The 230,686-nt window shown below is 34.1% G+C and carries 210 protein-coding genes, 6 pseudogenes, 2 riboswitches and 2 other annotated features; of the genes and pseudogenes, 58 read left to right on the top strand and 158 right to left on the bottom strand.

Going from position 1 to position 230,686, the window contains the following annotated elements:
* Positions 1-79 precede the first annotated feature (79 nt).
* On the top strand, positions 80-1,024 hold the full coding sequence (locus BAQ48_RS19665; protein ID WP_000715324.1) for an L-lactate dehydrogenase: 945 nt from the start codon (positions 80-82) through the stop codon (positions 1,022-1,024).
* Positions 1,025-1,135: 111 nt separating this feature from the next.
* Positions 1,136-1,420: a YesK family protein gene (locus BAQ48_RS19660; RefSeq protein ID WP_071712483.1), complete on the top strand. Its 285-nt coding sequence runs from the start codon at positions 1,136-1,138 to the stop codon at positions 1,418-1,420.
* A gap of 121 nt (positions 1,421-1,541) precedes the next feature.
* Here BAQ48_RS19660 and BAQ48_RS19655 read toward each other — a convergent pair whose 3' ends face one another.
* The 6 genes from BAQ48_RS19655 to BAQ48_RS19630 form a co-directional block, all read right to left on the bottom strand.
* On the bottom strand, positions 1,542-2,555 hold the full coding sequence (locus BAQ48_RS19655) for an AI-2E family transporter (protein ID WP_071712482.1): 1,014 nt from the start codon (positions 2,553-2,555) through the stop codon (positions 1,542-1,544).
* A gap of 308 nt (positions 2,556-2,863) precedes the next feature.
* The gene (locus BAQ48_RS28010; RefSeq protein ID WP_071712481.1) at positions 2,864-3,004 is read right to left on the bottom strand and encodes a hypothetical protein; all 141 of its coding nucleotides are present in this window, start codon (positions 3,002-3,004) and stop codon (positions 2,864-2,866) included.
* Positions 3,005-3,130: 126 nt separating this feature from the next.
* Positions 3,131-3,733 carry a nitroreductase family protein gene (locus BAQ48_RS19645; RefSeq protein WP_071712480.1) on the bottom strand — a complete coding sequence of 201 codons (603 nt, stop codon included), beginning with the start codon at positions 3,731-3,733 and terminating at the stop codon, positions 3,131-3,133.
* 57 nt (positions 3,734-3,790) lie between these two features.
* Positions 3,791-4,441, bottom strand: coding sequence for a DsbA family oxidoreductase (locus BAQ48_RS19640; protein ID WP_071712479.1), 651 nt, complete (start codon positions 4,439-4,441; stop codon positions 3,791-3,793).
* Between the two features lie 71 nt (positions 4,442-4,512).
* Complete coding sequence (locus BAQ48_RS19635; RefSeq protein ID WP_071712478.1) at positions 4,513-4,944, bottom strand: Rrf2 family transcriptional regulator; 432 nt, start codon at positions 4,942-4,944, stop codon at positions 4,513-4,515.
* 120 nt (positions 4,945-5,064) lie between these two features.
* Positions 5,065-5,934, bottom strand: coding sequence for a LysR family transcriptional regulator (locus BAQ48_RS19630; RefSeq protein ID WP_071712477.1), 870 nt, complete (start codon positions 5,932-5,934; stop codon positions 5,065-5,067).
* 97 nt (positions 5,935-6,031) lie between these two features.
* On the opposite strand from BAQ48_RS19630, the gene BAQ48_RS19625 reads away from it, so the two are divergent.
* Entirely contained in the window at positions 6,032-6,937 is a 906-nt protein-coding gene (locus BAQ48_RS19625; protein ID WP_071712476.1) for a DMT family transporter, read from the top strand.
* A 42-nt stretch (positions 6,938-6,979) separates the two neighbouring features.
* Here BAQ48_RS19625 and BAQ48_RS19620 read toward each other — a convergent pair whose 3' ends face one another.
* The 6 genes from BAQ48_RS19620 to BAQ48_RS19595 all read right to left on the bottom strand — a co-directional run bounded on the left by BAQ48_RS19620 (position 6,980) and on the right by BAQ48_RS19595 (position 13,936).
* Positions 6,980-7,600, bottom strand: coding sequence for a YcnI family copper-binding membrane protein (locus tag BAQ48_RS19620; protein ID WP_071712475.1), 621 nt, complete (start codon positions 7,598-7,600; stop codon positions 6,980-6,982).
* A 35-nt stretch (positions 7,601-7,635) separates the two neighbouring features.
* The gene (locus BAQ48_RS19615; protein WP_071712474.1) at positions 7,636-9,285 is read right to left on the bottom strand and encodes a copper resistance CopC/CopD family protein; all 1,650 of its coding nucleotides are present in this window, start codon (positions 9,283-9,285) and stop codon (positions 7,636-7,638) included.
* Between the two features lie 418 nt (positions 9,286-9,703).
* A complete protein-coding gene (locus BAQ48_RS19610) occupies positions 9,704-10,705 on the bottom strand; it encodes a CgeB family protein (RefSeq protein WP_071712473.1) in 1,002 nt (333 codons plus the stop codon).
* A 439-nt stretch (positions 10,706-11,144) separates the two neighbouring features.
* Positions 11,145-11,564, bottom strand: a complete 420-nt coding sequence (locus tag BAQ48_RS19605) for a VOC family protein (RefSeq protein WP_071712472.1) — start codon at positions 11,562-11,564, stop codon at positions 11,145-11,147.
* An 86-nt stretch (positions 11,565-11,650) separates the two neighbouring features.
* Complete coding sequence (gene brnQ / locus BAQ48_RS19600) at positions 11,651-13,009, bottom strand: branched-chain amino acid transport system II carrier protein (protein ID WP_071712471.1); 1,359 nt, start codon at positions 13,007-13,009, stop codon at positions 11,651-11,653.
* A gap of 234 nt (positions 13,010-13,243) precedes the next feature.
* The gene (locus BAQ48_RS19595) at positions 13,244-13,936 is read right to left on the bottom strand and encodes an FMN-dependent NADH-azoreductase (protein ID WP_071712470.1); all 693 of its coding nucleotides are present in this window, start codon (positions 13,934-13,936) and stop codon (positions 13,244-13,246) included.
* A gap of 294 nt (positions 13,937-14,230) precedes the next feature.
* Here BAQ48_RS19595 and BAQ48_RS19590 point away from each other — a divergent pair, with 294 nt between their 5' ends.
* The gene (locus BAQ48_RS19590) at positions 14,231-15,196 is read left to right on the top strand and encodes an arsenic resistance protein (protein WP_071712469.1); all 966 of its coding nucleotides are present in this window, start codon (positions 14,231-14,233) and stop codon (positions 15,194-15,196) included.
* 184 nt (positions 15,197-15,380) lie between these two features.
* On the opposite strand, the gene BAQ48_RS19585 is transcribed toward BAQ48_RS19590, so the two are convergent.
* The 10 genes from BAQ48_RS19585 to BAQ48_RS28330 all read right to left on the bottom strand — a co-directional run bounded on the left by BAQ48_RS19585 (position 15,381) and on the right by BAQ48_RS28330 (position 27,825).
* Positions 15,381-16,628 (bottom strand): DUF4153 domain-containing protein, encoded by a 1,248-nt coding sequence (locus BAQ48_RS19585; RefSeq protein ID WP_071712468.1) that lies wholly within the window; start codon positions 16,626-16,628, stop codon positions 15,381-15,383.
* Positions 16,629-16,891: 263 nt separating this feature from the next.
* Complete coding sequence (gene topB / locus BAQ48_RS19580; protein ID WP_071712467.1) at positions 16,892-19,042, bottom strand: DNA topoisomerase III; 2,151 nt, start codon at positions 19,040-19,042, stop codon at positions 16,892-16,894.
* Between the two features lie 530 nt (positions 19,043-19,572).
* Entirely contained in the window at positions 19,573-19,770 is a 198-nt protein-coding gene (locus BAQ48_RS28005) for a hypothetical protein (RefSeq protein WP_071712466.1), read from the bottom strand.
* Positions 19,770-20,012 carry a hypothetical protein gene (locus BAQ48_RS28000; protein ID WP_071712465.1) on the bottom strand — a complete coding sequence of 81 codons (243 nt, stop codon included), beginning with the start codon at positions 20,010-20,012 and terminating at the stop codon, positions 19,770-19,772. Before BAQ48_RS28000 ends, BAQ48_RS28005 begins: the two co-directional genes overlap by 1 nt.
* Positions 20,013-20,024: 12 nt before the next feature.
* Positions 20,025-20,756, bottom strand: coding sequence for a hypothetical protein (locus BAQ48_RS27245; protein WP_242660482.1), 732 nt, complete (start codon positions 20,754-20,756; stop codon positions 20,025-20,027).
* A complete protein-coding gene (locus tag BAQ48_RS19560) occupies positions 20,749-22,605 on the bottom strand; it encodes a site-specific integrase (RefSeq protein ID WP_071712464.1) in 1,857 nt (618 codons plus the stop codon). The genes BAQ48_RS27245 and BAQ48_RS19560 overlap by 8 nt, the downstream gene beginning before the upstream one ends.
* Positions 22,606-22,610: 5 nt before the next feature.
* Entirely contained in the window at positions 22,611-25,241 is a 2,631-nt protein-coding gene (locus tag BAQ48_RS19555) for a helix-turn-helix domain-containing protein (RefSeq protein ID WP_242660481.1), read from the bottom strand.
* Entirely contained in the window at positions 25,219-26,577 is a 1,359-nt protein-coding gene (locus tag BAQ48_RS19550; RefSeq protein ID WP_242660485.1) for a hypothetical protein, read from the bottom strand. Before BAQ48_RS19550 ends, BAQ48_RS19555 begins: the two co-directional genes overlap by 23 nt.
* Positions 26,578-26,776: 199 nt before the next feature.
* Positions 26,777-27,058 (bottom strand): hypothetical protein, encoded by a 282-nt coding sequence (locus tag BAQ48_RS28510; protein WP_341350497.1) that lies wholly within the window; start codon positions 27,056-27,058, stop codon positions 26,777-26,779.
* A gap of 119 nt (positions 27,059-27,177) precedes the next feature.
* Positions 27,178-27,825 carry a hypothetical protein gene (locus BAQ48_RS28330; protein WP_242660480.1) on the bottom strand — a complete coding sequence of 216 codons (648 nt, stop codon included), beginning with the start codon at positions 27,823-27,825 and terminating at the stop codon, positions 27,178-27,180.
* Positions 27,826-28,339: 514 nt separating this feature from the next.
* Between BAQ48_RS28330 and BAQ48_RS19540 the strand changes: the two genes are divergently transcribed.
* The gene (locus BAQ48_RS19540; protein ID WP_071712462.1) at positions 28,340-28,534 is read left to right on the top strand and encodes a helix-turn-helix domain-containing protein; all 195 of its coding nucleotides are present in this window, start codon (positions 28,340-28,342) and stop codon (positions 28,532-28,534) included.
* A 255-nt stretch (positions 28,535-28,789) separates the two neighbouring features.
* Here the strand turns inward: BAQ48_RS19540 and BAQ48_RS19535 are convergent, their stop codons facing one another.
* From BAQ48_RS19535 to BAQ48_RS19520, 4 genes are all read right to left on the bottom strand, one after another.
* On the bottom strand, positions 28,790-30,649 hold the full coding sequence (locus BAQ48_RS19535) for a P-loop NTPase fold protein (protein ID WP_071712461.1): 1,860 nt from the start codon (positions 30,647-30,649) through the stop codon (positions 28,790-28,792).
* A gap of 356 nt (positions 30,650-31,005) precedes the next feature.
* On the bottom strand, positions 31,006-31,155 hold the full coding sequence (locus BAQ48_RS27240) for a small, acid-soluble spore protein, alpha/beta type (RefSeq protein ID WP_084064922.1): 150 nt from the start codon (positions 31,153-31,155) through the stop codon (positions 31,006-31,008).
* 466 nt (positions 31,156-31,621) lie between these two features.
* Positions 31,622-32,695 carry a DUF4238 domain-containing protein gene (locus tag BAQ48_RS19525; protein ID WP_071712459.1) on the bottom strand — a complete coding sequence of 358 codons (1,074 nt, stop codon included), beginning with the start codon at positions 32,693-32,695 and terminating at the stop codon, positions 31,622-31,624.
* A gap of 450 nt (positions 32,696-33,145) precedes the next feature.
* The gene (locus tag BAQ48_RS19520) at positions 33,146-34,906 is read right to left on the bottom strand and encodes an SIR2 family protein (RefSeq protein WP_071712458.1); all 1,761 of its coding nucleotides are present in this window, start codon (positions 34,904-34,906) and stop codon (positions 33,146-33,148) included.
* 261 nt (positions 34,907-35,167) lie between these two features.
* Here BAQ48_RS19520 and BAQ48_RS19515 point away from each other — a divergent pair, with 261 nt between their 5' ends.
* A complete protein-coding gene (locus tag BAQ48_RS19515; protein ID WP_071712457.1) occupies positions 35,168-35,425 on the top strand; it encodes a hypothetical protein in 258 nt (85 codons plus the stop codon).
* Between the two features lie 1,194 nt (positions 35,426-36,619).
* On the opposite strand, the gene BAQ48_RS19510 is transcribed toward BAQ48_RS19515, so the two are convergent.
* The 3 genes from BAQ48_RS19510 to BAQ48_RS19500 form a co-directional block, all read right to left on the bottom strand.
* Positions 36,620-40,447: an SIR2 family NAD-dependent protein deacylase gene (locus tag BAQ48_RS19510; RefSeq protein WP_071712456.1), complete on the bottom strand. Its 3,828-nt coding sequence runs from the start codon at positions 40,445-40,447 to the stop codon at positions 36,620-36,622.
* Positions 40,448-40,633: 186 nt separating this feature from the next.
* Positions 40,634-42,208, bottom strand: coding sequence for a protein kinase domain-containing protein (locus BAQ48_RS19505; RefSeq protein ID WP_071712455.1), 1,575 nt, complete (start codon positions 42,206-42,208; stop codon positions 40,634-40,636).
* A gap of 55 nt (positions 42,209-42,263) precedes the next feature.
* Positions 42,264-43,763 carry a PIN-like domain-containing protein gene (locus BAQ48_RS19500; RefSeq protein ID WP_071712454.1) on the bottom strand — a complete coding sequence of 500 codons (1,500 nt, stop codon included), beginning with the start codon at positions 43,761-43,763 and terminating at the stop codon, positions 42,264-42,266.
* Positions 43,764-44,521: 758 nt separating this feature from the next.
* Between BAQ48_RS19500 and BAQ48_RS19495 the strand changes: the two genes are divergently transcribed.
* On the top strand, positions 44,522-45,067 hold the full coding sequence (locus tag BAQ48_RS19495; protein WP_071712453.1) for a hypothetical protein: 546 nt from the start codon (positions 44,522-44,524) through the stop codon (positions 45,065-45,067).
* Positions 45,068-45,118: 51 nt separating this feature from the next.
* On the opposite strand, the gene BAQ48_RS19490 is transcribed toward BAQ48_RS19495, so the two are convergent.
* On the bottom strand, positions 45,119-46,774 hold the full coding sequence (locus BAQ48_RS19490) for a multicopper oxidase family protein (protein WP_071712452.1): 1,656 nt from the start codon (positions 46,772-46,774) through the stop codon (positions 45,119-45,121).
* 366 nt (positions 46,775-47,140) lie between these two features.
* Here BAQ48_RS19490 and BAQ48_RS19485 point away from each other — a divergent pair, with 366 nt between their 5' ends.
* A complete protein-coding gene (locus BAQ48_RS19485; protein WP_071712451.1) occupies positions 47,141-47,776 on the top strand; it encodes a pentapeptide repeat-containing protein in 636 nt (211 codons plus the stop codon).
* 98 nt (positions 47,777-47,874) lie between these two features.
* Here BAQ48_RS19485 and BAQ48_RS19480 read toward each other — a convergent pair whose 3' ends face one another.
* On the bottom strand, positions 47,875-49,158 hold the full coding sequence (locus BAQ48_RS19480; protein ID WP_071712450.1) for an aminopeptidase P family protein: 1,284 nt from the start codon (positions 49,156-49,158) through the stop codon (positions 47,875-47,877).
* Between the two features lie 200 nt (positions 49,159-49,358).
* Between BAQ48_RS19480 and BAQ48_RS19475 the strand changes: the two genes are divergently transcribed.
* Positions 49,359-50,342, top strand: a complete 984-nt coding sequence (locus tag BAQ48_RS19475; RefSeq protein ID WP_071712449.1) for a F510_1955 family glycosylhydrolase — start codon at positions 49,359-49,361, stop codon at positions 50,340-50,342.
* A 15-nt stretch (positions 50,343-50,357) separates the two neighbouring features.
* Positions 50,358-51,074 (top strand): urease accessory protein UreH domain-containing protein, encoded by a 717-nt coding sequence (locus BAQ48_RS19470; RefSeq protein WP_242660479.1) that lies wholly within the window; start codon positions 50,358-50,360, stop codon positions 51,072-51,074.
* Positions 51,075-51,129: 55 nt separating this feature from the next.
* Here the strand turns inward: BAQ48_RS19470 and BAQ48_RS19465 are convergent, their stop codons facing one another.
* The gene (locus BAQ48_RS19465; protein WP_071712447.1) at positions 51,130-52,035 is read right to left on the bottom strand and encodes an HPP family protein; all 906 of its coding nucleotides are present in this window, start codon (positions 52,033-52,035) and stop codon (positions 51,130-51,132) included.
* Positions 52,036-52,286: 251 nt separating this feature from the next.
* Here BAQ48_RS19465 and BAQ48_RS19460 point away from each other — a divergent pair, with 251 nt between their 5' ends.
* Entirely contained in the window at positions 52,287-52,517 is a 231-nt protein-coding gene (locus tag BAQ48_RS19460; protein ID WP_071712446.1) for a DUF896 domain-containing protein, read from the top strand.
* A 47-nt stretch (positions 52,518-52,564) separates the two neighbouring features.
* Here BAQ48_RS19460 and BAQ48_RS19455 read toward each other — a convergent pair whose 3' ends face one another.
* From BAQ48_RS19455 to deoC, 6 genes are all read right to left on the bottom strand, one after another.
* Positions 52,565-53,047, bottom strand: a complete 483-nt coding sequence (locus BAQ48_RS19455) for a CcdC family protein (protein WP_071712445.1) — start codon at positions 53,045-53,047, stop codon at positions 52,565-52,567.
* A 15-nt stretch (positions 53,048-53,062) separates the two neighbouring features.
* Complete coding sequence (locus BAQ48_RS19450; protein ID WP_071712444.1) at positions 53,063-53,458, bottom strand: DUF2871 domain-containing protein; 396 nt, start codon at positions 53,456-53,458, stop codon at positions 53,063-53,065.
* 146 nt (positions 53,459-53,604) lie between these two features.
* A complete protein-coding gene (locus tag BAQ48_RS19445) occupies positions 53,605-54,000 on the bottom strand; it encodes a cytidine deaminase (protein ID WP_000358532.1) in 396 nt (131 codons plus the stop codon).
* A gap of 33 nt (positions 54,001-54,033) precedes the next feature.
* Positions 54,034-55,335: a pyrimidine-nucleoside phosphorylase gene (locus tag BAQ48_RS19440; protein WP_001983022.1), complete on the bottom strand. Its 1,302-nt coding sequence runs from the start codon at positions 55,333-55,335 to the stop codon at positions 54,034-54,036.
* A 36-nt stretch (positions 55,336-55,371) separates the two neighbouring features.
* The gene (locus BAQ48_RS19435) at positions 55,372-56,553 is read right to left on the bottom strand and encodes a NupC/NupG family nucleoside CNT transporter (protein ID WP_000876170.1); all 1,182 of its coding nucleotides are present in this window, start codon (positions 56,551-56,553) and stop codon (positions 55,372-55,374) included.
* 102 nt (positions 56,554-56,655) lie between these two features.
* The gene (gene deoC, locus BAQ48_RS19430) at positions 56,656-57,327 is read right to left on the bottom strand and encodes a deoxyribose-phosphate aldolase (RefSeq protein WP_001017444.1); all 672 of its coding nucleotides are present in this window, start codon (positions 57,325-57,327) and stop codon (positions 56,656-56,658) included.
* Between the two features lie 157 nt (positions 57,328-57,484).
* Here deoC and BAQ48_RS19425 point away from each other — a divergent pair, with 157 nt between their 5' ends.
* A complete protein-coding gene (locus BAQ48_RS19425) occupies positions 57,485-57,847 on the top strand; it encodes a hypothetical protein (protein WP_071712443.1) in 363 nt (120 codons plus the stop codon).
* A 48-nt stretch (positions 57,848-57,895) separates the two neighbouring features.
* Here BAQ48_RS19425 and BAQ48_RS19420 read toward each other — a convergent pair whose 3' ends face one another.
* On the bottom strand, positions 57,896-58,843 hold the full coding sequence (locus tag BAQ48_RS19420; protein WP_071712442.1) for a sugar-binding transcriptional regulator: 948 nt from the start codon (positions 58,841-58,843) through the stop codon (positions 57,896-57,898).
* A 369-nt stretch (positions 58,844-59,212) separates the two neighbouring features.
* Positions 59,213-59,803 (bottom strand): TetR/AcrR family transcriptional regulator, encoded by a 591-nt coding sequence (locus BAQ48_RS19415; RefSeq protein WP_071712441.1) that lies wholly within the window; start codon positions 59,801-59,803, stop codon positions 59,213-59,215.
* A gap of 666 nt (positions 59,804-60,469) precedes the next feature.
* Between BAQ48_RS19415 and BAQ48_RS19410 the strand changes: the two genes are divergently transcribed.
* Positions 60,470-61,126, top strand: a complete 657-nt coding sequence (locus BAQ48_RS19410; protein ID WP_071712440.1) for a CPBP family intramembrane glutamic endopeptidase — start codon at positions 60,470-60,472, stop codon at positions 61,124-61,126.
* A 292-nt stretch (positions 61,127-61,418) separates the two neighbouring features.
* Here BAQ48_RS19410 and BAQ48_RS19405 read toward each other — a convergent pair whose 3' ends face one another.
* The 5 genes from BAQ48_RS19405 to BAQ48_RS19385 all read right to left on the bottom strand — a co-directional run bounded on the left by BAQ48_RS19405 (position 61,419) and on the right by BAQ48_RS19385 (position 68,319).
* Positions 61,419-62,045 (bottom strand): LysE family translocator, encoded by a 627-nt coding sequence (locus BAQ48_RS19405; RefSeq protein ID WP_071712439.1) that lies wholly within the window; start codon positions 62,043-62,045, stop codon positions 61,419-61,421.
* 233 nt (positions 62,046-62,278) lie between these two features.
* Positions 62,279-63,358 carry a non-hemolytic enterotoxin NHE subunit C gene (nheC, locus tag BAQ48_RS19400; RefSeq protein WP_071712438.1) on the bottom strand — a complete coding sequence of 360 codons (1,080 nt, stop codon included), beginning with the start codon at positions 63,356-63,358 and terminating at the stop codon, positions 62,279-62,281.
* A 134-nt stretch (positions 63,359-63,492) separates the two neighbouring features.
* Positions 63,493-64,701: a non-hemolytic enterotoxin NHE subunit B gene (gene nheB / locus BAQ48_RS19395; protein ID WP_071712437.1), complete on the bottom strand. Its 1,209-nt coding sequence runs from the start codon at positions 64,699-64,701 to the stop codon at positions 63,493-63,495.
* A gap of 37 nt (positions 64,702-64,738) precedes the next feature.
* Positions 64,739-65,899, bottom strand: a complete 1,161-nt coding sequence (nheA, locus tag BAQ48_RS19390) for a non-hemolytic enterotoxin NHE subunit A (protein ID WP_071712436.1) — start codon at positions 65,897-65,899, stop codon at positions 64,739-64,741.
* Positions 65,900-66,492: 593 nt separating this feature from the next.
* On the bottom strand, positions 66,493-68,319 hold the full coding sequence (locus BAQ48_RS19385) for an APC family permease (protein WP_071712435.1): 1,827 nt from the start codon (positions 68,317-68,319) through the stop codon (positions 66,493-66,495).
* 144 nt (positions 68,320-68,463) lie between these two features.
* Positions 68,464-68,610, bottom strand: a riboswitch (cyclic di-AMP (ydaO/yuaA leader).
* 139 nt (positions 68,611-68,749) lie between these two features.
* Here BAQ48_RS19385 and BAQ48_RS28425 point away from each other — a divergent pair.
* Entirely contained in the window at positions 68,750-68,878 is a 129-nt protein-coding gene (locus BAQ48_RS28425; RefSeq protein WP_000031869.1) for a hypothetical protein, read from the top strand.
* Positions 68,879-68,932: 54 nt separating this feature from the next.
* Here the strand turns inward: BAQ48_RS28425 and panE are convergent, their stop codons facing one another.
* Positions 68,933-69,877: a 2-dehydropantoate 2-reductase gene (gene panE / locus BAQ48_RS19375; RefSeq protein WP_071712434.1), complete on the bottom strand. Its 945-nt coding sequence runs from the start codon at positions 69,875-69,877 to the stop codon at positions 68,933-68,935.
* A gap of 175 nt (positions 69,878-70,052) precedes the next feature.
* Here panE and BAQ48_RS19370 point away from each other — a divergent pair, with 175 nt between their 5' ends.
* Positions 70,053-71,528, top strand: coding sequence for a hypothetical protein (locus BAQ48_RS19370; protein ID WP_071712433.1), 1,476 nt, complete (start codon positions 70,053-70,055; stop codon positions 71,526-71,528).
* Positions 71,529-71,745: 217 nt separating this feature from the next.
* Here the strand turns inward: BAQ48_RS19370 and trhO are convergent, their stop codons facing one another.
* Positions 71,746-72,705, bottom strand: coding sequence for an oxygen-dependent tRNA uridine(34) hydroxylase TrhO (trhO, locus tag BAQ48_RS19365; RefSeq protein WP_029441991.1), 960 nt, complete (start codon positions 72,703-72,705; stop codon positions 71,746-71,748).
* A 494-nt stretch (positions 72,706-73,199) separates the two neighbouring features.
* Between trhO and BAQ48_RS19360 the strand changes: the two genes are divergently transcribed.
* Together BAQ48_RS19360 and BAQ48_RS19355 are read left to right on the top strand one after the other, a co-directional pair.
* A complete protein-coding gene (locus BAQ48_RS19360) occupies positions 73,200-74,495 on the top strand; it encodes an Nramp family divalent metal transporter (RefSeq protein WP_071712432.1) in 1,296 nt (431 codons plus the stop codon).
* Between the two features lie 228 nt (positions 74,496-74,723).
* Positions 74,724-75,248 (top strand): GNAT family N-acetyltransferase, encoded by a 525-nt coding sequence (locus tag BAQ48_RS19355; RefSeq protein WP_071712431.1) that lies wholly within the window; start codon positions 74,724-74,726, stop codon positions 75,246-75,248.
* A 51-nt stretch (positions 75,249-75,299) separates the two neighbouring features.
* On the opposite strand, the gene BAQ48_RS19350 is transcribed toward BAQ48_RS19355, so the two are convergent.
* Positions 75,300-76,925, bottom strand: a complete 1,626-nt coding sequence (locus tag BAQ48_RS19350; protein ID WP_071712430.1) for a peptide ABC transporter substrate-binding protein — start codon at positions 76,923-76,925, stop codon at positions 75,300-75,302.
* Positions 76,926-77,517: 592 nt separating this feature from the next.
* Between BAQ48_RS19350 and BAQ48_RS19345 the strand changes: the two genes are divergently transcribed.
* Positions 77,518-78,900, top strand: a complete 1,383-nt coding sequence (locus BAQ48_RS19345) for an alpha/beta hydrolase (protein ID WP_071712429.1) — start codon at positions 77,518-77,520, stop codon at positions 78,898-78,900.
* Between the two features lie 153 nt (positions 78,901-79,053).
* Here BAQ48_RS19345 and BAQ48_RS19340 read toward each other — a convergent pair whose 3' ends face one another.
* The 5 genes from BAQ48_RS19340 to BAQ48_RS19320 all read right to left on the bottom strand — a co-directional run bounded on the left by BAQ48_RS19340 (position 79,054) and on the right by BAQ48_RS19320 (position 83,765).
* Positions 79,054-80,379 carry a bifunctional S-methyl-5'-thioadenosine deaminase/S-adenosylhomocysteine deaminase gene (locus tag BAQ48_RS19340; protein WP_116758539.1) on the bottom strand — a complete coding sequence of 442 codons (1,326 nt, stop codon included), beginning with the start codon at positions 80,377-80,379 and terminating at the stop codon, positions 79,054-79,056.
* A gap of 53 nt (positions 80,380-80,432) precedes the next feature.
* Entirely contained in the window at positions 80,433-80,792 is a 360-nt protein-coding gene (locus BAQ48_RS19335) for a YunG family protein (protein ID WP_071712427.1), read from the bottom strand.
* 27 nt (positions 80,793-80,819) lie between these two features.
* Complete coding sequence (locus BAQ48_RS19330; RefSeq protein ID WP_071712426.1) at positions 80,820-81,263, bottom strand: GNAT family N-acetyltransferase; 444 nt, start codon at positions 81,261-81,263, stop codon at positions 80,820-80,822.
* A gap of 215 nt (positions 81,264-81,478) precedes the next feature.
* Entirely contained in the window at positions 81,479-82,993 is a 1,515-nt protein-coding gene (locus BAQ48_RS19325; protein ID WP_071712425.1) for an acetyl-CoA hydrolase/transferase family protein, read from the bottom strand.
* Positions 82,994-83,120: 127 nt separating this feature from the next.
* Entirely contained in the window at positions 83,121-83,765 is a 645-nt protein-coding gene (locus tag BAQ48_RS19320) for a LytTR family DNA-binding domain-containing protein (RefSeq protein ID WP_071712424.1), read from the bottom strand.
* A 341-nt stretch (positions 83,766-84,106) separates the two neighbouring features.
* Here BAQ48_RS19320 and BAQ48_RS19315 point away from each other — a divergent pair, with 341 nt between their 5' ends.
* The gene (locus BAQ48_RS19315; protein WP_071712423.1) at positions 84,107-85,087 is read left to right on the top strand and encodes a serine hydrolase domain-containing protein; all 981 of its coding nucleotides are present in this window, start codon (positions 84,107-84,109) and stop codon (positions 85,085-85,087) included.
* Between the two features lie 53 nt (positions 85,088-85,140).
* Here BAQ48_RS19315 and BAQ48_RS19310 read toward each other — a convergent pair whose 3' ends face one another.
* Complete coding sequence (locus BAQ48_RS19310; protein WP_071712422.1) at positions 85,141-85,746, bottom strand: pentapeptide repeat-containing protein; 606 nt, start codon at positions 85,744-85,746, stop codon at positions 85,141-85,143.
* 57 nt (positions 85,747-85,803) lie between these two features.
* The gene (locus tag BAQ48_RS19305; RefSeq protein ID WP_071712421.1) at positions 85,804-86,727 is read right to left on the bottom strand and encodes an alpha/beta hydrolase; all 924 of its coding nucleotides are present in this window, start codon (positions 86,725-86,727) and stop codon (positions 85,804-85,806) included.
* Between the two features lie 205 nt (positions 86,728-86,932).
* On the opposite strand from BAQ48_RS19305, the gene BAQ48_RS19300 reads away from it, so the two are divergent.
* Entirely contained in the window at positions 86,933-87,694 is a 762-nt protein-coding gene (locus BAQ48_RS19300; protein ID WP_071712420.1) for a DODA-type extradiol aromatic ring-opening family dioxygenase, read from the top strand.
* Positions 87,695-87,741: 47 nt separating this feature from the next.
* On the opposite strand, the gene BAQ48_RS19295 is transcribed toward BAQ48_RS19300, so the two are convergent.
* The 3 genes from BAQ48_RS19295 to BAQ48_RS19285 form a co-directional block, all read right to left on the bottom strand.
* A complete protein-coding gene (locus BAQ48_RS19295) occupies positions 87,742-88,956 on the bottom strand; it encodes a multidrug efflux MFS transporter (protein ID WP_071712419.1) in 1,215 nt (404 codons plus the stop codon).
* Between the two features lie 166 nt (positions 88,957-89,122).
* Complete coding sequence (locus BAQ48_RS19290; protein ID WP_071712418.1) at positions 89,123-89,974, bottom strand: GNAT family N-acetyltransferase; 852 nt, start codon at positions 89,972-89,974, stop codon at positions 89,123-89,125.
* 18 nt (positions 89,975-89,992) lie between these two features.
* Complete coding sequence (locus BAQ48_RS19285; protein ID WP_071712417.1) at positions 89,993-90,709, bottom strand: DUF554 domain-containing protein; 717 nt, start codon at positions 90,707-90,709, stop codon at positions 89,993-89,995.
* Positions 90,710-90,924: 215 nt separating this feature from the next.
* Between BAQ48_RS19285 and BAQ48_RS19280 the strand changes: the two genes are divergently transcribed.
* Together BAQ48_RS19280 and BAQ48_RS19275 are read left to right on the top strand one after the other, a co-directional pair.
* Positions 90,925-92,028 carry a CapA family protein gene (locus tag BAQ48_RS19280; protein WP_071712416.1) on the top strand — a complete coding sequence of 368 codons (1,104 nt, stop codon included), beginning with the start codon at positions 90,925-90,927 and terminating at the stop codon, positions 92,026-92,028.
* A gap of 52 nt (positions 92,029-92,080) precedes the next feature.
* Positions 92,081-92,308, top strand: coding sequence for a hypothetical protein (locus tag BAQ48_RS19275; RefSeq protein WP_071712415.1), 228 nt, complete (start codon positions 92,081-92,083; stop codon positions 92,306-92,308).
* A 90-nt stretch (positions 92,309-92,398) separates the two neighbouring features.
* On the opposite strand, the gene ilvA is transcribed toward BAQ48_RS19275, so the two are convergent.
* Together ilvA and ilvD are read right to left on the bottom strand one after the other, a co-directional pair.
* Positions 92,399-93,661 (bottom strand): threonine ammonia-lyase IlvA, encoded by a 1,263-nt coding sequence (gene ilvA, locus BAQ48_RS19270; RefSeq protein WP_071712414.1) that lies wholly within the window; start codon positions 93,659-93,661, stop codon positions 92,399-92,401.
* A gap of 31 nt (positions 93,662-93,692) precedes the next feature.
* Positions 93,693-95,366 carry a dihydroxy-acid dehydratase gene (ilvD, locus tag BAQ48_RS19265; RefSeq protein WP_071712413.1) on the bottom strand — a complete coding sequence of 558 codons (1,674 nt, stop codon included), beginning with the start codon at positions 95,364-95,366 and terminating at the stop codon, positions 93,693-93,695.
* Positions 95,367-95,963: 597 nt separating this feature from the next.
* Between ilvD and BAQ48_RS19260 the strand changes: the two genes are divergently transcribed.
* Positions 95,964-96,722 (top strand): SDR family oxidoreductase, encoded by a 759-nt coding sequence (locus BAQ48_RS19260; protein WP_071712412.1) that lies wholly within the window; start codon positions 95,964-95,966, stop codon positions 96,720-96,722.
* 48 nt (positions 96,723-96,770) lie between these two features.
* On the opposite strand, the gene BAQ48_RS19255 is transcribed toward BAQ48_RS19260, so the two are convergent.
* Genes BAQ48_RS19255 through BAQ48_RS19240 form a run of 4 tightly spaced genes read right to left on the bottom strand, consistent with a single transcriptional unit; the run spans position 96,771 to position 101,877 of the window.
* Positions 96,771-97,460 (bottom strand): response regulator transcription factor, encoded by a 690-nt coding sequence (locus BAQ48_RS19255; RefSeq protein ID WP_071712411.1) that lies wholly within the window; start codon positions 97,458-97,460, stop codon positions 96,771-96,773.
* 15 nt (positions 97,461-97,475) lie between these two features.
* Positions 97,476-98,966, bottom strand: coding sequence for a sensor histidine kinase (locus BAQ48_RS19250; RefSeq protein ID WP_071712410.1), 1,491 nt, complete (start codon positions 98,964-98,966; stop codon positions 97,476-97,478).
* Between the two features lie 27 nt (positions 98,967-98,993).
* Positions 98,994-100,232, bottom strand: coding sequence for a copper resistance CopC/CopD family protein (locus tag BAQ48_RS19245; protein ID WP_071712409.1), 1,239 nt, complete (start codon positions 100,230-100,232; stop codon positions 98,994-98,996).
* A gap of 16 nt (positions 100,233-100,248) precedes the next feature.
* Complete coding sequence (locus BAQ48_RS19240; RefSeq protein ID WP_071712408.1) at positions 100,249-101,877, bottom strand: multicopper oxidase family protein; 1,629 nt, start codon at positions 101,875-101,877, stop codon at positions 100,249-100,251.
* A gap of 247 nt (positions 101,878-102,124) precedes the next feature.
* Between BAQ48_RS19240 and msrA the strand changes: the two genes are divergently transcribed.
* Positions 102,125-102,661: a peptide-methionine (S)-S-oxide reductase MsrA gene (gene msrA / locus BAQ48_RS19235; RefSeq protein ID WP_071712407.1), complete on the top strand. Its 537-nt coding sequence runs from the start codon at positions 102,125-102,127 to the stop codon at positions 102,659-102,661.
* A gap of 167 nt (positions 102,662-102,828) precedes the next feature.
* On the opposite strand, the gene BAQ48_RS19230 is transcribed toward msrA, so the two are convergent.
* The 5 genes from BAQ48_RS19230 to BAQ48_RS19210 all read right to left on the bottom strand — a co-directional run bounded on the left by BAQ48_RS19230 (position 102,829) and on the right by BAQ48_RS19210 (position 106,170).
* Complete coding sequence (locus tag BAQ48_RS19230; RefSeq protein WP_071712406.1) at positions 102,829-103,029, bottom strand: hypothetical protein; 201 nt, start codon at positions 103,027-103,029, stop codon at positions 102,829-102,831.
* Positions 103,030-103,251: 222 nt separating this feature from the next.
* A complete protein-coding gene (locus BAQ48_RS19225) occupies positions 103,252-104,148 on the bottom strand; it encodes an RCC1 domain-containing protein (protein WP_071712405.1) in 897 nt (298 codons plus the stop codon).
* A 163-nt stretch (positions 104,149-104,311) separates the two neighbouring features.
* Entirely contained in the window at positions 104,312-104,953 is a 642-nt protein-coding gene (locus BAQ48_RS19220) for a FusB/FusC family EF-G-binding protein (protein WP_071712404.1), read from the bottom strand.
* A gap of 110 nt (positions 104,954-105,063) precedes the next feature.
* On the bottom strand, positions 105,064-105,750 hold the full coding sequence (locus BAQ48_RS19215) for a DUF421 domain-containing protein (protein WP_071712403.1): 687 nt from the start codon (positions 105,748-105,750) through the stop codon (positions 105,064-105,066).
* 156 nt (positions 105,751-105,906) lie between these two features.
* A complete protein-coding gene (locus tag BAQ48_RS19210) occupies positions 105,907-106,170 on the bottom strand; it encodes a CD3324 family protein (RefSeq protein WP_000878308.1) in 264 nt (87 codons plus the stop codon).
* A gap of 325 nt (positions 106,171-106,495) precedes the next feature.
* Here BAQ48_RS19210 and BAQ48_RS19205 point away from each other — a divergent pair, with 325 nt between their 5' ends.
* Positions 106,496-107,200: a polysaccharide deacetylase family protein gene (locus tag BAQ48_RS19205; RefSeq protein ID WP_071712402.1), complete on the top strand. Its 705-nt coding sequence runs from the start codon at positions 106,496-106,498 to the stop codon at positions 107,198-107,200.
* Positions 107,201-107,239: 39 nt separating this feature from the next.
* Here the strand turns inward: BAQ48_RS19205 and BAQ48_RS19200 are convergent, their stop codons facing one another.
* Positions 107,240-108,577, bottom strand: a complete 1,338-nt coding sequence (locus tag BAQ48_RS19200) for a sodium-dependent transporter (RefSeq protein WP_071712401.1) — start codon at positions 108,575-108,577, stop codon at positions 107,240-107,242.
* Between the two features lie 303 nt (positions 108,578-108,880).
* Positions 108,881-109,103: a binding site (T-box leader), on the bottom strand.
* Between the two features lie 220 nt (positions 109,104-109,323).
* On the opposite strand from BAQ48_RS19200, the gene BAQ48_RS19195 reads away from it, so the two are divergent.
* A complete protein-coding gene (locus BAQ48_RS19195) occupies positions 109,324-110,958 on the top strand; it encodes a putative polysaccharide biosynthesis protein (RefSeq protein WP_071712400.1) in 1,635 nt (544 codons plus the stop codon).
* Positions 110,959-110,995: 37 nt separating this feature from the next.
* On the opposite strand, the gene BAQ48_RS19190 is transcribed toward BAQ48_RS19195, so the two are convergent.
* The 6 genes from BAQ48_RS19190 to BAQ48_RS19165 form a co-directional block, all read right to left on the bottom strand.
* Complete coding sequence (locus tag BAQ48_RS19190) at positions 110,996-111,820, bottom strand: DUF4037 domain-containing protein (protein WP_071712399.1); 825 nt, start codon at positions 111,818-111,820, stop codon at positions 110,996-110,998.
* Between the two features lie 81 nt (positions 111,821-111,901).
* Positions 111,902-112,414 (bottom strand): GNAT family N-acetyltransferase, encoded by a 513-nt coding sequence (locus BAQ48_RS19185; RefSeq protein WP_071712398.1) that lies wholly within the window; start codon positions 112,412-112,414, stop codon positions 111,902-111,904.
* A gap of 79 nt (positions 112,415-112,493) precedes the next feature.
* A complete protein-coding gene (cysK, locus tag BAQ48_RS19180) occupies positions 112,494-113,411 on the bottom strand; it encodes a cysteine synthase A (protein ID WP_071712397.1) in 918 nt (305 codons plus the stop codon).
* Positions 113,412-113,421: 10 nt separating this feature from the next.
* Positions 113,422-114,633 carry an MFS transporter gene (locus BAQ48_RS19175; protein ID WP_071712396.1) on the bottom strand — a complete coding sequence of 404 codons (1,212 nt, stop codon included), beginning with the start codon at positions 114,631-114,633 and terminating at the stop codon, positions 113,422-113,424.
* A 274-nt stretch (positions 114,634-114,907) separates the two neighbouring features.
* Positions 114,908-116,167 (bottom strand): GTPase HflX, encoded by a 1,260-nt coding sequence (hflX, locus tag BAQ48_RS19170; protein ID WP_071712395.1) that lies wholly within the window; start codon positions 116,165-116,167, stop codon positions 114,908-114,910.
* 484 nt (positions 116,168-116,651) lie between these two features.
* The gene (locus BAQ48_RS19165) at positions 116,652-117,197 is read right to left on the bottom strand and encodes a cobalamin biosynthesis protein CbiN (RefSeq protein ID WP_071712394.1); all 546 of its coding nucleotides are present in this window, start codon (positions 117,195-117,197) and stop codon (positions 116,652-116,654) included.
* A 181-nt stretch (positions 117,198-117,378) separates the two neighbouring features.
* On the opposite strand from BAQ48_RS19165, the gene BAQ48_RS19160 reads away from it, so the two are divergent.
* Positions 117,379-118,362, top strand: a complete 984-nt coding sequence (locus tag BAQ48_RS19160; RefSeq protein WP_071712393.1) for a ketoacyl-ACP synthase III — start codon at positions 117,379-117,381, stop codon at positions 118,360-118,362.
* A 41-nt stretch (positions 118,363-118,403) separates the two neighbouring features.
* On the opposite strand, the gene BAQ48_RS19155 is transcribed toward BAQ48_RS19160, so the two are convergent.
* Positions 118,404-119,678 carry an MFS transporter gene (locus BAQ48_RS19155; RefSeq protein ID WP_071712392.1) on the bottom strand — a complete coding sequence of 425 codons (1,275 nt, stop codon included), beginning with the start codon at positions 119,676-119,678 and terminating at the stop codon, positions 118,404-118,406.
* 291 nt (positions 119,679-119,969) lie between these two features.
* Between BAQ48_RS19155 and BAQ48_RS19150 the strand changes: the two are divergent.
* Positions 119,970-120,830: pseudogene (locus BAQ48_RS19150) on the top strand (leucine-rich repeat domain-containing protein); the annotation flags it as partial.
* A 34-nt stretch (positions 120,831-120,864) separates the two neighbouring features.
* Here BAQ48_RS19150 and BAQ48_RS19145 read toward each other — a convergent pair.
* The 4 genes and pseudogenes from BAQ48_RS19145 to BAQ48_RS19130 form a co-directional block, all read right to left on the bottom strand.
* Positions 120,865-122,613, bottom strand: a complete 1,749-nt coding sequence (locus tag BAQ48_RS19145; RefSeq protein ID WP_071712391.1) for an MFS transporter — start codon at positions 122,611-122,613, stop codon at positions 120,865-120,867.
* Between the two features lie 32 nt (positions 122,614-122,645).
* Positions 122,646-123,185 (bottom strand): PadR family transcriptional regulator, encoded by a 540-nt coding sequence (locus BAQ48_RS19140; protein ID WP_071712390.1) that lies wholly within the window; start codon positions 123,183-123,185, stop codon positions 122,646-122,648.
* 177 nt (positions 123,186-123,362) lie between these two features.
* Positions 123,363-124,175 (bottom strand): polyphosphate kinase 2 family protein, encoded by an 813-nt coding sequence (locus BAQ48_RS19135; protein ID WP_071712389.1) that lies wholly within the window; start codon positions 124,173-124,175, stop codon positions 123,363-123,365.
* A gap of 89 nt (positions 124,176-124,264) precedes the next feature.
* Positions 124,265-124,513, bottom strand: a pseudogene (locus BAQ48_RS19130) (carbon starvation CstA family protein); the annotation flags it as partial.
* A gap of 110 nt (positions 124,514-124,623) precedes the next feature.
* On the opposite strand from BAQ48_RS19130, the gene BAQ48_RS19125 reads away from it, so the two are divergent.
* Positions 124,624-125,088: a hypothetical protein gene (locus BAQ48_RS19125; protein ID WP_071712388.1), complete on the top strand. Its 465-nt coding sequence runs from the start codon at positions 124,624-124,626 to the stop codon at positions 125,086-125,088.
* A gap of 9 nt (positions 125,089-125,097) precedes the next feature.
* On the opposite strand, the gene BAQ48_RS19120 is transcribed toward BAQ48_RS19125, so the two are convergent.
* Positions 125,098-125,376, bottom strand: coding sequence for a hypothetical protein (locus BAQ48_RS19120; RefSeq protein ID WP_071712387.1), 279 nt, complete (start codon positions 125,374-125,376; stop codon positions 125,098-125,100).
* Positions 125,377-125,401: 25 nt separating this feature from the next.
* Positions 125,402-126,664, bottom strand: coding sequence for an MFS transporter (locus BAQ48_RS19115; RefSeq protein WP_071712386.1), 1,263 nt, complete (start codon positions 126,662-126,664; stop codon positions 125,402-125,404).
* Between the two features lie 138 nt (positions 126,665-126,802).
* On the opposite strand from BAQ48_RS19115, the gene BAQ48_RS19110 reads away from it, so the two are divergent.
* Positions 126,803-127,288, top strand: a complete 486-nt coding sequence (locus BAQ48_RS19110) for an 8-oxo-dGTP diphosphatase (protein WP_071712385.1) — start codon at positions 126,803-126,805, stop codon at positions 127,286-127,288.
* A gap of 29 nt (positions 127,289-127,317) precedes the next feature.
* Here BAQ48_RS19110 and BAQ48_RS19105 read toward each other — a convergent pair whose 3' ends face one another.
* From BAQ48_RS19105 to BAQ48_RS19095, 3 genes are read right to left on the bottom strand one after another with little or no spacing between them, the layout of a single operon-like run.
* A complete protein-coding gene (locus BAQ48_RS19105; protein ID WP_071712384.1) occupies positions 127,318-128,943 on the bottom strand; it encodes a YndJ family protein in 1,626 nt (541 codons plus the stop codon).
* Positions 128,944-128,948: 5 nt separating this feature from the next.
* Positions 128,949-129,560 carry a DUF4166 domain-containing protein gene (locus BAQ48_RS19100; RefSeq protein ID WP_071712383.1) on the bottom strand — a complete coding sequence of 204 codons (612 nt, stop codon included), beginning with the start codon at positions 129,558-129,560 and terminating at the stop codon, positions 128,949-128,951.
* A 3-nt stretch (positions 129,561-129,563) separates the two neighbouring features.
* Positions 129,564-130,472, bottom strand: a complete 909-nt coding sequence (locus tag BAQ48_RS19095; protein ID WP_071712382.1) for a DoxX-like family protein — start codon at positions 130,470-130,472, stop codon at positions 129,564-129,566.
* 192 nt (positions 130,473-130,664) lie between these two features.
* Positions 130,665-130,851, top strand: a riboswitch (Lysine riboswitch).
* A gap of 201 nt (positions 130,852-131,052) precedes the next feature.
* On the opposite strand from BAQ48_RS19095, the gene BAQ48_RS19085 reads away from it, so the two are divergent.
* Both BAQ48_RS19085 and BAQ48_RS19080 read left to right on the top strand, forming a co-directional pair.
* Entirely contained in the window at positions 131,053-132,282 is a 1,230-nt protein-coding gene (locus BAQ48_RS19085) for an aspartate kinase (protein ID WP_071712381.1), read from the top strand.
* 367 nt (positions 132,283-132,649) lie between these two features.
* On the top strand, positions 132,650-133,105 hold the full coding sequence (locus BAQ48_RS19080; RefSeq protein ID WP_071712380.1) for a VOC family protein: 456 nt from the start codon (positions 132,650-132,652) through the stop codon (positions 133,103-133,105).
* Positions 133,106-133,514: 409 nt separating this feature from the next.
* Here BAQ48_RS19080 and asnA read toward each other — a convergent pair whose 3' ends face one another.
* Entirely contained in the window at positions 133,515-134,498 is a 984-nt protein-coding gene (gene asnA, locus BAQ48_RS19075; RefSeq protein ID WP_000284913.1) for an aspartate--ammonia ligase, read from the bottom strand.
* A 70-nt stretch (positions 134,499-134,568) separates the two neighbouring features.
* Positions 134,569-134,827, bottom strand: a binding site (T-box leader).
* Positions 134,828-135,232: 405 nt separating this feature from the next.
* Between asnA and BAQ48_RS19065 the strand changes: the two genes are divergently transcribed.
* A complete protein-coding gene (locus tag BAQ48_RS19065) occupies positions 135,233-135,367 on the top strand; it encodes a DUF3934 domain-containing protein (protein WP_000047588.1) in 135 nt (44 codons plus the stop codon).
* Between the two features lie 95 nt (positions 135,368-135,462).
* Here the strand turns inward: BAQ48_RS19065 and BAQ48_RS19060 are convergent, their stop codons facing one another.
* The 8 genes from BAQ48_RS19060 to BAQ48_RS19025 all read right to left on the bottom strand — a co-directional run bounded on the left by BAQ48_RS19060 (position 135,463) and on the right by BAQ48_RS19025 (position 153,521).
* Complete coding sequence (locus BAQ48_RS19060; RefSeq protein ID WP_071712378.1) at positions 135,463-138,669, bottom strand: DEAD/DEAH box helicase; 3,207 nt, start codon at positions 138,667-138,669, stop codon at positions 135,463-135,465.
* Between the two features lie 132 nt (positions 138,670-138,801).
* Positions 138,802-142,500 (bottom strand): S-layer homology domain-containing protein, encoded by a 3,699-nt coding sequence (locus BAQ48_RS19055; RefSeq protein ID WP_071712377.1) that lies wholly within the window; start codon positions 142,498-142,500, stop codon positions 138,802-138,804.
* Positions 142,501-142,550: 50 nt separating this feature from the next.
* A complete protein-coding gene (locus BAQ48_RS19050) occupies positions 142,551-146,477 on the bottom strand; it encodes a choice-of-anchor L domain-containing protein (protein WP_071712376.1) in 3,927 nt (1,308 codons plus the stop codon).
* A gap of 223 nt (positions 146,478-146,700) precedes the next feature.
* Positions 146,701-147,633: a response regulator gene (locus tag BAQ48_RS19045; RefSeq protein WP_071712375.1), complete on the bottom strand. Its 933-nt coding sequence runs from the start codon at positions 147,631-147,633 to the stop codon at positions 146,701-146,703.
* 2 nt (positions 147,634-147,635) lie between these two features.
* On the bottom strand, positions 147,636-148,934 hold the full coding sequence (locus BAQ48_RS19040; protein WP_207544844.1) for a sensor histidine kinase: 1,299 nt from the start codon (positions 148,932-148,934) through the stop codon (positions 147,636-147,638).
* A gap of 63 nt (positions 148,935-148,997) precedes the next feature.
* Positions 148,998-150,710, bottom strand: a complete 1,713-nt coding sequence (gene malS / locus BAQ48_RS19035) for an oxaloacetate-decarboxylating malate dehydrogenase (protein ID WP_071712613.1) — start codon at positions 150,708-150,710, stop codon at positions 148,998-149,000.
* A gap of 75 nt (positions 150,711-150,785) precedes the next feature.
* Complete coding sequence (gene aspA / locus BAQ48_RS19030) at positions 150,786-152,225, bottom strand: aspartate ammonia-lyase (protein WP_071712373.1); 1,440 nt, start codon at positions 152,223-152,225, stop codon at positions 150,786-150,788.
* A 24-nt stretch (positions 152,226-152,249) separates the two neighbouring features.
* Positions 152,250-153,521 carry a cation:dicarboxylate symporter family transporter gene (locus tag BAQ48_RS19025; protein WP_071712372.1) on the bottom strand — a complete coding sequence of 424 codons (1,272 nt, stop codon included), beginning with the start codon at positions 153,519-153,521 and terminating at the stop codon, positions 152,250-152,252.
* 377 nt (positions 153,522-153,898) lie between these two features.
* On the opposite strand from BAQ48_RS19025, the gene pyrH reads away from it, so the two are divergent.
* Positions 153,899-154,642, top strand: a complete 744-nt coding sequence (gene pyrH / locus BAQ48_RS19020) for a UMP kinase (protein ID WP_000806137.1) — start codon at positions 153,899-153,901, stop codon at positions 154,640-154,642.
* A gap of 220 nt (positions 154,643-154,862) precedes the next feature.
* Here the strand turns inward: pyrH and BAQ48_RS19015 are convergent, their stop codons facing one another.
* From BAQ48_RS19015 to BAQ48_RS18980, 8 genes are all read right to left on the bottom strand, one after another.
* Positions 154,863-155,435 (bottom strand): imm11 family protein, encoded by a 573-nt coding sequence (locus tag BAQ48_RS19015; RefSeq protein ID WP_071712371.1) that lies wholly within the window; start codon positions 155,433-155,435, stop codon positions 154,863-154,865.
* Positions 155,436-155,655: 220 nt separating this feature from the next.
* Positions 155,656-156,225, bottom strand: coding sequence for an imm11 family protein (locus BAQ48_RS19010; protein ID WP_071712370.1), 570 nt, complete (start codon positions 156,223-156,225; stop codon positions 155,656-155,658).
* 109 nt (positions 156,226-156,334) lie between these two features.
* Complete coding sequence (gene cls, locus BAQ48_RS19005) at positions 156,335-157,546, bottom strand: cardiolipin synthase (protein ID WP_071712369.1); 1,212 nt, start codon at positions 157,544-157,546, stop codon at positions 156,335-156,337.
* A 110-nt stretch (positions 157,547-157,656) separates the two neighbouring features.
* Complete coding sequence (locus BAQ48_RS19000) at positions 157,657-158,802, bottom strand: ABC transporter permease (protein ID WP_071712368.1); 1,146 nt, start codon at positions 158,800-158,802, stop codon at positions 157,657-157,659.
* Between the two features lies 1 nt (position 158,803).
* Positions 158,804-159,913 (bottom strand): ABC transporter permease, encoded by a 1,110-nt coding sequence (locus tag BAQ48_RS18995; RefSeq protein ID WP_071712367.1) that lies wholly within the window; start codon positions 159,911-159,913, stop codon positions 158,804-158,806.
* A gap of 37 nt (positions 159,914-159,950) precedes the next feature.
* Complete coding sequence (locus tag BAQ48_RS18990; protein ID WP_002148977.1) at positions 159,951-160,889, bottom strand: ABC transporter ATP-binding protein; 939 nt, start codon at positions 160,887-160,889, stop codon at positions 159,951-159,953.
* A 137-nt stretch (positions 160,890-161,026) separates the two neighbouring features.
* Positions 161,027-162,127, bottom strand: coding sequence for a sensor histidine kinase (locus tag BAQ48_RS18985; RefSeq protein ID WP_071712366.1), 1,101 nt, complete (start codon positions 162,125-162,127; stop codon positions 161,027-161,029).
* A 4-nt stretch (positions 162,128-162,131) separates the two neighbouring features.
* Entirely contained in the window at positions 162,132-162,770 is a 639-nt protein-coding gene (locus tag BAQ48_RS18980; RefSeq protein WP_071712612.1) for a response regulator transcription factor, read from the bottom strand.
* A 281-nt stretch (positions 162,771-163,051) separates the two neighbouring features.
* On the opposite strand from BAQ48_RS18980, the gene BAQ48_RS18970 reads away from it, so the two are divergent.
* From BAQ48_RS18970 to exsE, 4 genes are read left to right on the top strand one after another with little or no spacing between them, the layout of a single operon-like run.
* Positions 163,052-163,534: an RNA polymerase sigma factor gene (locus BAQ48_RS18970; RefSeq protein WP_242660477.1), complete on the top strand. Its 483-nt coding sequence runs from the start codon at positions 163,052-163,054 to the stop codon at positions 163,532-163,534.
* Positions 163,531-163,974 carry a hypothetical protein gene (locus BAQ48_RS18965; RefSeq protein ID WP_071712364.1) on the top strand — a complete coding sequence of 148 codons (444 nt, stop codon included), beginning with the start codon at positions 163,531-163,533 and terminating at the stop codon, positions 163,972-163,974. The genes BAQ48_RS18970 and BAQ48_RS18965 overlap by 4 nt, the downstream gene beginning before the upstream one ends.
* Positions 163,967-165,037: a hypothetical protein gene (locus BAQ48_RS18960; protein WP_071712363.1), complete on the top strand. Its 1,071-nt coding sequence runs from the start codon at positions 163,967-163,969 to the stop codon at positions 165,035-165,037. Before BAQ48_RS18965 ends, BAQ48_RS18960 begins: the two co-directional genes overlap by 8 nt.
* On the top strand, positions 165,034-165,996 hold the full coding sequence (gene exsE / locus BAQ48_RS18955) for an exosporium protein ExsE (RefSeq protein WP_071712362.1): 963 nt from the start codon (positions 165,034-165,036) through the stop codon (positions 165,994-165,996). The genes BAQ48_RS18960 and exsE overlap by 4 nt, the downstream gene beginning before the upstream one ends.
* Positions 165,997-166,026: 30 nt before the next feature.
* Here the strand turns inward: exsE and BAQ48_RS18950 are convergent, their stop codons facing one another.
* Positions 166,027-167,274, bottom strand: coding sequence for a DUF445 domain-containing protein (locus BAQ48_RS18950; protein WP_071712361.1), 1,248 nt, complete (start codon positions 167,272-167,274; stop codon positions 166,027-166,029).
* 163 nt (positions 167,275-167,437) lie between these two features.
* Positions 167,438-168,760 (bottom strand): D-serine ammonia-lyase, encoded by a 1,323-nt coding sequence (locus BAQ48_RS18945; RefSeq protein ID WP_071712360.1) that lies wholly within the window; start codon positions 168,758-168,760, stop codon positions 167,438-167,440.
* A 148-nt stretch (positions 168,761-168,908) separates the two neighbouring features.
* On the opposite strand from BAQ48_RS18945, the gene BAQ48_RS18940 reads away from it, so the two are divergent.
* Positions 168,909-169,454, top strand: a complete 546-nt coding sequence (locus BAQ48_RS18940; RefSeq protein WP_071712359.1) for a helix-turn-helix domain-containing protein — start codon at positions 168,909-168,911, stop codon at positions 169,452-169,454.
* A gap of 45 nt (positions 169,455-169,499) precedes the next feature.
* Here the strand turns inward: BAQ48_RS18940 and BAQ48_RS18935 are convergent, their stop codons facing one another.
* The 5 genes from BAQ48_RS18935 to BAQ48_RS18915 form a co-directional block, all read right to left on the bottom strand.
* Positions 169,500-170,180, bottom strand: coding sequence for a prolipoprotein diacylglyceryl transferase family protein (locus BAQ48_RS18935; RefSeq protein ID WP_071712358.1), 681 nt, complete (start codon positions 170,178-170,180; stop codon positions 169,500-169,502).
* Between the two features lie 17 nt (positions 170,181-170,197).
* The gene (locus BAQ48_RS18930; RefSeq protein ID WP_071712357.1) at positions 170,198-170,752 is read right to left on the bottom strand and encodes a TlpA family protein disulfide reductase; all 555 of its coding nucleotides are present in this window, start codon (positions 170,750-170,752) and stop codon (positions 170,198-170,200) included.
* Positions 170,753-170,806: 54 nt separating this feature from the next.
* The gene (locus BAQ48_RS18925; RefSeq protein WP_071712356.1) at positions 170,807-171,619 is read right to left on the bottom strand and encodes a M56 family metallopeptidase; all 813 of its coding nucleotides are present in this window, start codon (positions 171,617-171,619) and stop codon (positions 170,807-170,809) included.
* Position 171,620: 1 nt separating this feature from the next.
* The gene (locus BAQ48_RS18920; protein WP_071712355.1) at positions 171,621-172,037 is read right to left on the bottom strand and encodes a BlaI/MecI/CopY family transcriptional regulator; all 417 of its coding nucleotides are present in this window, start codon (positions 172,035-172,037) and stop codon (positions 171,621-171,623) included.
* A gap of 107 nt (positions 172,038-172,144) precedes the next feature.
* Positions 172,145-172,543 (bottom strand): DUF3942 family protein, encoded by a 399-nt coding sequence (locus BAQ48_RS18915; protein WP_071712611.1) that lies wholly within the window; start codon positions 172,541-172,543, stop codon positions 172,145-172,147.
* A gap of 384 nt (positions 172,544-172,927) precedes the next feature.
* On the opposite strand from BAQ48_RS18915, the gene BAQ48_RS18910 reads away from it, so the two are divergent.
* On the top strand, positions 172,928-173,626 hold the full coding sequence (locus tag BAQ48_RS18910; protein ID WP_071712354.1) for a peptidase E: 699 nt from the start codon (positions 172,928-172,930) through the stop codon (positions 173,624-173,626).
* Between the two features lie 58 nt (positions 173,627-173,684).
* Here BAQ48_RS18910 and BAQ48_RS18905 read toward each other — a convergent pair whose 3' ends face one another.
* The 3 genes from BAQ48_RS18905 to BAQ48_RS28420 all read right to left on the bottom strand — a co-directional run bounded on the left by BAQ48_RS18905 (position 173,685) and on the right by BAQ48_RS28420 (position 176,472).
* Entirely contained in the window at positions 173,685-175,094 is a 1,410-nt protein-coding gene (locus BAQ48_RS18905) for an MATE family efflux transporter (protein ID WP_071712353.1), read from the bottom strand.
* 98 nt (positions 175,095-175,192) lie between these two features.
* The gene (locus tag BAQ48_RS18900) at positions 175,193-175,957 is read right to left on the bottom strand and encodes a DUF2087 domain-containing protein (protein WP_071712352.1); all 765 of its coding nucleotides are present in this window, start codon (positions 175,955-175,957) and stop codon (positions 175,193-175,195) included.
* A gap of 389 nt (positions 175,958-176,346) precedes the next feature.
* On the bottom strand, positions 176,347-176,472 hold the full coding sequence (locus BAQ48_RS28420) for a hypothetical protein (protein ID WP_264158191.1): 126 nt from the start codon (positions 176,470-176,472) through the stop codon (positions 176,347-176,349).
* Positions 176,473-176,672: 200 nt separating this feature from the next.
* Between BAQ48_RS28420 and BAQ48_RS18890 the strand changes: the two genes are divergently transcribed.
* Positions 176,673-177,092: a PH domain-containing protein gene (locus tag BAQ48_RS18890; protein ID WP_071712351.1), complete on the top strand. Its 420-nt coding sequence runs from the start codon at positions 176,673-176,675 to the stop codon at positions 177,090-177,092.
* Positions 177,093-177,191: 99 nt separating this feature from the next.
* On the opposite strand, the gene fumC is transcribed toward BAQ48_RS18890, so the two are convergent.
* From fumC to BAQ48_RS18865, 5 genes and pseudogenes are all read right to left on the bottom strand, one after another.
* Positions 177,192-178,580 (bottom strand): class II fumarate hydratase, encoded by a 1,389-nt coding sequence (gene fumC / locus BAQ48_RS18885; RefSeq protein ID WP_000456595.1) that lies wholly within the window; start codon positions 178,578-178,580, stop codon positions 177,192-177,194.
* A 273-nt stretch (positions 178,581-178,853) separates the two neighbouring features.
* Positions 178,854-180,257, bottom strand: a complete 1,404-nt coding sequence (gene nhaC / locus BAQ48_RS18880; RefSeq protein WP_071712350.1) for a Na+/H+ antiporter NhaC — start codon at positions 180,255-180,257, stop codon at positions 178,854-178,856.
* A 323-nt stretch (positions 180,258-180,580) separates the two neighbouring features.
* Positions 180,581-180,733, bottom strand: a pseudogene (locus BAQ48_RS18875) (class I SAM-dependent methyltransferase); the annotation flags it as partial.
* 93 nt (positions 180,734-180,826) lie between these two features.
* Positions 180,827-181,711, bottom strand: a complete 885-nt coding sequence (locus tag BAQ48_RS18870) for a TIGR03943 family putative permease subunit (protein ID WP_071712349.1) — start codon at positions 181,709-181,711, stop codon at positions 180,827-180,829.
* 12 nt (positions 181,712-181,723) lie between these two features.
* Positions 181,724-182,701 (bottom strand): permease, encoded by a 978-nt coding sequence (locus tag BAQ48_RS18865; protein WP_071712348.1) that lies wholly within the window; start codon positions 182,699-182,701, stop codon positions 181,724-181,726.
* Positions 182,702-182,889: 188 nt separating this feature from the next.
* Here BAQ48_RS18865 and BAQ48_RS18855 point away from each other — a divergent pair, with 188 nt between their 5' ends.
* From BAQ48_RS18855 to BAQ48_RS18845, 3 genes are all read left to right on the top strand, one after another.
* Entirely contained in the window at positions 182,890-184,077 is a 1,188-nt protein-coding gene (locus BAQ48_RS18855) for a GTP-binding protein (protein WP_071712347.1), read from the top strand.
* Between the two features lie 189 nt (positions 184,078-184,266).
* Complete coding sequence (locus BAQ48_RS18850) at positions 184,267-185,232, top strand: DMT family transporter (protein ID WP_071712346.1); 966 nt, start codon at positions 184,267-184,269, stop codon at positions 185,230-185,232.
* Positions 185,233-185,248: 16 nt separating this feature from the next.
* Positions 185,249-185,920 (top strand): GntR family transcriptional regulator, encoded by a 672-nt coding sequence (locus BAQ48_RS18845; RefSeq protein ID WP_071712345.1) that lies wholly within the window; start codon positions 185,249-185,251, stop codon positions 185,918-185,920.
* Positions 185,921-186,128: 208 nt separating this feature from the next.
* Here BAQ48_RS18845 and fbpA read toward each other — a convergent pair whose 3' ends face one another.
* Both fbpA and BAQ48_RS18835 read right to left on the bottom strand, forming a co-directional pair.
* Positions 186,129-186,299, bottom strand: coding sequence for a Fur-regulated basic protein FbpA (fbpA, locus tag BAQ48_RS18840; protein ID WP_000098301.1), 171 nt, complete (start codon positions 186,297-186,299; stop codon positions 186,129-186,131).
* A 193-nt stretch (positions 186,300-186,492) separates the two neighbouring features.
* Entirely contained in the window at positions 186,493-187,392 is a 900-nt protein-coding gene (locus tag BAQ48_RS18835; protein ID WP_071712344.1) for a cation diffusion facilitator family transporter, read from the bottom strand.
* A 212-nt stretch (positions 187,393-187,604) separates the two neighbouring features.
* Here BAQ48_RS18835 and BAQ48_RS18830 point away from each other — a divergent pair, with 212 nt between their 5' ends.
* On the top strand, positions 187,605-188,678 hold the full coding sequence (locus BAQ48_RS18830; RefSeq protein WP_071712343.1) for a WD40/YVTN/BNR-like repeat-containing protein: 1,074 nt from the start codon (positions 187,605-187,607) through the stop codon (positions 188,676-188,678).
* Between the two features lie 40 nt (positions 188,679-188,718).
* Here the strand turns inward: BAQ48_RS18830 and BAQ48_RS18825 are convergent, their stop codons facing one another.
* Together BAQ48_RS18825 and BAQ48_RS18820 are read right to left on the bottom strand one after the other, a co-directional pair.
* A complete protein-coding gene (locus tag BAQ48_RS18825) occupies positions 188,719-189,825 on the bottom strand; it encodes a DUF4179 domain-containing protein (RefSeq protein WP_071712342.1) in 1,107 nt (368 codons plus the stop codon).
* Positions 189,822-190,388 carry a sigma-70 family RNA polymerase sigma factor gene (locus BAQ48_RS18820; protein WP_071712341.1) on the bottom strand — a complete coding sequence of 189 codons (567 nt, stop codon included), beginning with the start codon at positions 190,386-190,388 and terminating at the stop codon, positions 189,822-189,824. The genes BAQ48_RS18825 and BAQ48_RS18820 overlap by 4 nt, the downstream gene beginning before the upstream one ends.
* Positions 190,389-190,646: 258 nt before the next feature.
* On the opposite strand from BAQ48_RS18820, the pseudogene BAQ48_RS18815 reads away from it, so the two are divergent.
* Positions 190,647-190,748 (top strand): annotated as a pseudogene (locus tag BAQ48_RS18815) (asparagine synthetase); the annotation flags it as partial.
* 42 nt (positions 190,749-190,790) lie between these two features.
* Here BAQ48_RS18815 and BAQ48_RS27225 read toward each other — a convergent pair.
* The 5 genes and pseudogenes from BAQ48_RS27225 to BAQ48_RS18795 form a co-directional block, all read right to left on the bottom strand.
* Positions 190,791-190,889 (bottom strand): annotated as a pseudogene (locus tag BAQ48_RS27225) (IS6 family transposase); the annotation flags it as partial.
* An 84-nt stretch (positions 190,890-190,973) separates the two neighbouring features.
* Positions 190,974-193,004, bottom strand: coding sequence for a sigma-54 interaction domain-containing protein (locus BAQ48_RS18810; protein ID WP_071712340.1), 2,031 nt, complete (start codon positions 193,002-193,004; stop codon positions 190,974-190,976).
* A 247-nt stretch (positions 193,005-193,251) separates the two neighbouring features.
* Positions 193,252-194,415 carry a beta-aspartyl-peptidase gene (iadA, locus tag BAQ48_RS18805; protein ID WP_071712339.1) on the bottom strand — a complete coding sequence of 388 codons (1,164 nt, stop codon included), beginning with the start codon at positions 194,413-194,415 and terminating at the stop codon, positions 193,252-193,254.
* A 20-nt stretch (positions 194,416-194,435) separates the two neighbouring features.
* Positions 194,436-195,878, bottom strand: a complete 1,443-nt coding sequence (gene nhaC / locus BAQ48_RS18800; protein WP_071712338.1) for a Na+/H+ antiporter NhaC — start codon at positions 195,876-195,878, stop codon at positions 194,436-194,438.
* Between the two features lie 372 nt (positions 195,879-196,250).
* On the bottom strand, positions 196,251-197,081 hold the full coding sequence (locus tag BAQ48_RS18795) for a PP2C family serine/threonine-protein phosphatase (RefSeq protein ID WP_071712337.1): 831 nt from the start codon (positions 197,079-197,081) through the stop codon (positions 196,251-196,253).
* Positions 197,082-197,207: 126 nt separating this feature from the next.
* On the opposite strand from BAQ48_RS18795, the gene BAQ48_RS18790 reads away from it, so the two are divergent.
* Genes BAQ48_RS18790 through BAQ48_RS18780 form a run of 3 tightly spaced genes read left to right on the top strand, consistent with a single transcriptional unit; the run spans position 197,208 to position 198,824 of the window.
* Entirely contained in the window at positions 197,208-197,618 is a 411-nt protein-coding gene (locus BAQ48_RS18790) for a MarR family winged helix-turn-helix transcriptional regulator (protein ID WP_071712336.1), read from the top strand.
* Entirely contained in the window at positions 197,602-197,931 is a 330-nt protein-coding gene (locus BAQ48_RS18785; protein WP_000545624.1) for a DUF3147 family protein, read from the top strand. Before BAQ48_RS18790 ends, BAQ48_RS18785 begins: the two co-directional genes overlap by 17 nt.
* Positions 197,892-198,824 (top strand): alpha/beta fold hydrolase, encoded by a 933-nt coding sequence (locus BAQ48_RS18780; protein WP_071712335.1) that lies wholly within the window; start codon positions 197,892-197,894, stop codon positions 198,822-198,824. Before BAQ48_RS18785 ends, BAQ48_RS18780 begins: the two co-directional genes overlap by 40 nt.
* Positions 198,825-198,842: 18 nt before the next feature.
* Here the strand turns inward: BAQ48_RS18780 and BAQ48_RS18775 are convergent, their stop codons facing one another.
* The 6 genes from BAQ48_RS18775 to BAQ48_RS18750 all read right to left on the bottom strand — a co-directional run bounded on the left by BAQ48_RS18775 (position 198,843) and on the right by BAQ48_RS18750 (position 202,324).
* Positions 198,843-199,214 carry a hypothetical protein gene (locus tag BAQ48_RS18775; RefSeq protein WP_000461774.1) on the bottom strand — a complete coding sequence of 124 codons (372 nt, stop codon included), beginning with the start codon at positions 199,212-199,214 and terminating at the stop codon, positions 198,843-198,845.
* A gap of 88 nt (positions 199,215-199,302) precedes the next feature.
* Positions 199,303-199,878: a histidine phosphatase family protein gene (locus BAQ48_RS18770; RefSeq protein WP_071712334.1), complete on the bottom strand. Its 576-nt coding sequence runs from the start codon at positions 199,876-199,878 to the stop codon at positions 199,303-199,305.
* A 108-nt stretch (positions 199,879-199,986) separates the two neighbouring features.
* Positions 199,987-201,087, bottom strand: a complete 1,101-nt coding sequence (locus tag BAQ48_RS18765; RefSeq protein ID WP_071712333.1) for a serine hydrolase — start codon at positions 201,085-201,087, stop codon at positions 199,987-199,989.
* A 97-nt stretch (positions 201,088-201,184) separates the two neighbouring features.
* Positions 201,185-201,820 (bottom strand): cupin domain-containing protein, encoded by a 636-nt coding sequence (locus tag BAQ48_RS18760; protein ID WP_071712332.1) that lies wholly within the window; start codon positions 201,818-201,820, stop codon positions 201,185-201,187.
* Positions 201,821-201,980: 160 nt separating this feature from the next.
* Positions 201,981-202,142, bottom strand: coding sequence for a hypothetical protein (locus BAQ48_RS18755; RefSeq protein WP_016088490.1), 162 nt, complete (start codon positions 202,140-202,142; stop codon positions 201,981-201,983).
* 65 nt (positions 202,143-202,207) lie between these two features.
* On the bottom strand, positions 202,208-202,324 hold the full coding sequence (locus BAQ48_RS18750; protein ID WP_002011946.1) for a hypothetical protein: 117 nt from the start codon (positions 202,322-202,324) through the stop codon (positions 202,208-202,210).
* Positions 202,325-202,364: 40 nt separating this feature from the next.
* On the opposite strand from BAQ48_RS18750, the gene BAQ48_RS18745 reads away from it, so the two are divergent.
* The gene (locus BAQ48_RS18745) at positions 202,365-202,787 is read left to right on the top strand and encodes a YfmQ family protein (RefSeq protein ID WP_071712331.1); all 423 of its coding nucleotides are present in this window, start codon (positions 202,365-202,367) and stop codon (positions 202,785-202,787) included.
* 79 nt (positions 202,788-202,866) lie between these two features.
* Here the strand turns inward: BAQ48_RS18745 and BAQ48_RS18740 are convergent, their stop codons facing one another.
* From BAQ48_RS18740 to BAQ48_RS18725, 4 genes are read right to left on the bottom strand one after another with little or no spacing between them, the layout of a single operon-like run.
* Positions 202,867-204,129 (bottom strand): MBL fold metallo-hydrolase, encoded by a 1,263-nt coding sequence (locus BAQ48_RS18740; protein WP_071712330.1) that lies wholly within the window; start codon positions 204,127-204,129, stop codon positions 202,867-202,869.
* On the bottom strand, positions 204,126-205,796 hold the full coding sequence (locus BAQ48_RS18735; RefSeq protein ID WP_071712329.1) for an ABC transporter permease: 1,671 nt from the start codon (positions 205,794-205,796) through the stop codon (positions 204,126-204,128). The genes BAQ48_RS18740 and BAQ48_RS18735 overlap by 4 nt, the downstream gene beginning before the upstream one ends.
* Positions 205,797-205,808: 12 nt before the next feature.
* A complete protein-coding gene (locus tag BAQ48_RS18730) occupies positions 205,809-206,834 on the bottom strand; it encodes an ABC transporter substrate-binding protein (protein ID WP_071712328.1) in 1,026 nt (341 codons plus the stop codon).
* The gene (locus BAQ48_RS18725; RefSeq protein ID WP_071712327.1) at positions 206,812-207,804 is read right to left on the bottom strand and encodes an ABC transporter ATP-binding protein; all 993 of its coding nucleotides are present in this window, start codon (positions 207,802-207,804) and stop codon (positions 206,812-206,814) included. The genes BAQ48_RS18730 and BAQ48_RS18725 overlap by 23 nt, the downstream gene beginning before the upstream one ends.
* 162 nt (positions 207,805-207,966) lie before the next feature.
* Here BAQ48_RS18725 and BAQ48_RS18720 point away from each other — a divergent pair, with 162 nt between their 5' ends.
* Positions 207,967-208,860, top strand: coding sequence for a LysR family transcriptional regulator (locus BAQ48_RS18720; protein WP_071712326.1), 894 nt, complete (start codon positions 207,967-207,969; stop codon positions 208,858-208,860).
* Between the two features lie 40 nt (positions 208,861-208,900).
* On the opposite strand, the gene BAQ48_RS18715 is transcribed toward BAQ48_RS18720, so the two are convergent.
* Both BAQ48_RS18715 and BAQ48_RS18710 read right to left on the bottom strand, forming a co-directional pair.
* Positions 208,901-209,425: a DUF4398 domain-containing protein gene (locus tag BAQ48_RS18715; RefSeq protein WP_071712325.1), complete on the bottom strand. Its 525-nt coding sequence runs from the start codon at positions 209,423-209,425 to the stop codon at positions 208,901-208,903.
* Between the two features lie 109 nt (positions 209,426-209,534).
* On the bottom strand, positions 209,535-210,803 hold the full coding sequence (locus tag BAQ48_RS18710; RefSeq protein ID WP_071712324.1) for an MFS transporter: 1,269 nt from the start codon (positions 210,801-210,803) through the stop codon (positions 209,535-209,537).
* A 117-nt stretch (positions 210,804-210,920) separates the two neighbouring features.
* On the opposite strand from BAQ48_RS18710, the gene BAQ48_RS18705 reads away from it, so the two are divergent.
* The 5 genes from BAQ48_RS18705 to BAQ48_RS18685 all read left to right on the top strand — a co-directional run bounded on the left by BAQ48_RS18705 (position 210,921) and on the right by BAQ48_RS18685 (position 213,808).
* Entirely contained in the window at positions 210,921-212,135 is a 1,215-nt protein-coding gene (locus BAQ48_RS18705) for a helix-turn-helix domain-containing protein (RefSeq protein ID WP_071712323.1), read from the top strand.
* A gap of 66 nt (positions 212,136-212,201) precedes the next feature.
* Positions 212,202-212,381 (top strand): H-type small acid-soluble spore protein, encoded by a 180-nt coding sequence (locus BAQ48_RS18700; RefSeq protein ID WP_001019753.1) that lies wholly within the window; start codon positions 212,202-212,204, stop codon positions 212,379-212,381.
* A 124-nt stretch (positions 212,382-212,505) separates the two neighbouring features.
* A complete protein-coding gene (locus BAQ48_RS18695; protein ID WP_071712322.1) occupies positions 212,506-212,841 on the top strand; it encodes an antibiotic biosynthesis monooxygenase family protein in 336 nt (111 codons plus the stop codon).
* A gap of 2 nt (positions 212,842-212,843) precedes the next feature.
* Positions 212,844-213,437 carry a dienelactone hydrolase family protein gene (locus tag BAQ48_RS18690; protein ID WP_071712321.1) on the top strand — a complete coding sequence of 198 codons (594 nt, stop codon included), beginning with the start codon at positions 212,844-212,846 and terminating at the stop codon, positions 213,435-213,437.
* 11 nt (positions 213,438-213,448) lie between these two features.
* A complete protein-coding gene (locus tag BAQ48_RS18685) occupies positions 213,449-213,808 on the top strand; it encodes a hypothetical protein (protein ID WP_071712320.1) in 360 nt (119 codons plus the stop codon).
* Between the two features lie 27 nt (positions 213,809-213,835).
* Here BAQ48_RS18685 and BAQ48_RS18680 read toward each other — a convergent pair whose 3' ends face one another.
* The 19 genes from BAQ48_RS18680 to BAQ48_RS18590 form a co-directional block, all read right to left on the bottom strand.
* The gene (locus tag BAQ48_RS18680) at positions 213,836-214,234 is read right to left on the bottom strand and encodes a DUF5367 family protein (protein WP_116758538.1); all 399 of its coding nucleotides are present in this window, start codon (positions 214,232-214,234) and stop codon (positions 213,836-213,838) included.
* The gene (locus BAQ48_RS18675; protein WP_071712318.1) at positions 214,227-214,811 is read right to left on the bottom strand and encodes a TetR/AcrR family transcriptional regulator; all 585 of its coding nucleotides are present in this window, start codon (positions 214,809-214,811) and stop codon (positions 214,227-214,229) included. Before BAQ48_RS18675 ends, BAQ48_RS18680 begins: the two co-directional genes overlap by 8 nt.
* An 87-nt stretch (positions 214,812-214,898) precedes the next feature.
* Entirely contained in the window at positions 214,899-215,069 is a 171-nt protein-coding gene (locus tag BAQ48_RS18670) for a DUF3951 domain-containing protein (protein ID WP_063224060.1), read from the bottom strand.
* Between the two features lie 62 nt (positions 215,070-215,131).
* On the bottom strand, positions 215,132-215,443 hold the full coding sequence (locus tag BAQ48_RS18665; RefSeq protein ID WP_000425935.1) for an AzlD domain-containing protein: 312 nt from the start codon (positions 215,441-215,443) through the stop codon (positions 215,132-215,134).
* A complete protein-coding gene (locus BAQ48_RS18660; RefSeq protein WP_071712317.1) occupies positions 215,434-216,159 on the bottom strand; it encodes an AzlC family ABC transporter permease in 726 nt (241 codons plus the stop codon). The genes BAQ48_RS18665 and BAQ48_RS18660 overlap by 10 nt, the downstream gene beginning before the upstream one ends.
* On the bottom strand, positions 216,152-216,988 hold the full coding sequence (locus BAQ48_RS18655) for a TrmB family transcriptional regulator (RefSeq protein WP_071712316.1): 837 nt from the start codon (positions 216,986-216,988) through the stop codon (positions 216,152-216,154). Before BAQ48_RS18655 ends, BAQ48_RS18660 begins: the two co-directional genes overlap by 8 nt.
* A gap of 177 nt (positions 216,989-217,165) precedes the next feature.
* Positions 217,166-218,461 carry an NtaA/DmoA family FMN-dependent monooxygenase gene (locus BAQ48_RS18650; protein ID WP_071712315.1) on the bottom strand — a complete coding sequence of 432 codons (1,296 nt, stop codon included), beginning with the start codon at positions 218,459-218,461 and terminating at the stop codon, positions 217,166-217,168.
* 166 nt (positions 218,462-218,627) lie between these two features.
* A complete protein-coding gene (locus tag BAQ48_RS18645; protein ID WP_071712314.1) occupies positions 218,628-219,401 on the bottom strand; it encodes a flagellar basal-body rod protein FlgG in 774 nt (257 codons plus the stop codon).
* Between the two features lie 42 nt (positions 219,402-219,443).
* Positions 219,444-220,751 carry a flagellar biosynthesis GTPase FlhF gene (gene flhF, locus BAQ48_RS18640; protein WP_071712313.1) on the bottom strand — a complete coding sequence of 436 codons (1,308 nt, stop codon included), beginning with the start codon at positions 220,749-220,751 and terminating at the stop codon, positions 219,444-219,446.
* Between the two features lie 14 nt (positions 220,752-220,765).
* Entirely contained in the window at positions 220,766-222,832 is a 2,067-nt protein-coding gene (flhA, locus tag BAQ48_RS18635; protein WP_071712312.1) for a flagellar biosynthesis protein FlhA, read from the bottom strand.
* Positions 222,833-222,855: 23 nt separating this feature from the next.
* Positions 222,856-223,902: a flagellar type III secretion system protein FlhB gene (flhB, locus tag BAQ48_RS18630; RefSeq protein ID WP_071712311.1), complete on the bottom strand. Its 1,047-nt coding sequence runs from the start codon at positions 223,900-223,902 to the stop codon at positions 222,856-222,858.
* Between the two features lie 10 nt (positions 223,903-223,912).
* The gene (locus tag BAQ48_RS18625; RefSeq protein WP_071712310.1) at positions 223,913-224,674 is read right to left on the bottom strand and encodes a flagellar biosynthetic protein FliR; all 762 of its coding nucleotides are present in this window, start codon (positions 224,672-224,674) and stop codon (positions 223,913-223,915) included.
* A 15-nt stretch (positions 224,675-224,689) separates the two neighbouring features.
* Entirely contained in the window at positions 224,690-224,965 is a 276-nt protein-coding gene (locus BAQ48_RS18620) for a flagellar biosynthetic protein FliQ (protein ID WP_001098082.1), read from the bottom strand.
* A gap of 33 nt (positions 224,966-224,998) precedes the next feature.
* Positions 224,999-225,757 carry a flagellar type III secretion system pore protein FliP gene (locus BAQ48_RS18615; RefSeq protein ID WP_001220574.1) on the bottom strand — a complete coding sequence of 253 codons (759 nt, stop codon included), beginning with the start codon at positions 225,755-225,757 and terminating at the stop codon, positions 224,999-225,001.
* Positions 225,754-226,074, bottom strand: a complete 321-nt coding sequence (locus tag BAQ48_RS18610) for a hypothetical protein (protein WP_000121176.1) — start codon at positions 226,072-226,074, stop codon at positions 225,754-225,756. Before BAQ48_RS18610 ends, BAQ48_RS18615 begins: the two co-directional genes overlap by 4 nt.
* A gap of 12 nt (positions 226,075-226,086) precedes the next feature.
* Entirely contained in the window at positions 226,087-226,446 is a 360-nt protein-coding gene (gene fliN, locus BAQ48_RS18605) for a flagellar motor switch protein FliN (protein ID WP_071712309.1), read from the bottom strand.
* A 10-nt stretch (positions 226,447-226,456) separates the two neighbouring features.
* A complete protein-coding gene (fliM, locus tag BAQ48_RS18600; protein ID WP_071712308.1) occupies positions 226,457-227,443 on the bottom strand; it encodes a flagellar motor switch protein FliM in 987 nt (328 codons plus the stop codon).
* Between the two features lie 14 nt (positions 227,444-227,457).
* Positions 227,458-227,682 (bottom strand): flagellar motor switch protein FliN, encoded by a 225-nt coding sequence (locus BAQ48_RS18595; protein ID WP_000775710.1) that lies wholly within the window; start codon positions 227,680-227,682, stop codon positions 227,458-227,460.
* Between the two features lie 61 nt (positions 227,683-227,743).
* Positions 227,744-228,523 (bottom strand): lytic transglycosylase domain-containing protein, encoded by a 780-nt coding sequence (locus BAQ48_RS18590; RefSeq protein WP_071712307.1) that lies wholly within the window; start codon positions 228,521-228,523, stop codon positions 227,744-227,746.
* Positions 228,524-228,768: 245 nt separating this feature from the next.
* On the opposite strand from BAQ48_RS18590, the gene BAQ48_RS18585 reads away from it, so the two are divergent.
* Positions 228,769-230,178, top strand: a complete 1,410-nt coding sequence (locus BAQ48_RS18585) for a flagellin N-terminal helical domain-containing protein (protein ID WP_071712306.1) — start codon at positions 228,769-228,771, stop codon at positions 230,176-230,178.
* 208 nt (positions 230,179-230,386) lie between these two features.
* Positions 230,387-230,686, top strand: a pseudogene (locus tag BAQ48_RS18580) (RNA-guided endonuclease InsQ/TnpB family protein); the annotation flags it as partial.

The raw sequence follows: 230,686 nt of genomic DNA, 5'->3' as shown, positions 1-230,686 counted from the left end.
ATAAACTAGATATGACTCTATAGAAGTAAGACGTATTATCTTACATAATAAAATTAATGAAATTGCGAGGAATTTTGAAATGAAAAAAGGTATTAACCGTGTTGTATTAGTAGGAACAGGAGCAGTTGGATGTAGTTATGCGTACTGCATGATTAACCAAGCCGTAGCTGAAGAATTTGTTTTAGTCGATGTAAATGAGGCAAAAGCTGAAGGGGAAGCAATGGACTTAAGTCATGCTGTTCCATTCGCGCCAGCTCCAACTAGAGTATGGAAAGGCAGCTATGAAGATTGTAAAGATGCTGATCTTGTAGTCATTACGGCTGGATTACCGCAAAAGCCAGGTGAAACACGTTTAGATTTAGTTGAAAAAAACGCTAAAATCTTTAAACAAATCGTTCGCAGCATTATGGATAGCGGATTTGATGGTATTTTCTTAATCGCAACAAACCCTGTCGACATTTTAACTTACGTAACTTGGAAAGAATCTGGCTTACCGAAAGAACGCGTAATCGGTTCTGGTACAACACTTGATTCTGCTCGTTTCCGTTACATGTTAGGTGAGTACTTCAATATTGGTCCACACAACATTCATGCTTATATTATTGGAGAACACGGCGATACTGAACTCCCAGTTTGGAGTCATGTATCAGTTGGTATCCAAAAACTACAAACGCTTCTTGATAGAGACAACACATATACGCAAGAAGATTTAGACAAAATTTTCATAAACGTTCGTGACGCAGCTTACCATATTATTGAGCGAAAAGGTGCAACTTATTATGGTATTGGTATGTCACTCCTACGTGTTACGAAAGCAATTTTAAACGATGAAAATAGTGTGTTAACGGTCTCAGCATACTTAGAAGGTCAATACGGCCAAAAAGACGTTTATATTGGCGTACCTGCTGTTTTAAATCGCGGTGGTGTTCGTGAAATTTTAGAAGTAGAATTAAGTGAAGACGAAGAATTAAAATTCGATCACTCTGTCCAAGTATTAAAAGAAACAATGGCTCCGGTTCTTTAATCTTATATTCAAAAAAGCAATCCAATTTACTTTGGATTGCTTTTTTATATTTTTTATTGTTCATCCTCACTCTAAACCATAATATTATCCATAATAGAAGGGAGTGATTTTATGAATGATTCTTGGACAATTGTAATCCTTTTATTAGCTATTTCATCCTTAATACTTTTCCTCTTTTTAATCATCAGAACCCTATTTCCAACTAAAAAATATGACAAAAATCTCGGATTCATTCTACTTATTATTTGCTTATTAACAATACCGATAAGTATCTTCCTTATTGGTGGGTGGGCAGGTATGGGCATTAGCATAATCGCATTATTTCTTTTTACTGCTGTTATTATAGCCTTAATAGCCAATACATTCATTAAACTTCCACCAGCTAAGAAAGAATAAAGTGACACTTATATCAGTAGCATTCCGTCCGTTTTTACTGTATTACCTTCTATCAATTAACATGTTTCCAGATAAAAAATAACCGATGTTTTCGTTCCTTGCAAACATCGGTTATTTTCTATTACTTTTTAATCGCTTCTTCATTATTTACATCAAGTACATCTAAGAAAAAGATAAAGATTGGTATCCCGATAATAAGTCCCCATATTCCGAGGAAATGCTCTGAAAAGATGAGAATCATAAATGTATAAAAGATCGGTAAATTTGTTTTCGCAGACATAAACTTCGGATTTAAAAAATAACTTTCAAGAGCATGGATGGCTGTAATGAACACAAGTATGTATACTACGTATATAACTCCACCTACATTATAAGCAATGATACAAAGTGGAAACAAAGAAATGATTACACCTGCAACCGGAATCAATCCTAGTAGGAAAATCATAACAGCTAATACGAGTAGCTGTGGAAATCCTAAAACGATTAATGCAATCACAGTAAGAATACAGTTTACAACCGCAATTAAAAACTGCGCTTCAATTACTTTACCGAACGATCTTGCAAACCTTTCACCAAAATATGCAATCTCCTCATAAAAAATCTTTAGCCTACTATCTTTAAACTTAGAAGTAAATGTAATAATACGCTCTTTTTCTAATAAGAAAAATAAGCTTAAAATTAGAGACAATAATATTTGTAAACTTACCTTGCCTATGTTTGCTATCGATTGATATATAACATCTACACCTTGTTCTATATATTTTGATACTTCCATTCCATTAATTGTTGAAAGTGCATATTTAATGATTTCATTATCAGGTGGATTTTGAAAAAAGAGCTTAAATTGATAAATCAATTGTGAAATTTGTATCGTTAATACTGGTAAATATTTATACAATGTTGTGCCGATAAAGGACACTAATATTATATACAAACATGCGATAACAATTTTTCGATTCACATTCAATTTTTTTGATATAAAACGTTGGAACCGATCCATTAAAAATGTCAGTATAAACGTAATTAATATTAAATTAATCATACTTTTTAACCCATATAATACAAGCGCTACTATTATTAAAACGAGAAACCGTTGAAACCCTCTACTTCGAAAAAAATTTTTCACTTCATTCATTAAGAATTAACCTCCCCCTTCAGTGGATGGAAATTGAATATATGACAAAACGTACGTATTCATTGTAATACTATTACATTTTATGAACTTCTATAGACAATCTTTCTTACTAATTGGGAAGAATCCTTTTTTTCTTTTCATATTGTTAGATTCTTTTGAAATCAGCCTACTAATATATTTCTGTGAAGTCCATTTTTTTCGCATATTCTATTACAACTTAGGTGATTTTCTATTTTTAGACTGCTGTTCAGAGAGTTATATTCCCCGTAACTCTCTAGACAAAATGCTAAATAAAAAACTTAATTACTTCAATCTAATCGGTTCTTTTTTTGCATTTGCTTTGCTAATAATTCTTTTACTTGATTATAAGTTAACCCTGAATTTTTATTTAAACGCTTCACTTCCTCAACATCAGTACCTACCACTGTATATTTTTTCTCATTACCCATGTTTCCACTTCCTTTTTTATCAGTTTATTTCTTATATTCCTTCCCTAAATACACATAAATTAACACCCATACCAAAAAGGAAGCTGTTTCTAAGTACAGCTTCCTTCTCGTTTCATATTCTATTTCTTAATAAAATTTCACTACATCTTCAGTAGGTAAGAATGTTCTTTCTCCCGGTTGTTCGTTTGCTTCACCAAATGGCATTTGTCCTACTAAACTCCACTCTGCTGGAATGTTCCAAGTTTCTTTTACTTCCGCATCTACGATTGGATTATAATGTTGTAATGACGCCCCAATTCCTTCAGCAGCTAATAGCATCCATACAGTATGTTGTAACATTGCATTTCCTTGATGAGACCAGAATGGGAACTGATCTTTATATAATGGAGCGTTTTCTTGCATTTTTTCTACTGCCGCTTGATCTTCAAAGAATAACACAGTCCCAACACCTGTATGGAAACCTTTTAATCTTTCTACAGTCGCTTCAAAGTTTTCTGCTGGTACGCGGGCTCTTAGTGTTTCTTTAACAATATCCCAAAACTTTTCATGCTCTCCATCCATTAATACAACCATACGACCACTTTGCATATTGAAAGATGTCGGTGCGTGTAACGCTGTTTTTAAAACTTCTTCAATTCTTTCTTTCGTAATTGCATCGTTTTTTGTTACTTTACGAATGGAACGACGGTTCACGATTGCTTCTTTTAAGTTTGTTGTAGTTGCTGACATTTTAATTCCTCCAAATATTTGTTTTATAATTTATTTTGTTATTTCATAACAAGCGAATTAGCAATATCCATCTGTATTACATTGCATACCTTCAAATGAATTTGTTTTATCCTTTTCAAGTTCTTTATCAATGACTCTTTGTAGCGTTTCTTTACTAGCAAGCCCTTGGATGACTTCATCTCCAATCATGACAGTTGGAACAGCCATAATATTCGCTTCATCATATGCATGCTGAATTGCTTCTTGATGCTTTTCTTTATATTTACGAGTTACTAACGCATCTTTAAATTCGGCTTCAGGAAGACCTACTTCTACCGCTAATTTTGTTAAAACATCAATATCTTCAATGTTTTGCTCTTCTTGGAAAAATGCTGTGAATACGCGGTGATGATATTCATTTCCTAGTCCACGTTCTTTCGCAAATTGACACCCTTCGAAAGCTAAATGTGTATATGGATGCGGAGAAACACGTGGTAATCGCATTTCAATTCCTAACTTCTTCGCTGTAGGAAGAATGAATGCATCCCATGAACCTATTTTATCTGGTTCATTCCAAGGGTCTATTTTTGAATATGGACTTGGACGTAATTCAAATGGCATCCATTCGATTTCTACATCTTTCTCTTTCGCTACTTCATCTAATGGACCTTTTGCTAAAAAACAAAATGGACATATAAAATCTGAGTATACTTTCATTTTTACAGTCATAAATTTTACACCTTACCTTTATAGTTGTAATCGAAACAGTTACATTAATATCAAAAAAATATAAACATGATTTAAGCATTCATTTTCTCTTGCAACGATTCAAACAACTGCGCCATCGTAATATTTCTCAAAACTTCTTCCATCGCGGATTGTGCTTGAATCAAAATAACTTCTAATACAACTTGAATATTCGCACCAATTGGACAATCTGGATTTGGTTGCTCATGAATATGAAATAGTTTGTCTTCTTCTACCACATTCACTGCATGATACACATCTAACAATGTAATTTCATGTAAATCCTTTAATAAACCTGCACCACCTGGACCTCGATTTACGTAAACAAAGCCAGCTTGTTTTAAGTACGACATAATTTTACGAATGACTACTGGATTTGTATTGACACTTTCAGCCATATAGTCTGAAGTGCAAAGTGAAGATGGATTATTTTTTAAGATAGATAAAATATGAACTGCTATAGAAAAGCGGCTACTAATTTTCATCGTAATCACCACCTCGATGTAATCATTATAGTTACAACGAAAAGATAAGTCAATCCTTTTCATAGATTTTTTATAAGCAAATTAAAAAGTGTCCCATTATGATATATGAGACACCTCTTTTTATTCTGCAAATAGCGCTTGAAATTCTTCAATAAATAGCTGCACAGCGATTGAAGAATCCTTTAATGAAGGAACAGCTAAAGCAATTTCTCTCCATACTTGCGGTTCCAATTCTCTCGTTTGCACATTCTGTGGTAAATTCGTTAAAGACAATTCAGCTAATATTGCAATACCTAATCCTTCTTGAATCATATTTAAAGCTGTAGTAACGGTCGATATTACATACTCAGCCCGAAGTGGTACGTTGGCTTGTTTAAACATATCAATAATGGGTGGTTCATATCCGCCCTTACATAATATGATCGGTTCATTCTCTAAATCACTAATTGCAATAGAGTCCTTCTTACAAAGAGGATGATCCTCTCTTAAGATAGCAACCATTTTCCCCTTCGTTAATGGGACAATCTCCATCTCTTTATTAGGCAAAATAACAATTCCTATATCAACAACCCTCGATATTAACCAATCTTCAACTTCTTTAATTGTTCCTTCGCAAAGAACGACCTCTAAGTTCGGATACTTCTCCTTAAAATGATTTATCATTTTCGGTAAGAAATGTGCAGAAGCACTCGGAAAACTCCCAATTCGAATCGTCCCCACTTCGTGTCCTTTCTCCATCGCAACTTCTTGTTCAATCTTCTCTACACCGTTCAAAATCTCTCTAATATGTACAAGAATTCTGTTTCCTACATCCGTAACAATTAGCCCTTTTCGTTTATCACGTATAAGAATCGTAACTCCTAACTCTGACTCAATACTTGAAATGGCATGACTGACTGCTGGCTGCGTCATATTTAACACCCGGGCCGCCTTCGTAAAACTACCTAACTCAACAGTTTTTATTAATACTTGCAGTTGTGTAATGGTCATAACTAATCACTTATACTCCTTATAAAAAAGATTCATTTTATTTATCACTGTCGATATCATATCATAGTGAAATGAATAACAACAAGGAGGTCTTACCGTGACACAGCTTTCTCGAACTAAGACGGCCATCATCCTTACCTTTCTCGTTTTCATGTGGGGAATCAATTGGCCTTTATCTAAGTTTGCCCTGCATTATACACCACCCGTTTTATTTGCAGGCGTTCGAACTTTAATTGGAGGATTCATTTTACTCCTGTTCGCATTACCGAAATACAAAGAGTTACACTTAAAAGAAACTTGGCATTTATACGTTATTTCTTCTTTACTTAACATCATTATATTTTACGGATTACAAACTGTCGGCCTTCAATATATGCCTGCTGGGCTATTTTCCGCCATCGTATTTCTACAACCAGTTTTACTCGGCATTTTCTCATGGATTTGGCTTGAAGAGTCTATGTACGGCTTAAAAATTTTCGGGCTTGTTCTTGGATTTATTGGCGTGGGTGTCATTAGCTCTAGTAGTTTAACTGGACATATTTCTATTATCGGAATCATTCTCGCGATAGGATGCGCTATTGGCTGGGCACTTGGAACAGTATTTATTAAGAAGACTGGGCACCGCGTTAATTCCATTTGGATGGTAACACTTCAGCTCATTATTGGTGGACTTTGCTTAATTGGATTTGGTTCAGAGTTTGAAAACTGGTCTAGTATCGCTTGGAGTATACCATTTGTTAGCGTACTACTCTTTATTTCATTCTTTGTTATTGCAATGGGGTGGCTTGCATACTTCACACTCGTTGGAGCTGGTGAAGCGAGTAAAGTAGGGGCTTATACATTCCTTATTCCCCTTATCGCTATTATTGTAAGTTCAATCTTCTTACATGAAGCCATTACAATGAGCTTATTTATTGGCCTATTATTTATTGTTGTGAGCATTTGTTTTGTAAATATAAAGCCGAAAACACTTGCTGTAAGGCAGCAGGTTGAAGTGAAATAAATATGAGAAAGAGCCTACTATTTGTAGGCTCTTTTTTATATCTTATTTTTTACGACGCACTACAAAAACACACGTACCTACCGAAGATACAATTGCCAAAATAGATAAAACAATCGCTATCAATTGCATATTACTAGTACCTTCATTATTTTCTACATTAGACACTTCTCCATGTTCTCCTGTTAATGATGTACCTTTTGTAATTGCAGTAAGTGAATGTGGTTTCTCCGCTTTCTCATCGCCTGTCCATTCAACAATTTCTCCATCTGTATATTGTTGATATGCATCCCAAGCTATTTTTTGTTCCTTATTTGGATTTTTAGCGACGAAAGTAAATCGTTGAAACTGACCAGGCAAAATCCCTTCTCCTGTTGCTTCCCATACTACAGTTTTAACTTTTCCATCTGTATCTTTTTTCTCTTCCACTTTCCATCCTGGCACCGGTTCATACTGTTGAAACTCGACGCCAGCTGGTATTTTCAGCGTGACTTTTGTCGTTGCCACATTCTTTTCAACTGGTACTTTTATCGTATAAGTCTCCCAAGAGTTAACATCTGAAGTTGCTGGTTTCACAGTTACGTGAGCACTAACAGGTAACGAAAAAATCCCCATTGCAATGATTGTTGCTATCATTGTTGTTCCTAATTTTTTAATACGTTTCATTTTCTATTAACTCCCTTTCATCTATAAACACCTCTTTATCTGCCACCTACAATAAATTTATAATCTGTATCGAAGCTATCAAGAGATTTTGTTAATCCATGTACATGTATATTCCAGTTTCCTGTCATGTTAATATACATACCTTCCGCTTCATATTCTCCTGGTGAAACAGCTGAAGCTTTAAATGAACCTTTGCCCATGTTCATATCTAACGATTGAGTCGTCAATACAATTTGTTCCATATCAGTAATAGGCTGTCCATTCTCATCCTTTAAAGTAATATGAAATATATTTTGTCCTACCTTATTAGGACTTACCTGTAGAGTAAGTTCATATCCATTATTTAATTGCTTGCTCTCTGTAAAAGGTCCAGTAGGAGGCATCGGCGGTGTTTGTACGTTTGTCATAAAAGCTACGATTATGAAAACGATAATTCCTATGATAAATTCTACTTTCACCGTAGCTCCTAACCTTTGCTGCGCCCGCATTCTTCCCTTCACATAATGCACGATCCCCAATATTCCCATGCACACGAGTAAAAGTATCTTTGCTAATAAGGCTAATCCATACTTCGTATCAAATAGTGAATGGATCGTAGGAATAAAAAATGTACTATTAAAAAGACCTGTTATTACAATTACTATGACAGCACCTGTTGCCCACGGTGAAAAACGCTTAATTGCATCCCAATACTTAGTCCACTTATCATCCTCTTTACGTAAAAGAAGAATAATTGATGATAGACCGCCAATCCATAATGACGCTGCAAATAAATGCAGAAAATCCATAACAACAGCAATGCCTTTAAACTTCAAACCATACGCATGACTATTTAAAGCTTTCATAACAAGCAGCCCAGTAAACAATAGTATTGGAATGCTCCATACTTTAAATGACGATAACTTCTCACGCTTCACCGCAAAGTATGTAACTAGTATAAGCGTACTAATAAGAGCCATTTGAGTAATCCATACATAACCAAAAACAGAAAGCTGTAATGTTTCTTTTAATAAGAAAGGATCAAATGCCTCTAGCCACGAAACATCCGCATTCATTTTTGCTTGCAACGGTAGGTTGAATAGTAAACTAATGAATATCCCCAATAATGAAATCCATATTATTTTCTTACTCTTTAATCGAACTAAGGCTGCACTCCCTTTATACATAACAAGATTAAAGAATAGCACGCCTAAAAATAACGAGAAACTTGTATATAGAATCCCGCGTTCCATAATCATATCAATTTGCGGGACATAGCCCATCTCTTCTACTTGTACATCGTCTGCTCCCGCTTCCGCTAATCCAACACGAAACGGGATAACTCCTTGAATTGGATGGCCATCAGCTGAAATAGCCTTCCACTGAATTGAGTAAAGACCATTTTTGAGATTCTCTTTTAACCCAGCTTCTAATATTTTTTTATTACGTTTATCAATATGAGCATCTTTCAAATCCACTCTTTTACCTGAGGAATCTCTTACAAATAATGTATTAAAACGTGAAACTTGTATATCCTCATCGAATTCAATTTTCACAACAGATGGCGCTTTCTTCAACGTTTCATTTTCAGTAGGATTGGATTTCACCACATATGCATGAGCAGATACGCTTTTTGGTATCAATATGATACACACGCACGCAATTAATAGCCATGCTCCTAACCTTTTCATTACTTTCACGCTTATTTCACTTCTTTCCTCTTCGTTACTACACTCCCAATACTTTTACTGCTGATTTCGATTTCTCATCAAAATATTAATATGGTTAAGTATAACTTTCTATATAGTGCAATACTTTATTTCCCCTTCACCTCTATACTTTTAATTTAATAGTTACTACTCACATTAATACAACTTACATTTTTAAAGTCGATTGTTATTATATCATAAAATATATTTATGTAAGTTCCCAAAGGAGAAAAGTTCTCGTGAATCATTTGTGAAGAAAATGTGAAATACATAAATAAAAAGGTGTTACGTTATTACGTAACACCTTTTCCAAAAACACCCTTATTATATTTCTCTTCTGTATCTGCTAGGTTAAGATAATAAATCATCTATCATGCTTTTTCATTCTAAGTGTATGCTCAAACGTTCGAGTACTTTAATTTTTATGGTTCATTTCAATTATTTCTAACAACTGTTTTATCCTTTTATCATAAGTATGTTCGATTAGCGTTCTCTTAAATCCTGCCATCGCAATTTTATTTCGCTGCGCTGGATTCGTTAAATATTTTTCTGCTTTCTCTATAAAATCAATCGATGAGGTAAACGTCTCAATTTGCACCCCAGGAATATAACACTTTTCCAAATCAGCACGAATATCCGTTATTTGAAAAGAACCTGTACTAGCTATTTCGAATGTACGATTATTAACGGAACAAGCATTTATTTTCACTCTATTTCTATTAAATGTTACATCCTCTATCGAGCGATGTATATTTATGTTAATTTTACTTTTTTTAAAATATTCCACATTATTCTCATACATTAAAAATGGTAAAAGGACAATCTTATCTTTCAACAACTCATAACTCTTTAGTTTATCCCAATTACACCCTATAATTAAAGTGTTTTTCGTCACTAAATACTCTGAAATGGAATCAATAAAAGCAAGCCGATTTTCAAAAGCGGTCCCTATGAAACTAATATCAAATAGATATTCCTCTTCCCTCAGTAACGGCGTATATATAGGGGGGTCTGCCGCTAGAGGCAAATAAAATACATTCTCACAGCCTAAATTTTTATAAAAATCAATACATCCTGTATCTTGCGTAAAAATATAATCATAATCAAGAACTAAGTCTTTCGTTACATCTGTAAAGTAAGGATCATCTGTAAGCCAAAGCGCAGTCTTAAAGTTATATTGTTTTAATTGTTGAATCCCTTTACTTATCCCTTTTTCAAAACCGTGGAAGACAATAATGAGAGATGGTTTTATCTTTAAAGCTGTTTTCACCAAGTTTTCGTATGTTACCATCGTTACAGTTCCAACTGCCTTTTTCAAACTATTATATATAGCTTCCTCTAATACCGGGAAATATACAGGAACGCTAGATGTAACAAATAATACGTTGAAATCTTCAGCACCATGTGAACTTCCCACAGATAACCACTCTCCAATACATCAAATTCACTTTTTATATTATGTATTGCACAAAAATAAATAGTTGGTTACAGGCTGCCCTTTTGCTTATACCCACTCCTATAAGATAGCGGATAGCCTCTCACAATATATATTCAAATTCCCCAAATACTTTCATTGAAAAATACATAAAGTGAAACTTTAATCAGCAGAGAGGGCATCCCCACTGATTATTAGCCCATACCAATCGGGATAAAGTGAAACTTTAATCAGTGGGGGTTTTCTTCATCCCCCACTGATTATTAGTTGAACCAATCGGACTTTTATGGGCAGTTGATCCCCCACCTAACTTCTTTGCTTTCGCTGAATTTTGAGGTGGGGGTCTTACTGCCCATTAAAGCGGGATAAATAAAAAGGTGTTACATTCGTACGTAACACCTTCCATAAAAATACGCTTCTTTTATTTTTCTTCCGGATAATCACAATACTCAATAATTGTCCCTTCCGTATCCGCCGGGTTAAGATAAATTAATCGTCTACCATGTTTATTTATTCGAAGTGTATGTTCTAACGTTCGAATACCTTGTTCTTTCAATTCCTCTAAAGCTACATCTAAATCATCTACTCGGTATGCAACGTGATGTACACCTTTACCCTTTTGTTTAATAAATCGTGCGATTGGAGATGTCGTATTATTTGTAGGTGCAAGTAATTCCACTCTATCACCATCTACTTCAAGAATGGCTACCTCACTTTCAACACCTGGCGCTTCACTTATGTAACGGTCTATTAAAGTTCCTGCCAAAACCGTTTCATAAAAACGTATCGTACTATCTATATCACGAACTGCGATTCCGATATGATCAATTGTTTTTTTCATGTACTTTTCCCCTACTACTTTATTTTTCTTTCCTTATTAATAGTAACAAAAAAAGTTATAGAAACAAATTCTATAACTTTTTTCATTTAACTTATTTTCTTATTCGCATTTGCTGCTGGTTGAACTTGATTTTTTGCTTTTAAAACGCTAATGCCGTATCCGATAAATCCACCAATAATCGCTGGGAAGATCCAGCCTAATCCTACTTCCTGCATCGGAAGGAGTTTAGTAAACACTTGATTTACTACTTCAATGTTAACTCCAGCTGTACTTAATCCATCGAATAAACTGATAATAAATGTTACGATTAAGCTCACTTGATAAACTTCAGCTCTTCCTTTGAATAATGAATGGAAGAATGTTAAGAAAATCAGTACGATTGCTAGTGGATAAATTGCTGTTAATACTGGAACAGAAACTGCGATTAATTGTGTTAATCCTACGTTTGCAACAATTGCACTAAATACACATAGCATGATTGCAATTGCTTTGTAAGGAACATTTGGGAATAACTTATGGAAGAATGAAGAACATGCTGATACAAGTCCCACACTAGTTGTTAAACACGCTACTGTAATCATTAATCCTAATAATACTCCGCCATATGATCCAAAATAGTAGTTAGAAACTTTCGCTAATACTTCTCCGCCGTTCTCTAAATGTCCAAGCTTTGCAACACTTGAAGCACCCATATAAGAAAGAGCTGTATAGATAATTGCTAAAATAGATGCTGCAATGATTGTCGCTTTTGCACAAACGACCATAATTTGTGTTTTCGTTTTCGCACCTTTTTCTTTAATTGCATTAATGATGATGATTCCGAATACGAATGATGCAAGCGTGTCCATTGTTAAGTATCCTTCTTGGAACCCTTTAAAGAATACATGTGATGTATAAGCTTCCACTGGTGCTTGCATATCTCCAATCGGATGTATAAATGCAACGATTACTAAAATACCGATGAAAGTTAACTTAATTGGAGTTAAGATTTTTCCAACAATATCGACAATTTTCGCAGGATTTAGCGAAAAAAAACAAGTGATGCTAAAGAATACAATTGTGAAAAGAATTAAAGGTGTAGAACCTAATCCCTCTGGAATAAACGGTTTAAGACCAATTTCATAAGAAACATTTCCTGTTCTTGGTATTGCAAATAACGGGCCAATCGCCAAGTATAAAACTGTTGTAAACACAATCCCGAACACTGGATGAGCACGACTTGCTAATGACTGTAAATCATCTTTACCCGAAAAACCAAATGCTAGTACACCTAGTAATGGTAATCCAACACCAGTTACTAAAAATCCAGCGTTAGCAATCCATACATTTTCTCCTGCCGATTGACCGAGCATAGCTGGGAAAATTAAATTTCCTGCCCCAAAAAATAGTGCGAATAACATTAACCCAATAACTACTATGAACGAAAATGGTACTTTGTTCGTCATAATATAACCTCCATTCCGATCCTTTTATCTCATTTCCATTTTTAACTAATTGAATTTTCTGAATTTTTAACTTAAGTATCAACTATTCTTGAACTCATTATAGTTTGAAATATAATATTTTGCAATACTATTTTCAAACTTTTCTTTTATTTTATAAATATACATTTTTTAACATAGAAATAGACTAAAAAACCAACATAGTCATCCATGTTGGTTTTTTACATTTACTATCAATTAAAATTTCGCTGCTACTTTCTTAACGTTCTCTAAACCTTCTTCAACAATTTGTTGTGAACGATCTGGATATTGATTGTGTCCTTCAATTACAACTGTTTCTGGATTTGTAATTCCCCAGAACCCAAGCACAGTTGTTACATAATTAACTGCCATTTCCATAGGAGCCATTTGCTCTGAAGAGTAATCTGAACCACGAGCACCTAATACAACGACTTTCTTATCACCAGCTAAACCTTCTGGACCATTTGCTGTATATCTAAACGTTTTTCCCGCTTGAGAAAGGTATGAAATATACGTAATTAATGGTGCTGGCACTGTAAAGTTCCATAATGGGAATGCAAATACAACTTTATCAGCTTCTAAAAACTGATTTAAGTATTGATCTACTGTCGCTACAGCCTTCTCTTCTTCTGCTGTTAACTCCATTCCTTGACTACGTTTATATCCACCTGAAATAGCGATATTTCCGTAATAAGGAAGATCTAGTGCGAATAAATCTAACTCTGTCACTTCTGTATTTGGATTTGCTTCTTTATAAGCACTTACAAATGTTTCATACATTCTTGAACTAACTGCTTGCTCCGCTGGACGATCGTTTGCTTTTACAAATAATACTTTTGACATTGTTTTATTCCCCTCTACTTTTGTATTTTCTTCTTTTTTACCAAATAACGAGCTAAATAATCCCATTTTCTTCACCTAAACTTTCTTATCATATTCATTATTCATCATCATAAAAATTCTTATTCTAGTAAAAAGTTCCAATAGATACCTTAAGTACAAACACAAAAAACTTTTTATTATTTAATTACCTTATGTAAGTGATTGTAATACAGTTACTTACTTTAGTCAAGTAACTTTAAATAAAAAATAATATCTCGGATTAAAAATAAAGACCACAATACAATTAAAAGACCCATTGTAACTTTATTGTTTGTATAATGGATGTAGAGAGGGCAATTCATATTTAGAAAGGATTTACTCATGAGCACTATAGAAAAAATTCAAACTTTTATTATTCTTTTTGCTGTTACATGCGGCATCGTACTCGGACAATTTAACATGGTACATATGTATTCAGAGCACTTTATTGTCCCCTTCTTATTTTTCATGCTGTATGGATTATTCCTCAGCATTCCATTGAAAGAAATAAAAAATGGATTCCGTAATTTAAAATTCGCTGGAACAAGCCTTACCATTAACTTTTTATGGACACCTTTACTCGCTTGGGGGTTAGGAGCACTATTTCTTTCAGATCACCCAGCACTTTGGGTTGGATTTATTATGTTAATGGTTACTCCATGTACAGATTGGTACTTAATCTTTACTGAAATAGCGAAAGGAAATGTAGCACTTTCCACTGCGATTTTGCCTGTAAATTTAATTTTACAAGTATTACTGTTACCCGTTTATTTATTTTTATTTGCAGGTGTAATGAAGACAGTAGCAGTTTCTGTTTTAATAGAAAGTATTGTTATCGTAATCGTCTTACCATTTTTACTTGCGCACGCTACAAAATTCATAATGTATAAAATGAAAAAAGCTGAAACACTTGAGAATAAACTCATTCCATTTTTCAGCTCTGCTCAAATTGTATTTTTAAGTTTAGCCATAGTAGCGATGTTTGCATCACAAGGTAAATATTTACTACAAAACATGAATGTTGTTTTATTATTACTGATTCCTGTTCTATTGTTCTTCATCATTAATTTTGTACTAGGGCAATTTATAGGACGCATTATGAGTTTATCTTATAAAGATACAGTAAGCCTAAACTTAACAACGTTAGCAAGAAACTCACCTGTCGCACTTGCTATAGCTGTAACAGCTTTTCCAGACGAGCCACTTATCGCACTTGCACTCGTTATTGGACCATTAATTGAGTTGCCAGTACTTGCTTGTGTTTCACAAGTTTTATTGCTTATTAAGAAAAAAAAGCAATACGCATAATAAAAAACGTCCCAAAAATGGGACGTTTTTTATTATGGAGAGATCAAATACAATACTTATTTATCAATACAAGTAAAATAACCGAAACTACAAACATAATAACACCAATTATAATAAATAGATCGACTCTAAAAGTTTTATACGATATAGAAGATTGACCTTTCGTTACATTAACAAATCCTTTCTAATTAAACATTATAGGAAAAGTAAATATAACGACAGCTGCCCAAAGTCCGTAGATTGGCAAATACTTCGTAACGGCATCTTGGATATCTGTCGTTCCTGATTTGTTTTGTAGAAAACGCATATAGGAGAACATAATCCAAATGAGATTTGCCCAGATTAGTATGTTTACGCCTAAAACAGCAAGTCTATTAGGTGTAATCCCGTAAGAAGAAAGTCTGAATACGATGGCTGACAATGCAACAGTGTCAATAATAAGCGCCAGAACAATTAAGGCAAAGTTTATATAATCTGAAATACTCTTTTTCTCGTCCGAGTCACTCTCAACGATAGAAAATATGGTAACGGCCAATACACCAAGGAGTATTCCGTTGAAAGCCATTAGGAAATTGCGGTCCAAGAATGGATTTTTCCCGACCGATATAACCGTTATAAGATAGATCAACAATGTAATCAGCACGAGCGGACTAAAAATTTTAGCTATGTATGGTGTAATATTTTTAGCAAACTTAAGATTCATTAATACTAAGTATGCAGCCACAATAGCGAGAGCGGCAGCTCCAAATAAAACAACATTACTAAAATAGAATTCTCCTATATCCAAGTCAACAAAGCTAAATAAACGCATCGTCAATACTGCTAGTATCATTCCGCTCACTGCCATGCTGGCATAGAGAAGACAATATTCTAAATTAAATTTAATATAAGCTAATCTTGTACTACCTTTTGAATACTCATTCCCTGTAAACGCAAGCCCTAACATGACCCATAACAATATAGGTAGATGCAAATAAACAAGGATAATGCTGTCTTTATAATTTAATGGCAACATATTAAGATACACCCCAGAAATCAGGAAGAACGCTGCAAGGAAATAAATAATACCTTTTTTCGGAGTGTTATTGTAAATAAAATAAGCAGCAATAAAGGGAATTACACCAAAAGCCAAGTTAATTGGAGCAATTGCTTCCTGTTCGACAAAGTGAAAAATCACTCTAGTGCTTATACCGGCTAGAATAGCCAAAAGGCCCATAAATAAGAAACCTTTTTGAAACAAAGTTGTTTTTTCTGTATTCCCCTTCTCCTTGAAATGCAATCTTTCATACCAAATACCTAGAACCTGAGAATTAGAATTTTGTTCCCATGCTTGTGAGAATGACTTTTTAAAAGCTTTCGGGTCTTTTCTATACATTCTCTCCAACTCATGAGGGTTATCCATATTTTCAATAATCAAATTGTTACTGTCCATAGTTATACCTCCTCTAATTTAAAAAACAAAGTTGCTACCTTTTCCATAAAAGCACCTCACTCATTTATTATGATTTTAATACATTATTTATTGTTTTACAATAAATAATTATCAAATAGGAAGAAATTTTTATTGTATTTTTATTCAGACCCAAAATAAAAATCATTCCTTATTCAAAGAAATACCCTATAGAATAGACTTTTTTAAGTATCTATTCTATAGGGTACAATTTAATTATCATATTTTTTATTTGTTGAAACTACTTAATTCTCAAACACAAAATTAATCTTATTATCTTTCCACTCTAATTTTGCATCAAACGTTTTCTCGCCTTTTTTAAAGCCTTTAATTAAATCAGTCTTCTCACCTTTTAAGAGCTTCGTCATATTCTTTTGCGAGATTGTTTTACTTAATATCTTCTTTGAGATGGTAAAGTCACATTGTGTCGTGTTGTAATTAGAACAGCCATAAAACGTAGATTTATCAATTACATCGCCATCACATTTTTTACAGCTACCAACCTTTTTACCTGTTGTAAATTTCGAGCCTTTTCGTTCAATCGATTCAACATGTAATCCAGTGAAATCCCACTTCTCAGACATTTCAACTGCATCTTCTATAATTTTAGCTGATAACTTTTTCGTCTGTTCCATAAATGTAGCTGGTGATGCTGTACCTTCCCCAATTTCGGCAAGACGTTGTTCCCATTTTGCAGTCATTTCCGGTGAAGCTAGTATTTTATCACCGATTGCGGTAATTAATACTTTGCCTTTATCAGTCGCATACACTTGGTTTTTCTGCACATCTATATATTTACGGTCTTTCAGCATTGTAATAATACCCGCACGTGTCGCTTCCGTACCTAAACCTTCTGTTTTCTTTAATACTTTCTCCAGCTCTTCATTCTCTAAATACTTACCTGCCGTTTTCATTAACGTAATAAGCTGTCCTTCTGTATAACGCTTCGGTGGCTGTGTTTTTCCTTCTTTCACTTTTACCTTTACAACTTTTCCTTCTTCACCTTCAGCTACAATTGGAAGAATTGTTTCATCATCTTTATCGTCTTGGAAAATAACTTTACGCCAACCTTCTTGAATTTGCTGTTTTCCTTTTGAAATGAATTCAGCACGCTCATCTACAAGAGTTACAATCGTTGTATAGTCAAAGATTGCAACTTCATAATGTGCTGCAATGAGTCTTCTTACGATCATATCGTAAATTTTCTTCTCATCACCTGATAATCTGCTTGGGTTTGTAACTTGCTCTGTCGGAATAATTGCGTAGTGATCTGTCACTTTCTTTTCATTCACATAACGCTTGTTATTCATAATCGATTCAACTGGAGCTGGTAATAACCCTTTATACTCATCAAACTGACTTAACTTCTGTAAAATATCCGGGAACGTTGCCGCTTCCCCTTGCGTAACATAGTTGGAATCTGAACGAGGATAAGAGACAATCCCTTTTTGATATAAAGCTTGCGTTATATCGAGCGTCTTTTTCGGTGAAAATTTAAATGCTTTATTTGCCGTTGCTTGTAGTGATGATAAATTAAATAAAAGCGGTGGTTGAAACTCTTTACGCTCCGTTTTCATTTCCTTTACTACCGCCGGTTTATTTTGACAAAATGCGGCAATTTTATTTGCCATATCAGGGTCTTTTAAGCGAGATTCATTATCCTTTTCCCATTTCCCCTCATACTTCTTTCCTTCTATATTAAAGGTTGCGAACACTTCCCAAAACGGCTCTGATTTAAAGTTTTCAATTTCTTTCTCACGCTTTACAATCAATGCGAGTGTCGGTGTTTGTACACGACCAGCTGAAAATACATCGTTCATTCCTTTTTTCTTTAGCAAAATACTAAAGACGCGTGATGCATTCATACCAACTACCCAGTCAGCGCAAGATCTTGTATACGCCTCATAGTACGTATTAATTGTATCCGATTCATCGAGTAAGTTTTTAAAACCTTGATAAATAGCTTGCTTCGTTAAAGAGGAAATCCAAAGTCGTTTCATCGGCTTTTGCACGTTACAAAGATTAATAATGTTTCGTACAATCAATTCCCCTTCGCGCCCAGCATCGCCCGCGTGAATAATTTCTGTTACCTGAGGATTATGTAACAGCTGTTTCACTACGTTAAATTGTTTATACTTCGACTTTGTTACTTCAAATTGAAAACGTTCTGGAATCATAGGTAACGTATTAAGTGACCATTTTTTCCATTCAGCGTGATAATGTTCTGGATTACATAACTGCGTCAAATGACCAATTGCCCATGTACAGTACGCTCCATTTGGAAATAACTCATTCGCTTCTACTTCTAAATACCCATCTTTCCGGCGATATTTGAACTGTGAAACAAGAGCCAAACCTTGATCTGGTTTCTCGGCTAGGATTAATACGTATCCCATTTATAGGTCAATCTCCTTTATTCTTTATTTTACACGGTATAAGTCTTGTTCGACCTTTTTAATAAGTCAAACAAGTCCACATTACGAATCATGTAATTTGTTTTTATGTCGAATTCATTCCATTCTATACAAAATAGTAAAAATTCATTTGCTACCTTTAGAACAATAACAAAGTAAACTTTGCATCGCTCAACTCGATTCTAACTTCTTTTTAAATATCTTTAAATCTATCCATTAATTTCAAATCAGCGTAAGTATTATTCGACATTTATACTAAATAAAACAAGTAAGCGCCAAATAATATCGCACCTAGAAATGCAAACATTATTTGACGCTTTTTAATTTTACTTTGCTTTAAAAGTATAAATCTTTTAGCTTTCAAACTCTACTATTTCTTCTAAATCCGTATAATAATTTTTAATTTTCAGTTCCATATAGGCTTTTCTATTTTCAGGTGTACGTTATGCTAGACATTTCCCATTGTAATAAAATGTAAAATCATGAATTATTACAAAAATATTTAAGTATTTTTACATCCAATTCTGTAAATCCATAGATGCGATGTCTAATTCTGTACTTACCGTGACAAACTCTTCGATTTTAGAAAAGACTTGCCCTATTTGTTCAACCAAATTCTCTTCTGAAATTAATCTGTTAATATATTCGTTATAAAGACTAATTACTTCTTCAGTTAATTTTATTCTAGATATTTCTTTTACAACTAACATTAATTTTTCTTTGTTACCTGTGTTATCCCCATAATCGTTTTCATGCTTTCATAATAAGCATACACATTAAAATGAGTGTCTTTTATCATAAATTTATTTGAACTATCTACATTATACCACCAATCTTTGTTCCGATTATTATCAAACCAAGTTTTATGGCATATGAAGTTACCTCTTTTCATATCACTTTCATCAAAGCCAAAATATATCCAAATTATATTTGATGTTCTTTTTGAAATCAAGATACCAAGATATTAGTAATCATAATCATCCTCTTCCAAAGAGTCATTTTGTGTCTTAAACTTTACAACATTATCTTTTTTATCATTTATCATAAGATTACCTATTTCTATTCGTTTACTGAACTCTTCAATGTACGTAGCAGGATTCCCAAAGGTTTCAGAGAGAGCATAATTCACTATATCTGATTTTGTACTACCTCTTTTCATCACTTTATCTAACTCTTTTTCAGATCCTATAATAGTGTAGAATAGCCCGTCTAGTAAGACCTGTTGATTACTATTTGTTTGTTCTAATACTTGAATTCGTTCATCCTTTTTTCCAATCTGTTCTGATAAGCTTTTAGAATTATTCTGAAGCTTATTGATTTTATTTACAAGTCTATCCAGCAAGTCATTATAGGGAAGGAGATATTTAATTAAAGCTTCTTTATCTCCGTAATGTTTTTCTACTACATCAAGAATATCAAAAACGTCTAAATCTTCCGTTTCAGACAAGGAGATAGTTCTTTTCTTTACTAAATTGTATTCATCTACTAAATGTTTTCCTTTTGTCTTCCACCAAGTATAACCAGGATAAAAATCAACTTTATTATTATTGTATTGTAATTTCACGAATTCGTAGATATCCTTGTATGTGATTTTAGATTTGATATTATGGTTTTCATCATATTCAACAATCAGCTGTCTCAATGTCTTCTCTTTTTCTATATCATCTAAAATGCCTTTAGTACCAATTTTATTCATCATCTAAAACTCCTAACATAGACTTTAATTTTGCAATTCGTTTAACGTCTAATTGAATTTCCTTTGAAGTTGAAGATAAGTTTTGTTTCGTATTATTGTTTATGTTTCCAGGGTCTTCTGACTTAATTTTAAACATGGACTGTATGAACTTAATTTTCCCCCTTGTTTCTTCATAAAGTAAATTCAAGTCAGAAGCTATAAGATTTCTTTTCTCTTCAATTTCTTGATTAGAAATGTACCAGTTTTCACAAAAATAACAACCTCGGTGTTTCCAATTAAAACTAGGACAGGGCATCGTCTTGTCCATACAGGAGCCCAAATCTAATTTTAAATAGTCCTCTTGTTCCTTTTCACTTATATTCTTGTTTATATATATTTTTTTACTTTGATTCTCAAAAAAGTCTTGGGTATTTGGGTGTAAAAATGAAATTTCGTTCTCGTTAAATGTAGTATTTGTTGGTTTATAATGATTGAATTCTTTCTCCATTTTCTGTATTTCTATATCCATCCAATTTTCCATATGATTGAAATAGCTATATTGAATATCTTCTGTGATATGTCCTGCTAATCGTTGAATCTCAACCTTGTCATATCCCTGCATCATCATATTAATAATTGCGATATGTCTCAAATCACCAAGATTAATCATTGTATCTATACTTCCGACTGCTGAATCAGAAATAAATGATTCTTTTGATCTCGTGGAATAATTTGCCCGGTAATGCTTATTTATAGAAACAATATTGATATTATACTTCTCGTGTACTATTTCTTTGAAAAAACTTGCTATTGTATTATTAAAATTGTTATAGTTAAATAAAGAATTTTCATCGTATGTTTTTTTATCGTATCTAAAATAATGACGATACACATTGTTTGAAATTAAATAATTCGATAGTCCATACTGTTCCGAGAGAAGTAGATAACCTTGAAAAAGGTCATACAACTCTTTTGGAATAGGTAACGTGTCGTATTCAATGTCAGTTCGATGTATACCAACTCGATCATACTTCATTCTTGGAAATGTGATAAAATGATTTCCATCCTTTAACGAAAAACAATTTCTTTTAATGTAACAGAACTCAATTATCCTCATAGGGATAATAGTTGTTAGATTCCACCATAAAACAAGAGGGAAATATTTAAGTAATTCTTCACTTTTGTTTTGTTCTGCTTCTTTGTACCAACTGTCTAAACATTGTTTTATAGTTAAAATATCTTTAAAAGAGGGCAACTCTCTGTAACTTTTTTCTAACTTAATTTTAGCTTTATACTCGCTCAAATTGTTTATGAAATATACAAATTTATCACGATTATAGAATTCTAAAAAATCAACAAGTTCCGTAATAAATTTATACATAACACTATTAGACACTTTTTGGACTGTATATTGATTTTTTGGACTTCTACGGATAAGATTAGATTCCTGTATCATTTCCAATAATTCACTAGTGTCTCTAAGACCTTTTGTTGATAGAAAAGCAGCAACAAGGGTTGTAAGTTTTGCCTGTGTTACCGTTATAGAATTTTCATTTAGTTTTTTTGCTATCCAACATTTTGCCGCAATTAATAATTCCTCTTTATTTTCACTTCCACTAAACCTTAAGGAATCTTCTATTTTTTTATAATTAAAAACTGCATCACTTCGTGTAAACTCTTCCTTAAAAATCCATTCATTATCTTTAAAATTGACACGAACTTTTTTTACCCTATTATCAACATAGGCTTCCAATAACCTTTTTGCCTCTTCTACATTCTTGATGACATCAAATCTAGCACTTCTTATATCCTCTGGATTAATACCGCTGAAATTTAGTGTTAACGTACCTAAATTTCTTTTTCGTACCACACATGTCACCCCCTTAGTATTCCCGATGTTCTAAATCCTTTTAAGCCTTTTGTTGATAAATCAAGACCTAAGTTCTTTATTCTCTCTGTCTTCCCTTTTACAAATCCATCTACAACTTCTCTACCAAATCTACTTCTTGCTTGGTCTACAACGTTATGCAGAAGGAAGAACTGGTTTGCAAGTTTCTGTTTTTCACCAATAAGTGCATTATCAAACTCTATTGATATCTTTTCCATCATAAATATATAATTCTCCATTATATTCTCTAGGGCATACACATTAATCATTGATGCCGCACAAGTATCGCACGATGGTCTTTCACCGTATTCATTCTCATATTTACATTCAGAATAGATACATTGGTGGTATCTCTGTTTTGAAGGAAGTGAGCCCATTAAAGATTGATAAAAAAGATCACGAAGTCCTTCTAAGTCAAAATCTTCAAGATACTTTAATACATGATTTCTTTCTGTTGCGATTCTATTGATTAATCCTGCGGTCGCCTCAATTTTAAAAACATCGCCGAAATGCTTATTTACCTCTATCATTCTTCCCGTTTCGATATTTTTATTTGTTTCAGGACCAAAAAGGATCTTCGTTAAGGTTTGTGTTACAAATCCAAATTGATTTCTTTCAAATAATTCATCTACAAGATTTTTCACCTGTCCGTCAGAAAGTTTAATATAATGATTGATAGTAGTTTGAGCTTGCAGGTGGCTTCGGGATACTTGGGATTCTTTTAGCCCTTTCCCCATATGTCTAAGAACTGACCAGATTAGAGTAGCTAGTGTTCTATTCATCTTCCTATTTTCAAATTTAAAGTCAGTAATGAAATCTATAAAAAACTCCTTATGTGGATTATACGTTTGCACTAAATGACCTGAAAGTTCTATTAAAGTGGAATTAGTTTCTAATGTTGCACTTCTACGAAATTCACAGATGCTTATTGCAGTTGCAAATGCAATTTTAAGTGGCTCCCCCATTGTGAAGATTCCTTCTGCGCTAATATCAGTTTTGTTTATCTTTGTAACATATCTACCAATCTGATAGATAATATTGTTTGCATCCTCTATTGAGGGATCATTTCTCTTTAACCATTCCAAACTTTCAATCGAAGTAGTCGATAAATCGATTCTTGGAATCTGAGTTATTATCGTGCTATGCCTCCAATTATTTGTTAATTGAACTAAGATATATAACCAACAACTATCATAGCGTTTATATTTTACATAATCCCAAGTCTGAAGTAAGTCGCTAACGTCTTGAATTGCCTTTTCTTTATGAAATGTTACTCGATTGGTATATTTGTATAATTCATGGTATTCCTCTAAAGAATATATATCTGTAGCTACTTCCTTAATCCTTTTAAAGTTTCTTGGATCATTTAATTCATCCACATTATATGGTAAAGGAAGTCCTTCCATAGCAAAGGCCTCGATCATTTGTTTTAAAAAATTGTAAAAATCCCTTTGATAACTTCTCCTAATATTAAGAATGTCGTTAAGAAATTTATTATTGATATCTTTTCCAGAATATGAGTATATTTCTTGATTAAAAGTAGCGAATATTATTTCCGTACAGCGGGCAAATTGATTAGTCTGAAATATAATCCGAGTCTTATCAGACATCCTAGTTCTAAGAAAAAATTTTTCGACATACTGGTACCATAATAATTTCGTATTCCCCTGACTTTTCGTAAATTTAATATTTAGCACTTGTTCAACTTTATATACAAAATCTTTAAAAGGATCTTCTATGGACATAGTATTCATGTCCAAATAAAGTTTGTAATCCTCCCATAAATTATCAATTTCATCTTTTTCATATAGTTTCATTTGGACACCATAATATGAAATCAGTAGTGGTGGGGGAGCAACCTTTGTTAATTTTATTCGAACCTTATCTTCTGATCCCTTAATATATTTTGCAAAAGCTTCACTGTATTTTTTTTGAACTTGCTTAGCTGTATAATAATGGTTGTTATATTTATCAATAAGCCTTTCTTGTTCAAAATGTAATTCATGTACTTGTTCTTTATTGAAGAGCATTCTATCTCCGTAATGCTCAGAGATTACCAACAACTTTTCTTTTATTAATCTTTTGATAGTCGCATTACTACAATTTAATATCTTCATAGCCTCATCAGAGGAATAATAGCCGTGTTGATTTTTGTATAGCTCAAAGGTATGTGCTCTCCAACCCCACACCTTATTACCTAACACCATGTTTATCATTTCATTTAGTTCTATTGAAATATCTTGTAATACAAATATATCTAAAGTACCACCAAGTATTATTTCATCAGGATTTATTTTTTTGTAATATTTATAAAGCGTATACTGACTAACAGACTTTTCTAATTGTCTAAAAAGGAGTTTCTTGGGTATATATTTTCTGAAAAAACGACCTATATCTCTTCTTGAATACAACTCATTAACAGTTCGGCCGTATTTTTCATCAAAGTAGTTTTTCTCTAAATCAACCTTTGTTATTTTACATTTTGTTGGTAACTCTTGTATGGAATTTTTTAATTTATTAATAAAATATTCGTTATTTGGGTTTTTATTAAACTTCTCCACAGCTATTTCGTATATCGACATATATTCTTTAAAATCAATTTCTAATTCCTCTCCCAAAATCCTGAACCTCCTTCCACATTTTGTGATTAGTTGGCATGTTTAAGTCGGCTATATTTTCTGATTGGTCAGGAGAAAGTAAAGTTAATGCCTTTCGTATATTGAAGGTAGCAGTTATGATGTCGAAATAGGATTCCATAGATTGGGTAGATCTATCTCCTCGTAAGACTGCGGTTTGTTTTTCATTAAATCCAGCATCCAAACACATATTAGTAAACACCCCCCTGCCAATATGTGATCGCCATTTAGTTTGAGAGAAATCTAAATAATCCTGATATCTCCCAGGGGTGCCAAGTAGCATCCCTAAATAGGAATTCTTTAATTTCAAAAATCTCTTATCATACGTATCTGCCGACATTGGATTCCCTTCGGAATCGTAAAACAGTGCAGTGGGGTGCAGTGGTTTCTTTACCTTCTTGAGTACGACTTCTATATGATGCTTATATAAGTAATTTAAAATTGGATCAATCAAGCAGGATTGGTCTCTGGGATTCTTCACCTGTATTGTTGAAACGTCGTTAAATCGAGTAAACAAATCATTTTGACGGTCTCTTATAAGCAGCACTAAACCTTCCACGCCATAGCCTTGCCCATTCTGCGATTTTAAAGCCGTTCTAGTGAGGTTTACTACCTCTCCTTTACGCAACCCTCCAAATATTTGCAATGCCATTCCAAATGCAATGTCAGGTGTTTCATGCTTTGCTACGTATAGTATCTCGTGAATATACTGCAAGCGAATAAAAATCCTATTCTTGTTAGATTCATGATTTTGAGGGACTACATCTTTTCTTTTTACTTTTTCACGCAAAAGCGTTTCATCCGTCTTTTTATAGGTAAAATCAATTTTATATACTTTTCTAATTTCTTTTCGGGTTCTTACAGATACTAGCTTGAATTTCGGCTTATGCTTTAGCACTTTTTCATCCCATAAATACTTATAAAACTTAGATAGGAAATTCTCTTTCATTTCCAACGTCTTATTTTTGTTTGATTTTTCATCCACGCAGTACTGTAGATAAGCATTTGCGTGACTCTCTTGTAGATCTTCCAACCCATTGATGTCAGTATATTCCGTCAAATATTGATTCACTTTGTCTAATACAAAGTTTAAAAAAGGAACGATAATTTGCGCTACGGTGAGTTCAGTATTTACAGAACCTGAATTTCTATGATAGGACTTATATAAAAAATGAGTAATTGGATGCGGGTATGTCTCTCCAGTTGTTAAATCTTTTAATACTATGATGAAAGAGTTAGTCTTTATAATATTCCCCCCTTGTTTTCGAGGGTATTGAACTGCTTTCCAATCAAACTTATAATTATTCTTTATCTCCATTTTCTCCAAATAGACCACCTTTAAATAAAGAATATTCAATTTATAAACTTTGGACTTATCCATTATAATTGTCAAATCACTACAAACATCTCACGTAATTATAATTAACATTATTGCACTATTCCTTTTATTTGTATCCTCCAAAGTTGGAAGACATGTTTTAATTGAATATCTTATTACTGTACTTATTTTATCATTTTTAGAAGTTATAATTATAGATTTTCACAAACTCCTCGTCTTGTAAATACTCTTCATTTAGCAAATAAGAAACTTCATTATCTTGAAGAGTAAACCATTCTGTATACTGAAATAATGAATGCCTCTTATTTATGAATTTTTTCTTTACATACAGTTCCAAGTTAAATACATTATTATTTGGAATAACTTTCAACTTCTTAAAAGTCCCATTAGGAAATCGAAATCTATAAGCTACTTCTGCTTCTATAAAACGTCTAGATAATGAACTAAAAGTAACACCCACTTTATATATTTTGGTATTCTAATCCCCAAAAACATATAATATTTTAGCCTTTTTATTTGTTTTCATTAAAGTGAAATTATAATCTAAATTCTGAAATCATTCCCGTAACAAAAAATATATCATGGATAAATTCTACTTATATTAAACATATCATTTTCAAATTTTTCGTTTTTAACTAAAAACTCAATTTCTTTTCTAAATTTTGATAATCTATAATCATTTAAAAAAACAGACTTGTTAATATAGAGTTCATACACATTGTCAATGTCAATATGCATTATAGGATTCGAATTACTATCAAATAATTTATAGAGAGTTATGTATTTTAAACTATTACTTAATTCAGCTATTTGATAAAGTCCCTGATCCTCCACCGCTTTTGCTGTTTCTCTCCAGTTATATCCTCTATAATAATAACTCCAATCGTTAAGAATATTATTCATTTTTATACAGAAATCTTTTACTTCCCAATCTAGTACCTTATTGTTGATATAAAAAAATGTTTCATATTCTCCTAGTTTATTCTTAATCTTAACAATAGTATCAATCCTTCTAATTCTGGCTCTTCCCATCAATTTTAAGGAATGACACATTTCATTAACTTGTTTAAGGATATCGCACATACTCTCTCGGGTTGACAAAATTAGATTATCATTATTATAACAATTTTCCGACTTCCCCCTTAACTCTTTTGCCTGAATGTTTTTCTGACATACATCACATTTTAAAATATGTTTTTCTCGAAAACATTCTTGATAGTTTCTCAAATAACTTTCCTTTTTCTGTTCTGTAACATAAAGCTGTTTATTTAAATGAATTATTTTGCCCTCCTACTTACAACATTGCTCTTCCAATATCTCGTTCTTCTGTCTAGCTTTTTCTAACATACTCTCAATTAATTCAACATAATAAACAACTAGTTTGGTATTTAAATCCCAATCAAATTATAATAGCCTTTCTATTTCCTCCTTCTTTTCGATTTCCAAATCTAGTTTTTTTCAACTTCAGTTCTCTCCCATTTTTCAATTTCTAGCATTAGCTCCAAATCCGATGATATAATCCTTGAATCACATCAAACATGTAATTTCACTCCTGACATTTTACTTTTTTAGTAATTACCAGATATATTCTTCAAAGTTCAATAATAAAATTAAATTAAGTTTATTATATATTACACTGAATTTATAGATTATAGTCCGTAGAATAAAAAGATCTACTCTCTCAAAATTAGTTTATAACTAATAGGAGAATGATTTCTTGAAAACCAATTAAGCATTTGGAATTGTATTGCATAGACATCGAAATAATTTACAATTAAGTCAAGCGAAAGCAGCATTTCAATCTGGATTAGATAGAACATATATAAGCCTTTTAGAAAGAGGGAAAAGGAAACCTACAATAAATGCTCTATTTTCCTTAGCCAGAACTCTACAAGTTAGACCAGCTCAATTAATTAAAAAAGTTGAAGAATGTTAAAACTACCAACAAAAGAGCAAATCTCCAAGAGATTTGCTCTTTTTATTAATACAAATACTCATTATGCATGTTTTTTGTTAGTTTTCGTACAGATTTGTTAGCACTTGTTTTTTAGGTTATCTATTATTTTTTTGAATTTAATGTAATCTATATTGTCCTGTTAATTGCTCTTTTCCCATTTGAACTAGGAATTTTGTAATTAGAATCCCATTATTATTGTTTTCATGTCTTTAAATATTCCTCACTCTATAAGAGCTACGAATTAGATGCTGTGTTCTCATTTTCTAAAATATTTTGGATAGTCGAGGTAATTTCATTAAAAAGTAAATGACTTAGTTTCTTATGTTTTTCATTTTTTATAAAAGTCTCAATTGAGACTTTTATCCCTTCTAACCATTTCTTCTCCTCTTCCGGTATCTCTGTTATATTATTATATCTGACTCTAAGCGAACTATTAAAAATCCTCAATTCCGAATTCTCAAATTTCATTAACCCTTTTGTAAAAAAATCGTTAGGGGAAATTACTCCTTTAGGTAACGTAATAGAATACCTGTGGTATTCTTGAAGAAAGTATCCTCGACTTTCTTTACTAAAAGCAGCTGTATAAAATTCTTCTATTTCTTTACGAAGATTGTCTCTTCGTTTCTCTTGACTGATTTCAATTATTTTGCAATTAAGTTCTTTAATTACTGGCTCTTCAGATTGTGATAAACTATGGCTTATCTGAATACTCTCTGCACTACTCCCATCCTTTTTAATGATTTCTATTCCACTCAGGAATCTACTTAAAACAATATCTTCATCTAAGTCAATTATTTCCTCTTTAATAAGCATTTGAATAATCTCAAAGCAAACTGAATACCTAAATAATGCTACTTCTCCTGTTTCTATTTGCTTTAAAGCTCCTTCAACTACATCTTGTACTTTATCATCAGAAATACAATGAAATTCCATTAATAAATCAATTTCACGAGGATAGACACTCTGAACATATAAAACTTGTTCTAATTCATCTGATATTATTTGCTTATTTAACTGACCATGGCAAACTAGAAGTTCAGCACATTTATAAAATTTCCTCTTTAGTTCAAAACCTTTTAAATAGTTATCGGAAAACTCCAATATACTTTCTAGTGAATTAGCTCTCATATGCTTTTTATGTCTTAAACCCATGTTTGCAGCAATAATCTTACTGCTAAACTCCTCTGCTGAATTTGTCGATTCAAAAACAGAGGAAGAAATTTCATTAGATTTAACTGCTAATGATAGAGCCAAAGTGAATATAATTAAACTATCTTTATAGTCATCCTTTAATTTTTTTAATGTCTCTTCGCCTACATTATAAATACTCTCTAAGTCCCCAAAAGACTGAATAAGTATTCTCAAGTTATTAGTACCATTTCTTTGAAACAGCTCAATTATATTTTTTTTATTCCTTACTAAATCTTTAATTAGCAATTTATTTGAGATTGTTTGAGATTGAATAATTCCATCTACAACAGATTCTACATCAAATTCATATAATAATGTCTTACCTATTATTTTCTCTTTAATTCTTAGATAGTTTTCATTAACTATTTCATCCTCATTTGCTAATAAAATAGCTTTTACTCCATGGTGCTCAACCAAATTATTAATATATCCAAGCACTTCATTTAAATCTATTGTTGTCCTCTCTAAGTCATCAAAACAAATTACAATATTATCTAGTTTCAAAAGATTTTCATACTGCAAGTTCATTTGCTCTACTCCACCACTAAGACCAAAAAAGCCCCCTGCAGCTTGAGCAATTAATTTAGTTGCAGCAAAAGCAGCCCTTCCCTTTTGTATCTTATTAAAGCTTTCTCCACTTTTTATACTTTCTAAATTAATAAATTGACTAAACACCTCTTTTTGTAATGATTCTAAGCTTTCAATTCCATAAAGAGATATGTATTTAACACTCGAGTTTTTTCTTTCAAATGTATCACCGCTTAATATCGCATTAATTTCTCCTTCTAGGATATTTTTCCAATAGTATGTCTTACCACTTCCCCATTTCCCTTTAATTAAAATTGCATTACTAACAATATTTTTACTAACATAATCAAGAATAGTTTCTTTCAATATATCCATTTTCTATCTGTCCTTTTTCAATTATTTTAAAACCCTCATAATATGATTATACACATCTAGGATTCAAAAACCAAAATTATCAAAATATAATCTCACTTTAATATGTGCTAAACTTGCACCCACATTATTTTCACTTTTCATATGTTTTCTAAATAATTTTTGTTGTTATAAATATCCTTATGACCCAACTTATGCATTAAATGATATATTATTAGTTCTTTTAAACTCGTTTGAAACTAATCTCAGTATTTATTTTTGGGGCTACCCATTATCTTTTTAATTTAATGTAAAAATAAAGAAAAAGTATCCATTTCTAAAAAGGATACTTTTTCTTTTCTTTTCTTTTCTTCTTTATCTTAATGTAATCTACATTGTCCTTCACCCATTTGAACTAGGCATTTTGTAATTTCTCCACCTACTAAACCATCAGCACGTGCTGATGTCTCTGGACCAAGTGTAACCCCTAATTCACTAGCATATACAAGTGTTACAATAACTCCCCTCATCGCCGCCTTCTTTAGCAAATCATACGGTGAATCCAAACTTTTATCTAGAAAGTTAAAATTATAAGTTGAAACAAAAATATGTCTGGTATCCAAAATTTGATCCGCAGTAAATATATTATGTAATCTATGATCTCTATGATGAAAAATAATATTAGCTTCCCCTTTTATTTGAAAAGTTTCATTCATTAAAAATCCCCCCTGATGATAACTTCTTTTATTATTACTATACTCTTATCATAAAATTTTAATATGCTCGAAGTGTCCAATTAAAAAATATTGTAGACTATAGAAAAAAGTATTCAACTATTAAAAAATAGGTGTAAACTGAAAAGGATAAACGCCAAGTAACTCCAAAATATACAATAAAAGTTGATTTTAGAGTTTTTTGTTTGCTTCACTTTTTTTCGGTACTCTGCAATTAGGTGGTAAATCCATTGACCACGGCAAGAATTCATCAATTTCTTCTTTATTTAAAGTAATAGGTTAAAGATGGTTGGTGAAGTATGTATCCTTTATAGCAATTATCTTTTAACTTTTGATTATATTTAAAGACTTCATCCTTACTTAAGTTCCTAACAAAATAATGATTTCCATCATATGGATTAGATTTTCGTACTGCACAAGCTATTTCAGGAGTGATTGGAAAAATATACTCTAGATCATTATTAGAATTTAAAAATCTACATACAGGATTATCAGAAGTTATAAATTCACTACCCTTTTCTGCAATTAATAGTTCTATATTCATTTGATTAATTATTATTTGAGCTTCTTCATAAATCTTTCCACTGTCATTTAAGAATTCATGATACCACTTTAATAATATATTATGTAGCACAAACTCTTTTTCCGTATCAAGAAAAGGATACATTCTTTTGATTTCTGGTATAGATACATTTAGACATTCTTTTAATAAATCTGATGAAGCTATTGGTTCGTATGTTGCCTCTAATAATGGATGTATAGGTTTTGATCGCCACTCTAAAGAAACCATAAACTTTATTAATTCTTCTCTCCTTACACTTGGAACCTTAATCACCCCTGTATTAGAAGAAATAACATTCTGTATATCATTTCGTACATTTGGCCAGTTATTCTCATACAAACGATCCCATCCAACTTCTATATCCCTCACATGTATATTGTCTATTTCAAATTTTAATTTTTCTTTCACTGATTTAGAAACTATTTGGGACTTGGAATCATAAATGATCCAAGAATCATAAAAGCTAAAATTATCATTCAAATCTAATGGATTGGTTAATATCTGATCCTTATATTCGACTTTAAAATCCTTTAATGGCGCAAAAAATTTCACGCAATCTTTTTCAGTCCGAAACAGAGCCCCTGCTCTTCTTGAAAAAAAGTTATTTATACCAGCAAGCCTTCTAGTTTTACGACTCCAGTTACCTTTGATATTTAAATCATTTTTCTCAATATAATAAACAGATGAATCGTTATATTTCCAACCTTTTAAATAAGTTTGAGATACAAGATGATGAAATACTGCCTCCGTATTCCAATTTGAATCAAAATTCATACAACTCCCTCCACTCATTATAAATTTTTCCCTTTAGTTAATAGTTAAATAAAGCTTTTTTTATTAAATATATCTGGACATGGTATAAAAAACAGTTTGCGATTTTTCTGTATCAACAAACTGTTTTTATCAAGCATCATTTAAAATTATGGGACTACTCTAAAAATAAACATTGATTTAATTTCTTTATATAATTAAGTTAATTGTAATATCTGTTTGATGAAGGAAACCTCCATATTAATACTCCCATTATCCCTACTTATTTTGCTAAATTTCATGTAAAAACCCATCCATTCAGTTCTTCACCTATCCAATTAGTATACATAACGAAAATTACTCTTTGAGCGCTTTTCAACAGCCTTTTCATTTCTAACTTGTAACAAAATTTCGTTCCGGGCGAATATAAAATTTCAGCTTTCTAGCGATGTAATGCTATCCCTAATTTTTCTTTTAGGATTCTACTACAGTTTTGTACGAATTTAACAAACGATGTATATCATAATCTATGGACATCCGGCCTAAAGTCTCACTTAATTTCTTTAATGCCTCTAAACAATTTCCTGTACTATCTTCAAATAATTCGAGGACACCCCAACTCTCACCATTTTCAGCTCCTGTTCGAAGAAAGTATTCTAAGTGTGTGCTAGGGTACTTAGAAGCAAATATTCCACAGGCATATCTCTTTATATCTAAATGATAATGTTTCATACACCGCAAAAGTTCAAAGATATCGTAATATTCCGTAGTTTCTAACTCATTAAATATTAATTTACTTTCATTATAAATTTCACACATATAAGGATGCATAAATTTTTGTTCAAAAGGATGTCGACTATTAAATGTGCTATTTATAAATCGAAAAGTATCGTTTAGTTCTCTAGGTAATGAAAATTCTAAAAAACGCTCTTGGTAATAATGGATTGGTTTTACCCTAATACTTGTAAATAAACGGTTTAGAAATTTATAATTATTTCTCATAACAGAGGAGATACCTGCACTATAAAAACCTACAATTGCTGGTATTCTCGACATAGCTAGGAATACCACAGTCCCTCCTACACGGGTAGCTGTAGTTAATCTTTCTATAGTTTCAATTATAAGCGCTTCATGTTTCTCATGTTTTGCATAATAAGATAATATTGCTAACATAGTAGCAAGAGTGCGTGTTTCTACTTTTATTCTATCAATAGAAAGATTTAGATTTTCTGATGTTACATCAGCATCGTAATCTAGAGATTCCATAAATAGGACTAGCTTTTGAGTTTCTTCAGTAACCATCTCACGTAATTCAATTTCCAAATCATTTGTAATAAATTTCTTTAATTTATTGATTTTCACCTGTATATTATCAAGACTAGACTTCTTTAATTTAGAAATACTTTCTACATTTTCAGCAAGTAGACTGAAAAAACGATCAGCTCCACCGTTGTCTACAATCTTAATACCATCTCTAAATTTTAATAATTCTTCTGCTTGCCCACCTAGTTTTTCATTAAAAGAATGCCAATACCATGTATAACGTCGCCCTTTTACTGATTTTATAGTATCTCTTAATGCAGTATCCCATTCTGCAGACCAACCGGACGTAATAATTCCATATTCATCAAATATTTGCTTTAACAAATTTGATAATGCTGTAGGATATGTAGCTAACTCATCTTCAACATTTTTAAATCGGGTATCTCTATAATCACCATGTATTTTTAACACTGTACAATTAGCATGTGTTAATGGCTTCCTACCCTCTATATCTGATTCATCATATAGGGTTTGGTATTGAACATTTAATTCATCTAAAGCTTGTTCCATTAATCTATCAAAATTTGTGGTTACTATTACTTTGATGTAACCATTCTGCACAAGTTTTGCAATTTCCCTATGTGCTTTTGTTGGCTTTTTCACATAATCTTCTTCGTCTTCTTTTGGTTCAAAGAATTCAGCTAATAATCCGAGTCTTTCACTTGAGGTTTTAGCTAACATTTCAATTACCTCATCATATGATGGGGCTTTGCCAAAATGATTTTTATACCAATCAATTGGATTTTCATGATCTTCTTCTTTTACTTTCATAACTCTTCTACATAATTCATTAAGTATTCCCCAACCTGTAAGGATGCCCGCTGAATGTGATATTCCAGAACCTAGTAGTAAAGCATACACACCTTTATTTGCTTCCATTGAAAAAGATAATGACATTAATTGGTTATCCATGAATTTCCCCTCCAATTTTCTTCTATTACATAATCGTACCATACATAAATTACAATCCGTATTTTCCGGACGTATTTTTTAAATATTTGTTTAAAATATTAAGGGATTTCATTTCTTCAACCATTTCCGAAAATCTTTATTTGAATTTAATTAGAATAGAACGTAAAAGATAAATAGTTAAATTTCACCAAAATCATTCATCTTTAAAGTTCGTTAGGTATGAAACTCCCAAACTTACTCATTAATAATTGGAGAGCTTGTATGGATGGAAAATTAAATGCTGCATATAGTACCGCTCTAAAGGAACTCTTGAAAAAAGTTCTTAAGTTAATTGCTATTCTTCTAATAATTGGTTTCATTCTCTTGTTTACTGTAAGTAACATTAAAATTATATTTATCTTACAAGGACTCATTTACCTATCTGTTATTTTTACTTTTCTAATTTTGGTGATCATCAAAAAAGTAGAAAGCATAGTTCTGAGAAGTCCTTACTCTCTAGCATTAATGACACAAAAATGATTTCAGATTGTTTCAAATTAAAAGTAGATATTTATAAATCTTTTTCACCATTACCGGTTATTGTTTTGTTATTAAATATTCTAGTGAAAATTTTAATTTCAAGTCAATTCAAAAAGTAGAACAATATATAACTCATTTTAATATGAATAATTCCTTAAGGTTCATTTATGTAATATTATCCATAATAATATTCGTTATTTACTTTATGATTTTGAAAAGAAAAATTTAGTCAGAGAAATCGAGAAGCATAAATTGGATATTAAGAAACTGGAACTTAATATAAAAAAACTTCAAGCTAATGAATAACAACAATAAAATTCGTAATATCTCATTATACAAATAATTAATGTAAAAAATTTAAAACCTCTTCTCTGGAAATTCCTTAGATGACGAGAGATATAAAATAATTAAATTTTTAAGTTTATATAGACAATTACTTTAAATCTAGTACTTTTGTATCTCTCTTCGCCTATATTTCCAAAATCTCTTTATGAACTATCGGGGACAAGCTCATCCCGACCAAGTAACTTATTCCTACAGCCCATATTGTTTCTAGTACTGATGTAGCAATTAAACTTACATGATAAGTGATATTTTCCATACACATCTCTCCCTTAAAGGTTGAAACCAGCAAATAACTACCATATCTGATTAAAGTTAAAACGATTAAGGCCGTAAGTATAATTCCAAGGTCCTGGGTTAAGCACACTCCCAGCGGGGTTCCCCCCGATAATTCACAAATTCCGAATGTATATAATCTATTACTTTATCCCAATTTTCACCTTCAAAATAACTAAAAGAATATTTGCTTGTAGAAACGTACCTTTTGAATTGTAACAAACGTAGAGCTGAAAAATATTTTCTTCATACATATAAGGCACTAATGGCTTGTTTTCTGTCTCTATTTAAATGTAAAAAAGCAAAGGTGAATTATTTATTTTATAAGATTTAGTCAAAAATATCTTTCAAATTTTTATTTATCAAGAACAGAAAAGAAAGCATTTTGAAGTACTATATAACATTAAAACAAGTGATAATAAATAAGATTTTCAAAATAAATAACTTATCAATAGTGTTACACATCATATTAATGAAGGTACAAGGATTGCTTTATATCCTTTAGAAAAAATCGCAAAAGATATTAATAAAAGTCACCCCTTTAGATACATCATATCTAAAGGAGCAAAACTCTTGTTATTCTGTTTTGTTTAAAAACAAATGTAAATGCCTTCTTACTTCTGGTAAACTATCAGTTTCACATATCTCTTGCCACTTAATTAATATATTTGGTGTACCTTTTCTCTTCTCTTGAAACACTTTATAGGCTACACCAGCCAACCTCACACATAGTTCTCTATATATTGCATATGATGATTTAGGAAACAGTTGAAATTCACTCTCTTTTGTTAAAACCTTTATATCTACTTCTTCCATAAGGTACTCCAAACCTTCTAACACAGAATTCCAGTGCATCTCATTCAGTACATTAGGGAAATACAGTATACAATCCCCTATGTCTCCTAATAAGTTATCTAATTTAGGTTGACGACGACTATAAACTTTATTTATCCAATTGTCAAAAAGAATATTTGGAATTTCTGGTGCAATCCCTCTTCGCTCGTATATAACCCAATGTAAGCAACCTTTACTTGAATACTTGACTCTATTTTTATCACTTGACTCTAAATCTTTTTTTAACATTTGATATACATAATCTATATCGTAAATCTTCAAATGTAAGGTTGCCGGAAGAACATGAGAAATTTGAATTCCCTTTCTTTTAAGGTCTTCAAGTAATTCCTTTATCTCCATTTTGATTTTATCATCAATACTCTTTAATTTTAAAAATATTACGGTAACCATTAAATACGTAAGATTATACATGTGAGTTTTAGGATTTTCATGAAAATCATCTTCACCTAATATATTAAATTTCCCCTTTTCCTTCTCCCACCAAGCCAACACTTTCTTTAACAATATTATACAATCTTCTTCACTGTAATTTATATCCGTCTCACTCTTTAGGTCTGGGAATATGGAAGGAGCGCTATTAATCCATTCAGTTACAAATTGAGTGAATTCACTACCACCACTATATCCACCAAATTCCGTGAAAATTCCTGGTATATCTTGCTTCACTATCCAATTATAATAATCCTGTTTAACCTGTTCCTCATCTTTTTTAGGCAAACGTAAAAAGAAACTGTTAAAAAATTTAAAAGTACATGGTAACTCCGTCTTCTGGTCAATCCGACTGTATAAGGCCTCAGCAAATTCCTCACACTGTCTTTTTGTTAACCCACAAATTTCAAATAAACTATTTAACCTTACTATCGCATTATCCCTTGCAGAATTGTTGAAATCTCTAACTAATTTTATTAACCTTATAATGGCATTATCCCAAGCTTCATCCGTTCGATTAACCTTATAATTTCCGCTCCATTTTATGTGTCCAAAAGGCTCAAACCACCTTGGCTTTTTCTCTAAATCAAACCCTTCTTCTCCAATTATCGGGAGTTCCAGCAACGTATTTAATTGTTGATATATTTCCTCATCACTCATGTCATATAATACTCTTTTAAACATGGAATTCAATTGAGAGTGCACAAGATGGAATTGTTGAATTTCCTTTGACTTATACATTTTTATCATTAAATTAAAAACTTCTTTCTTTTTCTTTTTTGAAAACCGGAAATATATCCTAGATATAATTTCTATTAAGTTAGGTAAGAGCCTACTAGAAAAACTAGCAATATTCTCTTCTTGAGAAATCCTACTCATCGCTTGCACAAGCGATGGAACAAATAATTCATAAAAAACTTCAACTTGCTCTTTTGTTAAAGAAACAATAAATTCCCTTGTAAATATTTTCTCGATTTCTTTGGTATCTCCTGTCCTAATTAAAGCACTCATTGCTAGCAAAGGTGCAGAATGTTCTATCCATTTTGTTGCATTTATAACAGATTTTTTATACATCGTTACTATTCCACATCTTTTAGGCATAGCTACTTCTTCAAACAAACGTAAAAAAGCAAAAGATAAACGTATTTCTTCTTCAAAAACGCTTCCATAGGAATAATGGCGCTTTATTATTCCTGGGTCGAACCCTTGAGTAACACTAACATTTCCTTTCCATCTAGGAACAGAGTCTTTTAATAAAGAATCCATTATTTCCACTTCTTGAAATGGATTACATTTGTATTGTGAAAGTTTTGTCCATCTATCACGATACTCCCCAAAATCATTTTCAAGATCACCATTATTCTTAATACTCCTTAATAAAACCATTGTCCATCCTTCTTGAGAAAGTAAAGAAACATCTACTCTATTGGCCTGTAATCGTATACGAATATCTTCTAAAGCTTCTTCACACTCTCTTTCAGCTTCTCTCATCTCACCTAATTCAGCAAGTATAGATGCCCTTTTAACCTGCCAAAAAGGAAAGTTTTTATTTCTTGGCCATTCTTTGAAAACACGCTGAATACCTTCCTGATCCAATTTGAACAAATTAAAGAGTGCTTTTTCATAGTACCACCTTGAAGTCCACTCAGGACTTTGCTTCACAACATCCTCAATGGTATCCATCCAATAATCAAATTCCGCTACTTTATGATCCCCTCTAACTTCTCTTATAATTGCGAATATTAATTCCACCCAACACTTTTGTAAAAATTGCCAATCAATAGTTGATGTCAAATTCGACTTGAAATCTTTTAATTTTTCCTGATTTCTATATATATTTTTAGTTTGAAAGATTGCATTAAATTTCTCTATGATTACAACCATTTTACTAATATATTCAGTGTATAAGGGTACTAGTGAAGTCTCAATTCTCCAATTCAACTCATATAGAAGCATTAGTGCATCTACATAAGTTAACTTATCAAGATTATTCAGTATAGGATTGATTGCTCTACCAGTTTCTCTCCAAAGGCTATCTCGATTGTTTTTAGGAGTAATTATCCAACCGGGATGTAATATATGTATATGCTTCCAATCCTTTAAAATTTTTAATAGATCCTTTTCTTCGACGTTTTCATCAAAACCAAAATCTATGCTGATATTTGGAATATCAAGATTTTGCACAGGAATATATGGCAAATCCTCATGCTTATTATGAATAATATTTTTTACATTAGGCCACCTTAACACGTCTTCTCTTCTACCATATTTTAGATTTAATAAAAACCATTCTAACGCTTTTTTATGCTTTAATATCCCAGGATATTTATAGTCTGGAAATAAAGGCGAAAAATCAATCGGAGTAATTCCTCTTGCCTCTAACATTCTCCTTTGGGTAGAGGAAACAAACCCACAAAAATAAATAGGCGGAGTATTTTTACCTAAATTATCTCTTACCCAACCTATCCAATTTAAGAAATTCGGATCATCTCCCGAAAAGCCAATCAAACATAATACATTCTCCATAATTGTTTGTTGTACCATATTAACAAACGGAGCATAATTTATTGGATAAGTTCGATAGTCCTCTTCACTAAAAATAAAAGGGCGATGCGAAGGAAAACTTCCATGTAATTTTACTATCCTAGGTTTCATACGATTTGGAATATCTGAGGTATTTAAAACTAAATTATATTTTCTATCATATATGTATTTTGTGGTTCTTTCTAAAAGAGTGTCATAATTTGTGGTATAAACATCTGCCCACGGCAAAGACAACAACACTTTATGTAGGTTACCCGGTACATAATTTTCATCCGGTAGAGAACTTATAATTAATTCGTCAAGAGCTTGTCTTCCAAAAACCTCTTCATATTCACTCGCAAGTTTCAGAACATCTTGATTATAACTGTCACTATAAGGATATAATTCAGCTTTCATTTTTTCTCCTAGTTCATTCCAGAGTAAAAACGCGCCTGAATTATCTGATATCTTATCGGCGTTCAGACTAAAGCCAGCTCCCACCATTATTGAAACATTCCCATACTCTCTTTCACACCAAAGATTCTCTCTTATTTTTTCAATATGATGTTGGTCAGGCAAATAAATTTCATTTTCCATAATTATCCATCCTTTTTAGGTAATAATTTTACTATTACATCACAATCATCAAACGTCTAAAATATAATTACCCTTGAAAAATACCAATATTTTAAATGGATTAAGTTGTAAAATATGGTTTAATATTAAAAGATATCGACTTGCTTATTGCTATTTGAAAATCGATACTATAAGCTATTAATCCGTTTAAGGGAGTAGGAAAACACCATCGTCTTGTATATTACTCTCTAACTCTCCATCTGTCATAGCTCTAATTTTTTTAAGTTTTTTAAATAGGTCATCTTCAAATGGATTGTGATGAGCGATATCCCAAAAATAAGGTTTTAATATTTCATGATTATACATATATTGTAATAACTCCATATACTCTCTGAAATCATCTGCGTTAAATTTGGAATGTCGCCCATCATAAGTAGTACTAATTTGATTGTATATAGACCCTTTAGGAACAATTAAAAATGAACCATTAAACCAGCGCTTAATACTAAATAACGCTTGTTCATCGTCTTCTCTATACGGTTCATACCCTTTATTATTGTTGATGATTAAATCTTCTGATGCTAATACCCTGAAATCATTGAGGTATTCTTTTATCATTTTTTCTTGTTCTGCAATACTATCAGGATATATAGGATTTAATTTTTCAAACTCTAAACGGAAATAGCTAAACTCTGGATCTTCATTTGGTAATTCCCATATTAACCTTTTTATTTTAAAAACCTGCGACATGTTAGGTCCAAAATTAAGCATAACCATATCTTTTTCTATATCATCAAATATTTCAATACCTATTGAATCCATTCCCCCACCATCATGAATAAAAGTATGATTGAAGTTTACAATAGATAATTGCTTAAGAATGTCTACTACTTGAATTTTATCTCTCCAAATTAATGTACTTGGATATTTTTGATGAATAACATGTTGTTCTATAAATCGCCAACGGCTTTTATCAACTTTAGCATTATCTCTAGAGATTTCTTCCCACGCTATTAGTCTATTTAAAAACTCCTCAATTGTGGGCCTTTTCTCTGGATTTTCAGCCGTTGAATCCATTAATAATTGGTATAATTCTACAAAATGTATTGTTTCATATTTATTTTGTAATTTGTTATTTTCAAAACAATTAAATTGGCCATCAAATGCAAATATTTCTCTAGTAAGTATAATCCAAAGGGTTTTTGCAAATGAATACACATCTGCTGGTCTAGAATCGCTAACTAACGAAGGTGTTCGCATTTCAGGAGCCATTGTTTTTCGATTTCCTATAGGCTCATTATCTCTAGTTATTCCCTTTTTTTCAGGAAAATCAATCAGTCCAAAATCTCCAAAACAATATTCATCCTGATAATATAATATATTTTCTGGCTTTATATCCCGGTGAGCTATTGCTTTAGAATGTAACTCACTTAATGTTGTTGCCAAGCTTTTAAAAATTGCTATTAAATCATAAATATTATTACATTCCTCAATTTTTTCTTCTAAAGGAACTGCTATGGGCATTACAAAATAATAATCTCCCGTTTCTTCACAGGGCAATTTATAATCTAATACTGGTATTATCCCTTTTTGACCCTCTTTAAATAATTTGTGCACTTTTATAGCTTCAGTTTTAAATCTTTCTATTTTTGATTTAGATCTATTCTTATTTTTTAAAATTTTGACTGCAAATTCTTCTTTAGAATCATCCTGCATTAGAAAGACTCGTCCATTTCCACCTTCACCAAGTTGTTTAATTCTTTTATAATTAGAGTATCGCATTCATTAATCTCCTTGATAATAATTTCTATTTGGCTTACTCAATTAAGTTTTAAAATTAATGGTTTTTATCACAATCAATACAATAAGAACCTGCAAGTTTACCAAATTCAAAAAACTTCCCACAATCTGGACATCCTTCATATTTGAAAGAACAATTCTCACAAATATTTTTACCACTATGAGTAATATATTCAGCTGAATTCTTATTACAATCCTCACATATTTCTTCCCAGATATCCTCATCAATTAATCTAGATTCTCTTTGAATATCTAGAACATCAAATCCATTGATACTAATTTTGACTGTATTAGGATCTATAAAATTATCTTTATCTATGGTAATAGCAAATTCAATAGTTATTGAACCTGCTAACTTTAATAATGCCTCATATGAATGTTCATATTCTTTTGAGACAAGCTCATGAATTGTAGTACCAATATAAGTTTCAAAACTCCCCTCTATAATAGCTTCTTTATTATCAAGGTCTATTGTATTTATTTCAATCTCGGGCATGTAGCATGAATTAATTACGACATTTGAAAGTACGTTGTTTACAAAGGTTTCAACATCATCACTATGATTCAGGTAAAAAGAAAGACCACTTCCATGTAATATAGTCCTCCAATCCAATTCCGATATTAAATCTAATATAATTGAATCGGCGTTCATCTCTATTTGAGTTTTATTGTCAATCATAATTTGATTTATTTTTGAAACATACTCTATAAAATTATTGCGACTCATCAAAACAAATTGTTCATCACTATGTTCAGAGAATTCTAAAGTCAATTCTTCTCTTGGTTTTAATGGTACTTTATTTTTGTCTAAAACCCACCAATCTTCTTTAAGCTCTTGAGTAACAAGTATTATTGGATTTGTGATGGAACTAGCTTTTTTTAAAATCTGCTTCCAAAGAATTAAATCGCCAAATTTTTGTCTATTAGTTTCATCTTTCTCATCTTTTTTTAAATCCTCATATCCAGGTGGAATTTTATATTTATACCTTTGTTCTCCCTCAGCATACAAGCTCAATAATGTAGAAATATTAAACGGAGCCCCAACATTTCCATGTTTTTTAATTGTATCTATAAATAATTGAATTTTATCTGTACTAAGCATCTTTTTATTTTGCTTAATCTCTTCTTTAATATCTTCTTCATATTTTTTTGCTTCATCACATATTAATGAAATCATCTTATTAATTTTAACTTCCAATGTGGTCACATGCGGGAATTTAAATTTAGTGTACTGAGCAAAGCTCTTTGCAATTTCATTACGTGCTTTCGTCATAGTTGATTCAACTTTTGCTGGCACATCTTTATATTTATTGTACTGACCATTTTTTACCTTTTTTTTATTTTTATCAAACTCTTCCAAAGTTTGTGCAGGGATCCAAAATTGGTCTACCGGAATAGAATTCATTACTTTTAAAATATCTTCTGTAGTATCTGAAGAGCATTTATAAAGATTTAGAAATATATTAGTATCAATAACTATAATAGGATCCTTCCCCCACACTTTTTGAAAATCTTTGAATGAATATTTATTAGTCACTTATGTTCTCCTTCCCTTAATGAGTGTAAGCTTCTATGTTAATAAGTTTCACTGAATCACTTGTCAAATTGTATATTTTTATATATTATTATTAACTCGATCTTTATCTTAACCGTAATAATAAAATTATATCACGCTAAAGTTATCATTGTGTCAAAATTTACAAATAACCTAGTTGTTCTATGTGCTTTTATGGGATTTATTCAATAAATAAACTCATAAAAAAACCCTTATATTTAAGTCATTTCATAGATGTTGTTATTTTTTCCCTTAATATACATTTTTGTTATTTGAACTATTCCATAATAATGGTCAAACAAATATAGCCCTCTTAATCCTTTATATACCAAAGGTTAAGAGGGCTATAAGAAGTGTATTTATTATTGTTTGACCATGCCTATCCATATAAAATAATTAATTTCATTTTATAACTCCCTATCTGTATTCCAGTGTTACTTTCATTGTATATATGTTTAGAAGCGATGATAAAACAGCAATCTTATTTATCATTCGCGGGTTACCCCGGGTAACGGGATAACTATAATATTATACGCTTATTCTTTATTGCTTCACAATAGAAACTCATTATATAACAATTTCTTTCACATACTCACAAACAAAAAAGACGCTCTGAAACATTAAGCGCCTATTTGCTTACATTCATGAAATTGTGCAGATAATATGCAGATTTAAATAAGCATAAGTACTCTCCAGATGAACATATGATGGAATGAATGCTAGGACAGGGAGGTATCATAATGTTCACTTACACACTAACTGCCTTAATACTTTGTTTTATCTCGATTTTTATTACATCATATGTTTCTAAACGCAGGGGTACCCTAATGGAGTATATGGTATTTATTATGTCTTTTAGTATGAGTATCGGTTTAAGTACTGGTTTTTATTTTGGGATTCTCTTTAAGGGAGAATTACTATACTCTACTTTGCTTGCGATTTCAATTAGTGCATTTATCGGCTTTTTAGTTGGTCTACGTTTTCACCTATATACTGCTTTAGAAGGAATGTTCTCTGGATTAATGGCAAGTATGATGGGAGCAATGATTACAGAAATGTTAAACCCTCAACAAGCTCATGCCATACTTTTCATTAGCCTATTACTCACTATAACGATAACTATGTCATGTATGATTCAACTTTTATCAGAAACCTTTTCTACTTTTATCCAACGGCGTTTTTTGTTATTACTTTCAATTAGTGTGATAATTATCGTTGCCGTATTCGTGACATTCCCAGATCATACCCCCCCACCTTCAACCGTGCCTGATCAGCATATGCATTAACACTTGCAATAAAAATGAATAAGCAGCTATCCATAGGATAACTGCTTCATATTATTCTGGCTTATTAGGAATGTTTGGGTTTGGAACATAGTCAGATTTATAATCTGTATATTTCACTTCCGTTACCATCCCTGCTGAAGCATGATGTAGGTCGTGACAGTGGAACATCCACTCACCCGGATTATCAGCTACAAAGGCTACTTCATATTCTTCTCCCGGTTTTAAGTTCAATGTATCTTTTACAATTGGAGAACCTTCTATCATTTTCCCATCTTTACTCAACACCTGGAAGAAGTGACCATGTAAATGCATTGGGTGATCATCCATTTTAGAACGATTTACCAATTTCACTTTTACTAAATCACCCTTTTTTATTTGAATTGGGTCAATATCCGGAAATACCTTTCCGTTAATTGTATATACCATTTCATTTCCATTCATTTGCGTATTTAAGTCCATATTATATGTGGCAGTATACTGCTGATTTAACGTGAAACCACCTAATTTTTTAGCACCATATTTCGTCATATCTAATTTCGATAATTTTTCTTTTTCATCTGCTTTATCTTTCATCTCTTTGCTACCATCATATTTAATAACAGCCTTCATTCCTTTTGCATCTTTATGTTCTGAATGGTCTTCAACATACCATTTCCCAGGATTATTAGCAGTAAACTCAACATCATAACGTTCACCCGGTGCAATTGAAATTATTTTATCCTTTATAACTTTAGGATTGTTTATTGGTTGACCATCTGTTGCAATTACTTTTATATCATGACCGTGAACATGTATATCATGTGATAGATAACCAGCATTAACGAGTCGCAGACGAACTTTATCTCCCTTATTCACTTTCAATGGCGCCACTAAATCACCACTTTTTCCATTGATTGTGAATAAATTATACATACTCATATCATGACCTTCCATCTTCATATCTCCATGGTCCATTCCTGCCATATTACCAGAGTATTTTTTATCACTACCCATGTTCATACCAGAATGGTCCATGCCCTTCATATCATCATTCTTTTTTGTATTATCATTATCCATACTAGATTTTTTACTGTCTGCTTTTTCTGTTTTTCCTTTTGTCATTTCTTTTAACTGTTTATCAATCTCTTCTTTATCCGTTACCCATTCATCTAACATTAATGTGTAATCTTTATCATACTTTTCATTTGTATCTTCTACAACGAGAGCACCATATAATCCTCTATCTAATTGATTTACAGAATCTTGATGCGAGTGATACCAGTACGTTCCTGGTACGTTCGCTTCAAATTCGTAAGTGAAACTTTTTCCTGGTTCAACTGCATCTTGTGTCACGCCTGGAATTCCATCCATGTTATTTGGGACAGGATACCCATGCCAATGAATAGATACTGGTGCAGATAATTCATTTTTTAATGTCACTTTCACCTTTTCACCTTTTTTCACCCGAATTTCTGGACCAGGAGATGAGCCATTAAATGTCCAGACCGGAACAATAACACCGCTACTTAATTTTTGCTTTTCTTCTTTCGCTATTAAAGTAACTTCTGGTCCTTTTTCAACTTTCAATGGTTTTGTTGCTGTTTCAGTCTGTGATGTTTTTTTTGCATTCATGTTTTTATGATCATTTGTTGTATTTGTGGTCACAGAACATGCAGCAATTAAAGATATTACAGAGACTGTAACAGCTGTTAATACAAATCGCTTCATGGAAAATCCCTCCTTTTTCTTTTTCAAAATCATTATAGAAGAGGATTTTCAAGAAAATAAGGAGTTGTAATTAGACCTTACGTAAGCTAATTGGAAAATTACTAAAAGCGGAGACTTTACAAGAGGCGAATATTTTAGAAATACAAAATGCTTTCCTTGTAACGACTATATTAGCCGTTCTCGTATTTGTTTTGACGTTATTTCTTAAGAAACCGTAAGACTGCTATTATTAAATAAGAAAAATGTAGCTAAAATGCTCTTCACAAAAGAACTTAGATTTTTGTATAATAAGAACTAATGTTCCTCACAAGGAGACAATGGACTCAAATTACACAAATATATCAAATAGAAGAGGATTGATATACTATGAAAATTGATAGACCAAAAATTTCACCAGAGTTATCTTCAAAGAATTTTCAAGATATTTTTTATGAAGAAGATCCAACGTTAGAAATGTGTGAAATTATCGATTCCACTTTCGAAAATGAATCGGTGGATAGAGTGCGACTATATGATGCAGTGATAAAAAACTGTAAGTTCACTAATACAGACTTTAGCAATATTGATATTACAGATGTTTGTTTTGAAAACTGCGATTTATCAAATGTTAATTTAAGCAATTCTTCTGTTCACAGAGTCGAATTTAAAAACAGTAAATTAACCGGGGTTAATTTTACAGAATCTAGCTTAGGAAATGTTAAATTTGAGAATTCCATTTTGAACTTAGCTGCATTTGGAAATTCTAAACTAGAAAAAATCATCTTCAATGAAACTTCATTAAATAATGCAGATTTTTTTGACTGTAAACTAAAAAAAGTTGAATTCCAATTTTGTAGCCTTGACGAAGCTAATTTTGATCAGACATCACTGAAGGGAATAGATATTAGTTCTTCTAATTTTGATACACTGACAGTTTCAGTGAACGATTTAAGAGGATGTAAAGTATCTACATATCAAGCTGTTCAGTTTGCAACCTTATTGGGGTTAATAATTAAAGATTAGTATTTCGAAGGTAAACAGAACCCTATCCCGAATCATGGATTTTAATCGTCTACGATTCGAGGTAGAGTTCAAATCAATTAGTGGTGACTTTTTTCTTATTATTTAACTACAGCTTGATTTCCTTTTACATTTTCATTATTTTCACTCATAAACTCTTCAATCTCTTCAACTTCTCTAATGATATCTTTTGACAAGTTTTCGTGTCCGTCTTTCGTTACAAGAATATCATCTTCAATACGAATGCCGATCGATTCTTCTTCAATATAAAGACCAGGTTCAATTGTTATAACCATACCTTCTTCTAACACTCTATCTTTATATGTTCCTACATCATGCGTATCTAAACCAAGGAAATGACTTACTCCATGATAATAGTATTTTGATAACTCTTCGTCTTCTTGAATTAAACCAATTGCTTTACACTCTTCTGCTAGCACCTGTTTTGTATGTTCATTTAATGCAGCAAACTTTACTCCTGGCTTAATAAGTTCAGTTGTTTCTTTCAATGCTTTTAATACGATATTATATATTTGCTTTTGGCGACTAGAGAATGTTCCACTTACTGGGAATGTATAACTAATATCAGCGTTGTAATAGTCTTTTTGAGCACCTAAATCCAGCAGTACTAAATCACCATTTTGAATTTGTGCATCATTGTCTTCATAATGCAGGACTGTGGCATTTTTACCACTCGCCAAAATTGTATGAAACGCATGGTGTTTAATACCTGATGATTTCAGTGTAAAATCAAAATGAGCTTCTAATTCATATTCCATCATGTCTGCTTTTGCATTTTTTAACACATTGTAAATACCATCTTTCGTTACAGCAATCGCTTCTTTAATAATTTCAACTTCTTCTTCAGTTTTAAACACTCGTAATTCACAAATATTCGGATATACATTACCAATTGTTACGTGCGGGTATTGTTCTCTTATATGTTTAGCAAACGTTAAAACTTTTGTCTCCGTACCATTCCACTCTCGGCGCTCTAAATCTAAATATATGTGCTTCGCATTTTCTGTAAAAAGTATATTTGACATTGTCTTTTCAAAGCTATCTAAATATACAACTTTCTTTACACCTGAAATTTTCTCTGCTTCTTCACTAGAAACTGTTTTACCAACCCATTTTTCCATTACTGGATCTGATTTTTCAATGAAAAGTATTTCTTCTACACTATTTCCAAACTTCTTCAACATGAAAATAACATTCGGCTCATCGATTCCTGTTACATAGTAAAAATTTCGATTCGGCACAAACTTATAATGTCCATCAGCTGACATTTGAGGTGCTTGTCCAGCAAATAAAATAGTAATAGACTCGTCTGGTAATGTTTTCGTTAGTCGTTCTCTATTTTGAGCAAAAAATGTTGATTTCATAATAATCCCCCTAGCGTTTTATGTATGATTAAAAAACTAATTATCTAATCAATTCATTTTATTATTGTTATAATTTTTCGTCAATTAATTGTGTTTATATAGAAAATCTGACTTTCATTACTAGGCACTCATCACTCCATAATTTCTTGACATTTATTCTATATACTTAAAATCTCATATATAGGAAAGGAGCCACAACTTTGAAACATTATGTAGCAACAGGTTTAGCAATTACTTCTTTATTCATAATTACGGGATGTTCTAGCAACACCGAAACAGCACCCGTGAAAAAAGAAACGGTGCAATCTCAGCCAAAAAATATAGAAACAGCAAATACGAGTCCACAAGACTTCTATAAAGAAATTACATCTGGAAAAATTGAGCACATTCACGGAATTGGCTATGCAGGAAATATGGCTGGGGTTTCTATCGCCACTCATAGCGGGATAAAAGTTTATCAAAATGGAAAATGGCTTGAAACTAAAACTGGACTACATGATTATATGGGCTTTCAGGCAACGAAGAACGGGTTCTTTGCCAGCGGTCATCCTGAACCAGGAGCAAATTTAAAAAATCCTTTAGGATTAATGAAAAGTTCTGATGGTGGTAATACTCTCGAAAAGCTAGCTTTTTATGGAGAATCTGATTTTCATAACCTTGCTGTCGGATATAATACGGAAGCAATTTATTTATACAATGAACGTCCAAATTCTAAATTACAACAAGGTTTTTACTTCAGTACGAACAATGGACAAGAATGGAAAACTAGTAAGTTGAAGGGGCTTTCAAGTGCAATCCACTCCTTTTCAGTACATCCAAATCAATCTAGTGTAGTCGCGGTAAGTGCTAAAGACGGTGTTTACTTATCTACAGATTACGGAAATACATTTGAACTATTCTCTAAATCACTTGAATCGACCGCAATTACATTAAGTAATGAAGATGTTATTTACGCCCCTATTAATAGGCAAATCGTAACGAAGAAATCAATTGCTACAAATGAAGAAACAAACATACAAATTCCACCTTTAGATTCTAAAGATGCAATTATGTATATTTCACAAAACCCTCAAAATTCAGCTGAAATTGTATTTGCTACAATGAAATCAAATGTGTTCCTCTCTACAGATGAGGGTAATACGTGGAAGCAGATTGCTAAAGAGGGAACATTCCAATTTAAGTAGAAGGGTGAATATAACGTGTTTTCAACAATTAGTGAATGGAGCTATCAACTCATGTCTCCTTTAATGGATGCCGCGAATGCTACGAAATCTGTACCTCTTTTATTTTCGTTTTTATTAGGCATAGTAGGTACCCTTGCTCCTTGCCAATTAACAGGAAACATTAGTGCTATTACGCTTTATGGTAATCAATCTTTACAAACAGGACATGCATGGAAACATATATTATTATTCACTTTAGGAAAAATAATAGCTTTTACGACGCTTGGACTATTCGTATGGTTGTTAGGAAAAGAAATTCAGCCAATATTAACTTTGTATTTCCCATGGTTACGAAAAATAATTGGACCTTTATTAGTTTTAATGGGGTTAATGTTGGCAGGTATTATAAAAGGAAAAAATCTCTTCTCGATCAAATTTATACGAAAACAAAATGAAGTTGGCTCATTTTTACTTGGATTTTTCTTTTCCTTAGCTTTCTGCCCGACTATGTTCGTTCTATTCTTTGGAACGTTAATCCCTCTATCTTTCTCATATAATTATGGTTACTTGTTTCCGACATTCTTTTCGATAGGAACTGCTCTACCTATCGTTGTATTAATGTTCATTGTCTCCTATCTTGGATTAAATGGGACACTACTAAAAAAGAGCCGAAAAATAGGAAAAAGCATTCAACGTATAGCAGGTGTCCTACTCATTTTAATTGGGGTTTATGATACTACTCTTTATTGGTAATACATATAAAAAGGTAAGTTCAATTCATTTGAGCTTACCTTTTTGTAAATTATATTTAACTCTTCTGCTTCATCTCCCACTTTTTATACAATAATACTGCACCAAATAAAAATACCCCTGCAACAAATGAGCCTGCTGGTAACATTTTTATCATTTCATCAGGAAATACGAGCGGTAATAACGGAAATGCATAGGCTGCTGGAATACATACTCCAACGATTTTTAATAAAATAAACATTAATATCATATTTAATAAAGTGACTACAATCCATGAATCAATTGCAAAATACAATAAAGTTCCAACAGTTGCCGATATAGTTAATACGAGTATTTGTTTAAAAGCCATTTTTTCATTGTACATCGGTTTTTGAAGTGATTCATACACAACAACTAATATTGGTGGAATAACTGCTAATTGTTCATAACCAGTTATCCAACATAAACTGATCCACACGAAATTTAGTATGAGAAATACAATCATATATTTATACTGTATATGCACTTTTCGCTCAAGGCCTTGGTTCAATTTAAATATAAGAACTCCTATCATTAAAATAAAGGTTAAAGCGAAAACAGCGATAACAAATGACCATTCCGTCGCATTCGTTACTAAAGGTAATAAACCTGTCGCAATAGATGGAGCTAAATTAGATTGAATTATGCGTAGAAACAACATCATTAATACGAGTGTTAAACTTACTTTTCCTAAATAGGCTATATCTATTTGATTCACCATAAAACCAATAACAGCTGTTATTGACGGTGCAATAAAGATTTTATCTGGTTGTCTTAGCCATCCTGGCTCACGATATGCCCATAAAGCAACTGCCATTGCTGCTATTTCCGGCAAAATGACTTCCGGATCGTTTAATAATCCCCCCACTATTACCATTGCTAATATAAATATAAATGCAATGCTATACGAAATAATTGTTTCTTTCTTTGAAATGACTGCGTCCATTGTCTATACTCCTTCTATTTATGACTCTTACTTTCTAAAGTAAGCTAACTTCAATCCATATTATTTTTATACCCTACTACGGTATTGTATATTAACGATTTTTACATTTCAAGTATTAGTTTCTCCCTTCTCTTATTTTTACCATTTGAAAAGCTTTTTTATATACATTGACACTTTCTAAAAGATAGGTTACAATAACTATACATTAGTAAGTAACTAATGTAATTAAATTAAACTAGAGGTGAAAACAAATGCAAAACATTTTATTCCGTATTAACGAATTAGCAAAAAAAGAAAGAACATCTGGATTAACAGTTGATGAAAAACAAGAACAACAAATGTTGCGTCAAAATTATACAAAAACATTTCGTGGAAGCTTAGATTCCATTTTATTAAACACAAAAATTGTTGATCCAAATGGTATTAATGTTACGCCATTTGCATTACAAGATGCTCAAGATCGTTTGAAATTTAGTAAATGAGTTCCGGGCTAAAAAATTTCAATAAAACATAAAAAGAGCTGGATTTCCTATATAGAAATTCCAGCTCTTTTTAATGTTTTTTCTAATTTAGCAAACGAGCGATACATCGCAATTCTCCACGATACAATCATCGCAAATGCGAGTAAGAAAAACATCCCGCTTAACTCTGTTAAATCAATTGATTGACTTAAATACGATTTCATTGCTACTCGTACTGCTAATAACCCAACTAAAATAAATATAAATGCTTTAGACGGTTTCATATATATTTGTTCATTTCTTATTTCAAACTTCGTTGTTTTAATAAGAAATATAGAGAAAATAAGCCCTACAGTAATTGCTTCTACTATTTCTAATGACGTTAACCGAAACTCTGGTAAGAAGTACATCATAGCACCAGTACTCATAAAAAATGGTGGTAATATAATCTTCTTTTTCGTTACCGGTTTTTTCGCTGCTTTAAAACGTAGAAACATTACTCCAACAGCCATACAAACTGCTACGATACTTGATAAAAGTGCTATATTCATATCCTCCACTCCTACCTATTTAAAAGACTTTTTAAGCAAAATCATAAACCAAACGAGCCCGACACTTATAATAACATGAGCCAATCCAGCCATATGGCTTAAACCATTAAAGTCTGTTCCATTCACTTGTAAAATCCCTCTAAATACCATTGTAACGACAGTAAAAATTAATCCTACATTGTATACAATAAACCATGCATAAAAGCTTTTTGTTTCTTGTATTTGAAGTACCTTAAATAAAGCGAATGCAATCAAAAAGAATATGAATCCTAATACTAACACGTGCGTATGCACTAATTGCAACATAGTAGATCCTTTAATTCCTTGTGCTTTCGTATACTCTCTTGCAAATACACCTGATAATAATCCAATTATTAAGTAAATGAATGCTGCATTATATAATTTCTTCATTGTATTCCTCCTGCTGTAAACTTTCCATATTCGCTGCAATCATTTTATGCAAAGTTTATGAACGGAATATGAACAAAATATTACATTCTATTTTTGAAAATAAAAAATCCGTTCCACAACTATTAATTGTGGAACGGATTCTTCACTTATTTTAAATCTTCAATTGAGAAAGCGCCTGGTAGTAACTGTTCAACAGTCACTTCTTTTTCATCACCTTTTACATTCGTTAGTAATACTGGCATTTTCGGATCACAGAACTCAGCAATTACTTGTCTACAAGCACCACATGGTGAAATCGGTCCATCCGTTTCTCCTGTAATGACTAAGTAACTAAAATCGCGCTCACCTTCTGATACCGCTTTAAAGATTGCTGTTCTTTCTGCACAGTTACATAAACCATAAGAAGCATTTTCTATATTACAACCAGTATAGATTTTACCTTCTTTCGTAACTAATGCTGCACCAACAGGAAATTTAGAATACGGAATATACGCTTTTGATAACATCTTATTTGCTTCTTCAATATATTTTTTCTTATCCATATTATTTCCTCCTCAAAATAAATATAGTGATGTTTAGTCAGTAATAACTGTATGAACTAATTTAGGAGCAACTGCTGTTTCAGCGATAGAAATGTTCTCATAAATTTTAGCTTTTACATCTTCTACATTTTCTCGATTTGCATAAATCGTTACGAATGGCTCGCCTTCTTTTACTGCATCGCCAACTTTTTTACGTAACATTAATCCTACTGCTAAATCGATTTCATCTTCTTTTGTCGCACGGCCAGCACCTAATAACATAGCTGCGATACCGATTTCATCTGCAACAATGTTTGAAATAACACCTGAAGTTTTAGCAGGTACATCAATGACATACTTCGCTTGTGGCATTTTTTCTGGATTGTCTACAATTGAGCTGTCTCCGCCTTGATTGCTTAAGAACTCTTTAAACTTCTCAGTTGCTTTTCCGTTTTTCATAACTTCAATTAACATTTCACGCGCTTCTTCTAACGTATTTGCTTTTTTCGCAAGTACGACCATTTGACTTCCTAATACAAGTACTAATTCTGTTAAATCTTCTGGACCTTCACCTTTTAACGTATCAATTGCTTCTTTCACTTCTAGAGCATTACCAATCGCAAAACCAAGGGGCTGTGACATATCTGAAATAACAGCCATCGTTTGACGTCCAACATTATTTCCGATACGTACCATTGCATGTGCTAATTCTTTCGCATCTTCTTCGGTCTTCATAAATGCACCAGCACCTGTTTTTACATCAAGTACGATTGCGTCAGCACCAGCTGCAATTTTTTTACTCATAATTGAACTTGCGATTAAAGGAATTGAGTTTACTGTTCCTGTTACATCTCGCAATGCATAGATTTTTTTATCTGCAGGTGTTAAGTTTCCTGTTTGTCCGATAACAGCTACTTTGTCACGGTTTACAATATCAATGAATTGCTCTTTCGTAATTTCAACGTGGAACCCTTCTACTGCTTCTAATTTATCAATTGTTCCGCCTGTATGTCCTAAGCCACGACCAGACATTTTTGCTACTGGAACATCTAAAGCTGCAACTAATGGTCCTAACACTAATGTTGTTGTGTCACCAACACCACCAGTTGAATGTTTGTCTACTTTAATTCCTTCAATTGCTGATAAGTCAATTGTTTCTCCAGACTCCACCATTGCCATCGTTAAATCTGCACGTTCACGATCTGTCATATCTTTAAAGAAGATTGCCATTGCAAGTGCACTCACTTGATAATCAGGAATACTTCCGTCTGTATATCCATTAATAAAGAATTTGATTTCTTCAGTCGTTAATTCTTTGCCGTCACGTTTTTTCGCAATAATATCTACCATTCTCATTACAATCACCATTCCTTTTTATATGATATGAATCTATTAAAATAATAAGCCAACGATTGTTGCTGATAAGAAGCTTACTAATGTTGCACCGAAAAGTAATTTCAAACCAAATCTTGCGACTACATTCCCCTGCTTTTCATTTAAGCTCTTAACTGCCCCTGCAATAATTCCAATTGAAGAGAAGTTTGCAAATGAAACTAAGAATACAGATATAATCGCTGTCGTTCTGTCTGAGAAATTAAAGTTTCCTTGTGCTAAATCTGTCATAGCGACAAATTCATTTGATACTAATTTTGTTGCCATAATATTTCCGGCATTAACTGCTTCATGCCAAGGCACACCCATAATAAATGCAAATGGTGCAAATACATAACCAAGGATTTCTTGGAATGAGATACCAATTACACCTTTAAATACTGCATTGATGAATGCGATAAGAGCAACGAAACCAACTAGCATAGCTGCTACTGTAATCGCAACTTTAAATCCGTCTATAATGTATTCACCTAATACTTCAAAGAAAGTCTTTTTCTCTTCTTCTTGCACTTCTAACATATCTTCTTCTTCAGTAACTTCATATGGGTTAATGATAGAAGCGATAATAAAACCACCGAATAAGTTAAGCACTAAAGCGGTTACAACATATTGCGGTTTTAATAACACCATATATGATCCGACGATAGACATTGAAACGGTAGACATTGCAGATGCACATAATGTATACATTCTTTTCTCTGGCAATAATCCTAATTGTTTCTTAACTGAAATAAACACTTCAGATTGTCCTAAAATCGCAGAAGCAACTGCATTATATGATTCTAGTTTCCCCATTCCATTTACTTTACTTAATGCTAGACCGATAGATTTCACAATAATAGGTAATACTTTAATGTGTTGCAAAATACCTATTAAAGCTGAAATAAATACGATTGGCATTAATACACTTAAAAAGAACGAAAACTCTTTTTGATTTACTAATCCACCAAATACGAAATTCACACCATCAGCGGCATATTTTAATAACTCTCCAAAACCATCTGCTATTCCGCTAATTAATATATTCCCTACACTTGTATTTAATAATAAAAACCCCAAAATGAATTGTAATATAACCATCGTTATGATTGGGCGATATTTGACTTTTTTTCTATCATTACTAGCAAGCCAAGCGATACCTAAAATCAATACGAGGCCAAAAATACCAATTAAGTATTTCATAAGCCGTCTCCTCCCATTCGTATCCGCTTACATTTTTTAAAGTTGTTAAAGCAATAGATACACTTTACTTTGTGTATCTATTGCTTTTGACATCATTAATGATTAGTAGTTATCTGTAGCACCTTTTGCATCATTTAATACGATTGCAACACTAGCACTTGCTCCAACGCGAGAAGCTCCAGCAGCTACCATTTTATCTGCATCTTCACGTGTACGTACTCCACCAGATGCTTTTACACCAACGTTTGGTCCTACTGTTTTACGCATTAATGCGATATCTTCAGCAGTTGCTCCGCCAGTTGAGAATCCAGTTGAAGTTTTTACGAAATCAGCGCCAGCTTTTACTGATAATTCACAAGCACGAACTTTTTCTTCGTCTGTTAGAAGGCAAGTTTCAATGATTACTTTTACAAGAGCTTTTCCTTTTGCTGCTTGTACTACTTCATAAATGTCTTTTTCAACGAATTCGTTGTCGCCATCTTTTAAAGCACCTACGTTGATTACCATATCAACTTCAGTTGCACCTTTTGCGATAGCATCTTTTGTTTCGAATGCTTTTGTTTCAGTAGTGCTTGCTCCTAATGGGAAACCGATTACAGTACAAACGTCTACATCATGTCCAGCTAACTCTTCAGCCGCTAATTTTACCCAAGTTGGGTTAATACAAACAGAAGCGAATTTATATTCCTTTGCTTCCTCGATTACTTTCATAACATCTTCTTTTGTAGTATTAGCTTTTAAAATTGTATGGTCAATTAATTTTGCAATATTCATTGTCTTCACTCCTCATATCTTTTAACAACTTCATTCTAACCCTTAGTTGAACAAATGTAAATACACTTTTGAAATTTTGTTCATCATTTTGCGAAAAGGAATTTATTGAGAAAAATTGAAAATGGTGTAAACTTGTAAATGAAAGGATGTGAACCACTTGTTTAAGTCGAAATTCTTTATATTCACATTGCTAGTATGCACCTCACTATCCATATTTATTTTCCAAAAACGGGATGTTATTTTCCAAGAAGGTAACCCTATTCCATTTGCTTTAGCTATGGCTAAAATCGTTATTCAAAATAAAGAGATGGTAGAAGTAAGTTCAGTAGATGCTGAATCGCCATACTTAGTAAAACGCGGAAAAATGGAACCTTTTATCAATATGATGGAAGAGGATGGGTGGATTTTTGTAAATAGAGATATTATGGCTAACTCCCTAACCTTTGAAAAGGGAGATCAATCAAAGAGCGTTCCTTACAAATACTTTACAAGGTACTACACATTGATTTATTCATACTAAAAATAAAAGGCTTTCTCAAAATTAACATCTTGAGAAAGCCTTTTATTTCTAACCTTTTTGATAATGCAACAATTCTTTTGCTGTATGCTGATCGATAATTAATACATTTGCATACCCTCCACGTAACGCACCATCAATTGCTTTTATTTTTCTATTACCACCAGCAACTAAAATAGAGCGTTTCTTTAATTTCAGCTCCTCTAACTCAATTCCAATGGTCCGCTTATTAATTTCTTCGCTACTAATATTTCCGTCCCCATCAAAGAATCGTGAACAAATGTCACCGACCGATTGTTTTTTGAGTAAACTCGTTTCATCCTTATCGAAATAACCTAATCGGAATAATAGCGCTTCGTCTCGCACTGTTCCTACAGTGAAAATTGCAATATTCGCTTGTTTCCCCATTTCGATAATGTGATGAATATGTCGATCCTGCTCTACTAATTCTTTTGTCACTGCATTATCAAATATAACTGGAAGAGGCAGATTTCTTGGCGTCGTTTGAAATGCATCTGCAAATAAAGCTATCGTCTCATTCGCATATGTATTTACACTCGAATGACTAATACCACCTTTTAGCTGGACAACTTCTACACCTTTTACATGTTGCGGTATAATTTTTCTAGCGATTTCATACATCGTCATTCCCCAGCTTACACCAACGATATCACCGTTTTTAACCGTCTTTTCCATATACTCAGCTGCATATTTACTTATATACTCTGTAATCGTTGCATATTCTGGCACTGGAGAAAATACGACATGTGCCTCTAACAAGTTGTACTTTTCTCTCAGTAAATTCCCAACGTTATCTAAATCCGCAAATGGATCGGCTATACTAATTTGAACAAATCCTTTTTCTTTCGCGTACTTTAATAATCTAGAAATCGTCGGTCTTGAAATATTTAATTTGTTAGCAATTTCTTGCTGACTATAATCTGATTGATAATATAACCTTGCAACTTCAACGCTTAATTGTTGTTTATCTTTATCCATAGTAACTCATTACATATCCTTTCCTGTATTTCCTTTTCGTTACAAGCATTATACAGCTTTATGTAAGAAATTTCGACTACCGAATTTTATCTACCCATACTTCTACTACACTTAGTATTTACAATGAAACCTTATTATGTAGATTTACAAACTCAATATAGATACGCTTGAAACATATAAATCGATTTATATGTAATTCATTCTTTATTACTTTTTACAGTAACGATAACAAAGCCGTCCAATAAGAAACATTAAACATCGTCTAAAAAGCTATTCAAATACCTCTCATAAACAGTAAATACATTTTATGAGGGGTGTTTATTCAATTTAAGTCTATAAAAATTGGATGAAAGCAATGTAAGTTCTCACTTATTTAGAATAAGAGAAAAGATGATGTTTTATTTGTTCAATAAAATAATGATGGTGTATATTATCGTTAGATACTCGACTTGCCATAATAGCCCCCTCCATTGAAGAGGCAAGAAAAGAAGCGAGCGATATAATCTCTATATCTTCCTTAAGTTCTTGTTTCTCTATTCCTTCTTTTATGAGAGAAGCCATTAACATTACTGTATTATCATAACCTTTTGCTGCAGCTTTTTGTAATTCTGGAAATACTCCTGTACTTTCAATTGCGCTATTAAGCAACGGACAGCCTCCAGCAATAGGTGGATTATTAGCTGCATCTTGATATACAAGGAAAATTGCAAGGATTTTATCGATTGCTGTCTTTTTATTTTCCATTGCTTTATGAAAATGACTCCACATAATCTCACCACTTTTGTCGTAGGCAGCAAGAACAATTTCTTCTTTATTTTTGAATCTACGATAAATAGATCCTTTAGGTAGTTCAGTAGCTGTCATTATATCCTGGATGGATGTGCGAGTTATCCCATTAGTATTAAATAAATATAAAGATGTTTCAATAATTTTTTCTTTTACCTTATCAACTTTAGTCATGCTTTGTAATCCTCCTAATAAAAACGAGCTTAATATCCCAGATAATTTTTTTGTAAGTATAAATAAGTTTGGTACAGAAATATATTATCAATCCCTACCTTATGGAAACCTCAAACAATACAGTTTGAAAAGAGATTAGTCAAATTTTATTATCTATATTATTCAAATAAATTTTCTATCAAAAAAATAACATGACCAATTGTTTAATTCAGTCATGTTATACAACTAATTTTACCTAAAATCTTAGAAGATGTAAAAATTATACAGGTAACTTTAGTGTATAGACATATGACTATTATATATAGTTTTTATTAATATGTTTAGCTAAGGGGTTTGAATTACTCCCCCTTTCACTTCGTATATTTAGATAGCTTCCGTAGTCTTGCGGTCAAAAACCTTAGCACTTCATTCTATAAAAGAGGAACCGTTATTAATTAATGAATACTGAAATTTGATTGTTAATAAGAAACGGAGATATAAATATTTTAATTTTTTGCCATTTTGATTTTGTTAATACTTTGTAAAAAGGGTTTAAAAGACTAGAAACTTATAGTATCATTAGATTTCAAACAAGACCGAACCGTCCGGTTTGAAATCTAATAAGGAGAACGTTATGCAGAAAGAAATTATAAAAATTCTAGGTAATTTAATTATGGGGGCAATAAAGTGAACTTTATAAAAATGAATAAAAAAGAAATTATTATGCTAATAGTTTATACAATGTTTGCACTACTTCAAATTGGCTTGTTCATATTATTTGGCCTATCCCTTTTAACTAACAGCAATTTAGTTGAATCAGAATTTGCTCTTAGTTCAATCGGTTTGACTGTACCTGCTTTTGTAGGAATAATTTTCTTTAGAAAAGAAATTATTGAAAGTTTTATTTATTTTAAAGAGAAGACAATTTTAAAAATAGTAAGCATTCCTATGGTGGTTTTATTTACAGTAATTGTAGAACAAGCTGTTATGCGTTTTCTCGCAACTGGTCAACCAGAGAACCAAGAACAGCTCCTTGAAACAGGTGCGGAGATACCTCTTATATTTACATTGCTTGTATTTGGTATTCTAGGTCCAATACTTGAAGAAATTGTGTTTCGTCATATATTATTAAATCGTTTTTCGCATTATATTGGTACTGCAATTGCATCTATCATTTCGATTATAATTTTTACAGTTCTTCATACAAATCAGCTTTCGGATATTGCTATTTATTTACCTGGCTCGGTGATACTTACTGCGGCTTATCTTATTTCTAAAAGATCCATTGCATATGTTATGGCGATACATATGTTAAACAATTGCATTACTTTCATTCTAAACTAGACTTGTTTCTGTTGTAGAGTTAAAAAAATAGATATTAATAAATCGGGATTACAATTTAGATAGTGACTAATGATTTATGTAATTCCTTGCACTTCAAAAAACCACAGTTTTGATGTAAACTGTGGTTTCTTTTATATAGAGGCACATCATATCACAAGCAAGCTAAGAAAAGTAAATACCCTGAGATAAGAAAATTGGTATGAAAATGTAAAATCAATTATAAAATTGTAGCTTTATAATAAATGAAACGAGAAATAACCACCACTATTTATCTCTCATTACATTTACATATTTATTTTTGGAAAAACAACCTAACTCCAAATACTAATAATACTGCGCCCGTAATACCCTCAATTGTACGGTTCACTCGTTCTTTTCTTAGAAAAGTTCTTAATTGACGTATGAGTGAGATATAAAGTAAATACCATATTGCTGTCAAAGTCGTAAATGTGACTCCTAATAAAAGAAATTGGAGGAAATGATTTTGATTACTCACAATAAATTGGGGTAGAAAACTAAGAAAAAACACAGCAGTTTTTGGGTTTAAAATTGCCGTAGTAAATCCTTGTCTAAAGCTTTTAATCGTTCCAATATCCTTAGAATTCATTTCCACTGAACATGACATATCTTCTTTTTTAGAAAAAGCACTTTTAATTGACTTTACAGCTAAGTAAATTAAATAAAAAGCCCCAGCATATTTTATAAATGTAAATAACATAGCAAATTTCATTAAGATAGCAGAGAGTCCTAACGTAGCCATTATTGTATGAATCATCATTCCAGATACCGTTCCTAAGACGGTCTTTATCCCACCGTTTTTACCATGTGAGATAGTATTTTTTGTAACTAGTGCAAAACCAGGGCCAGGCATCATTATGATTAGCATTGCTGTAAGGATAAATAACAAATAATTTTCCATGTTCTGTTGTTTCCTTTCCAATTTTTAGTTTTGATTACAGTATAGCTTTTTTCATTAAAACATTAAATATTAAAAGCTTGATCAGAAGTTTATCTAGGTTATTAGTATCAATTTGACTAAACATTATCCAAAAGCTACATTGATAAAACACATAGAAAATTTATTTATCAAATTACAAGTCCACCTCTCACAAAAAACAGGATAAAAAATAAACAGCAGAACTAGTCCACTGTTTATTTCACCACGCCTTCATGTAATTTTTCTGTATAATCTTTTACATCTTTCCAGCTATCTTTTGCTGTATGTAAATCTTCTTTTATAAACGTAAACTCTTCCGGACTGATTCCTTTTACGTTTTGTAGTAAATTATTATATTTTGCACCTACTGTATACCATTGATTTGATATATTTTGCAGTGCTGTAATTGCCGCATCAATCGTTTCAGTCATATTTGTTGTTTTATTTTTTATATCTGTCAAAATTGCGACCTCTGCTTGTGCTCCATAAATTCTATCTTTTAAATTGGCTATTTCGCGTTCTGCATTTGCGATATCTTTTTTCGCAATCGCAATCATCGGCCCGCCAGCAAGACATGTTATTAATGCTACGCAAAGTACACCACCAGCAATGACCATATCATTACTCTTTTTGATTGAATCGTTATATGTATTGATTTGTTGCTCTAGAGCCGGAATGCCCGCATTCGTACTTGCTAAAATCGCTGTTAATTGATTTGTATCCTCTTTAAAGCTATTTGTGTCTTTCGCCATTCTATCGCGAAAAGCTTTCAAATTACTTAGTAATACATCTACCTCATTTTGATTCTTTACAATATCGGCATACAATTTTTCTAAATCTGCTTTTAACTTTACGTTATCCTTTTGATCAATCGCTATTAGCATGTCATTATAATACGCTTGAAAAGTATTATTGTAATCAATAATATTTTGATCCGTTTTCATAATTTGAGGCTTCATACTATTTAACCAATACGCTGCGTTAATCTTTGCATCTCTTTGGTGCTGAATCATATTTCCTTTAAACTCACTATTAATGGAACTTATTTTACTTAAATCAGTTTCTTGCTGATTTTGAATTAATTTTGCATATGAATCCATTGCGAATATGCTCGATGTCGTTTGCGCCATTACATCTTGGAATCCTGCTGGTCCGAGAGAATAATTTTTAGCATTTTCTTGTAACACCTTTACATTTTGTTCTGCTGCAAAAGGATGTAACGGAAACGCATTACTCGTTGCCACCCCAGCAATCATTAGCGTTAAAAGACATTTTTTATAGAAATTATTGCGCATACTTATCACCTATTCTTTTTATGAGGATATGAAACATTAGAGGTAAAAAAAGCTCCTGCTCACTACTGACCAGGAGCTCTCTATTATTTAAAGACCTTTTATCTATACATAATGCTATAGCAGTTTAATTATTATTATGCTTTTTTCGTATCTACTACTTTAATATCTTCAGCATAAATCTTTTCTGCATAGTCTTTAATGTTTTTCCAGCTATCTTTTGCAATGTTTAAATCTTCTTTAATGAAAACAAGATCGTTTGGACTAATTGCATCTACATTTTGAAGTAAAGAATTGTATTTTGATCCCATTGTATACCATTGGTTTGAAATGTTTTGCAACGCTGTAATTGCAGTATCAATTGTATTTGTTAAATACTCAGTTTGCGTTTTAATGTTCGTTAATCCCGCTACTTCTAATTGAGCAGTTGTAACTTGCCCTGTTATTTTTTGAATTTCAGCTTGTGCATTATCAAGCTCTTTCTTCGCTAATACGATACCAGCTGTACCACCGCCTACAGCTGCTGCACCACCTGCAATTAACGCGACTCCTAACGGCGTTCCTGCACCTGTAGCAATAACTACTGCACCACCAATAATTGCAATTGGCCCTAAAGCTGTCGCAACAGATGAGCCGATAATAATTGCATTATATTTACTAATCGCTTCATTGTACGTTGTAATTTGATTTTGCAGAAGCGGGATTCCTGCATCTTGACTAGCTAATATAGATGTAATTTGATTTGCATCACCTTTGAAGTTTTGCGTATCCGACGTCATTTTGTTTCTGAATTTCTTCAAGTCATCTACTAACTTATCTACTTGCGCTTTATTTTCATTAATACTACTTGATAATCTAGTTAAACCTTTCGTAAGAGTCGCTTTATCTTTTGCATCTACCGCAGCAACTAACGTATCATAATAGTTTTGGAATTTCGTATTGTAGTTAATAATATTTTGATTTGTTGAAATAAGCTGTGGTTTTAATACATCTAACCATTGCTTCGCATTTCCTCTCGCTGTATCTTGGTGCTGAATCACTTTTCCTTTTAAAGCCGCATCAACAGACGATATATTACCAAAGTTAACATTACCTTGTTTAATAATTGTTAAAGCGTACAGATCCATTACTAAAGCGTTTGAACCTGTTCTTTCCATTGCATCTTTTAGGCCTTCTGGTCCTAATGAGTATTCTTCATAGTCATTATAAGCTTTTGCTACCGCATGAACTGGAGCTTGTTTCACTGTACTTTCAGCTGCATACGTATGGGCTGGCATAATGTTTCCTGCTGCAAATACTGCCATAAGTGCTGATAGAGCCATTACTTTATAAGGTTTTTTTGTCATTTTTCTTCTCTCCCTATATCGCTAATTATTTTTCTGTTTAATGTACTTCAACGTTTGTAACATAATCTTCAAATTGATTCGTTTGTTTATTCATTTCATCAGTTACTTTTTTAATTTGATTGAAATGTTTTTGAAGTAAACTACTGTCTGTATATGTGCCTTCTTCAACATTCCTTTGAATTTGGATCATATTATTGTTTAAAACTTTCCAATCCGTTAATAACGTTTCTAATGTTGTAATTTGACGATCGATTAGTTCTGTAAAGCTACTCACTTGATCTTCAACGAATGTAATTTGTGTCGCCTCTGCTTCAGTTTGTGATAACTTTTGAATAAGTGGTAGTAGCTCTTTTTGCTTTTGCTGAATGCGAAGAGCTGCTTCTCTCGTTTGGCTATCTGCAGCATTTACAATTTCATTACTTAAAGTACCGATAGAAACAAAATCAATTGTTTTCGTCTGTGCGGTTTGATTTGTGATTGTAAATACTTGTTTACCAATATTAATAGAACCTTTTATAATTTCTTGAGGTCTATTCAAAATAGTCGTTAATTCAGCTTGAATTTCCCCTTGAATTCTTTTAATATCTTCTCTTAATTTCACAATATCTCCACTTGATCCTTGTAGTGTTTTTATTGCTTCATCAGCTTTAATTGATAAGTTGCTACTATCTTTGTCTAATACCGTTTTAAATCGATTTAACTCTAATAAATCTTGCTCCATACTCTCTTGGATACTTTGTACTTGCAATTGTAATTTTCCATATGCATTTGTAAAATCTGCTTTTGCTTGTTCATCTTCATTTACGTTTCCTGCTAGTTCATAAAGCTTACTATAATAGCTATTAAATCTAGTGCTATATCTCATCATCTCTTGATTTAAGTCGATTAACTTCGGATTATATTCATCAATCCACTCTCTTACATTTGCCTTTGCAAACTTTTGATGATTCGTCAAACTACTCATCGCATTCACCTTAATGTCTGGCTGTTGTAAAATAACTAATCCATATGCTTGTATAAGCGGTGACTGTGATCCTAACATTCTAATTGAGTTGGATAATGTATTTGGAGCAATTACATTTTGCGCATATACTGTTTTCACTTCTGTTTGCCCCTCCTTAGCGTAAGCGCTTACAGGAATGAAGCAACTCGTAGATACTGCTGTAACCAATAACCCTGTAATTAAAGTCTTTTTCACTTTAACTCCTCCTATGTATTAGCAACTATTACTATCGCATTTTATTATTCTATTTTCTTGCACAAAGTTTGAGATGGTTAAAATAGAGAACATTCTCACCATGATTCACGTACGAACCATCTCTCCCAACTTTTATTACTACAGTACTTACTTATTGTTATAAAACATTTCATATGTGATTAGTATGAATAACATTGTATAAAATTTCTATTTTATAGCAATTTCCACATTCACACAGTGAATATATTACATAAAAAATATTATTCATTTTAAACTAAATAACGTACGTAAATATGAAATTTCGTTTTGTTTTCATGTAAGTTTTGTACTGTAAGGTCATTTAAACACAGCTATTTATATAACGTAAAGAAGTATTTTCATTCCCTTTATTTTCAAGCTTTCATGTCTTTATTTCAAAATATAATCCTCTTCACTTTTTCAATTGAAATATCCATATATCACAAGAAAAACCTCTACTTACTCACAGATATAAAAATTATATTAATATATTTTTTCAACTCGTATGCAATTATGCATAGCATATACATAAAAGGGATAGCTTCAATTTCTTGAAGCTATCCCTAAAAATCTTCTTACTTTTTCAAATGATATGGAACTGTCGTAATAACAACATTTCGCTTATAGAGTAAATACGCACGAATGAGTAAACTAGATTGATTATGAAGAATGTTATGCCAACCTTTTTTCGGAATGAACTGTGGTATAACGACAGTAACTCGGTAATTTGATTCACTCGCTTTATATTGTACTGTATCAATAAATTTAGTTAACGGCTGAATAATACTTCTATAATGAGAATGTAATGTAACAAGCCTTACTTCAGGTTGCCACTTCTTCCATTTCTCTTCAAATTTCTTTTCCTCTTCTCTATCAAAAGCAACATATACAGCGATAACTTGATCTGCAGAAAGAGACTTCGCATAGTTCAATGAATTTTCTACTACATGTGTCATACCAGCTACAGGAACGACAATTACATTTCCTTCAATTGGAACAATCCGTTCACAAGTTTTTAAACTTAGTTGGTCCCCTACTGCATCATAATGCTTCTTAATTCGGTGGAACAAGAAGATAATGACGGGTAAGAAAATAAGAATTGACCAAACTTGTGCGAATTTAGTTAAAAAGAACATACTCATTACGATAAAACTAATGACTGCTCCAATTAAATTAACGGTTAATCTCAAAGCCCATCCTTCAGGTTTTTCACGAAGCCATTTTAATACCATACCACTTTGAGAAAGTGTAAATGGAATAAATACACCGACTGCGTATAACGGAATTAAATGCTCTGTTTGCCCTTGGAAAGCTACAATTAAAATAATCGATGCGATTCCAAGTATAATAATACCGTTTGAATAACCTAAGCGGTCTCCTCTAATCGTAAACATTCTCGGTATAAATTTGTCTTTTGCAAGGTTTACTGCTAATAGCGGAAATGCAGAATATCCTGTGTTAGCAGCAAGGATTAATATTAAAGCTGTTGTACCTTGTATGAAATAGTACATGAAATTACGTCCAAATGTTTGTTCAGCAATTTGTGAAACAACTGTTACTTCCTTACTTGGAGTAACCCCATAATAATAAGCTAAAAATACAATTCCTGAAAATAAAACCGCAAGTAATGCTCCCATTGCAAGCAATGTTTTTGCTGCATTGTTTGGTGCAGGATCTTTAAAGTTTGGAATTGCATTAGATATCGCCTCAACACCTGTTAAAGCTGAACTACCTGATGCAAATGCTCGTAACAGTAAAAATAAACTAATTCCCGCAACCGGCGTTCCAATCGGCGTGTGTAAAGTCGGTGAAACGTATCCCGTTAAAATATTGTATATCCCTACACCAATTAATATAAATAGTGCTAAAACGAATAAATAAACAGGATATGCTAAAACGGAAGCTGATTCCGTTACGCCTCTTAAATTTAAGATGGTAATAAATATAACAAATATAATCGCAATGATTACATTATGTGCATGTAAACTAGGAAAAGCAGATGTGAGCGCATCTGTACCTGCAGACACACTTACCGCAACTGTTAAAATATAATCGACTAATAAAGATCCTCCAGCAATTAAGCCTGGATTCATCCCTAAATTTTCTTTTGATACAACATATGCGCCCCCGCCATGCGGATAAGCAAAAATAATTTGGCGATAAGATAAAATAAGGGCTGTCAATAATACTAATACCCCAACAGCTATCGGAATAGAATACCAATAAGCGATAGCTCCAAGACCTGCTAGTGCAATTAATATTTGCTCTGGACCATATGCAACTGATGACAATGCGTCAGAAGATAGAATGGCTAGCGCCTTCGTTTTATTAAGCTTTTGCTCTCCTAACTCAGTTGATTTTAACGGCCTTCCAATTAAAAACCTTTTAATAGATGAAACCACAGCTGTCCACTCTCCAATAATTTTGTACGAACGATTCTGCTTGTTATAGCCAGCAAACTATTTCTTCAGAAAACAAAAAATGTCTACAAGCCATAACGAAATAGACTTGTAGACATTATATTTTTTGTCGCACAAGCTCCACCTTCCTTCTCAATATAACGCTTACGAGGTTAGCTGTCGGATTCGGGCCTATGAGTAGCCCTACCTTTTTCAAGGATTCACCCCATTGGATTAAGAACTAATCCATAAGAACGGGTCCCCCGTACCATGCGGTTTCAGCGATTTAGAAAATTGAAACTGTGGATTATAATACTCCTTTATTTTCAAAATGTAAACAAAAATTTTTAAAAAGAAAAAATTAAAATGATTGCGCATAATCCGCCGATAAATATACATAATGAATACTAAAAAATCGATAAAGGAGACCCATATGTCTAAAGAAAAGAAGCCTATTTTTTCCGATTCCTATTTAGATGCGTTAGCAAATGAAATTAATCAATTATACGGTAAACGTGAACAGGAAATAAATTTGACAGATAGAACGAAAAGAAATAAATAATTTGTCATAAAAAAGAAAGCAATACACTTATATATTGCTTTCTTTTTTCTTTTTTCATACATCCAATTCTATTGCTGATCTGTTAAAGGTCATTTCTTCATACACTTTCAAATTTTGGTATACTGCTCCTAATAATGGTGCTTCTATAGAAAATTGTTCTGCTACATCTAGTAAATATCCTTGTAAGTGCTTTCCTTCTATAGACGAACCTTTTTCCATATCCCGCTGCATTGATGACTTCATATCATATGAAATTTTATCAATTGTTTTCATATGTTCCTTAGCAATATCATCCTTAACTGGTGCCCCAATATATCTCATAATTTGCACACATTCTTCAAATAAGCTTCGGATAAAATCACGTCCACCTTCGCTTTCACGGATTGGTCCTATTGGTGCACGCATTAATGTTGTCACACCTGACATTACAGTAATAAATAAATATTTATGCCACATATCTTGCATAATATTTTCACTTAAAACAAAACTAGATTTCGTACCTGCAAATGCTTTAGAAATATGCTTTATTCTCTCTGAATCTTTAGACTTAATTTCTCCAAACACAAGTCTGTTGGCAGCACTAGTTTGTACAATTTCTCCTTGATCGTTTAACGTTGTCTCAATAAAACATAAACCGCCAATTACTTTTTCCCCGCCGAATTCTTTTTGTAATAATGATAAATGAGCGATACCATTTAACAATGGAATGATTACAGTATTTTCACCTACAAACGGCTTCAAATCTTGAATTGCCTCGTTTAAGTGGTACGCTTTTGTTGAAAATAAAATAACATCAAATGGAGAAGTTCTATCTTCTTTCGTTATTAATTTCGGTTGGAAAGAATAATCCCCATTAACACTTCGGATGACAAGTCCTCTTTCCTCTAATTGTTTTTTCCGTTTACTACGAACAAGAAACGTAACATCTTCGCCCTTTTCGACTAATCTACCACCAAAAAACCCTCCGACGCCACCAGCTCCTAATACTAAAATCCGCATACAACATCCCCCTTTTCAAAATACAAATTTATAACTTTTAGTATACATAACATTATACATGTCACCTACTAAATAAGCTGAATTTTCATTCTTACTCGAGTATAAAACAGTGGTTATTTTCAAATAAATTTGGGCATGTTGTTTTTATAGCATATATGGAAAGGAAACAATGTAAATGGAGGCAATACAAACAATTGAAGAAAAAGATGTAACAACAGCTATATTTCAATTTATATTCCCGTTTTCTTTTAAAACTGGGTATGAACAAAATATGTTCCCTTTCTTACAAAAAAATGATTTTCGCCCTTTTCGACTCGACCATCTTGAAAATGAAAATACATACTACGGAAAGTTTCAAGTTTCACATCAAAATATGGAAGCATACTATCTTTCATTTACAAATAAAATTCTATTCCCTCATTCAGAGCATCAAAAAGGGTTGCAGCGCTATTCTAAAGACCTTAATTTAACTGGACATTTCACAACAAATCTTATTTCCGTTCCATTCAAGATTCATTCAATTGACGTAACACTTTGCCCTTATGAGCTTGGCTTCTTAACCATTCGGACAGAAGTAGAAACCGCTCCAAACATGACATTATCAGAAGCAATTGAATTCGCCGCCCGCTTCCGTGTACTTGAAACTAGAAATGATACAAACGAAACGATTTGTATTGAATGTAATGGAAAAAAGTATTCCCAAGTGGAAAGATTCATTTTTGGTTATTTATTTCATGGCGTAACAGATTTCTTTGAGAAGAAGAGATTAAGAAGCTCTTACTTTCAAACCTTTCCTTTCTTTGAAGACCAAAGAATGTACGTTCAAACTTTATTATCTATAAAAGCAGATATGGAACTTACTGAAGTGGATGTTTATCGCACTTCCAGTCTTTCTGGGTTAACAAGTGATGGCAAGGCTTATGTGAGTGCAAATAACCTTCCTTATATTCATGATTATTTAAAACAACACGCTTACCAGAGATGGGCTCCAAATCGCTATTTCATAATGGAAGAACATATATTCACATGTGTAACAAATGAGGGGGAACGCGAATTTACTAAACTTGCAAGTCAAATGTACGGGGAATTTTATTACGCTTTATTATTAAACCTATTTCATAAAATCGTTTTATTAAAAATGGCAAACGCTTATGCTGAACTAAATATTGAACAAGATACAAATGAAATAGAGAAATTAATTTATTCCATTAATTCGTTTACAGCTAATTATTTTTCGTTAGAGTTAGTATCTCAATCACAAAGTGAAGATATTTTCTTCCGCCTAAGAAAGCTATTTAATATTGAGGTTTTATATGCAAACGCGAAACAAAACCTTGATAGTTTGTTTAAATATCAAGAAAATGTCGCTTCAAAAAAAGATAGCCTTTTATTATTAATTTTAACCCTCTACTCTGTAGTAGGCCAAATGTTAGGGTTTACTATGATTGATCTTCTAAGAAACACCGATTCAAACAAAATATCTTCGCCCCTTGAATTTTTCGCTCTTTTAATAGCAATTAGCGGTATAGTCATTTCACTTATTTTAGGTGCGCAAGGGTTATATCAATGGGGTGTACAGCATAGAAGAAGAAAAGCATGGGTAAAACAAACTGTGCTGTCTGCTGTGAAAGAGAAAGATGATAAGAAGTAAAAAAAATTGTTTTCACATTAACATACGTGGTACGCTACAGTAAATGAAATTTATATCAGCGATTTTTCGAATATATCGGCGCAACTCAAAATATATCGGCGATTTTCCAGATATATCGACTTACCGACAAAAAACGACAAAAGGCAGAACCGGACAATATAAAAAGGATACTCCAACACGAAGTTTGGAGTATCCTTTTTTATTACACGAATTCCACTTACTTCCCTGCTTCGATCTTCTCTAATGCAGCAGCTACTTGCTCTTCAGTTAATTCATGTTGTATTACATAGCGGTTACGTGGGCTTACACGACACTCATGAGAACATGCGCGTAAGTGTTTCGCTTCGTTTTCTTCAGAACATAAAATTTTCTTGTTACATTCTGGATTTGAACAGTTTACATAGCGCTCACAAGGTTCACCTGTAAAGTGGTCTTTACCAACAATAACATGTTCTTTTTGGTTTACTGGTACAGCGATACGCTCATCGAACACGTAACATTGTCCATCCCAAAGCTCACCTTGTACTTCTGGATCTTTTCCGTACGTTACAATTCCGCCGTGAAGCTGACTTACATCTTCATAACCTTCACGAACTAACCAACCAGAGAATTTCTCACAACGAATTCCGCCTGTACAGTAAGTTAAAATCTTTTTACCTTCAAGTGTTTCTTTATTTTCTCTAATCCAGTCTGGTAATTCACGGAATGATTCGATATCAGGTTTAATCGCCCCTTTAAAGTGACCTAAATCAAACTCATAATCATTTCGTGCATCAATGATAACTGTATCTTCTTGTTTCATTGCTTCATAAAAATCTTTTGGCTCTAAATACTTCCCAGTTATTTCGTGTGGGTTAATGTCATCTTCTAGACGAAGTGTAACTAATTCTGGACGAGGACGTACGTGCATTTTCTTGAATGCGTGTCCTTCTTCTTCATCTATTTTAAATACGATACCGTCAAAGCGTGGATCGTTGTTCATTGCTTCCATGTATTTCTCTGTTTGTTCTACAGTACCAGAACAAGTTCCGTTAATACCTTCTTTAGCTACAAGGATTCTTCCTTTTAACTCAAGTGAATTACAAAATTCTAAATGCTCTGCAGCGAATTCTTCTGGGTTTTCAATTGTTGTGTACATGTAATATAGTAATACTCTATATGGTTTTGTAGTTGCCAATGTATTTCTACCACCTATCTAAATTTTAAAATCATGTATAAGTTAACGTTCATATCAAAACATATATAATAAGAAAATATATACAAAATTGTACGTAGCCTATTTTCTTCTATTTACAATTTTTTCTATAAGTTAACAAAAATAAAAACAAGATTACAGAACAAAACACTACGGTTATGTTGCAATCCCAATATATTATATATCATACAATTTCATTTCCATCAATTAATATGCTGTAATATAGGCTGTATGTTCACATAAATTTCAAAAACAACCCTCTAATTTATTATCTTTTCCTTTATTCAGCGACCATAAACTCCCAAAATATTTTTGCATCATTACACCATTCTTTGCGCACAGTCATATAATTTGCATTAAGGAAACTTTTATGTTCAAATGAAAATGACACATAATATATTTAAATGTATTGAAATAATACATGAGAATAAATACAATAATTTCATCAAGTTAACATTTCAAAGGGGAACACTACTATGAATAAAGATATATCAAAAGACGAACAAGTCCCTTCTCAAAGTACAACCGTTCAATCCGCCCATTTAGCGTTAAGCGGACAAACGAAAGGCTTAAAAAGACTGTTACCATTCTTAGGACCTGCTTTTATCGCATCAGTTGCTTATATTGATCCCGGGAACTTTGCTACAAATATCGCGGCTGGATCACAGTATGGTTATTTATTACTTTGGGTAATACTCGCGTCTAATTTAATGGCTGTATTAATTCAAACTCTATCCGCTAAATTAGGAATTGCTACTGGACGCAACCTTCCTGAAATTGCTCGAGAAAACTTCCCAAAACCTGTATCCATCGGTTTATGGATACAAGGCGAACTCGTTATTATGGCTACTGATTTAGCTGAATTTATTGGCGCAGCGCTCGGATTGTACTTATTATTCGGCATTCCAATGTTACCTGCCGCATTAATTACAGCAGTTGGATCATTTATTATTCTTGAATTTCAGCGCAGAGGCTTCCGTCCATTAGAGGCTATCATAACAGGAATGATTTTTATCGTTGTTATCGCTTTTGGTGTACAAGTCTTTTACGCAAAACCCGAATTAAGTCCTCTTCTTTCAGGACTTTTCATTCCAAAATTCCAAGGTGTAGATAGTATTCTTCTAGCAGCTGGTATTTTAGGTGCGACAGTAATGCCGCACGCAATTTATTTACATTCCGCCTTAACGCAGCGCCGCGTAGTCGGAACAAATGATGAACAAAAGAAAAAGATTTTCCGCTTCGAGTTTATTGATATTATTATCGCAATGGTTATCGCTGGGGCAATTAATGCAAGTATGTTAATAGTAGCAGCTGCACTATTCTTTAAAAACGGCTTACACGTCGAAGACCTTGATGTTGCTTTCAACCAATTTAGTAACTTAGTTGGGCCAGTATCAGCTGCTTTATTTGGAGTTGGACTTTTAACAGCCGGATTATCTAGCTCTTCTGTCGGTACAATGTCAGGTGATATTATTATGCAAGGATTTATTCGCATGCATATTCCGTTATATTTACGCCGATTTATAACAATGATTCCACCTCTCGTTATTATTGCTTTAGGCGTGAATCCAACTTACGCTCTCGTAATGAGCCAAGTTGTCTTATCATTCGGTATTGCTTTTGCATTAGTACCACTTATTATGTTTACAAGTAATAAAAAAATAATGGGTGCACTCGTCAACCATCGTATTACAACACTCATCGCGTGGATCATTGCTGCACTTGTTATCGTTTTAAATATTTTCTTGTTGTATCAAACATTTGTAGGGTAATGAAAAAGGGTATTCCAAATTCAATTTGGAATACTCTTTTTCAATTCATTATTTGTATACACTCTTTTAAAAAACTTTCGACACCCTTCACATCCCAACACCTTTTCAAAATATATTCTATGGTCTATTTTAAGACAATAACTTCATTACACCTTGAATAATCTTTATTTTCAGATTAAATTATATAATAACAACACATTCTAGTTTCAGAAGAAATGGAGTGAAAGCATGTTTCCTATATTGAAAACCGATCGACTCATTCTACGAGAACTTACCGAAGAAGATGCACCAGGTATACTAAAATGCTTTTCTAATACTGATGTACTGCGCTATTATGGTCAAAAACCATTACAGGATGTTGATCAAGTAAAACAAATCCTTACTAATTTTAAATTAAGTTACAATGCAAGACACGGTATAAAATGGGGCATCGAATTAAAAGATACGAAAGAGCTTATTGGAACAATCGGTTTTCACGATTGGTCTTCTGAACATAAACGAGCCAACATAAGTTATGCCTTTTTTCCTGAACACTGGGGAAATGGATATGCTACTGAGGCGGTTTCTGAAGTTATATCATATGGTTTTCACACCCTTCATTTAAAACGTATTGGAGCAATTGTCTTTCTTGAAAATGAAGCATCAAATAAAGTGCTATTAAAATTAGGCTTTGAAAAAGAAGGAGTTCTAAAAAATTATATGTATCAAGATGATATTCCCTATGACACAAATTTTTATGCTTTATTAAAATAGAATTTATGCGTAAAAAACCTTACTTTTAAAAAGTAAGGTTTTTTGTATTTATTAATTAGTGATATAAGCATTCTTATAAGTATAAACACCACCAAATTGATGCTTTTCAATTCCTTTTACGTAATCCTTTTGTACATAAGCTGAACCAATATGATAAAGCGGTGCAACAGCTGCATCTTCTAATAAGACCTGCTCAGCTTCTCGCAACACTTCCCATCGTTTTTCCGAATCTAGTACTAGCTCATTTTTCGCTTTCTTTATTAATTCATCGTAACGAGGGTTAGAGTAACTCATTTTATTATTCGGATTATCCGTCGTAAATAGTTCTAAATAACTAATTGGGTCTTTATAGTCAGGTCCCCAATTTGCCATAGTTATATCGTAATCACCTGTTTGTTCTAACTGTAACTTTTGTTTAAATGGCTGTTGTTTAATTTGTAGCGTGAGTCCAGGTAAATTCTTTTCTAAGTCGCCTTTTATATATTCTGCCATACGTTTTGCGTTATCTTGTTCAAACGTTAAAAATTCAAGGTTTACTTGCTCTACTCCAAGTTCTTTTTTCGCTTCTTCCCAAACTTTTTTCGCAGTTTGTAAATCATATGAAGAAAGATCTCCGTTTTCTTTTCTAAAATCTTTGCCAGTCTTTTCATTTATATGACCTACTGGTACAAGTCCACTTGCAGCTTTTGCTCCGTTATTAATAAAGTGAGCAACGAAATCCTCTTTATTTAAAGCGAGTGAAATTGATTGACGAACTTTCTTATTTGCTAGCACTTTATTTGTTTCATTAAAACGTAGCATAGCGATTCCAGGATCACTTGACATATGTAATTCCTTATTCCCTTTATACTTGTCTACAAATTGTGAATTAATAGGAACTCGGTCCAAATCATCAGCTTCATATAAATTTACAGCCGTCATTGTGTCTTTTACAATATGAAAGTTTATTTCGTCTAACTTCACTTTCTTTTCATCCCAATATGTATCATTCTTCTTTAATTGAAACTCTTGTTCATGTTTCCATTTTTCTAACACGAATGGGCCATTATATATGAGATTATTAGGTTCAAGCCCATAATTGCTCCCTTGTTCTTTCAAAAATGATTCATGCTGTGGTAAATATATAGGTAATGCTAGCAGCTGTAAAAAGTAAGGAATTGGCTGCTCTAGTTCCACTTCTAACTTATAATCATTTATAACTTTAACCCCAAGTTCATCAAGAGGCATTGTTCCCTTATTGATCTCTTTCGCGTTTTTCACGTAAAAGAGCATGGACGCATATTGAGACGCTGTTTCATGGCTAATTGCACGTTTCCATGCAAACATAAAATCATTTGCTGTCACACTCTCTCCATTTGACCATTTTGCATCTTTACGCAAATCAAATGTATATTTTTTACCATCTTCACTTCTTTTAAACGATTTTGCTACTGCTGGAATAGGCTGATCTTGATCATCTAATACATACAACCCTTCAAATATGTTTTGCATAACGTGTGCTGATGTACCATCCATCGTTTTCGCAGTATCAAGTGAAGGAATTTCTTCTGATACTGTTACATTTAACACTTGTTTTTTTGCCTCTGTGTCACTTTTATTCTCTTTATTATTACAAGCTGTTAATAATAAAGTTGTAACAAGTGCCATTACCATTAAATGGCTCTTTTTTAGCTTCATGAATTGTTCTCCTTACATATGAAATATTATAAAGCGTTATATATTATAGCAGAAATATGAACAGAAAGATGCGACATTCTTTTGAATATTTATTCGTTCAAGAAAAAAAGCTATCCTTTTAAAAAGGATAGCTAAAGATTGAATATATAATCTGCACTGTTCGCTCAAGTGTTTATAAAAAATCTCTTATTGCATACCTCCCTTTCTGTTTTAACTTTTCTTCTGTTTCATGTAAATTTCCCTATAACTAACTTAATAGATGTATAGGGTACAGTTAGGTTGGGATATCTTCGTATCTCCATTCAGCAACGCCACTTTGTTTTTTGGAATCCAGGTCAAGTAGAAAGTGATATTTTACAAATCTTATACACTTAAGGATTTTTTAAGGATCAAGTAAGAAAAACGAGAACTTTGTTTCGTATAGTCAAAATATCAAGTGAAGGAAGAAAGAGAGGTTAGGAGTTACCAGAGCGATTACGCCAAAACCAGAACTGTTGGTTTTAGATGAACATATCAATGATTTAGACGTTGTTACAACAGAACCTTAATTTATCATACCTGTTTTTTACCATCACATATTGGAGGTTAAAACATGAATAAAAAAAAGAAAATACAAAAATCAGTACTTTCCTTTACCCTGCTCTTTTCTTTAGGCATTTCATCTTTTCCGCTTACAACAGCTATTCACGCGGATACACGTGAGGAACCATCTGTAGAAAAAAAACGATTCTCTTTAACGGAGCGTACATCATTATTTTTTGAATATCTCCAGCAAGATAAGTATGCAGAGGCACTTCAGTTGACGTCTGCTGCTTTTCAATCCAAGTTTACAGCAAACACATTACAAAACTGGTGGACACAAAGTGGCTGGAGCGGGATAAAAAGCATGGGAACCCCCGTGATAAAAGAACGAAACTTAGTCCATCAGACGGTGGAAATTTCAGGAACTATTGAAGGAACTACCGTACCGTTACTCCTTAAATTCACACCTGGCGGGAAAGTAGATGAGGTTGGGGTAAGGACGCCTCCAGAATCTTATATTATCCCGCATCCTAGATATGACCAACCTGCTTCCTATCAAGAACGTGAAATCGTCATTGGAAATTCTACCTATCCGTTACCAGCCACATTAACAGTTCCGAAACATAAGCCTGGTGAAAAGGTACCCGTAGTTGTTCTTGTTCATGGTGCTGGCATCCATGATCGCGATAGTACATATATGGGAACAAAAATCTTACGAGACCTTGCGGTAGGCCTTTCGTCCAACGGAATTGCAGTGTTGCGCTATGAAAAACGCACCTTAGAACACGCATTAAAGATGAGTGCAGAACCTGTTACGTTAGACCGTGATACTACAGATGATGCCATATATGCTGCAAAATCAGCAGCGCAGCAGGAAGGCATTGATCCAAATAATATTTTCATTCTTGGACATAGTCTAGGAGCTGGCACAATGCCGCGTATACTAAGCAAATCACCTTCCTCACTTGTTAGAGGAAGTATCTTACTCGCACCACCTGCACGCCCATTGACTGACATTTCCATTGATCAGAATCAATACCTAGGGGCGTCACAAGAAGTAATCGATGAACTAAAAAGACAATTCGCTTTTATCCAAGATCCTACTTTCAATCCTGATCATCCTCCAGCTGGCTACAATTTTGGGTCGCCTCATTTTATGTATGATGTTTCTAGGTGGCGTCCAGTTGAAGAGGCAAGATCACGAAAAGAGCCTTTACTGATTCTGCAAGGAGCACGCGATTATCAAGTAACAGTAAAAAATGAATATACAAAATGGCAGGAAGGGCTTTCAAACCGCAGGAATGTTCAGTTCAATGAATACCCAAAATTGAATCATTTCTTCACGGAGGGTAATGGGGAATTAAGTCTTCCTAGTGAATATGAAATCCCTGCTAATGTTCCTGAATACGTCATCCAGGACATTATTAAATGGGTCAACGCGACAAAAAAATAAGAAACATCAAAATCCTTCATATATTCATTATTACGTAAAGGATTTTTGAAACTAGTTATTTTTTCTAAATTATTCTCTTCTGTTTTATTAATAAAAAAGGTTTTGACACAAAAACAGGATGTGGAGAAGAGTTTCTCCACATCCTGAAAATACCTATTTTTGTAAACCTCGTTTATAACGACTTGCTTCAAATATAATACGCTCTTCATCTAACGTTTTACATTCGCCATTCCAAACGACACGTTTTCCGTTAATGATTACATCGCTTATATCTTTACCACTCGCAGCATACACAAGATGTGATAACACTTCATCTGCTGGTTGTAAATGTGGTTTATTAGACGGATCAATTGTAATAAAATCAGCACACTTTCCAACCTCAAGCGATCCCGTTTGTTTCATGCCGATTACTTCAGCAGCTCCTTTAGTCGCAAGTGTAAGTGCTGTTTCAACTGGTAATGCTGTTGCATCTTGATGAATACCTTTTTGTAATAATGTTGCAATGCGCATTTCTTCAAACATGTCTAAATTGTTGTTAGACGCCACACTATCTGTTGCAATTCCTACTTTCATTCCTGCTTCTAGCATCGCTTTTACATTCGCTATACCAGAACCTAGTTTTAAATTACTATTCGGGTTATGAGCTACTCGAACATCATGTTCTGCTAAAAATGCACGCTCATATTCATTTAATACTACACCGTGTGCAATAACTGTTGGTCGTTTAAACAATCCACAACTTGCTGCATACTCTACTGGACGTTTTCCGTACTGTGCTTCAATATCACGTACTTCACGCTCTGTTTCAGAAAGATGAATATGAACCATCGTTTGATTTTCTACTGCAATACGTGCACACTCTTCTAACAGCTCTGTGGAACATGTATATGGACTATGCGGTGCAACCATCGTAGTTAACATACCACTTTCGTTATAATAACGCTTCACATATTTCTCAGCTTCTTCAATTGCTTTCTTTTCATCTTCTTTCGTTCCAAAGCTAAATAACGTTCTTGAAACAGCAGCTCGCATCCCGCTCCTTGATACCGTTTCCATAATGGCATCTTGATCTACTCCAATTGGATTAAACATATCAGAGAATGATGTTGTACCACTTTTCACCATTTCAAGTAATCCTAATTCCGTACTAGCGACCGCAAGCTCTGGAGTAAACTGACTTTCAAGTGGCCAAATCCTCGTCTCAAGCCACGGCTGTAATAACATGTCATCGCCAATACCTCTTAAGAGACTCATTACAACGTGTGTATGTGTATTAACAAGCCCTGGTAAAACCCACTTTCCTTTCATGTCAACTACTTCATCTACTTCAAAATCATTAGCGAATTCTCCGCTATTCACATCTATAATTTGATCATTTTCTACAATGATATATCCATTTTCTATCACTTCGTTTTGTTCATTCATCGTTACAATAGTAGCGCTTACATAAGCTGTTTTCAAAAGTATTTCCCCTTTCAACTCTATGAAGTTCCCTTTAATGAGTTACCACCATTATAGTAACTTATTAAAGATTAAGAGTCAAAAGATAATTTGAATTCTTTCATTATCTTTTCCTTTAAAATGTCATATTGCTTTTCATTTGTATCTGCAAATGCTTCTTTCCGATTTGATTCCACATCCATATAATTCAATTTTTTATTAAATTGTGTCTCTGTAAAATCAAACCTCTCCCCATCTATAAAGTTATAAAAGTGCCACATATCCCCTGTTTTTGTCTTTTTGATTTCCCCTCCGTATATATCTTGAACGATTAGGGCCGTTACACCACACTGTCCCTTTGCTGGATTTTCAATTGTCCACTTTGAACTTGTTTCAATCGACCACGATTTTATTAGTGCTTCATATATTCGTTTTCCCTTTACATTATCCATTCTCAGCTTCTCCTACTATTAATAGTTTTACACATCATATTTCAAAAGGGGCAGTAAACGACCCTCAAAAACAGTTGATGGTGTCTCTCCTATTAATTCTGCTCCCATTTTCAAGTAATATCCTTTTGCATTGGGATCACTATCAATTGTAAAACTGTTTATTCCTACTTCCTTTGCTTTTTCTATTACATACTTCCAAAGTATTTTCCCGTAGCCTTTCCCTTTGTAACGAGGATGTATGTACAGGAAATCGAGAGCTTTATCATTACGTAAAAATGAGAAAAAACCAATTTTTGTATTATCGTTTTCTAAAACATATACAAAGTTATTTTTTATGTAATCTTCTGTAATTGTTAAATCTTCCTTACAAGCAAGTATGAATTCTTCACTATAATCCCACGTTGCTTTTGATTGTAGTGCGAGTTCACTTAATTCATTTGCCTCACTTAATAACGCTTCTCTTATCTTCATGATTCTTTCTCCTCACCTTTGATATGTAAACTATTAAAATGATTCGAAATGTAATTTAAAAAACCTCTTATTTTCGTAAGTAAGAGGTCACTTTTTATATTTTTTTATTATAGGTAACAATTTTTCAAAAGAAAAAGAACGCTATTCCTGAAAATTGGCGTTCTTTTTTCTTTCAATCTTTATAACATATTATTTTAAGAATCATTTTTACACTTCTATACAGTTTCCACTACCGCTTCAAGCATTGTTCCATTTTTAGCATAATTCGTATGCCAAGAAAAAGCTTTTTCTAAAACATGAGGGGTTTGTCCACCTCTTGTTTGTGCTTCTTCAAAATAAGCTCGTAGCTGGGCACGATACATTGGATGTACGCAATTCTCAATAATGAGTTCCACTCTTTCTCTTGGCGCAAGTCCTCTTAAGTCCGCATACCCTTGTTCAGTAACGATAACATCTACATCGTGTTCCGTATGGTCTACATGAGAAACGAAAGGAACGATACTTGATATGTTACCACCTTTCGCAATCGATTTAGTAACGAAGATGGCTAGGCGGGCATTTCTTGCAAAATCACCAGAACCACCAATACCATTCATCATTTTTGTACCTAAAACGTGAGTAGAATTGACGTTTCCGTATATATCTAATTCTAAAGCAGTATTAATCGAGATTAATCCAAGGCGACGAATGATTTCAGGATGATTAGAAATCTCTTGCGGACGCATCATTAATTTGTCACGATATTTTTCAAAGTTAGAAAATACTTGTTGCATTTTCTCTTCTGAGAGCGTGATCGAGCAGCAGGAAGCAAAATTGACTTTCCCAGCATCCATAAGATCAAAGACCGCATCCTGTAAAACCTCAGAATACACTTCTAAATCTTCAAACTCCGAATCTAACATTCCATGAAGAACTGCATTGGCCACTGAACCAATTCCCGATTGTAACGGCGCTAAACGATTTGTTAATCGGCCTACTTCGACTTCTTTTCGAAGGAACTCTATTAAATGTTGTGCCATAATAACAGTTTCCTCATCTGGAGGAACAATTGTCGATGGCGAATCCAGTTGATTCGTAAATACAATCCCCTTCACCTTTTCAACATCAATTGGAATGCCGATCGTTCCAATTCGATCATCCGTTTTCACAAGAGGAATCGGAAGCCTTTCTCCTTGTTTACCTGGTTCATATAAATCATGTAGCCCCTCTAGTTGCGCGGATTGAGCCATATTCATTTCAATAATAATGGACTTAGCATTTAAGGAAAATGCTAAAGAATTTCCGATTGAAGTCGTTGGAATAATCATTCCATCCTCAGTAATCGCAACCGCTTCCAGAATAGCGAAATCTATATCCATAACGTCAGCACGGAGTAACTCTGCTGTATGAGACAAGTGCTGATCTACAAATAAAAAGTCTCCGTTATTAATTCCTTTTCGCATTGTCGCATCAGCTTGGAAAGGCAATCGTTTCCCTAAAATCCCTGCCTCAGCAAATAATTTATCTACATCAGAACCTAAAGAGGCGCCGGTATAAACATTTACTTTAAAAGATGTATCATTCTTAACTCGGTTTACAAGCGCAAACGGAACTGCTTTTACATCCCCAGCACGTGTAAATCCACTTAATCCTAAAGTCATTCCACTTTGAATCCATGAAGCTGCTTCTTCAGGTGTAACTACTCGATCTTTCAGACGTTGATCCCTAATTCTATCCAAATTATTCTCCATATGTAATCCCTCTCCCAATGAATATTCACAATTATTTTACACTTTAACAGTATCCAAATAGGGATTTTAGTATACAATACCAAAAATTCAGATAAAACAGCGAATCTAGGTTCCAAAGCAGAATAATCTAGAACCCTAGAAGTTTGCGAAAATAACTAGCGTATGATTGACTAACCGGTACCCTCTCACCATTATCCATAGAAAGTAAAAAAGTAGAATGCGTATCAGGATAAATAGCTTTAATATGATTAACATTCACAATAAACGAACGGTGGCATCTAATAAATGAATCCTTTGGAAGCAAGTATTCGAATTCTTGCAGAGAGTATTTATGTGTTCCTGTTAACTCTTCTGCATTCACATACGTTTTTTTATCTTTCGCCTCTAAATACATGACCTTTGAGAAAGGAATCGGAATCCAGCCGTCCGTTGTTTTTAAAGTAACGACTGACTTTCCATCCGTTAAAGCTGGATAAATAGCTGTCACGCAACCTTCAAGCTTTCCATTGTTTGAAAATGGTACCGCCATACCATGATAAGGAATACCAAAAACATCCCGATTAATAAACTCAGAGGTTTTTTGATTCGTCACCATTGCTTTATGAGCAATCGTTCCTTCCTTGATAGGATCACCGGCGCTAATCTTTAAATCAATTCGTTTACTTGGCCGATAGTATATATATTCTTTCGTATTCGATATAGCAATTGAAATTTCATCTGAAAATAATTCCCCAATAACATCTAATAATAAACCTATTGTTTTATCTTCCATTCTATTAACACCTCATTCACTATTATACTACTATTATGAACGAGCATCTGTTGCTTTTAAATGCAGCGCAAGTTCACTTAGTTTACTAGCTTCAATTACTATCAATTTTCTTACTTTCATAATTGTTTCTCTCCACCTTCAAAATATGAACTACTAAAACATTGCGACAAGTAATAAAAAAATTTTATTTTTATAGACTTTAAATCAACTTGCTTCTTATATTATTTACATTATAAAATAGAAAAGTATTCTAAAAACATTTCATTTAGGGGGAATTGCCTATGCCGTTGGATTCCATTTCAGGTAACGAATATTCCAACATTTAAAGGAGTGCCTGAAATTTGTTAAACTCATATATCAATTCATTTTTATATAAAAATATTGAAAAATTTAACGGAACAATTTTAATAGCCCATAAAGAAGAGACTCTTTATAAACAGTCATTTGGAAAAGCTAATTATAATTGGGACATACCTAATACATCTACAACGAAGTTTCGCATCGGATCAATAACTAAAATCTTCACAGCAGTTTCAATTTTAATGCTTGTGGAAGAGGAAAAATTACAGCTACATGATACTTTAGATCAATTCATTCCAAATTTCCCAAAAGGAAATCAAATTATGATCAAGCATTTATTAAATCATACTGCTGGAGTTGGTAATATTACTGCTCAACAAGACTTTTTATTACAGTCTTTACAGCCTCGAACACCGGATGAATTAATACAGTGGATTATTGCGTGTCCCTTTGAATCTAGCCCTGGTGAAAAATTCAATTATTCGAATTCAGGTTATATTATATTAGGAAAAATCATTGAAGTTATAAGTGGAATGTCTTATGAGGAATTTCTTAAAAAGAGGATTTTCTACCCACTCTCTATAATAAACACAGGTGTTGATTTGAATCATTTCATTCAAAAACATAAAGCAACTGGGTATGAGTTACATCCAAACCATGGCCTTCAGAACGCATCATTTATTCATATGTCTAATTCATATTCAGCTGGTGGATTAGTTTCTACAGCCGAAGATTTATATACATTTGATAAGGCGCTAAAAGAAAATCACTTATTATCAAGCAGGATGACGTCTCGCATGTTTACTGCAGAATCTTACGGATATGGTTACGGTTGGAATATTGCTATGACTGAAAAAAATAATAAACTTATATTCCATCACGGCGGAATTAACGGCTTTACGTCTTCCTATTTACGATTAATTGACAAAGAGGCTACAATCATCATTTTGAGCAATATATCTACATTATTAACATCGACTCTTGCTAATGAAATAGCTTCTTATATAGAAAGTAATTTTTAAAACTATTATGATTTGTAAAACCGTTCAGCATTTTGAACGGTTTTACAAACAATTTAGTTCACCTTAGCCCCATAACATCTTGCTACTGCAACTGCCTGCGCTATATCTAATTTCACATTTTTTAAATCAAAACTTGTAAAATCAATTCTATCAACTATCGCTCCTTTTAAATCTACACCACTAAGTTTCGCCTTACCTAATTGTGCACCTGTTAAATCAGCTTCACGTAAATCTGCCTTTTCTAAATTACATTCATATAGATCAGCTTCAATTAAACGGATACCCTTTAACATTTGTTTACTTAAGTTCGCGAACCTTAGATTCGTATATGACCAATCACCCGATATTATGGTTATTCCGTCTAAATTCGCTTCTTCAAAATCAGAGCCAGTCATTTTACATTCTTCAAACTTCGATACGAATAAATTCGCACCAACAAACTTACAATTTGCAAATGTAGTTCCTTGATGGATAGAAGCGTTAAAAAGAGCACCGGTAAAATCACATTCTATGAAATTACAATTTTCAGTAGAAACTTCTGATGCATCTATCCCTCTAAAACGGCATTTTATGAAAGTACAATTTTTCAATTCCTCTTCTTTAATCAAAATATCTTGAAAATCTATTTCTACATATTCTTTATTTACAAATTCACTCATAACCATTCCTCCAGTTTTTCAAAAAACCTCACTTCAGCATGAAGTGAGGTTTTTTTCTTATACAATATGCGCATCTAGCCACGAAATCAAATCTTGAAATACTTCATCTCTATTCACTTCATGAAACATTTCATGTCTACCATTTTCATATAAACGAAGTGTTACATCTTTCACGCCACATTTTTTATAATTTTCATATACCTCTTTTACACCCTTCCCCATATCTCCAACAGGATCACGATCACCAGAGAAAATGTGTATTGGCAGATTTCTTGGTGTTTTCTTGTATTCTTCTAATTTATTTACTTCTAGTACTCCATGAAATAATTCTCGATAAAAACTCGTCGTACAAATGAATCCACATAACGGATCCGCAATATATTTATCAACTTGATTATTATCTGAAGATAACCAATCAAATTTCGTACGATTTGGCTTAAAGTGTGAGTTAAAGTTTCCGAAAGATAAGAAATTCAGCATCGGACTTTTCGTTTTCACTCCGCGCAGTTTCATTTCAATTGTTGCTACTTTATGACCGATGACACCTAAAAATCCTGGGTTTCCACCAGTTCCTGAAATGAGGAATCCATCATATAATTCGCCTCGAAGTTGCACAGCTCGCCTTGATAAGAAAGAGCCCATACTATGTCCGAGTAAAAACAATGGACATGAATGCTCTTCTTTTATCATTTCCGAAACAAAGATAACATCAGATACAACCTGATTCCATCCTACATTTGGTTCAAAATGACCATAGTCTTCTTCTCTTTTCACTGTTTTTCCATGCCCTTTATGATCATGAGCATAAACACCATATCCTGCGCCTAATAAAGCATCAATAAATTCTGTATAAACACCCGCATGTTCTGTCATACCGTGTGCAATTTGAATAATCCCTCGTGGATTTTCTTCTGGTACCCACTTACGCAAATAAATTTCCGATCCATCCATTGCCGTAACGAAACTTTCCTGTACGTTCATTTCGTCAGCCCCCAAATCTATTATGTATCTCTTAAAAAATGAATAACTATTCATTTTTCTTACTATATATTATATGCAATTGCTTTCATTATGACAAATGCCTTCCTTTTCCGATTAGCTGTCAAACTATTATGTTGACGAATTATAAATGAAATTATATAGTTACTTACATAAAGTAACTATATAATTTCAGGAGGTTTCTACTATGATGCCATCATTATTTTTAGCACACGGATCACCGATGCTCGCTATTCAAGATACAGATTATACAAGTTTTTTAAAAACACTTGGTGAAACATACAAGCCGAAAGCAATTGTTATTTTCACTGCTCATTGGGAAAGTGAAATATTAACAATTTCCTCATCAGATAACGAATATGAAACAATTTATGATTTTGGAGGCTTCCCTCCTGAGTTATACGAAATCAAGTATCGTGCGAAAGGCTCTTCTAGCATTGCGTCTATGTTAGAAACAAAATTAAAAAATAAAGGTATTCCAGTCCATCATAATATGACGAGAGGTTTAGATCATGGTTCATGGACACTCTTGCATCGCATGTACCCAGAAGCAAATATTCCTGTCGTACAAATATCAGTCAATCCATTCCTTCCCGCAAAAGAACAATTTAAAATTGGAGAAGCATTAAAAGGACTTGGGCAAGAAGATATTTTAGTAATCGGTAGCGGTGTTACCGTTCATAACTTACGAGCTTTGAAATGGAATCAAACTACACCCGAACAATGGGCAATTGAATTTGATGATTGGATTATAAAACATATGCATACTAACGATAAAGATGCATTGTTTAATTGGGAAAACAATGCGCCTCATGCACAATTAGCAGTACCAAGAGCGGAGCATTTTGTTCCTTTATTTATCGCTATGGGCAGTGGTGAAAATAGCGGTGAAGTCATTCACCGTAGTTACGAACTTGGTACATTAAGTTATCTTTGTCTCAAATTTTAAAGAAAAAGATGAAGCAATCGTTGCTTCATCTTTTTTCTTTCACTTAGTTAACTAACTTCCAAATGTCGTTTCTCTGATACCTCTTCGTTCTTATTATGAAAATAAACCCAAATGCACGCGATAAATAATAGTGATGATGTAGAGAAGAAAACATATTGGAAGCCTGCATGCGCCGCAATTTGTCCACCAAGTATTGGTCCAATCATATTTCCTAAAAACTGAAACGATTGATTATACCCAAATATTCGTCCCGTTACATGGGTTGGCGTATGTTGTTTTAGTAGAGTTTGTACGGAAGGTAATAATCCTGCTTGTGCGATACCTAATAAAAATCGAAGAATTAATAGTTGCCAAGCTGAGGTTACAAATGCTTGCGGGATAAAAATAATTCCTGCAGCAAACAACGCTACCACTAACGTTTTTTGAGGACCAATCTGATCTGATAATCGTCCTAGTCTTGGCGCTGCCAAAATAACTGCTAATCCTGTCGCTGACATAACTGCACCCGCAATTGTTTCAATATGTGCAGTTTGAGGACCTACTAAATTTTTCACGTACAATGTAACAATTGGTTGAACAGACATATTAGCAAGTTGAATAATAAATGTTGTTACAAATAAACTAATAATTAAATGCTTTGCTGGAACCATCGTCCATACTTTTTTCGGCTGTGCTTTTTTTGCCTTGGCAGAGTGATTTTCTTCATGTAAGAAGAAAAAGACGATTAGAAAAGAAAGGAATAAAAAGGCTCCTGTAACAAGAAAGACATGGCGCATTCCAATCAATTCAGATAAATAGCCTCCAAGTAATGGTCCAAGTAATGAACCGCTCACGCCACCAGTTGAAATTGTAGAAATCGCCCAACCTGAATGCTCTGTCGGAGTTTCTGCTGCAATAAATGTCATCGCCGTTGAAAGGAAACCAGATACTGCTCCCATCAAAAATCTTAGTGCGACTAATTGATACACATCCGTTACAAACCCCATAAGCGTCATAATAATCGCCATACCAAGGCTCGCACGAATAAGCATCAATTTCCGTCCATGTATATCACCAAGCTTTCCCCATATCGGTGATACGATCGCACCCATTAAAAACGTTACACCAAATGCAAGTCCCGACCACTGTGCAATACTAGAAGTGCCAGTCACCCCTAATTCCTCAATATAAAAAGATAAGAAAGGAATTACTAAGCTCATACCGGCCGCAGTGGTAAAACAACCTAGCCAACAAATCATTAAATTTCGTTTCCAGCTGGCCATTTTCACACCTTCTTTCATTCGATACCCATTCTACACCCTTTCTTATAAAAAGTTTAGTAATTTGCTTTATTTGTAAGATTTACTACAAAATCTGCTATTTTCTAGTAAAAATCATTACATCTCTACATTTTTTCATAATAAAACCAACTCCCAAATATGGAGTCGGTCAATTATCTTCTATCGATATTAAACGAGCATTACAATTCCTCTCGTAAAACTCAATCGGACCCGCTTGTCCAATAATTGCATATTCATATCCCTCTTGCTTCATATGATATAAACAATGATGCAACAATTCTTTTCCTACACCTTTCACACGATTTTGTTTCGCTGTGCCCATCGGACCAAACAATCCTTTCTTTCCTCTCACTACATCATAACAAGCAAAACCTACTATCACTTCTTCTTTTTCCGCTATATAAATAGGTGAATTTTCTTTATATGTACGAAATCCATACTCTATCGAATGTAACCACCGTTCACCAAATTCCGCTTCAACAAAGCTTGCTAATTCTTCAAAATCAGAAGCGTTAGCCTTTCTAACAGTACAAGTTAAATCATTATAAGTAGGAACAAAACCTTTTAAATCGACTGCTAAATCTCTTGGCTCAGCTATAATACGTAATATATCTCTTTGCATCTGTGCATTTTCAATAACTGGATTTACACGAAATAATGCATACATAACATGTCCTTCATTCATTAATACTTGCCGGAAACGTTCCATACGTTTCTTCGCTATTTCTAAAATTTCTAGCGTTTTATAAGATACCTTATATTGCCCTATTTTTTTATACTCTTGATTCGTTAAGTCAGTTTGATTTTGTATTGAAAGTTTTTCTAAAAAATCCGTACCTATGTTACGAAACAAATACATATACAACTCGCAACAAACGCCAGTACCTTCTTTACACATACCGATAAACAGATGAACTGGTTGAATGATATTACATTTTGCTTCTTCTGATGCAATCTTCAATATGTTATGAACACGTTTTGTAAATTGAAATTCCTCCATATGTGTTTCCATCCTCTACTACTTAACTATTAAACCATAACCATAAATAAGTGAAACAATTATTCCAACTACTAATATACCTGGAAGTAAATTTGCAACCTTAATTTTAATAATACCAAGTAAGTTCAATCCAATAGCGGCTATCATAATACCGCCCGTAGCTGTCATTTCCACTATAAATTGATTCATTAATTCTTTCGGGACAACACTATTAATTTGTGTTGCAAAAACCGCAATACCACCCTCATATAAAATCACCGGGATTGCTGAAAACACTACGCCAATCCCTAAAGTTGTCGTTAATATAATAGAAATAAATCCATCGATAATCGCCTTTGTAAATAAAATATCATGATTTCCGCGAATCCCGCTGTCGAGTGCACCAAGTATCCCCATCGCACCAATTGCAAAAATTAAAGTAGCTGTTACAAAACCTTCTGATATGCTTCCTTTCCCTTTCGATCCAACTTTATTTTCTAACCAATCCCCTAACAGTTTTAACTTCCCCTCTAGTTGGAGCCATTCCCCGATTACCGTACCAATGACTAAACTTAGTATGACAACAAGAAAATTTTCACTTTTCAATGCCATTTGAAGTCCAAGCACAGTAACCGCTAAACCGATTGCGTGCATTATGGTTCCCTTCATACTTTCTGGAATTCTACTAAATAATTTACCAAGTAAAGTACCAAATATAATACAAATCCCATTTACAACTGCTCCTAATATAACCATTTCTTATTCTTCACCCTTCGAATTCTTTATTTCTATATTTTGGTTTATTCATTGATTTACAGGTTATCTATATGTTAACTTAATATTGAGAATATTAACAAATGTTTTTCGCTACATAAACCGCAATTTTTTGTAGCAATACATAAAGTGAAACTTTAATCAGCGGAAATTTTGCTGCCCACAAATAGCGGGATAAACTCAAAAGGAAGGTATGTATGAAAACTTTACTAAAACGATTTTTGTTAATAGCCTTTTGCATTACACCAATTGTTGTATTAATTAACCACTCTTTTACTTCAAAAGCGAAAGACACACCCGATTTCCAAAACAAATCTAGCAAAACTGCTTCAACAAGCGACAAGAAAATAGAAGACCCGGAAATTACACTCACCTTTTCTGGTGATACAATGTTTGATTGGCAATTACGTCCGGTAATCGAAAAAAACGGGGCTGACTACCCATTCCAACATGTAAAAGAAGAAATAAAAAAAGCTGATATTTCTTTCGTTAATTTAGAGTCAGCATTTACAACGAAAGAAAAGAAAGCACCTGGACAACTGTTTTGGATTAAAAGTGACCCATCTACACTACAAGCTATTAAAAATACTGGATATGACATCGTAAATATTGGAAATAACCATACACTTGATTATGGGCAAGAGGGATTATTAGATACTATCTCTCACGTAGAAAAATTAAAGTTCCCTTACATCGGAGCCGGAAAGAATGCAAAAGATGCATATACTGCACGAGAAATGACTGTAAAAGGGAAAAAGTTTAAATTTCTTTCCTTCGTTCGCTTTATGCCTGATTTTACTTGGGTAGCTGATGACAATAAACCTGGCGTTGCGAATGGATATGATTTAAATCTTGTAACAAAAACAATTAAAGAGCAAAAGAAGGATGCAGACTATTTAATTGTCTATATGCATTGGGGTGTTGAAAAATCAAATCGTCCGGTAGATTATCAAAAACAATATGTAAATAAAATGGTTACAGCAGGAGCCGACGCGATCGTCGGAAGTCATCCACATTGGTTACAAGGGTTTGAATATTATAATAATGTTCCTGTCGCTTACTCATTAGGAAACTTTTTATTCCCAAGTTATGTGAACGGAAAAAGCGCCGAAACTGGCGTATTAACTTTAACTTTTAAAGGAAAGGATGTCCAAATGTCATTCAATCCTTATATCATCCGTAACAACCAAGTTTCCCCTGTAAATGAGGAAGAAAAGAGAAAAGCTCTACAATATTTACAAACAATTTCAACTGATGTAGAAATTGATAGCACGGGGAAAATAATAAACAAACGCAATTAGACAATGCTAGATCTATTTCTCTGTAACATACATTAGAGAATAGGTGGTGAATATGCTGAAAGACTTATTAGAAAATGTAAGTTTGTTAGAGAATATTTATAAAATATCTATAGCGATTCTACTTTTATGTTCATTTTTTTCTGTTAGACTTCTAAAAAAAATAAAACGAGAACGAAAACTTACTACTTTTGAATTCACTATGTATGTAATCATTCGTATTGCGATACTCTTTTGGTTAACTAGCTTTATCCTTCTTGAATATGGAAATTATTTCGTTTAATTGTAAAAAAGATAGAACAAGCAGCGTTTCTCTTGCTTGTATCTATCTTTTTTGTTTCAATTACAACTGTATGTTAACCCTTTCCTTCTATTAAATAAGTAAATCAAATAAAACAGGGTTTTTATTAAGCTCCATAAATTGAATGTTATTTTCTTTAAAACGAGTAATTAATTGCTCATAATCTTCTTTATGTTTTAACTCTACTCCGACTAGTGCTGGGCCATTTTCTTTATTATGTTTCTTAATATACTCAAAGCGAGTAATGTCATCTTCTGGCCCTAATCCTTTATCAAGAAACTCTCTTAACGCTCCCGACCTCTGCGGGAATTCAATAATGAAGTAATGTTTTAGTCCTTCATAAATAAGCGAACGTTCTTTCATTTCTTGCATTCTATCAATGTCATTATTCCCACCACTTAATGTGCATACAACTGTTTTACCTTTAATTTCATTCTTGTATAGATCAAGTGCTGCAATAGAAAGTGCACCAGCAGGCTCTGCTACAATTGCATTTTTCTTATATAGTTCTAAAATCGTCGTACAAACCTTTCCCTCTGGTACTAAAACAATGTCATCAATTACATCTTTACAAGTTTCAAATGTTAACTTTCCTACCTTTTTAACAGCTGCACCATCAACAAAACTATCAATTTTTTCTAAGGCAACATTTTCATTTTGAAGAAAAGCCTCTTTCATAGATGCAGCTCCCATTGGCTCTACGCCAATGACCTTTGTAGCAGGGCTAACACCTTTCACATATGTACCAACACCTGATGCTAATCCACCACCGCCGATTGCTGTAAAGATATAATCAACCGATTTCTCCATATCATGCATAATTTCAACTGCCACTGTTCCTTGGCCAGCAACGACATACGGGTCATCAAACGGATGAACAAACGTCTTCCTATTTTCTTCACAATAGCGCTGTGCTTCTTGGAAAGAACTATCAAATGTATCACCAACTAATACAATTTCCGCAAAATCACCACCGAAAAATTGTACTTGTGATACTTTTTGTTTAGGTGTCGTCGTCGGCATGAAAATTTTTGACGGAATCTTCAATAAATTACACGTATAAGCAACTCCTTGCGCATGATTACCGGCACTTGCGCACACAACACCATTTTGTAGTTGTTCTTTCGGTAAACTTTGGATTAAATTGTACGCACCACGAATTTTGAAAGAGCGAATCAATTGTAAGTCTTCTCGTTTTACATAAACGTCACAATCATATTTCTCTGATAGAACTGTATCACGTTGTAACGGTGTTTTAATAACGATATCTTTCATGCAATTATGAGCCATTAAGATATCTTCAATTTTCACTCTCTCCTTTACCTTTTGCACCATTTCATATCATCCTTATCTCTTTTAAATTGGCTCAATCAAAATTCGGGATTTTTAGGACTGCCCCTGTATTCGCCGATGTTACCATCTGTGCATAACGTCCAAGCCAGCCAGTTTTCACTTTCGGTTCTGGTCGTTTCCATTCTTTTTTACGCTTATCTAATTCTTCATCACTCACTCTTACTTCTAGCAAGCGTTCCTCAACATCGATACAAACGATATCCCCTTGTTCAAGAAGTGCAATCGTTCCGCCCGCAGCTGCTTCTGGCGAAATATGCCCTACTGAAATACCACGTGAAGCACCAGAGAAACGACCATCCGTTAATAGCGCAACTTCTGCACCTAATCCCATGCCAGCAATTGCTGATGTTGGTGCTAACATTTCTGGCATACCAGGGCCACCTCTCGGTCCTTCATAACGAATAACAACTACATCCCCTTTCTTAACCTTCCCAAGCATAATGCCCGCAAGCGCCTCATCTTGTGAATTAAATATAACGCAAGGTCCTTCAAATCGTTTTACTTCGGTTGCTCCGCTTTTAATAACTGCCCCATCTTTCGCAAGGTTTCCTTTTAATATACGTAGCCCACCTTCTTCACTATGAGGATTTTCGAGAGAATGAATAACTTCTTTATCTTTAATCTCTGCCTCAGCAATATTTTCTCTTAACGTTTGCCCAGTAGCAGTAATACGATCTAAATGAAGTACCCCTTCTTTTCGACTCATCTCTTTCAAAATTGCACTAATTCCGCCCGCTCGATCAATATCTTCCATATGCCAATTAGAAGCTGGACTTACTTTACATAAATGCGGTACACGTCTTGAAACAGCATCAATACGGTTCATATCATAATCTAGCCCTGCCTCTTGTGCGAGCGCTAGCGTGTGTAATACTGTATTCGTTGAGCCACCCATCGCCATATCAAGTGCAAAAGCATCATCAATTGCTTCTTCTGTTACAATATCGCGCGGCTTAATATCTCTCTCAATTAAAATTTTCAATTTCTCTGCTGCTTGTTTAATTAACTCTTCACGTCTTGGATCAATTGCTAAAATACTCCCGTTTCCAGGAAGTGCTAAACCTAACACTTCACATAAACAGTTCATAGAGTTCGCGGTAAACATACCGGAACAAGAACCACAAGATGGACAGCCATGATCTTCAATATCCTTTAATTCTTCTTCTGAAATTTTACCAGATTGATAAGCTCCTACTCCTTCGAAAACAGAACTTAAATCGACAACTTCTCCTTTAGATGTTTTTCCAGCCGCCATCGGACCACCTGAAACAAACACAGTTGGAATGTTAATACGAAGTGCAGCCATCATCATACCGGGTGTAATTTTGTCACAGTTTGGAATACAAATCATGCCATCAAACCAATGTGCATTTACAACCGTTTCCACTGAATCAGCAATGATTTCACGACTCGGAAGGGAATAACGCATACCGATATGTCCCATCGCAATACCATCATCTACTCCAATTGTATTGAATTCGAATGGTACCATACCTGCCGCACGAACTGCTTCTTTTACAAGTTTCCCAAACTCATTCAAATGCTTATGTCCTGGAATAATTTCAATAAAAGAGTTACAAATCGCTATGAACGGTTTATCAAAATCTTCATCTTTTAAACCTGTTGCTTTTAATAAACTACGGTGCGGAGCTTTATCAAAACCTTTTTTAATCATGTCACTTCTCATCTTGTCAAATCCCTTCTTACACATTTTTTCTCTTACTTACTCTATTTTTTAAAATAAAAACTCTCACCTCAGCAATCAACTACTACTTAATAGTAGCTTTGATTGCTGAGGCGAGAGTTCCGCGTTACCACTCAGCTTCCTTACACTTCTCACGAAATATAAGCTCTGTAGGTCCAATCAGACCTCCGTCCTTTTACCGGAGACGATGCCGCCGCCCTCTACTCAGTTTCCCTTTCGCAAGCGATGCTCCGAGGTGATCTTCAATGATTCGATTGTTACCACTCTCACAGCCTTGGAGTAGCTCTCTTAAACAATCATAATCATATACTTTCCTCTTCTTTGCATATACAAACTATAAAGTCAGAAAATTCTTAATTGACTTTTATTTATTAAACGTATTATAGGACGTTGTACTTTTCATTGTCAACATGTTTTCTAAAAAAAATTAAAATTCAATTCATTTCACTAGAAAGCTATTTATTTTTTCTCAAAACAAAATCGGAATGAAACACTTACATACACTCATATATTGCTTAAGTATGCTTGCATTACTACATAAAGAAAAACTTATAAAATTTATGAGGAGATGAGAAAACTATGTTAAAAGGGAAAGTAGCATTAGTTACAGGAGCAAGCCGAGGAATTGGACGTGCTATTGCAATTCGTTTAGCAAACGACGGTGCATTAGTCGCTGTTCATTATGGTAATCGAAAAGAAAACGCTGAAGAAACTGTTCATGAAATTCAATCAAATGGCGGTTTAGCTTTTTCTATCGGTTCAGATCTTGAATCTTTACACGGTGTAGAAAACCTTTATAGCGCTTTAGATACTGAATTGCAAAAAAGAACTGGTGGAACACAATTTGATATTTTAATAAACAACGCCGGAATTGGTCCTGGTGCTTTTATTGAAGAAACGACCGAACAATTTTTTGATAGAATCTTTTCAGTAAATACAAAAGCATCATTCTTTATCATTCAACAAGCTCTATCACGTTTACGTGACAATAGTCGAATTATTAATATTTCATCAGCTGCCACCCGCATTTCTTTACCTGATTTTGTTGCATACAGTATGACGAAAGGCGCTATTAATACAATGACTTTCACGCTTGCAAAACAACTTGGAGCACGAGGAATAACTGTGAATGCAATACTCCCGGGATTTATTAAAACAGATATGAATGCAGAACTCTTGAGCGATCCAATGATGAAACAGTATGCTACTACTATTTCCGCTTTCAATCGCTTAGGTGAAGTAGAAGACATTGCCGATACTGTCGCATTTCTTGCTTCTCCAGACAGCCGCTGGGTTACTGGACAATTAATTGATGTTAGCGGAGGATCTTGTTTGTAATTTCTTAATCTATTTACGCAAAAAAGCCAGCATTTTTGCTGGCCTTTTTCACTGTGTAAAACGATATCCTACTCCCCAAATTGTCTCGATATACGATTTATCAAATGGATCGAGTTCAATTTTATGACGAATATTTTTCACATGGACAGCAACCGTTGCTGCATCACCAATTACATCCATCCCCCATACAGTTTCAAAGAGACGATCTTTACTAAACACTTGATTCGGATGTTCTGCCATACAGGTTAATAAATCAAATTCTTTTCCTGTTAGCATGATCTCAGTTCCATTTACAAATACACGGCGGGCCGATTTATCAATAAGTAATCCTCGAATACGAATTTCATCTTTTATTTGCTCTCGCTTTCCTGTTAAACGATCATAACGAGCTAAATGAGCGTTTACACGTGCCACCATTTCACTTGGACTAAATGGTTTTATAATATAATCATCTGCTCCAAAACCTAACCCTTTAATTTTATCGATTTCCTCTTGTTTTGCGGACACCATAAGTATTGGGATGTCCTTTTTCAATCGAACTTGTTTACAAATTTCATATCCATCTATTCCTGGTAACATTATGTCTAAAATTAATAAGTCATAATCCTCCAAAAGAACTCTTTGTAAACCCGTTTCGCCAGAGTAATCAATATCTACTGTATACCCGGCAACCTCTAAATAATCCTTTTCTAACTCTGCTATAATAGCTTCATCTTCAATAATTAAAATTCTTTTCAAGATGCTCTCCTTTTTCTAATTGATTTTTTGTAATGTAAATGCAAGTGTCGTTCCCTTACCTTTCTTGCTTTCTACCCAAATATCACCACCATGTTGTGTGATAATCTGTTGTGCAATTGATAAACCAAGTCCGCTTCCACCCGTATTAGAATTTCGAGAATGATCTGCACGGTAAAACCTTTTAAATATATGAGGTAATGCCTTCTCTTCTATCCCTATCCCATTATCTTTTATGTAAATTGTTACATAATCACTAGATTCAGTCATACGAATTACAATATATCCTTCTTCTTTATCCATATACTTAACACTGTTCCAAATAATATTTGTAATAACGCGTCGTAATTTTTCACGATCACCTTTTACCAAAATAGAAGTATCCTTTTGAGCATCACATCTCACTGTAATTCCCTTATCTTGCAATTCAAGCTGTAGTTCTTCTATACAATCAGATAAGTATTGGTTAATTTCAACCTCTTCAAATTGAAACGGTTCCTCTTTCAAATCAAGTTTTGAAAAGAGAAAAAGCTCGTCAATTAATTGATCCATATCAAACACTTTATTGTAAATAATTGTTAAATATTTATCTAATTGTTCCGGAGTTCGAGCGATACCTTCTTTAATTCCTTGTACATAACCTTTAATAGCCGTAATTGGCGTCCGTAAATCATGAGAAATATTTGAAAGCAACTCTTTACGATTTTTTTCATATTGCATTTGCAACTCGACCGATTCCTTCAACCTGCCGCGCATCTCTTCAAACGATAAACTTAATTCTCCTATTTCATCTTTCGCAAGTCGCTTTACTTGAAAATCTAAATCACCTTTTTGAATTCTTTCCGTTGCCTGCTTTAATGAATGCAATGGTTTAATAATACTCCGTGATATAAAATATGTTAATATTCCATTTGTAATAATTAATCCAAGTATTAACATGAATACGAAATACGGGGAAAATTCTCTAATCATTTCTTCTAAAGGATTTACATGCTCAAATACAAAAATACTAACCTTATCCCTCTCTTCATCGTAGTAATCAAATTGCTTATAGTAAAAAGAATTACCCTCTATTTTCACATCCATTCCTTTTCTTTGTCCTTCCGTTTCAAACGCGGGTAGGTACTTATCAAACGAAGAAATTTTAAAGTATGGAGATGAATATGTAAGCTCATCATTTTTTCGAATTAGTAACCCTGCTTGATTATCGTTTAATTCTTTATCAGTTTCCTTTAAAAAGTTTAGATCCTCCAATTTATCTGGAGCATACGATGAAAGAATTTTCAACCTACTAAAAATATCATCTTCATCTTCTTTTGTACGAATAGCTCCCTCCTGCTCTTTATCAATGAGAGAATGACTATTTTGATTAAGACCAATGATTGCTTTTGCAATACGAATATCACCAAATAACGTAACACTAATTAACATAATTGCTATGCCACAAAAAACGATTGGAATAATTACCATCGCAATATACGACAACAGCAATCTAATACGGATTGACATTGCAGAACTCCTATAAACATAATAATTTTAGCTCGTTACAGAACTCACAGGAAATGAAACTTGACTCATCCAAATACCAGCTAATAATACGAGTATAGCTAGAACAATTTCTAAGAGCAATAAACGGCGATTAACTGTTCCGATATCGTTACCCCATGTTTTCGTTTGTCTCCATGCTACAATTGTAATTATTAATACAGTAACCGCCTTTATATTTAAGAGGTTTGTCCATTCGGAGTCCACATTAAACAGCATCCATTTTCTTGTCTGTAAAAACACAATTAATTCACCAGAAAGAAATGCTAGAATAAATGAAATACCAGCAATAATACTAAAATGCTTACGGAAACTCTTTTGATCAAATGTAATTTTGTATAATGTTGTCCACACTATAACAAGAGCTAAATAAATAAGTGCTCCTAGCCACACCGCAATACTCATAACGTGGACCATTCTAATTATAACTGCTGCCCAATTTGGATTAGTAATCCATACATGACCTGTGAAAGAAAAACTCGCAACAAGAAATCCCCAAATTAACGCATACCATTCGTTCCCCATATGCTGCAAAGACATAAGAACCAATAATAACAATTGAATCATAATAATAACTGAAAATGGCGAATGAATAAGTAAACTCCCCTTCGGAATAATTGACTTATACACTATTAATTCGGCTATCAATCCTACTACAAGTATAGAGAAGAAAATCATTTTCACATTCTTCATTCTTTGCAATACAGGAGGTAAATTATAATGTTTTACAAACATATCGAGCCACTTTACTCCTGCTCCAATTAAAATCATTCCCTCTACAATATAGCGTAGGATTACAATCATAGCCTCTGAAAATACTGAGGTACTCGCATTCCCCTCTACTACGGCATTAGTTGGTACTTCTTCTCCAATTGAAAAGGTATAGCTTCCTTCACTCGGATGTCCGTCTGCAGACATCATAGACCACCTTACTGTGTAAGTACCATTATTTAAATTTGGTATCTTCACTTTTATTTTTGTTGGGTCATCTAACATTTCAACCTTTGATACTTGCACTCTCTTTGCACTTGGATCTAGCAATTCAATATTAACTACTTTTCCTGTAACTAGTTCACTAAATTCAAGAATAATCTGTTCCGGTTGTACTGTCAGAACCTCCCCCTCTTTAGGACTGGTTCCTACAACACTTGTATGAGCAAATACACTACTATGAGAAAACAAAAATACACTTACACTTGTTACAATAAATACTATCATTCTATAAAGCATGAAAACCTCCGTATTATTATTCTGGATGATTACCCGAATGATCTCCGGTAGAAAATGGCGTAGTTACTCCCTCATAATTCATCATTGTATGCATTCCTTTTTCCGCATGAACGAGATGATGACAATGAACCATCCATAGTCCACTATTATTTGCCTCTAATGCAATTTCATATTCTTCTCCTGGAAAAATATTAACTGTATCTAAGTAAATCGGACTTCCCTCCATCGGGTTACCATTTTTAGAAATAACCTGGAATGTATGTCCATGCAAATGCATCGGATGAATTTCTTCCCCCTTATTTTTAAAGCGAATCTTAACTTTATCTCCTTTCTCTACTTTAATGGGCGGAATATCAGGTGATGTCTTTCCATTAATCGTATAGACCCATTTTTCTTGTCCATTTACATCTTTCACACCTTCTGCCAAATCCATATCATAGACCTTTGTAAACTTTGAATCTATCGTAAACTTGCCAACTCCTTTTTCTCCATATTTCGTAAAGTCAAACCATGGATAACTCTTTATATCAATAGGTTCTTTCGGCAAAGAACCGCTCCCAATAGTTGCTGTTAACATTCGATTCATTTTCTTAGATGGATCAACGTTAATAAGTTTTACACTCGTTGTTTCCGGCATTTTAAAAACAAGGTCATAACGTTGTGCAGCTCCCATCGGAAGAATTGCTTTATCTAGCTCGTCCCCACCTTTTATATCACGACCATCTAATGCGATAATTTGAAATGGTGCCCCAACTAATGTCATTAAATGCGTATTATTCCCGGCGTTAATTAAGCGAAGGCGTACTATTTCACCTGGTTTTGCATCTAATTGTAGCCCTTCACTTGTATCATTTAATGTAAATACATCGTAATCATCTCCATCAGATAAATCTTTGAGTTGATCATTACTTGGCATCATTAACGGTCCTTCTAAAGTTTGCGCCTTTTCATTTCGAATATGATTGCTAGGATAGCTATCCCAATCTTTATCTTGTTCGCCATTATGCTTACGGGTTTTTATGTCTCCTGCTTTCCATTCATGGATTGCCACTGTATAATCCTTTTCATATTTTACAGCTGCTTTATTCGGTTCAATAACAATGGTTCCAAATAGTCCCCGCTCCGTTTGTTTTGCACTTTTTTGATGTGAATGATACCAATATGTCCCCACCTGATCAGCATTAAATGCGTATGTATATGTTTCACCTGGTTTTATAGCATTTTGCGTAACACCTGGAACACCGTCTACCGCCGCAGGAACATCTAATCCGTGCCAATGGATTGTAACTGGTTCTGACAATTCATTTTTCAAATTTACAACAACACGTTCACCTTGTTTAACTCGAATTTGAGTGCCCGGTGATGTTCCATCAAATGTCCACGCATCTACCTTTTTCCCATTTCCCAAATCTACGCTTGCTACTTTCGCCGTAATATTAAAAGTTTTTGTAACCTTTTTTTTGGCAACTGAATTAGCAAGAGATGTAATTGATTCTGAAGTAGATGTTGCATCTGTTAACTTCTTTTTTTCATTTGTACCTGGGTAATTATTTATTAAAAAATATCCGAAAATAACTAACCCTAATAGTAAGCATGCCGCAATCAATATATTTCTTAAATCGCTTTGTATAAATTCCTTTTTCATATTAGTCTCTCTTTCATTTTTTGTTGTAAACTATTAATTTTCATACGTAGATTCATTGCCTATCACCTCACATATTCACTTCGATTTACATAATAACACTCAGAAAAAAAGAAACTTTGAAGGAATTTTAAAGACTTTATAAAGAAATATATTTCAATTTTTCTTTACTTCTAAATCTTTTTTATTGCGCAATAAAAAAGATTGTATAATACTATATAAAACATATATATTTAGGAGGATTATAGTAATGTCTGAAAAAACATACGAACTCGCAACCTTCGCAGGTGGTTGCTTTTGGTGCATGGTAAAACCATTTGATGAACTTCCTGGTATTCACAAAGTACTTTCCGGCTATGCAGGTGGTCATATCGAAAATCCAACATACGAACAAGTAAAAGCCGGAACATCTGGACATTTAGAAGTCGTTCAAATTACATTCGATCCTTCTATTTTCCCATATGAAAAATTACTAAATTTATATTGGCCTCAAATCGATCCGACTGATGATGGTGGACAATTCTTTGACCGTGGTCCATCTTATCGCACTGCTATTTTTTATCAGAATGAAACACAAAAAGAGCTTGCTGAAAAATCAAAACAAGCTCTTGCAAAAAGCGGTATGTTTAAAGATCCAATCGTAACTGAAATCCGCACAGCTGCACCTTTTTATGAGGCTGAAGAATACCATCAACATTTTTATAAAAAAAATCCAGAGAAATATGCTACTGAGCAAAAGGAATCTGGTCGTGAAGATTTTATTAAAGAAAATTGGCAAAAAAAATAATAAAAATGCATCGTGCTTTCATTTCAAAGTGCGATGCGTTTTTATTTTTGAAAAAAGTACCATACAATTATGAGAACAACCGCTGTTAATGTCCAAAGTATTATCTCGTTTTTAACTCTATTCTTTTTATTAGTCATTTTATCTCTCCTTATCACAATTAAACATATTCAAGATTTCTTTTGTTTAATTGTCCACCAGATGAAAGTAAATAAATCCTTACATATTCTTGTAATAAGAGCACCTATTATTCCGATTACAATTGAAATTACTAACATCTGTCCAAAACTAAAAGAATTGGTATATGTTATGTAGAGAACGATACATATAAGTAAAACATCCGGTAAAGAAAGTAAAAACCTTTTAAACATTCCTTTATCTCCCCTATACTTTATTTATCTCTTCTACTGTAACTTTGCAATAAAGTTTATTCAAAAATTCCATTTAGACCCTCATTTTACGAAAAATAATAAGAATCCCTTTTCAAAAGGGATTCTTATTTAGCAGATTTAAGTTTAATTATTTTCTACATATCCTATTCCATAATTACTCCTAAAATAGAATAATATTACTAATGATTTATTGTAAATTGACTATTTGCCAGGCAATCGAATGTTGTGCCAGCTACCTACATCACATTGACCAAATTCATTATTGCCCAACGCGACCACCGTGCCGTCTGATTTAAGGCCAACCGTATGCGCACAACCAGCCGCTATCGCTACAACGTCGCGCCAATCGCTTACATTACATTGACCATACTCATTCCAACCCACTGCCACCACTGTACCGTCTGATTTAAGGCCGATTGTATGATTCGTACCAGCTGCTATCGCTACAATACCTCGCCAATCACTTACGTCGCATTGGTTATGTTTATTATTACCCACTGCCATTACCGTACCGTCTCGTTTAAGGCCAACTGTATGAAGATAACCTGCTGCCAACGCCACAATACTTCGCCATCCACTTACATTGCATTGGCCATATCGATTATTCCCCACAGTCGTCACTGTGCCGTCCAATTTAAGACCGACTGTGTGCCAGTCACCCGCCGTAACTGCCACAATATCTCGCCAGCTACTTACATCACATTCTCCTTCTTTATTTCGCCCCACAGCTATTACCGTGCCATCTGGTTTAAGCCCAATGGTACGACGCCATCCCGCCGCAACCGCTACAACATTGCGCCAGTCATTTACATCACATTGTTCATGCTTATTCCACCCCACAGCTACCGCAGTGCTGTTACATGCAAGACCGATTGTATGAGCATTACCCGTATTCGTCGCCATATGAACATTGCCCGCTGCGACTGCTACAATATCTCGCCAGCCGCTTACATTGCATTCTCCTTCTTTATTTCGTCCCACTGCCACAACCGTACCATCCGATTTAAGAGCAACGGTATGACCACGACCTGCTGCTATCGTATCTTTCGGCCACCGTTTCACTTGTAACACTTCTTCTTTCGGTGAAATATAATTCATGTTTACCTCCTTGCATATAAGCAACTGTATCCAAATAGATGTTTTTATCCAATCACATTATAAATGACCGGACTTTTTTTATAAATCTACAACTACAAAAGAAGCCAATTATTACTTCTTCCAAAATAAAAACCTCCAGTTTAAGTACTAGAGGTTTTCCATTTTATTTCTTTAATCTCTCAATAAAATCGTTTAATTTATCAAGCGACTTCATATTCTGATTACAAGCTACACCATCTTTACAAATATAGTTTCCCTTTTTAACGAAAGTTCCTGGTACATCACCTTTAATTTCAACTAAAAACATTCCTACTTCTTCATGCCCATGACATAATGAGCAAATGCTCTTTTTATTTAAACTTTGGAACGTTCCTTGCAGACCAACAAACTTATTTTTATCATTTTTCGCTATAATAAATTTCCTATTTGATCCCTTGTCAATCCAGCTTAAATAAGATAATTCTTTCATATCCAATTCTTCCATATCAGGTAGTTTTAACTTTTTCGCCTTAGGAAATAACTTTTTTAATGTTTGCGCTGTAACTTCCTGAAACGGAATGACATACGGATTTATTTTCATTAAGAACGATTCTGCATCTTCTCTATTTTGAACTGTTAATACCGTATCAATTAACTCTGTCTGTTCATCCGTTAAATTCTCAAATACATGTATTATCTTTTCAATCGCAAGTGATTTTAACGCTTGAATTACTCCTCTATCATTTGCCGTTGCATGTCCATTTGCTAAAATATACGCTTGTGATTTTATAAAATTATATTGATCACTTCTAATAAAAGCTTCCATCTTTATCACTCCATACAAATTGTTAATCTAGTTCTATTGTATACAATGATTACGTTCTTTGATATGTAAAAGATAACTTAGAAATGAAAATTACATACTCTGATTATGTTCTAACGATTCATTTCCTGACAAAAGAAACCATCATCTGTTTTCCATTCCGCATATAATACGTCTTCAAATTTAGTAATCCCTTTTTGCTTTATTTGTTTATATAGCCATCCTTCATCAAAACCTGCTTCCCTCAAATTATCCTTAACTACTATCCCATCACTAATTAATGAAATGGGTAAGTATACAGGCTTATGTTTTAAACTTAAATCATTTATAGTGGGAGATTCGTATTTGCTCTTTTTCAGAACGCTTATATTCCCATTAGGTTCCAAAATCATATATTCAACTTCTCGGATTGAAAATATGTCTTTTTGTTGCCTAAGCATTTGTTGTAATTGGTTAATGTCCAAATGATTTACACTTAATTGGTCACGATCAATCTTTCCGTTACGAATAATAATTGAAGGATACCCTTCAAAAAACCTTCTTGTTCCTCTTATTTTTTGCGTTATCACTTCTATTGTATAAATTAAAATTACCCATACAAATACTGAATATAAAATAGACCACACTTTAATTTTAGGGTCATATATTGAATTTCCAACGAGCTCACCTAGGACGATAGCAGAAATAAAATCAAAGGGTGTTAGCTGAGATATTTGTGTTTTCCCTAATATTTTCGTAGCAATTAACAGCACAAAAAAGCCAACTAAAAGCTCTATCGTTATTTGTCCAATATGATTCATAGCTGCTCACCTTTCTGCTTTTCACTCAAATATTCTATTTAGTAAAAAAACGGCACATTTTTCTATTATCTTTCCCATTCATACACAATATATCCAATATATAAAAAGCAAAAAGAGTCTAGTTCAAAATAACATTTGAACTAGACTCTTTTATTTTCATTTGGAATACACAATTTTTTTAATCGTTTCTCCAGAAAGAAAATACTCTTCTGCAAGTTGATGAATAGCAATTCCACTTTTAAACGCTTCTTTAATTGCTTTATTTCTTTCATCAAGTTGTTTTCTTCCGCCTGATCGTGTACCCCATTTATAATGTTTCGTTTCTTGTTTTGGAATGTAAATTGTTTCACCTTGTATATACTTTTGAATTTCAGTAATTAAACTTTCTGGTAAAACTGTCGCAGCTTTTACGTATTTCATTTCTGCTCGCCCCTTATTTTTTATGGTTCATTTCAATAAGGTGCAAAGCCAAATATAAAAATGATACGAGCTCATTTAGGCGATTGTATATTACTTGTCTACCTCACGCAAAGTATCGCCATTTCCATACTTGGCTTTGCATGAGACGTTGCAGTGTCCGGCAATTGAATTATAATCGCCATGTAAACACCTCCTAATATACCTTTTACATTTTATTATATGATAAATTCCTTCCACTTGCATCCACATCCTTTTTAACGCACGAAACTACTAAGTTTGATATAATACTTTTTAGTCCAATACAAAAGTATAGTGAGGTTGCTTTATGAAAAAGAAAATAATCATTACAATCGCTACATTATTCATTATTACTGTAGCATTATTCGGAACATACAAATTGATGAATGCCAGGACCTTTCAATTATTTGGAGATTTAACAAATCGCGTAGAAACAAATGAAAAAGTGATTGCTTTAACTTTTGATGATGGTCCTACTAACAATGTAAAACAAATATTACCGCTACTAGATAAATACAATGCAAAAGCTACTTTCTTTTTAATCGGAAATGAATTAGAGAAAAATTTATCGTTAGGAAAAGCTATCGTACAATCTGGGCACCAAGTTGGAAACCATACATACTCTCATAACAGAATGGTTTTTAAAACACCATCTTTTATTAAAGAAGAAATAGAAAAAACGAATTCATTAATCCGCCAAACAGGATTTACAGGCGCAATTGATTTTAGACCACCTAACGGAAAAAAGCTAATTGGTCTGCCCTATTATTTAAATAAAAACAATATCGAAACGATTACATGGGATCTTGAGCCTGATACGTTTTATAAATCTGCGGCCGATAAGATTGCATACGTTAATAAAAATGTAAAACCAGGTTCTATCATTTTATTACACTCTATGTATGATGAATCTAATGAAAATTTACAGACCATTGAAGGTATTTTAGACTCTTTATCTAAGAAGGGATATCAGTTCGTAACAGTAAATGAATTGCAAAAAAGAGCAAAATAAAAAGGTAGCGTATCATACCACGATACGCTACCTTTCTTATTAAATAATTCCAAGTACATTTAGGAATACGATAATAATTGCAATTGGTGCAATATAGCGAAGTAAGAATAACCATAATACGAATAATTTATAGCCTTTATTTTTACTTACACCAAGCTCTTTCATTAATACATCTTTCTTCATTTTTAAAGGAACGAAGATGGAAACCAGCAATACGCCAAGTGGCATTAGTATGTTACTAACCGTATAATCTGCTAAATCAAAAATTGTTTTTCCAAATGGTTTCACATCGCTTAACAAACCGAATGATAATGCTGATGGTACCCCAACAACGAAGATTAATAATCCAACGATTAAAGCCATTTTTTCACGTTTCCCTTTACCTTTTGCAGTTAAAGATGCAACGCTAATTTCTAACATCGAAATTGCTGATGTAATAGTAGCAAAGAAGAATAGTAATAAGAAAACGATGAAGAATAATTTTCCGAACGCCATTTTACTGAAAATAGCTGGCAATACGATAAATAATAGCCCCGGTCCTTGAGATGGTTCCATTCCAAATGCGAATACAACTGGGAAGATCGCAAGTCCTGCAAGTAATGTAATAACAAGCGTTAAAGCTACGATTGAAAATGCCGAACGTGGTAAACTTTCTTCTTTCGGTAAGTATGAACTATACGTTACCATTACTGCTACACCAACTGATAGTGAGAAGAACGATTGCCCCATTGCATATAAAATAATTTCTGACGTTACATTTGAGAAATCAGGTTGTAAGAAGAAGCGAACTCCTTCTCCAGCACCGTCTAATGTAAGTGCACGAACAATTAATACAAAGAATAAAACGAATAATGCTGGCATGAAATATTTATTTACTTTTTCAACACCATTTTGTACACCTTTACTTACGATAAAAATAGTAATAAGGATGAATAATAGCTGTGATCCAACTGCTAAATACGGATTGGAAATGATTTCACCAAACGTAGCTTCGTATGCCCCATTTCCTTCCCATAGTCTACCTGTAATTGCATTCCATAAATATAATAAAATCCAACCTCCTACAACGCTGTAGAAAGAAAGTAATATGAAACAAGTTACAATCCCCAATTTACCTAACCACGGCCATAACGTTTTAGGAGCAATCTCTCTGTACGCATCAACGGCCTCTTTTTGTGTGCTTCTTCCAATAACGAATTCAGCTAATAATAGCGGTAATCCAATTAATAATGTGAAACCGATGAAAATAAGGAAGAACGCACCGCCCCCTCCAATGCCGGCCATATATGGGAATTTCCAAATCGCTCCAAGACCAATTGCTGAACCTGCTGCAGCTAATACGAAACCTAATTTCGATGTCCATTGCTGTGAATTCATTTGTTAATCTCCTCTCTGTCTCTTTTTCTTTGTTTCAGTTCAGTATTTATATTGTTCTATCAATACTCTTTTCTAATACGTTCACTTCCTCCCTAATAATAAAAAAACGCCCCTACGTAAATACGTAGGGACGACAAAAATATCGCGGTACCACCCTAGTTATGAAGATACAACAAAGTTAGGACCTAAATAAAAAACGCCCCTACGCAAATACGTAGGGACGATAAAATTATCGCGGTACCACCCTAGTTATGAAGCCACAACAAAGTTAGGACCTAAATAAAAAACGTCCCTACGTAAATACGTAGGGACGATAAATATCGCGGTACCACCCTAGTTGTGAAACAATCTTCACCACTTTATTTGATAACGGTATAAACTACCGTCTTTCATTTCCTCACAATGTGAGATTTATGAAAGATGCTCCAGGACGAACTTCATGAATAATCTATATACTGATTCACACCAACCATCAGCTCTCTGAAATAGGGAGATATTCACTACTATACCCTTTCATTGCCCAAATATTATTTTCCGAATTGATTACTATCATTTTTATCATACATTAAAAATAGTGTCAACTTATATTTTGAATTTTTATGTATTACAATCTATTTAAACATTCAAAATATGACTTTTAAATGAATAGTATTAGAACATTTATGGTTTATACTGTATTAACTTCTCTAGCAGGTTTATAGTAGTATACGATGAATGTAAGATAGCGTGAGTAGGAGGAAAGAGTTTTGTCTACGTCAAAAGTTTTAAAAGGAACTGCTTTATTAAGCGGTGCCACAATGATTTCACGTATTTTAGGATTTATATACTTCTTCCCTTTTCAATTATTAGTTGGAACGCAAGGGGTTGCTTTATATGGATATGCATACTCTTGGTACGGTATTTTATTAAGCTTTTCAACAGCTGGTATTCCTATTGCCGTCTCCAAATTTGTTGCAAAACATAATGCGCTTGGTGATTATAGTACAAGTAAAAAATTGTATAACTCGAGCGTAAAATTGATGTTGTTTATGGGCTTTTTAGGATTTTTAATTTTATTTATTGGAGCACCGTATATATCACAATTTATTATTCGCTCGAAAACACCAGATCCACAATTTATTGCCGATGTAACACTTACGATGCGAGCATTAAGTTTCGCACTTATTATTGTACCAGCTATGAGTGTTACCCGTGGTTATTTCCAAGGTTTCCAACATATGAAACCTAGTGCTGTTTCTCAAGTGGTAGAACAAATTGCGCGTGTTGTTTTCATTTTAGTCGGCAGTTTTATCGTCTCAAAACTATTAGGGGGTTCAGTAGCTTCTTCTGTTGCAGTTGCTACGTTTGGTGCTGTTATCGGGGCGCTTGCCAGCGTTTCTATTCTAATGATGTACTGGAAAAAATATAACCGATTAAAACCTCCCGAAGGCGAATTAAAATCAAGAGCATCCAATATTCCGTTAAAAAATATTTATATAGAATTACTTCGATACGCAATCCCAATTGTCTTTGTCGGTATTGCAATTCCGCTCTATACATTAGTAGATCAATATACTGTAGCTGATGTCCTTAGAGCAATGGGAGAGCCGTTAGAAACAGCGAATGCAGTGTTCGCTTATATAACGAACTATGCACAAAAGTTAATTATGATTCCAGCTTCACTTGCAACTGGATTCTCGTTAACAATTATTCCGGCTATAACGAAATCTTATACAAGCGGGAAACTAGCAGAATTACAAGAACAAATTTCAAAGATATTCCAAGTATTATTATTCTTCACGATCCCAGCTGCATTCGGTCTTGCTAGTATCGCTTATGATGCATTCCGCATGGTTTATGTAGATCCTAAAATTGCACTTGATGGATCACAATATTTAATTTCATTTGCACCTTCTGCTATATTAAGTGCAATTTTCACAGTTTCAGCAGCTATATTACAAGGAATTGATTATCAAAGAAAAACAATGATTGCATTCTCAGCCGGTATTCTCGTTAAGGTTTTAGTGAACACACCGCTCTTACATTTATTCGGTGGACATGGTGCTGTACTTGGAACAATTCTTGGATACCTCGTTTCCAATGTTATTATGTTGTACTGCATCGTTAAGTTTGCGAAATTTAAAATTGGCGAGACAGCAAAAACAGTATTTCTTATTACGATTTACTCAGCGGCGATGTCTGCTGTTGTAATTGCATTAAAAGTAATTTTAAAATGGTTAATCCCTGGACAATCTTATATCGAATCACTGCTTATTGTATTTATATGTGGCGCTGTAGGAGGGGTTGTTTACCTTTTATTCGTATTAACAAGTGGACTTGCTTCACATATTCTTGGTGATCGTATTCAACGTTTACCTGTATTGGGGAAATTAGTAAAATAAAAAGAAGAGATGTAACTCATTGTTACATCTCTTCTTTTTATTTTGCATATTGAATATGTTTTTGTTGCTCAGCAATATTTAATTCTGGAGCATGGTGTTCTACTAAATATAATACCTCTTTTATTAACATTTCTAACTCCTGCACACTATACTCCGGTTTCTCCATCAACGTATTCGCCATACGCTCATATAAGTTTTCAGGCTTAATACTCATTCGTTCCACATTATACTGCATCCATTTAAATGCAGGATGATGCACATACATTTTATTCAAACCAAATAAGGTCCCAAATATATTTCTTTGCACTTCACAAATAACATCATATAGCATAAGCCAATCTTTTCGTTTTAAAAGAGCCTCTCGATTATGCCAACGATTGCTTAACCAAAGATTTTCTGAAATCATCCGTTTCGCTAGATCTTCTGGATATGTTACAACTCTCTCTTTTAATTCATTCACTTTCTCTTCTCCATACAAACTAACACCATCATGAACCGATGATACAATACATTGTTTCTCATAATTTATATCATAACGTTCTACAACTTCTGAAATAACATTTTCTACGGTCACTGTTAAAAAATTACTAATATCCAATTTAATTCCTTCTGTCGTCAAATACGTTTCCGACCACTCTTCTTCCTCATAAGGATGATAGGACAAAACTGTCCCTTCAATACTATTAATAGGAGCCCTACGATCTTCATCCGCTGGTGGTTCTGACCATAAAATATGTAATTCAATATCTGAATGTTCATCTTCTAATTTTCTTGCTACTGAACCCGCTAAAATAATAGACTCCACTTTCGGATTTCCTCTATAAATCTCCGACATTTCTATTGCTTTCTCTTTTAACCCCACTTCATTTCCCCCTAAAATTGCAGTACATCATTACTTTTTCATTTATCTATTTCGATATTACCTTTTCAAGTTCCTACTAGATCATATTTCTATCCAATAACGCTGAACAATTTCGCCTGTATGAGAAGAAAACACTTCATCTTCTAACACACCGCCAACCTTTTGAATCGTTTTAGCCGATGCGATATTAACTTTATCACAAGTTATTAACACTCTCTGCAACCCTAACTTTTGCGCTTCACCTAATGCGAGTTTTAATTGTTTTGTCGCATAACCTTGGCGACGTTTATTCGGATGGACACTATATCCAATATGACCACTTTCCCGCAATAATTCTTCGTTTAATCGATGTCTAATATTCACAAAACCTATAAGTTCCCCTTTTTCAAAACTTAAAAATTGACTAGATGGTACTCGATTAGCTTGTAAGTTTTCTCCTACTTCTTGTATACTCACTTTTTCAAACCATCCACCAAGTACATCAAAATTTTGTAAAGAACTACTGCCATGTGGTTGTTCATCAGCATGTAAAAACGCCTCTCGATACTCCATAATTTGTTCACTATATTCATGCATTGGTTTTAATAGTTTCATTGTCATTCTCCCCCTCTTTACACCCTAAAACAAACAGCTTAATCGTGACAATTTCACGATTAAGCTGTTTCAATTATTTTCATTCAAATAATCCCATACTCAAATAACGTTCACCTGTATCAGGTGCAATACATAAAACTTTTTTACCAGCGCCTAATCGTTTTGCAATCATAATTGCTGCGTAAACAGACGCCCCTGAAGATGGCCCAACTAATAACCCCTCTTGTCTAGCTAAGTTTCTCATTGTCGTTAAAGCCTCTTCGTCTGCAATTTGAATAATTTCGTTATACACTTCTGTATTTAAGTTTTTCGGGATAAACCCTGGACTTGTTCCTACTAGTTTATGAGGACCCGGAACACCGCCTGATAAAACAGGTGATCCTTTTGGTTCTACTACTGCAATATATAAGTTTGGTAGTTTCTCTTTTAACGTTTCCCCAGTCCCTGTAATCGTTCCACCAGTTCCTGCCGTTGCAACAAAAGCATCAAGCTCTCCATCCATTTGTTCGTAAATTTCAAGTGCAGTCGTATAACGGTGAATATTCGGGTTTGCTGGATTTTCAAATTGTTGCGGAATAAAACTATTTGGAATTTGCTTTTGCAATTCTAACGCCTTCGCAATTGCTCCTGGCATTCTTTGTTCTGCCGGTGTTAAAACTACTTCTGCTCCGTATGCTTTCAATAAATTTATACGCTCTTTTGACATATTATCTGGCATAATTAAAATCGCTTTATACCCTTTAGCGGCTGCGTTCATCGCTAAGCCTATTCCTGTATTTCCACTTGTTGGCTCAATAATTGTATCTCCTGGTTTAATAAGACCATTCTCTTCTGCAACGTGCAGTAAATTATAGGCAGCACGGTCTTTCACACTACGTGACGGATTAAACATTTCTAATTTCACATACACATCTGCTGCGTCTTCTGGAACAAATTTAGATAATCGGACAACAGGTGTATCTCCTATTAATTCTGTTACGTTTTCACATAATTTCATAGTGCATCCCCTATTCTATCGTTTTCTTATCATTTGGTAATAGCCATGAAGTAAGTCCAATTAATGGTAGACAACTACATAGTAACATAATGAATTGTAGACTATATATGTCCGCCAATTTCCCAAGAACTACAGATCCTAAAGCTCCGAGTCCAAACGCAAGCCCTACAATTAATCCAGATACCATCCCTACTTTTCCAGGTACAAGCTCTTGCGCGTATACAACAATTACACTAAAACTACTTGAACTAATAAACCCGATACATAAAAATAACGGTACGACCCACACGAGAGAAACATGAGGTAGTAAAAGTGCAAGCGGCGCTGAACCAAGCATTGAAAATACAATAATTGTTTTCTTTCCAAATCGATCTGCTAGTGGACCACCAAAGAAAGTTCCTAACACACCGGCAATCATAAATGCAAATACGAAATACTGGGCATTTTTTATAGATAGACCATAATGCTCAATTAAATAAAATTGATAGAAATTCCCAATACCAGCACCGTACCAAGAACGTACAAAAGTAAGAAAAACAAGAAGTAAAATAACAAATTTAATATGTGTACTTACAATCGCATTTTCTGCCTCAAGTGCAGCTCTCTTTTTTCTTCTCACAGCGCCAGTTGCTAATTCATTCCTATACCAATTTGATACGAAAATTAATAATACAATTCCTACCGCTGCAAATGCAGTAAAACCTAAAGATCCAATTTGACCGAGCGGAACGAAAATTAATGCTGTAAAAATAGGAGCCAGAGAATTCCCTGTATTTCCTCCCACTTGATAAATCGCTTGTGCTAACCCTCGTTTTGCACCTGCTGCCATATAGGCAACTCGAGCACCTTCTGGATGAAAGACTGCGGAACCTAATCCAATAAATAAAACAGAAATAATAACAATAATAAAATTCGGTGCAAACGCGAGTCCAATCATTCCAAGCATACTCGAAAACATACCGAGCGGTAATAAAAATGGTGATGGCTTCTTATCCGAATACATACCAAAAACCGGCTGCATAATGGATGACGTCATATTTAACGCAAATGCAATCCATCCCACTTGCATATAGGATAAATTCATTGTTTTTTCCAAAATAGGAAACAGCGCCGGTACAACTGCTTGCATCGAATCATTTAGAAAGTGTCCGAAACTAATCGCAAATAATATTCGGTATATTGTCGGTGTTTCTACTGTGTTTTTTTGTGAAGCTGCCTGCATATATGAATCGCTCCTTCCTGTACAAAATATATTTATTACATTAAGTGTAATAAAATAAAACTTTAACCATAATAAATTCTGACTTTTGAAACATTTCTATTCTATACTGGTTTCGTTTCTTTTTCCAGAAATATCACTTCTGAAATAACATATTTTTCACATCTGTTTCATCAGATTTTTTTCATATAAACTCTTTTATACTAAGTTAGGACAATAGGTAAGCTTGCATCTACGCAAAAAAGGCGATCCTAAAACATATCAGGATCGCCTTTTTTTATATCGCAAAACGCTTATACTTTTCGTAATCACTCGTCTTACATTCTACTTCTAGTTTCGTACCTTCGTTTTCATAACTCGTAGATAGAACGTGCGCATGATTATTGAAATAAGAAACCACCTGTCCTTGATCATATGGAATTAACATTTCACACTTCGTATACTCTTTATAAATGTGTGAACGAATCATTTCAACAAGCTCTTCCATTCCAACATGTTTCTTAGCTGATAAATAAACACGGTCTTCTTGTACTTTCGGAATTTCAACATCTACCATATCTGATTTGTTATAAGCATAAATGGTTGGGATATTTTCTACTCCAATTTTCTTTAACGTTTCATTTGTAATCTCAATTAATTGTTCATAATTTGGATTTGCGTAATCTACAACGTGAATAAGTAAGTCTGCTTCCGCTACTTCTTCTAATGTTGAACGGAATGCTTTCACAAGATGATGCGGTAATTTACTTACAAATCCAACTGTATCTGTTAATAAGAATGATTTGTTATCTGGCAAATCAATATTTCGTACAGATGTTTCTAACGTTGCGAATAACATATCTTTTTCAAATACTTGTTTTTCTTCTGTACCATTATAAATTTCAAGCATGGCATTCATCGTCGTTGACTTTCCTGCGTTCGTATAACCTACTAATGCTACAACAGGAATTTCATTTTTCTTACGTTGCTTTCGCTGCGTCTGACGCTGTGCAACAAGTGCTTCTAAATCTTTATTTAAAACTGAAATTTGTTCTTCAATTTTACGACGGTCTAACTCTAATTTCTTCTCACCGACACCTTTATTTTTCGTACCAACGCCGCCGCTCTGTCTTCCTAACGACTCACGAAGACCGATTAAACGAGGCATCATATATTGAAGATGTGCTACTTCTACTTGTAGCTGCGCTTCTTTCGTTTTCGCACGTTGCGCAAAAATATCTAAAATTAATATGGTACGGTCAATTACTTTACAATCTAAATCCGCCTCTAAATTTCGAATTTGTGAAGGAGATAATTCGTCATTAAAGATGACCATATTCGCATCTACTTCATTAACATAGGCTGCTACTTCTTCAATCTTTCCTTTTCCAATATAATGTGACGGATTTACTCGTTGTAAATTTTGCGTTACTTGCCCAATTACCTCTACATCACAAGCTTCTGCAAGATTTGTTAACTCTTCCATCGAATAAGCAAAATCATCTTCATTACCTAAATTTACTCCAACTAAAACTGCTCTTTGTAATAATTCTTCCATATATTAATTCCTCCATTTCGATTACGTAAAATAAAAAACACAGGTCACTGCCTGTGTTTTCGTAAACGGATAAGGGTTCACCAAACAAACAGGAGAAAGCTATACTTTCATCCTATCTCATAGTCAATAAGCCTCAAAATCATATACGTATCCACAATAAGTGTTCACCTATACGATCCCATTCTATTTATAAAGGCAAAACAAAAAGAGGGCGTATTCGTCCCTCCCTCTTTTTCACATATAAGCTTAATAAAGGGTTCCTTTAAAATAGGCAGACCAATCCCGTTCACTCTGCACACAGACAGAGCCTTTGAGCGCTATTCAATTATTGGCACAAAGTATTGAGACGTAATCTGATTAAGATCAAAGGAAGCCCCTCCGTTCATTTTAAGTTACATAAAGTGTAGCATAAGTAATTCGCTTTCACAAGGATTAAACCACCTATAGAAACAGAAAGAAAATCTTTATATATTTACTTTAATCGTCATTTTTTGCGCGTTCTTCTCACAACAAAAATAACAAAAGCAATGATTAATAGACCAACAGAAATGATAGCAATTTGCCACCAACTTAAACTGCTCACCATCCCATCTTTTAAATCCACTTTCTTCGTCGGAACAGACTCTTTTGCAATATGACTTAAAGCATTTTTCTCAATCTCTGCCTCATCTAATCTCTTCGTTCCACTGCAGATAGATGTCTCTAACTTTCCTTCTCCTCTATAAGAAGAAAAAACTAAATACTCTCCTCCCTCCGCAAAAGGAAATGTACAGCTACTAAAACTTGTATATACAATAACTTGTGAAGAACTTGTCCCTTTCCAAATTTTCTTCACTTCAAATAATATTTCCATTTTTCCGTCCTTCTCTTGAACTTCTAATACCTTACCTTCAAACACTACATCATTTTTTTGTAACCTCTCTTCTGGTGCTGCTTTCATACACTCACAAGCGTAAGACTTCTCTGGTAAAATAAAATAAATAAAGCTACAAATCAAAACTAGAGACAATACATATATGATTCTTTTCAAGAATCTCAAACCCCTTCATTATCAATTTTAGGAGCTTTCCGTATTTTATTTGGACATCACTCCTCAAATCCCTTTTCGTTTTATTAGAATATAATGATTTCATTAAATGAAAAATCCTAATTGACATTTTTATAACCTGATATTAGTATCAGGTTATAAAAATAAGTTAGGAGATGTTCCTATGCATTCTAAATCTCGTATTACTGCAATCGGTACTTATGTTCCAGATCAAATATTATCTAATAATGATTTAGAAAAGATGATCGATACGAATGATGAATGGATTGTACAACGAACAGGAATGAAGGAAAGAAGAATTGCTTGCGAAGACGAATACTCCTCCCACTTAGCCATTAAAGCAATTCAAAATTTATGTACAACATTTAAAAAGAACTTAGAAGATATCGACTGTATCATCGTCGCTACAACAACTGCTGACTATGTTTTTCCTAGTGTCGCGTGTCAAATACAACAACACTTCAACATACCTCATACACTAGCTTTTGATTTAAATGCGACTTGCGCTGGTTTCACATATGGCTTGCACGTTGGGAATAGCTTGATTACTTCTGGATCACATGAAAAAGTACTTGTCGTAGCGACAGAGACATTATCTAAAGTTACTGATTACACCGATAGAACGACCTGTATTTTATTCGGTGATGGCGCTGGAGCTATTTTATTAGAAAAAGATGAAAAAAAACCAAGCTTTATCGCCGCTCACATGGGAACAAATGGTGACGGCGGAATTCACCTATACAGAACAAACTTATCTACTACTATGAATGACACACCACTGCAAACAAATGAAAAAATCGTTCAAAATGGAAGAGAAGTATATAAATGGGCAACACGCACGATGCCAGCAGGTATAAAAGAACTATTACATACCGTAAATATGCAAATAGATGATATAGACTGGTTCATTCCCCATAGCGCTAACTTACGAATGATCGAATCTATTTGTGAGAAATCTCAAATTCCAATGCAAAAAACATTAACGAGTGTGGAATTTATGGGGAATACATCTTCCGTCTCTATTCCACTTGCACTAGATTTGGCTAGTAAAGAAGGAAGATTAAATAATGGAGACACACTTTTACTATATGGATTCGGTGGTGGGCTTACGCATTTAGGGCTTATTGTAGAGTGGGATTTAATTTAAGTGTATAAAAAGAGGTTCTAGTCAGTAACTAGAACCTCTCTTTAATTTCTTGCCCCTTTTTGAGACCATATAACAACAGGAATAAGCAATAACGCTAACACTCCTCCAGCTAATGACAATGCTGCATAACTTGAATTCGCTACTACCATTCCTGACATCGCTCCGCCTGAAGCTCCCGCTAACGCAATAAACACATCTATCTTCCCTTGTGTTTTTGCACGTGTAGAAGGGATAGTTGCATCAACAATTTGAGCCGTACCGCTTATTAAACCGAGGTTCCATCCTAATCCAAGTAAAGACAAGGCAACAATTAATAGTATTAAAGAATCACTCGGTGCTATCGCAGCTATGACACCTGCTGCTAGTAAAATTACTCCACCAGCTATACTCATCGTAGTTCTTCCAATTTTATCAATTAACATTCCCGTAACGAGAGATGGAAGATACATTGCACCTACATGAAAACCAATTACAAGACCTACTGCACTTAAACCGTGGCCATGGTGTCCCATATGAACTGGCGTCATCGTCATAATGGCAACCATCACAATTTGAGTAAGTATCATTACGATTGCTCCAACGGTAATGCCTCGTTTATTTTCTTTCACTTCTTCTGTTACCGGTTGCCCTTTATATGTATGTTCTTGTTTATATGCTTCTATCATATTAGCAATAAGTAACGGATCTGGACGAAGCATAACAAAAAGGACAAGACCCGCAAGTATAAATGCTGTTGCTGATAATATGAATGGACCAGCAAGTTCAGGAATTCCAATTGAATGAGCAAACCTTCCCATTACACCTACTAAATTTGGACCTGCGACTGCACCAAAAGTCGTCATGACCATCGTAATACTAACAGCAGTTGCTCGTTGCTTCTTATTCGCTAAATCTGTACCAGCATAACGAGCTTGTAGATTTGTAGCTGTACCTGCACCGTATATGAGTAAAGAGACTAATAAAAGCATAATACTATTTGTTATAGCTGCCAATACAACTCCAATAGCACCTAATCCACCTACTATAAATCCTGCTGCAAGCCCTATGCGGCGACCATGTTTTTGTGATAACTTTCCTACAATAAAAGCTGCTACTGCAGATCCCAACGTAAACATAGCTGCCGGTAATCCTGCATATGCATCTGTGCCGAGCATTTGCTGCGCAAGAAGTGCACCTACTGTAATTCCAGCAGCTAACCCTGCCCCGCCGAACATTTGCGAAATACTTACGATTATTAATGTTCGTTTATATAGTTTTTGTTGCTCTTCTTCTGTATACATACGATTACTTTTTAAAGCCCCCGCCTTCTCCAACAATTCCTCATCCCCCCTTTAAAATTAAACCCTCTTGTTAATGTACTATGTTTAACGTTACATATTCAATGGCATTTGCCATTCTTCTCTTTCATTCTAAAAAACTCTCTAACCAAATTCGTCTTCTCCCATGCTATATTAAAAATATTACTATTCACAATATGCAAGGAGAACACAATGAAAAAACACCTAAAACTATGCGAAGCTTGCAAACATAATCCGATACATAATGCCATAGATTTCGACAAATCAAACCAATCTTTTAAATTATGTAGTCAATGTCACAATCGTCTTATCTCTTTTAAAAAGAAACCACAAAACTTTTTAGTTATGGATGGCACCGTACAAATTCATGAAAATAGACTGGATGAGTACGTACACTTCATTAATACAAACAACTTTACCGATATTTACATTAATGATCTTAGGTATAGTTTGAACCATATTAATTTTCTAGAACACTGCCCACAAATTGAAAGCTTACACATTGGTAGTACATATATTACTGATTATTCAGCTTTATATAAATTAAAAAACTTAAAATCTTTAGCACTAGACGAACCTCAAGTCCCACTAAACTTAACGGAACTAGAAAGCTTTACAAATTTAGAGGAACTTTACATACAGTGGAATAAAAACATTACAGGGTTCGAATCTTGTCCTAACTTAAAAGAACTATACATTTGGAAATACAAGCCGAAACAAAAAAATCTTGAAGAATTAATACCTTTACGAAAACTTGAAAAACTAAGAATTACACAAGGAAACATTAACTCCTTAAAAGGATGTAGAGCATTCCCTAAATTAAAGCAATTAGAACTCAATTATTTAAGAAATTTAGAACATATTGATGAGATTGAAAAAAACGCTTCAACATTAAAATACGTCGAATTCGATCATTGCAGTAAAATGAAAAATCACGACTATTTATGTTATTTAACAGATTTAGAAATACTCATTCTATCAGGTTGTGGTAACATACAAAATCTACAATTCATTAAAGAGCTACCTAAATTAAAGCATTTTAGCTTCGTGGATTCTACGATTGTAGACGGCAATTTAGAGCCTTGTGTCGGAATTGATTTTGTTGGCTTTAATAATAAGAGGCATTATAGCCATAAGTTTAACGAATTAAACCCAGATTTTCCATACTAGCGTAAAGAAAAACAGGCTGCTATTAGCCTGTTTTTTACGCTTCCTCTACCACTCTTCCCCTTCTCTTTTTACTCAAAGTCTTTCCTTCCCAAAATAACAAACTTACTAAAGCACAAACTAAAATAATTGGTACACTCGCTTTATATAAATCTGTAAAACTCATCGCCATCTGATTCTTAGCATAATGCTTCACGTCATCTGAAAATGCGAGTGCCTCTTTCTTTACAATTTCCTCTTGCTTTTCAACTTCCTTTATCACTTGATTCATAACTTCTTCTCTTTTTATGTCTCTATATTCTACTGGAACAGCATTTAATACTTCATCTACTTTTTGGTGAATTAGTTCGTCTTTTTTCTCTTTATTTAACCCTACAAATGTTTCATTTTGATGCTTTTCTACATTCGTTTCTATACTTTGATTCTCTATTTTTTCTTTTGTCATTTGTAATATCTCAGTTTGCTGAGTACGATCCACATGAATATTTCCTACTTTTTCTTCTGCATAACGATATACATTCTCTTTATTTACAGTTAAGTTGTGAGTTAAGTTAGATACAAATATTGCGACCGCTAATACAATTCCTACTTGCCGCAACATTGATACGACACTTTGAGAAGCAGTTAACAATTCCCCTTCAAACGAAGATGCGCTTAAAACAGTAATTGGTCCCACTACTAAACCATATCCAACGCCTAATATCATACATGGAATAATAATTTCTATATTTGTTGAATTGACGTCAATCATTTGGAACCAATAGTAGGAAAAACCCATAACAAGAAATCCTGACAAAATAATAGTTACTTTGCCAAGCTTTCTAATTAATGTTGCTGCAACTGGTGAGACAAAAAATATCATTGCTGAAATAGGTGTCACTAAAAAAGCTGCTTCAATTTCCGTTCGACCTTGTATTTTCGTCAAGAACGTTGGAAGTAATACAGTTACTCCAATTAAAAATAAATTACTTAATATTACAACGATAGATGCTCCAACAAACATTCGATCTTGAAATAACTTTAAATTCACCATTGGATTATGAATCTTTCGTTCTACTAAAACAAATAGAATAAGAGAAATAGTGCTAATTACATAACAAGACAAAGCTATATTACTTTGCCATCCCCATGTATTGCCTTTTACTAATATGAGAGTAAAAGAAAAAATTGCTGTGCTACTTAATAGTAGTCCTATCCAGTCTATTTTTGAGATGATACGTTCTTCATTTTTTATTTGTAACATAATGCAGCATAAAATGATTCCAAGAATACAAATTGGAACATTAACGAAGAACACCCATCTCCAACCGAAATTTTGTGTAATAATTCCGCCTATTACCGGTCCCATCGCAGCTGATAGTCCTTGCGTTACCCCTAAAATCGCAAGTGCAACATGCCTCTTAGCTAATGGCATAGCTGATACACCAATTACCATACTAGTTGGAAATAAAATCGCTGCACCTACACTTTGTATAAAGCGAGAAAAGATAAGAAAATCACCCGTATTAGCAAAAGCACAAAGTACTGATCCACCACCAAAAATTATCAAACCAAGAATATACATCTTTGCTTTCCCAAAAATATCAGCTATCCGTCCTAACGGAATAGCAAGTACTGCAATCGTCATTGTATATACATTTAATACCCAAGACATCTTTTCTAATGAAGTATTTACATTCGATTGTATTGCCGGTAAAGCTATATTCATAATTGTCGTATCAATCATACAAAGAAAGATACCTAGACACATTAAAAAGACAATCTTAATACCCTTTGATTGTTCCATCTTTATTTACCCCTTTATTTCGAACGTGTTTTTCATTCTTCCTTTTTATTGTGTTCTTTTGCTTCTAATTTCTCTAGTTTTCTTTTCAATGTCTCCACTTGTGCACTATACGATGCAATACCTACATCGAGGGAAATTTCCTCGACAAAAGTAATACCTACTCTCCACTTTTCATATTTCAATCGAAGATCCGCAATATATGCTTCTTTCCTTTTAATTTCCTCTTCAATCCATTTTTTTATCGCCTTATCATCGCTATAATTACCGAAATACATCCTCATTAAAAAATCTGAACGTAAAACGTCTTTCTCTACATCTGTTTGCATGTATTGATAAAACTCTTCACGACCTTCATCTGTAATAAAGTACATTTTCTTATTCGGTTTCCCTTCTTGCATAACAACTTCTTTTTTTATTTTCTCCTCTTTTTCCAACTGACGTAACGTTGGATAGATCATTCCAAAACTTCCATCAAAGAAATGAGTAAATACATCTTCAAACACAATTTTAATATCATAACCAGACATTTCTTTTCCCATTAACAAGCCTAAAACAACATCTCTTCCCTTCAAAATAAAACCCCCACACAGTATATAATCAATAATCATATTAACATTGTTAATATGATTATTGATTATATACCTTATTCTGTTAATTGTAAAATGTTTCTAAATAAAAAACCATCCTGTAATTTGGTTTCTCAAATTTCCAGGATGGTTCTTCGTTATATTTCATATTCAAATTTCGTACTATTTTACAATTACATCTTGATTCATTTCAAAATCCTCTACCTTACCTTCTTTCATTTCATAATAATAAGAAGGCAATTCTATACCATGCTCTACAAAATAATCCTCAATCAATGAAATAATCACTTTCAACGTTTTCACACGAGCATATAATTTATCGTTACTTTCGATAATATGCCAATTCGCATTTGGCTTATTTGTTCTTTCAAACATGTCTTCCGTTGCTTCAACATACTCGTCCCATTTGTCGCGATTACGCCAATCTTCGTCTGTAATTTTCCACCTTTTTAATGGGTTTTTCTCTCTATCTTTAAACCTCTTTAATTGTTCATCTTTACTAATATGATAGAAGAATTTTCCTATTATGTAATGATCATCGGTTAATAATTTTTCAAAATCATTAATCTCATCATATGCTCTCATCCATTCTTCCTGTGTAGCAAAACCTTCCACACGCTCAACTAACACACGGCCGTACCACGAGCGATCAAAAATAGTAATTTGCCCGTACTGAGGAAGTTTCCGCCAGAAACGTTGCAAGTAATGGTACCGTTTTTCATGAGGTGCAGGTGCTCCAATCGGAGTTACTTGAAAACCACGCGGATCAAGATGCTCCGTCACTCGTTTAATCGCTCCACCTTTTCCAGCTGCATCCCAGCCTTCCATAACAAGCATAACTGCAATTTTTTCCTCTTTTACAATTTGCTGAAGTGCTAATAAACGTCTCTGGTATTTTTCAAGTTTCTTATTATACTTAGATTTTGATTCGATTCTTTTCGTTAAATCTATTTTAGCAAGATGTCCATTTTCCATAAAACAAATCCCCCTTGTTGTATGACAATACTATTTTAACATGTATTTGGTAATTTTTTCATATTACAAAAAGCTGTTTAGAAAAATCTCTACACAGCTTTCATGAAACATATAGCAGTTAAAATAACTGTAATAACCGCACCTACTACATAAGACGTATTTAGTGAAATCTTAAAACCTATTTTCGCATTTAAAATATAAATGACTGTCATGAGCGTCATAAAGATTGCTGGAATTAAGAACACAACATATGGTTTTCCTTTTATAAATAAATACATCGTTCCAATCCATAAAGCAATTGCTGCAGTCGATTGGTTAGCTCAAGAGAAATATCTCCATCTTATTCACGAAGAGAGACTATACTTTTCACAATTGAATTATGGTATATCCTCTTACAAAGAGAAGATAATAACAAATAAATCCGTTAAAGAATGGGAGCTCTCTAACAATGAAACGAAAAATATTTTCTCTCTTTGCACTAACCTGTTTAGCACTACCAATACAAGCTAGTGCATACACATTTCAATCACTACCAATTGCGTCAAAGTCTAAACAATGGTATATCGAAATTGATAAATCGTATAACTCAAACAAGCAAGAAGTGCAGCCAAAACAGGGTGTATATGGTACGTATCGTTTACTCGTAAAAAACATCGGTAATGATGTATCAAACGTAGCTGTGGAAATACTTAATAACACTCCTACCTCTAAAGCTACTTTTAATCCTACTACATTAAATAACAACGTTTCAAAAAGTCATACAAATTTTGACTACATAGTATTCCCTTTAGACTTTAACAGCCATAATTTCAAAGTCGTCATTACTTGGGAAGAAAAGAATTTCTCTTACAACGGCCATCCCGTAAATGAGGGTAAAAAAATGAAACAAACATTTGTATTTAATGAAGACTAAGTTCTGAACTTAGTCTTCATTTATGAAACCTGATTGGATTGCTTCTGTCACTTCTTTTGTAATTTCTAGTTCGGTTGCTTCCGTACTAATTTGCTTGTGCCAAATATGTACGGAAGGCTTTTTATTATAAAAATGCTTTAATAATAATAATCGATTATATACTATATTATTTTCTATATGAGTAGCGATATAGACCGTGAAATTTTTTGCTTCAAAAACCTTTTCTTGCAAAGTGTATTTGCTTTCCAATTGCCTTACTACTATATCTTTCAAATTTTCTATCGTCATATACGTAGTCCCCTTCCTCCTATCATCAATCAAATCGACGAATACTCCGCACAGACAATGCCATACCTATTGTTATAATCACTAATATCGCTAGCAATACAATCGTTATCTCGCCACCTATTACATTCGCTAGCCAACCAACAACTACGTATCCTAATGGCAATAAAGCGAAAGAACCTAACATATCAAGACTTGCTACTCTTCCGAATGCTTCTTCTGGTACGAGTTCTTGTAAACTCGTTTCCCAAATAAGTCCAAATATCATCATACCGAATCCTTCGATTGCCATTAAGAAAATTAAAGCAGGTGCCCAAGAAATGAAAGGCATAATTAGTAGAGCGATGCCACTAATTAAAACACCTCCATAGGCAAGTAATCCTCTTTTATGCCATCGTTCCCTCCCGCCAAATAGTAGTGCGGCGATTACGGCACCACCACCAGAAGCTGCCATGCCTAGTCCATATACGTAAGCTTCAAAATGATGGTGAACATTAAACAACCATGGAATTAATACGACGATAATGCCGGCATAACAAATGTTTACGAAAGAAAACACTAAAATTGTAATCCATAGCCACGGATGACTTTTTAAAACTAAAACCCCTTCCATAAACTCTTTTTTATAATCGACCTTACTCTTTTCAATCGATTTTACTTTTTTAAATTTAATTTCTTTTAAAAATAATAAACAGAAAAATGATAATAAATACGTTGCTGCATCGAGTCCAAACCCTATCCCAGCAGATGCAACTGATACAATTAACCCGCCAAGTGCTGGTCCGATTAATCGTATGCCTTGATTACTCATTTGCGTGAGTGCATTAGCTGCATTACGAATTTCAGGTACGAATACTTTTGCTCTTACAGCAGAATATGCTGGCTGAAAGATCCCTTCCATAAGTCCGTATAATGCAACGAGGACATATAAAAGTGTAATTGTTAATACATCCATCAGTATAAGCGATCCAAGTAATAGCATTAATATACAGCGAATGATATCTGTAAATAACATTAATTTTACTCGGTCAATTCTATCTACAACTAACCCCGCAAACGGTAAAACAAGAATATTAGGTAGCATGTACATTGCCATCGTCATCCCCATTACAACTGTTGAACCAGTTAATGAGTAAACAACGACTGGCAAAATAACCATCGTTATAGAACTCCCTAAAGTTGAAAGCAATTGTCCAATCCACAAAAATTTAAAATGCCGTGACACTTTAACTGGCAACAGTAATTTGCCAACATACCCTAAACCTTTTTCTCTTTGTATTTCCCCTTGCATTGCCCTCTCCTCTTTTCAAATAATTATAGAATTCATAAAAATAACTAAAAATTCCTAATATTATATTTTTAATTATATAAGATACCATTATGTTATGGTAAATTTATCAAATAAATATATAAAGGAGAATACATCATTATGCCTCCAAATTCACATAACATCGAGCACCAACTCTATACAATGTGTATGATCCAGCGTAACAATGAAGTTTTACTTATAAAACGCCCCGATCATCGAGGTTTTCCTGGCTACATAGCTCCTGGCGGAAAAGTAGAATTCCCAGAAAGCATCCTACAAGCTGCTATACGAGAAGTGAAAGAAGAAACCGGATTACACGTTTCTCATTTAACTTTTAAGGGATTAGACGAATACGTAAATCCTAAGGAAAATGTTCGATATATGGTATTTAACTATTGGACAGATTCATTTGAAGGTGAGCTTCTTATGAACCCTCCTGAGGGTGAATTATTATGGATACCAATCGATACAGCATTAAATCTTCCTATGCAAGATTGGTTTAAAGAAAGATTCCCATTATTTTTTGAAAAAGGTACGTTTGAAATTCAACGTGTTTGGGACAAAGACTTAAATAAACAAGTCGCTATGACAATTGCCCACACGTAAAAAAAGCTTGGAATCTCTCCAAGCTTTTCTTACTTCTCCTCTATTTTCTTTATTTCATAATCAATTTCTAAAAACTTAACTCCGAATATCCACATTTTATGGTGAGCTGTTAGCATTTGATCATTTTCCTCTTTAATAATAAATGTCTCTGCTAACGGTAAACGTACTGTAAAGAAACGAGTATGTAAATAAATCCCTTCATCGCCCTTACCATTTTCTCTTAGCTTACTAGTAATAATTAACTCATTATTATCATTGCGTAATTTTAAAATCCCCGTCATATTCGAATATACTAAAGGTAATGCGATATTCATATATGTATCGTTCTTATATGTATGCATTGAATACAAGGCTAAAAAAATAGACTTTCCTGCTTCATTTTTTCTTAGCCAAGCTCTTACATTTTCCCTTCCGTCTTTCTCATCGATTACACCAATGATAGAGCCGTGCATTGTTTCCCACTTGCCACCCATTCCTAAATGTACTTGTTCGACACGTTCACTCATTTTCTCATAACAAAATGCAAACGGGTGGAACCAACGAGTCCATTTAATATGCGATTGTAACTTATACGCTGTTGTATTTTCATAAAAACGAATAATGCTTAAAGGAATCTTCGCCGTATCAAATGACTCACTATGAAAATCATTCATTTTATCAACTAAACCGTTGTATTCCTTACTATCTACTAAATTTCTACTATGTAAAAACGCCTCACCAATTGTTACACTTCCTCTTAACCGACTCATTGGTTTTCCATAGTATTTATAATTGGGAGCACTCTTTTCCATCATCCAACCAACAAATGCCGGTAGCGCTACTCCAACCCCATTCACAACACCGTGAATCCAAACCATTTGTGCAATTGTAATTGTCATTACTTGTTTCAAATTCCCATATGAATATATGAGTGAGAACACAATCGTGACCATGAGCGTACTAGACGAAATGATTAAAAGAATCTTTGCGCTGATAGCATTAAATTTTGTGCGCCAAACATAAATCCCATAACCATAAATAGCGCATAAATATAGGAACACTGCAAAAAATTCAAATATCCTTGAGTATGTAATTCCAATCGCAACTGTCATCGGTGAAATGACTATAATAAACATAATTGCATCATATACTTTACTTCTCTTTTCTCTCTTCCTCCCAATTAAACCCGCTGATAACGGCAATAGAAATGCCGAATAATGAAAGTGTGCAGCTGTAAGTAAAACAATGTCAGAACTAAACTGCATAATCGAAATCTTTGCTACTGAAGCAAAAAAACAGAAACCACCTAAAAACAAATAAATAAACGCACTATCGATAGCCGTTTCTTCTAATGGCTTCCGTCCTCTTTCTAGTAATCTATTTATACCAAATAACGCAACGATCCCCGTATATATAAACCAAATTATCGCAAAGAAATATTGATTTGTTACGAAAGCTAGCATTGCACAAATCGCTGCTACCGGATATAAAAACGATACGGATTTATTAAATAATAAATACGATCCATTTCGTGTTCTTTTATCAATAATACAAAAAGACATCGGTATAAATAACAAAATAGATAATAATATAATTGCTTCAACAGGGTTTACATACGGCCACTCACATATTAGAAAAACAATATAACAAGCAAAACCAAATATTATATTTCTCATATCATTTATTTCCTTTCCACAAACGTTCCCTTATAGGAAAATAGCGAACCAATTAACGGATTTCGTACTTGAACATGAATTCGAAAACATTGTAGTTCTCCATCATAACTTTCAACAATTTTTGCCTCTCCGTATAAAAGCTTTGGTAAAGGGATTTTTCTTCCAAACATATAGAACCATTGTTTCTTTGAAGAAATATGCATTGCCCCTAACTCATCAATATGAAAACTCAATGTAGAGACGAGTAAATGTGGTTCACCAAAATAATCTACAATTTCATTATTCTCTTCATCCAGTTTCATAACCGCATTAAAATATCTTTCCTTATCATGAAAATAAAACGTGCGATTCCACCTTACAATTTCTATCCCATCTTTATCTAATCCAGCAGTATTATGTATTACAAAAGGCACTTTTTTTCCCCGTTCTGAGAAAAACATACGAAACCTCGATGCAATCTTTAAAATCAATTTAACGAAAAAAGAACCTCCGTAAATTTCATCCATCTTTCCTTCACCTATGAAGCTATTTTCTTCTGTAATCTCATAGCGTTTCTGTAATTTTGGATGAAGTTTTTTATAAGAATCCCCTAATAGTCTTTCATAAATATTAGCCATACATTATCCCTTTCTCGTCCTCTTGCAATTTTTTGCACTTGGCAAATCGAAGCTATTCATATAACCGACAATCGATAATCCAATTAGAAGCAGATTTAACGTAATTGGATTAAACGGCTCTGTAAAGCTTGCGATATTCGTAAATCCTGCTGCTATCGTTAAGGCTATTAACATGAAAATATGTAGTATAAATACATTTCGTTTTGGAAATGGAAATAACCATATGACACCAAAAATAACTTCTAACAGCCCAATTATTTTAAGAATAAAAATACTATTTTCAGTTGAACCAATTATGACCGAAAGCATTTTCACTTCTTCTGGATGAGTAAAAATTATTTTCGGTACAATCCCTTGATATAGCCATACAAAAGCGAATAAAAAACAGACGAGCCAATATGTCATTGTTCTTCTAATTAGCAACTTGGGATGAAGTCCCTTTTCTAACCATAATTTTAAAGCATCAAAACTCCAAGCAGTCGCAGAGCCTAATAACGGGCGAAAAACATATGAATCTATTACATTCCCTATACGGCCAAATCTTGTATCATAATCATATTGTGTTTCAAAATGAATGTATTCATCATTCGGTGTATACTTCCAATACCCACGTCCCATTTGTATAAGCGATAATTGATTGTCTGTCCAAAATTTCAAAGATGAAATCCGTTCCCCAGTTTCTTTTCTAATCTCACCTATCGATTCCCCTTCCCCAGCTATTTCAAGTCCAAATCCGATCTTTGTTTTATACAAAAATTGCTGTGGTTCTCCCTCTTTCTTCTCTAAATACGAAATTTCAGTAAAGCGAGCATCCCACTCTGTATGTATGTCTGGTTCTTGTGTATATTCCCATAATTTCTCCATCGTTGTTTCCATTTCTATTGAAACATAAATAGGTTTTTTCCTTTGCATTCTTCCACCTCCAATGCAGTATATTTTTAATGTACATGCAATGAATTTATTTTGCTACATTTTTCACAAACTTTTTCTGCAAATAGAAAGAATTTTTAAAATATATATAAAACACTTGATTCCCCGAAAAATTTAAATTATTATAAAACAAATGTTACCAACAACTTCATAAATCAAACACTCTCGCCTAAAACGTGAGATAGAGGTTGCAATACTTATAAGTATTCTAATGGAGACACAGAGATGTCTATGAAATTAGAGGAAAGGAAGTGTTGCCGAAATTGATAAACTTCTCTGCATTTATCAATTGGGGCTGTTTTCGAATAGAAACAGAACTGTCATATGTACAGACATGTACGTATGAAGAGCTATCTACAAAAAAGAGATATCATTTTCATGGTATTCCTTTTTTGGCGGTTTTTTTATTAGCTCCGTTTTCTGTTTCCCTTTTCCTGTAACAGCACCATCCTCACTTATTTGAGATGGTGTTTTTTGTTTTTCTCTCTGGTAACTACAGGAATATTGGGATTTATATATGTCCTAACCTATTCTTAAAAATGGACGAAAGAAGGAATTCATAATGGAAACGATTGTACAAAAATTTGGCGGCACTTCTGTCGGAAGCATCGAACGCATTCAACATGTAGCAAATTTAATTATTGAAGAATATGAACGAGGACATAGTATTGTCTCTGTCGTTTCAGCAATGGGAAAAAATACAGATGAACTTGTAGCTCTTGCTAACGCTATTACAGAAAATCCAAGTAAACGTGAAATGGATATGCTTCTATCTACAGGAGAGCAAGTGACTATTTCATTATTAACAATGGCACTACAAACAAAAGGCTATAACGCCATTTCATTAACAGGATGGCAAGCTGGTATTACGACAGAATCTGTGCATAGTAGTGCACGGATTACTGAAATTAACACTGATAGAATTCAGTCATATCTTGCTGAAGGCACAATTGTTATCGTAGCTGGCTTCCAAGGAGTCAGTGAAGATTATGAAATTACAACGCTTGGACGCGGTGGTTCTGATACGACTGCTGTCGCATTAGCAGCGGCATTAAAAGCGAAAAAATGTGATATTTATACGGATGTGACAGGCGTTTTCACGACTGATCCACGAGTTGTAGAAACTGCTTACAAATTAGATGAAATTTCTTATGACGAAATGTTAGAGCTTGCAAACCTCGGCGCTGGCGTATTACATCCGCGTGCTGTTGAATTTGCTAAAAATCATAATGTCGTTTTAGAAGTTCGCTCAAGTATGGAACAAGAAAATGGGACAATTGTAAAAGGAGAATGTAACATGGAACAACAATCAATCGTTAAAGGTATTGCATTTGAAGATAATATTACACGTATCACCATTAAAGGATTAGAACAAGGTTCACTTTCAACCGTTTTCTCTACATTAGCAGCGGCACACATTAATGTAGATATCATCATTCAAAGTATTACAAATGAAGGAACTGTTCACCTCTCCTTCTCAATCCATTCTAATGATTTAAGAGAAACATTAGAAGTATTGGAACAAAATCAAGAGGCACTTCACTATGAATCTGTAGAATATGAAAATCATTTAGCAAAAGTATCAATTGTAGGGTCTGGTATGGTCTCTAACCCAGGAGTTGCGGCAAATATGTTCACTACTTTAAAAGAAGAAGGTATTCATATTAAAATGGTAAGTACATCAGAAATTAAAGTATCTGTCGTTATTGACCGCCTTCATTTAGTTACAGGTGTTGAAGCACTTCATCAATCATTTATGGCGAAAATTGAGCCTTTAGTGCAGATGAGTTAATTTCCACTCGTAAAACTTAAAACAAATTATATGAATCTATTTCCTTCCTATATAAATAAAAATAGGATAGGAATGTTTTGCAAGAAAGTCAAAATTGTTCTATCGAATAACAGCTCCAGTATCAAATTCTTGAAACTATTTGAACATGATAACATTCACGAAATAAAGTTCGCGCATATTTCAATAGTAGAGGGTTTATGAGGTGTTGTTCGTTAACAAGGTGTTATATACTATACCCGAAAAGACCTTGTCACATTTTTCTACACTGTGACAAGGTCTTTTGTTTAAAAGGAATTTGTAACTTTTTAATAGTATAATTAAGAAGATGATTAGATAATACATTTTTACATATAAGGAGATAAAGACAATGACGAAAAACAAATTACTCAGAATGGACAATGTCAGCATCGTTGTAGAATCCCTCGATAACGCAATCTCTTTCTTCGAGGAGATTGGTTTGAAACTCGAAGGGCGCGCTACTGTCGAAGGTGAATGGGCTGGTCGCGTAACTGGACTCGGTTCTCAGTGCGTAGAAATTGCTATGATGGTTACACCAGATGGACATAGCCGAATTGAACTTTCGCGATTTCTTACTCCGCCCGCTATAGCAGATCATCGAACAGCTCCTGTAAACGCCCTCGGATATTTGCGCGTCATGTTCACCGTTGAAGACATTGACGAAATGGTATCTAGGCTTACTACTAAGCATGGTGCTCAGCTCGTTGGCGAAGTAGTTCAATACGAGAACTCATACCGTCTCTGCTACATTCGCGGAACTGAAGGAATTTTAATCGGTTTAGCGGAAGAACTTGGTAACAAGTAAGTGATATTTTTTAAAAAGTTGTTGGCTATGCCAAACAGAAATTCATTATAAATGAAACCACTATATTTTTAACCACGTCCTAACTTTAGAACGTGGTTATGCTTGTTTGAGCTTTTAAAAATGTATTTTCATTTTACATATAGATTTCAATACTCTATCCAAACATTTTTTTAACATATCACTAACATCCAAAAATCATTATAAAACAATTTAATTATTCACTTTACCCTTTCCTAGGAAATATAGCGGACTCTTCTCACTTCTTATCACATATATCCTTGCAATCTTTTCCTTCTAATCCGCCCTTGAATTCCCTCATAATAATGAATTCAGTTATTAGTAAAACTCACTTTTACAAAGTAAAAAAGAGAGTAACTCTATTCCTGAGCCACTCTCCTTCATAATTCTATTAAAATAGATGAATGTTTTCTTTCTTGCAAGCTTCACGTAAATCATCAGGCCATACAGAAGATTGAACTTCACCAATATGTGCTTTTCGTAAGAAGTACATGCACATTCTTGATTGTCCGATACCACCACCAATTGTTAATGGTAGTACGTCTTCTAAAATACCTTTATGGAAATCATATTCACGTTTGAAGTCATCACCTGTTTTCGTTAACTGCTCATCAAGTGATTTACTATCAACACGAATTCCCATTGATGATAATTCGAATGAAGCTTGTAGCACTGGGTGCCAGAATAAAATGTCACCGTTTAATTTCCAATCATCATAATCAGCTGCACGTCCGTCATGTTTTTCTCCTGAACGAAGTGCATCACCAATTCCGATAATAAAGACTGCACCGTGTTCTTTCGCAATCGCATGTTCACGATCTTTCGGTGTTAATTCTGGATATTTATCTTCCAGCTCCTGAGAAGTAACGAAAACGATTTCTTCTGGTAAATACTTTCCTAGGAACGGATACTTTTCAAACAAGTGATCTTCTAAATCTTTGAATATTCCATAAATTGTTTGTACTGTTTTTTGTAAGTAATCGACAGTACGCCATTCTTTTTGAACAATTTTTTCCCAATCCCATTGGTCAACGTAAATGGAATGTGTTGCATCAAGTTCTTCATCACGACGAATCGCGTTCATGTTCGTATATAAACCTTCACCAGCTTCATATCCGTATTCATGTAATGCAAATCTTTTCCACTTCGCTAGTGAATGAACAATTTCTAATTCTTCTCCTGAATGTAGCATATCAAATTCAATTGGACGTTCTACACCGTTTAAGTGATCGTTTAATCCTGATTTTTTCGTTACGAATAATGGTGCAGATACGCGGAATAATTCAAGGCGTTTTGCTAATTGATCCTCGAAAAATGTTTTAACTTCCTTAATTGCAATTTGAGTCTCTCTTACTGTCATTAATGATTGATACATGGTGGTTTCCTCCTAAAATGTTTGGATGTTGTGAAAAGAAGCCAACAAAAAAAGCCCTTCTTCCCCAAAAAACTGGGACGAAAGGCTTTGGTTCCGCGGTACCACCCAAATTAGCAACAGAGGTTGCTCACTTATACAGTACGGAGATGGAATATCTCGATACTGTTCTTCTTGTAACGGCGAAGTTCCCGGCTAAGTCTACTTTCCTATAAAGGATTTCGGTTAGCAACTCCAGGAGGTTCTTCATAATAGGCTTCGTATCAGGCTCACACCACCCCTGACTCGCTTAGACTACGTCCTACTACTACTCGTCCTTTCATAGTCGTTTTGTTGTCACATCTCTGAAACATTTTATTAATGATTATTCTATACAAAAAATAAAGAAAGTCAACAAAAATTTAAAAATATTTTTCAATTCTTTATTTTACGGCTTTATTGATTGTTTTCAATATAACATCTTCACTTCTTTTGTCTTGTCAATCCAAAAAACGTTTCACTAACCGAAACTAACATATACACAACAAGTAATGTAATCGTTCGAAATATAGAATCCGCAGTATTTCGTATTATTTTCATTTTCTTTGTAATTCCTTTCAGTTTACTTGCAAATTCATGATATACTATAGCATTCAAGCAGTTTATTTTTACTTAAAGTAAATATAGTCATTTATAAAGAGTATTTTCTAAATCATTGACTATTATCAAATAAGATTTTTATATAACGGAGTGATCATATGAGTAAAACGAAAGCAAAACCGAAAAAAGGTGTAGGACAAGGTACAGGAAGTAAAGGATGGAATCGTTGGCAATCAAGTGCAAAGAAAAAGGCAGCTGCCAAGCCATATAAAAGTAAAGGCACTAAAAAATAAATTCTGTATTATCTCTTTACTTTGTTCAAAACAAATTATAATTATTACACTAAAAAAGCTATGCTCTCATACATGTGAAAGCATAGCTTTTTATATTAAATCATTAAAATATCTCGTATTTCTTCCTCCGTGATTGATGATAATTTCTCTTCACCCGGCTCAATCACTTCGGCTATTAAATTTTTCTTACTCTCTTGCAATTCATGCATCTTTTCTTCAATTGTTCCGTGAGCGACTAACTTAATCACTTGCACTGTATTTTTTTGTCCCATCCGATATGCTCTATCAGCTGCTTGTTGCTCAACTGCTGGATTCCACCATAAATCGTATAATATGACCGTATCTGCCCCTGTTAAATTGAGACCAGTACCACCAGCTTTTAATGAAATGAGAAATAAATCACCTTCTCCTTCGTTAAAACGATCACATAGCTCTACACGCTCCTGCGCAGGTGTACTCCCGTCTAAATAAAAGTAGGGAATTGCTTGACGATTCAACTCACGACCAATAATGGAGAGCATTTTTGTAAATTGAGAAAAGATTAAAATTCTCTTCCCTGTGCTTCTACATTCCTCTAATATTTCTAATAGCTGTTCAAATTTAGCTGAACTACCTTTGTAATCATCAACAAATAAAGCAGGATGACAACAAATTTGCCTTAATCTCGTTAAGCCAGCTAAAATTCTAATTTTATTTTTACGTAACGTATCCTTGTCTAAATGTTTTAACGTTTCTTCTCTTAACTTCGCTAAATAAGCAGCATAGAGACTTTTTTGATCGGGTAATAACTCCGATGACTGTATATGCTCTATTTTATCAGGAAGCTCCTGTAGTACGTCCCCTTTAAGTCGCCTTAATACGAATGGTTTCACTCGCTTCGCTATATCTTCACGCCTTAAATCACCGAACTCTTTTCTTCCTGGCAATAATTCCGGGAATACGACATGAAAGATAGACCATAGCTCCTCTAATGAATTTTCTACAGGTGTCCCCGTTAATCCGAAACGATATTCAGCTTGAATCGTTTTCACTGCTCTTGCAGTTTGTGTTGTAGGGTTTTTAAACGCTTGTGCTTCATCAAGAAATAGCGTGTGAAACGGCCTTGCATACAATCTTATGTCCCTTCTCAGCAATGGATATGACGTAATTACGACATCAAATTCCACTATATCTTTCAATATTTTTCGGCGCTCTTCTTGACTTCCATCGGCAATAACCGCTCGAATATGCGGAGCGAATTTTTTCAATTCACTAAGCCAGTTATAAACAAGTGATGACGGTGAAACGACTAATATGGGCAGCTTCTTCTCTCGAATTTCAGGCAAGACGGAATCTATAAAAGCGATACTTTGCAGCGTTTTCCCAAGCCCCATATCATCTGCTAAAATACCGCCAAAACGGTAATGAGCGAGTGTTTTCATCCACTCGAATCCATACACTTGATACTCTCTCAGAACAGCGTGTAAAGTATTTGGCACAGCAAACTTTAATTTTTTCGGATTTTGAATGTTTTCCACTAACTCTTGAACAGACTCGTCTAAACTTAAAACGTTTCCTTCATGAAGTCCGTTCATCCATTTTACACTCCGAATAAGTGGAACATTTACTTCTTCACCATGTAAAAACTCTTTCCGAATACCCGATTCTTTTACAAATTGATTAATTTCATTAAACTCTTTACTCTCCAGTGATAATAACGAACCATTCGCTAATCGATAATATTTACGTTTCTCTTCAAGAGCCGCTAATACACCTTTAATTTCAGCTTCCGGTATTCCTTTTATATCAAAACGAAATGACAACCAATCAATTCTTTCTTTTCTTCTTACTCTAATAAGAGGAGCTGTATCTCCTTTATGAATTCGTAATTTGATTGCTGTCGTCGCATAAATATCTACTAAACCTTTTAATGTTGGAACGACGTGATATAAAAAGTTATATTCAGCTTCTTCATTATGCATAAAGTAACCGCCTTCTGTTTTCGCAAAGGCGCTTTCACTCATCATGTCTATAATCTCTTTTTCCTTCTTCTCATCACGATTAAAAACAGACGGCTGTCCGTCCTCTTCTAGCGGATTAATCACAACGTTTCCATAGTGGAATTCGAGACCGGCTAACAAACGATTTTTCACTCGATCTAAATACAACTTCGCTTTTAGTGACGGTGTTTCAACACGATCTGATATTACTTCATCAATTCGAACTGTTCCGAGTTTCATTAACCCTGGCACAACTTTCGCTACGAAATGTTCCATCTTATTTTCAGGAATGTAAAACTGATTGCTATTTGAACGATTCATCATCTTTTGTAATTCAATAAGCCGCATACACTCTTCTATATGTAAATGATATAGTTTCCCGTCATAAAGTGCATTGTTATACATATCCATAACTTGTACACGGTTTAATCCATCTATATGAAGTGTAAATCCACCATTATTCCCTTTCGCAAACTCGAAATGTAACGGCAATAACCCTTTAGAAACTTGTAAACCGTGAAACAGTTGTTCATGTTGTTTCAACTGTACAGACTCGACTTTAGAAAGTAAAGAAAGCATGTCATTCCACGAAGCTGGCGGTATGAATATCATACTTTCATCTTGTTTTGCATGTACTTCTAGCGCATCTTCATACATTTTTTCATTATGATAAATTTTAATAAGCTGCTGAATAATTGCGTCCGTCTCTTGTTTAAAACTATGTACATCTGGTGTGTATATAAATTCATTGGAACAATGAAAAGCCTCTCTTTTTTCCACTTTAGAAAGAAAGTCTCTAATATGATTTATAAAATATGTTTTCGCAAGTTTTAACTGAATTCCAAGAAGAGCCCCACCGCTTTTCGTCGCTACTGGTGAACATATAAACGTAACATCTAAGATTTCACGTGTATCAAAACGATGTTGTTTACTTTTTGGCTTCAGTGGTTTGTCTGCAAACAATTGAAACATCCCGCTCGTTAATTGATCATTCTCGCTCATGTTTTCACTACTAGTAAGGGACCTTCCACCCATTTGTTGCTGTTCATTTATTTGTAGCAGTACTGCTGCAACATGTTGACAGTACGTTTGAAAAGAAGCTAATGAAGGACAACTACATCTCGCAACAACATCACCTTTTTTAGCTTTTTCTACTGTAACATGAAAATCTTCGCTCCCTTTTACCGTCGCCTCGCAAATTTCTTTATTTACATCATAATGATTCAAGATTACTTTATTTGCTTTATAATAAGCTTCGCCTCTTTTATATGAAGTCTCGCCACATACTTCTTTAATAATCGATTTATTTATATGAAAACTCAATGGTTCAACTCCTTACGTCACTCATTTCATTCTATAAATATTGTACATGTATACTCCATTAAGTAAAGTCGTACATACGAAAAACAAAAACAAGCGCCTTTCGCTACATAACGAAAGGCGCTAATCTTTTAATTAATTGATGTCATCTAAATACCAAGATCCATCTTTTTTCACTAAATCATACGTATACGTAAATGATTCACCTTGCTCACCTTGAACTGGTACACTTACTTTCACACTTAATGTTGAAGGTGTTTCACTTACACTTGTGAATGTTTTCATTGCCTCTGTATTATAAACATTCGTTACAGGGTATAAATAATACGGATTTAATATCCACTGTCTATTATACTTATAAGCTTTTTCAAATTGCTTCCCTGTAAATTTTGGCTCATAAAACTTTTTCATCTGTTTTTGTAAGTCTTCAAACTTTTCTTCTTCCGGCGATTTTACTGCCGCTTGTAAAATGTTATTTGCGTGCTGCTCTGCATCTAATATTAATTGCTGAGCACTTTGTAAAGATAAACCTGATAGTGCTCGCTTATCTTCCTCACTTCCCGAAACTTGAGCACTAACCTTACCTGTCAATCCTTTATAAGCGACATTAATTTCAGTCGTATCTCCGATTTTCGCATCGTCTTTTACTGTCACTTCTCCGAGTTCATTCACGATAACGAAATCTTTTGAACTTTTGAAAGTAAGTAGATTCGGTTGTGTTACTTTTTTATAATATTGCTTCTCTACCGGTAATCCTGCTTTTTGCCTTTCTTCAATAAGTTCTTCAGGTATTGCTATCTCTAAAAATACCTCTAACTGTTCTTTTTGTTTTTTCATTACAAATATCTTTTCAGGGCTTATTTTCAATTTTTTCGGTTTTACAATATATACTGGTACTTTTAACTCTTTTATCACCTCTTGATCGTCTAAAAGTTCAAAAGTAATGTCTATTTTTTGATTTTCTTTTATCGTTGATTTTGCATGAACCGAAAATTGATTTTCCCCCTTTTTTTCCACCCCTACTAAATCATTGTTTTCACTTTTAACTCTTATTGTCTCATTTTTTGATAATCTTTTCGGTATTAATTGTATTTCACTTTCATCAAATACTTTTTTCACAACATCTAAATCCCCTATTTCTCCCTCCTCTAACAATAGATGCGCCCTATTAGACTCTAGTTCTGTATTTTCACAAGTGCTCAAGCTACCAAAAGGCTCATTTTTAGCTAGCAACGTTGTTTTTAATGAAAGGCCATCGTATATTATTAAACTTGCTTCCAATCCAGCTTTTGCATAAATTGATAATGACCCTTTTGCACAAAACGCAGTTCTTGTATCCTCAAATACACTCCATCCATCTACTATCGCCGAACTCCTAGCCTCTGCCTCAACTTTAACTCCTCCCTCTACATAAACTCCAACTAAAACTAAATTTGCAATTGTCAAACCGCCTTTTATCTTTATCCCTGTCTCTCCTACAAGTTTGGCTTCTCCTGCCATCTGAAAATGTGGTCCAATCTTTCTTTGTTCCTTTATTATTGTCCCTTTATCCAATCCAATTGTATTAACCTCTGCTTCATTAACGCCGAACTCTACTCCAAGTGTTAAATCTGCTTTTATTACCAAATACCCTTCTACCATTACTCCTAAACTTGGATTTAACGGATGTTTCACATAAAAAGTAAATATCGGTTTTGCTAGCGGATCTACTTTTGCAGATCTTTCTTTAATTAGCTCTTTCCATTCTGAGTATGGTTTTTTCAACATTTCTTTAGCTTTTTTATCTAACTCTGCTTTACATGCCTTGTCATCTATTGTACATTCAGTGTGCTCAGCAGTAATTTTTAAATTTTTCTCGACTTTATTTGTCAAAATTACTTTTAAATCCGATAAACTAGTCGCATTTTCAGCTTCATATTCAAAATCCTTAATTGCTATTTCACCCTTAATAGCCAAATCCCAATTGTTCTCTTCTTTTTTCGAATTACTTATTGTAGCCAAATCTACTTTATCCTTTTCTCTCTCTTTACTACCTAATTTTAGATCTACTTGCATTCTAAACTCAGGCTCAAACTTAGTAGACTGTTTAGGTTCATCAAGCCATTTATTGGGGGCGAAAAATAATGCTCCTTGCGCTTCCTTGCCAATCGGAATTTCATTAAGTTTGTTTTTATTTTCAAACTCGCCGATATTTTTTTGAAAAGGTGAAAATTGATTTACTAGCGTAACACCTTCTGCCAAAAACACTGCTTTAGTATTTTCAGGAGTAAGCTTCACCTTTCCTTTTACATCCACACTCTCAACTACTTCTTTAGCCTCTGGTTGTACTGCTTTTACAACCTTCTCCCCATCACTTCCATCAGTTACAGAGATAATTTTAATAACAACCCCAAGTGGATTATTTGGGATTGGTGGCAAAATTAAAATGTTATCATTTTTCAACTCTTTTAATTTTGCTGCTTCTTTTTTGAATGTGAAAGTATCTGTTTGAGTTTGTACTATATCATCCTTATATTGCTCTTTCACTTCATATACGTTCTTTTTGTATACGATACTTGCTTTTTCACCGTTTCCTCCATTACCCGTACCGCCACCGGTATCACCATCCCCAGTAGTTGGCTCATCTTTCTTGTAATCAATCACTTTACTCACGACCGCTGTCGACTCTGCTCTCGTTAACGTTTGTTTCGGTTTAAACGTCCCATCTGGATACCCTGAAATAATTTTCGCATGAATTAATGCAGCTATTAATTTAGGATTTTTCGTAAATTCACCTTTATCTTCAAATTTTATTTCCTCATCTACTTCTTTTAACTTCAACACTTTCGCGATAATGATCGCCATTTCTTCCCTCGGGATTTCTTGCTCTGGTTTGAAGTTATCTCCATATTCTTTCTTTTCAATAATTCCTTCTTTTATCGCTGTTTCGACGTACTGATTTGACCACTTACTTTTCGGTACATCTTTAAACGTCTCTTGGTCTTTTACAATCTTATATCCTTGTTGTAACACAATCATCGACAAAAACTGTTCTCGCGTTAGGCGATCTTCTGGACCAAAAATTCCATTTCCTTTACCAGATACAATCTTCATCTCTTTTAATCTCTTTATATCTTTATACGCCCAGTAGGAAGGTGGTACATCATCAAATACATATCCATAATCAAGTAATTTAACGATGACTGCTGCCGACTCGGCTCTCGTTAATGTTTGTTTCGGTTTGAACGTTCCGTCCGGATATCCTGAAATGATTTTTGCATTTACTAATGCAGCTATCAATTTAGGATTTTTCGTAAATTCACTTTTATCTCCAAATTTTATTTCTTCATCTACTTCTTTTAACTTTAAAACCTTTGCGATCACAATCGCCATTTCTTCCCTTGAAATTTCTTGTTCTGGCTTAAAGTTATCTCCGTATTCTTTCTTCTCAATAATCTCTTCTTTTATTGCAGTTTCAATGTATTGGTTTGACCACTTACTTTTCGGCACATCTTTAAATGTCTCTTGATTTTTTACAATCTTATACCCTTGCTGTAACACGACCATCGACAAAAATTGTTCTCGCGTTAAGCGATCTTCTGGACCAAATAGCCCATCTCCCTTACCAGATACAATCTTCATCTCTTTTAATCTCTTTATATCTTTATACCCCCAGTAAGAAGGTGGTACATCTTTGAATACAAGCTCGTTTTTATTCTCAACTGCACTATGAAACTGATTTGTTTTTTTATTTACCTCGTTAGCAGCGTACGCTATTGCACCATCAAATATCAATGTTATAAATAGTACAAACAGTATACTCAATTGAGCTACTTTTTTAAGCCAATTTTTCATCCCGTATTCCCCTTTTGCATTCAAAATGAAATAAAGATAACCGCATCGAATTATTCATCAATTGTAGAAAGAACAGTCTCTATGTTTATACCGTCTCCAGCCTTTTTAATGAATGATTTTCCAATATTTAAATCTCCTGAAATTTTAGGTAACAATAAATAATCAAGCCATACCGTTTCCCCTGACGGAATAGAATTAACAACTCGCTTCAACTCTGTTCCTGGTGTATAAACAAAGTTTTTCTTTTCTTCTTCATTTAACTCTACTTGTAAGTCATAAATAACGTTTGGCGATTTATTTTCAATCCCTACCCTAACTACATATGGAAGACCTCTATATGCTTTTTTATCTACTTTAATATGCATCTTCACTCCGTCTTCCCCGTACACTTCAATTGGCTTAGCTGTTTTAAACTCGGCAGAAAGTCGCTCATCAAATGGATATAATGTAGATGAGAAATTAGCATTCAAATGATATTCACCTTTTTTATCTCCACGAATATACCACTCAGCTTTCTTAACCTCATTTCCCCCTATCGTTCCTAAATGGATTGTGTCAGTTTGTTTTTCGGAAATCGGAGCTAAACTTAATCCTTCTGGTAAATTTAGTGATACATTTGTATTCGTTAATTCAAATGGTTCGTCTGCGAAACTTTGAATCATCACTTCCACTTTAAAGAACTCTTTCAGCCAACTTACTTTCCCTGGGACTACCATATATCCAACTGCAGGAGGCGCTTCTTTTTCTTGGAAACGTTCATTTTGAATAACAACTGGGTACACATTAACCTCACTTGCACCACTACCAATCGACACGTTTAAATCACCTTGTATAACTTTACCTACATTATTAATAATGTAATCAACTTTTTTATCCTCATTATCTATTTTCAAATGCAGTTCAAACTTATACACGTGGCGATTATCAGGATGATTGACATCAATACCAGCCTTCTCTATTTCTTCTTTCGACATTTGAGTTACGTTCATCTTTCCATCAAATAACTGTGAAGGTTCTAATGTGACTTTTTGCTTCGTCCGCTCATCATTCTTTACAACTACGTCTACAGCAACTGGTTTATAGCCTTTTTTATAAACGTATACTTTATAAGCACCTTCTTGTGGTTTTAACGACAAAGTACCATTGCTACCTGTTATTAACTTTTGTTTATTTTCTTTCGAATCTTCTAACACAACATTAACACTATCCATTCCGCGTCCATTTCCATCTTGTACTTCTAATATTAAACCAGTCTCTTTTTCTGTTACTTCAACAGGAATGTTCAAACTTTGTTTATCTTTCGTTATCGTAACAGTTGCAGTTCCTTTTTTATCTTGAGCTACCAACTTCCCAGAAGCATCTATTGCTACTACAGATGGATTAGAAGATTTAAAATTCGCACTTTTCGTAACATCTTTCAGCGAACCATCTTCATATACTCCTGTAACTTTTAGTTCGTATGCCTCTTTCGTTTTTAATGCAATTTTCTTCGTACCAACTTGTAATGCCACAAGAGGATTCTCTACTTTTACTTTCACTTCCTTTTTTATATCTCTTACAGATACTGTAATAATAGATTCTCCTTCTTTTTGTGCTGTTATAAATCCATACTTATCGACTTTCACGTTGTCGTTGTTACTAGCAAATGTTGCTTCATTATTAATTGATGAACGGTAGTTCTCTTCATAAACTCCTGTTACTTGTAACTTTTTCATATCACTAATAAGCAACGTTATATTTGATGCTTCGAATTCAATGTCTTTCAGACCGTTTTCAACGTATACCGGGATACGTATCCTTTCTCCTCTATAATCACCAACAAGAGTCGCTTGCCCTTGTTTAAGCCCTCTAACCTCTCCATTAGCTGTAATTTTAGCGATATTCTCATCATTTATCCAAAAACTTACTTGATCTGTAATATCCTTCTCACTATTGTCATACTTTGCTTTTACTACAATTTTATCTTTAGAGCCTTCTTTTAATGTAAGCTGATTTTTATCAGTTACTACTTCTTTCAATTGTTTTTCTACCTTTACTGTCCCCTCTATTGTTAAACCTTCATAATTTACTTTAACCTTTGTTTCTCCCTCTTTCTTTCCTTTCACATACATTGAACCATACATTGAATCATTTATTAATTCAGCAATATCTTTATTAGCAACAGATATTTCAGATTTTCCCGTAACATCTTCACGGTACCAATCATCATATGATGCTACAACAGCAAAATGATAATTTTCTCCTTCTATTACTACTGGATTAATAGTAGGAGCAACATAAATTTCTTTCAATTTACGATTTGATTTTTTCACAGTTACCTTTGCCGTTTTCTTAATTCCACCATACTCTACTGTAATAACTGCCTCTCCTTCATTTACAGCTCGAAAACTATTAAAACCAATGATACGCGCAACATTTTCATCTGAGCTTGTTAATTTTACATTCCCATATATACTTTCCACTAATCCACCATCATAAATTGCTCTTACATCGATATATCCTACATTTTTATCTACTAATACAAAATTATCTCTATCTAGCTCAATATCTTTTAATGTTTTTTCGACTTCTATCGTAGCCCAAGTGCTCTCTTCACCATACTTTATGTCCACACCCGTTACTCCAGCATTTTGTGCTATTATTTTATTTTTCGGATCTAACTTCGCAACACTAGTATCATTTACTACTATTTCAACATTCTCAGTAATATCTTTTTCTTGGCCATCATTGTACTTAGCCACTACTTTAAACGTTTTCTCTTCACCAACTTTTAATTTCATCCGTTGGGGTTCGATAACAATTCTATACATAAATATACTAATTGAATCCTGAAAAGTAGTTGCTCCATCTCTCGCTCCATGTAAAGAAAGTTGCAAATCACGATCTTGTTTACTTACTTCTATTTGAAGCGTTTTCTTAAGTTCGCCTTTCTCAAAAAATACTTTCCCCTGATTTTTCGTTACACTAGCACCTTTCTGAGGAAGAGTTAATTTCCACTCCACGCTATCGTCTTTATTTGTATTTCCTGTTCTTACAATATTAACACTGACTTTTGCCTTATCAGTACCTGTATCCTCTACTCTCCATCCATCAACGTAAACGTGATCATACTCTACTGGGGAGGGTATATCTTCAAATATAAATGGTTTAACAAGTACATTTGAATCTACGCCATTATCCTTTCCATCCGCTATTACTAGCTTGATCTTATTCCAATCTTTTACTTTTAAGTTAGAGCTAGTATTTAATACTGTAGTCATTCCGTCCATTTCCGTATTTTCTGAAGCGTCTGTATTCGAGATATAGTACTCTCTATTACTCCACTTGTTAACACTGGAAGTTGTGACTGAACTCCTAGTCCAATTGTCTATAACCGCTATATTTTTCTCGTTAATAAACATCCCTATCGCATCACTATAATCCGAAAATTCCTCATACTCCTCTGAAGCAAGCGCATACTGTACATTCATTATTTCTTTCGTTGGCTTAAACTCAAACTCTAAAACACTCGCATCAAATGTTTTCGTTCCATTCCCTAGCAATCGTTCTACATGACTATCACCGGGCTGATTATTAATCTGTGTGTAACTTCTATACTTATTTGGTCCTATAATACCTTTCGCATTACCTGTACTTAAAATAACTCCGTCTTCAATTCCAAAAATATTTCGCTTCGCTTGCACTGTGCCAGCTGCCTGATTTGCACCTTTATATTTCACATTTCGAATTTCCACTCCATCACCAACGAGTTTTTTCGCTAGCTGTTCCGCTTTCACATTATCATCTAATGTGGATACTGAAATGTCTGGGTTATTACTCTTACCAGCCTCTTGAACACTTTTTATTTCGAATTTTCTTTCTTCTTTAGTTGTTTCTTCCCCATTTGCCTTTACATAAAAACCTGGTAACTGTAAACATAAAATAGCAATTATACAAATTGTTAATACGTTTTTTAAATGCTTATATTTTCCTCCCAACTACTTATCCCCTTTCTTTTTTTCAAATACATACGTTTCCGCTATTAACTCCTTTCTTTTCATTTTTTTGGAAACTCATAAATATATTAATCTATTCCTATTATCAAATTCAATAGCGTTTTTCACAAATTGTTCATTTATTCAGAAAATACTTTTCGACACAAAATAAACCAAATCAATGTAAGATTTGGTTTATCAATGTTTATACCCTATATCGTATTTTTCAATCTATCTCCATCAACCGTTTCGCCTCAAAATACAACACTTGAATAAACTTTTTCGTGTTTATCCGCGTATGACCTGAAACTGCAAATTCTTCCTTTGTCATTTCTGTCATCCGTTTTCTAACTATCGTAAAATCAAAAAATTTCGGAGCATAGCTTTCAAATTTCGGATTTGAAAAATCTGTTAATCCTAAAGAAGCCAAATGATTTAACGACTGATAAATCGCTCTGCGCACTCTTTGTTCAGATGCTTTTTTCTCTTTATCGATATCCGTATGTAAAGCTCCGTCTCCTAATTTTTTTATCGTAATATAGTGGAAAATATCTTTTAACGCAGGAAATCCAAATTCAAATGTTTGCGCCTTTTCTTGCCCATATAAATATTCCAGCATACTAAGTAAATCCTTACTTCCATTTTCTCCTGCGATACCGAGTTCTGATAGTAAGAAACGTCCTGAATCTGCTATCTTTTTTGCTTCTTGCACCGGTTCATTGCGCATTTGCGGCTGCTCCCACTGAAACACGTTATTCAATGATTTTTGAATATCATGTATGGAACGCTCTAAGCGAATCCGTTCCATTACTTTTCGTACGACAGATTCAACTTCAATTTTGTTTAGTGGTTTCGTAATATAATACTCCACACCAAGTGTATACGCCTCACCAATGAGCTGTTTCGATTCAACTTGGGAAATCATAATAATTTTCCCATTGAATGAAGGCGCTATATGGCGAACTGTTTCAATGCCGTCTCTCATCGGCATGAGTAAATCAATAAATAAAATATCTACTTTTTTATAATTTAACTGTTCCGCTTCAATAAACGCTCCATCTTCCGATTCTCCAATTACTTCCCCAAGATCGCCATCCTCAATAATTTGCGAAAGCATCGAACGGAAAACTTCATCATCATCTACAATATAATAAAACAACCCTATTCTCCTTCCCGCTTTAAACTATCCTCTGGTACACAAACGATGAACTTGCAGCCTCTTCCAGTTTCATTGTCTTCTAATCTTACTTCTCCACCAAGCTCTGTTACCATTTCGTGTATGTAAGAAAGTCCAATTCCTGTGGATGGTGTTCCCGTTTGATCATACTTTGAAGTAAACCCAGGCTTAAACACTAATTTTTTATACTTTTGTGCAATACCAGGCCCATCGTCAATTACCTCAAAGATTACATGTTGATCTCGTTTATATAAATTAATACGAATAAGACCTCTATCTTCAATTGCTTCAACTGCATTGGCAACTAAATTATTGAAAATTGATAACACTGTATACACGTGATATGCAGCGTGCTCACCTTCTATATGTTTAGAAAAATGTATATCTTTTTCTAACATTTCAGCATACTTCTCATTTATTCTCACAATCATTTCTGCAAGTTCATGTCCTTCTACATACTCAGCTACATTTTTATCTAATAATAGTTTAGACAATCCTGCAAAGATTCTTTGATTATCTTTTTTTATTTCATGTACTTCTCCCGCTATTTTCAATGCTGTTTTACCATTCGAATCATTGATTACTTGCAAGTTCCGATATAATTGATATGCTTCTTGTGTAATTAACTCCGCATTTTGTAACGTTTTCTTTAAATGAACAGATTCTACATATAAATTAGACAGGTGCATTAGCATATTTTCATTTTCTTTTCGCACTTGTGATTCTTTTAATTTCGTTTCATATAAGTTCATCATATTTAAAAAACCGAGTGCAAAGAAACTACGAAAAATAGCAATAATAATTAACTTATTTACTTCAGAAACCGTTATTGTTGTACCGAGCACTACCATATGATAAATCGCAAGTTCTGACATACTCGCGATAATTTCAATTGTAATTCCAAGGCACCCAATAACGATTGGCTTCTGATGAAACTTATTCACTCTACAAAGCGAAAAAAGACTTCCATAAATAAAATAATAGAAGAACACAGGATAGCGCAAATAAAATGATTCTGTCATATGAAATGAACCTTGCAACACCCAATCAAGACATACACGGAATAAGACTACACATATACCAACAAGAATACCTGCAGCAGCAGCTGGTACTCTTCTTAAAAATAGTAATAGAAAGAAGAATAGCGGTGTCCCAAAGCTAACACGAAACGTATCGTTAAAAGGATGAAAATTCAGCTCTCCAGCAATCGGAACAACGACCATTAATATAATTAAAAGAGACATATCATTCTTCCATAATTGATTCCAATTCAAAAGTGCCACTTCCTATGCATTTTTTCAATCGTACAAATAAAGCCCGCTTATAATAATAAACGGGCTTTATTTCTATATTCTAACCTTTTCTACCGCTTTTATTTGGCGATACTCTGGCATCCACATTGCTTCTTTCACCGCAATCTTGATATCATTATCACTTAATTTCTCTCTAGCAACACCTTCTGCAACTGCAACTTTCGCTACTTCAATTGCAACCATTTCGGAGATATTACGTAACTCTTCAACTTCTGGCAAGATAGGTGCTCCTGGCTGACTTGTATCTACCATGCTTGCAACTGCTTCAGCTGCTGCTGCGAACATTCCATCCGTCATGACGCTTGCACGCACAACAATTGTTCCAAGACCAAGTCCTGGGAAAATAAGTGCGTTATTTGATTGCCCGATAACGTACGTTACACCGTTATACGTAACTGGTTCAAATGGACTTCCTGTTGCAACTAATGCTCTTCCTTCTGTCCATTCAATTAAATCTACTGGTTTTGCTTCAGCAAGTGGCGTCGGATTCGACATTGGTAAAATGATTGGTCTTTCTACGTGAGAAGCCATTTCTTTAATAATCTCTTCTTTAAATGCGCCCGCCACAGTAGATGTACCAATTAAAATTGTCGGTTGTACATGTTTTACAACTTCAGCAAGTCCGATTACATCATTTTCTTTCCACTCACTTACTTCTGCTTCTTTTCTTGCATATGGAATTTGGAAATCAAGAAGATCTTCCATGTTATCTGTAACTAATCCGTTTCGGTCAATACACCAGAAACGATTATGTGACTCTTCTTCTGATAAGCCAGCGCGGACCATTGCATCTCTTACTTGATCTGCGATACCGATTCCAGCTGTACCAGCGCCAAACACAACAACGCGGTGTTCACTTAGTGGTACACCAGAAGCTTTCACCGCTGATAATACAGCAGCAAGTGAAACTGCACCTGTACCTTGAATATCATCATTAAACGTACATACGTCATGACGGTATTTATCTAAAATTTTTCGTGCATTGCGAGAACTGAAATCTTCCCAATGTAAAAGTGCTTTCGGGAATTGTTTATTTACCGCTTGTACAAACGTATCAATAAATTCATCGTAAGATTCACCCGTTATACGTGGATGACGATTTCCAATATAAAATGGATTGTTTAATAGTTCCTCACGGTTTGTACCTACATCTAAAATTACCGGTAATACACGGCTAGGATCGATTCCAACTGCCGCCGTATAAACAGCTAATTTTCCGATTGCGATGTTAATGCCACCAACACCCCAGTCACCAATTCCTAATATGCCTTCTCCATCTGTTACAACGACTAAATCAATGTTTTCAGCTGTTGCACCGATATTATTGAATGCTTCTTCAATACCTGAAGGGTCGTTAACTGATAAATAAACGCCGCGTGGTTTACGGTATTCATGACTGTATCTTTGAATCGCTACACCAACAGTAGGTGTATATACAATTGGTAACATTTCACGTAAATGATCTGTTAATATACGATAAAATAATACTTCATTTCGATCATGTAACGCTGTTAAGTATACATTCTTTAATAAATCATCCGGCTGGGAACAAAATTGTTCGTATGCCCGGCGCGCTTGTTCTTCTAACGTTAAAACCGCTGGCGGTAATAACCCTTTTAAACCTAATTCTTCTCTCTCTTCTTGCGTGAAAGCTACCCCTTTATTTAAAAGTGGTGTTGATAATACTTCTACTCCTCTTAATGTCGTTTCTAATGAACCATTAGAAGCTACTGTAAACTTGCTCATAACATCCCTACCTCTATTCATATATAGCATTTCTATATTGTAAACAAAAAAGAGGGGCTTGTCCCCCCTCTTCTTTTAATTTTTCTTTAAAAGAGTTGCTCCAGCAATCCCTGGATGTGTCATTTCGAATGGATCTAGAATTAACTCTAAGTCTTCTTGTGACAACACACCATTTTTCACACAAAGTTCTCGAACGGATTGGCCTGTTGCAATTGCTTCTTTCGCAACACGAGCTGCTGCTTCATAACCGATATGAGGGTTCACGGCTGTAATAATTCCTACACTCTTCTCAACATACTCTTTTAAGCGATCTTCATTCGCTTCAATTCCTTTTAAGCAATTATCTGTAAAGGCACGGAAACCGTTATTCATAATGCTAATCGATTGCAGTAAGTTGAAAACAAGCACTGGTTCCATAACGTTTAATTCTAATTGGCCTGCTTCTGAAGCAAGACAAATCGTATGGTCGTTACCGATTACTTGGAACGCAATTTGGTTAATCACTTCCGGCATAACAGGGTTTACTTTCCCTGGCATAATAGATGAACCTGGTTGACGAGCTGGTAACATAATTTCCGCTAAACCAACACGTGGACCTGATGCCATTAGACGAAGGTCATTCGCAATTTTAGACATGTTCATCATACATACTTTAAGTGCTGCAGATACTTCAGTATAAGCATCCGTATTTTGCGTCGCATCTACTAAATCTTCTGCACCAACAAGTGGTAATTCACTAATTGTAGCTAAATGTTTTACAACTGCTTCAATATATTCTGGATCTGCATTTAATCCTGTACCAACTGCAGTCGCTCCCATATTTACTTCATATAAATGTTGACGTGATTGCTTAATACGTTTCATATCACGTTCAAGTACGCGAGAGTACGCTTTAAACTCTTGTCCAAGACGAATTGGCACAGCGTCTTGTAAATGTGTACGACCCATTTTAATAACATGGTCGAACTGTTCTGCTTTTAATTCAAATACATCATGCATATAGCCCATCGTTTGTAATAGGACTTCTAATGCATTTAATGTTGCGATATGAATCGCTGTTGGGAATGCATCGTTTGTTGATTGCGCCATATTCACATGACTGTTTGGACTAATATAATGATAGTCTCCCTTTTCCATTCCTAATAATTCAAGGGCACGATTGGCAATGACTTCATTTGCGTTCATATTCATTGAAGTTCCTGCACCGCCTTGAATTGGATCAACGATGAAATGATCATGCCACTTTCCATCAAGAATTTCTTGAGCAGCTTCTGCGATCGCGCCGCCCTTATTTAGTTCCAATCTTCCTACATCTGTATTAGCAAGTGCTGCAGCTTTTTTTACAATTGCGAACGCTTTAATTAAGCCTTCATGAATTTTGTACCCTGTAATTGGGAAATTCTCCACTGCACGCATTGTTTGTACACCGTAGTATGCATAATTAGGCACTTCTTTTTCACCTAAAAAATCTTTTTCAATACGTACTCCATTTTTCACTTCAGTTAATGTTGCCATGATTTTTCACTCCTTAACGATTTCTTATGCTGCTTTTGTTTCTTTGACTGTTTCTACATATTGTTTTGCTTTCTCATGATCGAATTCGCCTTCCCACTTCGACATAACAATGGCAGCTAATGCATTTCCTAATACATTGACAGATGAGCGAATCATATCTAAAATACGGTCAATTCCCGCAATTAACGCAATACCTTCTAACGGTAAGCCCATTGAGCCTAACGTTGCTAATACAACAACGAATGATGCACCTGGAACTCCCGCCATACCTTTGGATGTTAACATGAGAACGAATAATAACGTTATTTGCTCCGTCAGTGACATGTGTATACCGTACATTTGCGCAACAAACAATGCCGCTAACGCTTGATAAATAGCCGATCCAGTCAAGTTAAATGTATAACCTGTCGGAATTACGAAAGAGGCAACTGCCTTTGGACAACCGAACTCTTCCATTTTTCTCATTATATTAGGTAAAACAGCTTCTGAACTTGCTGTCGTAAATGAAAGAATAAGTTCTTCTTTTAAAATTTTCATTAATGTAAAAATGTTTACTCCAACCATTCGTGCATTAATACCTAATACAATCACAACGAATAGTATAACAGTTACGTATACAGCTAGCACTAGTTTTCCTAACGGAAGTAGTGTTGCTACACCAAATTTTGCAACTGTAACGGCAATTAATGCGAATACACCAAATGGTGCGAATTTCATAACTTGATTTGTAACCCAAAACATTGCTTCGAGCACACCTTCAAAGAAGTTAAAGACAGGCTTTCCTTTGTCTCCAATTGCCGCAACACCTAAACCGAATAAAACTGAGAAGAATATAATCGGTAATAAGTCACCTTGTGCAATAGATTCAAATACGTTTTTTGGTACAATATGAACAATTGTGTCAGCAAAACCTTTCTTCTCTGTTGCATCTGCTGTTTGTTTATAAGAAGAAATATCACTTTGCTGTAAATTATTCATATCCACACCAGTACCTGGTTGGAATATATTCGCTGCAAGTAATCCCATTAAAATAGCAATCGTCGTAATAATTTCGAAATAAAGAATTGTTTTTCCGCCTAGTTTCCCAAGCTTCTTCATATCACCTACACCAGCTACCGCAACAATTAATGCTGAAATAACAATCGGTACTACAATCATTTTAATTAAGTGAATAAATATATCCCCAACTGGTGTGATATAAGAAATCGCCGTTTTATTTCCATAAAAGATTGCCCCTACCACAATCCCTAAAACAAGCGCGACAAAAATTTGTGTTGCCAATCCGAATTTTTTCATTTATGTTCATCCCCTTTATGCGAACGCTTTCATTTCGTATTTATAAAAGCTACTCACACATCATATAAGCGAACCTACAAAATCATACAAAAACCTACAAGTTCGTCACAAAAAATTCGAATTTTTTTCTTATAATATTCATTGACACATATTCCGTAAAAAGAAATAAAATATACTTGATAAAACATCAGATTATTTCGTATAATCTAAAAGATATACGTATTCAAACTAACAAGGATGAAAAGGAGTGGATATTATGAAAAATCATGCGAAGAAATTCATTATATCTATTTCTTTTCTATTTCATTTTCATAAAAAGGAACAAGGGCATTCGCCTTTGTTCCTTTTTTATTGCGATCTATATAGGGGGAATTGTTATGAAGCCATATAAACGAGTCTTAATTAAATTAAGCGGCGGCGCACTTGCTGATCAATCCGGAAATAGCTTTAACTCGAAACGATTAGAACATATCGCAAACGAAATTTTATCCATCGTTGATTTAGGCATCGAAGTCTCCATCGTAATTGGTGGTGGTAACATATTCAGAGGTCATTTAGCTGAAGAATGGGGAATTGATCGCGTAGAAGCTGATAATATAGGCACATTAGGAACGATAATTAACAGCTTAATGCTTCGCGGCGTTCTAACTAGTAAAACTGATAAAGAAGTACGCGTTATGACTTCCATCCCTTTTAATGCGGTAGCTGAGCCATATATTCGCTTGCGTGCAGTCCACCATTTAGATAACGGTTATATCATCATTTTTGGAGGCGGGAACGGGCAACCGTTTGTTACGACAGATTATCCAAGTGTACAAAGAGCCATTGAAATGAATAGTGACGCCATATTAGTCGCAAAACAAGGAGTAGATGGTGTCTTTACAAGTGATCCAAAACATAACAAATCAGCGAAAATGTATAAAAAACTAAACTATAACGATATTGTTAGGCAAAATATACAAGTCATGGACCAAGCTGCTTTACTGCTGGCCCGGGACTACAATTTACCAGCACACGTCTTTAACTTTGATGAGCCTGGCGTGATGAAAAGAATTTGTTTAGGTGAGCATGTAGGGACATTGATTAATGATGATGTTTCGATGTTGGTGCATGAAAAATAATATTTTTCATCGGAAGTTTTGTTCATCTCCACGAATTATTAGCCTTTTACAAGCAGCTGATCTCCCACCTCAAAATTTGCCTCTTTGCTTCAGCCGAATTTCGAAGTGGGAATCTTACTGCTCATTAATGCAGGATAAATAGTCCCCTACTTTGTATAGCAAGGGGACTTAAGTTTTTATCTTAATTTTTTTCAGGACCATTTATAATTTTAGAATTTATTTATGAGAGCTCTTCTGAATCCCACACTTCAATAAATTCAAAACCTTTTAATTCACTTTGTCCAATAAGAATCTTCAATTCATCTGAAATAAAAACAGCTGTGGGATGAATTTTCCCATTTATATAAACCTTAAAAATCATCTCATTTTGAACAGTATTACTATCAAATGCGAATTTTTCGCATCCTATTATTAAACCTGTAATCAGTTTTTTAAAAATTGCTTTATCACTATCAATTGCATCTAGTACATTCAACACATGAACCAAGTAATATACCTCACTAGTTGAATCGCGTAAAAGTGGTAAGAATTCAACATTATCACCTATTAAAGGTTCAAGTACTTGCTTGGCTTTTTCACTAATCATTGGTGCACCAGTTCCTCCCCAAAATTTAGGGAAATCACTATGAATATCTCCTTCAATACACTCTATATATATATTTCCCCATGAATTTGCTAAATGAGTTATCGAATTTATTTTTCCATCAATATATTTTTTATGGTCTTCTTCAAAATTTAATAACTGGAAAGACTGATAGTTATCTAATACACTCTTTAATACCCATATTTTCATGCTTATTCCCCTTAACTATTCTTTTATCTTCTAAAATAAAATAGAATATTAAGTAACAAAAAATCGTTTACTACTATTTACTTTGTGATTCTAAAATATATCTTGAATATGAATTACTATACTTATTCATAATTAAAGGCTTATACAAGTGCATAAGCTTTTTATTTTTTACTCTCTTAGATATGGGTTCCCATTAATAATCTAATTAAATTAGATTTCTTTACGCACCCTCTTCTGAATCCCACACTTCAGTAAATTGAAAACCTTTTAATTCACTCTCTAAAATTGCATTTTTGAATTGATCTGATACTAAAAGATATTTAGGATGTACCTTCCCATTTATATTCAATTTAAAAATTGGTTCATCCTGGACAACATAAGGAATAAATACAATTTTTTTACACCCTATTATTAAACCTGAACTTAACTTATCAAAGATTGTTTTATTAGTATCAAGTGCTTCCAACACTCTTAAAACATGCATAGCATAGTATTTTTTATTTGTTTGTTTATGAATTAATGGTAAAAATTCAATAGTATCTCCTACTATAGGTTCTAAAACATTCTTGGCTTTTTCACTAATTATTTGTACACCAGACTTTCCCCAAAAAATAGGAGAATCGCTTAACTTTCCTTCATCTGCTACCTCAATAAACTTAGGCGTCCATGAATCTAACAAACTCACCATAGAATTAAAACTAATTTTAAAATATTTTTTATCCTCTTCATAGTTCAATAATTGAAAGGTTTCATAATCATCAGTCGAGCTTTTTAATTGCCAAATTTTCATATATATTCTCCTTTATTACCATAATAAAGTATAAAACAAGAAAGAACCTTCTATTTTTGAAGGTTCTTTCTTACTTCTTCTTTGCACTCACTTTATTCCCATTAAATTTTCACAAATAAAAATCCACCAACCCTGCCAACTTCTCCTTACAACGCTCCCAAAAAGATAACTTCTCAAAAAATTCTTTCGTCATTTCTTTTGAATCATGAATATCTTGCGCTAATGCCTCGTTCACTTCTGATACGATAGTCCCACCATGAATATACAAATTCATCTCATCATTAATATAAAAGCTACGTGCAGTTATGTTCGTTGTACCAATAACAGTTAATTCATTATCAATCAGCATTAGCTTCCCATGAAACATCCCTTTTTTATAACCATATACCGTAATCCCGTTATTAACAGCTTGACGTATATAAGGATATGCCGCCTCTTTAATAAGAGGAATATCTGGTTTATATGACCAAAGTATTTTTACTGTAACGCCACGTTTTTGTGCGGCGATTAAAGCGTTCATTAACTCTTTATTTTTCGCTATAAAATACGGTGTCGTAATGACAACCGAATGCTTCGCTTGGTTTATTAACTCAACATATTTTTCAGCGACGTGATGCCCATTGTAACTAGCCATCGTATGTAACGTGTTCCCTTTACTAGCTTTATTCGTACTTCTCTTTATATGTTCTTTCGTATCTCGTTTCCAGTCTAGAGCAAACTGTTCTTCTAAATCTTTTGCTCCTTCTCCTTTAAGCCGCACATGATAATCACGCCAATATCCGAATCGCTTATCTTTCCCTAAGTACTCATCTCCTATATTAAACCCGCCTGTATACCCAACCTCCCCATCAATCGTCGTAATACGGCGATGATTACGATGGTGAAGTGAATAAAATCCGAACGGCAATTCCGGTTTTCTACTATATGTAAAATGTACACCACTTTCCCGCAATTCATTTATCATCTTTCTTTCAAATGATAAATCATTAATGCGATCAACTGATAAATAGACGTTTACTCCTTCTTTTGCCTTCTCTTTTAATAAGTTTAAAAAAGTATGGCTACTTTTATCATCCGACAAAATAAAAAAATACGTGTAAATAGATTGTTTTGCTTCTCTGATGTCAGTAAATAACTGTTTATAAAATGACTTCCCTTCTACATATAATTGAAAGTCACTATAATGAGGAGCGTACTCTGTCGGCATATTTTTCCCGGCTTCTATTTTTCTTCCGAGTGTAACGTCAATTTGCATCCAAATTAATATAAAAATAAACATAGCAATAATAATAGAAGTAACTCGCAATATTTTTTTAATCATTTTAATTTCCTTCCGCTCGTTTTCTTTCCACCTTTCTATTTTGTCATTCAAATTTAGATTTCATGCTTCATACAAAAAAGGATGTGACTTAACGTCACACCCTTTTTATATTAAACAAAGTTCCTCGCATCATTATTTCTTCCAAACTTATAAATAGCAATTAAGAAGAACGCAATGGCAAAGGCAAATAAAATTAAAATGTTTAAATACAACTCCGAGAACGGGATTCCTTGTTGTAGTTTCGATACTGTATCTAACAACCAGCGCTGTGGAAGAAAATTAGCTACTTTCTGTACTGCATTTGGCATAATGTCGTACGGGAAATAACATCCAGCGAGCAAACATGTTGGTACTATCACTAAATTTTGCATTGCATTTGAAGCAGCTGAACTTTTTGAAAAAGACACAATGACTAATGATAAACCAATTGCTATTAAAGCGAATATCATAAGCACACCAATCATTACTATGAAAGGCATATTAATATTTGTATGAAAAACATTCGTCATAAATAATACTGCAATGACAATTTGCAATGTTAATACCATCATATTTACTGCTACATTGGATAATATAAATTTCTTTCCGTCAATCGGTGTTGATAATAATCTAAAGTACGTTCTATTCTCTTTTTCTTTTAAAATAAATCCTGATAAGTTCACTGCTGAAAACAGCATAAACATAATAAGGTAACCCATCGTTTGGTTTGTCATATCTTTATTTTTCGAAGTATCTTCAAGCGTCTCCGTTTTCATTTTAAATGAACTTTTTTGATACCCTGCGTACATATTATCAAATGCACTTTGATCTGTTCCTGCCACTTTACTAATAGCTGCTACATTATCAATATAGTTGTATAAATATGATTTTATAAATCCTGTTACTTGATCACCTTTAATCGATGAAATTTCAATATGATCTGGTTTCCCTTCTCGAACACTTTTTGAAAAACCAGAATCTAATGTAATCACTCCATCAAGTTTTTTGGAAGTGAGTTTATCTTCTACTTCAGACTCCTTAACCTTACTCACATTCACATGATTTAATCCTTCTAAAAACTTTATCGTATCGTTTGCTATCGGCTCATTTTCTTTATTTACAATCCCGATATTTAACGTTCCTTGCCCTGCATTTCCGTATATCGAAAAAGAGATGAGCGTTCCGATTATTGGCAAACTAATAATAATGAATAACCCTTTTTTATTTTTCAAAAGTACAGATAACGTTTTTTGTATGAGCCATAAAATATCTTTCATACTATAGCCCCTCCCGTCTACGTAATGCAATAATTGCAATTAATAAAAAGAGTGCTGATATTCCAAGGTTTAAAGAAATAACTGGTAGTGCTGCCCCTACATCATTCGCATAAATAATTTTCATAACAGCTGTATTTGCCCACGTTAATGGTGATAAATTCGTAACGAAATTTTCTTCTATTACGAAATATGCACCACCAAAAATAGAAGCTAATTGCACTACTACCATAATAATCGCTCTTGATGCTTCAGCTGTTTTCGTAATATATCCGATTCCTAAACCGAAGCTAATTGCTAGAAAGACTTGTGTTAATAAAATAATAAATATGATTCCAAGATGCTCGCCCCAATTCGCTTGAAAAACAAATTTACTAAATAACATAACGAGTAATATGCACAGGGCGTTTGCTACTAGACTACCAAGTACTTTTCCAATGAATATTTCAGCCTTACTTATTGGTGCAGCAATGAGACGATCTCCTGTTTTACGTATTCGTTCTCTTCGAATTAAAGAACTCGCTCCCATCGCAGCATATAGTGCAATCATCGTCGTCATTACAACCGCATAGTAATCCATAGAACCTGGCTTTTTCGCAGCTTGTAAAGATGTTTCTTTTATATAATCATTATGATTTCCATTTGAAATAACTGCGTTCACTTTACTAGGATCAACTTTTGCAACTTCGGCTGCTACATTGTACTTATCAACAAATGTTGTTAGCATGCCTTCCACAATACTTCCCTCAATACTACTTTTGTCACTTCCGTAAAATTTCGCACCATCTTTCTTTAATTCTACATAAGCAGCATATTTATTTTGCTTCACTTCTTCTTTCCCATCTATACTGCCGGAAGCTTTTTTAAAATGAATACCTGATTTATCGACTTCTTTCGTAAATGCTTCAAATGATTGAGAAAATGTGCTACTCGCTTCATCTTTGTATAGCACTTGTATATCCTTAATCGATTGACTATCGCTATTAAATGCATTACTTAACGCTGTGCCTAAAACAAGCATAAGTACTATCGGAAATGCTAACATAAAAACTAAAGTTCTTACGTCCCTGAAATCTCTTTTAATATGCATAACTGCAATATTGAAGATGTTCAATTGATGAACCTCCCTTTACCTGTTCTTCTTTTACCTTTTATTTATCTCGTAAGTTTCTTCCAGTCAACGTAAGAAATACCGTTTCTAAATTCGGAGCCTGCTCCTCTAATGAACGAATTTCAATATCATGATTAATGAAATGCTGAATAATTTTATTTAAATTGTTTAATCCTGCATCCGAGTTCACTTTAATTACGTTCTCTTCGATTTGAACAGCTTTTACACCGTTTATTTCTTTTAATTTTTCTACATCTAAGTTCTCCACCGATTTCACTTCAATCCAAATATCTTTCGTATCAGTAATAATTGCTTTTAGTTGTTCTTTTGTACCCTCTGCAATCACTTTACCGTGATCTACTATCGCTATTTTCGTACAAATCTCTTCTACCTCTTCCATGTAGTGACTCGTATAAATAATCGTACTTCCCATCTCATTTAATTTACGTACTGACTGCAGAATATAGTTTCTTGACTGTGGATCAATTCCAACTGTCGGCTCATCCATAATAATTAGCTTCGGTCTATGCGCAATTGCACAAGCGATATTCAATCTTCTTTTCATCCCGCCAGAAAAGTTTTTCGGATAACTTTTATGTTTATCACTAAGCCCTACAAATTGAAGTGCTTCTTCTACTCTCGCTTTCAGTTCTGCTCCTCGTAACCCGTACAACCCAGCAAAGAATTTCACATTTTCATAAGCAGTTAACTCTTCATAAATCGCAATATCTTGCGGAACAATGCCGATGTTCATTTTCGCAAATCGGTTATGTTTCTTTATATTTTTTCCTAGTATGCTAATTTCACCTTCATTACTTCTTAGCAAACCAGCAATCATATTAATCGTCGTACTCTTACCAGCACCATTTGATCCTAAAAAGCCAAATATTTCTCCTTCTTTAATAGATAAAGACATATTATCAACTGCGATGAAATCACCAAATTTTTTCGTTAAATTTTTAATTTCTAATGTATTCATCATTTCACCCCTATTTCGGTTTCTCTGCTGTTTATTATAAACAAAAAGAATGAACCTGCTCAGTGCAGAAGTTCATTCTTTTCACATGAGAATATTCACTTTTTTCATATGAGATGATTCATCCTCGTCCCATTTTCTTATATCGGTAACAGCATCGTTACTGAAAAACCACTTGTCCCATCTACAATAATTTTTCCGTTTACAGACGCTGTTCGCTCCTCCATACCCATAATACCGAGACCTTTTTTAACAAGATCCGCACCTTTTCCATTATCCTTCACTTGTACTTTCACCATCTTGTTAAGTACATGAATATCGATTGAAATGACTGTCGCATCCGCATATTTCATCGCATTCGTTAGTGCCTCCGTAATATTTTCACCAATGATTTTCCACTGAATTGGTGAAATCATATCTAAATTCCCTTTATAAACGAAAGGAATGTTCACATCATGCTTACCAGCAAATTCCTCTATGAATAATTTCATACGATGAATACCAATTTGCTCTGTTGGTGGCTTCATATTTTTTAACGTAATGCGAATGCTTTCAATTCCTTCTTTTGAAATATGAATTGCATTTTGCAATAACTCCGCAGACTTTTCTTTATCTATGTCCATTAATCTCTTCGCTGCTTCCATTTGAATGAGTGCACCTGTCATCGAGTGACCAATTTTATCATGAATTTCTTGTGATAGCCGATTTCTTTCTTCTAACTTAAATGTGTATTCTGACTGCCTTATGTACTCTTTATTTTCATTTAGACTTTTCGTCAATCGCTGCATATCTTTTCGCATCTTATCATTTTGTGATTCAAGCTTTAATACACGTGATATATACCGTTCTGCCATAGTTAATAAGATGAAAGAAAATGCAACAATTAATCCATATGTCATTCGAATACTTTCATCTGCAAACATAATAGGAATCATCATAATGATAAAGAGTTGCCATTTCTTCTCTATATAACGAAATGTAATTTCATATAAGTTCAATGGTAAAAACAAAATAAAAAACGGATGAATTTTCCATGTAAATAACATAACTACACCAATTGACACAGAAGTTAATATGCTTTTGTACGTATCTTTTTTACATATAGAAATTAGCACGTTTACAGAAAGATATACAAGTAAAGTAAGTATAATCCATGGTAAGTTCGCAACATTTAAATAAATGTAACTAAACACAATATATATAAAGACAATTAATTTACTTACAATTAACCAAAATTCCATATCTTTAATCTACTTTCCCTGTTAAGTAATAAATCGCAATTTGTGTGCGATGCTCTAGTCCAGTTTTCCCTAAAATAGATGTAATATAATTTGCAATTGTTCCTTCTGATATGAAAAGTTGCTTCGAAATTTCTTTGTTCGAAAACCCTTTTGCAATTAATGCGATAATACTAAGCTCTCTTTCAGTAAAAAGACTCTTGTCTATTTTAGACTCTTCTCCTTTACTTTCCACTAAATTACACTTAATTTTATCAAGAACAACATCTTGCATAACAGTTTGGCCGTTATATACTCCTTTTATTGCATCACGAATACGCTCTGGGTCATTATTTTTTAATAAATAACCTTTCGCTCCGTTTTTTACTGCGTCCAAAATATATTCATCATCATCGAACGTCGTTAAAATAAGTGGTTTCGTTTTCGTCTCTTCACAAATAAACTTCGTTGCCTCTACCCCATTCATATTCGGCATACGAACATCTAAAAGAGCGATATCAACGTCGTTCTTTTTGCAATATTCCACTGCTTCTTTCCCATCATTTACTGTATCTACCACTTCGAACTCTTCATATGTATTTAAAATAATTTTCATGCCTTCTCTAATAAAAGAATTATCATCTGCTATTAATATTTTAATTTTCATGTTTGTTAGTATGGATCTTTCCTACTAACATTCACATCCTTTCTCCTCGTAACATTTCCTACTTGCTCATTATATACTTCTCTCTACCATTTTTTCACACCTTTTTCATATAGCCTCCCTGCAAGAAATATATTATTCTTTTTTTACAACATGTGTAGGGTGACTTATCATTCTTTACGTCTATATAATAGAATGCGTCAAAAAGGAGGGAGAGACCCATTGAGGAAAAACAATTAATTGAAAAAGCACAGCAAGGAAGCGAACATGCTTTTCGTATCCTTGTGCAAACATATCGTCATTATATTTTCCAAGTTATCTTTTCTATTGTAAGACATGAAGAAGATGCGAAAGATGTTACACAAGAAGTATTCGTAAAAATTCACACCTCTCTCCCAAATTATCAATTTCGCGGATTAAAAACGTGGATGGCGCGTATTGCTACCAATCACGCTATTGATTATAAGAGAAAGAAAGCTAGAGAAAACGAAGAACTCTCCTTATGTAAAGAAACTGAGGGAAATATAAAATCCTCTCATAATATTGAGGATTTATTATTGACGAAAGAGCAAAAATTACTCATTGCTCAAAAGCTGAGAGAACTTCCAGAAAATTACCGTGACGTCGTTCTCGCACATTACTTAGAAGAAAAAAGCTATCAAGAAATTGCTTTACAGAAAAACATTGAAGTAAAAACAGTCGAAATGAAACTGTATCGGGCAAGAAAATGGATTAAAAAACATTGGAAGGAGGAAGAGTTTCTATGATGCATTATTCAAAAGAAGATTGGAGCAATTATACATTAGATACTATAGCAAACAATGAACGTGAATCTATGGAAGAACACCTTTATGAATGTGATCATTGTTTAGCACTTTATATGGAAAGTATTGATGAGCAACATGAAAACCTTCCAATGATAAATGATGATTCATTTACAAACGAAGTTATGACGCAAATAAATTTTGAAACGCTACAACCTAATGAAACTATAAAAACAAACTCACTAAAGCGCACGATTATTCATTACATAATTGCGACTGCGGCTACCATTATTTTCATGGTAAGTGGTTTATTCCAATATATTTTCACAGCGACATCAAATTTTGAGAAATCTTCCAAAGAAAATGAAACTTCTATTTCACAACAAATTGTAAACAAAGCAGCGCATACATCAAAACAGGACGGAGGTTCAAATCATGAATAAAAATCCCTTTTTAGCACTTGTATTAGGGCTAATTCCCGGGCTTGGACATTTATATTTAAAGAAGTTTGGACGGTTTATTTTATATAGTGGAGGAGCTTTATTACTATTTTCTTTTGCAGTTTTTTGCGTAGTAGAATTAGGAGAGCGCACCATTGTCTTTCTCCCCCTATTTTTACTAGCTGTTCTATGGATAATTAACTTACTAGATTTAATTATCACCATTATTAACCAAACGAAAAAACAAGAAGCTGGAGAATTGATAAATCCCTCTAAAGAAAGCGAACGATTTTATATCATTCTCCTATCCATCATCCCTGGACTTGGTCATTTTCAATTAGGACTTATGCAACGTGGACTTACATTTTTAGTAGCTTGTACAGGGATTGGAAGTATGATTATATTCGTTTCACTCTTAACATCTCAAGGGAGTTTCCTTATCTTCCTTGTTACGTTACCTGTTTTATGGATTTATAATTTCTTCGATGTTGTTCAACAACTCCAGAAAAAAGAACGTGGTGAGCAGCTAGATGATCGTACTATTTTCGAAGAGTTTGAAGAGCACCGTGAACAAGGAAAGAAAAATAAAACATTCGCTTCTATTTTAGCAATGTTTCCTGGAGCAGGACATATGTATTTAGGCTTACAACGTCGTGGTCTTCAGCTTATGGCAGCCTTTTTACTTTCAATATACTTACTTGACTTATTAAGGCTTTCTGCATTTTTATTTTTAGTACCAATCATTTGGTTTTATAGCTTTTTTGATGCGTTACAACAAACTGCAAAATACGGAAAAGAACGCGTACATGACGAACCTATTATTGATTATTTCATAAATCATCAAAGATGGATCGGTATCGGATTAATTATACTCGGTGGTTATTATTTATTAGATCAAACAGTCCTTCCTATTTTGAATGATTATGTTGCAACTATATTTAATATTCACCTTAGCGAACTATATTATCGCTATTTCCAAACCTCTATCGTTGCACTCCTCTTAATTGGTGGCGGCTTTAAATTGTTACTTGGAAATAAAGAAAACAAAGGTGGGACAAACGAATGAGAACATGGCGTGTTGGAACATTCTCAATGGGGCTTTCTATTATTGCATTAGGTTGCTTCTTACTATTTTCAGTTATTAAAGGCACTCAAGCATTAGATTCTTTAACAGCATGGTGGCCTGTTTTACTTATTATACTTGGCGTGGAAATTTTACTATACCTTCTATTTTCTAAGAAGGAACAATCATTTATTAAATATGATATTTTCAGTATTTTCTTTATCGGCGTTTTAGGAAGCGTTGGAATTGCTTTTTACTGTTTACTATCAACTGGATTGCTAGAAGAAGTTCGTTACGCCATTAATACAACTAGACAAACAAACACGATTCCAGAAAGTAAACTTAACATTCCTGAATCTATCAATAAAATTGTAGTCGATGCAGGTACAGATAACCATCCTCTAACGATAGACGGAAGAAACTCAAATGAAGTTAGCCTTCTTGGAACATACGAAATGACGACAAAAGGAAATGAAAAACCAAATTTAAAACAAGAAGATTTTCTTTCAGTTCAAACGACTGGAGAAACAATGTATATAACATTAAAGGCGTTACCGTTTCATCAAAGAATGTTTGGTCACGAACCACGCGTAAAGCCGACGCTTGTACTACCACAAACGAAACATGTAGAAATTCGTGCTTCTAATCGAGATCTTTCTCTTTATCCAGGTCAATTACAAAACAATTGGTTTGTACAAGAAAGCTCAGGTGTATCTGTTCATTTAATAAAAGAAAGTGACGTATCTCTAACAGCAGTAACAAATCAAAAAGAAGCATACGGAAACACACCTTGGGAACAAGTAGAAGATTTAACGAAAAAAGAAAATAATTCTTCAGAAGAAAATCCGGAATTAGACAAGCAAGAACATTGGTATAAAAATTCGATTAAAACTGGAAATGGGACGTACAAGTTAAACATTGAGAAAGCTTATAATTTAAACATGAGTGTTATCGAAAAATAAAAAACCTTCCACAATTGTGGAAGGTTTTTCTTATATAATCGCTTTAATTCCCTCTAACACTAATCCAATCATAAATCCGCAAACAGCCCCGTTCACACGGATCCATTGCAAATCTTTGCCGACATTATTTTCAATCATTTCGATTAACGTTTTATCATCTAACTTATCAAGGTTTTCTTGCACAAGCTTTCCGATTTTCGAATGATTCTTTTCAACGAGTGTGACAACTTGCTTTTGTAACCACTCCTCTATTTTTTGAACAGTTTGTTCATCTTCTTTTATTTTATTCATTTGTGTTTGTAAAAATGGAATAACATACTTATCCGTAAATTCTTCATTTTTCACAAAAGTAATTGCCCTTTGTTGTACTTGCTCCAGCATCTCTTTAATTTTGTCAGTAGCATCCCAATTGGCAATCCATTTTTCTTTCCAATTTTCTAATTCCTGTAGTAAAGCTTCATTTTCTTTTACATTTATAATTTCTTGACGAATTTTTGTTAAAATAAGTTGTCTTGTACTATTATCAGCATCTTGTAAGCTGTTAATATTGCTAATGATAAACTTCTGCAAAATGCCACCAATTTTATCTTCATCTACAATATTCATAAATGATTTCAAAGTAAACTGCAAGAATCCATCTACTTTTATATTTTCCATAGCCTTCATTCCTAAGCTTCCAAGCTGATAACGAGCTTCATCTTGCGCTGTCCAATCTTTCCCCTTTACTAATATGTAATCAAGTGTCTTCTCATCATATTCTTGCACAACTAATTGATCAACAAGCACTTGTAAGATGTTACTTGTATTAATTGTATGCAAATACGTTTTTAATTCTTTTTCAATAATAACAGCTAACTTTTCCGTATCTATTGTAACAATCGCTTTCTCCGCAATCGTTACAATCCCTTTTTTCACAGCATCAGACTGCATTTCTCTCTCAGCAATTTGCAGCACCATTTGCGCTAGCTGCATTTCTTTTACTTTATTCGTAATACTTTCTTTCGTTAGCCATTCATTTTCTAACGTATTGATGAGTCCTTTCGTTACTCGTTTACGGTTTTTAGGTAACAAAGCTGTATGCGGAATTGGAATTCCCATCGGGTGACGGAATAAAGCTGTAACTGCGAACCAATCTGCAAGTCCGCCAACTAACCCAGCCTCAAATCCTCCTTGAATAATCTCTCCAGCTACCGTTCCTTGAAAAGGGATTGAAGCCGCAAAGCCTACTCCCATAACCCCAAGCGAAATACCCGCTATATATTTAGTCTGTAATGACATCGTATACACATCCTCTTATTATGTAAAATAAAGCTTTTTGTTGTATTTATTCAATATTAGTTATCCTTTATATATACTATAAAGAACTATTATGAAAATAACAAAGATTTTTATGTACATGAAAAAATGAGGCTACAATTAGCCTCATTTTTCTTATCGGTGCTTATTCCGAACCTTTCTTATAATATCCATTCATTACATCTTTCGGAACCATACTACCGCCAGTTCCCCACACAATATGAGTACCTGTCTTCATCTTCTCGGTTAACTGTTGCTTTTGTAAATACTCATCTTCGTTACATACTTTCACTGGTCCTATCATACCCGCTAATGCAGAAGGTTCTAAGTACATGTTTTCTGTATCAGCTAGCTCTTTTAATAATCTATACAACTCTTCATCACTTACTGTGTAATTGCCACTTAAAAATGGTTCCATCGTTTTACCCACAAATCCAGACGCTCTTCCTACCGCAAGTCCATCCGCAGCTGTTACATTATCAATCCCAATATCTTGAACAGCAATTTTATCATGAAGCCCTGTCATTAAACCAAGTAACATACACGGAGAGTGTGTCGGCTCTGCAAAGAAGCAATGTACGTTTTCTTTAAACAAGAGCTTTAAGCCAAATGCTACTCCGCCAGGTCCGCCCCCTACTCCGCAAGGAAGGTAAACGAATAAAGGATGTTCTTTATCTACTATAATCTTTATCTCTTCTAATTGCTTTTGTAAACGTGATGCTGCGACTGCATATCCCAAAAATAAATCATGGGAGTTTTCATCATCGACAAAATAACAGCTAGGATCGGCATCCGCTTGCCTTCTTCCTTCCTCTACTGCTTTACTATAATCAGCCTCATATTCAATAACGTTTACACCTTTACTTCTTAATAAATCTTTTTTCCATTGTTTCGCGTCTGCTGACATATGAACAGTCACATTAAAGCCTAGTTTCGCACTCATAATCCCGATGCTTAGACCTAAGTTACCTGTCGAACCTACTGCAATAGAGTATGTTGCAAAAAACTCTCTACATGTATCACTATCTAAAATGGAGTAATCATCTTCTTCTGTTAATATTCCATGTTGCAATGCTAATTGCTCAGCATGTTTCAACACTTCATAAATGCCACCTCTAGCTTTTATTGAACCTGATATTGGAAGGTGACTATCACATTTTAATAATAGTTCTCCTAGTACAGGTTTCTCATATCTTTTCTCTAAAGATTGTTTCATAGTAGGTATTTTCACTAAAGGTGATTCAATAATGCCGTTTTTTTCTTTCGTTTCAGGAAAAACTTTCGCAATATATGGTGCAAAACGCTTTAATCTCTCTTCCGCATCTTTTACATTTTCTTCATTAAGTGGTGAAGCTTTTATTGCTGTTTCATACTTTTCTATATTCGGGTTTATCCAAAACACTTCTTCTGTTGCAATAAGTTTATTAACTAATGGATACTCTGCTTTTAATTCCCCTATTTCCTTCATTCCGTTTCCTCCTCATATCCTTGTAGCTCACTATACAATAAATTATAATTAAATTAATTTTAATATAGTTTAACATAAAATACAGTTTTGGTTAATTTTAATTTAATTTATTTAAATATAATTTAACAATTATAAAGGAGAATGTTTTATGGAAAATATAGATATTGGTAAAAAGATTGAAAAGCAAAGAAAAGAAAAAGGTTTAACTAGTAAAGAACTAGCAAAGATGGCTGAAATTACACCATCTATGTTAAGTCAAATTGAACGTGGTTCTGCTAATCCTTCTATTCAAACATTAAAGGTACTCGCAAAAGCACTTGATGTTCCAACATTTAGCTTTTTACTTGAAGAAACAAATACAGATGATTTAATCGTACGCTCACATAAACGTAAGAAAATGATTATCGATAATTTATCATATGAAATGCTTTCACCTGATTTCACAGGAAATTTAGCAACGGCAATTATGACTATCCCACCGGATACTGCCTCATCAGAAAATGTTCTAGAACATAAAGGAGAGGAACTAGCCTTCGTATTGGATGGAACTATTACATTGCACCTAAATGAAGAAGAATACATATTAGAAACTGGTGATAGTGTAAAAATACCTGCTTATTTAAAGCATAAATGGGTAAATCAATTTGAAAAAAATGCGATTGTCTTATTTTCTGTTACTCCGCCAATTTTTTAATATATATAATAAAAATAGCCATGTACGGATACATTCCGTACATGGCTATTTTTTTGGTATCAACAAAATCCCTAAACTAATAACAACAAAACTCATTATTTGCTGTATGGATAGACCAAATAAAATCACATTTTGTTCACTAATTAGCGAAATCATAACGTGTGCAATTCCCTCAAAAATAAAAAAAGAACTTATATTCTTTCCATTTCCTAATCTTTCATTTTTTAGCCATAACCAGCTAATTATACAAAGAGCGAATATGATCTCGTATATGAAAATAGGATGGTATAAAAATTTAGATTCATATATTTTCATTCCCCAAGGTAGTGTCGTTTGTGCACCTACTTCTCGGTGGAATAGAAAATAAAAGATAATACTCATACACAACCCAAAAGGCAATGCATCAAATAAAATACGAAGTGAAAATTGATCCTTTTTACTTTTCCAAACAATGTATACACTCGCTAGTATGCATCCTACCATAATATGCTGCATACTACCTACAGCTACTAACGCTTGCACCGGCGACCTAAAAGCCCATACAGGATTTAAAATGGCCGGTGCAAATTTCCATACAAATACGATGATAAGGAAGGCATTTGTTACTGCATCCATAAGTTTTTCATATGACACACTTTGGTGCATCATCTTTCGTTTCATCAACATAAACCCAATTAAACTTCCAATTATAAGAGATACGGGTTGTAACCTCATGATCCACTCCATCACTACGTAATCCCCTCTTAATTCTCAATTAATTTCTTAAATTTCTCTTCTAATTGATCTGGAGGTAATACACCTCGTACATGTTCTACTATAATGCCATCTTTATTAACAAAAAATGTCGTTGGTAAAGAGAATACTTTATAATCTAATCCAGCTACTCCATCCATATCTAATAAAACAGGAAACTCAAATCCATGGCGATCCGCAAATGCACTTGCTTCTTGTACCGGGTCACTTACAGTTGCATTTACTGCAAAGATTTCAATATCCTTTTTATATTTGTCATAAAAATGAACTAAGTCAGGTGCTTCCATTTCACACGGTCCACACCATGACGCCCAGAAATTAATCACATATGGTTTTCCGTTTGCATCATTTAACGAATACAACTTTCCATCTAACCCTTTCAATGTTATATTCGGTGCTTTAAATCCTACTTGTGGTAATATTTCTTTCTCTTGTAATTCTGCTTGTTTCGCTTTTCTTTCTTTTTCTTCTTTCTTTGAATTATAAAAGTTGACTCCCGCCCACACGAGCGCTCCTACTAGTATAATAGCAATTAGCTTCTTCACTTTTCTTCCTCCAATCGCACTACATAAAGTAGTGTTAATTCTTAAAAAAAGAGGCTATATGCACTCTCCCACAATAAGTACAATCGATAGACAGAATAAACATAATGTTACATATACCGAATTCGTATGTAACGGCATATTAAGCTTAACAACTTTTTCATTTAACACTTGCTCAATTCGTAAATTGATTGCTGTTTTTGCAAATGAGGCTGTAACACATTGATTTTCCACCGTCTTTATTTTCATTAATTTTAATAACGCACTACCTAACTCGAATGAAGATTTCATTTTTTGCATCGCATATTTATCTGCTGCTAACTCTTGATACGCCTCATATCGTTGTAGTAGCCCTTTTAATATCGGGATGTATATCATGCCCTCTGCTAACAACGTAAAGCAAAATAATTTTAGCGGATCTCGATTGTTTTGATGATATTCTTCATGGAATACAATCGCATCAATTTCTTCCTCTGAAAACGTTTGAAGCATCCCTTCTGACATGACAACTTTCGGACGAAATATCCCAATTGTAAATGCTGCTACTTTCGTAGTCGGCAATATATATATTTGTTTTCCTTTTCTAATGAAAGGGAACAGTACTTTTTGCAATTTTTTACTATAGAAAAATTGCCGCCAAAGTCTTTTGCACACGATCAGTACAGTAAGTAATAACAATCCAGCTATTATAATACGAATGAGCGATAATTCTTTCATATGCTTTTCTAACTGAAACAAGCAAAATTTCGAAAGAAAGAACGCCTTATTTTGAAAAAGAAATGGATATGTAACGTAATACACTAACATGCTGAAAAAGAGAGTACTTACAATTACTGCTAACAATACGATTTTACGCGTTTGCCATTTCATTTTATCGATCCTCTTTTTTTAATTGGCTCAATTTGTCTTCTAATTTTTTGATTAAAGTCGGATCAGCCTGCTCTAACTCATCTAGCATATGATTGACAACTAAATCTCCAAATTCCCCCATTAATTCCTGTGTCATTTTCTTCGTTTGATTGGATAAGAATTCTTCTTTTGTTTGTACTGCACGATATATGCCACTTCTTTTCACAGTCTGTTTTTCTAAGTGGAACTTCTCTACTAACCTGTTCATAACTGTCATAACAGTATTAAAATTCACCGGTGATTCTTCACTTAATTTCTGCTGCACTTCTTTAATGCTAATACCTTCAGTAGACCAAACAATCTCCATAATTTTCGCTTCAAGCGGTCCAAAGAAGTGATTTAAGCCTTGCTCATTTAACTTATAGTTTTGAGTAAACATAGTGAAGCTCCTTTCACACTACGAATTGTAGTATAAATTAAATGAAAGGTCAAACTTGAATAATACAACCGAATATCCACTAATTATGAATATGGATTCCATTCCACTCATTGTAAACCTAACTTCTCTCCAAATGTATCAAAGAGATAATACTCTAATATTTGCACACCAAACTTTTCATTACGCCCAAGTGCAAATAATTCCTTATCTTTCGCTACGATAGTATCTAACGGAATAACCACATTATCCACTATTTTTGTAATTTCAATTATATTACTTTCTACGTTTACTTCTGTTTTAAATTCAATATTTTCTAATACTATATGTGAACGTCTTCCTGATGCAAAAAATGTAAAGTTAGGATTTTTAAAAATGCCAATCTCACTCTCTAACGGATATAAATATCGAAAAATGATATCTCTGTGTCCATCTTTTATTATTTTTTCATCTTTTTCATCATCCAAATATTCTTTTACCTTCGCTGCAAATTCAAATCGAAAATCCACTCTTTCACGCTCCCTCACTTCATTTCGTATTAAATAAATATATTTAAATAATTTTACCATATTGTAATAAAAGTTCCCATAAAAAGTAAAAAACTTTTTTTGTGAAATCATTACTATTTCCTAGGATTATATATACATACTCTATATTCAATGATTTTTCGTAATATTCATCTAGATGACTTCTATATTTTGTAACGATATGTATCTCATATTATTTATCAACCTATCGTTTCTAATTCCTTACGATGTAAAAAACACCGCACCTCTTACTATTTTTATATAATTTTTCTCTCTTCCTTCCATATCATCATTTATTTATGGAAGGAATGTAACTCTCTTCTATCGAATTTTTATATAACAAAAATGATTAGGTGGTGCTTTACTATGAAATTAGCTGTCATTGGTGGCGGTGATTTACAAGATCCCAATCACTCGCTTATTAATGAACGACTTATAGAATTAACAGGTAAACTGTATCCAAAAGTATTATTTATCCCTACAGCTAGTTATGATGATGAAAGCTATATAAAATTATTTTTAGACACGTTTGAAAAACAATTACATTGTGACGTACAAATTTTACGTACTATAACTGATACACCTTCGAAATATGAAATAGACGAAATGATTCATTCAGCTGATTTCATTTATCTCGGTGGTGGAAACTATATTCACATGCTTACACAATGGAAAGAACATAGATTAACTGAAAAGTTACTATCGGCTTTGCAACGCGGCACACTTATTGCGGGGTATAGCGCTGGGGCTATGTGTTGGTTTACATCTAGTATCCGATCGGATTATGAGGGGTCTGGCTATATCGAGAGTAACGGATGGGGTATCGTGAACAAAAGATTTTGCCCGCATTATAACCAATTAAACAGAATGAACGCCTTTCATTCCTTTTTACAAAATCATCAAGGTAGTATAGAAGGGATTGCACTAGAAGATAATTGTGCTTTATATATTACAGAGGAATCCTTTGAAATTATCGGCGAGCCGGAAAAAGCGTGGGAGTTTTATATGAGTGATAAAAAACTCATTAGACAACATTTTGATATAACTTTAAAAAGCTATTTGTAAACCCACACTTACACAAAAAATGTCCCTAAGTGTAATAACTTAGGGACATTTGTATGATTTAACTAACTAATCGTGTAATTCGTTTCTTCTGCCATGAAAGCTTATAATATGCATACTGTAATATTAAACTGACAATAAACGCTGCCGGGTACCCAATCCATATTCCTTCTATTCCAAGGCTTGTATGGTAAGAAAGGTAATACGCTACAGGCACCTCAACAAGCCAAATTGATACAACACCGATAACGGTTGGCCATAGTACTGTACCACTTGCTCGCATTGTCGCACTAATAATTTGCGCATGCCCGAAAATCAAATAGCTCCATAATGTAATCATAACTAAGCTATGAGCAATATCAATTGTAGTTTGACTCGTCAAAAATAGCGATAAAATGTCTCTTGAGAACAAGTAAATAAGGGATATTAATACACCACCGATGACATAATTCATAATAATTCCAGCCTTTACAACTTTCTGCAATCGATCAAATTGATTCGCACCAATTGATTGCGCCGCAAAAATGGAGACAGTAATACCAAGACTAACGGCTGGCATCTGTACATAACTTGCAACTTGGTTCACAACACCATAAGCAGCTGTTGCATCCGAGCCGTAACGATTTACAAACGCAATTACCGCGATTTCAGATAATGAAACTAATATCATATTAATACTCGCTGGAATACCAAGTCGTAGCAATAACTTTAATAACTCCCCATCCATCCGAAGGTATTTCCTAACCGTGCCATCCAATTGTAATGGGTGATTTTTCTTCTTTAAATACACTAACATGACAATAAACGTAATAACTGTAGATATAACAGAAGCATAGGCTGCTCCATACACATCTAATTTCGGAGCTCCTAACCATCCAAAAATAAGAATTGGTAATAAGATCATATTTAGCGCTGTACTTACAATTAAAAAATAAAATGGCGTTTTAGAATCTCCTGTACCTCTCATAAATGTTGTGTATGCGAAATATAAAAATAATACTGGCATCGATATAAATAATATTCGTGCATAATGTACACTTATTTCTATAATGTTTTCTGGCGTTCCCATTAGGCGCATAATATCCATCGCAAAAATACTACCTATTATCGCCAACACAACTCCAATAATAAATGTAAACGTAAGTGTCGTACCAACGATCGCTTTTAAACGATCTTCGTTTTTAGCACCAAACGCCTGACCAATTAATATAGAACTTCCTGAACCAATACCAATTACGAATGAAACGAGTAGGAAAAATAACGGAAAGAAAGCTGATATAGCTGCTAAATCATTTACACCAAGCCATCTTCCCACTACTACCATACCAAATAATTGTCCAACTGATTGTAATACATTACTTAATAGTAACGGTACTAAAAACACCGACATTGATTTCCATATCGGTTTACTCTCACTTTCTAACTTGTGTGACTCCGCACCTTCTTTATTATTCTCTGTAGGTGGTTTCAAATTTCATTTCTCCTTTTATTCAAAATCTATTTTCAAACTCTATCTCTTTGTATAGTTGTTATAATGATGTGCTACTATTCATTTTCTTTTATGCATTATTATAACTTCACCCAATATTGGCTTCCATCAGCTGTTCTATCTAAAAAACCATACTCAATTAAATATCTTCTCAAAGTTACGAAATCTGGGTATACATTTTCTATCACTGTATTTACTTCTTTTTCAGTATACTTTTTATTACTATCAAACTTCTTCACTAAATGGCGTAATATAATCAATTTACGCTTTTGCTTTTTTGGAAATTTAGAAAGCGGTCCATCTAATCCTTCTGTAAAATGCGCTTTTAATACTTCATCATTTTCTTCTTCCGTAATATTGTAGCGATCATCTACCATTGTTGCTGTTCTATGAATTGGTACAAATTTTGTTTGTACTTTTGATTTTTCTTCTGATAATTCCATTAACGCTAAAAATACTTTTGCTTGCTTCATTTTCTCTCGTAATGTAAATCGATGATTGCGAATTGTTGATGTGCTTCCGCCATCCATCTCTTTTACAATCTCTTTATCATTCAGCCCCATATGGAAAAACTGCACCATTTTCTTTTGCAAATCCGTTAAACCAGTAAATTTCTTATCCATATTTAATAAATAATCAAACATAGATGTATGCTCATTCTGAATATGCAATTGGGCAAACTTCTCTGCTTCATACAAAACTTGATTATCTTGATAAATAACGCCTTTTATAAACGTTTCTCCGCAAGCTAAACAAATATATTCTTCCGCCGCTGCATCAAACACATATCCTTTCTTCAATTCCTCCACCGATGCATCCCAAAATTTCTCTGAAATATCGCTCATACTAAACACTCCTTCAAAACGTTTATTTTAAAAACAAACATTTCATAATATCGTTTGTTATCACTTCATCATCTTAACATACCGAAAATAAACATTTCAATGTTTCGTTTGCCTATTTTATAAACTTTTAAAAAAACATCTATCGAAACACCTTAAAACACGAAACAAAACATGACTATTCTTCAATACCCTTGGTTTATTGTGAAACAAATTTATAGTTCACATCATACACTAGGGCTTTTCCTATCATATTGAAAGAAGTAAAATACGCTGTTCAACATTTAAATGAGAAAGACCTGATTAAACATGGAACCGGCATTTACTCATTCCAAAACTTCCTTACTCATTTTCAACTACAAAAAAAGTGTTTCCGCACATGGAAACACTTTTTAGCTTCTATATATTTTATAAACAACTTCTACTAAAACTTTACTCGCTTGAACAAATACATGTTTGCGGTTTCCATCCTCAATGAATTCTTTTGAACAGCCACCATTAATCATTATACAACTCATTATGAATACTATTTTCACTCTTTTCATGCCCGTCACACTTTATGCCACTCCACTATTAAAAAACTTTTTTACATGTATCCCATCAAAAAAGTTTACACGAATAACGCAACGTAAAAATATGCAATACTGCATATTTTTACGTTACATTATAATATTGTGATTTAATTTATATAAAGAACACGTATACCGAGGTGACTAACTTGAAATTTAAAGCGAAAAAAAATCCATTTCACTTCATTTTCATTACATTATTTATAATGATTTTTTTCATTTCACTATTCTTCCAAAATGAACATTCTATTTTTTTCACTCTCATGATGCTGTTAAATGTCATAAATCTTTCTTCATTTTATTTTTCTCACTACAACATAACGGAATCATCTCTTATTGTAAAATACGGTTTCATATTGCGTACTGAAATTCCATTTAAAGATATTCGGTACATTAAATACTCTGGTAACAAACTACATTCAAAAAAATGGACTAGACAAAAACTGGAGATACATTACAATTTATTTAACTCAGTTACAGTTTTTGTACCTCAAGAAGAGGAAGCGTTCATTTCACTCTTAAAAGAAAACTGTCCAAATATGAAAGTAATGAATCGATCACTCCATTAATTCATGCAAAACCATTCATTTGTAATTCATTTCCAACAAGGGCTTATAAATAAATATAAAAAAGCCAAGATTCTACATTACAAACCTTGGCTTCTTCTATTATTCTTTCGGTGCGATCATTTTCTTTGGATCTACAATTTCATCAAATTGCTCTTCTGTTAGTAATCCAGATTGCAATGCTGCTTCTTTTAAAGTTAATCCTTCTTTATGAGCGTGCTTCGCAATTTTCGCTGCATTTTCATATCCAATATGCGGGTTTAGCGCTGTTACAAGCATTAATGAACGATTCACATTTTCATTAATCACTTCTTCATCCGCTTCAATACCAACTGCACAATTGTCATTAAACGAAACAATCGCATCTGCTAATAAGTGTGCTGATTGTAAGAAGTTGTAAGCGATAACTGGTTTAAATACATTTAGCTCAAAATTACCTTGGCTCGCAGCAAACCCGATTGTTGCATCATTCCCCATAACTTGCGCTACAACCATTGTTAATGCTTCACTTTGCGTTGGATTTACTTTACCTGGCATAATAGAGCTTCCTGGTTCATTAGCAGGAATAATAATTTCCCCAAGACCACTACGTGGGCCACTTGCAAGCCAACGTACATCGTTAGCTATTTTCATTAGATCTGCAGCTAATGCTTTTAATGCACCATGAGTATATACAACTTCATCATGACTCGTTAAGGCATGGAACTTATTTGGTGCAGAAACAAATTGTTTACCTGTAAATTGGCTAATTTCCTCTGATACCATTTCACCAAATTTAGGATGCGCATTAATACCAGTTCCAACCGCAGTACCACCGATTGCTAACTCTTTCATATATGTATTGCTCTCAGCAATCATACGCTCTGTTTTTTCAAGCATACGGTGCCATCCGCTAATTTCTTGCCCTAATGTTAACGGTGTTGCATCTTGTAAATGTGTACGACCAATTTTAATAATGTGTTCAAATGCAGTTACCTTTTCTGCTAATGTTTCTTTTAACTTCGTAATCGCTGGTAATACGTGATTTTCTACTGCGATTACACAAGCTACATGAAGCGCTGTTGGAAATGTATCATTTGAGCTTTGAGACATGTTCACATCATCATTCGGATGAATATGTACGTCAGATCCCTTTTCTTTCAAAATTTGATTCCCACGATTTGCAATTACTTCGTTCACATTCATATTCGATTGTGTACCACTACCAGTTTGCCATACGACAAGTGGAAAATGCTCATTCCATTTCCCTGCAATCACTTCGTCAGCTGCTGCCACAATTGCTTCTGCTTTTTCTTCTGATAACTTCTCTAATTTTTGATTGCTAAGCGCTGCACTCTTCTTTAAAATTGCAAATGCTTTTACAATTTCAAGCGGCATTTGCTCTGTACCAATCGGGAAGTTTTCTTTACTACGCTGCGTCTGAGCTGCCCATAATTTATCAGCTGGAACTTTTATTTCTCCTATTGTATCTCTTTCAATTCTGTACTCCATTTTTTCATCCCCTTGAAAATATAATACCTACATTTCTTATATTAACAGACTTCCACTCAAATGATAAGAATTCTCACTCGTATATATAAATATTTCAGACTTATTTTTAACAACCTCTTAACATGAAGTGTGCCGGAAACAACGTGAAGCATTAATATGTGAGGTATCCATCCCCCCTATGAGTAGCAGCCTACACCAATCGGACCATTCTAGATAGGGTACGCTCCGATAAAAAAAATCACCTTCCACATTATGTAGAAGGTGATTTTTTATTTATGATGCTTGCTTTCCTTTATCTGCATCATCTACATACCAAATGAATTTGCCTGTGTATCCATAAATAACCGCTAAAATTAACGATACGAAGCTTAACCACATAAATGGAACGTATGAGAACGTTGCTACACCTAAAATACCAGCCATAAAAATACCATTATCAGACCATGGAACCATACCTGAAGTTAACGTTCCACCTACTTCTGAGTTACGCGCTAATACACGGCGGTCTATTTTTAATTTATCATAGCTATCTTCCATAATTTTCGGTGTTAAAATTAGTGATACATACATCGCACAACCAAATACATTAGCTAAAAATGCTACGATTAATGTAGACAATGTTACATTACCCGCAGAATTTAATTTCTTCTCAAATTTTGATACGATTACTTTTAAAACACCTAGTTTTTCAAGTAATCCACCAAATCCTAAACCGAAAATAATTACGGCTACTGAGCCAAGCATACCGTTAATTCCACCACGGTTTAATAACTTATCAACAAACTCAACACCAGATTGAATTGAAAATCCGTTATACGCTGTTCCAATCGCCTCCCCAAAGTTCATTCCTTGGAAAAGAGTTGCCCAAATTGCACCAATTAAAGCTCCCATTGCAATTGTTGGCATAGACGGTTTCTTCATCGCTAATAGTGCGATAACAATGACCGCCGGAACAAGCATCCATATTTTAATATCAAATTCCTTTAATAAAGCTTCTTTTAAAAACTCTACTCGATTCAAATCTACATTATCGCCGCCATACATCCAACCAGCAACAGTAAACATAATGCTAGTAATAATGTAAGCCGGAACATCTAATACGAGCATAGCTCGAACGTGAGCAATAACATCTACTTTCGCCATAGAAGCTGCAAGAACTGTACTATCAGAAAGTGGTGATAATTTGTCGCCGAAATAAGCTCCTGAAAGAACTGCACCAGCAACAAGTGGAAGTGGTAAACCAAGTCCTTCACCAATCGCCATCATAGCAATACCTGCTGTTCCAACTGTTCCCCATGATGTTCCTGTCGCGATAGAAGTTATCGAACAAATAATTAATGTTGCTAATAAGAATATGCTAGGGTGAATAAATTCTAATCCATAATAGATTAATGTTGGTACAACGCCACCAGCAATCCAAGTTCCAATTAAAGCACCTACTGCAACTAAAATGAGTATTGCTTCTAATCCGTTAGAAATCCCTTTCGTAATTGCATCTTGCAATTCTTGATAACGAAATCCTAATCTTAATCCAAGCGCAATTACTAAAAACCATGAAATAAATAGCGCCAATTGAATTGGGAGATCAAAAATCGTTTGGAAGGAAAAGACAACAGCAAGAAATAGTAATAAAAGAACTATGATTTCTAGCATTGATGGTAATCTTACACTTTTCATTTTTTCTCTCCTTACAAGTCGATAACATGACGTGTGTCGTCTTACATGTATGTAATATACAATTAGCGAAGACAAAACAAAATTTTCATATTATTTCGATTTATTTTTCCAGTATAATATAACACCTTTTCTATTGTAAAAGTAGATGTTACTTTTCGCAATGGAAAATATAAAAAATGTTACATTTTTATATAGAACAATCCAAGAATAACTTTTTTAATATTTGCCACAATAAGATTTTTTACTATTATCCTCAGTTTTTAAAAATCACCATTTTTATCCACAAAAAAACACACATCATTAAAATGATGCATGCTCCACTTTTATTTATACATATTTTGTATTTCTTCTTTGTTTTTAAGTAATTCCGCAACCTTATCACTACAACCTTTTGGAAATAATATTCCAAGTCCATATGAATGCTCAAATTGAAAATGAGGGTGCTTCTCTTTTACCTCATCCCAAAACTTATACACACATTTTTAACAAACCAAATTACTCTTATCTTTACTTTTTTGTCATTGTAATTATGATTTTATTTCATAAAAAGATGAAGAATTAGCCCTTTTTTATTGAGGTAAACTATCATATACATATGGATCTGTTGGCTTATTAATCTTTTCTACTTTACTTATTTTCAAAAGTGGAAATAGCGTTCTTTTATATGTCGTTCCATCTAATAAACCTGTTATTTTCACCCATGTTTCTTCTGAAAATTTTTCGACATCTTGTCCTGTAGCAATCATCCCCCAGACTGATGCATCCGCAATACAACAAGTTATGCCGTATCGAGCTACTACCACTTTATCACCCGACACATCTTTATCATTATATATAAACCCTGAGAATGTAATTTCTTTCCCTTTAAACCCATTAACATCTTGTCCAATTATATTCATTACCTGAACATAATCCTTATCCTTTACTTGTATTTTGTGCTGCTTTAACATACTTTTTGTTAATTGTTCTTCTGATTGATACGTTGTTGATAAGTTGGATGTTTCATCTTGATTAACTAATACTTCTCGCCAATCAGAATTTTCTTCTCTTCCCTCTTTTTCGTTCTTTTCCATACTTCTCGCCTGTGCACTTTGATTCAGGCCCCTTTTGGCTGCTAAACTTCCGTCAATTGTTACACCTGCAAATAGAAAAGCACTAATAATTGGAACGACAAATAAAGCATATACAAAAAAACTTTTCATTCTGGATTTTGATGTCCTATGATTTTTACAACAATTACAGTCATCTTGATCCTCTCTTCCATCTCCCCAAACTTGTAAGGAACCAAGAAGTAAAATGAATACAAAAGCTATATACGTAAATTTAATCATTTTTGGAGCAATAAAATTATAAATATTTCCTGTGACAAGTAGTTTAAATAAAAGCATTGCTAAACCAATTAAAATAATGCCACGAATATAGCGGTGATATACCTTCTGATTCTGTTCCCCCATTCTTTCCTCCCCCTATAACATTGTAATTTGCAAGATAATATACACCGATAAAATTACAATTCCAATCAAAAAGAATACAAACCTCTTTTGAAAATATGCAAATAGCATTAACGTATTTTTCAAATCAAGCATAGGTCCAAACACAAGAAATGCGAGAATTGATTTTGTCGAAAATACATGTCCAAAAGATGCCGCTATAAACGCATCGGCTGCTGAACAAATTGATAAAACATAACCAAATCCCATCATAATAATTGGGGCAATCACTTCGTTATGTGCTACTGTATCAAGTATATTCCGATCAAAAAACGTTTGAAATACACTCGCTAAAAAAGCACCAATTAATAAATATTTACCAGTATCAAAAAATTCATCAACAGTGTGATTCACAACATCCCTCCAGCTCTTTTTTTGTTTTTTCTGAACTGGAACCTCTACATGTTTTAAAATATTTTTGCCGCGATAGCAATAATACACGAGTAGACCTATGAATAGAGCGACAAGAATTGTTATACCAAAACGGGCATATACAATCACATCATTTTTTGGAAACGCATATACGGTAGATAAAAGAACAACAGGATTCATAATAGGTGCACTAAGCAAAATGACAATTCCCACATGAAGAGGTAAGCCTTTTTGAATCAGCCTTCTTACAATTGGTACAATAACACATTCACACATTGGGAAAACAATCCCAACAAACACTGCTGGCATCATTGCAACAATAGGCGTTTTCGGCAATACTTTTTGAATCATGTCTTCCGTCAAAAATACTTGAATAAGAGAAGAAATAACTACGCCTAATAAAATAAAGGGTATTGCTTCAAAAGTAATACTTAAAAACACCGTATTCACATTCAGCCATTCTTGTGGAATACTTTTATGCAAATTTGCTAGACTTGTAAAATCCACAAAAAATAATAAAAAGATAAATATAGCAATAAGAGCTATTCCTATTAATTCTTTTGAAACTCTATTAAAGATCAATACTATCTCCCCGCTTTATTCATAATTAAATAGTGTGCTTGTCCAAATATTTCATACAACTACAACACAAATTGTATAGTCTATTTCTATTCTCAAATCGTAATCATTATGATTTATTATTGATTTTTTCTTTTTCATCATTTAATATAAAACGTAATCATTACGATTTAAAGGAGAGATATTATTTTATGAAAAAAGTACCTATTACCGTATTAAGTGGATTTTTAGGAGCTGGGAAAACCACTTTACTACATCATATTTTGACTAATAAAAACAACTTAAAAATAGCTGTTATCGTTAATGATATGAGCGAAATAAACATTGATGCGTCTCTTATAAAAAAAGGTGGTTTTTCACGCACGGAAGAGAAACTAGTAGAAATTCAAAATGGCTGTATTTGCTGTACACTACGAGAAGATTTAATAATAGAGGTGAATCGTCTTGTCGAAAATGGCGATATTGACTATATTGTAATTGAGTCTTCAGGTATAAGTGAGCCTATTCCAGTTGCCCAAACGTTTACTTATACCGACGAAGTTCTTAACATTGATTTAACGAAAAATTGTCGCCTCGATACGATGGTTACAGTTGTAGACGCAAATAGATTTTGGGATGATTTTGCAGATGGAGAAAGCTTACTAGACCGAAAACAGGCAATCGATGAAAATGATAACCGGGAAGTTATTGATTTATTAATTGATCAAATTGAGTTTGCGAATGTCATTATTCTTAATAAAATCGATTTATTAGAAAAAGAAGATAGAAAAGAACTTCATCATTTACTAAAAAAATTAAATCCAGGTGCAAAAATTATTGAATCTTCATTTAGCAGAGTACCCTTACAAGAAATCTTAAACACTCGTTTATTTAATTATGAAGAAGCTAGTCAATCAGCAGGATGGATTCAAGAGTTAAATAGTAAACATCATGCACCTGAAACTGAAGAATACGGTATTAATTCCTTCGTGTACCGTCGTAAATATCCTTTCCATCCTGAACGCCTTATGAATTGGTTAGAGAAATGGCCTTTAGATGTTGTGAGAGCGAAAGGATTTTTCTGGCTTGCCTCTCGTAATAATATGATTGGCCTTCTATCTCAAGCAGGTTCCTCTATTACAATTCAAGGTGCCGGTGAATGGATAGCCGCATTACCTGAAACTGAAAAAAATCAAATCATTACAGAAGAACCCGAAGTATTGAAAAACTGGGATGAACGATACGGAGATCGAATAACTGAACTCGTATTTATCGGAATTAACATGAATCGTTCTTTAATTGAACAATCATTAGATAGCTGTCTATTAACAGAAAAAGAAATGAAACAAGATTGGGGTATATTTGTTGATCCTATTCCAGCTTTTACTTACACTTCATAATCCAAAATAAAAAGGCTTCCGTAAACGGAATCCTTTTTATTTTATTGTTCTCTTATTTAACAAATTTTCTTTAATTTGAATAACAACTTTACATTAAGTAAGAAATTTCAGTTTATTGATGTTTCTTTCTGTGATATATTGCATATTGTATCCAATATATGTTTTTTTGAAAGGAGGACTATATACCTTATGGATCCAAATCGTTTAAAAGGAATCATTATGGTTGTAATTGGTGCTTGTTTATGGGGCTTGTCCGGAACCGCTGCACAACAACTTTTTCAATATGAAAATGTTTCTACTGAATGGTTAGTTACAATCCGTTTACTTATATCCGGCACTATCTTACTCTTTATTTCATCATTTGGAACGAGAAAAAAAGAAATATTCGGCATATGGAAACAAAAATCTGATGCTATTAAAATGATTTTGTTTGGCCTATTCGGTATGCTTGCTGTACAATACACGTACTTTGCTTCTATTAAAGAAGGAAATGCTGCCGTTGCAACATTGTTACAATATTTAGCCCCTATATTTATCACTGTATACTTACTATTCAAATGGAACATTCGTCCATCAAAAATTGATTTCATTTCAATCTTCCTATCATTAGTAGGAACTTTCCTCTTACTAACAAACGGGTCTGTTTATAACTTAGCTGTATCTACACCAGCTATTATTTGGGGGATTTTATCTGGACTGTCTCTTGCATTTTATAGTTTATATTCAAAGGAGTTGTTAGAAAAATGGTCTTCATCCGTTATCGTTGGATGGGGCATGATCATTGGGGGGATTAGCGTAACGATATTGCATTTTATTTCCACAAACGAATTCATTTTATTATCAACTATGAAATATGTAAAACTAAGTACCCTCCCGCTCATTTCATTTGTCGTCATTTTCGGGACACTCATCGCATTTTATTTATACTTAGACAGCATAAGATACCTTACTCCGAAAGAAACAACATTATTCGGTTGCACAGAACCGCTTGCGGCTATTATTTCTTCTGTACTTATATTGCACGTACCGTTTCAATCTTTTCAATTATTAGGCGCTTTTTGCGTCATTATAATGGTGCTCATATTAAGCCAAAAGCCGGATGAAGGAAAATCAAAATTAAAACTTGTTCATGCGAAAAAGGAAAATATACAATGAAAGGATTGAATTCACTATGCCTGTCCCTCAAAATTATAAAAAACCAGGAAGAGTTTCGGCAAAATCACTCGTTTTAAATCAACTACAAGATTGGATTATTGAAGGTGTACTACAGCCTGATGAAAAAATTAATGATGGGGAATTGGCTGAAGCACTTGGAGTAAGTAGAACGCCAGTTAGAGAGGCGTTACAAATTCTAGAGCTTTCTGGTCTAGTGGAAATGGTACCTGGGCAAAAAACGAAAATTGCTCCGATTAAATTAGAAGACGTATCTATCATTTATGAGACGATGGCTGGTCTTCACTCAATTATTGGAAAGCAAGCACTTCAAAAAATTACAGCTACTGATATTAAACTATTATCCGAAATAAATAATTCTTTTCAACAATCTATAGAGGAAAAAAACTCAAAACGAGCTTTACAACTAGATATACAATTCCACAATACAATTACTTTTATTGCTAAAAACCGATATATTGAGCCTTTTCTAGAAAATATGCAGCTTCATGTTTTACGCCTTGAATATTTGTTTTTCCAAAACTTTGTTCCAGCAAGTCAATCTATTGAAGAACATCACTCTATCATTCAAGCATTGCAGAAGCAGGATGAAAAACAAATGGAACAAATGATGTCCCAAAACTGGCTCCGTCCAATGAAAGAAATACAAAAAATAATTTCTACGAAATAAAGTGAAACTTTAATCAGTGGGGGTTTTGTTCATCCCCCACTGATTATTAGTTGAACCAATCGGGCTTTTACGGGCAGTTGATCCCTCACCTAACTTCTTTGCTTCCGCTGAATTTTGAGGTGGGGGTCTTACTGCCCGTTAATGCGGGATAAAAGGAGAGCTGGTTACACAAAATCGTAACCAGCTCCCCTTTTACTAATCTATATAGTTATGCCTGAATATCTGCATAATCTTCCATATCTTCGTACTCTTTTTCCAATTCCTCTAAAGACAGCTCGTATAATTGTCGGTCGCGAATTTTAAACACACCTGCTCCAATTAACTCATCAATTAAATGCCTCTTACGATTTTCAACAGCAAAACGGAGTTGACTACTCATCTTTTAAAAAACTCCTTTCTACGATCATTGAAAATGATAATCTTTATCAATTACCACTTTTGATTATAAAAGATGATTCTTAATAAGTAAAGTAATCTTATGAAATATTTACCTTACAAAGTATTTGTGGCCACATTATATATATGTATGTCGTGCGAAAAATGTTATGACACTTTTTCGTATCCTTTTTCTTTCATACTTTGCAAGTTGTCTCACTATGAGCGAATTCACCATCAATTTCTACTTGAATGGTGACATGTTCTACATGAAACTTCTCCTTTAATACATCCGTAGCTTCTTTTAATACACTTTGCGTTTCATTACCTTTAATAATCAAGTGGCAAGTTAATACTTGAAAATCCGATGTGACAGACCATATGTGTAAATCATGAACTTCCTTTACAATCGCAATACTTAACAATGTCTTTTTTACTTCTTCAACATTTATGTGCTGCGGTGCACCTTCCATTAATATGTGAACCGTATCACGTGTTACACGCCACCCACTAATAATGACTAAAATAGACACGAGAATACTAGCAATCGCATCTGCAGCAGTCCATCCAAAAAATTTAATAAGTAGTGCTGCAATAATCGCTCCGACTGATCCTAATAGATCACCTAATACGTGTAAGAAAGCACTTCTTAAATTCAAATTACCTTTCACATCTCCGCCTCTCATTAATATCCAAGCTGATAAAATATTAATCAGTAGACCAAGTACAGCAATAATAAGCATCCCATTACTAGCAATCTCAACTGGTTCTTTAAAGCGACGAATAGCTTCAATAAAAATGTATACTGAAATGACAATAAGAACGACACCGTTACATAACGCAGCTAGCATCTCGACTCGCTTATATCCATATGTCTTTGCGGCAGTTGCCGTTTTTTCTCCAAGCTTAAACGCAAGTAAACTTAAAGCTAAAGATACCGCATCACTTAACATATGCCCCGCGTCAGATAATAGGGCCAAACTATTTGTTACAAATCCCCCAATAACTTCAGCAATCATAAAACTTGTTGTTAATACAAAAGCAATTAGTAGCGCCTTTTTATTGTTAGAATGACCGTGATCATGTGAATGTCCCATACGAATGCTCCTTTAAGTACAATATCTGTACATTAGTATGGAACAAACTCCCCGTCTTTATCCCATATTAGCTGCCGTTAAACGCCCACTTCCTCTGTATACACACTTCGCTACTTTTTAAACAATCCCTTTTTCTCAAATAAAAACAAGACTACTTCTTTTTTATTTTCATATTGTTTACTAATAAAAGAATTTTTAAGGAGGTTACTAAAATGAAACGTTTATTTCTCTGTATGGAACGTGAACTTGTTGTAGTGAAAGAACAATATGGTAACTATGAAACAGCGTATCACTTGCAAAATATGCAACCTACCTGTATCGCCGTTGATCCATTCCAACAAAACCGTGTATATTGCGGAACATTTGGACGAGGTCTCTGGTTAAGTGACGATAGTGGAGATTCATGGAGACCGATTGGAGATTCTTATCGTTACTTTGATTTTCCAAAAGAAGATGGTATTTTACATTCTTCGATTACTTCCATTACGATAAGCCCTAATGAACAAGTTAACGGATATGGCGTCGTTTATGTCGGCACAGAACCGAGCGCTTTATTCCGTTCAGAAAACGGTGGTGAAACGTGGACGGAACTTAAAAATATGAAATCATTATTATCTTCTTATACGTGGGCTTTTCCGCCTAGACCTTTTACCCATCACGTACGCTGGATTACAGTGGATCCACAGAATCCAAATACTATCCACGTTTCAATCGAAGCCGGTGCCGTTATTCAAAGTAACGATAAAGGACATACATGGATTGATAAAAAATTCGGTGCTCCTATCGATGCTCATCAATTACTCATGCACCCTGAGGCACCAAATCGCCTTTATGCATCATGTGGTGACGGATTTATGGGCGGACCTGATCGCGCATATCTTGAAAGCTATAACAGTGGAAATAGCTGGATTTCATGCAGTGACGGACTTGAGCATCATTATTTATACAGCATGGCTATCGATCCAGCTGATTGTAATACAATTCTCGTTTCTGCCGCACCGAGTGCTGATCTCGCTCATCACCGTGTACCTTATGAATCTTATATTTATCGTAAAACGAAAGATACTCCGTTCCAGCAAGTACAGCAAGGACTACCATCAGCAATCGGTACAGTCATTTCGATGTTTGCGACAAATCAAGCAGAACCACATACGTTTTACACTTTAAATAACAACGGCGTGTTTCAATCTAATGATAGCGGCGAATCTTGGGAACAACTAAACATCCCGTGGAAAGATGAGTATAAAACACAACATCCGCATGCGTTACTCGTAACTAGTTTTTAACGAAAAAGAGACTGCCTAATGTTTTTAGGCAGTTTCTCTTTTATTTCTTTAAATCAATTACGATATCATCTAATATAATATCTTTCTTTTTTGCTTCTTTATTCGGCACTTCAATTTTCTTCTCGACTCCATTAATAAATTCCACTCCTCCATGATTTTCAGGTGTATGAACTCTTAAATGAACACGAGGTGTAACGATAAGCTTTGTTGCATTTTCGTTCAACTTTTGGAATGTGGAACTCCAACTACTTTTATGCGGTTCTGCTACTGTACTAGTTCCGCCATTTCCTTCACCTGCATATTTATTGCCTAAATCATCTTTTATTTCTAATTCCACATCAGCGCTATCCCATATACTTCTTAATGCCTTAGATTCTTCCTGATTATAAAAAACGATAAAGGACATCGGGGTTACTTCCATTTTATCTATATTTACTTTTATTAATTTATTTTCAGAAACCCCATTAACTTTTACTTCCTTACTATCCATTGCTTTTAAACTAAGTGCAAAATTCCAGTTCCCCTTTATTACATTCCCTTCATAATCCAACTCAATTGCCTCTATATCCCACCAAACATTTGCAACATCTAACCTTTCACTACCATGACCACTCATCGTAGTCATACCTACATATTTTCCCTCTCCAACTTTTGTAACGTTCGAACTACCTCCTCCACCATTAAAGCCCATCACTTGCGGACTTCCAAATGGGAACGGTTTCTCTCCTAAATCTTTTTCGCTCTCAATAGAATATGTGATTGTAATTGTTCTACCATCGAATACAGCATCATTAATTGTAACCTTAACCCCATTACTCTCTCTCGTCATATTCAACTCAGTCGAAAACTCTTTATAATTTTCATATAACCCTGTTCTACCATTATCTAAAAATCGGAATATGTCACCTACAATTGGCAATCCCCCGGCATATGTAGGAAACCCGATACCAAGTGTTGCAACGGATAATCCTACTAAAATAGATGCCGCAGCGACACCTTTTTTCCAACTTTTCATCTTTTTCTTCGTACGTATCGATTGTTTTACATTACGTTTTACTTTTTCTTTTTCAATTTCAGAAGTCTCAATTTCCTCAAGCTCTTTTTCATCTATATCAATGTCATTTAATAGTTCATAAATGTCTTTCATATTGCACTACCTCCAAAATTAATATTCGTAGCATTTTGTTGTAGTTTCTTTTTCCCTCGGTACACTCGATTATCGATCGCTGCCCGGGTTAGTCCTAACTTGTCACCTATTTCCTCTGTCTTCATACCGAGAAGGTATTTCATAATGAACACCTTTTGATCTAGCGGTTCTAATTGATTAATAAGCTTTAATAACTCTTCCCTATCTTCCATAACGATTAATTCATCTTCAGCTGACTTTTCCGTACTGATATGAAACTCATCTGAAATAATTTCTACTTTTTTAGTCGCTTTCCGGTAATAATCAATCGCCTTAAATTTCGCGATTGCCGCAACCCATTTCTTAAAATCATTCGGCTCTCCATGAAATTTATTTGCGTTATTCCAAATGGAAAGAAATATATCATTTACACACTCCTCTATGAGTCCATCATTTTGAACTGGAAGAAGAACTTTATGCGTTATTCCCTTTATGAGTGGTAAGTATGTATCGACAACAAATTCTAGCGCATCTTCTTTTTGTCGCTGTAATCTTTTTATAAAATTTTTCTCATTTGATTTCATGTAGCGATTCCCCTTATTTTTTTGTAAAAGCTTTTACACCCTATATAACGTCTAAACAAATATTTTCTCTCATCTTTTTTATTATTTTTTGTATGCAATGGAATACTTTTCCTTAGCCATTGTCTCACATAACTATGTGTTCAAAGAAAATTTTCTCAAGTCTGTAATTTAATTCATGTAGTACACTATTTATATAATCACCATTTAACTTAGTGTACATTTTATTTCGTTAATATACTTTTAAAATTAGGAGATGAGATGTGTATGTGTGGAATTACAGGTTGGGTAAATTGGAATAAGGATCTTTCCAATGAACATGTTATTTTAGAAAAGATAGTAACTATGGTTCTGTTGCAAGGTTTAAAAAAGCATAAACAGATATTGATAAATGAGGGGTACCATTTAGGCAGTAACTAATAATTTTTGTAATTCCTTGTACGTTGAAAAGCCGCAGTTTGGCTGTAAACTGCGGTTTCGTTTATATAAAGCATGGATGGTTTCATTCGCATTCATATTGATAGATGTGCCTGTTCCCCCTTGAATTGGATCAACGATAAATAACCATAACATGAACATTCAATTTCATCATTTCCCCATAAAAATCCGGTTAACGTATTTCTTTCCTTCTTCTGTCACAACACACCCCCTAACCCCTTTATTTACCTGGATCAGCTGCTGAATCCGTAACGTATCAATGATGCTCTTCACTTTTCCTTCTCCTATTTTCAAGCCTCTTTGTGCAAGCTCTAGTGCAATTTTACGTCGACCAATTCCAAATTTTAAATAAATGATCATCAGTACGTGTTCTTCTTCTGACAGCATGCTGTCAGACAATTTTTTTCCTTCTGGATTTTTTTGACTAGCGGCTTCTTTTAACACATAATGGGGCAAATCGCTTATTCCAATTTTTTGATCTGCCATTTTTACATTCACCATATATTCCACTACATTGACAAGCTCTCGGACATTCCCCGGCCACGGATGATGCTGCAGAAATTCGATTGTATCTTTTTCCATATACTCGTTTACATGATAGACCCCGCCATTACTGAACTTGTTGATGTAATAATGCAGCAATAGTAAAATGTCTTCTCTTCTTTCTCGTAACGGTAAAGTTTGAAGCGGAAGCACATTTAATCGATAATATAAATCTTGTCTGAAAGTTCCTTCTTGCACTTTTTCTTCCAGATTTACATTTGTTGCGGCAATGATGCGAATATCGATGGGAACTTGTTCATTTCCACCGACTCTTCGAACCACACCTTCTTGCAGCACCCTCAATAACTTCACTTGCAAATCAAGAGGCGCATCCCCAATCTCATCCATAAAAATCGTTCCTTGATGTGCCTCTTCGAACAACCCTCTTTTGCCGCCTTTTTTGGCACCTGTAAACGCCCCTGCTTCATATCCGAACAGCTCGCTTTCCAATATGGAAGTGGAAAGCGCCGCAAAATTGACAGCAACAAATGGCTGTTCGGCACGTAATGAAGCATTATGAATGGCTTGTGCCAATAGTTCTTTTCCTGTACCGCTTTCTCCTTGAATGAGGACGGTCGAATCCCGTTTGGCCATTTTTTTTGCAAGTTCCACTGTTTTTATCATTTTGGTGCTTCGTGAGTATAGATGAGTAAAGTCATAGCGCGCAATAAACTTTTTATTTTTTAATTTCGAACGAATAACCGTATCGATTTTTTTTAACGTATCGTAATTTTCAAACTCTATTAGATAGCAAATCGTCTCTCCTTCTTTTTCAACTTTATCAATAGAGACGATATATGTATAATCATGTAAAATAAAAATTTCATCTTCATGATTGTATGTTGGTTGTAACTTAAAATCCCGGCCTAGTAAGTCTTTTATATTGGCATTCAATAACAAATAACCATCAAACATCCGTTTTGTTTTCTCGTTAAAATATGTAATCATTCCTTGATCATCGCAAAATAATAACGCTTTTGGAAATTTATCAAAAATCGTTGTTAGTAAAAGATTAGAATGGTCCAGCTTATAATTTAATACAGACAAGTACTTCGTCAATCCGATAATTTCACTTACAAATTCTGAAGAAGCCACTGCTCCTCTTTGAGATAAAAGATTTAATTCACTCAAGATCTCCGTTATGGTTGTAATGTCCACTTGTCTATTCCCTATGTCAATAACCTGCGGTATATCATTTGGCACAAGATGACATTCTCCTGGAGTGATAGCTACCGAGCACGATTCATATGTTTTGATCCCCGGATAATATGGAAAAAAGGAAAGCGATTGAAATCCTTGCCCTTTTAGCTGCTGAATGGTTTCCAGACAGCTTTCTTTTGAGTCATTAACCAATAAAACCCGCGTTTTTTCTTTTAATGTAAACAGTTGTTCAATGTTTTCGTATCGTAAAGCCCTTCTTGCAATGATCACTTTTGAGGCATCCCGAACTTGTTCAGATGTAAGCTGCAATACGGGTTCTCCCGTCATTAACACAACTTTCCCAGAGAAGTCTCCATCAACTCCTTCTTCTATTGAATATCCCTTTATCGTCGCTTCTTTTCCTATATAGCGTTTAATCTGCTGTATGACACTATGTAATGTATTGTTTCCGAATGTAATCACAATCAACTCTTTCATCTTTTTCCCTCCTTATAAGGCCAACCCCATAAAAACTCTAAATTTTCTGTCTTACTATTATGATAGAGAAGGACCTTTGTGTCCAAGGAAGAAAAAAGGAACTATCCCATAAGTTCAAAATAGGCGACTTGAAATATTTTCATTAATAAAATTAGACATTTTCTCGGACTTCACACATCAGGTCCTATCAAGGGGATGACTCAAAAGAATAATTTTTCACCTTTTGAGTCACTCTCTTTCAAACCTCTTATTCAAACATTCCCTTTTTGATAACCTCGTAATCTTTCACAAATGGAATTCCGCTTGCAAATACATCACGAACATTTAACTTTTCGTCCAGCAAAACAAAATCGGCATATCCATTTTCTACAATGACGCCCCGCTCATGACCGATACCTAACCCTTTAGCTGGATTGATCGTGAACGGCCTTAACGCTTTATCAAGCGACAGCCCTTCTTGATTGACCAACTCTCTCAAGGTATGTAGAGTTGGTTCGAAGCCTGCGACTTCAAGACCGATGAATTGGCCACCTTCATCAAAGATAGGCATACTTCCATTTGCATCGGAGCTAATGGTAATTCGATTGATGTCAACTCCATGATTGAGTAAATACACAAGCACCTTGCTCGGTGTTACCGTTTTCCCCTCCCTCATCAAATTGATATTGGATGTAATATCGACCAGACCGCCACGTTTTGCAAATTCGATGGAAGCATCCAATAGACGTACATTTCGATTAATATGAGTAGGACTAAAAAGACTGATAGGCAAATCTGTTTCATCTATTAGCTCATAAATCATCTCGTATAGTCCTTGTCCATCCCCCATATGCAAATGAATGAATCCCGGCTTTTTCGATAGCATGGATGCTACTCTAACATGAGCAGCCAATCTCTTGAGTTCTTCCTTCGTCACGTATGAAGAACGATGATCCTCAATAGCGAGCTTCAAGCCAAGCACTTCACCAAAAAACATGATGTCATCTCTTACATCACCCGTGATAGTGTTCGGCGGATAGCCGTAACCGCCTGTCAAAATGTAGGCATTCAGTCCTTCTTCTCTTAGTGATTTCGCTTTGGCCAGTAAGCTTTTGGTATTCCTCGCCAAATCATTTGTACCTAATAATCCAACAACAGTTGTGATGCCCTGTTGAACGGCTGTGCTGATTTGAACCTCAGGTGTACTTGACGAGAATCCCCCCTCACCACCGCCACCTGTAATGTGAACGTGACGATCAACAATTCCGGGTATACACTTTGTATTGGCACCCTCAATCATTTGAATGTCAACGCCGATTATATTAATTTCATCCTCTATTTTCACAATACGATCATTTGCTATTAATATATCCTTTTTCCCTTCGTATTGCGGTGTATAAAGTTCTGTATTTTTGATTAGTTTTAACAACATAATTCCTCCTGTGAATATCCTCAACTGATGTTTTCGTTTTCTGTATTATCATTTGAGGAACTATTGATTTTTTCAATCGTAAAACCTGTATACCCATAAATGATGGCTATGATAAATCCAAGATAACACATAATTGCCCATGGTAAATATTCAATAACCGGTACACCTAACGTACTGGACATATAGACACCTGCCATCGACCAAGGTACGAGCGAAACAACGATGGAACCGGAATCTTCTAACGTCCTTGATAAATTTTTCGGGTGTAGCCCCCTTTGTGCATAGGCGTCTTTGAACAATTCACCAGGAATTAATATCGCCAAATACGAACTTCCTGTCGTAATGGCCATTATGATGCAAGACAATACGGTCGTTAAAACTAAACTTCCTGTAGATTTCACTTTTTCATTGAGTTTCTCCAGTACAACTTCTAAACATCCGATTTTACTGATAACACCTGCAAACGCAAACGAACAAAAAGCAATCAAGGTCGTTTGCATCATCGAGTTCATTCCACCACGGTTTAAAAGTTTTTGCACTGCCTCAGGTGTTGCTGCGGGATCAAACCCACCTGCTGTTACCATGCTGACATTAAACCCTTGAACAGTAGCCAAAAAACCATTTTCCAGTGACATCGATTGCACAACCACCCCTAGTATGATAGCCGTAATAGACGAAATAATCATAATCGGAATGGTCGGATACTTTTTGATTGAACCGATAAGAACAATGAGAATAGGAACAATAAGCAGTACATTCCAGTGAAACATGGCCGTTAATGCGGATGTCATAGCCTCAATCTTCCCTTTGTCAAACGCATTACTTGTGTAAGTCGACTTACCGACAATAAAATAAACGACTAAGCCTATTAAAGAAGCCGGAATGGTCGTATACAACAGATGCCTAATATGCTCATAAAGATTACTTCCTGCTACTACAGGAGACAAATTCGTCGTATCCGAAAGAGGTGAAAGCTTGTCGCCGAAAAAGGCACCTGCGACAACTGCTCCTGCCGTGATTGGTAGCGATACACCTTGTACCATCGCAATCCCCATGATCGCTACCCCAACCGTCCCAGCAGACCCCCATGATGTCCCCGTAAAAGTAGAGATAAGAGCCGTCACTACAAAGGCTGTTACGAATAAATAGTTAGGATTGATCAACTCGATTCCATAAAAGACCATCATTGGAATGGTTCCAGAAAACATCCACGTTCCTATTAACATACCCACCGTAATCAAAATCAAAGTGGCCGACATGGACTTCGTAATTTTCTCGACGATTCCCTCTTGCATTTCTTCCCATGAAACCCCCAAAATTTTCCCGAGGACTGCAGCTACAATAACGGCAGTGATCAATAACGGTTCTATCTTCAAATGGAATACGCCATAGCCGATTCCCAATAAAAGTAGGATGGCGAAAATTGGAGCAGTAGCTTGCAAGAAGCTTGGTCTTCTTTTCATTTTTTCATTTCCTCCTTTTCCTTACATAAAAGATACGTGTTCATCAGCGCTTAATCGCTTACAATAATGACCTTGCAATTATCGTACCAACTTTTCCCCGTCGAAATAAACAGATTATTACGCCTTTTTAAGTCGTTAAATGATAAATCATCCCTTCAATAAAACGGTGCATTAAAGGGATAATAAACAAATTAAATACCATTAATACACCGTTAAAATACAGTGGGAATTAATTAGATCCATTCAAATTTATTTGTATCTTCCATGGAATCGATTTTTAACATAAATCAAGCCGATAAAATCGGGTTGATTCATGTTAAGAAAATCCTAGAATAAAAAAGAGTTCAAGGACAAAATCCCTTGAACTCTTTTTTATTCATTAGCGCATTGTTTATTTTCAGTGTCAATTGACCATCCAATAATTGTGGCACAATCTCTACCTTTCCACTGCAGTACATTTGTTAATACTGGCTCAATCTGCAAGCAACTTCCGTCGTGTAATATTTCTACTAAAGATTGATCATCATCAAACCTTCGTTGATCACACTCTAAAATACCGTCCGTTGCCATTACAATGTGATTCATTCCTTTTTCTAATCCTCTTACACCTGACGTAAAGCAAGGTGTATTTGCTGCAAAAATATTTTTCCTACCGATATATTCGTAATTCTTCCGTTTATTTAATCGCCCTTTACCATTCTTCGTTTTCTCAGAATGGAATAAATAAGCGAAACAATCACCAACTGATAGCCAATATAAAAATTCGCCTTTTCGTAAACAAATTAAGCAGGCAAGTTCCTCATCATCTTGATCACATTTTTCAATAAATAACTCATCTGTAAATAACGCTAATAAGTACATATGTGTATGGTGAAAAGCTAAATGTATCGGGTAAGAAAATAGCTCTTTTAGCTTCTCTTTTCTTTCCGAAATTGCTTCTATTATGTAATCTATATTTTTTGTTTTGTGGTGTGTATCAAAAATCATAACAAATTCAAATTGTAATTTCGGATCCCACCAAGCAAGTACTGCATCTCCTCGTTCATATGCATCACTCTCTTGATTTCCCCCATATACGCCGACTGAAAGAGGACCACATTTTTCAACATGTATTTCATCTACATACATCTGTTCATGACTCATCCATTTGAATGTATTCACAGCTATCATCCTCTCTCTTGCTAAATGTATACCTTTACACATAGATTACCTTATATTTCAATAAAAATAAACTTTTTCAACATTTTTTATCCAAATGAAAGGATTTTGATTCTTAATTAACGAATATATCTTATTATGCGACACAAAAAAACTGGGGGATTTATCATTATGAAAGACATCAATCAGCATTGGGAGGGTATTTATTATCACTTACGATATGAATATGAAGACAATCTTTCTCACCAAGCCATTCGTATTTTACAAATCGTTTCTCGTGAGAAAGATATAACAATTGGAAAAGTCGCTACTGAGCTTAGCCTTTCTCATAACACAGCTTCTGAACACGTCAAGCGCCTTATTCAAAAGGGTTTCATCGTTAAAGAAAGAAATAAACAAGATGAAAGAGTCGTAAATCTTACATTAACAAGAGAAGGAATTGAAGTATTAGAAAAGCATACTTTACTAGATAAAGAAAAGATAAAAATATTAGAATCACAGTTATCGAAAGAAGAGCAACAATTAATTGAAAAAGCCTTTTCCTTATTAGCGAAGGAGGCAAAGTATGCATTTCCTCGTTAAAGTAATCGTTTCGGCACTTATTATCGGCGTTATTACTGAAGTCGCTAAACATTATAGTGCGATAGGCGGCTTTATTGCTGCCCTTCCTCTCGTAAGTTTACTGAGCCTATTTTGGATTTCTTTCGAAGGCGGGAACAAACAAGAATTGAGTCAATTTGCTTTAGGTGTATTATATGGATTCCCTGCATCAGCACTACTATTATTTATCGTTTATATCGGTTTAAAAAACTCATTCGCACTTAGTACATCTGTCCTATTTGGTATCGGTGTTTGGTGCATCGCTTTCGCTTGTCAAAAATTATTTCAAGCTTAGGAGGAATTATTATTTATAAATTTGTAGAGATATTAGGCCAAAATATAGAAGTACATATAAAAGGAACTAATAAACAAACTGTAGTCATTCAGACCGGAATGACTTGCTCATTTTATGATTGGCTTCCTATTATAGAAAAGCTTTCGCAGCAATTTACAGTCGTTTCATACCATCGCCCAGGTTACGGAAAAAGTGAATTAGGAAATGATTCACGTACTACAAGACAAGCGACAAAAGAACTACATATGTTACTACAAAAACTGGATATTCACGAGCCTATCATTCTAATTGGTCATTCCTATGGAGGGTTATGCGCACAACATTTTGCGATGTTACATGAAGATAAGTTGCAAGCACTTATTTTAGTTGATTCCACTTCTATGAACTTACACCGATTAGATGAACTTCATTTACCAATTTCTGATCAAACGGATTCTGATGATATGTGGCTTCAAAAATATAATACGTACTCCAAAATGGATGTAGACACACTTTATAATGAACTAAAGCCTATGCTCGGCGATCAATCAAGACAACAAATTGAATTTCTCACTTCTCCTTCATTATATAAAGCGACAGCTTCTGAACTATTGGAATGGAAAAAATGTGCTCTTTCACTAAAAGAGCTATATAAAACATTAGAAATACCATTAATCGTTATCGGTAGAGATCCTAAATATTCTATTACTCAGTTGACTGAGAATAACATGCCAAAAGAGGAAGCCAAACAACTTGAATCAATGTGGCAAGAACTGATTCATGAACAATTACACCTTTCAATCCATAGCCAATACATACTTGCCGAACATGCTGGTCACGGAATAGAAAATGATCGACCAGATATTATTATTGAAGCGGCTCATTCCCTAAGAATAAAAAAAGGAAGCAACTAAAGCTGCTTCCTTACTTATCTATTCATAATCTTCTTCATCATCGATTTCTTCATAATACGAATTCCCATTACTTACATATATAGGACCATTCGCAACATCAATACGTAGTACCCATGCCCATGGCACAGCTAAACGTTTATGTATTGCTCGCCAAAAGCTCATTGATTTTCTTTCGTACTCCTGGAACTCCTGAAGTAACTCTTTATAGGAGGAACCGTCTAACTGAACATTTGCTTCTAATAAACGAGAATGGGCATAGTATTGCAGCTCTAGTTCAGCAGCAATTTCCATTTCTTCTTCCGTTGCCATACCTATAATTGTTCCATCTACTGGTGCAATTTCATATACGTTGTGAACTTCAATAAGCCCTTCTTTCTCTTTCTCAAACATGTAAACAGCCTCCTTTAACATATATTTTTTTGTTACAAAGTCATACTTCTACAATAACTTCTCTCTTTCCTCTTTTTTTGATAAACTTTTACAAATTATTTATCTGATGACCCGTATTCTCTATCCTTTCGGCAGAAACTAAATCTTCATTATGAAAATTCAACTTAAATATATCGGGCATACGAAGTGTTTTCCAAAATCGAAAATCATATTTTGAATTAAAATAATTCATGAGTAATACCATAATATTTCCATGAGTTCCTATTACAATATTCTTATCTTCATATTTTTTTAATATATTTTGCATGCATATTACAGCACGCCTTTGCGCTACATCATTCGATTCTCCGCCTTCGTATGCAAAATCCCAATCTTCCCACACCTTTTGGACCGCATCATTAAAATCTGTTACTAGCTCTTTACTTAATAATCTTTCCCGTAAATTTTCCTCTATTTGTATCGATACATTATATGTATTTGCAATTCCTTGGACAGTTTGAATCGCCCTTTTATACGGACTAGAAATCACAACATCAATATGCTCATCTTTTAATAAGCGTGTTACATTCTCTGCATCTAATTGCCCTTTTTCAGATAGCGGACGCTCCCTTTCATCTTGTGTATATGTAGAGTGGGCGTGACGAACGAAATATATTGTAGTCATGATTCAACTTCCTTTCTTATTTTCAATCTATATTCAATAATAAGATTGGAAAATCCTGTATTAAAAAAGAGCACTTTTCATAAGTGCCCTTTTGTTTACATAATAAAATTATTTCATTATAATTTTCCTTCTAAACTCTTCATCTGTTATAGCATCTTGAATAAAATAATCGATATTATTTCTCAGTTTTTGGTATGCAACTTGATCTTCTATATCGTTAAACATAATGACAACCTCTACCTTATTCCCCTTTTTATCTGTATTATACAAACTTTTTGTCAATACGAATGCGGTAGAGCCGCCTTTTTGACCAGCAAATTCTAACTTACTATTATCAACTGTTCCTTTGAAAATATTCTCGATTTCTTCTTGCATTGATTTTGGAAAATAATTTCTACTATTTATCTTTTCCATTATACTCATATAATCTTTAGCATTTGCACTCACTAATCGATCTGACCAAATACGTTGGAATTCCATATCTACTTTTAATGGAATATCCCGCTTTTTCCATTCTTCTTCATCTTTCATCCATTCCTGTATTTGTAACACATGTTTATCATATTCATCTTTTGACATGTTACGTAACGTTTTTAATGACTGATTTTCTGGCACATGAAGTTCTTTTTCTACGTATCCTCTCATATATAGTGCAGCCGTATAAGACGTAAACTTATCATGACTAGTAAGCTCTAACTCTTTTATACTTTCATTTACTCTTTCTATTCCAAGCTTTTCTAACAAATATGTTGTATTTGCATTAGAACTATAATGAATCATTCCTTTAGCGACTTCTTCTAAAGCGATTTGTCCATTTTTCACTAACTCTCTAGTTTCGGCGTCTTCTAACCAGGCAGGATGTGCTCCACCATCAGTGTTTTTAACGTAATACTTTTCTAATTCATGCAATGAAATTTGTTCATCTCGGCTTATCTTTCCTTCTGACACTTGCTTAGCAAACTCAACTGCTATTACGATTTTTGCCGTACTCGCTAATGGCAATTTTACATTTTCATTTATAGATGCTAATACTTCCCCATTTTTTCTAATCAGTAATGAACAGGTTTTATCACCTTTATGTTCTTTTATGTACTTTAATACGTAATTAGGATCTTCTTTTGACAAATAGTACTTCATAATTGCAAAGAAAGCTATAACAGCTACTATAACCACTCCTGCAACAATTCCAATAATCTTTACTATATTCACAATATGCCCCCTAACAAAATTTCTTCTACATACTAATTATACTGAACTAAATTACAAAATTATACAAAATAGAGTAACTCTTCCTAAAAAGAAAGCATTACTCTATTTCACACGAAGTTATTTGTCCATTTAACGTAACTACTATATTCGAGTCATTAGTCTGCTTGTCACTTTTAGAACGATTTAGTGTGGGTGGTCCAATTACAACCGACTCTTTAATTGGTGAAAAGTCCTTCAATAGTTTCTCTGCACTTACACCATATGCAGCTTGAAATACTTCTGGGGGTGTCAATCTTAGTACGTCCGATCCTTCTGCTGTTTCAAACTGATCGTTATTGAAAAACAAATGTAATTGTACTTCTTCTGTTACTGCTGTAATCCAATGCCACCAACCCATTGGAATGAAAACCGTTTGTCCAGGCTTTATATGATAATTTTGCAATTGATTCGTTTCCGGATTTAAAATGGATGTAACTGCTTCCCCTGATACAACAACGTCTAGCTCCCACGCATTCGGATGCCAATGTGGTTCTCGCATATGCCCTTTTGTCATAAATAAATCAACAAAGGCTCCTCCTATCATCGCCGGTAACTGCGTTGAAGTGACTTCATATGCAACGTTTTTCTCATCTCTTTTAAAAAAGACATTTTTTCTCGAATCAAAGAAAAGGTTTGGAGTTCCTGAGCCTTTCTTTAAATTTTTATTATCTGTAACATAACCTGAATTACTCATTCTATCCCTCTTTTCCGCTCCGAACATTTCTGTTTTCACACTGTATCGTATGGGGGAAATTCATAAATGTGCCTATCATTCACATAACAAAAAAACATGCTTCATAACGAGAGCATGTTTTGTGAATCATTTCACATTTTTAAATTAAAAAATGACTGTTTTACTTACCATGATGTAACATTAAATCACTTAGTTCTTCTTCAATGTGATTTAATTTCGCAACGCATTCTTTCCATTTATGAATATAACGTGAAACCCCAACGAAAAATAAAACGATAATTGTAGAAAGAATAATACCATACACGATTGCTACAGTACTCATAGTTACACTTCCTTATAATTAGTAATGTTGTTATTAGTTATGTTTTTATTATAAACCTTTTTCTTTTAAAATACTTCGATTTCAACTTTTTGTAACAAAATTGATTTTTCTAATATTTCATTCGTGAAAATGGCATATTTTTCACAAATTATACAAAACTTCACCATATGTACTATTACCATATGAGTTATATTATTAAATAGAATAAAGGGGATGATTACTATGACGACTTGGTTTATTGTAATGTTAGTTGTATTTGGGGCATTTAAAATTATCGTTTCTAGCCTTCCGAACTCTGTTATTGAGTCCATTATTAGCAAGTACGAAACACACCCACAACTTGAGGAAGAGAATGTAACTGTTACAATTAATGGAAATACCTTAGAAGGCGAAATGAAATCCAAAATCATTCATGATTTTAACGAAGGTTTATTTTTAGATCGCTATTATGCGCCACCACACAATGAAGGTACTCCTTTAATTATTAACGCAAAACGCGGCAAAAAAGATTTTACATTTTATATTTATAGCCACGAAGAGCATGTTGATGTTGTCAAGCAACATAAAAAGAAAGTAGTTGCTTATAGTTTACGCTCTAAAAACCTTCAAAATAGTGATATGTTCGTGTCTGCTGATTTAGCTTAATACTTATGGTTTTCACATACCGAAAAGGAATCCATGAACAGATGGATTCCTTCTATCCTATACCAATCTCCGTTACATTTTAAATTACTTCTATACTTTCCATTGCAAGTGAATATACATTTTCATATCCGGCTGTACTGAGCTTTTTCTGCAATCGATCCGTATCCTCTTTCAGTGCGTGTACTAACACCGTATGTTCTGGTAATAATGCATGTAACATCTCTTTAACATCACTAATGCTTTGATGAACCTTATATGGGACTTGCTCCACCCTACATTCTCTATTCACACGTTCTTTCATCACCTTTTCTGCAAAGCTCCCTTTCGCAATATGTCCAGTAAAGATAATAGCATTTCGCTTTTCATGTCGGAGTTGTTCATAATACAACTGCGTTCGTTCCATTTGCATATTCGCATCACTCATTACAACTATTCCATAACTATTTTGCATGCACATGTCATAATCCATAACTATTATGTTTCTTTTTAAATTCTCTATCATCCATTCAAATTCTTCACTATTTTTTATCCATTCTTTATATACGAACATCTCTTCAAATCCATCCAAAATTTCTTGATCTACTATAATGGGAAGTTCTTTATATTTTTTATATAAATACAATACGATATCTTGCGCCCTACCAAGCGGGGGCAACGGTAGTAACACTATTCCTTTATGTTTCGCAACTCGTTCAACTTCTGCACATAGTTCGTCTATTCGTTCATTTTGCGAAACATCATCAGTGTGATAAGCGGCATCTACGATTGCAATTTTTATATCGTGGTGCAATTTCTCAGGTAAATTAGCTCGTAGTATATTAGACTCCGCTGAATAATCGCCAGAATAAAATACGTATGTATTACACATATCCACTAAAAACCAAACAGCTCCTAATACATGCCCACTATACCCCCATTGAAACCGCAATGTAGGAGTAATCTGTATCCATTCATTTGGATTGCTAATCTCATCAATACATACATAGTTTAAATCATTAATATTTTGTTCGTTATAAGGTAATTTCCACCCTTTCGTCAGATTGTAGCTTCTCCATTTTTCAAAATAAACTGGCAGTTGTTCCTTCGTATAACGAGTCGTCCAAATTGTTTTCTTATATCCATACTTCGCTAATAAAGGTACCCCCATCGTATGATCTTCATGAATATGCGATAAAAATACCGCATCCAAAAACGGAACAGCTTCCCGCACAATTGTTGGATAACTATCCTCGTATGATCGATTAATACCACAGTCAAATAATATTTTCGTTTCTTTATTTTTAACGAAATAGCAGGAACGACCGTATTCTCCCGCTCCTCCCCATACTTCCACCCTCATCATGCTACCTCTTTTCGTTTTTGCTCCATATGCTGCAGAAGTAATAAGCACATTGTTGTAAGTCCGACAGAAACAACAGCCATCGCCATTCCTATCGACACTTCTCCTTGTTCAAATTGAGAAAAAATAAACGTTGCTGACGTTTCTACCGATGGAGGTAGTACGAGAAGCGATGCTACTAACTCTCTTATCGAAATCGTAAATGTCATCGCCCACCCAGCAAGAATGCCTGGGATAATAAGAGGTAATATTATTTTTCTAAAAATGTAAATATAATTTCCAGAAAAAATACTTCCTGCCAGTACAAGGGAATCATCAATTTGTCCGAGTGATGCTTTTACATATTGCACCGTATAAGGTAGAAAAAGAACAACATACGTTACGATAACCATGACTGGTGTGTTGTAAATCGACAGAGGCATATATGGTGAATTCCAAAATAAAATAAGGCCTACAACCATCACTATTCCTGGGACCATATTCGGTAATATACCGCACATATCAAGCCATTTTTCAGAGGAATTTTTCCCCTTCCGAATCATAATCGCCAAAAACACTCCAATAATTACAGCGACAATTGCTGTTACAAGCGAAAACAGAAAACTATTCCATAAGGCTTCTAACCCTGGAGAACCTATTGTAAACAATGCTTCATAATGGCTTGTTGTGAAATTATTAAGATGTAAGCCGCCCCCTCTTAATTTTGACAAAGAAGCAATAAGTATAGAAAAATATGGGATTCCAATTGATACGATTAATAAACCAATTACATAAATCCATGCTACAAAGCGTGTAAATATAGACAAAGTATATCTTTTGGATTTCACACCTTTTCCATTTACCATTGCATATGAATATTTTCGATTCAATACATTTTGCATATACCAAATGAGCATACATGCACTAAGTAATAAAGAAGACAATGCTGTTGCACTACTAAAATCAATTGGCCAACTCGAAATAAATTTATGAATCTCTGATGTTAATACATGAAATCCAATTCTTCGTCCGAATGTAGCCGGTGTTCCAAATTCAGCGATCGTCTTTACGAAAATGAGTAAAGCCCCCATTACATAACTTGATACTAGTAACGGCAATATTATTTTTCTTAAACGATAGAAGAAGCTTCCGCCATGAACCGCTGCTGCCTCTTCTTTACTACTCCCAATCTGAAGTAACGTGTTTTTCAACATGAAATAAAGGAATGGGAATAAATGCAGACTCATAATTAAAACCATACCTCCTAAGCTAAAAAACGAAGATGAAATCGTCTTTAGCATCGGAAAAAACTGTTCGAAATAGCCGTTAGGTTGCATAAACAAAATCCAACCCATCGAGCCAATATACGGCGGTGTCATAAATGGAATCATAAAAACAACATCTAACTTACTATACTTTCCAACGTCTGTTTTGCTCATAATGAACGCCAATGGAAATGCAAATATAGTAGCCCCGATTACAACGAGTACGCCTAGAAGCATCGAATTTAGAAAAATCCCAGCTAATCCACCACTCTGCATCACTTCAAAAGGCTTTAAAAAATTCCAACTACTATTTTCATACACACTAGAAAATAAAATGAGAAAAAGCGGAATGACGATTAACATCGCCACAAGTAACAACGCTACCGCCATTCCAACTTGTCTTACTAACCCAAATCGATTTACCATGTAATCACCATCTTATTGAAATACTTTTTTAAATTGTTTTCCTATTTCATCTTGTTCTTTCTCAACTGTTTTCCAATCAACATTTAATACTGGAATTTCTTCTACATTTGGTCTATTTTCAGCTTTTATATCTGTTCTACCAGGCAATAAATATGCTTTAGAAATTTGTTTTTGTACATCATCTGATAATAAATAATCAATAAACTCTTTTGCACCTTCTACATTTTTACTATCTTTCATAATGCCTGCTGCGCGTGGGCTAATAACAGTTCCGCTTTTTGGATATACGATATCAACTGGTTCACCCTTTGCTTTTGCACTGTACGTCATATAATCAACACCCGCAATGACCATATCTTTTGCACCTGTTACTACTGGGTCTAACGCTTCTTGATTCGCCCCTGCTACTGTAACTTCATTTTTCTTAAGCTGTTCAAATAAATTCCATCCATCTTGTCCATTCTTTTTCACGTACCCTGTTACAAAGTCTAAAGCTGAACCTGAAAGTGCTGGATCTGGAAGATTCACTTTCCCCTTCCATTCTCCTTTTGTTATATCGCTCCAATCTTCAGGTGCTGTCTTCACATTTTTTGTGTTGTACACAATTCCTAATGCTGAAGCACTATACCCGAAATAATGTCCTTTATCATCCGACCATTCTGTGCGAAGCTTATCAGCTTGTTTCGCCTCTTTATAAGCTAGCGTTTGACCATCTTTCTTTAAGCCCTCCATCGCCGGTAATGAGGCAAGTACGACAACGTCAACGACTGGATTTTTCTTTTCAGCTTCCATCCTCGCTAAAATCTTACCTGTTGTTCCTTGAAACATTTCCACTTTTATACCCGTTTTCTTTTCAAAATCCTTTTGAATGTTTTCTGCTAATCCTTTTGGCCCTGCACTATAAACAACAATTTTCTTTTCATTCTTATTTTTACTTTTTGCATCTGCACTACCTGTCTTCGAACTACATCCTGTTACTACTGCCGAAAATAGTAAAGTGCATACAAATAAAGATTTAAGCGAACTGAATTTCTTCATACAATTCTCCCCCTATATGATAGATACAATTTTTTGGTACATATAATGATACCGTTTTACCGATGCTTAGCTTACTATTGTGATAAGTTGTCCATACACCTAATGGTCCCATGTTTACCTTCACTTCATAACGCTCTCCTACATATGTAACGTGCTGAATTTCACCTGTATACCTTTCGCCCCCGTCATTTTTTATCCAGCTCACATGCTCAGGACGAATCATTTTTTCACCCTCTACAAGCCAATTTGCCTTGCCAACAAACTTCGCAACAAATTCATGAGACGGTTTCATATAAATGTCTTCTGGTGTTCCTTTTTGTAATACTTCTCCTTGTTTCATGACAATAATTTGATCTGACATTGACATAGCTTCTGTTTGATCATGTGTTACATACAATGCCGTTAAACCGATGGAATGAACAATATCCATAAGCTCTAATCTCATTTCTTCGCGCAAAATTGCATCAAGTGCACTTAGCGGTTCATCGAACAAAATAAAATGAGGTGTAGTTACAATTGCCCTAGCAAATGCGACACGTTGTTGCTGTCCACCAGAGAGTTCATGTGGATATCTTTTTTCCATCCCTTGCAAGCGGACTCGCTTTATTGCATCTTCTACCTTCTCCCGTAAATGATTCGTTTGTTTTGTAGCCCTTAAACCAAATGCAACATTTTCAAAAACAGTCATATGTGGCCATAATGCAAAATCTTGAAATACCATACCGATATTACGTTCATGAGGAGATGTTTTTATTCTTTTTGCACCAGAATACATGCACTTATCTCCAAAATATATTTCACCTTTATCTGGTTCTTCCAGTCCTGCTATCATTCTGAGCAAAGTCGTTTTCCCACATCCCGAAGGTCCTAAAAGTGTGGTGAATTCCCCTTTTTTCATTACAATCTGCAACGGCTTTAGCGCTTGTGTTTTTCCAAATGTCTTTTCTAATCCATTAATTTTAATATCCATCGTTTCACCTCTTTCCCCTCATTCTTAACCTGCTTTCATTCTATCTGGAAGATTTATACTGAATGTTAATGTACTGTAAAGATTAAATTAAAAAAGTTCTAATAAACTATTTATTTCTATAGATTTTTTCTATAGTTAAAATAAAAAAGGCGGCAACTCATAATGAATCTCTTAAAATTAGAAATTGTAGTGCTTATTAAGAAATACAAAAAGCTTACGATTGTTGCAGAAAAACTTGGCGTTAAACAACCTACTATTACATTTCATATAAAAAGCTTAGAAGAGGAACTCGGTGTATCTTTATTCGAATTACGTTCTGGAAGGTATTTTTTAACAGAGGCTGGCGAGGCATTGCATCATTATGCATGTAAAATAGATGCACTTATGAAGGAAGCTAGGCGCGTCACACAAGAGTTTAAAGATTTTAATAAAGGCGCTATAACGATTGGCGCTAGTTATGTACCAGCTACTTATCTTTTGCCAGAAGTTGTTCACCAATTCCAATGCGAATTTCCTAATATAAAAATAACTCTACTGGTCAAAACAGCTCCTGAAATTCGAACAATGCTACAAAATCATGAGATTGATCTCGGGGTAATTTCTGCGGCACCGTTTGATGAACCACTTTTAAAACAAACGAAAATAATACCTGATACACTTGTTCTCGCTTTTTCTAAAAAGCATCATTTTTCAAAAAAGGAAAATGTATCATTACAAGATATCAAAAAGGAACGTATATTATTGCATCGTAATCCATCTACAACGAGAGACTTACTTACACAATGGACGTTAGCACATAACATTACATTCCAATCTGAAATTGAATTAGATTCATTAGAAACAATGAAACAAATTTTAAAATATGGTAATGGTGTTGCCTTTATTTCTAAACTTGCTATCGAACAAGAAGTACAACGAAATGACCTATGCTATATACCAATCCCAGAATTTGAATTTCAGCGTAATATTTACACCATTCATCATGAAGACAGGTGGAATTCTAAAATAATTTCTTTTTTACTACAGAGCATCAATTCTTTTGCATCCCAAAATTAAAAGGCTGTCGTTATTCACGACAGCCTTTTAAACTATAACTCTATTTATTTTTCTTTTCCTCAATTTTGGCTTGCGCCTCTTCAGCCTTATCTAATGCTTCTGAAACTTTTTTCTCTTTTTCTTTCACGTCATCTATACTATCTACAGCTTTAATAAGTTTATCGATTCCTGCTTCTTCTACCTTTTTCCTTTTTGCCACTCTTTCATTTACTTTCTTTTCCACATCTTTTGCTTTTTGAAGCATATCCTCGGCATTTGATGTTACAGCTTTTTCAAGTGCATCGTCTTTTTTCTTTTGTAACACTTCATTTGCAATGTCTTTCGCTTCTAAATACTTACCGTCTCTTAATGCTGTTGCTCCGTGATCCATGATCTCGGCAACTTCTTTATATGATTTCGCTTCATTTCCTGATTTCTCTTTTTCTGCTTTTTCAAACCACATTGTTGCATCACTATATTTTTTATTTTTCAATGATTGCATACCTGTTTCAATATACGTGTCATAATTGCTACATCCAGTCATTACGACTAACAGAAAAAGCATAACAAAACTTATTTTTTTCATGATGTTGTCTCCTTTTCTTTGCCTGCTCACTTTACTGTAACATACATGAAAAAGAGTTTCAAAAACTAAAATACTAATTTAGTCATTTTTATATTGTTAAAATTTTCTTTTAGGCCGGCACATCCACTTGTTTTTTCGCCATATGCTGTTTTATTCCAACTAATACAACTAACAATAAGCCTCCGCCTAATGTCATCATAACAATGCTAGTTGGCAATATATCTAATAATAATCCATATACAATCATGCCAAGCGGTGCGATTGCAGTAGCAATTGTTTCAAGTAGGCCAAATACACGCCCTAAATAGTTTGGATCTGTCGTCTTTTGCATATGCACTTGCATCGGGATATTTACAACCATCATTGATATACCAGTTAAAACCATAAAAACGATATAGTAAATAAAACTTGCTACTTTCGGAATGGTAACTAACAATGGAAAGACTGTACATATACTCAAACCCGCAAATAAAAACAGCCCAATATAAACAGAGCGAAACGGATTATTCACTTCTTTACGTACTGATAAAACAATTGCACCAATTAGCATCCCGACTGCTAACATTCCCTCTACAACACCGAGTTGCTTCGAGGATAAATGCAAATTTTGAATAATAATATATGGAAGTGAAACGAAAAGTGCACTCGCAAAAAAGTTTACCCATAATGCAATTTTCATTAAACCATATATTTCATGCTGTCGTTTTATATATGAAAAACCTTCTTTTATACTCGTCAAAAAATGTTCTTTACTTTCAGCCATTTCTTTTTTATATAGATCAAATACGATAAACAATTGTATAACTCCTGCTAAAAAAAATGTAATGCTATTCAGCAGGAAAAACGACTTAATTGAAAAGAAACCAAATACAACGCCGCCAATAATTGGTGCTAAAATATTCGATAAAGATGCTGCTGTTTGGTTTAATGCACTTGCTTTTTGAATACGCCCCTCATCTACTAAATTAGGAATAGACGAAGTTAATGCTACAGAATAAAAACTTGCACAAATTGATAATAATGCTGCTGAAACATAAATAAACAGAAGTGACGGCCCAAAAGTAGTCGCAAGAATAAACATAATAAGCATCGTTAAACTACTTAATAAATCTGTGCCAATGACAAGCCATCTTCGATTGACGCGGTCAGCTACAGCACCAGCAATTGGACCACAAATCATCCTTGGAAGTGAACCGCAAATGAGCGTAGTAGCAAACCCCATCCCTGAGCCAGTCGTCTTTAATACGTATAATCCCATTGCAAACGTATAAATACCCGCCCCTAACAAAGACGTCATTTTTCCGATCATCATTAAAATAATATTTCTCGTTGCAATCTTCATTTTCGAATCATTTTGACCTATACTTACATCCCCCATAATGACATTCTCCCCTTAAAAGTTAAATTGTGTTAAACTTATTATATATTCAGCCTTCCAATTTTTACAACAAAAAGTTTAATTGTATTTAACTTTTTAACTATAAAGGAGCATATGATGGCAACTCTCGGAGAAAAAATTAAAGCATTACGGAAAGAAAAAAAACTTACACAAACAGAACTAGCAGGTTCAGAACTGACAAAAAGTATGCTAAGTCAAATTGAAAATGGAAAAGCTACACCTTCCATGAAAACATTACAATATATCGCTGATAAACTTGAATGCGAAACGAGTTTTTTATTAGAAGATGATGATGATGAAATTGTAGAACTCATTCAACAAACGGAGAAACTAATTAAGGCAAATAAATGCGATGAAGTATATGAGACTTTACTGCCTATCGTTCAAAAAGAGATGCCCCTTACTTTAAATACAGCTCGTTTATATAAACAATTTGTATCCGCTGCGGCGATTATGAAAGATTACAACATTGAATCTTACGTAGAAAAAGCTGTTTCTATTTTTGAAAAATATACTTTATATCGTGACAGTACGGAAACAAAATTAACCTTTTCATACGCGCTATTCTCACGTAAAAAGTATGAGGAATGTTTACAGCTAATTGCTAGCATTCGAGATGATTATGAAGCGAAACATTTAGAAATGGATCTTATTATACACATTCAATTATGTTTAAAAGAGGCCATCATTTTACTTGCATGTGGCGATTATGAAGAATGTGAAAAAATCATCTTAGAAGCACTCTCGTTTTCAAAAAAACATCAAGTGTATTATAAAACAGATGAATTTTACCGCATATTATCTTATCAAAAAGTCATCATGGCTGATAAAGAACAATATTTACACTACATAAAGAAATCTGAGCAATTCGCTATTTTTACTGAAAACACTTTATCGATTGCAACTATAGATATATTAAAAGCATATTACTACAACACAATTACTAATGAATATACAATCGCATTAAAACATATAGAACAATTTCGAGAAAAGCTAAAAGATGAGCCAATTTTTCTAGAAGATGGTCTGTATTATCTTGAAAAAGGAAAATCTTTGTACGGATTAAAAAAATATGAGGAAGCCCTAAAAACTTTACAACGCGCTAACATTCCTGATTATATGACGCATCCACTTGATCAATCGTGGCTTATAACAGCAGGTGCATATCGTGCCCTTTGTTATGTAAAACTTAATGATAAAAAAAGGGCTCTTGAAGAAGTAACAAAGGCAAATCAAATCATAGAGTCCTATCCAACTTCTATTTTCTCTTCATTCATTAAAGAAACATTACAAATAATACAAAAACTTTAAGAATGTCTCGAAATGGTATATTATCCCTCCTTTTTAGCAAAGATAATAATGATGGGAGGAATATAAATGAATATAGAACGTGCAAAAGAGCTTTCTGTATCAGCGGAACATGCCAATGTCAGTTTTCAAGGTATGCCTGTTATGATTCAACACGTCGACGAAAGCAGCGAAACCGCCCGCATATATGAAGTTAAAAACCCAGGACGCGAATTAACAGTTCCAGTTAATAGCTTAGAGGAAATATAAGCAATGCCACTTCAATTTTTTGAAGTGGCATTTTTCTTTTTTCTATAAAGAAGCCTCGTGCTTCTTTTCTTTTTATTTCGTGCTAAAATTCAAACTATAAAATGATTTTAAAGGGGACATTTGAATGGAGAATACTTCACAAAAAAAGAAGCCTTATTATGCAGTTATATTCACTTCTAATTTATCAAATAATACAACAAATTATAGTACCGTTGCAGACAAAATGGAGGAACTTGCAAAGCAGCAACCTGGATTTTTAGGGGTAGAAAGCGCACGAGATCATTCAGGGCTGGGAATCACAATTTCTTATTGGGAATCACTTGAGGCAATTGAAAATTGGAAACAGAATGCCTTACATAAAGAAGCGAAAAAAAGAGGCCGTGAGCAATGGTATGAAAACTTCCACCTGCGCATCTGCCTTGTTGAGAAAGAATTTAAATTTCATAGAGGTACATTATAACTATGAAAAAAAAATTAGCTCTTGTTATTGTTCATGAAATATATGGTGTGAACGACCATATGCATCACGTTACCCACCACTTCACTTCATCTCAAATAGATGTATTCTGTCCTAATCTTCTACAATCACAACACGCATTTCATTATCGTGATGAGGAAAAAGCATATGAACATTTTGTAAATCATATTGGATTTGATGATGGGAAACACCAAATTGAAGAATTCATCCATACTCTTTCAAGTAATTATACACATATTGGACTTATCGGCTTTAGCGTTGGAGCTACCATCTCATGGCTATGTAGTAACAATCCGAAAATAGATTTTATTATCGGATGTTACGGCTCTCGTATACGCGACTATATTCACATGAAGCCTACATGCGCTACCTTACTTATATTCCCTGAAAAAGAAGCTAGTTTTTCAGTATCCTCTTTCATTCAAACATTGCAGCAACAAAAGAATCCTTTATTAGAAATACAACAACTACACGGTGAACATGGTTTTCTAAATCCGTATACTGAAAAATATAACGTGCACTCTACAAAACAAGCATACAATTTAATAGATTCGTTTCTTGTAAAAACACTCTTATAAAGGAGAGTTAAATGACGCTTACATTACTCTTACTTATTTTCATATTCATTGCCTTTTTCTCAGCGCTAACTATCATTTTTGTAACCGTAAAAAAGGGGGAGTTTTCAAAACGTCCCTACTTACAATCTATTATCATTTCCATTTTATTTTTTGCAAATTGGATCTTATATTTAACATCTTTTTATACGTTACTCCCTGAGAAAGTTAGCGAGTTTCTATTCCTGCCTATTTGGTTTTTCCTTTGCATTTTAGGTTTTATCACTTTCTGGCGCGAATGGAGAAACAATCGTGTGTTCTCCATATGTATCGGTTTTCTTTCCTTTATTAGTTTTTTATTTGGGTTATTGTTGTTAGTTCTTTCGGGGATGTGACTGTTATAAAGAGGATAAAAGACCTCTTTATAACAGTCTTTTTCGTTCCATGACGAAAGGAATTATTAAATATAGAGCATACGCAATAACCATCCAAATGGTAAATGATATGATTTGCTGTGAGGAGTATTGTGAGAATATACTAGAAGAATTATATAAGATGTAAGAATCTAAAATCAAACCGATTGCTGTACCACATATACCTAACTTAATAACTGCATATTTCGTAGTATCTAGTTTTTGGTATAACCACATTACAAAATATAAAGCTATAGCCGTTCCTAATTCAAGAAACGTCATTTGTAGAAAAAATCTATTTGAAGTGTATTCTAATAAAACGGAAGAACCGAAAATAATGAAGAATGCTGAGGCAAAAAACCAAACGCCAATAGAAAATAAAATAGTGAGCCAAAGTCTGTTATTCACTGACATTACCTCCCTTTTGTAGCACTGTAAACTTTTCCAAAAGCATATACAAATCACCATATACTTTATCTGTAGAAAAAGATGGATTGAATAATGCTTGCAATGCCAATCCGTCAATTAATGCATTACATAAAATGCTCCACGTTTCAGTTGAAATTTGAGATGTCATTGCATCTCCTATTTTTTTATTTAACACTCTTGTTAATTCTTGGTTTTCATAATGTAACAATCCACCAATTTTATTTTTCATCGCATCATTTTGTAATCCACTAGCTACTAATTGAAAAAACAAATGATGATACATTGAATCTTTCACACATCTACTTTCAGCAGACTGTAAAGCCTTTTCTAACTGTACATCCTTTCCTATTTGTTCCCACGACGCTTTACAAAACGATTCAGTTACTTCAAGTAATAATTGATCTTTCGTTTTAAAATGATAATATACGGTACCTTGTGTAACTTGAGCACTCTCTGCAACTGCTTTTAATGTCAACTTTTCCATCCCGTTCTCTGCAATAATTTCTTTTGCTGCTTCAAGTAACTTCTCTTTATTAACAACATTCGGTTTTGCCATTTCTATAACCACCTTTTAAGTTAGTCAGCTAACTAACTTAAATTATACAGAAAAATCAGATAAAGAGAAAGAAAGAAAAGCCAACTTTCAACTTTTCTTCCTTCTATGTTTACCTTTAGATTTTACTGTCACTGATTCACAAGGTGTATAATAAATTTGAGGTGTCGCTCTATCAACAAACATCATAAACGTAATAAAGCCGATAATAAAGAAAATAAACAACGTTAACAAAATTGCTCCTATCGTTAAAAGTATCATAACACCACCCCTATATTTTTCATGTTATTACACCTTTCGCTATTATATGAGCGTAATCCTTTTTAGAAAAAGAAACGTAACAAAATAATCACAATCACTCCTGTTAATACTGTACCTAATAGACTACGAGTATATATCGCTACAAGAAATGTTGGAATTGCTGCAATCAAGTAATCCCACTGCATCGTCTCATGCATAAATAAAACTTGCGCTAAAAGTGCTGCTAATATCGCAATTGGTATGTAATTTAACCATTTTAAACCCCAGTCCGGAATTTGTAGTTTGCTAAATACGAGTAGAGGTAAAATACGTGGCACGAGTGTAACAGCTCCTGCTGCTAGTAAAAGTAATATTACGTCCAATCTCATTTCCATTTTTCAATCATCACTCCAATCGTCGCAGCTAGTAATGTTGCAATAATAACCGCTATACTATCTGGCATAAATAAGTGTGAAACATACGCGATAATAATTGCTATAATTGCAACACTTAGATGAATTGCTAGTTTCGGTTTACTACTTATGAGCTGAAGTACAAATAACCCGATAAACATTGCTGGTAATGCATAATCCATGCCGTACGTATGCGGATCTGGTATCCACTCACCAAATAGCCCGCCAATAATAGTAGCAAGAATCCAATTTAAATACGCCGTGACATTTAGCCCGATCATCCATCTTTCACCTAAATATCCTTTTTGCGCTGCGTGCTGTATTGCAACACCGAACGTTTCATCTGTAATTTGTGAACCGATGAGTAAGTTTTTAAAGAGAGGAATTTTCGTAAAGTACGGTGCAAGTGCTGCACTCATTAATAAATGACGTAAATTAACAAAAAACACGGTAAAAATAATTGCGGAAGCTGGAGCACCAGCTGCATACATACCAGCTAATATAAATTGGGCAGAACCTGCATAAATTAAAGTGGACATAAACGCAATTTCAATGATAGAGAAACCTGCTGTTTTTGCAATTACACCAGCTGCTATACCAATGCTTAAATAACCAAATACAGTTGGTAAACAATCTTTTACTCCTTGCTGAAATGTATCATCGCTCTGCAAAGCTACATGTGCCTGAGCTTTACTCATCCTTATCATCCTCCATTCCTTCTAAAGTTCGTTTTCCTGTTACGACATGAACTAAATCTATATTTTCACGCCATAACGTATCTAACTTATCAGCTCCAAATTCCTTTGTGATTTCTTCAACCATAATATCGTGCCGCACATACTCTGTAGCAACGAGAACGAGTGCTGGGTCGTACGTTGTAACGGCCCATGAAGTACTATCATTTGAGAAGTTCGCAATTAATACTTCTTCCCCATCACGCGCGATAACAGTTAAATGACCACCCATCCGCTTTTCAACAACGTGAGGCGTCATATAATTGTGGTGAAATGTCGCTCCTATTTTAGTTTCTGGAGCACCAAATAAAATTGAAAATATATGTACTCCTTCCTCTTCTTTTTGATGAATGAATGGCTCAATTTCATGCACTTGATCTTCCCATACAGAAATCCATAACTCTTCTTTTGCTCTATTAATTATATTGCATATTTCTTTCAAAACACGATCATTTGAGCGAATATGCGAAATGACATCTATTTGTCGCTCTTGTTCTAAACAATTTAATTTCTCATCTAAAAATTCAAAGGACTTCTCAAAATCTTTTCGCATTCGATTCATTAATTCGGTAGCTGGTACTGGTACATATTTCACAGGTTCTGACGGAACGATATGCACCGCTCCTTTATCCATTAACTTACCAAGCACTTCATAAATCATCGAACGAGGTACCCCTGTTTGTTTACTCACTTCATACCCAGTTACTGGGGAATGTTTCAATAGTCCAATATACGCTTTACATTCGTACTGTGAAAAACCTAACTTTTGTAATTCCTTTATAATTTCATCCATCTGTAACACCTCACATTCTATATAACTCTCATTTCAAAACGATGCATGTATATTAGTAGTTATTAGTATACCTACTAATATAAAAAAACAGACCCGCAAAGTCAATTGATAATTCTGAAATTTACCCCAAAAACAAAAAGCCTTCTTATGAAAGGCTTTTTCTACATACTATTCTACTTATTTTAGCTGCAACGTATTTGATAAGTTCTCCTCCATGTGTTCACGTAAAGTAGAACCTGTATACTCTTCTCTAAATACACCGGCCTTCACAAATAAAGGAATGACTCTACTTAAGAATAAATCCAGTGACTTTGGAGGTCCTCCTGGAATAGCGATAAATCCATCTAATGCTCCTGCCTCAAACCTATCCATAATTTGATTCATAACGTCTTGTGGTGTACCAACCACAACCCAATGAGCTGATCCAACAACTTCTGGTCGTTCTAGTATTTGTCCAACAGTTGGTTCATTTTTGATAATGAAGTTCCGTAATAATTCTGCATGTGTTTTACTACGAACAGTTTGATTCCGACTTGGCAGCATCTCTTCCGTAATCTTACTTTCTAGCGGAATTCCTCTAGCGTCTAGTCCGAGAACCATTTCGAGTAACGCATACCTCTTCTCTTTTGTGAGATGTTGATGAGCTTGCCTATGCATTTCTAACGCTTCTTCGTATGTATCGCCTATAAAGAAATATAACCCCGGCAATACACGTATATCATCTTGGTTTCGGCCGTGTTTTTCTGCTCTTCTTCTTAAATCTTGACGCAGTTCAATTCCTGACTCTACATCTGGCATCGCGGCGAAAATCGCATCCGCAACAGAAGCAGCAAAATTCCGGCCTGCCTCTGACGCACCAGCTTGGAATACTGGCATTTCCCCTGACATATGCTGCGGAATATTAAGTGGCCCTTTCACCTTAAAGTATTCACCATTATGCTCGATAGGCTTTACCATCTCTCTAATAACATCAGGATTATCTACTTTCAATACATCATTAGGGTGACTCCCCCAAAGCTTTCTTACTAACGCTGTGCATTCTTCCGCTTTCGCGTATCGCTCTTCAGATGGTGGCATCTCTGTCTCACCAAAGTTTTCAGCACCATCAATGGATGTAACAATATTCCAACCTACTCGTCCGTTACTTATCCAGTTTAAAGATTGTAATTGCCTCGCTAATATATATGGTGGATAAAACGAAGTTGAGGCAGTTGTAACGACTCCAATTTTTTCTGTTGCATACGCAATAGCAGTAAACAGTAACGTTGGATCTAAAATGACATTACCTTTATTACGAGCGATTAAATCCGGGTGTGCCACTAAATAATCTGCCTTAAAAACAAAATCTAACTTCGATTTTTCTGCTCGTTTCGCTAACTCTACTTGTTCGTTAATTCCCGAATCAAATATACTATCTTCTTTCTGTCTAGAGATTAAACATAATCCAATGCAAAGTTGTTTTTTTGTAGACATATACACACCATCCCCTTGTTTTAATTCACTTAGTTAAACAAATGTTGCTATCATTATGAAATTCCATTCTTATGAAAATGAATAAAACGATATTGATAATCATTATCATTTTATGATGTAACTGTAATAAAAGCAATAAAAAAAGACCTCCGCTAATGGAAGTCCTTTATCTCAATATTTCATTCGCTTCTTTTTCATAAATTTTATCAAATGAAGTCATAATACGTTGCGATGCTTGAATCATTTTTTGACTCGCCATAAGATCTGCCATCTCTTTCGTCATATCTACATTTGAGTTTTCTAGCATATGATTTTTTACTATCCCTGTACCGTTCGGTAGATCAGCAATATTTCCTTCAGCTAGCGTAAAGCTTTTATTTTCACGTTGCACAAGACGATTATTCGTTTCTGCATCTACTGTTTTCGTTTGCAAGCGGGCGATATTATTTTGTGTTATTTCATCATATAATGTACCATCTGCTTGTACAGCGACCTTTACTCCTTCTGGAATACGAATGCGCTCATTATTCTCTCCCATTACGAAAGCACCTGAAGATGTTTGCAGGTAACGATCACTATTTACTGTAAAACTACCATCTCTCGTTAAAAATGTTTCATCGTTTTTAGATGTAACGAAAAATGATGTTGTGCCGGCTACACCGTCATCTAAAAAGAAATCTGTAGCACTATTTGTCATTTGTATATTTCCTTGTACTAAATTCACATGAGTCGCGGCTGGCACTACAGCATAATCAACCTTACCGATATTTGTCGTGGCTCCATCGCCACTTCGATATGTGTCTTGTACATCAAATACTTTAGAAGTCATATTTTCCGCTTTAAATCCTGTCGTTTGAGCATTTGCAACGTTATTCGAATGAACATTAATACGCTGCATGTAATTCATCATACCCATAGAACCTATATAAAGACCGTTCATACTCGTTTGAATAAGGCAAAGGCCTTATTCTTCACCTCTTTTCTACGATGTTTGTAACATTTGTTTTGCTAAATGTTCAGCTGTAGCGATATGGATATGTTGCTTCACGTCTTGTCCATCTGTCATTAATACAATAGGAGCTGATGATACTGCTGGAATTTTCAACAATTCGCCACTACTTGCTGTTTCATCAAATTTCGTAAATACAATTCCATCTATATGAATATCTTTAAAGTTCGTAATGATTTCAATCATATCTTTACTTTTCATAGAAGCTGATAACGTTAAACAAATGTAATCTGGTTCTACTTGTCCCATCGTTTCAATCATTTCTTCCACTGTTTCTGACGTACGATAATTTTTTCCAGCTGTATCAATTAAAATATAATCGACGCGCGCTTCTTCTTTAAAGTACGTAAGTGCTCTTGCCATTGCAGATTCATCACGCACAGCGATTACTTCTGATCCAATTGTCTTTACGTAATCTTGCAGTTGCTGCACCGTCCCAATACGCGAATGGTCTGTCGTAATAAAACCAACTGTTTTTTTCTTGCCATGAAACTGCCATGCCATTTTCGCCAGTGTCGTCGTTTTCCCAACGCCGGTTGGGCCGATTAAAGCAATTGTTTGTACTTTTTTTTCAAAAACATTCTCGGTATTGAAATGAGATTTCATATCTTCCAATATATATTCGATTACTTCTTCTTCTGTAATCATCGTTGCCTTCTCAAACTTCACTTTTAACTTTTCCGCATATGCATGAATGAAATATTGTTCTACATCATTTTGTTCTAACATCCGAATTACTTTTTGAATAATAAACGGTACAGATTGTTGTTTTTCTGTTTTTACAACTTCTTCTTTTTTAGCAGAAACGACTTTTTTCACAGCATGCTGCTTTTTCGTTACTTGCGTTTCTTCCGTCTGCTTCACAACGACGATTCCTTTTTCAAACAGCTTTAATAGCTTCTCTTTCTTTCTTGTCCATTCTTCACTATTTCCTGTTTGCATCGCCGCGTATGACATAGAAGTCGTCACATTTTCTAAATTGTGCAGTACCGATTGAATGCCGTTCGCCTTCACAATTTGTTCCGTAGTATCACTTACAACATCCATTAATTGTTCATGAAATTGAGCTGTGCTTTCATTCACTTCTTCCCGTTTATCCTCTGGAAAAGCAACTAACATTTCATAATTCTTTTTCCAAAAAAACGGGATATTTCGTTTTACACTTTCATCGACAACGTAATAATAATCTGTACCATACTGGTCAAATAACTTTCGATACAATTCATTTTTCGAAGCTGCTTTTATTCGCATTAACGCTTCTTTCTTTTCTGTACTTTCCATTACTTCACCCCCTACTATTCAATATAGGCAATTTGATCTACAACAATTTCTGGTGCTAATTCACTAATACAAAGCACTTGTGCTTCTATTTGATAACGCTCAAGTAGTCTTACAATCGCAAATCTGAAATCTTTTCTACGCGTTAATAATACGGGTTCTCTTCCCATTAAACGAGCTTGTTTAAAGACGCGCTGTACTTGCTCAACGACACGCGTTTCTAAATCTAAATCCCAGTTTAATAAATAACCTTGATAAGAATTGTTCACAACATCCGCATCTAACTCGATTGAATCAGAGAAGAGCGCCGCATATATTTTCCCATCAGGATTTTTTGCATGTTCACAAATAACTTTTGAGATACATTCACGAACGAATGATGTTACACCATCTACATGGTTTTGATAAACTTCTTTTCCGTCAATAATACCTTCAATAATTGTTGGTAAATCGCGGATGGAAATTCCTTCTTTTAATAGTTGTTTAATAACATTTTGAACGAGTGATAAATCAATTTCTTTCTTCTTAATCTCTTCTAATAAAACGCCATTATCATTTTCAAGCGAGTTAATTAAGTCTTTCACATGCTGACGCTGAATTAACTCGTGAAGATTACGTCTAACGACAACATCTAAATGTGTAATTAATATGCTAAGTGGCTCTAACACTTGATAGCCTTTCATTTGCGCATCTTGTACCATATGCTCTAAGATCCAATATCCATCTTCACCGAAAATAGGATCTTTCGCTGGTTCTGCATCTAAATCAGCCATTACGTTCGGTGTTTTCAGTGCTAATAAATAACCAGATTTTAAAACACCTTCAGCCGCCTTCGCACCTTTAATACGAATAATATATCGTCCGCGTGGCCTGAAACTCGTATTATCTTTAAAGTTAATGCCAGGAACGTTAATACCAAGGTCGGTAATAATCGACTTCCTCATAAGCACAACTTTATCACGAGCTGTTTCCCCGTTAATTTTCTGCTTTACAAGTGCCGCTAAATCTAAACCGAGCTCTACGATAATTGGATATTTATCTGTAAATACTCCGAATGAATCTTCTACTTGTTGTAATTGCTCTTCATCACCTTGAATCATTTCTAATTCTTTTTGAAGCTCGTCTTCTTTCTCTTTCTTTATTCGCTGTTTGTTACGAACTCCTAAGAAAATAATTGTGCCTCCAACGAGTGCAAATGGTAGAAATGGTAGTGGTGTAAATATCCCCATTGCGATAAATAAACCACCGAGCGCATAGACAACTACTTCATGTGCTAATAACTCTTTAAAAATACCTTCTGTTACTGTATCAGGTGAACCGTCAAATACACGCGTTACGATAATACCAGTTGAAATCGCAAGCATTAACGAACCGATTTGGTTTACAATTCCGTCCCCGACAGTTAACTGTGTATAATGAATAGCCGCTTCTGCAAAGCTCATCCCTTGCTGCATCATGCCGACAATTAAACCGAAAATGATGTTTACGAATAAAATGACAATCCCGAAAATAACGTCCCCTTTAATGAACTTCCCGGCACCATCCATCGCTCCGTAAAACTCTGTTTCCATATTTAACTTTTTTCGTTTTGCCTGTGCATCTTTCTCTGTAATAATGCGCTGATTTAAGTCAGCATCGATAGACATTTGTTTCCCTGGTAAAGAATCAAGTGTAAAACGAGCCGCTACTTCCGCTGTACGAGATGCACCGTTCGCAACGATAAACTGGAATATGATTAATACTATAAAAATAACGATACCAATTAATAAGTTCCCGCCAATTACGAACTGGCCGAACTCTTCAATAACATGCCCTGCATTTCCATCTGTCAAAATCGCTCGCGTCGTCGAAACGTTAATCGATACGCGGAAAATCCCGATTAATAACAACATCGTCGGAAATGACTTTAATTCATCCCACTCGTTAATACTTGTCGCTCGCATATAAATAAGCACTGACATACTTAGTAGAAAAACGATAATGATATCAAGTATAAATGGTGGAAGTGGAATTAGAAGCGCCACAACGAATGACGCTGCTAAAAAGATAGAAAAATAAGTTCTTGCCGAATCTATCTTAAACAAAGAGATCTCCTCCAAACGCGCTATTACACTTCAAGTTCATTCGTTTGAATTAAATAGCGCATAACTTCAATTACAGCTACGTATAAATCTTCTGGAATCGCCTCATCTTCCTCGACTTGATAATATAAAGAACGAGCAAGTGGACGATTTTCCACCATTGGTATTTCTTGTTCACGGGCAAGTGTTCGTATGTATAAAGCGAGTTCATCTTCCCCTTTTGCAACGACAATTGGTGCTGCATCAACTTGTTTATTGTAACGAAGTACGACCGAAATGTGCGTCGGGTTATTTACAATAAACGTTGCGCCATCCATCTTCTTCGCAATTGTCCCTTGCAATATGGCGTGCATAAAGTTTTTTCGTTTCCCTTTTACTTGCGGGTCCCCTTCATTATCTTTATGCTCTTGTTTCACTTCTTCTTTTTTCATCTTAATATCTTGTTCGTACTCCCATTTTTGATAAATAAAATCAATAATAGAAAGAACGATTAAAATAATTAAAATAGCTAAAAAGATAAATTTAATTTGCCTAATAATTTCAGTAAGTGACGCGGTCCAGTTAAAACCAATCATACTTACAATTGTCTCTAAATTCTTTTTAAAGAGAACGTACGAAACGTAACCGATTAATCCCATATAAAACAATGATTTCAAAATATCTACTAAACTTTTACGACTAAACAGTCTCGTAAAATAGTTTTTCGGATTAATACGTGACGCTTTCGGCTTAATAACTTTAGAAGAAAATAAGAAACCGACTTGAATCATATAATTGAATAAATGAAAAGCGTATACGAGTATTAATATAGGAGCTGATACTTTTAGTAATAATATCCCCATTAAATAAAAATACTCAGTCGAATCTGTATTTTTCCCAATTTGATCAAACAGCACCGCTACGGAATTTGCAATTTCAAACCCTAACCAATCTCCGAAAAAATACACGACAACTGCTAATACGAGAATGGAAAATAAGTTATTTAAATCTTTACTCCGGGCAATATTCCCTTCTTCACGCGATTTTTTACGCTTCTGCGGGGTGGCCTTTTCAGTTTTATTATCCTTTGCCATACGCGTCCCCCTACTTCGTTAAGAAAAAGTTAAATAGTTTCATATATTCCTCAAGTAATACATCTGTCATATTTTTAAATACATAGCCGAGCATCGGTACACTCATCGCAATAAACAAAATACCACACGTAATTTTAATGACATACGCATTCATAAAAACATTTAATTGCGGAGCGTTTTTTGCGATTAAAATAAGAACAAAGTTAATGATGAATAAACTCCCCATAAGCGGAAGAGCAATTTCAACCGCTGATGTAATCGCAAATAATAACGTTGCGAGTAGACTATCTAAAAAACTAGTCGTCAGCAATTTTGAAATCGCCTCTGTATATTGAAACGACTTTAAAATCGTGGCAACGAAATAATTAATGCCGCCAAGTGAAATAAAAATAATGAGAAAAAATATGTCAAAAATGGTTGATAGTAAAGTAGACTGCGATCCTGCATTCACATCAAACAAACTTGCTTGTGATAAACCGATATCAAAGTCTAAAATATGCCCGGCCATTTTTGGAATGTTCCATAGCATTTCTACAATTTTCGCAAGAGATAATCCAATTACAATTTGCGTTCCTGCATAAGCGGCTACATCCCAAACTGTCTTTATGTGAGAAACATCCACTTGATCCGCAACTGTAATAGAAAGACCAAGTCCAAATGTAACCTTTGCCATTGCTGGAATCGATCGACCTGAGAAAAACGGTAAAAAATATAAAAATGAAGTAATGCGGCAAAACGCAAAAAACGTCGCCGCCCATAATTCCATATTCATTTCAATTCACCTATCTTAGTACGAACGCAATAGCGATGGAATTTTATCAAATAAATCTAAAATGAGCATCGTTAACTCTTGAAACATCCACGGACCTAAAATGATAATAACGAGCACAATACTCGCCATTTTCGGTAAAAACGTCAGCGTTTGCTCTTGAATTTGCATCATCGCCATAATGACAGCGATAATAATAACGACGATCATACTAACGCCGGCAACCGGCATTAAAATCATAACCCCTTTATAAAAAAAGGTTTGAAAAATATCTATAATTGGTGACGTATTCATTTATATGACTCCTATCACATAGCATCAAACGCTTCAGGCGACCGTTTTAAACATAATGTCGACGATTTTTGTATATCCACCTAAATATACGAAAACGAGTATTTTGAACGGTAAACTTAAAATCATCGGCGGTACCATCATCATCCCAAGGTACATTAAAAGTGTACTAATAATTAAATCTATAAATACAAACGCTAAATAAATGAACATCCCCGTTAATAATCCTTTTTGAATTTGTGTTAACGTAAAGGATGGTACGAGCGTAAATAAGGAAAGGTCTTTCAAATCTTTCGGCAATTCTTCTCCGCGCACTTTCAGCATCATTTTTAAATCATGCTTATACGTATGCTTCGACATATAATCTTTCATAATAGGTGCTGTCGTCTCCGCAGCTTGACTTACTGTTATTTGCTCTTTCGTCATCGGATCCCACACATCACTCTTTAACTGTCCAAGTACAGGCTGCATTGTAAAAAGTGATAAAAATAAAGCAAGTCCAACAAGTACTTGGTTCGGCGGTAAATTCATTACCCCAAGTCCTTGACGTGTAATGCCAAGAACGATCATAAAATAAGTAAAATGTGTAAATAATAGAACGATAGAAGAAGATAATGATAAAAGAGTAACAAGTGCAAATAACTGTACACTGGAATTACTCGTAAACTCTTTTCCATTTTCAAAATTAATAAAACCGTTCGGGGCTGCATACGCTGGATTTACAAAAACAAATGAAAAAATAATAGAAAATACGAAAATAGCGGTACATAACGATAACTGTTTCTTTATTCTCATGATGGATCCTCTACTTTTTTCGTTTCACTCTTCACCGCATCTTCTAGCGCTTGTTGAAACTGATTTCCTGTTCCTGTTAATTGCACAGATTGTACACCGTTATTACTAATAACAGTGAATACTTGCTTTCCGTCCACTTCAAACAAAAAGGCGCTCGTTTGATGATTTAAATACACGCCGTCTTTCACTTGAATATGGCCATTTTCACCTTGCTTAAAAAATTGCTGTTTGCGCGTCTTTTTCGTCATATAATATGCACCATAACCGAGCGCACCAAACAGTAAAACGACTTGAAATAAGGTCGTCATATACGACATATGACTCCTCCTCTACTCTTTATCTTGCATTTGCCTTTGCGCTTTCATAAGCGCAGCTTGTTTCTTGTCAGCTTCAATTTCAGAAATAATAATGCCAAACTTCTCATCCATTACGATTGCTTCACCAATGCCGACTTTCATATTACTTAAATACACATCTACTTTATGTCCTAAGTTTTTCTCTACTTCAAGAACATCGCCAACTTTTAATTGCTTCACGTCACCAAGTGTAATAGATGACTTCCCAAGCTTTACACCTAAATCAATCGAAATATCTGAAACAGTATCAATATGTGCTTTACCTGCTTCATTTCGCTTTCCTACAAATTCTTCTAACCCCATTAATGACACAGGAGATACTTCATGCTTCATATAGACCCTCCTACTCTACAAAACTTTTAAATAGAAGCGCCTTACGCGTTCCATCTTTCCCGATAAAACAATTAAATTTATGTTTTCCATCGACATAACCGCGTAATTGATCCGAAACTTTCGTATGCAGCGGAATAATATCGCCTTCTTCAATTTGCTCAATCTCACCCATTGTCATCTTCTGCTCACCAATCGCAACGTGAACAGGTTTATACAGTTGATTTACTTTCACTTCCACTTCAGACGTATACCTTTTACGCTTATCCGAAGAATGTTCGACAATATTTTCAGACGTTAACTTATCCATTATCTCTTCAACAGATAAAAACGGAATCCCGATACGAACCGTCGTATTCCAAAAATCCGTTTTCATATTTACGTTCAGCAATGAAATAATATCGCTCGCCGTCGTAATTTTAAGTGCATTTGGATCCGTTTCTGTCGTTACAAATGTCGGTTTAATCGCAACAACGCTTTCAAACGATTGTTCTAAATTTTTACAAATAAGAGCGAATATATTATCAAGTGTTAAAAACTCAAATGCAGTAAGCGGTCTACGCATCGTAAACGTACGCTTACTATCTCCGCCAAGCCAACACTCATGAATATAAATGACAAATGCTAAATCAATCTCAACAACAATTTCTCCAAGCTCTGGAAGCCCAAGATCAATCACGCAATATAAATAATAATCTTTCGGCATTTTCTCCACATATTCACTCGTAAATGGAACTTGCTCAACAGTCGACGGCTCTAGTTCAATGGGAATACGCATACGAGCGGAAAGCGCTTGTGACGTCTGTTTACCAAACGTAGAAGCAATCGCTTGCAAACTACGTAAATGCTCAACACCGAATTTTTCCGGTCTATTAAAATCATACTCTTGAAATTTATCTTGCTTCCCTGCTCCTTGTGCGAAAGCTGGCATTTCCTCGCCTTCATTCACCGCCTTCAGCAGGGCATCAATTTGTTCTTGGCTTAATTTATCGCCACTCATGAAAATCCCCTTCCCTACCTTTTCAATTCAACGATTTCAACGTACATCTTCCCATTCTTCGTCAAAATCTTTCCGGTTCCAATCTCTTCATTCTCAAGCATAATACGCACCGTATTTTTCGTTGAATTTTCAAGACGATACAATGTACCCTTCGTAATATGAAGCAGATCTTCAATTTTCTTTTTCGTATTTCCGATTTCAAAATAAATTGTTAACGGAATATCATCTTGTAATTTCAAACCTAGCCCACTCCCATATCGTGTTCACAAAAATTTTCTATTTTATATATAATGAAGTTCCTTATTTTGAAACATCGATATTCAATATTTTTTTAATATATCCTTGCGTTTCTTTAAATGGCGGTACGCCTCCGTACTTTCTCACATTACCAGGACCAGCATTATAAGACGCAAGCGCAAGAACAAGATCACCGTTATGTTTCTTTAAATAACCGCTTAACTCTTTCACGCCGCCTTCAATACTTTCAGCTGGTGAAAATGGATTCTTCACACCCATCTCCTTCACATTCGCTGGCATAAGTTGCATAAGCCCCATCGCCCCTGCATGTGATACCGTTTTCGGATTAAAATTAGACTCAACTTCAATCATTTTTTGAATTAACGTTTTCGGAATTCCGTATGTACGACTAACGCGATCAATAATATCCTCATACTTCCCTTCATTTGAAGAACGTATTTTCTGAATATTATATTTATTAGTTAATCCCCACGTATCGACAGCCTCATTTTTGGCTTCTGGGAAGCGTCGTTCAAACTCTTTTTGCGCAACTTGCACTTCATCTACTTTCTTCGTTTCAGACTTTTCTTCAGGCTTACTTGCTTCCTCTACTTTACTAGAATCACCTGTATTAACGAGCGTTTCTATTTTCGTAGATTGTACCGGCTTACTCATATCTTCTACTTTTTCCGGCTGACTAGTAGCTTTCGTCTCCTTCGCAGGTTCGCTCTGCAACTTCTCTTGAAAACGACTACTAACGAACGCCTGCGGACTACTTAACTTTTGCTGAAATTGTCCTTTTTTATATGCAAGCACTTCTTTTACTACATTTCCAACTACCATAATATCACCTTTTCGGTAAACAAAGATATTCTAATATTAGAGTTTTTTTTAAAAGTTTGCAATAATCCTTTGTAATAAAAAAACAACTAAATTGTTAAACTGTTATTTTTTTATATTTATTAATTCAAATTTTAAGTTGACACTTGATATAGCAAGGATTACAATAAATTCGAAATTGATTTTTTTGTATATTACCGTTTAGAAATTCACAGAAAAATCAAAATCAAAAAATGGGGGTTCTAAATATGAGAATTAATACAAATATTAATAGCATGCGTACTCAAGAGTACATGCGCCAAAACCAAGCAAAAATGAGTAACTCAATGGATCGTTTATCAAGCGGTAAACGTATCAACAACGCTTCTGACGATGCAGCAGGTCTTGCAATCGCAACTCGTATGCGTGCACGTGAAAGCGGATTAGGTGTTGCAGCTAACAATACACAAGACGGTATTTCTTTAATCCGTACAGCTGACTCAGCAATGAACTCAGTATCTAACATCTTACTTCGTATGCGTGACCTTGCTAACCAATCTGCAAATGGTACGAATACAGATAAAAACCAAGGTGCATTAGATAAAGAATTCGCTGCATTAAAAGAACAAATTGATTATATCTCTAAAAACACAGAATTTAACGATAAAAAACTTTTAGATGGTTCTAATAAATCTATCGCAATTCAAACATTAGATTCATTCGATAAATCTAAACAAATCCAAATTAACTTATCAGATACTTCTACAACTGCTTTAAAAATTAATGGTTTAACTATTGCTGATGCTGGTACTGCTGCTGGTAGCGGTACTAAATTAACTGGCGTTGATGATACTGCTGCTGTAGAAGGTTTAGCTGATGCAATTGAAGCTTTAGATGCTGGTACTACAGGTAAATCTGAATCTCAAAGAACAACTGCTGTTGACGCTTTCAAAGCTGGTTTTGAAGGTATTAAAGCAAATTATAATAAAGATGATGTTGCAAAACTTGAAGCTGCCATCGAAAAATTTGAAGCTAGCAATACATTAGAAAATGCAAAAAATATTAATACTGTATTTGATAAGTTTGCCCCTGCAGTTACAACAGGACAAGTTAGTGGTGCAGAAGCAGCTGCAAAAGCTTTAGAGGATTTAAATACTACTGCTGGCAGTGGTCTAAACCCTGCTGACAGAACAAGTAAAATGAATACATTTGTAACTACATTCAACGCAGTTAAAGGTGCTATGAATCAAGATGATGTCGCAAAAATCTCCACTGCTATTGACAACTTCCAAAAAGTAGATGGTTCTGGTAATACTCTAGAAGCTGCTCGTGCAATTGGCGCTATGTTTAAAGCTGCTATTGAAGGTAATTCTACTAGTGGAGCTACTGGTGGTACTGGAAATGCATCTGCTGCAGTTAAAGCAATCGATGCTGCATTAGAAACTCTTGCTTCTAACCGTGCAACTCTAGGTTCTACATTAAACCGTCTAGACTTTAACGTAAACAACCTAAAGAGCCAACAATCTAGTATGGCATCTGCTGCTTCTCAAGTAGAAGACGCTGATATGGCGAAAGAAATGTCTGAGATGACTAAGTTCAAAATCTTGAACGAAGCTGGTATCAGCATGCTTTCTCAAGCGAACCAAACTCCACAAATGGTTTCTAAATTATTACAATAAGCCATTTGAGTTAGTTTCATGAAATAAACCTCTCTGCTTGCAGAGAGGTTTATTTTTTCTATCATGCCTTTCGAGAGGACTCCCACCTCTAAACGTAAGTGAAGGTGGCGAGGTGAATCGAAAGAAATATTTTATTTCCAAGAAAAAAAACGGAAACATACGTTCCGTTTTTTTTTGCTATAATATCCTTAACAAGGAGGTGAATAAAATGACAAAGGAAAATCCATCAAACTATAAAACTCTTCAAATTTGGATTAAAAAAGGGCATCGTATGTATTCTTATTTTCAAGAATCTTGTCATAATGCTAAGAATATGTACAACACCACAAACTTTTATATACGCCAGGTGTACACTGGATTAACACAAGAAAAAGAGTTGCAACCTTTGCAAAAAGAAGTTCTGGATAATATTCATAAAAATATTGGTAAGATGAACGACACACAACTTCTTGCCTATCAGAAGAAATTGGAAAAAGAGAAATTAAAACCTAAAGAAGAACAGAAAGAG

The sequence above is a fragment of the Bacillus luti genome, assembly GCF_001884105.1.
GTDB classification, from domain to species: Bacteria; Bacillota; Bacilli; order Bacillales; family Bacillaceae_G; genus Bacillus_A; species Bacillus_A luti.
The sequence above is the reverse complement of the archived record's forward strand: the minus strand, read 5'-3'. Positions and strand labels throughout refer to the sequence as shown.

Excerpts from the sequence above, each read along its gene's own strand:
- BAQ48_RS19240 (WP_071712408.1), bottom strand. The coding sequence starts at position 101,877 with ATGAAAAAGGAATTTATACAAAGCGATTTAAGAAATATATTGATTGCG.
- BAQ48_RS19095 (WP_071712382.1), bottom strand. The coding sequence starts at position 130,472 with ATGCAAAGGAAAAAACCTATTTATGTTTCAATAGAAATGGAAACAACG.
- BAQ48_RS18750 (WP_002011946.1), bottom strand. The coding sequence starts at position 202,324 with ATGGTAATAGTACATATGGTGAAGTTTTGTATAATTTGTGAAAAATAT.
- BAQ48_RS19290 (WP_071712418.1), bottom strand. The coding sequence starts at position 89,974 with ATGGAGGAATTTCAATTTACAAAACGTGTTCATAACATATTGAAGATT.
- BAQ48_RS19065 (WP_000047588.1), top strand. The coding sequence starts at position 135,233 with ATGAGTAAAACGAAAGCAAAACCGAAAAAAGGTGTAGGACAAGGTACA.
- BAQ48_RS18965 (WP_071712364.1), top strand. The coding sequence starts at position 163,531 with ATGATGCATTATTCAAAAGAAGATTGGAGCAATTATACATTAGATACT.
- BAQ48_RS19450 (WP_071712444.1), bottom strand. The coding sequence starts at position 53,458 with ATGAAGAAATTATATAATGCAGCATTCATTTACTTAATAATTGGATTA.
- BAQ48_RS19080 (WP_071712380.1), top strand. The coding sequence starts at position 132,650 with ATGACGAAAAACAAATTACTCAGAATGGACAATGTCAGCATCGTTGTA.
- BAQ48_RS19110 (WP_071712385.1), top strand. The coding sequence starts at position 126,803 with ATGCCTCCAAATTCACATAACATCGAGCACCAACTCTATACAATGTGT.
- BAQ48_RS18870 (WP_071712349.1), bottom strand. The coding sequence starts at position 181,711 with ATGGGGGAACAGAATCAGAAGGTATATCACCGCTATATTCGTGGCATT.
- BAQ48_RS18720 (WP_071712326.1), top strand. The coding sequence starts at position 207,967 with ATGAATCTCTTAAAATTAGAAATTGTAGTGCTTATTAAGAAATACAAA.
- BAQ48_RS18925 (WP_071712356.1), bottom strand. The coding sequence starts at position 171,619 with ATGAAATGGCAAACGCGTAAAATCGTATTGTTAGCAGTAATTGTAAGT.
- BAQ48_RS19455 (WP_071712445.1), bottom strand. The coding sequence starts at position 53,047 with ATGAATATAGCACTTTTATCAAGTATCGTAGCAGTTTGTATGGCTGTT.
- BAQ48_RS18740 (WP_071712330.1), bottom strand. The coding sequence starts at position 204,129 with ATGATGAGGGTGGAAGTATGGGGAGGAGCGGGAGAATACGGTCGTTCC.
- cysK (WP_071712397.1), bottom strand. The coding sequence starts at position 113,411 with ATGAAATTATGTGAAAACGTAACAGAATTAATAGGAGATACACCTGTT.
- BAQ48_RS19285 (WP_071712417.1), bottom strand. The coding sequence starts at position 90,709 with ATGGTTATATTAGGAGCAGTTGTAAATGGGATTTGTATTATATTTGGT.
- BAQ48_RS19445 (WP_000358532.1), bottom strand. The coding sequence starts at position 54,000 with ATGGATAAGAAAAAATATATTGAAGAAGCAAATAAGATGTTATCAAAA.
- BAQ48_RS27240 (WP_084064922.1), bottom strand. The coding sequence starts at position 31,155 with ATGAGGGGAGTTATTGTAACACTTGTATATGCTAGTGAATTAGGGGTT.
- BAQ48_RS19635 (WP_071712478.1), bottom strand. The coding sequence starts at position 4,944 with ATGAAAATTAGTAGCCGCTTTTCTATAGCAGTTCATATTTTATCTATC.
- BAQ48_RS19355 (WP_071712431.1), top strand. The coding sequence starts at position 74,724 with ATGTTTCCTATATTGAAAACCGATCGACTCATTCTACGAGAACTTACC.
- BAQ48_RS18645 (WP_071712314.1), bottom strand. The coding sequence starts at position 219,401 with ATGAACGGTCTTTATATAGGTTCTATGGGTATGATGAATTACATGCAG.
- fliM (WP_071712308.1), bottom strand. The coding sequence starts at position 227,443 with ATGAGTGGCGATAAATTAAGCCAAGAACAAATTGATGCCCTGCTGAAG.
- nheC (WP_071712438.1), bottom strand. The coding sequence starts at position 63,358 with ATGCGCAATAATTTCTATAAAAAATGTCTTTTAACGCTAATGATTGCT.
- BAQ48_RS18945 (WP_071712360.1), bottom strand. The coding sequence starts at position 168,760 with ATGAAGGAAATAGGGGAATTAAAAGCAGAGTATCCATTAGTTAATAAA.
- ilvA (WP_071712414.1), bottom strand. The coding sequence starts at position 93,661 with ATGGTGCAAAAGGTAAAGGAGAGAGTGAAAATTGAAGATATCTTAATG.
- BAQ48_RS18820 (WP_071712341.1), bottom strand. The coding sequence starts at position 190,388 with ATGAAATCAAATGAGAAAAATTTTATAAAAAGATTACAGCGACAAAAA.
- BAQ48_RS18670 (WP_063224060.1), bottom strand. The coding sequence starts at position 215,069 with ATGATACTTTTAACGATAGGAGCAATTTTGTTAACGTTGTTTATTTTC.
- BAQ48_RS18745 (WP_071712331.1), top strand. The coding sequence starts at position 202,365 with ATGACGACTTGGTTTATTGTAATGTTAGTTGTATTTGGGGCATTTAAA.
- BAQ48_RS18655 (WP_071712316.1), bottom strand. The coding sequence starts at position 216,988 with ATGGATGAAATTATAAAGGAATTACAAAAGTTAGGTTTTTCACAGTAC.
- BAQ48_RS18950 (WP_071712361.1), bottom strand. The coding sequence starts at position 167,274 with ATGTCATTACAGACTAAATATATAGCGGGTATTTCGCTTGGGGTTATG.
- BAQ48_RS19135 (WP_071712389.1), bottom strand. The coding sequence starts at position 124,175 with ATGGAAAATGGACATCTTGCTAAAATAGATTTAACGAAAAGAATCGAA.
- BAQ48_RS19230 (WP_071712406.1), bottom strand. The coding sequence starts at position 103,029 with ATGTTTAAAAGGTTTTTACTTTCTTTACCGGATGTTTTACTTATATGT.
- topB (WP_071712467.1), bottom strand. The coding sequence starts at position 19,042 with ATGGGATACGTATTAATCCTAGCCGAGAAACCAGATCAAGGTTTGGCT.
- BAQ48_RS19145 (WP_071712391.1), bottom strand. The coding sequence starts at position 122,613 with ATGGAACAATCAAAGGGTATTAAGATTGTCTTTTTAATGTGTCTAGGT.
- BAQ48_RS19215 (WP_071712403.1), bottom strand. The coding sequence starts at position 105,750 with ATGAATCATATTGGACAAATAACGATAGAGCTTTTAGTTGGCTTTTTT.
- fbpA (WP_000098301.1), bottom strand. The coding sequence starts at position 186,299 with ATGAGTAGTCAACTCCGTTTTGCTGTTGAAAATCGTAAGAGGCATTTA.
- BAQ48_RS19480 (WP_071712450.1), bottom strand. The coding sequence starts at position 49,158 with ATGAAATCAACATTTTTTGCTCAAAATAGAGAACGACTAACGAAAACA.
- BAQ48_RS18835 (WP_071712344.1), bottom strand. The coding sequence starts at position 187,392 with ATGGGACATTCACATGATCACGGTCATTCTAACAATAAAAAGGCGCTA.
- BAQ48_RS18700 (WP_001019753.1), top strand. The coding sequence starts at position 212,202 with ATGAATATAGAACGTGCAAAAGAGCTTTCTGTATCAGCGGAACATGCC.
- BAQ48_RS19000 (WP_071712368.1), bottom strand. The coding sequence starts at position 158,802 with ATGAAAGATATTTTATGGCTCATACAAAAAACGTTATCTGTACTTTTG.
- BAQ48_RS19415 (WP_071712441.1), bottom strand. The coding sequence starts at position 59,803 with ATGACTAAAGTTGATAAGGTAAAAGAAAAAATTATTGAAACATCTTTA.
- BAQ48_RS18685 (WP_071712320.1), top strand. The coding sequence starts at position 213,449 with ATGACGCTTACATTACTCTTACTTATTTTCATATTCATTGCCTTTTTC.
- BAQ48_RS18920 (WP_071712355.1), bottom strand. The coding sequence starts at position 172,037 with ATGTTTACTCAAAACTATAAGTTAAATGAGCAAGGCTTAAATCACTTC.
- BAQ48_RS19175 (WP_071712396.1), bottom strand. The coding sequence starts at position 114,633 with ATGCAGGCAGCTTCACAAAAAAACACAGTAGAAACACCGACAATATAC.
- BAQ48_RS19115 (WP_071712386.1), bottom strand. The coding sequence starts at position 126,664 with ATGCAAGGGGAAATACAAAGAGAAAAAGGTTTAGGGTATGTTGGCAAA.
- BAQ48_RS19485 (WP_071712451.1), top strand. The coding sequence starts at position 47,141 with ATGAAAATTGATAGACCAAAAATTTCACCAGAGTTATCTTCAAAGAAT.
- BAQ48_RS19495 (WP_071712453.1), top strand. The coding sequence starts at position 44,522 with ATGTTCACTTACACACTAACTGCCTTAATACTTTGTTTTATCTCGATT.
- BAQ48_RS28420 (WP_264158191.1), bottom strand. The coding sequence starts at position 176,472 with ATGAGTTGTATAATGATTAATGGTGGCTGTTCAAAAGAATTCATTGAG.
- BAQ48_RS18775 (WP_000461774.1), bottom strand. The coding sequence starts at position 199,214 with ATGTTTGAGAAAGAGAAAGAAGGGCTTATTGAAGTTCACAACGTATAT.
- BAQ48_RS18735 (WP_071712329.1), bottom strand. The coding sequence starts at position 205,796 with ATGGTAAATCGATTTGGGTTAGTAAGACAAGTTGGAATGGCGGTAGCG.
- BAQ48_RS18935 (WP_071712358.1), bottom strand. The coding sequence starts at position 170,180 with ATGGAGTGGATCATGAGGTTACAACCCGTATCTCTTATAATTGGAAGT.
- BAQ48_RS19345 (WP_071712429.1), top strand. The coding sequence starts at position 77,518 with ATGAATAAAAAAAAGAAAATACAAAAATCAGTACTTTCCTTTACCCTG.
- brnQ (WP_071712471.1), bottom strand. The coding sequence starts at position 13,009 with ATGACGAACAAAGTACCATTTTCGTTCATAGTAGTTATTGGGTTAATG.
- BAQ48_RS19280 (WP_071712416.1), top strand. The coding sequence starts at position 90,925 with ATGAAAACTTTACTAAAACGATTTTTGTTAATAGCCTTTTGCATTACA.
- BAQ48_RS19025 (WP_071712372.1), bottom strand. The coding sequence starts at position 153,521 with ATGAAAAAATTCGGATTGGCAACACAAATTTTTGTCGCGCTTGTTTTA.
- fliN (WP_071712309.1), bottom strand. The coding sequence starts at position 226,446 with ATGAAGCATGAAGTATCTCCTGTGTCATTAATGGGGTTAGAAGAATTT.
- BAQ48_RS19085 (WP_071712381.1), top strand. The coding sequence starts at position 131,053 with ATGGAAACGATTGTACAAAAATTTGGCGGCACTTCTGTCGGAAGCATC.
- panE (WP_071712434.1), bottom strand. The coding sequence starts at position 69,877 with ATGCGGATTTTAGTATTAGGAGCTGGTGGCGTCGGAGGGTTTTTTGGT.
- BAQ48_RS19620 (WP_071712475.1), bottom strand. The coding sequence starts at position 7,600 with ATGAAACGTATTAAAAAATTAGGAACAACAATGATAGCAACAATCATT.
- BAQ48_RS28010 (WP_071712481.1), bottom strand. The coding sequence starts at position 3,004 with ATGGGTAATGAGAAAAAATATACAGTGGTAGGTACTGATGTTGAGGAA.
- BAQ48_RS19305 (WP_071712421.1), bottom strand. The coding sequence starts at position 86,727 with ATGAACGTACAGGAAAGTTTCGTTACGGCAATGGATGGATCGGAAATT.
- BAQ48_RS18810 (WP_071712340.1), bottom strand. The coding sequence starts at position 193,004 with ATGAAAGAGTTGATTGTGATTACATTCGGAAACAATACATTACATAGT.
- BAQ48_RS19320 (WP_071712424.1), bottom strand. The coding sequence starts at position 83,765 with ATGGAAGATAAAACAATAGGTTTATTATTAGATGTTATTGGGGAATTA.
- BAQ48_RS19550 (WP_242660485.1), bottom strand. The coding sequence starts at position 26,577 with ATGGAGATAAAGAATAATTATAAGTTTGATTGGAAAGCAGTTCAATAC.
- BAQ48_RS18980 (WP_071712612.1), bottom strand. The coding sequence starts at position 162,770 with ATGAAAATTAAAATATTAATAGCAGATGATAATTCTTTTATTAGAGAA.
- BAQ48_RS19665 (WP_000715324.1), top strand. The coding sequence starts at position 80 with ATGAAAAAAGGTATTAACCGTGTTGTATTAGTAGGAACAGGAGCAGTT.
- nhaC (WP_071712350.1), bottom strand. The coding sequence starts at position 180,257 with ATGAAAAGTGTAAGATTACCATCAATGCTAGAAATCATAGTTCTTTTA.
- BAQ48_RS19125 (WP_071712388.1), top strand. The coding sequence starts at position 124,624 with ATGAAACGAAAAATATTTTCTCTCTTTGCACTAACCTGTTTAGCACTA.
- BAQ48_RS18690 (WP_071712321.1), top strand. The coding sequence starts at position 212,844 with ATGAAAAAAAAATTAGCTCTTGTTATTGTTCATGAAATATATGGTGTG.
- deoC (WP_001017444.1), bottom strand. The coding sequence starts at position 57,327 with ATGAATATTGCAAAATTAATTGACCATACAATTTTAAAAGCTAATACT.
- BAQ48_RS19120 (WP_071712387.1), bottom strand. The coding sequence starts at position 125,376 with ATGACGATAGAAAATTTGAAAGATATAGTAGTAAGGCAATTGGAAAGC.
- BAQ48_RS19595 (WP_071712470.1), bottom strand. The coding sequence starts at position 13,936 with ATGGGATTATTTAGCTCGTTATTTGGTAAAAAAGAAGAAAATACAAAA.
- flhB (WP_071712311.1), bottom strand. The coding sequence starts at position 223,902 with ATGGCAAAGGATAATAAAACTGAAAAGGCCACCCCGCAGAAGCGTAAA.
- BAQ48_RS19330 (WP_071712426.1), bottom strand. The coding sequence starts at position 81,263 with ATGAAGATAAGAGAAGCGTTATTAAGTGAGGCAAATGAATTAAGTGAA.
- BAQ48_RS18725 (WP_071712327.1), bottom strand. The coding sequence starts at position 207,804 with ATGGATATTAAAATTAATGGATTAGAAAAGACATTTGGAAAAACACAA.
- pyrH (WP_000806137.1), top strand. The coding sequence starts at position 153,899 with ATGAAGCCATATAAACGAGTCTTAATTAAATTAAGCGGCGGCGCACTT.
- BAQ48_RS18715 (WP_071712325.1), bottom strand. The coding sequence starts at position 209,425 with ATGAAAAAAATAAGTTTTGTTATGCTTTTTCTGTTAGTCGTAATGACT.
- BAQ48_RS19585 (WP_071712468.1), bottom strand. The coding sequence starts at position 16,628 with ATGGACAGTAACAATTTGATTATTGAAAATATGGATAACCCTCATGAG.
- BAQ48_RS19535 (WP_071712461.1), bottom strand. The coding sequence starts at position 30,649 with ATGGATATATTGAAAGAAACTATTCTTGATTATGTTAGTAAAAATATT.
- BAQ48_RS18705 (WP_071712323.1), top strand. The coding sequence starts at position 210,921 with ATGGCAACTCTCGGAGAAAAAATTAAAGCATTACGGAAAGAAAAAAAA.
- nhaC (WP_071712338.1), bottom strand. The coding sequence starts at position 195,878 with ATGAAAAGAAGACCAAGCTTCTTGCAAGCTACTGCTCCAATTTTCGCC.
- BAQ48_RS18755 (WP_016088490.1), bottom strand. The coding sequence starts at position 202,142 with ATGAGTACTGTAGCAATCGTGTATGGTATTATTCTTTCTACAATTATC.
- BAQ48_RS18625 (WP_071712310.1), bottom strand. The coding sequence starts at position 224,674 with ATGAATATGGAATTATGGGCGGCGACGTTTTTTGCGTTTTGCCGCATT.
- BAQ48_RS18960 (WP_071712363.1), top strand. The coding sequence starts at position 163,967 with ATGAATAAAAATCCCTTTTTAGCACTTGTATTAGGGCTAATTCCCGGG.
- BAQ48_RS18710 (WP_071712324.1), bottom strand. The coding sequence starts at position 210,803 with ATGGGGGATGTAAGTATAGGTCAAAATGATTCGAAAATGAAGATTGCA.
- BAQ48_RS19505 (WP_071712455.1), bottom strand. The coding sequence starts at position 42,208 with ATGCGATACTCTAATTATAAAAGAATTAAACAACTTGGTGAAGGTGGA.
- malS (WP_071712613.1), bottom strand. The coding sequence starts at position 150,710 with ATGAGCAAGTTTACAGTAGCTTCTAATGGTTCATTAGAAACGACATTA.
- BAQ48_RS19335 (WP_071712427.1), bottom strand. The coding sequence starts at position 80,792 with ATGGATAATGTAAAGGGAAAACGAATATATGAAGCACTAATAAAATCG.
- iadA (WP_071712339.1), bottom strand. The coding sequence starts at position 194,415 with ATGTTGTTAAAACTAATCAAAAATACAGAACTTTATACACCGCAATAC.
- BAQ48_RS18795 (WP_071712337.1), bottom strand. The coding sequence starts at position 197,081 with ATGTGTAAAGGTATACATTTAGCAAGAGAGAGGATGATAGCTGTGAAT.
- BAQ48_RS19010 (WP_071712370.1), bottom strand. The coding sequence starts at position 156,225 with ATGAAAATTTGGCAATTAAAAAGCTCGACTGATGATTATGAAACCTTT.
- BAQ48_RS19525 (WP_071712459.1), bottom strand. The coding sequence starts at position 32,695 with ATGAATTTTGATTCAAATTGGAATACGGAGGCAGTATTTCATCATCTT.
- BAQ48_RS18830 (WP_071712343.1), top strand. The coding sequence starts at position 187,605 with ATGAAACGTTTATTTCTCTGTATGGAACGTGAACTTGTTGTAGTGAAA.
- fumC (WP_000456595.1), bottom strand. The coding sequence starts at position 178,580 with ATGGAGTACAGAATTGAAAGAGATACAATAGGAGAAATAAAAGTTCCA.
- ilvD (WP_071712413.1), bottom strand. The coding sequence starts at position 95,366 with ATGAGAAGTGACATGATTAAAAAAGGTTTTGATAAAGCTCCGCACCGT.
- BAQ48_RS18940 (WP_071712359.1), top strand. The coding sequence starts at position 168,909 with ATGGAAAATATAGATATTGGTAAAAAGATTGAAAAGCAAAGAAAAGAA.
- BAQ48_RS19605 (WP_071712472.1), bottom strand. The coding sequence starts at position 11,564 with ATGAAAAAAACAATTGATCATATCGGAATCGCAGTTCGTGATATAGAT.
- BAQ48_RS19160 (WP_071712393.1), top strand. The coding sequence starts at position 117,379 with ATGCATTCTAAATCTCGTATTACTGCAATCGGTACTTATGTTCCAGAT.
- BAQ48_RS19350 (WP_071712430.1), bottom strand. The coding sequence starts at position 76,925 with ATGAAGCTAAAAAAGAGCCATTTAATGGTAATGGCACTTGTTACAACT.
- cls (WP_071712369.1), bottom strand. The coding sequence starts at position 157,546 with ATGATTAAAAAAATATTGCGAGTTACTTCTATTATTATTGCTATGTTT.
- flhF (WP_071712313.1), bottom strand. The coding sequence starts at position 220,751 with ATGGAAAGTACAGAAAAGAAAGAAGCGTTAATGCGAATAAAAGCAGCT.
- BAQ48_RS19015 (WP_071712371.1), bottom strand. The coding sequence starts at position 155,435 with ATGAAAATATGGGTATTAAAGAGTGTATTAGATAACTATCAGTCTTTC.
- BAQ48_RS18590 (WP_071712307.1), bottom strand. The coding sequence starts at position 228,523 with ATGGTAGTTGGAAATGTAGTAAAAGAAGTGCTTGCATATAAAAAAGGA.
- BAQ48_RS19465 (WP_071712447.1), bottom strand. The coding sequence starts at position 52,035 with ATGGACGCAGTCATTTCAAAGAAAGAAACAATTATTTCGTATAGCATT.
- nheB (WP_071712437.1), bottom strand. The coding sequence starts at position 64,701 with ATGACAAAAAAACCTTATAAAGTAATGGCTCTATCAGCACTTATGGCA.
- BAQ48_RS18790 (WP_071712336.1), top strand. The coding sequence starts at position 197,208 with ATGAAAGACATCAATCAGCATTGGGAGGGTATTTATTATCACTTACGA.
- BAQ48_RS18585 (WP_071712306.1), top strand. The coding sequence starts at position 228,769 with ATGAGAATTAATACAAATATTAATAGCATGCGTACTCAAGAGTACATG.
- BAQ48_RS18825 (WP_071712342.1), bottom strand. The coding sequence starts at position 189,825 with ATGAAAGACATTTATGAACTATTAAATGACATTGATATAGATGAAAAA.
- BAQ48_RS18850 (WP_071712346.1), top strand. The coding sequence starts at position 184,267 with ATGGATCCAAATCGTTTAAAAGGAATCATTATGGTTGTAATTGGTGCT.
- BAQ48_RS19205 (WP_071712402.1), top strand. The coding sequence starts at position 106,496 with ATGAAAAAGAAAATAATCATTACAATCGCTACATTATTCATTATTACT.
- BAQ48_RS19440 (WP_001983022.1), bottom strand. The coding sequence starts at position 55,335 with ATGAGAATGGTAGATATTATTGCGAAAAAACGTGACGGCAAAGAATTA.
- BAQ48_RS19245 (WP_071712409.1), bottom strand. The coding sequence starts at position 100,232 with ATGCTTTATAGAATGATAGTATTTATTGTAACAAGTGTAAGTGTATTT.
- BAQ48_RS19220 (WP_071712404.1), bottom strand. The coding sequence starts at position 104,953 with ATGGAAGCTTTTATTAGAAGTGATCAATATAATTTTATAAAATCACAA.
- BAQ48_RS18900 (WP_071712352.1), bottom strand. The coding sequence starts at position 175,957 with ATGAGCGATATTTCAGAGAAATTTTGGGATGCATCGGTGGAGGAATTG.
- BAQ48_RS18615 (WP_001220574.1), bottom strand. The coding sequence starts at position 225,757 with ATGAGAATAAAGAAACAGTTATCGTTATGTACCGCTATTTTCGTATTT.
- msrA (WP_071712407.1), top strand. The coding sequence starts at position 102,125 with ATGTCTGAAAAAACATACGAACTCGCAACCTTCGCAGGTGGTTGCTTT.
- BAQ48_RS18620 (WP_001098082.1), bottom strand. The coding sequence starts at position 224,965 with ATGAATACGTCACCAATTATAGATATTTTTCAAACCTTTTTTTATAAA.
- BAQ48_RS18610 (WP_000121176.1), bottom strand. The coding sequence starts at position 226,074 with ATGTCGTATATGACGACCTTATTTCAAGTCGTTTTACTGTTTGGTGCG.
- BAQ48_RS19055 (WP_071712377.1), bottom strand. The coding sequence starts at position 142,500 with ATGAAAAATTGGCTTAAAAAAGTAGCTCAATTGAGTATACTGTTTGTA.
- BAQ48_RS19100 (WP_071712383.1), bottom strand. The coding sequence starts at position 129,560 with ATGGCTAATATTTATGAAAGACTATTAGGGGATTCTTATAAAAAACTT.
- hflX (WP_071712395.1), bottom strand. The coding sequence starts at position 116,167 with ATGGAAGAATTATTACAAAGAGCAGTTTTAGTTGGAGTAAATTTAGGT.
- BAQ48_RS19490 (WP_071712452.1), bottom strand. The coding sequence starts at position 46,774 with ATGAAGCGATTTGTATTAACAGCTGTTACAGTCTCTGTAATATCTTTA.
- BAQ48_RS19260 (WP_071712412.1), top strand. The coding sequence starts at position 95,964 with ATGTTAAAAGGGAAAGTAGCATTAGTTACAGGAGCAAGCCGAGGAATT.
- BAQ48_RS19200 (WP_071712401.1), bottom strand. The coding sequence starts at position 108,577 with ATGAATTCACAGCAATGGACATCGAAATTAGGTTTCGTATTAGCTGCA.
- BAQ48_RS18770 (WP_071712334.1), bottom strand. The coding sequence starts at position 199,878 with ATGACTACAATATATTTCGTTCGTCACGCCCACTCTACATATACACAA.
- BAQ48_RS19225 (WP_071712405.1), bottom strand. The coding sequence starts at position 104,148 with ATGAATTATATTTCACCGAAAGAAGAAGTGTTACAAGTGAAACGGTGG.
- BAQ48_RS18730 (WP_071712328.1), bottom strand. The coding sequence starts at position 206,834 with ATGAAGAAATTCAGTTCGCTTAAATCTTTATTTGTATGCACTTTACTA.
- BAQ48_RS19520 (WP_071712458.1), bottom strand. The coding sequence starts at position 34,906 with ATGGATAACCAATTAATGTCATTATCTTTTTCAATGGAAGCAAATAAA.
- BAQ48_RS19435 (WP_000876170.1), bottom strand. The coding sequence starts at position 56,553 with ATGAAATACTTAATTGGTATTTTTGGCCTCGTATTGATTTTAGGTATC.
- BAQ48_RS18660 (WP_071712317.1), bottom strand. The coding sequence starts at position 216,159 with ATGAGTAAAGCTCAGGCACATGTAGCTTTGCAGAGCGATGATACATTT.
- BAQ48_RS18845 (WP_071712345.1), top strand. The coding sequence starts at position 185,249 with ATGCCTGTCCCTCAAAATTATAAAAAACCAGGAAGAGTTTCGGCAAAA.
- BAQ48_RS19300 (WP_071712420.1), top strand. The coding sequence starts at position 86,933 with ATGATGCCATCATTATTTTTAGCACACGGATCACCGATGCTCGCTATT.
- BAQ48_RS27245 (WP_242660482.1), bottom strand. The coding sequence starts at position 20,756 with ATGAATAAAATTGGTACTAAAGGCATTTTAGATGATATAGAAAAAGAG.
- BAQ48_RS19660 (WP_071712483.1), top strand. The coding sequence starts at position 1,136 with ATGAATGATTCTTGGACAATTGTAATCCTTTTATTAGCTATTTCATCC.
- BAQ48_RS18985 (WP_071712366.1), bottom strand. The coding sequence starts at position 162,127 with ATGGAATTTTGGTTAATTGTAAGTAAATTAATTGTCTTTATATATATT.
- aspA (WP_071712373.1), bottom strand. The coding sequence starts at position 152,225 with ATGGCAACATTAACTGAAGTGAAAAATGGAGTACGTATTGAAAAAGAT.
- BAQ48_RS18760 (WP_071712332.1), bottom strand. The coding sequence starts at position 201,820 with ATGAGTAATTCAGGTTATGTTACAGATAATAAAAATTTAAAGAAAGGC.
- BAQ48_RS19510 (WP_071712456.1), bottom strand. The coding sequence starts at position 40,447 with ATGGAAAATGAAATTTATTTGCCTGACCAACATCATATTGAAAAAATA.
- BAQ48_RS18785 (WP_000545624.1), top strand. The coding sequence starts at position 197,602 with ATGCATTTCCTCGTTAAAGTAATCGTTTCGGCACTTATTATCGGCGTT.
- BAQ48_RS19105 (WP_071712384.1), bottom strand. The coding sequence starts at position 128,943 with ATGAGAAATATAATATTTGGTTTTGCTTGTTATATTGTTTTTCTAATA.
- BAQ48_RS19630 (WP_071712477.1), bottom strand. The coding sequence starts at position 5,934 with ATGACCATTACACAACTGCAAGTATTAATAAAAACTGTTGAGTTAGGT.
- BAQ48_RS18650 (WP_071712315.1), bottom strand. The coding sequence starts at position 218,461 with ATGTCTACAAAAAAACAACTTTGCATTGGATTATGTTTAATCTCTAGA.
- BAQ48_RS18695 (WP_071712322.1), top strand. The coding sequence starts at position 212,506 with ATGGAGAATACTTCACAAAAAAAGAAGCCTTATTATGCAGTTATATTC.
- BAQ48_RS19250 (WP_071712410.1), bottom strand. The coding sequence starts at position 98,966 with ATGTCAATCCGTATTAGATTGCTGTTGTCGTATATTGCGATGGTAATT.
- BAQ48_RS18910 (WP_071712354.1), top strand. The coding sequence starts at position 172,928 with ATGAAATTAGCTGTCATTGGTGGCGGTGATTTACAAGATCCCAATCAC.
- BAQ48_RS18665 (WP_000425935.1), bottom strand. The coding sequence starts at position 215,443 with ATGGAAATGAGATTGGACGTAATATTACTTTTACTAGCAGCAGGAGCT.
- BAQ48_RS19310 (WP_071712422.1), bottom strand. The coding sequence starts at position 85,746 with ATGAGTGAATTTGTAAATAAAGAATATGTAGAAATAGATTTTCAAGAT.
- BAQ48_RS19405 (WP_071712439.1), bottom strand. The coding sequence starts at position 62,045 with ATGGAAAATTATTTGTTATTTATCCTTACAGCAATGCTAATCATAATG.
- BAQ48_RS18855 (WP_071712347.1), top strand. The coding sequence starts at position 182,890 with ATGAAAAAAGTACCTATTACCGTATTAAGTGGATTTTTAGGAGCTGGG.
- BAQ48_RS19370 (WP_071712433.1), top strand. The coding sequence starts at position 70,053 with ATGGAGGCAATACAAACAATTGAAGAAAAAGATGTAACAACAGCTATA.
- BAQ48_RS19655 (WP_071712482.1), bottom strand. The coding sequence starts at position 2,555 with ATGAATGAAGTGAAAAATTTTTTTCGAAGTAGAGGGTTTCAACGGTTT.
- BAQ48_RS19275 (WP_071712415.1), top strand. The coding sequence starts at position 92,081 with ATGCTGAAAGACTTATTAGAAAATGTAAGTTTGTTAGAGAATATTTAT.
- BAQ48_RS19360 (WP_071712432.1), top strand. The coding sequence starts at position 73,200 with ATGAATAAAGATATATCAAAAGACGAACAAGTCCCTTCTCAAAGTACA.
- BAQ48_RS19640 (WP_071712479.1), bottom strand. The coding sequence starts at position 4,441 with ATGACTGTAAAAATGAAAGTATACTCAGATTTTATATGTCCATTTTGT.
- exsE (WP_071712362.1), top strand. The coding sequence starts at position 165,034 with ATGAGAACATGGCGTGTTGGAACATTCTCAATGGGGCTTTCTATTATT.
- asnA (WP_000284913.1), bottom strand. The coding sequence starts at position 134,498 with ATGTATCAATCATTAATGACAGTAAGAGAGACTCAAATTGCAATTAAG.
- BAQ48_RS19515 (WP_071712457.1), top strand. The coding sequence starts at position 35,168 with ATGGATGGAAAATTAAATGCTGCATATAGTACCGCTCTAAAGGAACTC.
- BAQ48_RS18675 (WP_071712318.1), bottom strand. The coding sequence starts at position 214,811 with ATGGCAAAACCGAATGTTGTTAATAAAGAGAAGTTACTTGAAGCAGCA.
- BAQ48_RS19325 (WP_071712425.1), bottom strand. The coding sequence starts at position 82,993 with ATGGAGAATAATTTGGATAGAATTAGGGATCAACGTCTGAAAGATCGA.
- BAQ48_RS28005 (WP_071712466.1), bottom strand. The coding sequence starts at position 19,770 with ATGTTAGTTGTAAAAGAAATATCTAGAATAAAATTAACTGAAGAAGTA.
- BAQ48_RS19590 (WP_071712469.1), top strand. The coding sequence starts at position 14,231 with ATGAGCACTATAGAAAAAATTCAAACTTTTATTATTCTTTTTGCTGTT.
- BAQ48_RS19460 (WP_071712446.1), top strand. The coding sequence starts at position 52,287 with ATGCAAAACATTTTATTCCGTATTAACGAATTAGCAAAAAAAGAAAGA.
- BAQ48_RS19295 (WP_071712419.1), bottom strand. The coding sequence starts at position 88,956 with ATGGCCAGCTGGAAACGAAATTTAATGATTTGTTGGCTAGGTTGTTTT.
- BAQ48_RS28425 (WP_000031869.1), top strand. The coding sequence starts at position 68,750 with ATGTCTAAAGAAAAGAAGCCTATTTTTTCCGATTCCTATTTAGATGCG.
- BAQ48_RS19185 (WP_071712398.1), bottom strand. The coding sequence starts at position 112,414 with ATGAAACTATTAAAACCAATGCATGAATATAGTGAACAAATTATGGAG.
- BAQ48_RS18990 (WP_002148977.1), bottom strand. The coding sequence starts at position 160,889 with ATGAATACATTAGAAATTAAAAATTTAACGAAAAAATTTGGTGATTTC.
- BAQ48_RS19645 (WP_071712480.1), bottom strand. The coding sequence starts at position 3,733 with ATGTCAGCAACTACAACAAACTTAAAAGAAGCAATCGTGAACCGTCGT.
- BAQ48_RS19210 (WP_000878308.1), bottom strand. The coding sequence starts at position 106,170 with ATGAAATACGTAAAAGCTGCGACAGTTTTACCAGAAAGTTTAATTACT.
- BAQ48_RS19420 (WP_071712442.1), bottom strand. The coding sequence starts at position 58,843 with ATGGATAAAGATAAACAACAATTAAGCGTTGAAGTTGCAAGGTTATAT.